This window comes from Cutibacterium sp. LaCa_89 (assembly GCF_058177555.1).
In genome coordinates, this window is the sequence record NZ_CP190889.1 from 115,344 (window position 1) to 346,029 (window position 230,686).

Here is a 230,686-nt window from a genome sequence, read left to right on the forward strand (position 1 = left end):
GCCAGCGGGTGTACTGGGCGACGAGTTCAGGACTGGCTCGTGACAGCAGGACGGTGACCCCGGAGGACACGAAGTAGCCGATCATGACGCCGAGCAGCAACAGGATCGTCGAGGAGTGGATGAACCGGCCGGCCAGCATGACGATGAACAGCACGACTGCCGCCCCCAGCGCGGCGGCAACCATGATCAACAGATCGGGACCGATGCCCAGTCCGGAGGCGAAAGTTGCCGCACCCGCCGACGACGTCGTGCCGAGCACGACGAGGGCGACGCCGAGGCTGGCACCCGAGGAGATGCCGAGCACATAAGGATCAGCCAGCGGGTTGCGGAACAGGGTCTGCATCTCCAGGCCGGCAATCCCCAGGGCCGCCCCGACCAGCAGGGCGGTGATGGTGCGTGGCTCCCGGACGTCCTGGACGATCGTCAGGGACACCGGGTCGACGTCGGTGCCCCCGGAGATGATCGTCATGACGTCGTCGAGGGGAATGTTCACCGATCCCAGGGTCAGCCCGGCCATCGCCACCAGGATGAAGATCACTCCGAGGATCGCGAAGCGGACGGGCAGCGGCAGTCCACGCCGCCGTTGCGTCGTCCGGTGTGCTGCGGTCACTTGGTCGGGGCCTTCTTGTAGAAGGTGAACTCATGGTTCGGACTGAGCTCAGGGTGCAGGATGGCGGACAGGTCTGCCAGCACCAGATCAGGACGGACGACGCCGGTCTGCCAGTAGTCGTTGCCGTGCTTCGGGTCGGCACGCAGGACGGCGTTCCAGACGGTGCCGGTGCGTACCGCCTTGAGGGCCTTCATGCGCGGGTCGTCCTTGACGATGGTCGGGATGGAGGCCTTCTGCGACTCATTGATCTGGCCATCGATCCAGAAGTCGGCGTCATGGGCCCTTTTGAGGACCGTCTCGGTGTCCAGCTTCGACGAGACCACGCCGTGGACGTCCTTGAAGACGTACTCACCGCCAGCGTCACGCAGGAACTGGATGGAGTAGTTCTCGTTGGACTTGATGTACCAGACCCCCTTGAACTGGGAGCCGTAGAGCACGATGGGTCGCGTCTTGACCTTGGAGGTGAGCTGGGCCGTCTCGTGGTACTTCTTGGCGATCTCGTCGTACTTCTCATTGGCGACCTTCTCCGCATTGACAAAGAGGGCGTCGTACTTGATCCACTCGGCCCGTCCCAGCGGGGTGTTCTCGAGGAAGTCGGGCTCGGCGACGACCGGTGTGCCCATCTCCCTGACCTTGGCAAACTTGCTGGGGTCGTCGTGGCCGCTGATGATGAACAGATCAGGACGTAGGGCGGCCAGCTTCTCGGTGTTGACCTCAGTGGTGCCGTCCCCGACGCCGAAGTCAGCGACATGAGCGTCCTTGAGGGCCTGACGGGTCTTTGGGTCACCGACCATGTCCACGCTGGCCATTCCGATCACGGCGTCCAGCTTGTTCATCATCTGGAACTTCATCGGCTCGGTCGTTGATCCAAGAGCAACCCTGGTGGTGGGGACGGTGATCTTCTGCGCTTTGGCGAGGTCACCGTTCAGCTTCGGCTGCGGAGCGCCGCACTGCACCAGGACGTACTTGGTCTCCTTGGACGAGGTACTCGACGGGTTCTTGACCGTCACCACCTTGTAGGACTTGTGGTAGGTGACGGTGAGGCCGCGGGCGTCGCTGAAGGTCGCCTTGTCGGGGAAGTAGTCCTTCGAGGAGTCGAAGTCCTTGATGCAGCCGGGAATGCTGTCGCCGGTGTTGGCGGAGGAGGATGTCGTTGGCCTGTCGCCTGAAGTGGTCCTGTCCTCGGAGCCCGAACATCCTGCCAGTGCGAGGCTGGGGGCAACGAGGAGGGTGATGAGGGCCGAGATCCTTCTCGGCGTAGTCTTCGTCTTCGGAGTACTCACGCGGTTCTCCCTGCGGTCATGCCGCAGGACTCACGGTGGCACCCGCGTCGTGTGCCCGGCAGACTCCTACGGCGAGAGTCGTTACTTGCCACTCCGTAGGGAGTCGACCGGACTGAGCTGTGAGGCATCACCGTTGCGCGACAGTGTCGGATTCCCACCGACTTCGCTCACTAAGGAGTACCCCGGACCGAGTCCGATTCGAGGCAATCGCACATTAACACCCCGTGTCAACGGCGGTGAGCAAGGGGTATGACACACGGAGCTGCCAAGAATTGGCCCAAAATCACGATGGTGACGTCACCATCGCGATTTCTTGGCAGCTCCGTGTGGTAATCCTCAGGTATCGAGTCCTCAGGATCCCGATGCGAGCCGACCGATGACCTCCCACGGCCGATGCGGGGCCACCACACCGTGTAGCTCCTCGACGTCGCCCCGATCACAGGCCAGTTCGAGGCAGGTCGAGGGCCCTCCGGAGCGAGCCAGGTCAACCTCCACGTCCCGAAACTCGGCCCGTAACCCCGCGGTGGAGGCGAGCTGTGCGGCCTCCCACGCCACCCCGTGTGAACCCACCGGGACGCAGTCGTGAACCTTCCCGGAGGCCACCAGGTCTCGCACCTCCGCGAGTGGCACGATCTCGCGCCGGCCAGGGGCGACGTCGTCATCAGGGGCCGAGACGGGAGTCCCGACGCAGACCAGCACGTCACCGTCATGGGCCCGGGGGAGTTCTCCCTCTGGCATGACGCCGATGACTGTCACGCCAATCCCGGTCTGGGTCGTCGCGACGTTGTCCTCCGTCGAGCCCGTGACCGCCGTGGGGTCAATCCCGACGGCGGCCGCGCAGCGTCGGAACTCCTCGATCATGGGCTGGGCTGACTCCCAGTCCTGGCACAGGGTGTTGACGAGGACGAGAGGACGCGCACCGGCGCACATCACCTCCAGGAGGGGTACCCGCGCTCCCAGATGAGCGCACCACACCGGGTCAGCTGGGTAGGAGTCGTCAGGACGCGGGCCGATCCCACCGATGGTGTCACAGGCGATGACCAGACGAGAAGCCGGGACATCAGCCACCAGCAGGTCACGCAGCCTCGTGACGGGTAGGGGGGATGAGGGGAGATGGTTCGGGGCGGTCACGGTGTCATTCAACCGCGACCGCCCCGAAGTTGCACTGGAAGGACGTCATGACGTCAGCACGTCACGGCAGGATGTCCTCGTAGTAGGTATTGCGCAGCAGGACCGACAACAGTCGACCACCGGGCAGGTGCCCGTCGTTGAGTGTCTTGGCGGAGGCCAGCAGAGAACGGATGTCGTATTGAGCAGGCCATGTCGGTGGGATGTCGCGGTCGAGGTTGAGCAGCCCGTAGACAGCCATCATGGCGGTACGAGCCGATCCTTCGACGGTGAAGATGCAGTCGTCCGGGGTTTCGACGAACTGGCCCAGGCAGGCCAGGTTGACGCAACCGTCCGGGATGACCTCCGGGCGATCTCCCTTGCCACGAGGCATGAAGAAGGCTGTGATCCACGGCATCGTCGCAATGCGAACCTTGGTGCGAGCCTTGATCTCCTCGAACTGGTCGAGCAGACCGAAGTGATAGCAGTACTCCTTGAGCAGTTCCTCTCCGGTGCACTCCAGCATCGGCTTCTTGACGATGTCGCCCTTCTCGAACGGGTACAGGCCGTAGGCCCAGGCGACGCCCCAGTCCTTCGGCTGATCGTGGAACTGTGGCTGACGGTTCATCGTCAGCGAGATGCACCACGACGAGTCCTCGGCGGTGATGATGCCGCCGGTGACCGTGCGTCCGGACAGTGGATCGTTGCCCGTCAGTTCCCTGATCTTCTGGAGGAATGGATGGTCCTCACCGATGAAGTTGAAGCTGATCGACTGCCACACCGTCTTGTCGGCGTCGCTGCAGAAGACGTCGGGACGACCGAACACGGCGGAACGACGGACCAGGTTGCGCCACAGCTCCCAGCCGGCGACCTCGTCCTTGTTGTAGGGGGCGGGGTGGTCCATGTCGCCGTAGCCGGTGCACTCGGTCAGTGAACCGTTCGTGACGAAGACGAGGTCCTTCGGGGTCATGTCGATGCGATGTTCGCCGCCCTCCTTGTCGCGCCACAGAATGCCTCGGGCGACCTTGCGGTGAGCAGTGATCTCCAGGTCGACGTCGTAGACCAAGGTGTCGTACTGGAACTTCACGCCGCGCTCGGTCAGCCACTTCATGAGCGGGACGACGAAGGAGTCGTACTGGTTGTAGCGGCTGAACCGCAGGCAGGAGAGGTCCGAGAATCCGGGCAGCAGGTGGAGGAAGCGGTGCATGTAGCGCTTGAACTCGGTCAGGGACTGCCACTGCTCGAAGGCGAACATCGTCTTCCACAGTGTGTAGAAGGTGGAGTGCAGGAAGTCTTCGTCGAACCAGTCCTCGATGGACTTGTAGTAAGTGTCGGACTCCTTGGCCAGCAGCAGCTTTAGGACGGCGAGCTGGCCTTTCTTGTTGATGCCCATCTTGTAGGCCGAACGTTTCTGGCCCTGGTTGTTGATGATGCGGCAGTGGTTGACGTTCGGATCGTTCTCGTTGACGATCCGGAACTCGTCCATGACGCTGTAGGGCTCGGGCATCTCGAGGGCCGGGATGTCCTTCATGACGTCCCAGAAGCACTCGAAGTGTTGCTCCATCTCACGACCGCCACGGGCGATGAAGCCCTTCTCGGTGTCGCCGTCGCCGTCGAAGGCGCCGCCGGGCTGGTGGAGCTCCTCGAGGATCGTGATGTTCTCGGCAGGCATCTTGGCGTCACGGATGAGGAAGACGGCTGCCGTCAGTGCAGCGATACCAGAGCCGACCAGGTATGCCTTGCGCTCAGCGATGTCGTCCGGGGGCACCGGGTGGTTCATGGTGTAACGACCGAGGTCGTTGTGAACGAACGAGTTGCCATCCGGGCTGACCGGGAAGCTGCGCTGATAAATCTTTTGGCAGTTCGTCATGATTCACTCCTCATACGACTTCGCCGGAAGTTCTCCGGTGAACTTCGACTAGCCTCACGATAGCGCCGGAAGGGTGTGATGGAATGCCCTCTTTTTGAGACTTTCGTAAGAGTTTTCTTGAGCGTTCTTCGTCGTCGGGACTCGGGGTGCAGTGCCTTGTCGCAGTCGGGTGCCATACTTATCGCTGGACACGGGGTGCGCCGTATCGGCGCTGAGATCACACCCGTGGAACCTGATCTAGTTCGTACTGGCGAAGGGATGTCCGAGATGGCTTCTTCCACCCCCAGAAACCCGTCGCAGGGCTCAGTCCCGCGCGTCCTCTCCATCGCGGGAACGGATCCCTCCGGGGGTGCCGGCACTGCTGCCGACACCAAGTCCATCACCGCGGCCGGTGGGTACGCGATGGCCGTCGTCACCGCCCTGGTTGCCCAGAACACTCAAGGGGTGCGCGCGATCCACACCCCACCCACCGAGTTCCTGAGGCAGCAGTTGGCGGCAGTCAGCGATGACGTGGCGATCGACGCCGTCAAGACCGGCATGCTCGGAACGGTCGAGATCATCGACACGGTCGCCAGATTCCTCGACGAGCACCGCCCGCCCGTTGTCGTCGTCGATCCGGTCATGGTCGCCACCAGCGGAGACCGGCTCCTCGCCCCTGACGCCGAGGCTGCCATGCGCGAGTTCTGTCGCCGGGCAACCGTCGTCACCCCGAACATTCCCGAGCTCGCAGTGCTGTGCGAGACCGGACCGGCGAAGGGCGCCGAGGAAGCCCTGGAACAGGCGCGCGGCTGGGCCAAGGAGACCGGGGTCGCCGTCGTCGTCAAGACCGGCCATCTCGACTCCCGGCGTGTCGACAACATCTGGGTGGGCTCGGAAGGGACGACGTACACCGCGCAGAGCACCCGGGTGGAGACGACGAACACCCACGGCACCGGATGCTCGCTCTCCTCGGCTCTGGCGACCCGGCTGGGTGCAGGGGATGCTCCCGGCGAGGCCCTGGGATGGGTCACCGACTGGTTGCACGAGGCGATTCTGCACGGGTCAGAGCTGAAGGTTGGCCGGGGACACGGTCCGGTCGACCACTCCCACCGGGCACGACGGCTGTCCGCCGATGCCTCGGCGGTGGCTTGGTTCGGGCCGATCGAGCCGCTGGAGTCTCCCAAGGCCCTCGTCGGTTCGGCGGGGTCAGCACCCACTGCTGCGGTGGACCCGGTTGGTCCGTGGACGACGGCCCTGTGGCAGGCCAGCGCGGATCTGGCCCGTCAGATCCAGGGATCGGACTTCGTCGCTGCCCTCGTCGATGGCACCTTAACGGGTCACGCCTTCAACTTCTACCTCGGTCAGGACGCCCGATATCTGGCCTGCTATTCACGAGCCCTGGCCGCTCTGGCTGCTCGCGCCGTCGACCCGCAGGACGCGGCGTGGTGGGCGCAGTCGTCCGAGACCTGCATCGTCGAGGAGGCTGCCCTGCACCGCACCTGGTTGGAGGGACGCGATCAGGCTCCGGCCGGCCCGGTGACGACGGCGTACACGAATTTCCTGCTGGCACACACTCTGGGTGACGACTACGTCGTCGGGGTGGCGTCCGTCCTGCCCTGCTTCTGGCTGTATGCCCAGGTGGGAGCCGGGTTGCCGCAGGTTCCGGAAGGCCATCCCTATGCGTTGTGGCTCGACACCTACCGGGCCCCGGGGTTTGTCGAGGCTACCTCGCACACCCTCGTCGTCGTGGAGAAGGCCTTCGAACAAGCTGGTCCGACTGCTCGGGCACGTGCTGCCCATGCCTATCTGACGGCCTGTCGTCATGAGTTGGAGTTCTTCGACCAGGCGATGCGTGTCTGAGCCGCCATCGCCCCGCTCCAGACCGCACCATCCACACTTGTTCAAGGACTTGCCCTCATGACCACGGCAACATCACTGCCCACCGTTCCGAACACCTCGTCGAAGGGGACGATGCCACCCGAAGGACGGGCCGCTCTGCGGGCCGGCGTCGTCGGCAACTGGATTGACAACATTCACGTCTTCCTACCCCTGACGGCCCTCGCCCCCGCGATGGTGGTGCTCGCCGGCCCCTCGGCCAGCGCCTCCGTCGGCGCCCTCGTCGTCATCGCCATGCTGCTGGGACGTCCCCTCGGCGGGATGATCTTCGGACGGATCTCCGACCGGCTGGGACGCACCCGTACCACCCGCCTGGCCATTGCCGGCACCGCGACCTGCGCCGGGCTCATCGCCGTCATGCCCACCCACCAGCTCATCGGGCCGTGGACGATCGGGCTCATCCTGCTGCTGCGATTCCTGGGCGGGATCTTCGTCGCCGGTGAGTACTCCGCCGCCATCCCGCTGGCGATGGAATGGTCATCTCCCAAGAAACGCGGCTTGGCGTCCGGGGTCATCCTGTCGATGGCTCCCTGGGCCCAGGCGTCAATCGCCTTCGCCGTCGCCGTCATGCTGGCCGCTCTCGGGCCGGACCGCTACGCCGCATGGGGATGGCGCATCCTCTTCGTCATCGGTGCTGCGATGAGCATCGGGATGATCATCTATTATTCCCGGCGGGTCTGCGACGCTCCTCTCCTCCACCGCACCCATGATTCCAGGGATGCCTGGAAGACCCCGACTCCCGGTGTGCGTGAGGTCATCGCCGGGGCGTGGGCGCCGGCCTTCTGGCAGGTCTTCACCCTCATGACGGGGCTGTGGCTGCTCACCGACACCACCGTGCTGATCCTCACCGCGCGACTGCGCACCGACGCCGGGCTGACGGCTACGGCGACCTCCTGGGTGATGGGAGTCGCCTCCGTTGGTCAGGCGATCTTCATGGCGCTGGCCGGGCACTGGTCCACGAGGGTGGGACGACGCCGTCTGCTGGTGTGCTGGGGAATCAGTGCCGCGGTGCTCGGCCCGCTGCTGTGGTGGGGAGCGATCAGTTCCGCATCAGCAGGCAGGGCAGCCGTCTTCGCCGTCGCCCTCCAGGTGGCGACGGTGTCGGCCTACGGTCCCATCTCGGCCTACCTGTCTGAGAGGTTCCCCACCGAGGTGCGCTCCACCGGCTACGGCATGGGGTACAGCCTGTCCCTCATCCTGCCGGCGCTGTACCCGTTCTACCTGCCGGGGCTGGAGGGCGTGTTCGGGCATCTCGGGGCAGTGCTCGTGCTCGTCGTCCTCGGTGGTTTGCTGGTAGTGCTCGGTGCCGTCCTCGGCCCGCGGCTGTCGGGGGCTGACATCGACGCTGACATCGACGAGGTGGCGAGGGTGGCATGACGATTGACGAGGTGGTGGCGGCTGCTCGACGCAATCCGCCCATGGTTCACTGCCTCACCGCGACGGTGAGTATGTCCTTGGTGGCCGATGGCCTGTTGGCGGCGGGGTTGCGTCCGATGATGACGGAGACCCTCGAGGAGGCCCCGGTCGTCGTCACGGCCGCCGACGCCCTGTCGGTCAACCTGGGCACCCTGTCGACCGATGGCATGGTCGGCATCCCCGCCACCGTCGCCGCTCGTCCTGACGGCGTCCCGTGGGTCCTCGACCCGACGGCGATCGGGCTGGCGCCGGTGCGTACCCGGATGGCTCGCGACTTCCTGGACGAGGGACCTGACGTCGTCAAGGGGAATGCCTCCGAGATCCTCGCCCTCGTGGGAGGACGAGGGGGACGCGGAGCCGACTCGGCGGATGCCCCCGAGCACGCCGTCGACGCAGCTGTCGAGGTGGCGCGACGGACCGGGGGAGTCGTCGTGGTGTCGGGGCCGACGGATGTCGTCGTCACCACCGATGGGGTGGCCGAGAAGATCTCCAGAGGCCATCCGTTCATGGCCCGGGTGACCGGGACCGGCTGCCTACTGGGCGCGTTGACCGCGGGGTGCCTGGTGGCCACCGATGATCCGGTGCAGGCCGCCGTGACGGCCGTGACCTGGTTCGACGTCGCCGGTGAGGTCGCGGCGGCCCGTGCCGGCGGACCCGGTACTTTTCGTGTGCAACTGCTCGACGCCCTCGACGAGGTCGCGAGAACCGGAGTGGAGGAGACGAGATGACCCTGGACCTGCGCTGTTACCTGGTGACCTCGGGAACCGACCGTCACACCGTCGAGACGGCTGCGTTGGCTGCTGGGGCAGGCGCCGGCATCGTCCAGGTGAGAGCCAAGACCCTGGCGACCCGAGACCTCTTGTCGCTGGTTCTCCAGGTCGGCGAGGCGGTGCGTCGTGCGAACCCGGAGACGCGGGTTGTCGTCGATGATCGAGCCGACGTCGCCTGGGCGGCGATGCGCGCCCGCGGTAACGTCCACGGGGTGCATCTGGGGGTCGAGGACCTTCCGGTACGTGACGCCAGGGCCATGCTCGGGCCCGACGCCATCGTGGGTTACACCACCGGAACCCTGGACCTGGTGAGGTCGGCCGAGCCCCTCGCGGACGCCCTGGACTACCTGGGTGCCGGGCCTTTCCGACCCACCCCGACGAAGGACTCCGGACGCCCACCGCTGGGGGTGGAGGGGTACCCGGCCCTGGTGCAGGCGAGCTCTCGGCCCGTCGTCGCCATCGGGGACGTCCAGGTTGACGACGTGGCTGCGCTGGCGACAACCGGCATCGCAGGGGTTGCCATGGTGCGCGCCGTGATGGCCGCTGACGATCCCGCCGCGGTGGTCGCGCAGGCCATCGCGGCCTTCGATCGTGGCCGGGAGGGCTGATTCCCCTGAGCCGAACGGTGACGCACGTCACACTTTCTGAACCGTTCGGGACTCGCCTGTTAGCAAATCGTTAGGATCCCGCTCACCCCCGTATGGGATCCGTAGGGGAGCGCGACAACCCGCTTACGACACGATTTCGATGGTTCCTGGTGCCAAAACCGGCACTCCGGAAACCCCGGGTCATCGTCAAGGAGCCTTGTCATGCTGGACGTTATCTGGCTGCTCGGTGTCGTCGTCCTCTTCCTCCTACTCGCCCTGTGCGTGAAGGGGGTCGACGCGCTGTGACCGTCCTCAACATCGTCGCGGCCATTCTCGGCATTGCCGCTGTCGTGTACCTCGTGATCGCCCTCATCCGTCCGGAGCGTTTCTGATGACGTGGTTCTACTTCTTGGCGAGCCTTGCTCTTCTCGCCCTCGCGCTCGGGATCGCCCAGCATCACCTGGGCTCCTACATGGCCCGTGTCTTCACCTCTGACAAGGACACCAAGGTCGAGGCCTTCTGCTACCGCATCATGGGCGTCGACCCCCGTGCCGGACAGACGTGGAAGTCCTACGCCCGCTCGGTGCTGGCCTTCAGCTTCTGCGGTGTCGTCCTCCTCTACGCCCTCCAGCGTCTGCAGTCGTGGCTGCCCTGGTCCATGGACAAGGGGTCGGTGAACCCAGCCGTGGCCTTCAACACCGCGGTCTCCTTCGTCACCAACACCAACTGGCAGGCCTACTCCCCGGAGGCGACCCTGGGGCACTTCGTCCAGCTCGCCGGCCTGTGCGTGCAGAACTTTGTCTCCGCAGCCACCGGCATCGCGGTCGCGATCGCCCTGGTGCGTGGATTCGTCGGACGTGGTGAGCACACCATCGGCAACTTCTGGGTCGATCTCACCCGCACCACCCTTCGCATCCTCATGCCGATCGCCGCTGTGGGAGCCTTCCTGCTCATCGTCGGTGGGGCTGCGCAGAACTTCATCGGCTTCATGCACGTCACCGGCATCGCTGGTGGGGACCAGATCATCCCGGGCGGGCCTGTCGCCTCCCAGGAGGTCATCAAGGAGCTCGGCACCAACGGTGGCGGCTTCTTCAACGGCAACTCATCCCACCCCTTCGAGAACCCCCAGCCGTGGACGAACATGCTGGAGATCTTCCTCATCCTGCTCATCCCATTCTCGCTGCCGCGCACCTTCGGAAAGATGGTCAAGGACGTGCGTCAGGGCCGCGCCATCCTCATCTCAATGATCGTGCTGTTCCTCATCAACCTCTTCGCGATGGCTGCTGCCGAGTTCTCCGGACACGGCACCGCCGGGCGCCTCGCCGGCGCCGCGATGGAGGGCAAGGAGCAGCGCTTCGGCCTGATCCAGTCGGTCCTCTTCGCCAACGCGACGACGATGACCTCCACCGGCGCCGTCAACTCGATGCACGACTCCTACACCGCCATCGGTGGCATGTTCACCATGCTGAACATGATGCTGGGTGAGATCAGCCCTGGCGGCGTCGGATCTGGCCTGTACGGCATGCTCGTCATCGCCGTCATCGCGGTGTTCATCGCTGGACTCCTCGTCGGTCGTACCCCCGAGTACCTCGGCAAGAAGATCGGCCCGCGAGAGATGAAGTTGTCGGCCCTGTACATCCTCGTCATGCCGGCCCTGGTGCTGTGCGGGGTGGCCCTCAGCCTGGCCATCCCCGGTATTCGGGATGGTGTCGTCAACACCTCGATCTCGAACCCGGGTGAGCACGGACTGAGCGAGCTCGTCTACGCCTTCACCTCGGGTGCCAACAACAACGGTTCCGCCTTCGCCGGTCTGGATGCCTCGACGAACTGGCTGTGCGCGGCGATTGGCGTCGCCATGCTGCTCGGTCGCTTCCTGCCGATCATCCTCGCCCTCGCCCTCGCCGGAGCCCTTGCCGAACGCGAGCCTGTCCCGGTCACCGCAGGCACCCTTCCCACCCACAACGCCCTGTTCATCACCCTCGTCGTCTTCACGGCGATCCTCGTCACGGCGCTCGTCTTCTTCCCGGTCCTCACACTGGGACCGCTGGCCGAAGGACTGATCTGATCATGACCGTCATCACCTCGAATTCGCGTTCCCGCGGCCTCACCGGGGCCCAGGTCCGCCAGGCCCTGCCCGGTGCCTTCCGCAAGCTCGACCCGCGTGCCCAGTGGCGCAACCCGGTCATGTTCCTGGTGTGGGTCGGCGCGGCCCTGACGACGATCGTCGCCGTCATGGAGCCGTTCACCCACATCACCGACGGCCGTGTGCCGACCGGATTCTCCGCGGTCATCGCGGTCTGGCTGTGGCTCACCGTGGTCTTCGCCAACCTTGCCGAATCCATCGCCGAGGGCCGCGGCAAGGCCCAGGCCGAGACCCTGAGGAAGACCCGCACCGCCACCAACGCGCTGCGCGTCGATGGTTGGGACGAGAAGAACGATCCCTCGGCCGAGCACACCACGACCACCGAGATCGTCTCCTCGGACCTCAAGTACGGCGACGTCGTCGTCGTGACGGCAGGCCAGACGATCCCCGGAGACGGGGACATCATCTGGGGCATCGCCTCGGTCGACGAGTCGGCCATCACCGGTGAGTCCGCCCCCGTGGTACGTGAGTCCGGCGGCGACCGTTCCGCCGTCACCGGTGGCACGAAGGTGCTCTCCGACCGCATCGTCGTCAAGATCACCTCGAAGCCCGGCCAGTCCTTCGTCGACCGCATGATCGCACTGGTGGAGGGATCCGGACGCCAGAAGACCCCCAACGAGATCGCCCTCAACATCCTGCTGGCGAGCCTGTCGATCGTCTTCGTCATCGTCGCCCTGACCCTGAACCCGATCGCCTCCCTGGCCGCCAGGCCGGTGGGCATCACGGTTCTCGTCGCCCTGTTGGTCTGCCTCATCCCGACCACCATCGGTGCCCTGCTCTCGGCCATCGGTATCGCGGGTATGGACCGCCTGGTGCAGCACAACGTGCTGGCCATGTCGGGCCGAGCCGTCGAGGCCGCCGGTGACGTCACCACCCTGCTGCTCGACAAGACCGGCACCATCACCTACGGAAACCGTCGAGCCAGCGAGTTCATCGCGATGCCCGGCGTCAGTGAGGAGGAGATCCGCGACGTGTCCGCCCGGTCCTCCCTGGCCGACCCGACCCCGGAGGGCACCTCCATCGTCGACCTGGCTCGCGAGCAGGGATTCGACGCCGATGCCTGGGGTGACCAGGGGGAGGTTGTCCCCTTCACCGCTCAGACCAGGATGTCCGGCATCGACCTGCCCGACGGCACCGAGATCCGCAAGGGTGCCGGTTCGGCCGTGCGAGCCTGGCTGACGGAGTCCCACATCGACATGGACATCGACACCCTCGCCCACATGGATCGTCGCGTCGACGCCGTCTCCGAGTCCGGTGGCACCCCGCTCGTCGTCGCAGTGCGCACCCCCGACCATGTCGGCAAGGTCCTCGGCGTCGTCCATCTCAAGGACATCGTCAAGGAAGGCCTGACCGACCGGTTTTCCGAGTTGCGTCGGATGGGCATCCGCACCGTCATGGTGACCGGTGACAACCCGCTGACGGCTGCCGCCATCGCCAAGGAGGCCGGGGTCGACGACTTCCTGGCCGAGGCCACCCCGGAGGACAAGCTCGCCTACATCCGCAAGGAGCAGGAGGGCGGCCGGATGGTCGCAATGACCGGTGACGGCACCAACGACGCCCCGGCCCTGGCCCAGGCGGACGTGGGTGTCGCCATGAACACCGGTACCTCGGCCGCCAAGGAGGCCGGCAACATGGTCGACCTCGACTCCGACCCGACCAAGCTCATCAGCATCGTCGGGATCGGCAAGCAGTTGCTCATCACGCGCGGCGCCCTGACGACCTTCTCCATCGCCAACGACATCGCCAAGTACTTCGCGATCATCCCCGCGATTTTCATGGCGACCTACCCGGGCCTGTCGGCCCTCAACATCATGGGCCTGCACTCCCCGGCGTCTGCGGTGCTCTCGGCGATCATCTTCAACGCGATCATCATCGTCATCCTGGTGCCGCTGGCTCTCAAGGGAGTGTCCTACAAGCCTGCCGGGGCGTCGAAGATTCTCGCCCGGAATCTGCGCATCTATGGCCTGGGCGGAGTTGTCGCGCCATTCATCGGCATCTGGCTGATCGACCTGCTCGTCCGTCTCATTCCCGGTTTCTGATCGGAGCCCATCATGATCATTTCCTCCAGGACTCGTACCCTCCTCGTCGGGCTGCGCTCGATCCTGTTGTTCACCGTCATCGTCGGCGTCGTGTACACCGGCGTCATGACCGGGCTGGGACAGCTCGTCCTTCATCGGCAGGCCAATGGCTCCCAGCTGGAGGTCAACGGCAAGGTGGTCGGCTCGACCCTCATCGGTCAGTCCTTTACCGACAAGGACGGCAAGCCGCTGCCGGAGTACTTCCAGCCGCGCCCGTCGGCCGCCGGTGACAACGGTTACGACGGGTCTTCCTCGGGTGGTTCCAACATGGGGCCTGAGAACCCGGACCTGGCCAAGACCATCAAGGAGCGTCGCAGCCAGGTGGCGACCTTCAACGGGGTGGATGCCGGTAGGGTTCCGGCCGATGCCCTGACGGCGTCGTCCTCTGGTCTGGACCCGCACATCAGCCCCGCCTACGCCGAGATCCAGGTCAGCCGGGTCGCCAAGGCCCGTCACCTCGATCCCAGTGTCGTCCGTGAGATTGTCGCCAACAACACTGACGGACGCCAGCTCGGATTCCTCGGTGCGACTAGGGTCAATGTCGTGACCCTCAATGCCGAACTGGATCGTCAGCACTGACTGACGTGATCAGTTCGTGATCATGGCCTGAAGGAGGACGAGGTGGCTGCTCGGGGACGATTGCGGGTGCTGCTCGGCGCGGCACCGGGCGTCGGCAAGACCTACGCCATGCTCGATGAGGGCAAGCACCTGAGCAAGAGTGGGTCCGACGTCGTCATCGCCGTCGTCGAGACCCACGGCCGGGCAGCCACCGCGGCCATGACTGAGGGGCTGGAGATCGTCCCCCGCCACCTCGTCGAACATCGCGGCATCGAGCTGTCCGAGATGGACCTCGACGGGGTACTCGCCTGCGATCCCGACGTCGCCCTGGTCGACGAGCTGGCCCACACCAACGCGCCCGGGTCGCGTCACGAAAAGCGCTGGCAGGATGTCGAGGAACTGCTGGACGCCGGGATTGATGTCATCTCGACGGTCAACATCCAGCACATCGAGTCGCTCAATGACGTCGTCGAACAGATCACCGGGGTGCCGCAGCGCGAGACCATCCCGGACACCGTGCTGCGCAAGGCCAACCAGGTGGAGGTTATCGATCTCGCCCCGCAGGCCCTGCGCGATCGGCTCTCGGGCGGCAAGGTGTACCCGGCAGAGCGGATCGACGCCGCCCTGTCCAACTACTTCCGACTGGGCAACCTCACCGCCCTGCGCGAGCTGGCCCTGCTCTGGGTTGCTGACGAGGTAGACCACGCCCTGGCCGATTACCGCAGTGAGCACGGGATCGACTCCCACTGGGAGGCCCGCGAGCGGGTGGTCGTCGCCCTCACCGGTGGACGCGAGGGGGAGACCCTGTTGCGTCGCGGTGCCCGTATCGCCGCTCGAGCCGGGGGCGGTGAACTGTTGGCCGTCCACGTCACCACCGAGGACGGTCTGCGCTCCCCGCACCCGGGTGAACTGGCTCGTCAGCGTGGATTGGTGGACCAGTTGGGAGGGTCCTTCCACCAGCTCGTCGGCGACGACATCCCGGAGACTCTCATCGAGTTCGCGAAGTCGGTCAACGCCACCCAGCTCGTCATCGGGGCGAGTCGGCGTGGGAAGTTGTCGCGGTTGCTGACGGGTCATGACGTCGAGTCCGACATCATTCGGGCTTCGGGTGCCATTGACGTCCACATCGTCAGTCATGGTGCCCAGGCCAAGGGAATCCGGCTGCCACGGATGGGTGGGTCCTTGTCGACTCGTCGCCGCATCGCCGGTTTCGTCGTGCTGGCGGTCTTCGGGCCACTGTTGACCTGGTTGCTGGTGTCGACGCGCAGCCCCGAGGCCCTGACGACGGATGTGCTGACCTATGAGTTTCTGGCTGTCGTGGTGGCCCTGGTCGGCGGTGCCCTGCCGTCCTTCGTCGCGGCTCTGGCCTCGGGTATTGCCCTGGACTACTACTTCACCAAGCCCTTCTACACCGTCACCGTCAACGAGCCGCTGCACATGGTGGCTCTGCTGCTGTACCTGCTCACGGCCGCCCTGGTGAGCTTCGTCGTCGACCGCGCTGCCCGCAAGACCCGGGTGGCACGTCGCGCGGCCGCCGAGTCAGGGCTGCTGGAGTCGGTGGCCGGATCGGTGCTGCACGGTGAGGACGCCGTCGAGTCGTTGTTGTCCAAGGCGACCGAGGCCTTCGGGCTGTCGGGGGCCCGGGTGCTGACCGACGGACGCGTCGTGGCAAGCTCGGGTACGACCAGCGATGAAGTCACCGAGCAGCACATCGACGATCATTCGGTGGTCGAGTTCCACGGGCCTGAGCCGGACGCCTCCGAGCGTCGCCTGCTGTCGGTGATCACCACCCAGTTGGGGACGGCCCTGGACCAGCGGCAACTGGAGGAAACGGCCAAGGCGGTGGAGCCACTGGCCGCCACGGACCGAGTGCGAACGGCCTTGTTGTCGGCGGTGGGACACGACCTTCGTCGGCCCCTTGCGGCCGCGACCGCTGCCGTTTCAGGTCTGCGCAGCGAGGGAGCCGGTCTGTCCGACCAGGATCGTGATGACCTGTTGGAGACCGCCGATGACGCCCTGGGGAAACTGGCCAACCTCGTCACCGACCTGCTCGACGTCTCCCGGCTGCAGTCCGGCGTGCTCGGGGTCTCGGTGATGCCGGTCGACCCGGCCGAGGTCATCATGCCGGCCTTGGATGAGTTGTCCCTGGGGCCGGCGGATGTCGAGATCGATCTGGGAGCCGACGTGCCCGAGATGGTCGCCGATCCGGCCCTATTGCAGCGGGTGGTCGTCAACCTGTTGTCGAATGCGCTGAGATATGAGCCAGCAGGTGGCCGGGTTCGGCTCGCGACAAGCAGTTTCGCCGACCGGGTGGAGATCCGCGTGATCGATCATGGTCCGGGGATTCCGGAGGATCGTCGCGATGACGTCATGGTGCCCTTCCAACGGTTGGGGGACGCCGACTCGACCGTCGGGCTGGGACTGGGGCTGGCCCTCTCGAAGGGTTTCGTCGAGGGGATGGATGGCACCCTCGCGTTGGAGGACACTCCTGGTGGTGGCCTGACGATGGTCATCAGCCTGCCGAGGGTGGGCCATGCGGCGGCTGGCCACGATGATGTGGATCACGATGACATTGAGGAGGGGAGTGCTCGATGAAGATTCTCATTGCTGACGACGACCCGCAGATCCTGCGGGCGCTGCGGATCACCCTGGGGGCGCGCGGATACGAGATCCTGCTGGCCCGCGATGGTCAGCACGCCCTCGAGATGGCTGTCGATCACAAGCCCGACATCATCCTGCTGGATCTCGGCATGCCGCGTCTGGACGGGGTGCAGGTCATCGAGGCGGTGCGGGGGTGGTCCCAGGCGCCGATCCTGGTCATTTCGGGACGGTCGGGGTCGGCGGAGAAGGTGGAGGCCCTCGACGCCGGGGCTGAGGATTACGTCACCAAGCCCTTCTCGATGGATGAGTTGTTGGCGCGGATTCGGGTCCTGACGAGGAGGATTGGCCAGGACGAGGGGGATTCCGAGCCGGTTATCGCTTTCGGGTCGGTGCGGGTTGATCTGACGTCGCACACCGTCACTCGTGACGGGGCCAATGTCCGGTTGACGCCGACGGAGTGGCGGGTGCTCGAGCTGTTGATCCACAACGAGGGTCGGTTGGTGACTCGACAGACGATGCTGAGCCAGGTGTGGGGGTCGGAGCATGTCACCGACACGGGGTATTTGCGGTTGTACATCTCCCAGTTGCGCAAGAAGTTGGAGCCCGAGCCGAGTAATCCTCGGTATCTCATCACCGATGCGGGGATGGGGTATCGATTGGTGCTTGATCCGCACGACTGATCCTCGGACTTGGCCGGGGTCCTCCGACCATCGCTGACGGAGATTCAGCGTGCCGGTCGTGGAACGATGATGGTCAGCCCTGAACAGAGCTGACCATCATCTCTGTTTCGATCATGCGCAGTTGCTTGTGAACGAGATCGACTGAATGTTGATGGCCTGCCAGCCGAAGAGCGGCTCGCCTGGTTTACCAACGTAGGTGCCGCCGCCGAGCGAGACTTCCTTGAGGAAGCGGTTCGTGTATTCCATCGTCAGTCCACTGGAGGACACGCTGCCGAAGGTGAAGGTGTCTACCCACGGCCCATCGGCGCTGGGGTGGTTGGCACCGCTCCGTTGCAGCGGGGACGCAAGCGTACCCGCACCGGTCTGCTCGGTTGTCGTACTGCCATGCTGTGTGCTCACGATCCCGCTCGGGGTTTGGCTGAAGCCCACAGCATCCCAGTACTGGTCACGGTAGCCATCCGTGGAGTGGTTGGCCTTGGTGACGTTCGAGGAGATGTCCCCGACTACGATCGTCGTTGCGCGGGCACACAGATCCCTCGTTAACGCTGGTGGCGTAAAGCAGGTTGGATGCTGACACCAAATCGACGTCAACATCCAAGTGCTCACTCCGTGTGCACCTCTTCAGAGCCCCGGCACAGTGGCGGGACGAGAGACCGCCGGACAGTCTCGACCAAGATCACGGTAAGGCTCGTCAGTCTCACCGACGCCCCGGCCGAAGTCACCGCAGAAACAAACCTGCCCCGCCATCAGGCGGGGCAGGTTTCGATTTTCTTTTCTTACGTGGAGCATAGGGGATTCGAACCCCTGACCTACTGCTTGCAAAGCAGTCGCGCTACCAACTGCGCCAATGCCCCGTGGACCCGAACAGTCTAGGGGAACTCAGCCCCTTTCGGCGAGTCGAGTACGGGCGCGTTGCTACACGGAGCTGCCAAAAAGTTGCTTGAAAACCCGATGATGACGTCACCATCCCGGTTTTCTGGCAGTTCCGTGTAGAACAAGCCGCCTATGACAGCACCTCGGTGGGGTTGACGACGACTGGCTCCAACCCACGCTTGGCCAACGCCGGAGCCAGGTCCTCGGCTCGACCACAGATCCCGATCCGCCAGTCGTCGGGGTTGAGAAGTTGGCGCCACGCAGTGTTGGCTGACCATTCCTGACCATCCACCCTCACCGAGGCCACTGCAGCCAGGTGATCGTCGACCCAGGTCGGCGCCAGACCCGCCCGCACCAGAGCAGCCACCTGATGGGCCACCGAACCGGCGGTGTCGTACTGCAGTGGAGCAATCCCCACCAAATGGTCACGGGCGGAATCAACCTCGTCATTACGCAGGTCCTCCGCGGACGTGAGAATGCTCAACGCCTCGGCGACGGCGTCGGCCCCGACCTCGGTCCGGAAGGACCCAGCGACTGTCGTGACCCCGCCGTCAGGCAGCGGACGGGCCGACATCCCGACCCCATAGGACCATCCCTTGTCCTCGCGCAGCACTTGGTTGAGCCGTGACCCGAAGGTTCCGCCCAGGGCACCGCACGCCACCTTGAGGGCTGCCCATCCAGGGTGGGCCCTCCCCACCGTGGCCTGCTGGATCCGCACATCGGCCTGCACGGCGTCGGGACGGTCGACGAGGATCACTCGTGGCCCACCGACCCGAGGTGTGGCCGGAACGACCTCCGCCGCTGACCCGGTGGCCATCCACCGCTCGAACACCGACAGATCAAGGTCCTCGACCCCTTCACCGGCCACCACCAGCACGGCGTCGCTGAGGGTCCAATGCGCTGCCCAGAACTCCCGGGCAGCCTCGGCATCGAGCTTCTCCACCGATGTCAGGGTGCCAATGGTGGGCAGGGCCGATCGTGACCCTTCCGGCCAGAGGGTACGGGCGGCTGCGAGCCCGGACAAGGCCGATCCACGCTGGCTGGTCTGGGCCAGGGAGGCTCGTGCCATGTCGATCTGACGGGAGATGTCGGTCTGGGCCAGACTGGTGGTCCGCAACAACTCGACGAAGAGCTCGGCTGCGGCGTCGAACCTTGTCACGGGTACGTCGACACCGACGTGGCTGCCGGCCAACCCGGCCGACCCGTCATAGCTGGCCCCGATCGACTCCATCGCCTCGGCGAAAGCGGCGTCGGGGTGAGGTGCGGTCGACTCGTCGGCGGTGCGGACGACGAGTCCGGCCAGCCCCTCGAGACCGGCGGGCTCGGCACCCAAGGGTGCGTCCAACCCGATTTCCATGGTGATGATGTGCTGACCGGGCATCGGTACGCGCACCACCGTCAGTCCGGTGGACAAGTTCTCCACGATGCACGTCGGGAAGGACCACGGCGAGCCGGGCTGCACGTGTGGACGATCATTGAGGGTCTTCATCACGCCACCTCCTTGTGGACGACGGTCGATGCTTGCTCAGGGGAGAGCCACCGATTCGCGGCCTCGGTGACCTGGTCGGCGGTGATCGCACGCACCCGGTCGAGGTGCGTGTTAACGAGGTTGGCGTCGCCCAACAGGGTCTCGTGCATATTGAGCAGGTCGGCCCGTTCGTCGACGACGGCCAAGGATTCCAACCAGTCCCGTTCCACCTGCGCCCGGGCCCGCTCCAGTTCGGCCTCTCGCGGCCCGCTGGCAGCAAACTCGGCAATGATCTCGTCAACGGCTCCGGTCAGCTCCTCCTCGGAGACTCCCGGCTTGAGGTGGGCCGACACCAAGGCTGCCGAGGAACCCCGGGACAGCCCGAAGTCGTTCATCGCGATGCCGTCGACCAGGTGATGCTCCCGCTCGAGGGTGCGGATGAGGCGCGAACTCATCCCGGATCCGATGGCATCGATGGCCATCGTCACGGCGAGGTTGTCAGGATCGGTGATGGGCGGGGTGGCCCAGGATCGGGTCACCGCGGTCCGGGGCACCGGGCGCTCGACGACCACCCGCGGGTTGTCGTGGCGAACTGGTCCCTGGATGCGCGTCGGGAGGTCTCCGGTGGCAGTGGGCGCCGCTCCCAGGTACTTCTCGGCAAGAACGAGACCTTCGTCAGCCTCGACACACCCGGAGATGACGAGAACAGCGTTGTCGGGTCGATACCAGGTGGAGTGGAAGGCCGTCACGTCGTCGAGGCAGGCGGCGTCGAGATCGGGCACCGAACCGATGGTCGGATGCCCGTACGGATGCGTCTCCCCGAACCGTCCGTCCAGGAGTAGATCGAGCAGGTCACCATAGGGGGTGTTGTCGTAGCGCTGCCGCTTCTCCTCCTTGACGACCTCCCGCTGGGTGGCGAGGTTCTCCTCGGTGACGGCCAGATGGGCCAACCGCTCGGCCTCCAACCACAACGCCAGCTCCAACGCCCCGGCGGGAACCGTCTCGTAGTAGTTGGTGCGGTCGAAGCTGGTGGACGCATTGGCCGACCCTCCCACCGACTCGACGGTGGCCAGGTGTTCGCTCGACGCGATGCCGCTCGTGGTGCCCGAGAACATCAGGTGCTCGAAGAGGTGGGCGAACCCGAAACGGCCGACCTCCTCGTCGGCCGATCCCACCTGGTACCAGATGTTGACGGCGACACCGGGGGAGGTGGCGTCTGGATTGACGACCACGCGCATCCCGTTGTCGAGGGTCGTGCGGTGTAGCTGGAGGCCTTCTGACATGGGTTCGAGCATAGGGGCAGCCGATGACGCCGTGGGTCGGCTCGTGGTGGCGAAGTGGTTTCTGGGGCTCGGTACCACCACCCTCCGTAGCACTGCCCACGATCATCAACCCGATCACCACAGGCGGGCAGAAGGACCCTCAAAATCTCTCCCACAACCCGTTGCGGAACACCACCTGCGCCGATTCGTCCTTATCACGCCGTACCCTGGAGGATATGCAGACGCAGCGAAACGTGGTGTCCCACGCCCTGCAACGCCGTCACACCTTGGAGGCGTTGCTCAGCCCCCAGGTTGACCTCAACGCCCCCACGGCATGCGACGCCGACCCCATGTTGGTGCGTGCCGCCATGCACCACGGCGAGCCCCTCGACCACGACTGTCCGGTCTGCGAGTCGCCGCGGCTGGTCCTGCTGCGCCATGTCTTCGGCCACCAGCTGGGCCAGTACTCGGGACGCATCCGCACCGTTGACGAACTGGAGGAGATGGAGCACCAGTTCGGTGAGTTCCACGTGTATGAGGTCGAGGTCTGTCCTGACTGCTTGTGGAACCACATCCTCGTCGACTACGTCCTGGGGGATGGTCGACGTCGTCGCCCACCTCGCCATCAGCCGACCGTGGAGGACATCTATGGCTGATCACAAACCTGCCAAGCACCCAGCACACCGGGCCACCCATGCATCGAGCGGTGGCGCCCGGTCGGCGCGCCCCGCGGCCAGACCGAAACACGGACGCCACACCAAGCTGAAGAAGTTCCTGTGGGGCCTGCTGGTGACGATCCTGTCGCTGGCGATCATCGCTGTCATTGGTGTCTTCGTCGCCTATGAACGCACCGAGCTGCCCGACCCCAACCATGACTTCCAGACGAACACCTCGTTCATCTATTACCGCGACGGCAGCCGACTCGGATCCTTCTCGGTGCAGAACCGTCAGTCGATTCCTTACAAAACGATGCCCGAGGACCTGCGCAACGCTGTCGTTTCAGCCGAGAACCGCACCTTCTGGACGGATCCTGGCATCTCGGTCAAGGGCATGGTTCGCGCCGCGTGGGCTATTGCTCATGGTGGTGAAATGCAAGGGGGCTCGACGATCACCCAGCAGTACATCAAGGTGTTGTACCTGTCCCAGGAACGCACCATGAGCCGCAAGTTTAAGGAGCTCCTCCTCGCGGTGAAGATGGGCAAGGAGGTGTCCAAACAGGACATTCTCGCCGGCTACCTCAACACTATTTACTTCGGTCGTGGAGCTTACGGGGTCCAGGCTGCCGCGAAGGCGTTCTTCTACACCGACGCCTCCAAGCTCACCTTGTCCCAGTCGGCAGTGCTGGCGGCGGTCCTCAACAGCCCTGCCAACTTCGACCCCAAAGGCGGAGTGGCCGCCCGGGAGAGGTTGCTGCAGCGTTACCGCTACGTCCTCGACGGCATGCTCGAGGCCGGAAACATCACCCAGGCCCAGCATGACGAGGCGTATCGGCAGCTGCCGAAGTTCCCGAAGGTCCCCGACTACAACCGGTGGGCTGGAACCGACGGATACCTTATGAAGATGGTCCATGACGAGCTCATCGCGAGGGGATTCTCAGACCAGCAGATCAAGGGTGGCGGGCTCAAGGTGACGACCACCCTCGATCGCAACGACCAGAAGGCAGCGGTTGCCGCCGGCCAGAAGTACAAGAGGATCGCAGGCCGCAACGCAGGCTCCAAGGGGGCGGAGAATCTTCATCCGGCTCTCGCCTCGGTTGACGTCAAGACCGGTGGTGTGTTGGCCATTTACGGTGGTGACGACTACATCTCCAACACTCGTAACTGGGCTCGCACTCCACGTCCGGCGGCGTCGACCTTCAAGACCTATGCGGCTGTGGCTGGGATGCGGCACGGTTTCAGCCTGCGCTCCCGGTTGGAAGGCGACGCCTTCACTCCCGATGGCGACGCGACGGAGGTCCGCAACGAGAACAACCGGAACTACGGCACCGTCAGTATGCGGCGAGCCATTGCGAAGTCGATCAACACCGCCTTCGTCGACATGGTCTCGCGGATGAAGGACGGCCCGAAGGACGTTGTCCAGGCCGCCAATGCCGCCGGGGTTCCCAAGGGCACCGGATGGGACCTCAACAACCGCATCGCCCTGGGCACCGCCGAGGTGAGCCCACTGGCCCAGGCCGGCGGCTACGCAACGATCGCGAATGACGGTAAGAAGGCCACCCCTCACGTCGTTGGCAAGGTCGTCGACCAGTCAGGCAAGGTCGTCTACCACGCCCCATCGCCGTCTGAGCAGGCCATCGAGGCTGACATCAGCCACGATGTCAGCTATGCCCTGCAGTCTGTGGTCGAGGAAGGCACCGGTCGAATCGTGGCCGACTTCGACCATCACGTCGCTGCAAAGACGGGTACCTCCGGCGTCGGCGATGAGGTGACGGCTGCCTGGTTCGTCGCCTACACCAAGCAGATCTCGACGGCCGTCATGTTCGTCGCAGGTGACAGCGGCAACGAGGACCTCAACCGCTACGCCAGGGAGGGGGCGTCGAGCTTCTACGGCGGCGGGTATCCGGCTCAGACCTGGGTGGACTACATGGCGACGGCGATGAAGGGAATGCCTCACAAGTCATTCGCCGACCCCGATTGGGTGAATCTGTCCGGCAAGCACTACGGCGAGACCAAACGTCCGGAAGTGCCAGTTGAAGAGGATTCTCGGGACACCTCCGACAATTTGGACTCGAACGATCCTGAGTCGCCGGTTGAGTCGTCGGCGCCGGTCCCCACGGCGTCGACGACCCCGAGTTCCAAGCCGTCGCCGACGGCCAGCCAGGAGCCTCCCAAGCCGTCTTCGACGATGACGAGGACTGAGCCGACCCACACCCGGCGCCCGACCCACACCCGGCGCCCGACCCATATCCCTAGACCGACACACACCGCCAGACCGACGCACACCAGCCATCCCACTTCGGGAGAGACGACGCGCGGCGGACTCCAACCGGGTGGTCCGGGCCACAATGGGTAGCCTGACCACGTGACCATCCCCGATCAGAACGACGACGCCGTGGCGGCCAACAGTCATGCGGTCGCACGCCCGAACGGCGGATCCATGGGTTACGCAGGTCGCCGTGTCCTTGATGTCCCGAGGCGATCCCGCGTATCTCAGCTGGGGCTGGATCGCCGTATTGGTGGGCGTATGGGGCGTCATGCCTGGCCACGCGGCATTTTCTTCGACCCAGGTCCGTGGGCTGTTATGAGCGCGATCGTGGTGTGGTTGCTCACGATCTACCGCGTCACTCCGTGCGTGCAGCATGTCGCATCCAAGACCGTCGATCCGTACCAGCGGCAGTGCTACTCGGACATTCCGACGATCTATCGGTCCTCGGGAATGGGCCACGGCGGATCACTCTTCTCGAACCCCGACGTCGCCCAGACCCCTCTCGTGACTGTTCTCATGGCCTTCTGTCGCCGTGTGGTGTGGGTCTTCGGTGCGGAAGTCTCCCCGAAGGCCACTGACCAGCAGGTTCTCGACGCAGCCAACGCCTATTGGGGAGTCGCCCAGGTTGTGCTCTTCGTGGCTTTCCTGGCCGTCGTCATCTCGGTCATGCTGCTGGGGCGCAGTTCGGACACCGACCTTCCCGTCGACGAGGAGGGCCGTCCCACCCAGGCCCGACGCCGTTCCTGGGACGTCTTCTGGGTGGTGCTGTGCCCAGCGGTCTACCTGGCCGGTCTCATCGACTTCTCCATGGTCCCGGTCGCCCTGGCCACCACGTCGATGCTGGCCTGGTCCCGTCGCCGTCCATGGTTGGCCGGGATCCTCATCGGTCTGGCCTGCGCGGGAAGCCTGCAGGCCGCCGTGGTGGCCTTCGCCGTCCTGGTGTGTTGTCTGCGCGCCACGCGGCTTCCGGAGCTGGGACGATACTTGCTGTCCGGGTTCCTTGTGTTGGTGGCCTGTCATGTCATCGCGTGCTGCCTCAGTCTGACGACCTGGTGGACCTACCTGCGTTCGGCCTTCTGGTCAGGCACTGGTCTGGGCACGATGTGGTACGTCATCCAGGACTCCTCGGGCGGCACGATCCCTGGGATCGGCTGGATCACCGGCGCCTTGACGGTTGGCGGCCTGCTCGGTCTGGCATGGCTGTCGATGACGGTCCCGAGGCGTCCGCGGATCGCACAGGTCGCTTGCATGGCCCTGTTGATCCTCTTCATCACCAACAAGGTGTACTCGCCGCAATGGGTGCTGCTGCTCGTTCCGTTGGCTGCCCTGGCCCGTCCCGATTTCCGCGACTGGGCCGTCCTCATGGTGGGGGAGTGCTTTTACTCCTTGGCCGTCTGGGCCCATCTCGGCGGGCTGTCTCTGCCGGGCGGGTCCGATGCCGACATCGTCTACTGGGCCTCCATCGTGCTGCGCCTGGCCTGTGAGATCTGGTTCGCGTGGGGAGTTGTCGACGACATCCGACGGCCGTGGAATGACGTCGTCAGGGTGGGGTATGCCGACGATCCCACCGGTGGGGTGCTCGACCACGCACCAGACCCAGCGTCCGAAGGTGAACCCGCCGCGGAGGCTGCCCGGTGACGCGCACCGGAGCAATGAGGTCGACGCGAGTCGCGACGTCATTCACTCCCGCCGATGACGGACGCCTGGTGGCCCAGACATGGTTGGGGAGTCGAACGATCCTGTTCATCGTCGCCGTGGTCGGCATGACCGGGTACCACCGCACCTTCTCCCAGGTGACGGGTAACTGGGACGTCCAGCACTTCATGTCTATCGCCCGCAATGGGTACGCCGATGCCCTGGAAATGGCCTTCTTTCCTGGCCTTCCGGCACTGCTCAAGGTTGGCAGCCTCATCGGTCTACCGATGGAGGTCACCGGAGTTCTGCTCGGCCTGGTCGGGTCGGCCTTGGCGGCCTGGGCGCTGTTCCGTATCGGCGGCACGGTCCCGACGTGTTTGTGGCTGATCGCCCCGACGGCGGTCTTCACCGTCGTCGGGTACACCGAGTCCCCGTTCTGCGCCGCCGCATTCTGGTCCTGGGAGCGTGCCCGAGCCGGGAAATGGTGGCCAGCCGCGTTGCTTGCCGGACTGGCATGCACCTTCCGAGTGTCAGGGCTCTTCCTCGTCGGTGCCCTGGCTGTGATGGCAGTCCTTGGCGACGGGGACCAGCGTCGTCCCACCAGCCAAGCCGCTCGACGCCGCCGTAATACCGAGATCGTCAATCGGCTTTCGACCCTGCTGGTGCCAGCCGCTGTCCTCGTGGCTTTCGCGGTGTGGCTGCATCGGCTGACAGGGTCGTGGACGGCCTGGTCCCAGGCGCAGACCAAGGGTTGGGGACGCGGTTTCACTACCCCGGTCGAGACACTGCGACACACCTTGCCCGCGACCCGCCCCGAGACCTGGGAAGCCACCTACGGGTCAGGGGCAGCCGGAGTGGCGATCGTGTTTCGGCTCGAGCTGGTCTCGGTCGTCCTGGGTATCCTCGTCTTCATCTACTGCCTGATCCGTCGCCGTTGGGCCTCGGCAGCGTGGGTTGGTATCCAAGTCGTGGCCTTCTCGATCGGTTATTGGTACATGAGCGTCAACCGTGCCACTCTGTTGTGGTTCCCGCTCTTCGTCGCGCTGGCTGAGCTCACTCGTGGCCCGTCCAAACCGCCCGGTCTGGTGTTGCTGTGGCGCGGAATCATGGGCATTGTCGTTGTCGTCGATCTCGCCGTCGTGGTGTGGTGGGGCTGGCGATTCTTCACCGGGGGGTGGGCCAGTTGAGGCTCGTATACGCGCGCAAGGTCTGGACTCTCCCGACCCTTGAGAAGATCGTCGTGATTGGCGTCGTGGTCGCGTTGTTCGCGATGCAGCTCATCGACACCCGGCATGGTCTGTGGACCCCTTGGACCGTCTCGATCCAGCTTGTCGGATGCGCCGTCGTGACGATGTGTCTGGCGCCAGCAGCATGGCGACGACGTCATTCCATGAGTCGAACCGGCTGGATCTTCATCGCCGAGATCACGACCATCATGATCTGGTCCCTGATCTCGGCGATGGTGGCCCCGAAAGCTGTCGTGTGGCGGACGACGGTGCCACGCATCCACCAGGTCATGCCAGCCGTGACAGCCCTGGTCACCTTGATGGCGGCGGTGACAACGGTACTCGTCCTGTCTCGCCATGCTCGTCGGCTGGCGACCCTGGGGGGGTCTGCTGCGGTGCTTCTCGGCGCTCTCGTGGACTGGCCGGTTCAGGCGTCCATCCACCGCAGTCCCAGGCTTGCCAGCGCGATGGGTGGCTCGGCGGTTGTCCACGTCGCGATCCTCCTGGCGGCCGGTGTCTTCTTCGACGCTTCTCGGATGGCTCGCACGCGTCCGCGGCAACTTGCCTTGGCCATGGTGGGATGTCTTGCCGTCGGCATGACGATCGCCACCGGTTCCCGCGCCGCCCTCATCGTGCTGTTCATCTTCGGCGCCTGGGCGCTGGCAGCCTGGGGACGACACCATCCGCGCATCGCGGGGGGTGTTGCGGCTGCCGCAGCGGTGATGCTGGTCGCCCTCGTTATCCGTGTACCCGCTCTGCAACGTCTGGCCACATGGACCTCGCCGGCCCGTCTTCATGCCGCTTCGGTGGGATGGGACGCGGTCTCCAGCTCCTGGACGTACCTGCTTCTCGGCGTGGGATCCGGTCGGGTCTTTCCGTGGTATTCCATCGAGGACAAGTTCATTGCGGCCCCGGGAGCCGGCATCATCGGCACTCCGTTCGGGGTTGCCCTCAACTCTGCTCATTCGGTCTTCGTCGCGGTGCTCACGGAGTTGGGCGTCCTGATGTTCCTGGTGCTGTGTGCGTCTGTCGTCCTGGTGTGGGCCAATGCCTGGCATGACGTGCGTCGTCGCTCCACCTGGGCGGTGACCTCGATGGTTCTGGCTGCCACCACGGCCGCCTGGGTATTCGACACCTACCTGCTGAAGAACTTCGCCGTGTCGACGTGGTGGTGGCTCATTGCTGGTTGTGTGCTGGCCTCTCACGGCTGTGATGGAGAACGGGTTGGTCCGGTGGCAGCCTCGCTGGAAAGCCCCGGCACTGTTGAATCATGAGTTGGTGAATCAGGCATCGGGCACTTCGAGTCGTACTGATTGAGGCTGCACGACGTCGCGATGGCAGCTCCTGACCGCGGCCCTCTGATGAGACGATCCTCTCGGGACAAGGAAAGTGACGGTTGCCGGAAACCGGCAACCGTCACTCAAGAGGTCTTCCAGAAGCGCTTACTTCTTGCGAGCCAGAACCACACCGTCCAGGTGAGCGTGGCACATCGACAGCAGTTCGAGGTGATCGCTGAGTTCGCGCCGTGAGGTCACTCCCTCGCCCACGACGACGATCGTCGAGGCGGTCTTGGACGCAACCGTGAGGGAGTCAGAGGCCTCGAACCCTGCAGAGGCGTTGACGATCACGGTGTCGTAGCGGGAGCCCAGCTCGTGCAGCAGGGCCGTCAGCGCCTCACCGCCGAGCAACTCGCCGCCGTTGTCGGTGGCCGTTCCGGCCGGGATGAAGTCGGCCTCGTCACCCTTGCCGGTGACGAGGACGTCAGCCTCATGAGCGCGACCGGCGAGCAGATCAGACAGCCCAGCGGTGGAACGGTCGAGGCCGCGTGCCTGGGTTGCGCTGCCATGGGCCAGATCGGCGTCGACGAGCACCGTCCTCGTACCGGTGCGGGCCAGGCTGCCGGCGACAGCCGCGGCAATCGCTCCGGCCTGGGTGCGCTCTGAGCTGGGGCACAAGGAGACGGTACGGATGCCGTCACGGGCCGGCATGAAGGAGATGTTGTGGGCCAGCGGGGTGATCTCGCTGGTCGTCGGGGATGCCGAGACTCGGCCCAGAACCGAGGAATCGACAACCTCGGCGACGTTCTCCGGAGTGCGAATCCTGGTGTTCAGGATGGCTCGGACGAAGAGGTAGATGAGACCGACGAGGATGCCGATGAGCACACCGACGATGATGCTCTTGGTGACGGAGCGTTCACTTCCCCGCACCGGGGAGGTGACGACGGTCGCCTTGGAGATGGACAGCACCGGCTTGTTGTTGCTGGCATGCGGCACCTGGGAGACAGCCTTCTTGAGGTCCGTGACCATGGTGTCGACGACCTTCTTGGTGTCGGCCTCATTGTCGCTGGAGTAGATGATCTGCAGGAACATCGGGGAAGGGGTCACCTTGATGGCCTGCTCTAGCGACTTTGACGACACCCTCGGGTCCAGGCTGGCGCCGAGGGGCTCCAGCACCGCGGCGGAACTGAGGTAATCGGCGTAGGAAGCGACGAGGTGGGTGGTGTATTCCGAGGCCGCCGCCGGATTCTGGAACGTGTCAAAGGCCTCTGACGTGAACAAGACGTCGGCCTCGGCCTCGTAGCTCGCATGGGACATGGCGTAGTGGCCGACCCCAGCGACGATCGCGACGATGACGGCGACAATCGCCGATGAGGCCAAGAAATGGCGCGCGTTCCGGAACACTGTACGTAGCTGCATCCAACGACCGATCTGTCAGGGGTGAAGGTGTGTATAGGCTGGAACCACCATAGCCCGTAGGACAACCAAGGAGTATCGGCCATGCAACGATCAGGCGCACTCTCCGGCGTGGTGGGACGCGCGAAGCGCTGGCTCGCGCAGCGGGTCCGCCGTGTCCGCCCTTCCCAAGGGGTTTCGCGCCAATCAACCGGTCGGCACCATGACAAGCCGCTGGTCGTCCTGGTGACGTCCCGGTTCCCCTACGGATCTGCCGAGCAGTTCATTGTCGCGGAATTGCCCCACTGGACGGGTCGCGGCATCGACATGGTGGTCTTGCCGGAGAAGAACGACGCGCCGAATGTCCAACCCCGTGATCTTCCTGCGGGCGTCACTCTTGACACCCGCCTGTTGAGGAAGTGGGGAAGCCAGAAAGGGCGTGCGCTGTCAGTTCTTGACGCCCTGACGTCCGGCGTTTTCTGGCGAGAAATTCGCGATCTCGCCAGTTTGGGTCGTCTGAACCGTTCTCGCTTCGTCTTCGCCCTGCGGTCCTGTGCCCAGATCACCATGGTCCGACGCAGCCTGGCCGAACTGTCGAGAGAACACGGCGGGATCGATCTCGTCTACACCTACTGGCTGGCCGTTTCGACAGTGGGTGCTGCGTTGGCGAAGAAGCAGGGGGCAGTGCGCCGTGTGGCGTCTCGGGCTCACGGCTCCGATATCTACGAGGATCGTCACCCCCTGCGCCATCATCCCGCGGTGCGCCAGATCGTTGACGAGGTCGACCTGCTGGCCCCGATTGCCGCCGATGGAGCCGAATTCTGTGTTGATCGCTATGGATTTGATGAGAATAACGTGGTCGTCAGCCGGTTGGGTGTCGACATCCCCTCGCGCGAGGAGTGGTGCCGACCCAGCCCGGACGGCGTCTTCACCGTCTTCTCCGTCAGCACCATGACCCCCTTCAAGCGGCTCGACCTGCTCATCGACTCCCTGGCGGATCTGTCCCAGCGATGCGGATCAACCACCCTGCGCTGGGTTCACGCTGGTGAGGGGCGTCTCCATGACGAGCTTGCTGCCCGAGTTTCCGAGAAACTCCAGCCTCGCGGGGTCGAGGTGGAATGGCTGGGCCAGCTTGGACACGACGAGCTCTTCACCTGGTATCGCACCCACCAGGCCGACGTCCTGGTCAACACCAGCTCCTCGGAGGGCATCCCAGTGTCCATGATGGAGGCGATGGTGCGCGGCGTACCGGTCATCGGTACCGATGTGGGCGGGGTTCGTGAGATCCTTCCTCCGGACTGGCTGATGCCGTCCGATCCGTCAGCATCGGAGGTGGCCGAGTTCATCGCGGCGCGGATGGATGACGCCAAGTCCGACCGGACTCGTCAGGAGGTGGCCCGTTTGGTGGCCGAGAAGTACGACGCCGACCACAACTTCGACGTCTTCGTCGACCGAATGGTGACGGTGGCGCAGGCATGACAACGCTGGCTCAGCGGGCCGATCTTCCGAGCTCCCAGCCTTCCCGGGTCGCAGTGTGGTTCGTGAAGTTCTTCCTCATCCTGCTGCCCTTCGCGTCGGCATGGGCCTCGACGATCACCATCGCCGGTCTGCCTCCGGTGCGGTTGCTGGTCGTCGTCCTGGTACTGGCCGCTCTGGCGGCGCGCCCACGGGTGGAGATCGTCTCCCAGGTCCTCATCGCCGTCGGCATGTTCTGGATCGCGATGGGCCTGTTCCTCATGAGGGATGCTGAGAGCCTCAAGGAGATTCTGGGAGTTCTCGTCGGCCTGTTGACGATGATTTCCCTGACCCTCGTCGGCCACGGGCTGTCCTGGATCATCCTCATGTGCCGGGCCTGGCTCGGCGGCGTCATCATCGCGATCCTGCCCGGCTTGTTCGAGATTGCTACAGGAAAACACATGCCCAACTATCGGTTGGGTGCCTCGGCCTATGTCCGCAGGACGGCGACCGATATCGCCTCCTTCATGGTCAACCCCAACCTCTTTGCCTACTTCATCACTGCCGGCATGGTTGCCCTCATCGTCGGATGGCAGCTCGAGAAGGGCTGGCTGAAGTGGACGTACTTCATCGTCGCTCTCCTTGTGGCGCCGGTGACCTGGTTCACCGGGTCAAGACTCTGCATGGCAGCCTGTCTGGTGCTGTTGGCCTGGATGTGCGTGCGCTCTCGAGTTCTGACGATGATCGCAGCCATCGGGGTGTGCGTGGGCGCCATTTTCGTCATTGCCGCCGGGATGATTCCCCAACTCATCGACGCCTACAACACCTTCATCGTCAACCTCAACTCGAATTCCGGTCAGACCCGTCTGCACCTGTACCAGAACGCCGGATGGCTGTTCGTGAACACCAAGGGCGTCGGCATTGGACCGGGTCGGTACACGGTGGAAGTGACCGCTGCGCCGTGGCGGACCTACGGCGCCATCGATCCGCACAACGGTTTCACCGAGGTCTTCGTCGGTTACGGCCTGCTCGTCGGCGTGGTCCTCGTCGCCCTGGCCCTGGCTGCTCTCATCGCAGCCATTCGCCGCGCCGGGGGGCATCCCGGCTACACCGAGACGATCCTGCTGCAGGCGGTGGGCGTGAGCCTGCTCCTCTGCCCGGTGCTGGCCATGGCCAACAGTTCGTACCTCAAGGCCCCGGCGGTCTGGTGCCAGATGGCCACCATTGCGCTGTGGTGCCAGTACCTGCTCAGGACCAGCCTCTCTCCGCGCAGATCTGTGAAGTACCATGTCGACGACCGGCGGCTTCCCCGTCGACGCCGAGTTCTGGCTCGAGCCATCTCTGCCGACCAGAAGTGAGCCCCTTCCACATCTGAGGGCCAATGTCCTGTGGCGTGTTCGGCCTCCTGAGAGCGGGCCTGTCGGCGTCTTGTCCTGGGCGCGAGTACGCTGGACCCGATGCAACCGGCATGAAAGGCGTCCCACATGGGTGAACCACGGATCATCGACACCGCCGATCTGGACGACGGTGTGACCATCGGCGACGGTTCGTCGATCTGGCACCTCTCCCAAGTCCGCAGCGAAGCTGTCCTCGGACGCAACGTCGTGGTGGGCCGTGGTGCCTACATCGGCGAGGGTGTCCGCGTCGGCGACAACTGCAAGATTCAGAATTACGCGCTGGTCTACGAGCCGGCGGAGCTGGAGGACGGGGTCTTCATCGGTCCGGCGGTGGTCCTCACCAATGACCACTTCCCCCGCGCCATCAACCCCGACGGCTCCCTCAAGTCGGCTGACGACTGGGAGCAGGTGGGCGTGACCTGCAAGCGCGGCTGCGCCGTCGGTGCCCGCTCTGTGTGCGTCGCCCCCGTCACCATCGGTGAGTGGGCCACGGTGGCGGCCGGATCGGTCGTCACCAAGGATGTTCCGGCCTATGCCCTGGTGGCTGGTGTACCAGCTCGTCGAGTCAAGTGGGTGGGTCGTTCCGGCTTCCCGCTGGATCCCGACGGTGAGAACAAGTGGATCGACTCGCGAACCGGGGACCGGTTCGTCGAGGATCCCGAGACCGACACGCTGACTCTCGTCAGCGAGGGCGAGCAGGCCTGAGGTCGTCGTCCCCCCAACCCAAGTACCCCTTCGTGGGTGCCACGGCGCCCATAAACCGGACATCGTGTCCGAACAGTTAGGAGCTTTCAACGTGACTGCCCAGTTCATTCCACCTGCCAAGCCGATCCTCGGTGATGACGAGCGCAAGGCCGTCGACGAGGTCATCGCCTCCGGCATGGTCGCCCAGGGCCCCCAGGTCCACTCCTTCGAGGAGGAGTTCTCCTCCCAGGTCGTCGACGGGGTCCATTGCGTGGCCGTCAACTCGGGCACCTCGGCCCTGCACATTGGTCTGCTGGCCTCCGGCATTGGTGAGGGTGACGAGGTCATCGTCCCTTCCTTCACCTTCGCCGCCACCGGCAACTCCGTCGCCCTGTCCGGCGCCAAGCCGGTCTTCGCCGACGTCGACCCGGTGACCTTCAACCTGGATCCGGCCTCCATCGAGGCCTCCATCACCGACAAGACTGCCGCGATCATGCCGGTGCACCTCTACGGACTGCCGGCCAACATGCCTGAGATCCTCAAGATCGCCGAGAAGCACGGCCTCAGGGTCTTCGAGGACTGCGCCCAGGCTCACGCCGCCAGCATCGACGGCAAGCACGTCGGTACCTTCGGTACCTTCGGCGCCTTCTCCTTCTACCCGACCAAGAACATGACCTCGGGTGAGGGTGGCATGATCACCACCTCCGACCCGGAGGTCGCTCGCGAGGCTGCCATGCTCCGCAACCAGGGCATGGAGAAGCGCTACGCCAATGAGTACGTCGGTCTCAACAACCGCATGACCGACATTCACGCCTCCATCGGTCGTGTTCAGCTCACCAAGCTGGCCGGCTGGACGAAGACCCGTCAGGAGAACGCGGCCTTCCTGTCGAAGAACATCACCGAGGCCGTCACCCCGGTCGTTCCCGAGAGCTACGTGCACGTGTATCACCAGTACACGATCCGTCTCGAGGGAGCCACCGGCGAGGAGCGCGACCGCTTCGTCACCGCCCTCAAGGAGGAGCACCAGGTCGGCTCGGGGGTCTACTACCCGATTCCGAACCACCGTCTGCCCTCGCTGGCCCCGTACGCCCCGGGCCTCGAGCTGCCGAACACCGAGAAGGTTGCCGCAGAGTGCGTCTCGCTGCCGGTTCACCCCTCGCTGTCCCAGGCCGACCTCGAGCGCATCGTCGCCGCTGTCAACACTTGCGCGAAGGCAGGTGCCTGATGGCGAATCTGCGTGCCGGCATGGTCGGCATCGGGTCGATGGGCAAGAACCACGTCCGCAACCTGCGCGCCATCGACGGGGTCGACCTGGTCGCGATTGCGGACGCCTCCGGCAAGGACCCATTCGGGGTCGCCGGTGACCTGCCCGTCCTGCCCGACGTCGACGCGGTCATCGAGGCCGGAGTCGACTACTGCGTCGTCGCGGCCCCGACCAAGTTCCACGAGGAGATCGGTCTCAAGCTGGCCGAGGCGGGGGTCCACGCCCTCATCGAGAAGCCGCTGGCCTACGACACGGCCGCCGCCACCCGTCTGGCCAAGGCCTTCGAGAGCAAGGGTCTCATTGGTGCCGTCGGTCACATCGAGCGGTACAACCCGGCCCTGCAGTCGCTGCGCAAGCGTCTGGAGAACGGCGACCTCGGCGACCTCTACCAGGTGGCCACCCGTCGTCAGGGTCCGTTCCCGGCCCGTATCGCCGACGTCGGCGTCGTCAAGGACCTCGCCAGCCACGACATCGACCTCACCGCCTGGGTCACCCAGCGTGAGTTCGAGCTGGTTGCCGCCCGTACCATGTTCAAGGCTGGCCGGGACTACGAGGACATGGTCTCGGCGACCTGCCAGCTCTCCGATGGGCTCATGAGCAACCACCTCGTCAACTGGCTGACCCCGACCAAGGAACGTCGCACCTTCGTGACCGGCGAGAAGGGCATGTTCATCGCGGACACCCTGACCGCTGATCTCACCTTCTACTCCAACGCCAAGGTTGCGACGGTGTGGGATGACATCGCCAACTTCCGTGGCGTTGCCGAGGGTGACGTCACCAGGTTCGCGATCCCGAAGCCCGAGCCGCTGCGCACCGAGCACGAGAACTTCCGTGACGCCGTGCTGGGCAAGGAGTCCGACATCGTGACGATGACCCAGGGCGCCAAGGTCGTCCAGGTCTGCGAGGCAATGATCAACTCCGCCGCCTCCGGGGAGTTCGTCAAGATCTCCTGACACATCGGTCATGATCGGGCCGGGCCGTCGAGGCCCGGCCCGATTGCGTTCACCGACGCGTTCGGCCTGGGTCGAGCGGCCGAGTCTCCAACGGCCTCGAGGGTAGGATGGCTGGCATCTTTGGTCACCACGAATTCCCTCACGGCCTGCGGGCCGTGGCATCGCGCTCGGTAGACCCCGCTCAGTGGTTCAGCGGGGCGGCCGAGGTCGTCGTCGCATGTCTTTTCCTCACGTGTACCTATGTCACGGTGGACCAGCCACTCTTCGACAATGGCGCGTGTCCACTGGTGCTCCCGCTCTTCGCGGTGGCTGCCGTGGCGCTGGAAGTGTTGTGCATCGTCAGGGATGCACGGGGGATACCGACTCCGCGGGAGTGGACCCGTCCCCTCACCATCGTGGTGTGCAGCTTCCTGGCACTGCTGGCCTGGGCTGCGGCCTCGATCCCCTTCCATGACCATGTCGTCTATGACTTTTCCATGGGGGTCATCAGGGGCCTGCCGCTCTATGCCCTCGTCGTGCCCCTGGCCGAGGCGACGATGACGATTCTCGTCGCTGTCTTCGCCTGCCGACTCATCGTGGTGGAGAACCTCGAGGGAGCGCTGTGGAGACTGTCCGTTCTGATGGCGATCGCGAACCCAATTGGGCTCGTCAACGAATACTCAGCAGGTCATACGACGGGATGGCGGGTTGCCACCAAGCTCGGTGGGGCCGCGATCTGTCACGTGGTGCTGATCCTCGCCGTGGCTGTCGCTGTCGACGCCGTTATCCGGAACCGTCACCGGATCATCTCGAGCGTGGCCGTCGTCAGTCACCTGGCCTGCTTGGCGGTGTCCGGGTCCCGTGCCGGGATCATCTGCCTGGCCCTGTTCATCCTCGGTCTGGTTCTCCTCGGACGCTCTCACCGCAGGAGAAGCCGTGAGCAATGGACCATCCTCGCGGCCCTGGGGATAGTGGTGGCCGGAGTTGCCATTTGGTTCGTCTCGACGGTGCGGACGGGGTCTCTGGTGGATCCGGCGAGGGCGAGGACCTGGGCCTTGGCGGGACACGTCGTCCTCGAGTCACCGGGTCGTTTCCTAATGGGAACCGGCTATGGGACCATCTGGCCGTGGTTCGTCCTTGAGTCCACTTTCATGCCCGGGTCCTCCCATGGGATGCGCCAGACCCTGTACGGCTACAGTCTTCCGCACGCTCACAGTCTGGTCGCCCAGGTGCTGGGGGAGCTCGGGGCGATTGGCCTCATCCTGCTGCTGGTCTCCCTGGGCACTGTCATCGCGGTGTGCATCAAGGGGATTCGCGGACACTTCCCGGTGTTGTGCCTCGGGGTGCTCGCGACGATCCCGGCCTTCCTGATGGACACCTACCTCATCAAGAACTTCCCGATCGCGCTGTTCTGGTGGTTCTTCACGCTGGTCGTCTGCCGGCTCGTGACGACCACGGGGAAGGATGACCGCGAGGAAGTGTCCGTCGACCACTGATTCGCGCGGGAAATTGTGTGCTCAGCCGTGATTCTTTCCGGGGCGAGTCAGCGGATGGTACGGCTGCGTACTAGCCTGAACCCGTCGTCAATCCATATTAGTGACGATGACGTCGCCAGGTCATGGATGTCGATGCCGCGCCCGGGCAGGTAGTTTTCCAGGTTGCCGGGAGGTTTTGAACCCGCCATCCGGACGGATTCGTGATGCCCGGACCATGGGGAAAGGAAAGGATCAGATGTCCCTCGAGCCGCTCGCCGCCGATGCCGAAGGCGTTACCGCAGTTGGAAGAGCGAGGGGGTTCAGACCCAAGCACTTGGTGACCGGCCCCTCACGCGACGACAAGTCATTCCTCGGACATCCGGGCGGACTGCCGTGGATGCTCCAGGTGGAAATGTGGGAGCGATTCTCCTGGTTCGGGATGCGGGCCATCCTCGTCTACTTCATCACCGACACCTTGGCAAATGGCGGCCTCGGGCTGCCGGTCAATGCCGGTCAGGTGGTCATGGCCTCCTATGGCGCTGCGGTGCTGCTCATGACGATTCCCGGCGGTATCTTCGCCGACCGGATTCTCGGGCCGTGGGTCTCCACCCTGTGGGGCGGTCTCATCATCATGACCGGTCACGTCATCCTGGCGATACCTCAGGTGGTGACGTCGTGGATCGGCCTTGTCTGCATCGCCATCGGTACCGGTTTCATCAAGCCGAATCTGTCGACGGTCGTCGGTGGCCTCTATGACGATGGCGATCCGCGTCGTGACCAAGGCTTCTTGTACTTCTACATGTCGATCAACATCGGCTCCCTCATCGCTCCGCTCATCACCGGTCTGCTCAAGGACCACTACGGGTACCACATCGGATTCATCGCGGCAGCCATCGGTATGGCCCTGGCCCTCGTGGCTTTCATCCATGGTCGTTCCAAGCTGCGCGACTTCGCCTTTGACATTCCCAATCCGCTCGCCCCAGGTGAGGGGCGCCGGATGGTGCTCAGGACCCTGGGAATCATCGCGATTGGTGCTGTGCTCGTCATCGGGTTCAAGGCGTTGCTGGGCGAGTGGACTTCGGCTATCGCTTACTCGCTGTTCACCTTCGCCACCGTGACAGCCCTGGGGTACTTCTTGACGATGTTCCGCTCCTCGAAGGTCACCGAGCGGGAGCGTGGTCACCTGTGGGCCTTCGTCTCGCTGTGGGTGGGGCAGGTGCTCTTCGTCATGATCTTCGAGCAGGCAGCCGGGAAGATGGCCACCTTCGCCAAGGCCAACACCGACGGTCACATCGCCGGTTCCGCCCTTCTCAAGCCGGAGCAGTACCAGATGATCAACCCGGCCGCCGTGCTCATCCTTGCCGGTCTGTTGGGCATGTGGTTCCGAAGGAGGGAGGGGAAGTTCCCCAACACCCCGCAGAAGTTCGCGATCTCGGTGTTCATCATCGGGCTGACCGCCCTCATGATGGGATTCGGCTTCCAGAGCTGGCCAGGCGGGGACAAGCTTGCGCCGTGGTGGTTCCTGGCCGTCGTCTTCGTCATTCAGACCGTCGCCGAGTTGTTCATGAACCCGATTGGCCTCTCGACGGCCACCAAGCTGGCCCCGAAGAAGTTCGCATCCCAGAACATGACCCTGTGGCTGCTAGCAGCGGCCTGCGGTCAGGGCCTGGCATCGGTGACAATCGAGCGCACGAAGAATCTTGGTGACGTGGTGTTCTACTACGGTCTGGGCATCGTGACGATTGTCGTCGCGCTCGTGCTCTTCGCCATCGCCCCGTGGACCCAGTCGAAGATGGAGGACGTCGATCAGGTGTGCCACGAGGGTGCCGGGGCCACCCCGGAATCTGAAGGCCACTGAATCTGAAAGCTACTGATTCGTCGGTGGGGCCCGTCCGGTGGGGCGGGTCCCACGTCGTGTTGGTGGTCCGTGTCGACCCGGCTCTGTGTCGGAGGCACCTTGGCAGAGGTACCTTTACCGTGTGTGGTGATCGGGTTGCTGATAGTTCCTGGTGCTATCCCAGATGGCAGTCGACGGGTTCAGAAACCGATCTTCCACCAGCGTCTTGGCCGGGTGCGAAAGCCAGCCGTGAACCCTCGAAGGGACGCTGAGGGCTGATTAACGTGGTTTGTGTACGCATCGTTTCGACGATGAACCCAACCTTGGGAGCACACATGACGACGTACCAGTACCTCATCATCGGTGGCGGAATGGCCGCCGACTCAGCCGCCCACGGCATCCGCGAGATTGACAAGGACGGGTCGATCGCCATCCTCAGCGCCGACGTTGATTCGCCGTACCCCGGCCTGCCCTCAGCAAGAAGCTGTGGACCGACCCCGAGTTCACGTGGGGCAAGACCGATCTCTCCACCGCCGCCGACACCGGCGCCGAGCTCGCCGCCGCCCTCGTTCAGCAGGGCTGCGAGGTCAGCCTCGTCACACCCGACCCGGTCCTGGGCAGTTCCCAGTTCCCGGCCCAGATCGCGTCGGAGTACCAGAAACTCTTCGCCGATGCCGGGGTTCACCTCGTCACCGGGCATCGTGTCTCCTCGGTGCGCAAGTACGAGAACGCCGAGGTCACCTTGGACGACGGCATCATCCTCGAGGCTGACGACGTCGTCGCCGGTCTGGGGGCGACTCCCGTCACCAACCTGGCCGAGGACGCCGGTCTCACCGTCGACAACGGCGTCGTGGTCGACGAGTACCTGCGCACCGACGACCCCGCCATCTGGGCAGCTGGCGACATCGCGAACTACCCGGACCCGGTGCTGGGCCGCACCCGCGTCGAGCACGTCGACAACGCCACCATGATGGGCAAGGCAGCGGGCCGCTCGATGGCCGGTTCGGACGCCCCCTACACCCACACCCCGATGATGTACTCGCAGGTGTTCGGGGTCCGCTGGGAGGCCGTCGGCGCTCTCGACTCCAGCCTTGAGACCACTGCGGTGGAGGTTGGGGACGGCCAGGTCGTCTACTACCTCAAGGACGGAAAGCCGGTCGGCGTCCTGCTCTGGAACCTGCCTGGGCGCACCGACGAGGCCGTCAAGGTGCTTGCCGACCCGCCCGAGGACCTCTCGGACGCCATCAACTGATTTCTACTACAGGAGATAACATCATGGATCTCGGACTCAATGGGCGGGTAGCCCTCATCACCGGTGCCGACTCTGGCATCGGTTGGAACACCGCGAAACTCCTCCTTGCGGAGGGAGCGAAGGTTGCCGTCACCGACCTCGACGCCGACGAGCTCACCAAGGCCGCGAAGGACCTTGATGCGCCCGAGGACCGTCTCGTCGCCTTCCCGGCCGACGTCACCGACGCCGACTCCTTGGCCGAGCTCCACCAACAGGTGAGGGAGGCCTTCGGGCCGATCGACATCCTCGTCCAGTCAGCCGGGGTCACCGGCGCCCAGGGTAAGTTCCACGAGATCGACGAGGAGGGCTGGCGCTCCACCCTCGACATCGACCTCATGGGCCCGGTGCGGGTGCTGCGGGAGTTCATCGCCGACCTGCGCACCGGCGGGTGGGGTCGTGTCGTGCTGCTGGCTTCCGAGGATGGCGTCCAACCCTATGACGACGAGATCCCGTGCTGCGCCGCCAAGGCCGGTGTGTTGGCCTTGGCCAAGGGGCTGTCGCGTACCTATGCCCGGGAAGGGCTGCTCGTCAACGCTGTCTCCCCGGCCTTCATCCACACCCCGATGACCGACGCCATGATGACCAAGCGGTCCGAGGAACGTGGCGTCAGCTTCGACGACGCCATCGAGTCCTTCCTCGACGAGGAGCGTCCCCACATGGAGCTCAAGCGTCGCGGTGAGCCCGAAGAGGTGGCCGCCGTCATCGCGTTCCTGTGTTCTGACAAGGCCTCCTTCGTCAACGGGTCGAACTACCGGGTCGACTCCGGGTCGGTGGCGACCTTCTGACGATCGGGTCCACGTGGAGATGGGCGAAGGCCGCTGTCGTCATGACAGCGGCCCTCGCCGTGTGTGGAGCGGGATCAGGCGTCGAGGTCGGACTCGATGAGATCAGCGATGGTGTTGACGTCATCCTCGTTGTCACCGGCGACCGTGACGGGATCACCCGCGCCAGCACCGAGGGTCATGATGAGTAGCACGGATTTGGCGTCGACCGGCCCGCCGCCCTCGGTGGCGAGGGTGACGGTGGAGCCGAGTTTGGCAGCTTCCTGGGAGATGACTGCGGCGGGACGGGCGTGAAGCCCGACGGAGGATCCGACTTTGACGATTCTGCTGGCCATGATGGTGTCCCTTTCAGGGTTGTGTGTTTCGGTGCGGTTTGGTGTGGATATTTCAGGCGGCGGCCTCGGCCTTGCGCTTGGCTGAGGTCTTGAGGACGGTTACAAGCAAGGCTGCCACGACGGTGCCGACGACGATGGCCAGAATGAACGCCCAGACCCGGTCGATGGCGAAGAAGACGAAGATACCGCCGTGGGGAGCCTTGGACGCAGCGCCCAGTGTCATCGACAGGGCGCCGGTGACGGCTCCGCCGGCCATCATCGAGGGGATGACGCGCAGTGGGTCAGCAGCCGCGAAGGGGATGGCGCCTTCGGAGATGAACGAGGCTCCCAGCAACCAGGCAGCGGTGCCGTTCTCGCGCTCTGCCGGTTGGTAGAGGTTCGGACGCAGAGTCGTCGACAGGGCCATCGCCAGGGGCGGGACCATTCCGGCTGCCATGACCGCAGCCATCACCTTGAGGGACCCGACGTTGGTGACGGCGAGGTTCGTCGTCGCGAAGAGGTACGCCGCTTTGTTGATGGGGCCGCCCAGGTCGGAGCACATCATGAGGCCCAGGATGATTCCGAGGATGACAGCCGATGCTCCGCTCATACCACCCAGCCAGTTGTTGAGGGCGTTGGTGAGAGCGGCAAGCGGACGGCCGAGCACCACGTACATGAGGCCGCCGGCTATGAGGGACCCGACGAGCGGGATGATGACGACCGGCATGAGACCACGCAGCCAGCGGGGCGGGTTGAGGCGAGTGAACCCATAGGCGACGAGGCCACCGAGCAGACCACCGACGATGGCCCCGATGAATCCTGCCCCGGTGACCCCGGCGACGGCACCAGCCACGAAGCCGGGGGCGATGCCGGGACGATCAGCCAGACCGAAACCGATGTAGCCGGCGAGCGCGGGAAGCAGGAAGCCGAAAGCCGCCTGGCCGACGGCGAAGAAGACCGCACCGATGTAGGTCATGGTGGCCGATCCACCCAGGGCATGGGCGGTGGGTGCCGGAAGGTTGTTGAAGGTGTTGTGGAGGGCGATGTCCATGCCGTCCTTGGCGATCTCGTACCCGCCGAAAAGGAATCCCAGGGCGATGAGCAAACCACCCGCGGCGACGAACGGGATCATGTAGGAGACGCCCGTCATGAGGGCCTGCTGGATGCGCTTGCCCCAACCGATCTGGGAACCGGCCTGCTCGGGCTCCTGGTGTTCGCCGTGGCCCGCCGGAACACGGTGCGCGTGCGGATCCTTGGCTGCCGCGAGAGCCTCGGCGACCATCTTCTCGGGCTCGTTGACGGCACGCTTCACCCCTGACTCGATGACCGGCTTGCCGGCGAATCGCTCTCGGCCCTTGACACCGACGTCAGTGGCGAAGATGACGGCGTCAGCGGCCTCGATCTCGGATGCGTCGAGGGGCTCGGTGGCGGTGGAACCTTGGGGCTCGACCTTGACGTCAACCCCCATCTTCTTGCCCGCGGCCGTGAGGTAGTCGGCGGCCATGTAGGTGTGGGCGATGCCGGTCGGACAAGCTGTGATGGCGACGACGTGGGTGGTGGGTGTCTGTTCGGGAGCTGTTTCGTCTGTCGCGGCGGCGGTGGCGGGTGCCGGTACAGGCGCGCCCTCCTCTGGTCCGACGACCCCGCCAATGAGGTCGACGACCGTCTGAGCGTCGGGGGCCTGGCGCAGCTGCTCGACGAATTCGGGCTTGACGAGGGCGCGAGCCAACTTTGTGAGGAGCTTCATGTGGTCGGCGCCACCGTTCTCGGAGGCGGCGATCATGAAGACGAGGTCAGCAGGGCCGTCAGGTCCGTTGAAGTCAACTGCGGGGGACAGCCGGGCGAAGCCGAGTGAGGGCTGGGAGACTGCGGCGGAGCGGCAGTGAGGGATAGCGAATCCGCCGGGCATCCCGGTCGGGCTCTTGGACTCACGATCCAGGGCGTCACGGGTCAGGCCGTCGGCGTCGGCGCGTCCGGCCCTGGCGATGATTCCGGCGACCGAGGTGATGACCTCGGCCTTGGTCGAGCCCAGGTCAGCGTCGAGGGATACCAGTTCTGGGATGATGAGAGGGGCGTTCATCGGTTCTCCGATCTCACAGATGGGTGAGGCTGACGTGGATGGCGTCGGCCTGGGCAGGGGTCGGCATGGTCGACCCCGGGAGGGCTGCGGCGGCCGTGCCCCAGGCGACGGCGGTGCGCAGACAGTTTTCGGGTTGGTCGCCGCGGGTACGGGCCAGCAGAAATCCGGCTAGGGAGGAGTCCCCGGCGCCAACGGTCGACCTCACCTCGACTGGTTCCGGCCAGGCGTGCCAGGCATCGGTCTCGGTGACGAGTAGGGCCCCCGCGCCGCCGAGGGTGACCAGCACCTCGGCGATGCCGTGCAGGCGCCGGGCGGCAGCGACGACGTCGTCGAAATGGCCCTGCTCGGCGGCGGCCTCCAGGGAGTTGCCGTCGATTCCACAGAGCTGACCGAGCTCGACGGAGTTGGGCTTGACGAGTTCGGGAGCTGATTCGGGGAGTTTCCCGGACAGCTCTTGGAGGGGCTTGTCAGAGGTGTCAACGGCGACCTTGACGCCGGTTTCGTGCAGCCGACGGGTCATGGTGGTGTACCAGTCCGAAGGGACGCCGGGAGGGAGAGACCCGGACAGGACGACCCATTCAGCGTCGGTCGACGTCTCGAGGATGATCTCCTCGACGGCGGTCAGTTCGGCGGTGGTGAGTGCGGCTCCGGGGTGGTTGATCTTGGTTGTGGTGCCGTCGGGTTCGGTGATGGTGAGGTTGGTCCTCGCCGGCGTCGAGATCGGGACGGCGATGTGTGGGATCTTGTCATTGGCGAGGCCGGTGACAAGCCGGTCCTTGGTTCCGGCCGGTACGACGGCACAGGTGTCGACCCCAGCTCCGCAGAGGACTCGGGAAATGTTGACTCCCTTGCCAGCGGAGACCTCAGTGGAATTGCCGAGTCGGTTCACCTGGCCGCGTTGCAGCGGCCCAGGCAGGGATGCAGTGCGGTCGATGCTCGGGTTGAGGGTGACTGTGACGATCACGGGGGGACTCCTTCGTCGCTTTTCCCAACGGTCCCTCAGGTATGAGCGACCCTTCAATGTTGGGATGTGTGACACTCTAAAACATAAAAGCTGGAAAAGCAATAATAAAACACTAAAACGGACATTTGGTGATGCGGGGCGCCGCGATGCCTCGGGGTGACTGTTTGACGGGCTGATCCGGCGACAGGCGTCGGTGTGGTGATCGGTCTTATGAATGGGGTTGTTGCCACCCGTGGTTGCACGTGCTGACGTCAGCAACCCAAACACCACACACGGTGGAAGTGCGGGCTGGGGGAAGCGTGCGTGCGCAATGGCCGGGAGGCTGAAATGGCCCTGGCTGCGGCCGACCTCAGGCGATGACGATCTCGACGCCAGATTTCTGCAGCATCTCAACCTGGTGTGGGGTTACCCCGGAGTCGGTGATGATGACGTCCACGTCACCCAACTCCGCGAACCGCATCGTTGACTCTGCCCCCATCTTCCGGGAGTCGGCCAACACGACGACGTGGTGGGCGCTTGCGATCATCGCTGTCTTTGTCGCGACCTCATCGGCGTCGGGGGTGGAGAGACCATGGTCCGGGGAGATGCCGTTGGTGCCCATGAAGGCGACGTCAACACGCAGCCGTGAAATGGCATCGACATTCCCGACGGTGGCTTGAGTGGTCGGGCGCAGGCGCCCTCCCAGTAGGTGGACGTCGCATGCACTGTGGGTTGCCATGGTGCTGGCGATCGGCGATGAGTTGGTGAAAACGGTGAAGCGCCTTGTGGGAGGCATGATTGCCGCAAGTCGACCGGTCGTCGATCCAGCGTCGAGGATGATCGATCCGTTGTCAGCCGGCAGGTGGGGCAGTGCAGCCCTGGCTATCTGCTCCTTCTGACTCACCGCGGAGGAATCACGGGTGTCGAGGGGTTGATCTCCCAGCAGGTCGAACTCGATCGGGATGGCGCCACCGTGGACGCGTCTCAGCATCTTCTGGGTGCACAGTTGATCGAGATCGCGCCGAATGGTCTCCGGGACGACCCCCAGGGAGGCTGACGCATCAGACACTGACACTCGACCGGTCTCACGGGCGGTGTTGATGAGCCACTTGTGTCTCTCGGCGGGATACACCGGCCCTCCTCAACGAAAAGCCCCCAGCGCAAACAGGCTAAATCCCTAGTCAGACGCATGATGAGGGGATGGCTGTGATGGCGGGAGCATAACACGAAATCATTGCGGCGTTCTGCCCGGTTAGACTGGCGGGGGTATTCGCGAATCCCAAGGAGTTCAGGAATGAAAATTGCCGTCGTCGCCATGGGCAAGATCGGGCTTCCCCTGGCTGTGCAGTTCGCCGAGAAGGGTCACGACGTCATCGGCGTCGACGTGCAGCAGCGCGTCGTGGACGAGATCAACAAGGGCAACGAGCCCTTCCCCGGTGAGGCCTATCTCGACGAGAAGCTGAAGAAACTCGTCCCGGCCGGCAAGCTCGCCGCCACCACCGATTACTCCAAGGCGATTCCGGGCGCCGATGCGATCGTCCTCGTCGTCCCGCTGTTCGTCAACGACGAGACCTGGGAGCCGGACTTCGGCTGGATGGAGGCCGCCACCAAGTCGTTGGCGGAGCATCTCACCCCGGGCACCCTTATCTCCTACGAGACCACTCTGCCGGTCGGCACTACCCGCAACCGCTGGAAGCCGATGATCGAGGAGATCTCCGGCCTGACCGAGGGCAAGGACTTCCACCTCGTCTTCTCCCCGGAACGCGTCCTTACCGGCCGGGTCTTCGCCGACCTGCGTCGCTACCCGAAGCTCGTTGGCGGCCTGACCGACGAGGGCACTGCCAAGGGCATCGAGTTCTACGAGCAGGTCCTGGACTTCGACGATCGTGACGACCTGCCGCGCGTCAACGGCGTCTGGGACATGGGCACCGCCGAGGCCGCCGAGATGGCCAAGCTCGCCGAGACCACCTACCGCGACGTCAACATCGGCCTGGCCAACCAGTTCGGCAAGTACGCCGCCGCCAACGGCATCGACGTCTACAAGGTCATCGACGCCTGCAACTCGCAGCCCTACTCCCACATTCACCGTCCCGGCATCGCCGTCGGTGGACACTGCATCCCGGTCTACCCGCGCCTCTACCTGTGGACCGACCCGGACGCCACCATCGTCCGTACCGCCCGCGAGGCCAACATGACGATGCCGCAGTACTGCGTCGACCAGGCCGCCTCGGTGCTGGGAGACCTGTCCGGCAAGAAGGTCGTCGTCCTCGGTGCCTCCTACCGCGGCAAGGTCAAGGAGACTGCCTTCTCCGGCGTCTTCCCCACCGTCGAGATCCTGGCCAAGGCCGGCGCCGACGTCAGCGTCCATGACCCGATGTTCACCGACGAGGAGCTCGGCAAGTTCGGCTTCAAGGCCTACCACGTCGGTGAGCCCGTCGACGGGGCCCTGCTGCAGGCCGACCACCCCGAGTACGCCGAGCTGACCCCGGCCGATCTTCCGGGCATCAAGGTCCTCGTCGACGGTCGTCACGTCGTCGACGCGGCCAAGTGGGACGGCGTTGAGGTCATCGTCGTTGGTGACGGGGAGGCCTGAGTATGTCCCTTGCCCGCGTCTGTCACGTCTCGACCGTTCACAACCCCCGCGACGGCCGCATCTTCCGCAAGGAGTGCGCCAGCCTCGCCAAGCGGGGCGCCGATGTCTGGTTCATCGGCGCCCAGGACGGTGACGAGATCGTCGACGGGGTACATGTGGTGGGAATCGGCAAGGCCACCAACCGCATCGACCGTCTGACCCGCCGTCAGGCCAAGGTGTGGAAGGCCCTCGACCGGGTGAACCCCGATCTCGTCCACATCCATGACCCCGAGCTCATTCCGCTGGTACTGGCGTGGAAGAAGTTGCGCGGGCGGGCTGCGGTCTTCGATGCTCACGAGGACCTCGTCGCACAGATCGACAGCAAGGCCTACCTCTCCGAGAGGGTGCGGCCCCTGGCCCGGGCCGTGGCCAAGACGCTGGTCACCCTTGCCGACAAGTGCTTCGACGGCATCATTGCCGTCACACCTGCTGTCTCCAAGGGCTTCACCCACCGCAACAGGCAGCTGGTCCACAACTACCCGCTGCTGTCGAGCTTCTATCTTCCGATCGACGTGGAGAAGGTCCCCGACCGGGTCGTCTACGTCGGGATGCTCTCCGGCGGGCGCCAGACCGAGAAGATGTTCGACCTGGCCGACCACCTCGGTGGCAAGGCGACGCTGGTCATCGCCGGCAAGCCCGACCCTGAGGTCGCCCACCTCTTCGACGAGCTCGACAAGTACCCCAACGTCGACTATCGAGGCACCATTCCGGGCGACCAGGTGCCGGACCTGCTGGGCTCGGCCGTCGCTGGACTGATGTTCATGCGTCCCGACAAGAACCATCTGGACGCGCTGCCCACCAAGGTCTTCGAGTACATGGCGGCCGGTATCCCGTTCATCGCCTCGAACCTGCCTGCGCTGGTCGAGAGTCTGGAGAAGTGGGACTGCGGCGTCTTCGTCGACACGTCGGAGGATGTGACGGCTGCAGCAGAGGCGGCCAAGGAGCTGCTGGCCGACCCGGAGCGCTGCAAGCGTCTCGGGGAGAACGGTCGACGCGCCATCGCCCAGGAGTTCAACTTCGAGGCTGACGTCGACGCCCTCGTCACTGTCGAGGAGCGCGCCCTCAAGCGTCAGGACTCCCAGATCGTCGAGGCATGACCCGGATCCTCACCCGTGTCCTGGTGGCCCTGCTGCCGTTGACGGTGCTCTTCGGCACCTACGCGGCGGTGGGGCGCTTGACGTCCTTTCGGGCGGACGTGGCCGCCCTGGCCGTGATAGCTCTGATCAAGGGGACGTCGTGGCCGCGACAGTGGCCGCTGATCATCTTTGGTCTCGCATGGGTGGTCGTCGGTGTGGTGTCCGGGCTCATGGTGTCCTGGACGCCTGCCTGGGGTGACCTCGCGAACCTCGTCATTGGGTTCGTGCTGGTGTGGGCGCTGTCACGGCTGCGCAGCGAGGGTGTTCTCGGTGACCTCACCTGTGGGTGGGAAGTGGGCATCCTCATCAGCCTGCCGATCGCCGTATGGGAACACCACACGACGAGACACTTGTCGCAGTTCATCGACGGTCTGTGGCAGGGGCGGCCGTTGGTGTACCCGCTGCCGGGAACCTTCTTCCCCAACCCGAACTACTACGCCTTGTTCCTCGTGCTGGGTCTGGGTCTGATCGCGTGGCACGCCGTCGTCAAGGGCGGTTGGCAACGCTGGTGCCACGTCGTCGTGGCCCTTGTCAGCTTCTACCTGCTGTTGCTGACCGGGTCGAAGCTCTGCCTCATGGGTGCGGTACTGATGGCCATCGGCGCGGCTCTGACGTGGAAATACGGTCGGATCGTCGTCGGTGCGGGAGCCGTGGCCGTCGTCGTACTGGTCCTCGGGCCAGGTCGGGCGACGCTGCTCTCGGCGTGGAATGACGTCATCGCCGTGCTGGTGCAGCATGCCAATCTCGGCTCACGCTCCTGGCCGGTCAGGCTGTCCCTGCTCGGCTTCGGACTGCACCTCATCGCGACGCACCCGCTGGTCGGGGTCGGACCCGGTGGGTTCGCCCACCTGTCCCGTGACTCCACGGTGTATTCCCTGCACCACAAGACCAATCCCCATAACGGACTCATCCATGTGGCCTCCGACTACGGTGTTCTCGTCGCTGCCGTACTCGTCGTGGCATGGGCGTGGGGAATCGTCCGGGCGTTCCAGCGGCGTGCGCATCGCTCGGGACAGACCCGCCACATCGCCAGGCTGTACATCGCGATGATGGTCGCGGTCCCAGTGCTCATGATGGCCAACAGTGTTTTCGTCGGGCCGAACGTCGTTGCTTTGTGGATGGCTGTACTAGTCCTTCTCGACACCATGGTTGACTCGTCAGATGCGGCATAGGGGCGGTCACCGTACGTGTTCTCGACGGTGACGATAAGCTGGGATGCCGTAGGGTATACGAGCAGGAAGGTTGATTAATGCGCGTCGTGAGCATCGTCGGGGCTCGTCCCCAGTTCGTGAAGTTGGCCCCGGTGGCGAAGGCTTTTGCAGCCGAGGGGATCGACCACAAGATCATCCACACTGGCCAGCACTACGACGTCAACATGTCCGACTCCTTCTTCGTCGAACTCGGGATTCCCAACCCGGACCTGCACCTGGGCGTCGGGGGAGGCACCCACGGCGTCATGACCGGTCGCATGCTTGAGCAGCTCGATCCGGTGCTTGAGGAGATGGCCCCCGACTGGGTGCTCGTCTACGGCGACACCAACTCGACCATCGCCGGCACTCTCTCCGCCGTCAAGATGCACCTGCCGGTGGCCCACCTCGAGGCCGGTCTGCGTTCCTTCAACCGCCGCATGCCCGAAGAACACAACCGGCTCCTCACCGACCACGCCGCTGACCTGTGCCTGGCTCCGACCGAGGTGGCCATGGGTCACTTGGCTGACGAGGGGCTGGCTGCTCGATCGGTGCTCGTCGGTGACGTCATGACCGATGTCTGCCTGCAGGTGCGCGACTCCGTCCTTGCCAACCCGCGTCCGGTGCCCGGAGTGGAGAAGGGTGAGGAGTACGTCATGGCGACGATCCATCGCGCCGACAACACCGACGATCCCGAGCGTCTGGCCCACATCCTCGACGCTCTCGGCGGCCTGGATCGCAAGGTCATCCTGCCGGTGCATCCGCGCCTGCGTGCCCGCGCCGAGGCCGACGGCATCACCATCGCTCGCGGGAACCTCACCACCATCGACCCGCTGGCCTACCCGGACATGGTCAATGCCGTCACGAATGCCGCCGGCGTCATCACCGACTCGGGTGGCCTGCAGAAGGAGGCCTTCCTGCTCGGCACCATCTGCACGACGGTACGTACCGAGACCGAATGGGTGGAGACCGTCGAGAACGGCTGGAACGTGCTCGACCCCGACGCCGAGCACCTCGCCGAGTATGCCACCCGTCCGCATCCCGAGGGCGATCCTGGCCACCCCTACGGTGACGGCAAGGCCGCTGCCAACGTCGCCAAGGTGCTGCTCAAGGCCGGCAAGACGGACCGATGACCGATTCCCCTCGCCTCGGCAGGGTGGTGTCCCTGTCGACGGTGCATCACGGCCACGACAACCGAGTCTTCAACAAGGAAGCGCGGGCCCTGGTCGGGGTCGGCCATGACTATCACCTCGTCATCTCCGCCGAGCATGACGGGGTTGACCAGGGGATTCCGGTCGTCGCTCTGCACCGCGAGGAGGGGCGAGTCCGTCGGCTGATCGTCAGCCAGCGGGAGGCGTGGCAGCACCTGCAGACCCTTCAACCCGAGGTGCTGCACATCCACGATCCCGAGCTCATCCCGTTGGCGCTGCTGTGGGGACGCCGGCACCACTGCAAGGTCATTCACGACGCCCACGAGGACCTCATCGGCCAGGTCGACACGAAGCCGTACCTGGGTAAGGTGACGCGGCCGTTGGCCCGGTTGGCAGCGCGTGGACTCGTGGGATTGGCCGACCGTGGGGTTGACGCCGTCGTTGCCGCGACACCGACGGTTGGGGAAAGGTTTCACCACTCCCCGGTGACGGTGGTGCGCAACTATCCCTGGCTGGGTAACTATGACGCGACCCCGGATCCGGTGCCGGGACGGCTGGTGTACGTCGGAGACCTGTCGGAGGAACGCAAACTCTCCTTCATGATCGACGTGACGCGCAGGGCTCGTCAGCGGGTGCCAGGGGCCCACCTGGTGCTGGCCGGACGGGTGCTGCCGCGTTGTCAGGACACCGTTGACCGCGCGGTGGCTGAGGGCTTCGTCGAGCACTTGGGCCTCATTGACCCGACCGAAGTGCCGAAGGTGTTGGCCAGCGGCCAGCTGGGGTTGGTATTTCTCAAACCATTGCCGAACTACGTCGCCTCCCTGCCGACGAAATTGTTCGAATACATGGCCTCGCAGGTACCGTTCGCGGCATCCGACTTCCCGGCATGGCGGGAGATGTTCGACGGCTATGGTGCCGGGATCTTCGTCGACACCGAGGATGTCGCCGCGACCGCTGATGCCGTCGGCGCGCTGCTTGCCGATCCGACGCGTTGCCACGAGATGGGCCAGGCGGGACGTCGGGCCGTCGAGTCGGGGCTGAACTTCGAGTCCCAGGCTGAGGCGCTGACAGGGCTGGTTTCTCGCCTGCTCGAGGGCTGATTACTCGGGAGCGAGCGCGTGTTTGGGGCTACCGGTGTACGTCGGACCTTCCCCACCATTGATTCCGTAACCTGACCAACCCTGGCCCCCAGGTCCAACCTGCCCCGTGCCCGCTTCTCCCACAGTTCTTCCCCGCCCGGGGACGCACCTTGTCCCATTCCTGTGGTGATTGGGGTGATGAACCTGCGGTGAACCATCCCACCTGGCGGAGACCGGGTTCAGAAGACGGTTTTCCACAGGAGCTTTGGCTACCCCGACCGGAGTTGTCCACAGAATTGAAATTGCCTGGCAGAAATCGCGGGTCCCGCCGACAAATTGGGGTGTGAGGAACCTTCAAGAACGACTCGATCACCGCGGCGTTGCCCGCATCCACCGTCACAGCTACATCCGAGGCCAGGCCGACCGGGCGGTAGCCCGAGGAGACGCCGTCCGCATCCTGCCAGGAGTGGTTGCTGCGACAGCCCTTGCCAGAGACCCCAAGACCATCCTTCGCGCGCTGCTGTTGTGGCACCGCGACGCCGTGATCGTCGGAAAGACCGCTCTCCTGCTGCTCGGGATGACCGCTCCTGGCGCCAACAGGCCCATGGACTTCCGAACCATCAATGAAGTGGAGGCCTTTTCCTCAACCCGCCGGTTGGTCCGACCGGGTATTCGGGTACGTCGCTGGCACGTGCCGCACCGGTTCGTGACCGAGCGGGAGCGGGTTCGGATTGCCACCGCTGAGGTATCGGTCCTCGTCCTCGCCATTCAGGGAGAATGGGAGTGGGTCTGCGAGGCCCTGCGACAACGTCTCGTGACTCCCGAATCCTGTCGTCGGGCACGCAAGGGCCTTACTGGCCGATACCCAAAGGCCGAGGTCGATGCCGCATTGGCTGACATCCTCCTGGCTGCATGGTCAATCCCGGAACTGGAGATGAGCAGGGTCCTTCGCGCCACCGGGATCACCGGTCACAAGCCCAACCACAAGGTCCGGGTGGGAGACCGTCATTACTACCTGGACCAAGCCTTCGAGGCCGAGAAGGTCGCCTTGGAGATTGATGGCCGGTCAGTTCACGGCACCGCCAAGGGTTATGAGGAGACGATGATGAGGTCGGCTCATCTGGACCGTCATGGCTGGAAGGTGCTCCACGTCACCCCGACGATGCTCCGCAAGACCCCGAGATTCGTCCTGGACTGGCTCGCCTCCCACCTGCATCGGCGGCATCGGCCAAGAACCATGTTCAGTGAATCCGTCCTGCGGCAGATCATGGGCGGTGTCGTGCCAGCCTGAGGCTCGCGGATCCAACCTCCTAACGGCGGAGGAGGGTAGCCCTACCCCCTGATGGGTCTTGATTCGTCCCGTTCGCCGACCCATGCGTCCCCAGCCTGACCTTCGCGTTGCCCCGCTGTGGAAAATGGGGTTTCGATGAACCCATCTGCAACGTGGCGCTGCACCACCGACCATCAGGAACCCCATTGCCACAGGAGGGGAACGCTCATCACGTGGCTCGAGGCACGGGAGCGAGGGACCCAGACTCACCGGGCCTACAAATAACGGTGGGGCAACGCTCTCGCGTCACCCCACCGTCAGTGAATTGTCACTTGTAGGAGTAGAAGGCCGGGGCGGTCGACACACGCCCGGTGCCACCCATTGGGGTGGCGTGGCCGTCGGCTCGCGGATCGCGACGGCGAGCCTTCCGTCCGCCGGCAGGCTTGCGCTTGGACAGGTTCTCGAACAAGGACGGATCGTGGGATCCCGCCTTCGTGTCCTTGGGTCCCTTGCGCACTGCCACCAGTGCGATCCCGGCGACGGCGACTGCAGCCACCGCGATGGCAATCAGGGATCCCCTGTCGATCTCCTCAGGATTGATCTCGAGCTTGCTCATGCGCATCACTTCTTCCCGTCGATGGGCTTGGCGCCCCTCTCGTCATCGTCGCGAAGAGCGTTTTTGTTCTTGTCTTCCTTGCCTTCCTCGGTGAGGACATCGCCGACGATGGCTCCGGCCTCGCGATGGAACGCAATGTAACGAGCGCCGAGGTTGATCATGGCCTGCAGACGGTTACGACCGCCCAACAGGGTGTAAATGTGCACCATCACCCAGGTCAGCCATGCGCTGATGCCGGTGAACTTCAGCTTCTCGGACAGCTGGACGACGGCTGAGTTGCGGCCGATTGTCGCCATGGTGCCCTTGTCCTGGTACTCGAATTTCTCCAGCGGCTCGCCGAGTTCGAGGTGGACGATCTGGCGGGCGACGCACTCGCCGCCCTGGATGGCGGGCTGAGCCAGCTGAGGCTTGGGGTCCTCGGTGTTGATGGCACCGTCGCCGACGGCGAAGATGCGATCGTGACCATTGACGCAGAGAGTGCCATCGGTGGCGATACGGCCGCCGCGACCCTGCTCGAACCCCCAGTCGGAAACGGACTTGTGGGCACCGACGCCAGCAGCCCAGATGACCATGTCCGCAGGAAGCGTCTGACCGTCCTTGAGGAGCACCGAATCCTCGCGCACCTCGGCGATGGCGGTCTTGGTGCGCACGTCCACGCCGCGCTTCTGCAACTGGCGACGGGTGTAGTGGCGCAGAGCCGGGTCGAAGGGCATGAGGAGGTGGTCAGCCATCTCGACGAGGGTGACGTGGACGCGGTCGGTGGACACGTCCGGGAAGATTGCCGGGATGCCGATCGACTTCATCTCGGCCAGGGTGCCGGCCATCTCGACGCCGGTCGGGCCGCCACCAACGATGATGACGTCGAAGGTCTTGTCACGCTGGGTGTCGAGGTCCTCGAGGTAGGTGAAGATGGCGTCGCGTGCGCGCAGCGAGGATACGCGGGTGTAGATGGTGTACGAGTGCTCGGCGGCACCGGGGGTACCGAAGAAGTTGGCTCCGACGCCCTGGGACAGGATGAGGTAGTCGTACGAGATCGGGTCGCCGTTGTCGACGTTGACGATGCGGTTCTCGGTGTCGACGTCGGTCACAGAGGCACGACGGAAGTGGGTGCGAGAACCGTTCTGAGCGGCGAAGGAACGCAGGCGGTAGGTGACGTCACCTGGGTTCAGACCACCGGTCGCGACCTGGTACAGCAGCGGCTGGAACGTGGTGTAGGGGTTGCGGTCGATGAGGGTGACGTCGCACCCTGCTTCGGCAGTCTTCTCAGCGGCCGCCAAGCCACCGAAACCAGCACCAACGATCACGACTCGAGGCTTGGAGTCCGCCAGAACCGGTTTGCGACCCAGGCCCGGCAGGCCAATGTCCGACAACAGGGTATTGATGTCCATCTGATCCTCCGAATGATGGTGATACATACTGATTGTCCCAAAAATGTGCTGTATTTCGCAATAACGCGAGCCCCATGGGTAGGTCGGGGCCGGGCACTTCAGCTTGCAGCGTGACAGGCTTGGACCATGCCACATCTCCACACCCAGCCACATGGACACGACGTCACGATCAGCGCGTGGATCCTGAGAAGGTTTCCATCCGACAGCCCACGTGGCTGGCAGTGGAAGGCCCTCGTGCACAAACACCGCAAGATGAATTTGTGGATTCAACCGGGCGGACACGTCGAGCACACCGAGAACCCCTGGCAGGCCCTTGCTCACGAGCTCCACGAGGAAGCTGGCTACCACATTGACCAGTTGAGCGTCCTACAGCCATGGAATCGGCTTCCTGACGGGGTTCATGACCTCATGCACCCGACGCCGGTGCTTCTCAACACCCACAGCCCCTACCCAGGGCACTTTCACTCCGACATCGTCATGGCGATGGTTGCTGATGGTGATCCGGCGGAGAAACCGCGTCCTGGCGAGTCTCTGGAGCTTCAGTGGGTCAGCCCTGACGAGTTCGCCGCGCTCCCGGGGGCCGAGCCCGATGCCGTCATGATCATGACGATGATCGTCGAGCGGGTGGCCGATTCCTGGATTCCTATCCGGGCGACGGACTGGTCGCTGGAAGATGCCCCCACGGAGGCAATGACGAACCGCACGGTCGCCGAGGCCACTGCTCCTGATCCCCTGGACGAGAGGGAGACCCAGGGGTGGGGGACGGCCCAGTGACGCGGAGTTTCGACCTCGACGCAATAGGCTCCGGGCATCCGGTTGCCGATCATTGCGACGAGATCACCACAGCCCTGGATGTTGGGAGGGCGGTCATCGTCGCCCCACCGGGCACCGGCAAGACGACCTTCGTCCCGCCGCTGGTCGCATCGCGGTGTTCGGGTCGGGTCATCGTCACCCAGCCACGACGGGTGGCAGCCAGAGCCGCCGCACGCCGACTTTCCACACTCACCCGGACCCGCCCCGGCGAGTTCGCCTCCCACACCGTGCGCGGGGAGTCGACGACAACCCGCGACACCAGGGTTGAGTTCGTGACGACCGGGATTCTCCTTCGCCGCCTGATGCGTGATCCTGACCTGACAGGGGTTGATGCCGTCGTCCTCGACGAGGTCCATGAGCGTCATCTCGATGCCGACCTAGCCGTCGCGATGGTGTGCGAGGTGGCCCAGCTGCGCGAGGACCTCACGGTGGTGGCGATGTCGGCCACCGTCGACAGCTCCGGGTGGGCGAGCCTCCTCGGTACGGACGAGCCGGTACCGGTCGTCGAGGTGTCATCGGCCCTGCATCAGCTCCAGATCGAGTGGGCCCCAGCCTCGGGATCCCCTGTGGATTCTCGGGGTGTGACTCCCGAGTTCCTCAGTCACCTTGGCAGTGTCACCGTCGAGACCCTCGATCACCACCCAGATGGTTCGGCGCTGGTCTTCGTGCCGGGGGCGCGCGAGGTCGACCACGTCGTCGCGGATCTGCGCTCCCGGCTCGATGGCGTGGAAATCGTCGGGCTGTCAGGGTCGATGTCGGCGCGTGAGCAGGATCGTGCCTTGTCAGACCCAGGTGACGTGCGCCGTGTCATCGTCTCGACGGCGGTTGCGGAATCCTCCCTGACGGTGCCGGGGGTGAGGCTCGTCGTCGACTCGGGTCTGTCTCGGGAACCGCGCCTGGATCGTGATCGCGGCATGACGGGCCTGGTGACAGTCCGGGAATCTCGAGCCTCGGCAATTCAGCGTGCCGGACGTGCAGCTCGTCTCGGCCCTGGCGTCGCGGTGCGGAGCCTGCGGCCCCAGGACTGGTCTGGGATGGATGCCGACCCGGCCCCCGAGGTTGATCATGCCGACCTTGTGGCACCGCTGCTGGCGCTGGCCGTCTGGGGCTCTCCTCGTGGCGAAGGCATGGCCCTACCAACCCTATTGCCACAGGACCGGGCGGCCGAGGCCGAGGAGGAACTGCGTGACCTAGGTGCTGTTGACGCTGACGGTCGAGTCACCGACAGAGGGCGTCAGCTCGCGACGGTTCCGGTCGACCCGCGTCTAGCAAGGGCCCTGGTCGACGGCGCGCCGATTGTCGGGTCTCGTCGCTGCGCCGAGATCGTCGCCATGCTCGGCCTCGACGACGGACAGGTCGACCTCGTCGGGCAGTGGCGCCAGTTGCGGACTGGTCGTCACCCCGATGGGAGGGTGTGGCGTCGCGAGGCTGACCGGCTTTCGCGTCTCACTGACGATTTCCCCGACACCAACATCACCGACGATGATGCCGTCGCCACGGTCGTCTCCCTGGCTCGCCCAGGTTGGATCGCTCGCAGCCGTGGTGAGGGGTCATCGTCCTATCTGTTGGCTTGTGGCACTGGGGTTGAACTGCCCCGCAACTGCCCACCCGGGTTGCTCGGGCAGCCCTGGTTGGCCGTTGCCCGAACCTCTCGCGTCACGAGCGGCGCCCTCATCCGGGCAGCGGTCCCGCTGGCGGAATCGGCGGCTCTGGATGCCGGTTCGGCGATGCTCGCGACCGAGACCACGGTCACCTGGAATGGCGGCAAGGCTCGCGGTCGGCGCGTTTCGCGGCTTGGTGCCATCGAGTTGTCGTGCACCCCGGTCCGGCCAGGGCGTGATGAAGCCCGTCAAGCGGTGCTGGAAGAAGTGAGATCCCGCGGGCTCGAGGTTATAGGCCTGACGAAGAACGGTGAGTCCCTGAGGAGTCGGCTCGCCCTGGCCCACCGGGTACTCGGAGACCCCTGGCCTGACGCCAGTGATGAGGCTCTGCTCTCTCGCGCCGAGGAATGGCTCGACTTGGATGGCCTGGCCGCAGGGCAGGGGAGTGACGCCACCTCTGGCCTACGCAGGATGCTGGGGTGGCAGCAATCGGCACGTCTTGACGAGGCCCTCCCCGAGACGATCACGGTCCCCAGCGGGTCGCGAATCCGCGTTGACTACCCGGAACCCGGCAGTGACGCCGCTCCGGTGCTCGCGGTGAAGCTCCAGGAGTGTTTCGGGTGGACCGACGGCCCGATGATCTGTGACGGCCGCGTGAAGGTGGTGCTCCATCTGTTGTCCCCAGCCCGACGTCCGTTGGCCGTCACAGACGATCTCGCCAGTTTCTGGGCCAACGTCTACCCCTCGGTGCGAGCGGAGAATCGTGGACGTTATTCCAAACATCCCTGGCCCGAGGACCCACTGACGGCCATGCCCACGAAGCGCACGAATCGGGCGTTGGGGCATAGCTGACGGCGGGCCAAGTCCAGCACCCACGCTGAGTCCGGGAGTTGAGGACTTGTTTCCAAGCAACGTGTCCCTTCGCGTCCCGGTCCACCCGCAACCTTGTGGAGATCGGGGTTCTGATGGCGAAAGCTGCTACGGGAGATGGCACGACGGGGGTCCATGACCCCGATTTTCACCAGGAGGCGGAATACCCGACATCGTCGGGGTCCGGGCGACGGGCCCCGCCCGACGACCTCCGAGCCCCGCGCAAGGATCGCCGAACCCGTTGTGGGTGGAGACTTCCCGCCAACCGCGACTACGATGGCTCTCAACGACAGGGGAGCATCATCGGATGCTGAGAGTGGGCACCGCCCAGACCCTCGAACCTGAACCGGTTAGGACCGGCGTAGGGAGTCGGGCTCTTCGCGCATGTGCGCCCCCTTCCGAAGGGACGGAAGGATTTCCATGACCAACGACAAACCTGCCATGCGGTATCGCACCATTGACATCGTCACCCCAGTGATGATCGCGGTGGCCTTCGGTGTCATCTTCCTCGGTTACGGCGCTCTCTACAGCCTCCTCAAGCCGGTGTCCTCGGTGTATGTGCCAGCCGAGGGCATTCTCGCCGGCATCTGGTTTCTACCCGCCCTCATCGCCGGCCTCATCGTCCGCAAACCCGGAGCGGCCCTTCTCGCGGAGGTCCTCGCTGCATCCATTGAGGCCGCCCTCGGAAGTCAGTGGGGAGCCGGGACCCTCATCTCGGGTCTCATCCAGGCTCTGCCGATGGAGCTGTGTCTGCTCATCGTCGCCTATCGCAAGGCTGGACCGAAGCTCGCCATGGTTGCCGGAGCTCTCACCGGTATCGCTGAGGGTATTTACGAACGTATTTCCTATTACCCGATGTTCCGTTTCGGGGACACCGTCGTTTACCTCATCCTCATGGTCGTCTCCGGAGCGCTGCTTGGCGGGCTGCTGGCGTGGGGTATCGTCCGCGGCCTGGCGGCCGCTGGTGCCCTCAACCCCTTCGCGGTTTCTCGTGAACTGCGTGGCGGAAAGCGGAGTACGGCGTCGGCGCGGAATCTGTCATGACTGACGTCTTGGCCCGTAATGACCAGGTTGACGACGTTTCCGCTCGTCGGGCGGTGCCAGTGGATGTCGAGGGGTTGACTGTCGGCGTCCCGGGCCGCGACGCCCCCATCCTCGGGCCCATCGACCTCCACCTGCCTGCTGGCGCAAGGGTGCTTGTCACAGGGCCTTCGGGTGCTGGCAAAACGACCCTGCTGCACGCCGTCGGAGGGTTGCTGGAGGAGGAGAGTCACGATCTGACGGGCCAAGTGAGTACGTGGGGCGACGACAACGTCGGTCTGCTGCAGCAGGAGCCGATCCACTCTGTCGTTGCCGCGACCTGTGGACGTGACATCGCCTTTGGTCCGGAGAATCATCGCGTTCCCCGCGAGGAGATCTGGCCGATCGTCGAGGATTCCCGACGCCGTGCCCGGTTCACCATTCCCTGTGACCACTCCACCACGAAGATGTCGGGCGGGCAGATGCAACGTCTCGTCATCGCCGGAATCCTGGCCACCGACCCCGGGCTGCTCCTCCTCGACGAGCCGATCTCGATGCTCGACGAGGAATCGGCCAGCGCGATTCGAGACGAGGTCGCCATGATGGCCCACGACCGGACGGTTTTCGTCGTCGACCACCATCCGGACCAGTGGCGTGGGATCCTCGACCAGGTTGTCGAGTTGACCGATCACGGCACCCTCAAACGGATCTGGGATTTCGAGGACTACCTCGACTCGCGCGAGCCCACCGAAGTGCCGTGGCACCCCGCTACTCCCGGCGAGGCAGTCGCTCGGGCCGTCGCTCTCGATGCTCACCGTCCGCAGTCTGTCGACGTGCTGCTTCGTGGCGTCGAGATGTCGGCCCGACGCGGTTACGTCACGGTCCTGTCAGGGCCCAGCGGGGTCGGCAAGTCCACCCTGCTGAGGCTGCTGGCCGGGCTTGACGACCCTGCCGCCGGCGAGCTCGCCCTCCCCGAGCCCGGGCACACCGCCTGGGTGCCGCAGAACCCGGAGAACTACCTCGTCGCCCGCACAGCTGCTGACGAGCTCTTCGCCTCGCCGATGGTTCCTGAGAACGCTGATCTGCGCGACCTCGTCAGGACCTTCGGGCTCAAGCCGATCCTCGACTCCCACCCCATGACCTGTTCGGGCGGGGAGAAGAGGCGCCTCGCCATCGCGGCGGCACTCGCTCAGAAACCCGACCTGCTGCTCCTCGACGAGCCGACCGTCGGCCTCGACGACGACCGCGGTGCCAGTGTCCTGACGGCCATCCGCGCCGCGGCGGACTCCGGGGTTGCCGTCGTCGTCTCTTCCCACGACCCCCAGGTCATCGAGATGGCTGACGAGGTCGTTGACGTCGCCTCGTACCGCGATCCGGATCCTACCCCGGACGAGAACCCCCAGGGGAAGCCGGCATTCCTGACGAAGATCAACCCTCTCGTCGTCCTCCTTATCGCCGTCGCAGGCATTGTCGGGTCCCTCTTCGTGCGATCTCCGCTCATCGGCGCCATCGGGCTCATTCCGGCCGTCGCCATGGCTCCGATGTGTTCCCGCCGCGTCAAACCCTTGGCGGTTCGGACGGTTCCGGTCGTCATCGCCGCGGTGATGTTGGTCTGGACGACCCTGTTGCTCCACAGCGGGTTCACGAACCCAGCGGTGTGGAGCGAGGCGACCCGTCAGGGGCTGAGGATCCTCGTCTTCGTCCTGCCGGGCGCACTGGCCTCTGCCGCGGCCGATCCCACCCGCTTCGGCGACGCCCTGGCACAGCAGACCCACCTTCCGCAGCGCCCGGTGGTGGCGTCGGTGGCAGGTGTGATCCGGATGGGGCACCTGGGCGACCAGTGGCGCGTCCAGTCCGATGTGCGCCGCCTGCGCGGGATGGGGCCGGCGTACTCCCTGTCATCCCGGGTCAAGTACCTGTCCTCGATGACATTCGCGATGGTGCTGTACGCCATGAGGTCGTCGGAGGTGCTCAGCCGGGCCATGGACTCCCGCGGTTTCGCGACGGCGACTCGGCGTACCTACGCCGTCGAGTCGCGCTGGCGAACACGAGACCTGTGGGGAGTCGCGTTGGCCGTCCTCGTCATCGCCGTCCCTGCCATTGCAGCGGCACTGCTGGGGTGACGGACTCCGACGACGCAGAGCGGCGGGGTTGCCCACCCCAGCCGCTCGTTTCCGACGTCAGCGGTACAGCGCCTTTTCCAGCACCGTCTCGAGCTTGTCGACCGATGCTTGTAGGGAGTACTTGTTCGTCATGAGCTCGCGGGCCCGCTCGTGCCAACGCTTCATGGTGGACTCGTCGGCGTCACGCACCCGCTCGATACCAGAGACGAGCTCGGTCGGATCGACGCAGGCGCCCACCTCGTCGTCACTGATGACGTCGCGGATCGGCACCTTGGCATTCGAGACGACGGCCAGCCCGGCTGCCATGTAGTCGTAGAGCTTGTTGGGGCTCATGCCCTTGTCAAAGACCGACTGCGGGGAGACGGTGTGCAAGCCGACGTCACAGGCCGAGAGGATGCGCACCAGCTCGGACTTGGGTACTTGGTCGTGGAACTTGACGTTCGTCAGTCCCAGCTTCTTCACCTCGTCGATGGCCCACTGCTTGCGAGCTCCAGCGCCGACGAGGAGGAAGTTGACGTCCGGGAGGCGACGGGCCGCGTCGACGATGAGGTCCAGCCCGACGTAGTTGGCATGGGTGCCGGAGAACACCGCGGTGAATCCCTCGATGCCGAACTCCTTGCGCAGGTCCTCGCGGGACTCGTTGACCTCGTACTCGGCCAGGTCGGCGCCATTGGGGACGACGGTGACCTTGTCGACGTTGATGCCGAGCTCGCGGAAGTGGTCCTCCCAGCCTTTCGTCACGACGACGATCTGGCGGGCACGGGCGTAGATGGTCTTTTCCAGCCCCTGGAGCACCTTGTGAAGGGCCGATCCCTCTTTGAGGGCGCCTCCAGAGACCAGCGACTCCGGCCACAGGTCGCGCACCTCGACGACGAAGGGCTTGCGACGCAGAGCGGCGACGACCATGCCAGCGGCCAGGGCCAAGATCTGGGGGGAGGAGGCGAAGATGACGTCGGCCGGGCGTACCAGAGTCCGGGCACCGGCACCGGCGGCGAAGGCGATCCAGCCGAGGACACGCTTGGCCCCGTTGCCCTTGTACTCCGGGATCGGGACGAGGGTGTAACGCGGGTCGTCGACGGTCATCCTCTCACCAGAGGTGTGGTTGATGTTGGCGGCGTAGAAGTGGGGCTGCCAGCCGCGCAACCGCGAGAACATGTCGAAGTTGCGGGTGATGCCACCCGACCCCGGTGGGAAGGCGTAGTGGTTGATCACGCTGACCTTGCGTTGGGGCATCGTTCCTCCTGGACGTCTCGTGCGGACAACCTTACCGGGGCGTTCACCCACGTTCCCTGCCATGCTCGTTCCGCCTGTGACTGTTGTCGCCGGCCACGATCATGTCACGACGACATATGGCCTCGTCAGATGGGGTCTGACGGCAAAGTGGGCGACACCCGATGTCCCTGTGGTAATTGCGGTTACGACTCGGGGGATTGCTATGTGAGGTGGCAGCTGGCCTTGTCATCACCCCGATCACCACACGAGTGCGGGTGGCGACGACGAGGGATGGCACAGAACGAGGGGCCGGTGGCCACCGCCACCGGCCCCTCAGCCGTGAATTCGCGAATCAGGATCCGTAGGTCGTCTTGGCCTTCTCAAGGGCCGCGACGTAACCGTTGCGCTCGTACTCGGCGGTCGAGGCGTCGGCCGGGATGGCGAGCATGCCGCGCAGCTTGTCGAGGTCGAGCTCCTTGCGCTGTAGGTAGGACTCCAGCCCCTTCTGCAGTTCGGCCGCATATCCGGCACCGTGGCGCACCAGCGCCGAAGTGGTCATGACGACGTCAGCGCCGGCAAGAAGGTACTTGACGACATCGTCGGCGGTCTCGACACCCGACGATGCAGCCAACGAGGCATTGATACGACCCGACAGGGCGGCGATCCACGTCAGCGGCAGGCGGGCGTCGGCCGGGGAGGACAGCCACACACCGGGCTCGACCTGCATCTTCTCGATGTTGATGTCGGGCTGCAGGAAGCGGTTGAACATCACCAAGGCGTCGGCCCCGGCGGCGTCCAGACGGGTGGTCATGTTTCCCAGGGCCGAGAAGAACGGCGAGAGTTTGACGGCCACCGGGACGGTCACGGCGTCCTTGACTGCCTGGACGATCTCGACGTGACGGTCTTCGACCTCCTCGGCGGACTGCTCGAGGTCACCGGGCACCATGTAGATGTTGCATTCGATGCCCGCGGCGCCGGCATCCTCCATCCGCTTCGCGGTGTCGACCCAACCACCGTTCGTCGCGCCGTTCAGCGAGGCGATGACGGGGATGTCGACGGCATTGGCGCTGGCCTCCAGATGGGTGAGGTAGCGCTCGGTGACACCGCCCTCGTTGCTGGCCACGGTCGGGAAGAAGCTCAGCGACTCGGCGAACGAGTCCATGTACTCCAACTCGATCTCGGCCTGTCGGGCCTCCTCATGCCTCACCTGCTCCTCGAACAGGGAGTACATGACGATGGCTCCGACTCCGGCGTCGGCAAGGGCCTTGACCCCGTCGACCTTCTGCTGGATGGGGCCGGCCGAGGCCACCAGTGGTGACCTCAGGGTGAGCCCCATGTACCTGGTGTGAAGATCACTCATGAAACGTCATTCCTTCGTGGGCTGTCAGGCGCGGTTGGATGAAGCGGCGAACTGGGACATACGGGCATCGACGGCGAAGTCCTCGGCAGTACGGGAAGCCATCTCGGCGTACTCGGCATAACGACGCTCCACCTGGCGCTGACCCAGATCCAGCATACGTTCGGCCTCCTCCGGGTGGGCCTTGGCCAGCATCCGGTAACGCAGCTCCAGCTTGGTGTACTCCCGCCACGTCTTGTCGGGCTTGGAGGAGTCGAGCAGGAACGGGTTGCGTCCCTCATCGGCCAACACCGGGTTGTACCTCATCAGCGGCCAGTGTCCACAGTGGACGGCCTTGTACTGCTGATCGAGGCCGTTGCGCAGGTCGTAGCCGTGGGCGATGCAGTGGCTGTAGGCGATGACGAGACTCGGGCCCGGGTAGGCCTCCGCCTCGCGGAAGGCCCGCAGGGTCTGCTGCGGATCGGCTCCCAGAGCGACGCGAGCCACGTACACCGATCCATAGGCGATGGCCTGCATGGCCATGTCCTTCTTGGCGGTTGGCTTGCCGGCGGACGCGAACTTCGCGACGGCACCCAGCGGGGTCGACTTCGACGCCTGGCCACCGGTGTTGGAGTACACCTCGGTGTCGAGAACCAGAACGTTGACGTCGCGTCCGGAGGCGAGCACGTGGTCAACGCCGCCCGAACCGATGTCGTAGGCCCAACCGTCACCACCAATGATCCACACCGAGCGACGCAGCAGGTGATCGGCGACGCTCATGAGGTCGCGCACCGCCGGGGTCTGTTCCATGTCGGAGAGCTTGTCCTGCAGCTGCTTGACCCGACGCTGCTGACGCTGCAGGTCGTGCTCGGTGAGCTGTGGGGCGTGCAGCAGGTCGTCGACGAACTCAGGGTCGAGCTGGTCGGAGACCTCTTGGAGCCGACGCCTGGCCAGGTTGGTCTGGACGTTGGCGGCCATCCGCATGCCCAGGCCGAACTCGGCGTTGTCCTCGAACAAGGAGTTCGACCATGCCGGGCCACGGCCCTGGGCGTTCTTGCCCCACGGGGTCGTCGGCAGGTTACCGCCGTAGATGGAGGAGCAGCCGGTGGCGTTGGCCACCTCGGCGCGGTCGCCGAAGAGCTGGGTGATGAGCTTGACGTACGGCGTCTCGCCACAACCCGAGCAGGCTCCGGAGAACTCGAAGAGCGGCTCTAGGAACTGGGTGCCTCGCACGGTGGCGAAGTCGACACGGGAGCGGTCGTTGACCGGGATGGTCTCGAAGAACCTCACGTTCTCGCGCTGGACCGTCTTGTCGAGATGCTCCTCGAGGTTGATGGCCTTGCGGTCGGGCTCGCCCACCGGGTGGGCCGGGCAGGCCTCGACGCACAGGCCGCAGCCGGTGCACTGGTCGGGGACGATTTGCAGGGTGTAACGGGACTCCGGTAGACCCGCGGCGTTGAGCTCGGCGGACTGGAAGGACTCCGGGGCTCCCTCGAGTTGGGACTGTGAGCAGTACTTGGCGCGGATGACGCCGTGCGGGCAGACGAAGGCGCAGTTACCGCACTGGATACAGGCCTCGGGCTCCCAGGTCGCGATGACGTCGGACAGCGTCCTCTGCTCGTACTTGGTGGTTCCTGCGGGGTAGGTGCCGTCGTCGGGCAAGGCCGAGACAGGCAGCAGGTCGCCGAATCCCTCGATCATGCGGGCGGTGACGTTCTTGACGAACTCCGGGGAGTCCTCGCGCACGGCCGGGATGAGGCTGTGGTTGGCGGTCATCCGCTCAGGCACCTTGACCTGGTGCAGATGCTCCAGGGAGGCGTCGACGGCAGCGTGGTTCATCTCGACGATCTGCTGAGACTTCTTGCCGTAGGTCTTCTGGATCGAGTCCTTGATCTTGGCGATCGCCTCGTCCTTGGGCAGCACACCCGAGATTGCGAAGAAGCAGGTCTGCAGGATGGTGTTGGTGCGGTTGCGCAGACCGACCTTGCGGGCCACGGACAGGGCGTCGATGGTCCACAGGTCGAGGTGCTTCTCGAGGACCTGACGCTGCATGGTGTCAGGCAGCTTGTCCCACACCTCGTCGGCGTCATAGGGGGAGTTCAGCAGGACGGTGGCGCCCTCGCGAGCCATCGTCAGGACGTCGATGGACTCCAGGATTCCCCAAGCGTGGATACCGATGAATCCGGCCTGGCTGATGAGGTAAGGGGCCTCGACCGGGTCGGGTCCGAAGCGCAGGTGGGAGGTCGTCTTCGATCCGGACTTCTTGGAGTCGTAGACGAAGTAGCCCTGGGCGTAGGTGTTGGGGTCCGAGCCGAGAATCTTGATGGTGTTCTTGTTTGCGCCGACGGTGCCGTCAGAACCCATGCCGTAGAAGACGGCACGGATGGTCTTGGGATCCTCGATGTCGAGGGGCTCCCAGGGCAGGGACAGGCCGGTGACGTCGTCCTCGATGCCGATGGTGAAGCGGGGACGCGGCCGCTCCAGCTCCAGCTCGGCGGCGATGCCGGCGACCATGCCGGGGGTGAACTCCTTCGAAGAGATGCCGTAGCGGCCGCCCGAGACGATCGGCATGTTGTTGCGGGTGCCACGGGAGTGGGCCTCGGACAGGGCGGCCAGCACGTCGAGGAAGAGGGGCTCGCCGTTGGAGCCGGGTTCCTTGGTGCGGTCCAGGACGGCGACGGTGCGGGCCGTCTCCGGGATGGCCCTGACGATCTCGGCGGCCGGGAGGGGACGGAACAGGTGCAGCTCGACGAGGCCGAGCTTGTGCCCCTGGGCGTTGAGACGGTTGATGGTGTGCTCGATGGTGCGGGCACCGGAGCCCATGCAGACCATGACCTCGGTGGCCTCGGGATCGCCGTGGTACTCGACGAGGTGGTACTGGCGACCGACGACCTGGGCGAACTCGTCCATGAGGGACTGGACGATGCCCGGCACGCTCTCGTAGTACTTGTTCGCGGCCTCGCGGGCCTGGAAGTGGGTGTCGGGGTTCTGGGCGGTGCCACGGATGAACGGGTGGGCCGGGGACAGGGCGCGCTCCCGGTGGGCGTGGACAAGGTCGTCAGTGATGAAGTGACGAATGTCGTCGTCCGACAGCATCTCGAGGACGTTGAGCTCGTGGGAGGTGCGGAAGCCCTCGAAGAAGTGCATGAAGGGCACCCGGGAGTGCATCGTCGCGGCTTGGGCGATGAGGGCCAGGTCGTGGCATTCCTGCACCGTCGAGGAGCACAGCATGGCGAATCCGGTCTGACGACAAGCCATGACGTCCTGGTGATCACCGAAGATCGACAGGCCTTGGGCAGCCAGCGACCGGGCGGCCACGTGGAAGACCGTGCTGGTGAGCTCACCAGCGATCTTGTACATGTTCGGGATCATGAGGAGCAGGCCCTGGGAGGCCGTGAAGGTGGTGCTCAGGGCGCCACCCTGCAGAGCGCCGTGCATGGCGCCGGCGGCGCCACCCTCGGACTGCATCTCCATGACGGTGGGGGTGTCGCCCCAGATGTTCTTCCGTCCGGCGGCGGACCACTCGTCGGCGGTCTCGGCCATCGGGGAGGACGGGGTGATGGGGTAGATCGAGCACAGCTCGTTGCAGCGATAGGCGACCGAGGCGGCGGCGGTGTTGCCGTCGGCAATGGTGCGGACGCGGGAGTCGGAGCTAGTTGCCATGGTCAGTCCTCCTTCTCAGTTCTCGGAGTCGACGGTGAACTTCATCGAAGCTGACCGTTGTGGATTGGGTTCAGGACGCACTGCCCATCCGGGGGTGGGGTTGCCGGACCCCTGCACGGTTGCCGGATCGGTGCCTTCGGGGATCATCTCGATGGCATGGACCGGGCACTGGTCAAAGCAGGTGGCGCATCCAGTGCACTTGTCGTAGTCGAACTCGTAGCGGTGCCCCTTGCCGAGCTTGATGATGGCGTCCTCGGGGCAGGAGCCGTAGCAGCCGTCACACTCGAAGCAGTTGCCACAGGACAAGCATCGTCCGGCTTCGAAGTGGGCCTGCTCGTCGTCGAGGCCACCGACGACCTCGTCGAATCCGACGCGCTGGGTCGGGTCGAGCTCGGGCTGGTGACGACGCAGGTGGTCGCCGAAGTACCACAGGTTGAGGTCGTTGAAACCGACCGTGGTGTTCTTGGGGGCCGGATAGCCGGACTCGCGGTTGAGCCACAGATGGATCTGGCGGGCGGCACGCTTGCCGTGGCCGACACCGATCGTCACGGTGCGCTCGGAGGGGACGGTGTCGCCACCGGCGAAGATACCGGGAACGTCGGTCATGAGGGTCGAGGGGTTGACGTCGACGACGTCGTTGCGGAATCGCATGCCGGGCATCTTGTGCAGGAAGCCGGTGTCGGCGTCCTGTCCGACGGCCAGGATGACGGTGTCGGCCTCGAGCTTCTCGTAGCGTCCGGTGCCGCACGGCTTGCCGTTCTCGTCGAGTTCCATGACTTCGACGGTCAGGTCGTCGCCGACGTCGGTGATGGTGCGCAGCCAGTTCATCTGGACGCCCTCGCGCTCCGCCTCCTCACGCTCCTCGGCGTGGGCCGGCATCTGCTCGGCGGTGCGGCGGTAGACGACGATGGACTCCTCGGCACCCAGTCGCTTGGCTACCCGAGCGGCGTCCATGGCGGTGTTGCCGCCACCGTAGACGGCCACGCGACGACCGATGAGGGGCTTCTCGCCAGCGGCGACGTTGTGCAGGAAGCTGACTGCGTCGACCATGCGGGAGGCATCCACGGTCGGGATGTCGACGCGCTTGGACAGGTGGGCACCGATGGCCACGAAGATGGCGTCGAAGCGTCCCTTCGCCTTCTCCTCCATGAGGTCGTTGACGGGGTGGTTGAGGACGATCTTGATGCCGAGATCGGTGAGACGCTCGATCTCGGCATCCAGGACCTCGCGGGGTAGCCGGTATTCCGGGATGCCGTAGCGCATCATGCCGCCGACCTTGTCGCCGGCGTCGTGAATCTCGACGTCGTGGCCGAGCATGGCCAGGTGGTAGGCGGCGGACAGGCCGGCGGGGCCGGCTCCGATGATGAGGACGCGGTGTCCGGAGGCATTGACGGGCTTGATGAACTTCCAGCCCTTCTCGATGGCGAGGTCACCGAGGTAACGCTCGACGGAGTGAATGGACACTGCGCCGTCGAGGTCGGCGCGGTTGCAGGCCACCTCGCAGGGGTGGTAGCAGACACGGCCGTGGATGGCAGGGAAGGGGTTGTCGGCAGTGAGCTGACGCCATGCCTTCTCCTCCTCATGAGCCTTGATGAGACGCAACCATTCCTGGATGTTCTCGCCCGCCGGGCAACCGGCATTACAAGGAGGGAGCATGTCGAGGTAGACGGGTCTGCGGGTGCGGGTCGGGGTGACGCGACCTGTCGTGCGGGCGAGGTCAGGACGTGCGGCGATGTCCTGGTTCTCCCTGATGACGTACCCGTTCTGGTCGTCGGTGACGGTCGTGTCACTCGTCGTGGTCTCGGCGCTCATACCTGGCTCTTCCTGTTGGAAATGCGGCATTTTGGATCGTGAATGTGGGGTTCACAAGCGAACCTGCAATCGATGTTAGACCACGTATGAAAGGTCGTGCACGGCAGGGTATGAGGAATGAGATTTGGTGCAGGGATGTTTTCCTAAACCTTGTGGCAATGACGTAATAACGCACGTTTGGCGTATCGAAAATTGATGGTGTTCACGCTCTGCGGTGCTCGGTGTGGTGTTCCCGACGAGGTTGGCTGGGTGGCGGGTGAGCGGTGCAAGACTGGGGGCATGATCGTTGCCTTCAGTCTTGTACCCAGCGGTGGCCGAGCTTCGCGGGAGGACGGTGGGGTCTCCGATGCCGTGGCTGCTGCCGTCCGCGTCGTCCACGAGTCCGGTTTGCCCAACCACACCTCATCCATGTTCACCGAGATCGAGGGCTCGTGGGACGAGGTCATGAGCGTCGTCAAGGAAGCTACCGAAGCGGTTGCCCAGTACGGCACTAGGGTGTCGCTGGTGCTCAAGGCCGACATCCGCCCCGGACGCACTGGGGAGATGGACGCCAAGCTCGAGCGCCTGCAGGCTCAGCTCGACAAGCAGCAGGGCTGAGGACACTTGCCGGGTGGGACTGGCTCGGCGTCAGTCCCGTCCGAGCAGCAGGGTCTCGTAGGCGTTGCGAATGTGCGCCTCGGTGACCTCGGCCGCCCGAATCGGGTCGCCGTTCTCGATCGCGGTGAGCATCTCCTCGTGGTCGCAGACGAGGCTGTCACGCCAGTTGTCCCACCCGATGAGGGAATGCTCTGCCTCCAGGATGGGCAGGTGCACCGCTTCGCGGATGGCCATCGTCAGGTCGCTCATGAGGCGGTTGTCCCCAGCCTCGGCGAGGGCGACGTGGAAAGCGGTGTCGAGGGTGTTGAAGGAATCCGGCTGCATGGCGTCATGCATCTGACCGAGGAGGTCGGTGGCCCGTGCCAGCGGCTCGGGGGCGCGGACTTTTGCTGCCGCCGCGCAGGCCGCCTTCTCCAGGGCCACGCGGGTCTCGGTGAGGTCGGCGAAGGAGACGACGTCGAGGGCCAGTTGTAGGCGCAGGATGCGGCCCATGGCATCGGAGGGATGGGCGTCGACGTGGGTTCCGTTGCCTCGACCAATGCCCGAGGTCAGAATTCCCAGGGCCTCCAGGGCGCGGATGGCTTCCCGGACTGCTCCCCGGCTGACGCCCAGGGTGGCGGCGAGTTCTCGTTCCGGGGGGAGGCGCGAACCATTGACCCAGGTCCCGGTGAGGATCTCGTCATCGATGTGATGCATGACGACCGAGAATCCGCGGGATCTCGTATCAGTGTCAGCGCCTGATTCTGGGTGCGACTCTGACACCCAGTGTCCGGGATGTGCGCCTGGCTGGCTGGCGTCCGCGTCGCGGGTCTGTGTCATGGCTGAGATCCTCATCGGTGAGTCGCTTCATTGTCACCGAACATGCATGGTATGCCCAACAACTTTGTGAAGCGGGTTGAGTACATGAAAGGACCCTGAAAAGGGTCCGAAATTAGGCAACCCTCATGTGTTGCACAGATGGTTGATCGTCCGTTCGTCAATTGAACGGGAGTTCTTGACGTTTGTAAGTAATGGTCCTACCGTACTATTGGTCGGACCAAATCGGCCCGACCTTGCCGACGGTTCGCCGACCGGAGGCAATGGTTGAACAACGGAGTTCTTCGATGGTTCTTCTCCAGACCTTCACCCCATCGGCCAACCCGCTGGGGTCGCAGTGGCTCTCGGCCCTCCTTGCCGTGCTGCCGGTGCTGGCCATGCTCATCACCCTTGGTGCGCTGCGCTGGAAGGCGCATCTGGCTGGCCTCTTCTCGTGGGGCGTCGCCCTCATCGTGGCAATCACCGCATTCCACATGCCGATCGGTATGGCAATCTCCTCGAGTGCCCAGGGATTCCTCTACGGTCTGTTCCCGATCTCGTGGATTCTGCTGGGCGCCATCTGGATGTACCAGGTGACGGTCATCTCCGGTCGTTTCGACGACCTGCGCCGCACCTTCTTCCTCATCAGTGACGACCCGCGCGTCCTCGGCATCCTCATCGCCTTCTGCTTCGGCGGTCTGCTCGAGGCCCTTGCTGGATTCGGCGCCCCGGTCGCCATCGCGGCTGCCATGTTGATCGCCATTGGCTTTGGCAAACTTCGCGGTGCCGTCACCGCCCTGGTCGCCAACACCGTTCCGGTGGCCTTCGGTGCCGTCGGTCTGCCGGTGCTCATGGCCGCCAAAACCGGCGGCCTGGACGTCTCGATGGTTGCCCCGGTGTCCGCCCGTATCTGCGCGGTTCTCTGCCTCGTCGTCCCCTTCCTCATGCTGGCCATCATGGATGGCCGCAAGGGTGTGCGTGAGTGCTGGCCCTTTGGCCTGTTCGTCGGCATCGTCTTCGGCGTCACCAAGATCATCGTCGGTGGCACCCCAGTCTACAACCTGACCGAGATCTTCGCCGCAGTCGTCACCGTCGCCCTCTCTCTGCTCTTCCTCAAGGCCTGGAAGCCGAAGGGTGGCCGCGAGGCCGCCGAGCGCATCGGCATCCCGATGGACCCGGCCGTCGAGACCGAGCCCGTGGAGGCTCAGGAGGTAGACACCTCCGACCTCACCGGCAACCGCATTTTCATGGCTCTGGTGCCCTACATCCTCGTCATCGTGGTCTTCGGCATCGCCGCCATCCCGGCCGTTAAGGAGGGCCTCAAGACTGCCGACACCAAGATGGCCTGGCCTGGCCTGTCCGGCCTCATGACCACTGGTGGCAAGGCAGCGGCCCACCAGTCCTACACCTGGCAGTGGCTGTCCCAGCCGGGCTTCCTGCTGGCCGTCGTCGCCATCCTCGTCGGCCTTATCTACAAGGTGTCCCTCTCCGACGTCTTCAAGGAGCTGTGGGTCAACACCAAGAAGATGAAGTTCTCGATGCTGACCATCGGCCTGGTCGTCGCCCTCGCCTATGTCATGGGTGACTCCGGCCAGACCCTGGCCCTCGGTATGTTCATTGCTGGCGCTGGAGCGCTCTATCCGTTCCTCGCCCCCATCCTTGGCTGGATCGGCACCTACGTCACCGGATCTGACACCTCCGCCAACATCCTGTTCTCCGGCCTGCAGAGCAGCGTCGGTCAGCAGATCGGCGCCGGCTCTCACCTCGGCGTCGAGGGCATGCGTCACCTGCTGGTCGGTGCCGGTGCCTCCGGTGGTGTCGTCGGCAAGATGATCTCCCCGCAGTCGCTGACCATCGCGGCCACCGCGATCGGCCTGGCTGGCGGCGAGTCGGTCATCCTGCGCAAGGTCTTCAAGTTCTCGATCATCCTGCTCGTCCTGATGTGCATCATCGTCGGCCTCATGTCGACCCCGGTGCTCGGATGGATGGTCCCCTGATTCTGCTGACGGTTGACACCGCCTGGCATCCGTTCATTCTCAATGGAGGTCACCATGACAACCACTACGAGCCCTGGTACCAGGGCTGCCTCGCCCGGCTTGCCGGGGGCGGGCATCACCGTCGGGCTGTTCATCACGTGCATCAATGACGTGATGTTCCCCCAGACTGGCGTGGCCGTCACCACCCTGCTGGAGCGTCTGGGCTGCAAGGTCGAGTTCCCGCGGGAGCAGACCTGCTGCGGCCAGATGACGACCAACACCGGTTACTTCGACGAGGGCATTCCCACCGTCCGTCAGTATGTGCGGGCCTTCGGGGATTACGACTACGTGGTCGCCCCGTCGGGATCCTGTGTCGCTGCCGTCCGCGACCAGCACCCGATGCTCGCCGAGCACGCCGGCGACTCCGGACTGCTCAAGGAGGTTGAGCACACCAGCCAGACCACCTACGACCTGCCGGAGTTCCTCGTCGATATCCTCGGGGTCACCGACGTCGGTGCGTACTTCCCGCACCGAGTGACGTACCACCCGTCCTGCCACGGCAAGCGTCTGCTCAAGCTGGGAGATCGTCCCTACCAGCTGCTCAAGAACGTCCGCGGCATGACCCTGGTCGACCTGCCGATGGCCGAGCAGTGCTGCGGGTTCGGGGGAACCTTCTGCATCAAGAACCCCGACATGAGCGCGGCAATGGCCAGCGACAAGGCTCGCCACGTTCGTGAGACGGAGGCTGAGTACGTCGTCGCCGGCGACAACTCCTGCCTCATGAACATCGGTGGTGTGCTGTCCCGTCAGAACTCGGGCGTGAAGCCGATTCACATCGCCGAAATCCTCGCCAACACTGAGGAGGACTGACCCATGAGCACCGAACTACGTCGCGTCACCTACGGAAATCATGGTGTCGCCCGGCTGACCCCGGCCCCCGACAAGCCCGGTACGTACATGGGTATGCCGAAGTTCTCGAAGGCCGCCAAGAATGAGCTGAATCTGTCGGTGCAGCGCAAGAACATGCGCAATGCCACCACGACGATTCGCAACAAGCGCGCCCTGCGCGTCTCCGAGTCCCCGGACTGGGAGGATCTGCGCAACGCCGCGGAGGCCATCAAGAACCGCGTTGGCCGTCACCTGGATCATTACCTGATCGAGGCTGAGAAGAACCTCACTGCCAACGGCGTCCACGTCCACTGGGCCCGTGACGGCGAGGAGGCCAACCGCATCGTCGCCCAGATCGCCAAGGAGAAGGGGGTCGACGAGGTCGTCAAGATCAAGTCGATCACCACCCAGGAGACCGACCTCAACGAGTACCTTGAGGAGCAGGGCATTGCGACCTGGGAAACTGACCTGGCCGAGCTCATCGTGCAGCTCGGACATGACCGTCCCTCCCACATCGTGGTGCCGGCCATTCACCGTAATCGTGCCGAGGTCCGCGAGATCTTCCTCCATGAGATGAAGAACTACGGTCGTCCGGCACCCGAGGACATCTCGGAAAACCCGCCGGAGCTGGCCAACGCTGCTCGTCTGCACCTACGCGAGAAGTTCCTGCGTGCCGAGATGGCGGTTTCGGGTGGCAACTTCGTCCTTGCCGACACCGGTTCGCTGGTGATCGTCGAGTCCGAGGGCAATGGCCGGATGTGCCTGACCCTGCCCGACACCCTGGTGTCCGTCGTCGGCATCGAGAAGGTGTTGCCGAGTTTCGACGACCTCGAGGTCTTCCTCAAGCTGCTGCCGCGCTCGGCCACCGGTGAGCGGATGAACCCGTACAACTCGGTGTGGAGCGGCGTGACCGAGGGTGACGGTCCGCAGGAGCAGCATGTCATCTTCCTCGACAACGGCCGTACCAACGTCCTGGCCGACACCCTCGGCCGTGAGGTGCTGCGGTGCATCCGTTGCGCCTCCTGCATCAACATCTGCCCGGTGTACGAGCGGGCCGGCGGTCACGCCTACGGCTCGGTCTACCCCGGACCGATCGGTGCGGTGCTCAACCCGCAGCTGCGGGGCGTCGAACACCCGGTTGATCGTGGTCTGCCGTACGCCTGTTCCCTGTGCGGCGCCTGCAACGAGGTCTGCCCGGTGAAGATTCCCTTCACCGACATCCTCCTCGAGCTGCGCAACAAGGTCGTCAAGTCCGAGAAGGCCGACAAGATCCCGCAGGACTACGAGGTTGCCGGCGAGATGGGTCTCATGAAGACCGCGTCGTGGGCGTTCAGTGACTACAAGCACTTCGAGGCTATTCAGGTCGGCTCGCGCGGCGTGGGACGTGTCCTGCGCGGAAAGAAGATGGGACCGGTTCCGGTGCCGGTGGCCGAGCGGTGGCTGAAGTACCGCGACGTCGATGCGCCGCCGACCGACACGTTCCGTACCTGGTGGAAGAAGAACAGGGAGGAAAAGCGATGACCACCATCAGCACTGATCCGGTGGCGCGTACCGAGATCCTTGCCCGGATTCGTCGCGCCAGCTCGGACATCACCAATTCCGACCCGGTCGCTGATGTGCCGGTCGAGTGGAAGTACGGCACCGGCATCGAGATGGACGACGTCGTCGGAACCTTCGTCGAGAAGGTTATCGACTACAAGGCCACCGTCGTGCGGGTTCAGGGGGCTGACGTTCCCAAGGCCGTCGTTGAGGGGCTCAAGGTCACCGGCGCCGAGCACAGCGCCGTCGTGCCGGTTGGGCTGGACGAGTCCTGGGTCGAGGCGATCAAGGGAGCCGGTATCGACGCCCGCGTCGACGAGCCCCAGTTGTCCAAGGAGGAGCTCAACGACACCGACGCCGTCGTCACCGCCTCGGCGGCTGGAATCGCCGACACCGGTTCGATCGTCCTGACTCACGTCGAGGACCAGGGACGTCGGGCCATCACCCTCGTTCCCGATCGCCACGTGTGTGTCATCAAGGCCAGCCAGGTCGTCTCCGACGTCCCGGAGGCCATCCAGATCGTCAAACCAGCGGTTCATGAAGGCCACCCGTTGACCTTCATCTCCGGTGGCTCGGCAACCTCCGACATCGAGTTGGCACGTGTCGATGGCGTGCATGGGCCCCGTCAGCTCTACGTCATCGTCGTGGACGATCAGTGATTCGGACCCTGGCGTGATGAGGCACGCCAGGTAGTTCACACGCGTCCAGGCCAGGCGGTCCCGGTTTGACCGGGGCCGCCTGGTTGTGTGTCGGCGTGTGGTGATGCGGGTTCTGCGTGCCGGTGGTGCCATCTCTCGTGGCACGGGTCCGTGTCAGGAGCGCGAATACCACACGGGGGTGGGAGCAGGGCAGGGCCGTGGGGTGGGGGCGTATTGCGTGCGGGGATGGCGGGAGGCGCTTGCGTCAGCGAGAGTCTGAGCTGCTACTACGTGCGGTGGCAACATGAATGACCGCTGACGCGAGGCCGATCACAGCGAACGGGATGTAGATCCACCAGTGCGTGCCGTGGGTGAGCGCATCGGTGATTTTGACGACGATGAAACCGGCGACAAGCCAGCCGACCAAGGCCAGGAAGGCGTCGCGCCAAGAGTGTTGAAACATGGTGATGAATCTCCTTAGCCTAGAACAGGCAGCCGCTGACAGCGTCGCCAACGCGGACCCAGCCGTGTGCGTCGGAGCGGTACCAAGCCCAGCCAGCTCCCGCAGCACAGAGCACAACGGCCCCCGGTCCGACCTTCTTCGCGAGGAACTTCCCCGCTTTGAGTCCCATTGGGGCCATTACCTTGACGCCTGACCAAGTCTTGCCAACGACCCACCCAGCTTTTGAGCCAAGCCACTTGGCTGCGCTGGCGACCTTCGATCCGCCATGCTTGATTGCGGACCAGATTTCCGACCACGATGGGTCGGCGACGATTGGATAGGTGTAGCCACCGCTTCTGTGGTCGACGACCTGGGTGAGCTTACTACCATGGATCTCGTAATGCGTTGGCACAGGCTGGCCGATTGCGTCGCGAGCCCATGCACGTTCGACGTGGCCAACTTGAACGAGTTCGTCGTTCAAATCCGCATAAAACAGATCAGCGCCGCCATGCCCGTCGCTGCTGATCCGAGTGATGTTGTGGAAGGTGTAGGAGAACGTTTGAGGAGCGCTCTCAGTTAGGAGGATTGAGTGGACTGTTGCTTCACCTTCAGCAGGGGTGGTGATAGCTAGTGTAAAGTTGTCTAATCTGGCATCGTCGCCGAGAGTTGCGACTGTGCTATCGCTGCTCCTCGTGACGTTGCTGGAGGACCCGGGTAGGGAAACTGAGAAAGACTCATTGTTTGAGAAGTGAGTAATAGAATTACCGCTATTAGAGGCATGAACTTCAGTACGTTCGGTGTCCGGAGCTGTTTATGCAGTCGTAGGACTATCACTAAAGAATTCTCGGTATGTTGTTGGTGCGACACTGGCGGAGGTGGCTGCATTGCGGGTGAGTGCTGCACTGTCGTTTGCACTGAGGATGGTCGTGGAATGTGCAGGGGCCGGTGTGGTTGTTGCGAGAAGGCAGACGGTAGTGAGACAGGCGAAGGGGATCTGAAGTGAGGGTCGTATGGACGACATAGTCGAAACTATAACAGTGACGGTATCACAATTAAGTAACGACTATGTAGATTCCAGATTTAGTCTCATTTGTGCTGAAGGTCGCCACTGCAGCTGATTCGTGAGGCTGAGTGACGTTCGTCGTTGGCGGTCCCTGGCGAGTTTGCTGTGTAAGTTAGCCCACGTCCCACACCCGGTCGCATCGTGCCATGACAGCGGGGTCGTGAGTGATGACAAGTTTGGCGGCTTTGGGGGTGGACGCCCACAGGTCATCCATGATGGCGGTGGCCGTCTCGACGTCGAGGTGCTCACTCGGCTCATCGAGGATGAGGACATCATCGGCCGAAGGGTCTTCGGATGTGTCGTGGCTGACGAGCACCCTAGCCAAGGCGAGTCTTTGTGCCTCGCCACCGGACAAGGTTCCGCCGTCTTCGGCCACGACCCTTTCCGGCGGGATAGTCAATCCGGCTCGGCCCAAGGCCGTGACGACCTCCGACTCGGTGGCGTCCCTGCACCCGATGCGCACGTTCTCGCTGATCGAGGTCGCGAAGACATGAGCGTTCTGGGCCAGGTATCGCACCCGTCCGGTCGTCGTCACGGAACCGGCCAGCGGCGGGATGAGTCCCATGATGGTTGCGGCGAGGGTCGTCTTGCCGATACCCGACCGCCCGACGACGGCCACCGACTCCCCGGCAGCAACCGTCAGATTCACATCGGACAGCACGGGGTGGCCACCCGGCCACCCGACCGTCAATCCGTCGATGACGAGGGAGGGCTCCTCCTCAGATGCCCCGGCGGTGGGGGAGTCTCCTGTCCCGACTTGCGGGGCGTCCAACACCTCGACGACCCGCAGTAGTGCTGCCTTGGCCCGGGTGTGGGTCTGGGCAGCCCCGGTGAAGGCACCGAACACCTCGTGGAGGGCCAGTGGGGTCAGCACCAGCACAGCCAGGATTCGCCCACCGATACGCCCGTCGGCAACCGCATTGCCACCGATCCATAGGGCCGAGACGACTGCTAATCCGGCTGCCAGGATCTGACCTGCGGTGCCGAGACCTCGTCCCCACGCCGCTCGTTGCTCGGCAGTGCGCAACCGGGAATCGACCTCCAATACATCGGCCAGGATGGCGTCCTGAGCCCCATAGGCAACGAGGTCAGGAGCGCAATGGGCCAACTCGCGAGTGCGGTCGGCCAACTGACCACGCAGCGGCACCAAGGAGGAGTCGGCAGCCCGGGACAGGTGTTGGGTGATCGCCGGCATGACGACGGCCGCCAGTAGGGCCGACAGCAGTAGAACCGCAGCCGAAGCCAATGAGAACCGGGCCAGCAGGACCGTCGTGCCAATGATGACGAGGCTTGACGCGCACGCCGGAACGATCACCCGCACGACCATGTCCAACACCGCGTCGACGTCGGCAGTAACCCGCACTAGCAGGTCACCCCGGCGACGTCCCAGCAGGGTGGTGCGCGACAGCCGGTCGTAGACCCGCATCCGTAGCGCCCCCTGCATCCGTAGGGCCAGGTCATGGCCGATGAGACGTTCGGCGTAACGGAACACTCCTCGGGAGATACCGAAGAACCGCACCCCGACAGCCGCGGCCTCCAGATACAGCACTGGCGGCATCTCCGCGGCCCGTGACAGCAACCATGCCGAGACACCCATGAGGGCCACCGATGCGCCCGATGCGCAAGCGGCGAGCACGGTGGAGAGCACGAGCAACCAACGGCCGCGCGGGACGTCCTTAAGGAGACTCGTGAGTAGTTGGGTGGTTCGCGTGTTCATGCGTCCACCTCCGCCGAGAGCTCGACGACCGTGTCAGCTGCCTCGATGACGTTGCGACGATGGGTCACGACGAGCACTGACGCTCCCGAGGCGCGCACCGCGTCAAGGACCGTGGCCTCGGTGGTGGCATCAAGACCTGCGGTTGGCTCGTCGAGGACTAGCAAACCGGCCCCGGCCTGTTCGACTCTGACCAGGGCACGTGCCAGGGCGACGCGACGTCGCTCGCCGGCCGACAAACCCTCGGCGTCGTCGTCAACCCGCTTGTCCAGCGGGATGGACACGGCACCACAACGATTCAGGGCATCGCGAAGCACGGCGTCGGGGGCTTCTGGGTATCCCAGCTGTACATTCTGCGCCACCGTCCCGGCCATCATTGCGGGAGCCTGGGGCACATAGGCCAACTGACGACGCCACGCCTGCCAGACGGACTCGTCGGCCCCGACGAGCTCGTGGTCACCGACGAGGATCGACCCGGAATCGGGGTCGATGAATCCCAACAGGCATGACAGGGCGGTCGTCTTGCCACCACCGGAGTGTCCGACCAGGGCGACGAGGTTCCCTGGATCAATCCGCAGGGACAACCCATCCGGCACCGGGCGATCGGCGCCCTCGTAGGTGTGAGTCAACCCACTGACGACCACCGGAACATCCCTCGGTGAGGGCATGTCGACGTCGCTGCCAAAATCCATCGGTCGTCCCGACTCGATGAGACCGAAGGACACCTCGGCAGCGGCCATGCCGTCGGCGGCGTCGTGGAAGAGGGCGCCCACCTGCCGCACTGGGAGAAAGACCTCGGGGGCGAGGATGAGGATGAAGAGGGACGTGCGCAGATCCATGCCACCGGCGGCCACCCGGAAACCGACGGTGACGGCCACCAAGGCCACCGACAGGGTCGCCAGCAACTCGAGGGCGAAGGAGGACAGGAAGCTGATGCGCAGGGTGCGCATCGTCTCGTTGCGGTTGGCCACCTCGGTGCGGCGCAGGCCCTCGAGCTGGGCGCGAGCTCGTCCGAAGACCTGCAGAGTCGGCAGCCCAGCGACCAGATCAGCGAAGTGGTTGGCGAGTCGGGTGGCTACCTTGAACCGTTTCGCTACGGCCGCCTCAGTGCGCCAGCCGATGAGGGCCATGAAAACGGGGATGAGCGGGATCGTCACGACGACGATGACGAGGCTGGTGAGGTCGTTTAGGCCGATAGCGGTGGCTAGCACTACTGGCACGATGACGGCCAGTACAAGCTGGGGAAGGTATTTCGAGTAGTAGCCGTCGAGGGCGTCCAGACCTGTTGTCACCAGGCTGATGAGGGTTCCCGATGGCATCGTTGCGTCAGTGGGACGCGACAACCTGGCTTGCAGGATGTCGCGCCGCAATTGCGACTTGACTGACGCTGAAGCTCGATGAGCCAGGGATTCTTGCAGCCAGGCGAGGCAAGCTCGACCACAGAACACCGCGGCGAGCAGCCCGCACCACATCGCCACGCCGTCGAGATGATGGGTGGCGAAGACCGACGAGACACCACGGGACAGCAACCAGGCCTGTGCGAGGATGAGCACGGCCGTGGCCACGCCCACCACGCACAGACCTGCGAGGAAGGGAAGAGTGGCCCGCGCCCGGCGAACCAGGCGCGGGTCGAGCGGAGCCGCCACGGATCAGGCGGCCACCGCAGTGTCCGGAATGGCCTCACGGGTGAGGCGCTTGCGGAACACCCAGTAGCTCCAGATCTGGTAGGCCAGCACGATCGGCACGAAGATGCAGGCGCTGATCGTCATGATCTTCAGGGTGTACGGTGTCGACGAGGCGATCCACATGTCGAAGGGGATCCCCGACGGGCGATAGCCGAGATTGCCGTACATGGCGATCATGGAGGCAACGATCATGAGGGCGATACCCAGACCGGTGCACAGGAAGGCCAAGCCCTCGCGTCCCTTGGCGACGACGGTCGAACCGGCAGCCAGCAGCACGACGACGAGCAGGCCGAGGATCCAGGTCAGCACCTGGCGTCCGTCGTTGGTGACGTACATGATGTTGAACATCAGGGCCCACACCAGAGCAACGGCGGTCGCGATCCACCCCAGCTTGGCTGAAGTCTTGCGAGCCCGGTCGTGCATGTCACCCAGCGTCTTGAGGGCGACGAAGTTGGCCCCGTGGGCGCAGAAAAGCACCACGAACAGGATGCCGCCGATGAGGGCGAACGGGGTGAACAGGCCCCAGAAGGAGGTTGTCACCAGCGGGGCGACGCCACCGTCAGGAGTCGGGTGCGGACCGACGGCCAGGCCGCGGACGAAGTTCGCGAAGCCGACGCCGAGCACCAAGGTGGGCAGGAAGGATCCGATGGTGGCCATCCAGTCAAAGGTGTTGCGCCACTTCGAGGACGGGTGCTTCGAGCGGTACTCGAAGGAGACACCACGGATGATGAGGCCGAGCAGCACCAGCAGCAGCGGCAGGTAGAGGCCGGAGAACATCGTCGCGTACCAGCCGGGGAAAGCCGCGAAGGTGGCACCACCAGCGGTGAGTAGCCACACCTCGTTGCCGTCCCAGGTCGGGCCGATGGTGTTGACCATGAGGCGACGGTCCTTGTCGTCACGTCCCATGAAGGGAAGCAGCATGGCGACACCGAAGTCGAAGCCTTCGAGGAAGAAGAATCCAACCCACAGGACGGTGATCAGGATGAACCAGACGATCGTCAGGGGCGAATGAGCAGCAGTTTCAAGCACAGGAAGCATGTCGGTGACCTCCTCAGTATGCGAAGGACAGCGGAGTGTCCTCGCCCTCGACAGCAGGTTGACGACGTTCTGGCAGTTCAGGCAGGCCCTTCTTGAGGGTCTTCCAGAACAGACTCACCTCGACGACGGCCAGGAGACCATAGACGACGGTGTAGGCGATGGTCGAGAAGAGCACGCTGCCGGCGGAGACACCGGGGGAGACAGCCGCCGTGGTGGGTAGCACACCCGCGACGATCCAGGGCTGCCGTCCCATCTCGGAGAAGATCCAGCCGAAGGAGTTGCCGAACAGCGGCAACAGCGGCAGGCAGATCATGACGAAGGTCAGCCAGCCGTGCGGCTTCGGGTTGCGGTCACCGCGCATCGCGATGAGCATGATGAGGCCGACGAGGCCGCCGATCATGCCGAGGGTGATCATGATGCGGAAGGTCCAGTAGGAAACCGGGATGTTCGGCTCCAACTTGATGCCGTTGGCGTCGATCTTCTGGTGCAGCGCATCCTGGTAGGAGGACTGCAGAGAGGTCTGCGTCCCGTCCTTGCGGTGGTAGGTGTACTCATGAACCTGGTAGTTCTTGAGCTCGTTGATGCCCTTGATCTCTGAACCCCACTTGCCGTTGCCGAGGAAGCCGAGCATGCCGGGGATCTTGATGGCCCACACCTCTTCGGAGCCGTCCTGGTTGCCGATGGTCAGCACCGAGAAGTCCGAGGTCGTCTCGTAGGCGCCTTCGGCAGCGGCCATCTTCATGGGCTGGGCGTCGGTCATGACCTTGCCCTGGTAGTCACCGCTCAGCACGATGCCGACGCAGGCGACGATGAGGACCCAGGCGCCGAACTTCGAGGCCCAACGCCAGGTGCGCACGGTCTCGGCCTCCTCGGCGTCAGAAATCTGAGAGGTGGCGCGACCCCTGGCGACCTTGGCCAGGTGCCAGAAGGCGATTGCGGCGATGAGGGCACCTGCGACCATGTAGGACGCGGAAATCTGGTGAAGGAAGGTTGCCTTGAAGACCGGGTTGGTGAGAACGGCACCGAAATCGGTCAACTCGGCGCGATGGGTGGCGGGGTTGTATGTGGCACCCACGGGGTTCTGCATCCACGAGTTGGCCGCGAGGATGAACACCGCGGAAACCATGGTGCCAAGGGCGGTCAGGTAGATGCAGGCCAGGTGGACTCCCTTGGGGAGCTTGTCCCACCCGAAGATCCACAGGCCGATGAAGGTCGACTCCATGAAGAAGGCGAGGAGGGCCTCGAGGGCCAGCGGGGCGCCGAAGATGTCGCCGACGAATCGCGAGTACTCCGACCAGTTCATACCGAACTGGAACTCCTGCACGATTCCGGTGACGACGCCGAGGGCGAAGTTGATGAGGAAGAGCTTGCCGTAGAACTTGGTCAGGCGAAGATAACGGTCGTTACGGGTCTTGAGCCACACCGTCTGCATCACTGCCACGAGCATCGACAGCGCGATCGTGATCGGGACGAAGAAGAAGTGGTAGACCGTCGTGATCCCGAATTGCCATCGGGCGATCAGTTGGGCATCCATGGCGCGCACCCTACTATTCGGCGGCCCAGGTTTTGGCGCTCAGGGTCGCGTTGCGCCAAAACGGATGAAAATCCTGTACCAACGTCCGTCGTCACGGCGGTGCTGGTCGATGATTTGCCCGATGGGTGAAAATGGGTAGCGTGAGTCGATCAGGTCGTCGGTGGTGGCCTGTCGTCGTTGGGGTGCTTGTCCTGCTCGTGGTCGCGGAGGTGCCGCTGGCAATCGGGGTCCTTCGGCCACGCCTCGAGCCGGTCCCGAGGAGGACTGACGTTGTCTACGCCATCGGACCGGCGGATTTCCACATGGCCCAGGCCCGTAACCTCATGCGCCGTACGGGGGCCTCGACACTCGTCGTGACCATCAGCGTCGACCCGAGGACCGGCGAGGAGTACCGCAAGGATTTCTGCGACCCGTCCCCCCATTGGAAGGTCATCTGCCTGGTGCCCGACCCGTACACCACCCGAGGTGAGGCGGCGACCCTGCGTGACCTGGCGGCGCGTCATCACTGGTCCGACGCCGTGGTGCTCACCGATCCCCCGCACGTCACACGCACGCGCATGTGGATGGACAGGTGTGCGGCGATCCCCGTCACCGTCGTCGAGTCGACGGACCGGGCCTCCCGGCACGTCAACCTTCGGAAGGTCGCCTACCAGTCGGCTGGATGGGTCGTGGGACAGGTGCAGAGCTGTCCGTGAACCGGTCGCCGCGGCGGAGCCTGCCCATGATGACGATTGAAGCGTCAATCAGCCGGGCTTCCCGATCGGAGGATCCCATGTCCGCGACTCCACGCATCGGCATCATCCTCGGTTCCACCTGCCCCGGTCGCGTCCGTGACTGGTGCCCTGACTGGAGATATTGGTCAATCGTGAGAAGGGAGGCTGGTTCCCGCAAGCTGTGTGGGGCCGATGATGGTTGTCGAAATGCAACCAGCCATGAAGCTCGCCGCGCCGTTCGGTCTCGGAGGTATAGCAGCGGATGGAGGCCCAGCCGTCAGCCAGAGTGCGGTGAAAGGGCCCACCTTTCCATTGGTCTGCGGCCGACACAGCCTGGTGGGCTTGTGCTTGATGCCGAACTCTGCGCAGGTGTCTCACCACAGGTGTGAACGATAGACGCCACCGTTGTCCGACAGGCCCCGCTCGACGGCGACACCTCCGGTGTTGAACCACTCGACCGCCCTCACCAGCACAGCGATCGCAGTTACAGCAGTTTCATCATCGTAGACCTCGGCATAGCCGACACGGGAGTGACCGCCGATCACAGTGTGAACGAAAGCCCCGCCCATCAACGGATCCCGGTACTTGTTGCGGGGCTTGCCCGGTGCGGCCACCCGATTCTTCTCGCCCTGGCGCCGGCCGACGTAGCGCCAACCCCCGCCCTCAAAGATGCTGCCGAGCTTCTCCACATCACCGTGCAACATCACCCCAGGGCAGTCATGCTCGTAGCACCGCACCAGCTCACCCGTTGTCCGGTCGACATGCGACAGACGGTTCAAGTGGGCGTCTGTCAGGATCCGGTGGACCGTCGACGGGGCGATCCTGAGCTGGCACGCGAGCTGCACCGGCCCCTCACGCAGACGAAGCCGCAGGCCGACACAGGCCGGGCGGTCTGCGGGCTGGTCTTGTTCGGCAAGCGGTGCGGCCGGGATGACCTGTCCTGCATGGACTGCCCGGTAGTGGTTGGCCCAACGCTTCACGGTCGGCCAGGAAACCTGGAACCGGGCAGCGACCTCACCGACCAGCCAGCCGTCCTCGACGACGAGACGAGCGACGAGCAGGCGGCGGCGCGGCATTGGCGTGGGACATGTGCAAGCTTTCTGGACGAGCCCCGCGCTCGCCCAGGCTCACTTCGGGTAGTGCTCGTCGGTGTAGCGGTGCAGTGCCTGGGCGGCGAACGCGGCGGCTTCGGCGCCGCCGAAGGCGGGATGGAAGTCAGAGCTGGTGGCGTAGAGGTTGGCCATGCCGTGGAGCATGGCGCGTGTCTTGGCGGTGTCCCCCACATGGGCGGGGGTGCCGGGGATCTGGGCGAACCAGGCTGTGTGAACCGCTGCGTGGTCTTGGGCGGTCGTGTCTGTTGGGGCGATTCCTTGGTCATACAGCTCGCCCCAACGAGCCAGGAGCCCTTCGGCGTCGGCCTGGAACTGTCGTTGCTGGTCGATGCTCTTGGCGTGCCACCAGCGGTTCGACTGCTCAAACACCTCGCGGCCCCACCGCTGGGCGACCTCGTCCTCGTAACGGTCGTTGAACCCTTCGAGCACCATGTCCACCCGGGGCTGTCGACCTGCGCGACGCATCACCAAGGTGTGCTCGACCGCAGCGATGCGCCTCGCAAGGGCATCCTGGTCCTGGCGTAGCCGGGTCAGGTGAGCTTCGAGAGCTTCGACTTCGACACCATGGTCAGCCTCGTCAGCCAGCACCGCCTTGATGTCGGTCAGGGACAGGCCGGCATTACGCAGCAGCAGGATCCGTTGGAGTCGCGCGACTGCGGTGGGTCCGTAGTGGCGGTAGCCGTTGGCGCCGATCCGGTCCGGGACCAGGAGACCGATCTGGTGGTAGTGGCGCAGGGCCCGTGGGCTGATGCCAGCCCGGTCCGCGAGTTCGCGGACAGTCCACTCCACCATCGCGCTCCTCCTGTCAGCACTTGTGTCGCGGCAGGCCCAATTGTGGCAGGGCGACGTCGAGGATCTCGGAAGCCGGCGTGGTGACACACTCGGCTGCCTTGCGGCCGGTCGCTTCCAGGTAAGCCTGGGCAATGCGGGCCCCGGCCGCGTATCCAGCGCCGGTGGGCAGTCCGACCGGCGTGGAACCGAACAGGCGAGCGCTCGCGTCGCCGAGGACCCAGGCGGCGAAGTCTTGCATTCCTGTCACGTCCAGACCCTTGACGACCTTGCGCAGAACGTCGTCGCTGCGGCGGGTGTGATCGGTGACGAAGTGCGTGTAGCCGCGCCGTCCATAGGACTGGGCAGCGAACAGGTCGGCCAGCCCCTCCGCGACGACGTGCTCCCCAACCGTGACGGTCTGCGGGTTCCACACGATGCCACCGGGCGAGTAGCGCACGTTGTGGTGAAGCTCGTGCAGCGCGATCGCTTCCAGCCGGTCGACGACCTCGTCCGTGGGCCAGACCGTGATCGCGATGTAGCCACTGATACCGCCGAAGGCCGACAGGCCACGGATCTCATCCACGAAGTGCCGATTGGTGGGATCACCCAGGACCAGCAGCACCGTCAGGTCGGGAATCGTCGCCCCAGGACAGGCCGTCCCCAAGTCCTGAGTGCCCTGCGTGAGGGACTGCTCTATGCGGCCCCAAGCGTCGGCCTGCTCCAACCGGTGGAGGGCATCGACCATTTCCTGGCGCGGAGCACCCGACCCGAAGCCGAAGTTCTGCCCGTGAACTGCGGCCATGTCGGGACCACCAGGAATGAAGAAGTACATGCCGGCCATCGGCTCCCACAACCGGCGGGCCGCCTCCGGCCACTGGCCAGGGGAGCTGTGGAGCATGGCGCGCATGCCTGCGGCGCTGTCGAGCATCGTGATTGTCATGCCTTGGACGCTAAACATTGACGTAACGGCAAGGTCAACCCTGTAGGTTGATCAACGTGTCCGGTCAGTGCACCTAGGGCAGGACAACTGCACCGGCCCCTCCCGCAAGCGCAGCCGCAAGGTGATGCAGCGCCGAGTGGTCTTCTGACTGGTCTTGTTCGGCGAAGAGTGCGGGCGTGAGCTGCAGTCTTGCATCGGCTCGCCGGCTAGGTAGCGGTCTATCCACCGCTTCACAGTCGGTCAGGACACCTGGAATCGGGCAGCGACCTCACTAATCTGCCAGCCCTGGTCAACGACCAGACGGGCGTCGATGAGCCGGTGGCGGGGCGTGAGAGCTGCGTTGGCATGGGGCACTGGTTCTCCTCATGGGGGCGGGCGGCCTCCTCGAGGAAGCCGCCCGCCGGGGGGTTGGTCACTGGTCTGGTCGGTCAGAGCGCAGGGAGGAGCTCGTCGTGGATCCAGCTGGTCAGGGTTGTGGGTGTCGTCGTGGTGAGGTTTCGCGGCTGCTCGAGGTGGAAGTCGTCGCGTAGTCCGGTGCTCATGCCGAGGACGGCGTCGGCCATCATGGGCGGCATCCCGGCGGCGAGGTAGTTCTGGCGCATTGCGGTATCGCTGATCTGCTCCACGTGCACGGTGTGGCCGACCTGCTCTGTGAGGGTCTGGGCCACCTGTCGCCAGGACAGGTCTTGTGGTCCGTGGACGGCTTGCACTCGGTGGCCGTGCCACTGGGTGTTGAGCAGGGTGAGGCTGGCGACCTCGGCGATGTCGCGCGGGGCCGCCCAGGCCATGGGCTTGTCCGGCGGCAGGACTGTCGTCAGGCGCCCCTGCCGGACGGCGTTGACGTCGAGGAGCAGGTTGGTGAAGAAGTAGCCGCAGCGCAGGTGGGTGACATCCCCGTCGAGTGCATCCAGTGCGACCTCGGTGCCCGCGAGACCGTCGATCTCGCCGGCGCCGTGACGCTTCTCGGCGCCGACGCTGCTTTGGAATACGACGCGGCCGATTGCGTTGGCAGTGGCCGCCTCCACCAGTGCCTGTGTGGCCAGGGCATAGTTCGCGAGGGGGTCGGGTGACATCACGCTGGGATCCACCCAATAGATCGCGTCCACGCCCCGCGTCGCCGCCCTGACCTGATCGGGGTCGGTGGAGTCGGCTTCGACGACATCGGCGTGGTCCCGTACCGCCCGGGGACGTTCTTGGGGCTCCGGGCCAAGAGCAGCGGGCGCACTCCGACTCGGATCAGCATGGTGGTGACGTGGCGCCCGACGTGGCCCGTCGGGGTCGTGACCGCGATTCGCACGTGAGTCTCCTTTCAAAGGGTCTCGTTCAGCGACGCTAGCCACAGATCCGGCCTGTTCTTGTCCTCGTTTCGGGCGACAATGGCCGCATGGAGACCCCTTCATCGCGCGCTGCTCCTGCTGTCCCTCTTGCAGACCGGGCGTGACTGGACCGCATCGGAGCTCGCGCAGCACCTCGACATCGCTGACCGGACCGTCCGCCGTGACATCGCCCGGTTGCGCTCCCTTGGGTACGACATCCGCTCCGCGCCCCGGGCCCGGTGGCACCTATCGGCTCGTGACGAGCGTCAAGATCCCGCCGCTCCTGCTGGACGCCGACGAGGTCTGTACCCTCGCCACGGGCCTACTCGTCCTGGAAGCGGGTGGAGCAGACGCGTCAGCGGCGGTCGTGCGCGAGGGAATCTGGTACCTCATTGCCTACGACACTCAGCGGGCAGACTGGCGGCTGTTCCGCCTCGACCGCGTCCAGGATGCCGCTTCTCAGGCCGCGCCTCTCGATGCCACCATGCCCGACTTTCCCGCCGCCTCCATTCAGGAGTGGCTTACCACTGACTTCAGACGATCGCGGACTCACGACAACTAACGTGTCCGGTCAATACACCTAGGAGACTTGGAACCGGGCGGCGACCTTGCTGATTGGCCACCCGTCCTCGACGACGAGCTGGGCGACTTTGAGACGATGGCGTGGAGTCAACGCAGCGTTGGCGTGTGACACAGACCCCTCTACTGGAAGTGGGAGCAGGCGATGGAAGACGTTCTCGGGGGCGTGGGACGACGCCTGCGCAGTGTCCGGACCGCTCGCCGCATGACTCTGGATGACCTGTCACGAATGACGGGAATCTCCGTCTCGACCCTCTCGCGACTGGAATCTGGCGGTCGCAAACCAACCCTGGAACTGCTGCTGCCGCTGGCTCAGACTTTCGGGCTGCCGCTCGATGACCTTGTCGGAGCGCCCCCGATAGGAGACCCGCGGGTCCACCCCCGGCCAGTCCGCCGCAACGGGATGACGGTTATCCCGTTGTCACACATCCCGGGCCCCCAACAGGCACTCAAAATGGTCATCCCCGCCACGAAGGACGCTCCAAGGCTGACGCGGCACGAGGGGCACGAATGGATGTACATCTTGTCTGGCGAGCTGCGGCTGATCGTGGGTGACCACGACTCGGTCCTGCTGCCCGGCCAGGCGGCAGAGTTCGACACGCGCACCGCTCACTGGTTTGGCAGCACCGGGCGTGGACCAGTCGAGATCCTCAGCTTGCTGGGCCTTCAGGGGCAGCGCGTCCACGTCGCTGACCCCGCATCTGGCAATGTCACGCCGTCATGCGCTGCCGGATCTGCTTGAGTGCCACGCCGGAGAGCCACAGGCCGATCCCGTAGGCGCTGTGAGCCCGCAGACTGCCGAGCCGCGCCTGCGACGGGCTGGGAGTCTTCGATGCCGCCACGCCGAAACCGAACGCCGGCTGCATCACGAACCATGGGGCGCCCACTGTTGCCAGTCCCATCGAGACAGCCGGCACGAACCGCGGATCATCCAGCCATTTTGAGTCGGCAAACGCCAAGGCCACCGCGAAGCCAGAACCAATCGTGTAGTGAGCACCCCAACCCAAGGCCCTCTCACTTGGAACAGGTTCGGCCGTCATGATCGACTCATGTCGAAATCGGCCAGCGGGCATGTGCCCGAGCCAGCGCCCGACCAAGGCGTAATCCAGCGAGCCAGTACCACGAGTACGCCGCAACACCTCCGCCGTCAGGTCCATCACTGCCGTCGCGCCGACCCCCACGACAACGCCCTGAACGACCCGACTCGCTGAAAGTCTCATGTTGCACCTCTCCCGACCGACGATGAGCTTCTATGAGACCAGTACGCGTGTCGACCCAGCAAGAGAATTTGCCACATCAGCAAATCAATCAACTTCTCCGGTCAGTACAGGTAGGTCGCCACGTGGGACTGGCCATCTCGCCCCAACCGTCGCCATCAGCTTCGCCAGCGACTTCGAGGCCGTGACGACCACCCCCACGATCCACCTCGTCACCTCCTTGGAGGCTGAGTTAGACGCCGTTATCGCCTGGACGAACGCGCTGGCTCCGCTGCGCGCCAAGGGCTGATCGTCGCCAGGGGGTTTCCGGAGCAGCGTCCGATGGTCGTGGGCCCCGGCCCCTCACACGTCGGCCGGTGCCGCCCCGTCGGCGTCCGCCGCGTTGAACTGCGACTGGTAGAGGTCGTGGTAGTGGCTGCGCCGCTCGAGGAGCTCGGCGTGCGACCCCTGCTCGACGATGTCGCCGTGTTCCATGACGAGGATGAGATCCGCGTCACGGATGGTCGAGAGCCGGTGGGCGATGACGAAGCTGGTACGTCCCTTGCGCAGGTTGGCCATGGCTTCCTGGACGAGCATCTCGGTTCGAGTGTCCACCGAGCTGGTGGCCTCGTCGAGGATGAGCAGGTCCGGGGCGGAGAGGAAAGCCCGAGCGATGGTGATGAGCTGCTTCTGACCGACGGAGACGTTGGACCCGTCCTCGTCGATGACGGTCTGGTAACCGTCAGGCAGGGTGTTGACGAAGTGGTCGACGTGAGCGGCCCGGGCGGCGTCGAGGATCTCCTCCTCGGACGCCTCCGGGCGGCCGTAGGCAATGTTGTCGTGGATCGTCCCGCTGAACAGCCAGGTGTCCTGCAACACCATTCCCAGTCGAGAGCGCAGTTCGGTGCGGGGGACCGTGGAGATGTCGAAGCCGTCGAGGGTGATGGCCCCGCCGTCGATCTCGTAGAACCGCATGAGCAGGTTGACCAGCGTCGTCTTGCCAGCACCGGTGGGTCCGACTATCGCCACCGTCTGGCCCGGCTCGGCGACCAACGAGAGGTCGGCGATGAGAGGTTTGTCGGGGCTGTAGGAGAAGCGCACGTGGTCGAAGACGACACGTCCCTTGGTGGCAGGGAGACTGCTGTCGGCGTCTGTGGACATTTCGTCGGCGTCGAGGACCTGGAAGACGCGCTCTGCCGAGGCCACTCCTGACTGCAACAGATTCGCCATGGAGGCGATCTGGGTGATCGGCTGGGTGAACATTCGGGAGTACTGAGTGAAGGCCTGGACATTGCCCAGAGGAATCTGGCCCTTGGCCACCCGCAGACAGCCGATGAGCACGATGACGGCGTAGTTGGCGTTGCCGAGCAGGAACATCACCGGCTGGATGAGTCCGGAGATGAATTGGGCCTTGGCGGTGGCTCGACGAAGCTCCTCGTTGCGTTCGTGGAATTCCTGGGCAACGGCCTGGGTGCGGCCTAAGGTCTTGACCAGAGCGTGGCCCGAATACGCCTCTTCCACGTGGGAGTTGAGTTCTCCGGTGGCCTTCCACATCTGGGCGAACTGCCCCTGCGCCTTCTTGCCGATGGTTCCCGCGATGACTCCGGCAACCGGGATGATGACCAGGGAGATCACCGCCAGCAACGGGGAGATCCAGAACATCATGATCAACACGCCGATGACGGTCAGCAGGGCGTTGAGGAGTTGTTGGAGGGTCTGCAGCAAGGTCTGCGAGACGTTGTCGATGTCGTTGGTCATCCGGCTCATGAGCTCGCCGTGGGGCTGACCGTCGAAGTAGGACAGCGGCAGTCTCTCCAGCTTGGCACTGACCTGACGGCGCAGGTCGTACATGGATCGTTGGATCGCGGTGTTGAGCAGGAATCCCTGCAGGAACATCAGCAGGGCGGCGCAGGCATACAGGCCCAGGGCCCAGGCCATGATGACGCCGAGTCGATGGAAATCAATGCCGGAACCGATGATGACATCGGGGTACTGCTGCAGCAGGGTGATGATCTTCCCGCGATCGCCACTCTGACCGGCCTGGCCGAGCTTGTCGATGAAATCGCAGGCCGTCATGCCACGCGCTTGAGGAACGTGTCTGCCCAGCTGTTTTCCGACAATGCCGCCGAAGATGACGTCGGTGGCCCGGCCCAGGATCTTGGGGCCAATGACATTGAAGCTCACCGAGATCACAGCCATGATGACGACAATGGTCAGGACGAGGCGATGAGGCTTGAGCTGGCCGAGCAGCCGCCTGAGAGACGGGCCGAAGGAGATGGGCTTCTCAGCGACCCGGCCGCCGCCTCGCCGTGACGAGGCTCGGGCGAGCTCGGCATGCTCGTTGCGGGCGGGAGCCTTCTCGACCTTGCCTCTCATGCCGCCTCCTCGGTGGAGAGCTGGGAGTCGACGATCTCGATGTATGTCGGGCAGGACTCGATGAGCTCGTCATGGGTTCCCTTGCCGACGATGCGTCCGGCATCCAGGACGAGAATCTGGTCGGCATTGCGGATCGTCGAGATCCGCTGGGCGACAATGAGCATCGCGGCCCTGCCTTGGTGGGCCTCCAGCGCGGCCCGGAGCCGGGCATCAGTGGCGACGTCGAGGGCGCTGAAGGAGTCGTCGAAGACGTAGATTTCGGGGGCTTTGACCAAGGCCCGAGCGATGGACAGTCGCTGTCGCTGGCCGCCGGAGACATTGGTGCCGCCCTGGGAGATGGTGGCGTCCAACTCCCCGTCCATTCGGGAGACGAAGTCGTCGGACTGAGCGATGCGCAAGGCGTCCCAGAGCTCATCGTCGGTGGCGCCGGATCGGCCGTCGCGCAGGTTGGAGGCCACCGTGCCGCCAAAGAGGTAGGGCCGCTGAGGCACCAGCCCGATGCAACTCCACAGGACTTCGGGGCCGTAACGGCGGACGTCGACACCCTTGACGAGGACCTGCCCGTCGGTGACGTCGACGAGGCGCGGGATGAGGTTGACCAAGGTTGATTTGCCCGAGCCTGTCGAGCCGATGATGGCCGTCGTCGTTCCGCGCTCCAGCTCGAAGGAGATCTTGTGGAGCACCGGTGCGGAGGCTCCGGGGTAGCTGAAGGTGACGTCGCGGAACTCCAGCAGGGTGGGGTTGTCGGGCAAGGTCGTCACCGGTTCGGGGTCAATGTAGAGGGACGACGAGGTCTGCAGCACTTCTGCGATGCGGTTGGCGCAGACCGAGGCTCGCGGCCACATGACGACGAGGAGTACGGCCATCATGACGCTGATGAGGATCTGCATGAGGTAGGTGGTGAAGGAGGCGAGGACGCCGACCTCGGTCTTGCCGCTGTCGATCTGGTGGGCCGCGAACCAGAACACCGCGACCTGGGACAGGTTCATGATGAGCATGACGAGCGGGAACATCGCGGCCATGGTTCGTCCGACACTGACCTGGATGTCGCGCAGGGCGGAGTTGGTGGCGTCGAAGCGGGCCGCCTCATGGCGTTCCCGTGCGAAGGCTCGCACTACGCGGATGCCGGTGATCTGCTCGCGAACGACGCGGTTGAGGTCGTCGATACGTTTCTGCTGGCGTTTGAACAGCGGACCCATCCGGGAGACGATGAGCCCCGCTCCAATGCCCAACAGCACGACGGCGACGGCGATGATCCACGACAGGGAGACCTCGGCTCGGATCGCCATGACGACGCCGACGACCATCATGATCGGTGCTCCGATGAGGACGGCCAAGGTCATGAAGACCAGCATTTGCACCTGCTGGACGTCGTTCGTGGTGCGGGTGATGAGGGACGGAGCTCCGAACTGGTTGACCTCACGGGCCGAGAAGTCGAGGGTGCGGGTGAAGACGGCGTCGCGGATGTCGCGTCCCATTCCCATGGCGACCTGGGCGGCCAGGAACACTGCGATGACCTGGCAGATCGTCTGTCCCAGGGCGACGGCCAGCATGAGGAGGGAGTGTGAGGTGACGTAGCCGGTGTCGACGCGGACGACTCCCTGGTTGATGATGTCAGCGTTGATCGTCGGGAGGGTCAGCGCGGCGATCTGGGCGCAAATCTGCGCGACGACGATGACGATCACCTGCAGGCGATAGGGCCGAAGGTGTCGGGCCACGAGTTGTGTCAGCACGAGTGCTCCTCGGACAGGGACATGTGCAACCGGCGTCAGAGGATCTGCCGGGCGGCCGCGAGCGGCACGATCGACACCTTAGAGGAGATGGGCAGTGTTGTCCGCATGTCGTCAGACGGGTCGGCCTTGTCGGTAGGCTGTGAGACACTGAATCCGCTGTGCCGTGAGAGGTGACGATGAGACGCAAGCTGGCCCTTGTGGTGGCGGGGGTGCTTCTCGTCGGCACAGCTGCGTGTTCACAGACGTCGACACCACTTGCCAAGCCTAGTCGTGACGATTCGGTCGAGGTCTGGCATCGGATGTCCATGGCATCTGACCTGCCGAGCTTGGAGAGCGCCGGTGACGGGTACCAGCGTCGTAACCCTGGTGTGACACTCAATTTGCACGCGATCTCCTCGACGACCGACACGTACCTCAACACCTTGGAGACGTCGGTTGAGGAGGGCAAGGCTCCCTGCATGGCTCAGGTGCCGAGCACGTCGGTGGCGAAATTGGCCCATCACGGGGTGCTGGAGGATGTCACCCAGTACGCCGAGCAGTACCGCGACAAGTACGACCGCGGCCCGATGTCGCGGGTTGCGTACCAGGGGCGGACATACGGACTTCCGATGGACACCTCCCCGATGGTCCTCTTCTACGATTCCGACGCCTGGTCCGAGGCCCATGTGTCAGCTCCCAAGAACTGGGAGGAGTTCCGTGCCGCGGCCACGATTCTGGCGTCTACGGGCAAGGCGGTGTCAGATATGCCGGTTGAGAAAACCGGGTGGCTGGCAGCGGTGTCCGACACCACAGGATCGCCATGGTTCGTCCCGCTGAATGACACGACCTGGCGGGTTGGGATCGATTCTGACGGGGTGCGCAAGCTCACCGACGAGTTGCAGCGGATGGTCGAGGCCAAGCAACTCGTCGTATCTCATGGATGGGAGTCGGTGCAGACCGATTTCTCCTCCGGGAAGATTGTCGGACACATTGGCGCTCCCGCTGATCTTCCGGATCTCACGACTGCCGTCGGGGCTGGGCGGCACCATTGGAAGGTCACCACCATTCCTCCGCTCGAGGGCAGTGATTCACGGGTGGCGTCGTATCAGGGCTCGTCGTGGGTGGTCCTCAAGGGATGCAAGACGCCGAGTGAGGCATTGGACTTTGCTGACGCCCTCGACGACCAGCCCGAATTGCTGACGGGGCGTGGTCTCATCCCAGCTGGTAAGGCCGAGAGAATGACGACGCCGACGTCCTTCAAGACGTTGGTCGGCAACGAGGACGTCGTCGGGGACCTGGCTGATCTGGGTCGCAAGATTGACGACGACTCCTCGATCTCGCCGGTGTGGGACGAGGTCGCGGCGGCCTGGCGCCCCAGTGCGAAGCTCTGGGCGACGAAGACGAAAGTGTCTGGGACGTTGCCTGCGTTGGCATCGAGGGCCAGAGGTGCCTTGGCCGCTGGTGGGTTGAAGGTGGCTGAGGGGTAGTTTGATCCGTCATCATTGTGTCCCGAGGGGATGCACGAAAAACATGGCTTGGCCAAATCGTTCCCTCCCCTCCTCTTCGATAGGATTTCCCGGTGAGTTCTGACACCGTTTCCAGCCAGTCCCCTGAGGTCTCCGAGCAGATGCAGGTTCGTCTCGACAAGCGGGCCCGGATCATTGCCGACGGAGGCCAGGCCTACCCGGTTGACCTGCTGCGCGACCACACCCTGGCCCAGATCCGTCAGAAGTACACCGACGACCTCGGCGAGTTGACCCTGGCCCCCGGCGAGGAGACCACCGACGAGGTCACCATCGGCGGGCGTGTCGTCTTCGTCCGCAATACCGGCAAACTCTGCTTCGCCAGCCTCCAGGACGGGTTCACCGAGACTTCCAATGGCGAACGTCTGCAGGTCATGCTCTCCAAGGCCGAGGTCGGCGACGAGGCCCTGGCGGCATGGAAGTCCGACGTCGACCTCGGAGACCACGTGTGGGTGCGTGGCCGTGTCGTCGTTTCCCGCCGTGGCGAACTGTCCATCATGGCCTCGGAGTGGCGGATGGCATCGAAGGCTCTGCGTCCCCTGCCGACCCTCCACAAGGAGCTTTCGGAGGAGTCCCGGGTGCGTCGTCGCTACGCCGACCTGGTCGTCCGCGACGAGTCCCGTCAGATGGTGCGCACCCGCGCCATCATCACCCGCGCAGTGCGTCACGCCCTCGATGAGCGTGGCTTCCTGGAGATCGAGACCCCGATCCTGCAGCTGGTCCACGGTGGTGCCGCGGCTCGTCCGTTCAACACCCACCTCAATGCCTTCGACATCGATATGAGCCTGCGCATCGCCCTTGAGCTCTACCTCAAGCGCGCGATGGTGGGCGGCACCGACCGTGTCTACGAGATGGGCCGTGTCTTCCGCAACGAGGGCATCGACTCCAGCCACTCGGCCGAGTTCTCCATGCTCGAGGCCTACATGAGCTGGGGTAACCAGTTCACCATCGCCGAGGTCATCAAGGACATCATCATGGAGGTGGCCGACGCCCTCGACATCCACCAGATCGAGACGCCCAAGGGCACCATCGACCTTGATGGGGAGTGGCGCTGGGTCAGCGTCTACCCGGGCCTGTCGGAGAAGTTGGGACGCGAGGTCACCCTCGACACTCCGCTGGAGGAATTGCAGGCCATTGCTGCCGAACACGAGATCGAACTCGATCCGTCCTGGGAGGCCGGCAAGGTCGTCATGGAGCTCTTCGGCGAGCTCGTCGAGCCTGAACTCATCAACCCCACTTTTGTCTGCGACTACCCGGCCATCGCCCAGCCCCTGGCCCGCCCGCACCGCGACGACCCGCGCATGGTCGAGGCCTGGGACCTCATCATCGGCGGTATGGAGCGCGGCACTGGGTTCTCGGAGCTCGTTGACCCCGTCATCCAGCGCGAGGTTCTCACCAAGCAGTCCCTGGCCGCTGCGGCCGGTGACCCGGAAGCCATGCAGCTCGACGAGGACTTCCTCGAAGCCCTCGAGTTCGGCTGCCCGCCCATGGGCGGTCTGGGACTCGGCGTCGACCGTCTGGTGATGCTGTTCACCGACGCCGGTATCCGTGAGACGATCCTCTTCCCGCTGCTCAAGCCCGAGCACTGACGATGTGAGGCCTGCCGGGAATGTCCCGGCGGGCCTTTCTGTTCTGCCTCAGGATTGGGCGAGCCCCAGCCTCCAGCTCTGCCTGCGCCAGTTCACTTCCACAAGGTGGCGACGCCGAAACCGGCGGCCATGAGGCACATGCCGATGAGGACGTTCCAGTCGCCGAGATCCTTCATGCCGGGGATCTGGTTGCCTGCGATGTAGTAGACGATCAGCCACAGCACACCGAGTAGGAAGAGGGGGACGAACACCTTCGGCACCCAGGAACGATCAACCGGCGCAGCCTTCTTCTCGGCCCGGCGCTCCTCGACCTTGGCCCGGTTCTTGGCCTGGGCCTTCTTCTTGGCTTCCGGTCTGACCTTGGATTCGGGCACGGTGACTACTCCTGGGGTTTCGAGGACACGCCCACCGAGCGTGATTGGGACAAGTGTTACTTGGCTAGCCTAGAGGACGATCGCCAATTCCGGCGACACGGGTCGGGCTGCGAGGAGGGGACGATGAGCGACGACGACGCCGAGGACGTCCGTCGTGATGACTCCACCCCTGAGCATTCCGATCCTTCTCCCGCCACTGACCCTGCGCCTGACGGGGCTGACACGCCCGAAGAGGCAGATGAGGACGTCGTCGGTGGCCCCCTCATCCAGGACATCCGCTCGGACTCTCGTCATCCACGGCTGGCCAGATTCGCCACGGTGCTCGTCATGGTGACGGCCGGATTCATGATGACGACGGCCGCGGTCAATTCGCGTGGTCATGACCTTCGTCCCGAACGGGACACTGACATGGCCACCCTCGTCCGTAATCAGGCCAGTCACAATGCCGCCCTGCAGAAAGAGGCAGCCAGCCTGCGAGCCCAGGTTGACGAGCTCTCCAAGGCCGATCAGACCCCGGGCGCCGCCTCCTCGACCGTCCCCTCGGCGTCAGCCTTGGCGCCCTCGGTGGGTCTGGGAGCTGTCAGCGGCAAGGCACTGCGGGTCACCCTCGATGACGCTCCCCTCAGTGAGAATCCCGACGGTGTCGACGCCAACATGCTCGTCGTCCACCAGCAGGACATCCAGATGGTCGTCAACACCCTCTGGGCTGGGGGAGCGGAAGCCATGACCATACAGGGACAACGAGTGACCTCCACCACAGCCGTGAAATGTGTCGGCAACACCGTCGTCCTGCACGGAGTCGCCTACGCCCCGCCCTACGTCATCGAGGCGATTGGGGACCGCGCCGCCATGGAGCAAGCCCTCGACACCTCCGAGGCGGTGCGCATCTACAAGGGGTACGTGAGCGCCTACCAGCTCGGATGGTCGGTGGAGCGGGTCGGTACGGTCACGATGCCGGCCTACACCGGCACCGTCGCCATGGGCCACGCCACTCCCCGCTGAGTCGGTGCGCCTGACACAACCTGAGCATGATGGCGTCTCGACGCCGGCCTGCGACACAATGACCCCATGACAGCCAGGATCCTCGTCGTCGACAACTATGACTCCTTCGTGTGGAATCTCGTGTCCTACTTGGGACAGATCGGGGCAGACACCACGGTGGTTCGCAACGATGATCCTCTCTTCGAGGATCCGCAGTGGTGGGTTCCCTTCGACGGCATCCTGCTGTCGCCTGGCCCCGGACACCCCGAAGACGCCGGAGTGTGTGTGGACATCCTGCGTGGTGCCCGCCGACCGGTTTTTGGCGTGTGCCTGGGCATGCAGGCCATGGCTGTCGCGTGGGGAGGCCATGTCGGACGTGCAGAGGAGCAGTTGCACGGCAAGACCTCGCCGATTCACCACGAAGGGGCGGGAGTTTTCGCTGGCCTGCCAGACCCGCTCGTCGTCACCCGCTACCACTCCCTGGCCGTCGATGAAGTCCCGACCGAGTTGGAGGTGACAGCACGCACGGACACCGGTGTCGTCATGGGCCTGCGTCACCGCAGTCTGCCGGTGGAAGGGGTGCAGTTCCACCCCGAGTCAGTACTCTCCCAGCACGGTCATCAGATGCTCGCCACCTGGTTGGTGGAGTGCGGGGACCCGGAAGCCCCCTTCCGCGCCAGCCAGATGAGCCCGCTGATGAGCGCGGCGGACCGCTGATTCAGCCGTGAGATGACGACGGGCTGGCCGTCGATGTCGGGACCGGTGCGATCGACGTCGAGGGGTCGTCCTCGCTCGGAGTAGGGCTCGTCGGGGCCTCGTGGGTCGGTTCCGGTGGTGCCACGGCGACGAGCACCCTGATGGCAGTTGACCGCTTGGCAGTGGCGCCGTAATCCGGGTCCTGGCCGAACACCGTCCCCGGAGCGGCCGAGGACGTCGTCTGACGCTCCACGGAGATGGAGAATCCGTTCGAGCTGGCAGCGGCGTTGGCCTCTTCGACGCTCATGCCCTTGAGGTTGGGAACGATCGACTTACCGGTCGCGATCGTCAGAGTCACCTGCTGTTCGGGGGTCAGCGACGTCCCCGCAGCCGGGCTGACGGAGTCAACCGTGCCCGCCTTGGCGGTATTCGGCTCGGTCTTCGGATCGTCGTCGGTGACCTTGATCTGGGTGTCCGAGAATCCGGCGTCCTTGAGGGCCTTGACGGCATCCGACCTGGACATCCCGACGGTGTTCTGGGGGATCGTCAGCTTCTTCGGCCCGTCATTGACGGTGATCGTCACCTCGCTGCCCTCAGGAACCTTCTGATTGGCAGCAGGATCCTGGGAGACGACCTGGTTGGCAGTGGACTCATCCTTCTGGACGTGCTCGACCTTCACCTTGAGGCCGGCGTTCTCGAGGGTCGAGGTAGCTCCCTGCCGACTCAGACCAGTAACCGCCGGGACATCAACCATCTTCACGGTGCTTGACGGCGTCGTCGGAGACGGCGAGGGGTCCGAGGAGGGGTCATCAAACATCTTGTACAGGCCGAATCCGAGCAGGGCGACCAACGCGACGACCAGGATCGTCACGAGGGCGATCGGCCAACGCTTGCGCCGGGGTTCTTCAGGCTCCTCGGGGCTTTCGGTCCGAGCCGGAGTGACACCATCTCGCTGAGCAGCGGCAGCTGGGGCGGGACGAGTCGCGGCGGCAGTCGCCGCAGCAGCCGGGACGAGGTGGGTCTGCTCCTCCGTGTCAGCCTCGGGATCGGCGTGAGTCCGTATTGCCAGTGGCTCGCGTCCAGACAACAGGCGATCAATGTCGTCACGCATCTGCTTGGCAGTCTGGTAGCGATCGGTCGGGTCCTTCGCTAGGGCCTTGAGGGTGATGGCGTCCATCTGTTGAGTGATCTCGGAATCCAGCGAGGACGGCGGGGCCGGGATCTCCCGGACGTGCTGGTAAGCCACTGAGACGGGGGAGTCACCGATGAACGGCGGGCGTCCGACCAACAGCTCGTACAGCAGACAGCCGGTGGCATAGATGTCGGCTCGGTTGTCGACTGTCTCGCCGCGAGCCTGCTCCGGGGAGAGGTACTGGGCGGTGCCGATGACGGCTGCCGTCTGGGTCATGGTGGCAGAGGTGTCGGCAACCGCGCGGGCGATGCCGAAGTCCATCACCTTGACGTACCCCTCACGGGTGAGCATGACGTTGGCCGGCTTGATGTCACGGTGGACGATGCCGGCGGCGTGGGAGTAGCTCAGCGCATCGAGCACACCCTGGGTGAACTCGAGGGCGCGGCGGGGAAGGATCTTGCGGCCGTCGCGCAGCACGTCGCGCAGGGTGTGACCGTCAATGAGCTCCATGACGATGTAGGGCACCTGCAGGCCGGTTGTCGGATCCTGCGTCTCACCAGTGTCATACACGGCGACGATGTTCGGATGGTTGAGGCGTGCAGCAGACTGCGCCTCACGCTGGAACCTGGCCTGGAAGGTGTCGTCGCTGGCGAGGTCGGCGCGCAGCCTCTTGACCGCGACGTCGCGGCCGAGACGGTGGTCGCGGGCCTTCCAGACATCGGCCATGCCGCCACGACCGATGAGGTTCTGCAGTTCGTAACGCCCGGAGAGCCAACTCTCAGTGCTCATTGAGGGATCTCCTTTGTGGTGAGACGTGGTGGAATGTGCTGGTTGTCTGTCTAACTGTCATCTCATCGCCTCGATGACATCTCTGGCGATGGGAGCCCCGAGTCGGCCTCCGGAGACCTCGTCGATGGCGGTGTCTGAGGATTGGACGAAGACCGCCACTGCGACGTGTGGCTTGTCCGACCACCCAACGAACCACGCGTAGGGAGCCTTGCCCTTCATCGTCTGCGCAGTACCGGTCTTTCCGCCAACGGTGACCCCGTCGATGCGTGCCCTCTTACCAGTGCCGTTGTTGACCACCGAGACCATCATCGACTTCAGCTGCTCGGCCGAGTCCTTCGTCATCGGCTGCGACATCTGCTTGGGATGATGCTCGGAAACCACCTGAAGATTCGATGCCCGAACCTGCGTGGTGAGATAGGGGGTCATGAGCTTGCCACCGTTGGCGATTCCGGCGGTCACCATCGCCATTTGGAGCGGGGAGGTCGCGACGTCGAACTGGCCGATGGAGCTCTGCGCCAGCTGAGCGTCGGTGAGGTCTTCGGGGAACCTCGAGGCGACCGACGAAATGTCGGAGTCGACAACCTTGCCAAACCCGAATTGCTTGGCCTGATCACGGATCTTGTCCTGGCCTAGGCCCACCCCGAGCTTGCCGAAGGCGGTGTTGCATGAGATGTCGAGGGCATGGGTCAGAGTGATCTGCTTGCCCCCGCAGTTGGTTTCGTTCGTCAACGGAGTGCGGGTGCCGGGCAGGATCCAGTTCTCCGGCGCATCCACTGTGGAATTCGGGGTGTAGCCGTTCTGCAGAGCTGCAGCGGCCGTCACCAGCTTGAAGGTTGAACCGGGTGCGTAGATCTCTCGGGCGGCGCGGTTGGACAGCGGAGACGACTTGTCCGCAACGAGTTCCTTCCATGCCTGGCTGGTGTGGTCGAGGCGATGGGAGGCCAGATCGTTGGGGTCGTAGGAGGGGGAGGATGCCATGGCAAGTACCGCGCCGGTGGTGTAGTCGAGCGCAACGACGGCGCCCTTCTTGCCCTTGAGACCTTCCCATGCGGCGTCCTGGGCCTTGGCGTTGATCGTCGTGGTGATCGAGCCGCCCTCAGGCTTGTGACCGGACAACGTCCCCGTGATTCGGGAAAGCCACTGGGTGTCGGAGGTACCCGTCAGCTGGGCATTCTGGGTCTGCTCGAGCATGGAACGCCCGTAGTAGTAGGAGTAGTACCCGGTGATGGGAGCGTACTCCGGCCCGGAGGGGTAGACGCGCTGGTAGGCGAATTTGCCGTCGCTTGACTTGGTGGTCGCGATGGGCATCGAACCGACGAGGATGTCACCACGGTTCTGGGAGAACTCGGCGTCGCGCACTCGAACGTTGCGAGGATCGTTGTTGAGGCTGGCCTGCCGGAAGATGGCTGATCCGGTGAGATTGGCCATGAGGGCCAGGAACATCAGCCCAGCGAGCAGGGAGACTCCGCGAATCTGCTTGTTCATCGCGTGCCTCCATTCGGGATGACGGCGGTGACGTTCTGGGCCTGGGGGTCGGCGGGAACAGTGGCGACGAAGTCGTCGTCAGGTTTTCGGTTCCGGTGCGACACGATCATGATGATCGCGACGATGATCCAGTTGGCCACCAGGGACGACCCGCCTTGGCTCATGAATGGCGTCGTCAGACCGGTAAGGGGCAGTAGCCGGGTGACGCCACCGATGATGGCGAAGACCTGGAGAGCAAGGGTGAAGGACAGTCCAGCGACCATGAGCTTGCCGAACTCGTCGCGACAGCCGAGGGCCGTGCGCATGCCGCGAGCAGTGAGGATGAAGAACATCACGATGACGGCCATGAGGCCGGTGATGCCGAGCTCCTCGCCGATCGAGGTGGCGATGAAGTCGCTCCATGCCAGTGGCACCATGCCAGGGCGGCCGAGCCCCCAGCCGCGACCGGCGAGACCACCCCACGCCAATCCGAACTGGGCCTGGATGATCTGATAATTCTGGCTGTAGTCAGTGAAGGGGTGCAGCCAGGAGTCGAAGCGGATGCGGACGTGGCCGAAGAAGGCGTAAGCCAGCGCAGCACCGCCGACGAGGCTGGCCGCTCCCAGAATCGCCCATCCGACACGCTCGGTCGTCATGTACAGCATCACGACGAACATGCCGTAGAAGAGCATTCCGGTGCCTAGGTCGTTCTGGTAGACGATGACGAGCATCGTCGCAACCCACATCACCGCGATCGGGCCGAGGTCACGGGCGCGCGGCAGGGTGATGCCAAGGAATTTGTGGCCGGCACGGGAAAGCACATCGCGGTTGTCGACGAGGTAGGCCGCGAAGGCGATGGCCAGCAGCACCTTGGACACCTCGGCGGGCTGGAAGCTGTAGGAACCGACGTGGATCCACACTCGCGATCCCAGCACCGACATTCCCAGGCCGGGGACCAGCGGCAACATGAGGAATCCCAGTCCGACGATGAACAGCACGTAGGGGTACTTCTGCAGCTTGCGGTGATCCCGCAGCATGAGCAGGGTCGCCACGAACAAGATGATGCCCAGAGCCGTCCACAGGGCCTGGGTCTCCATCCGGTGATAGTGCGGGTCGGGGATGAGGTCGATGCGGTGAATCATCGCGAGCCCGAGCCCATTGAGGGTGAAGACGATGGGCAGAATCGCGGGATCGGCGTAAGGAATGACGATCCTCACGATGATGTGCGCGATGACGGTCATTCCCAGCCAGACGCCGCCGACCATCATCCAGGTCTCGGGCAGCTCATGGTTGATGTTGAGCTCGGTGAGTACCCAGCCGCCGAAGCCAATGGCCCAGGCGATGAGAAGCATGAAGAGTTCCGTCCAGCGTCTCTTGGACTGGACGACGACGGTGCCGTCATCGAATTCCGGTACGACACTCATCAGCAATCACCCGAACTGACGGCGGGGAGGTCCACCTCATGCCCCGAGGCGCTCGGTGAGGGCATCGCGGGGGTCGGTACTGCGGACGGGTGAGGAATACCGGAACTGCTGGCGGACGATTGGGGTGATGCCGACGGGGTCGTCGAGGGTCTGGTCGGGGCAGCAGGCGGGGTCGTCGCCATTTCGCGCACGGCCTTGCAATGCTCGGCTCCGGTACGCAGCTCAGCAACCGTGGAGTGGGCGGACTCCATCGAGGAGACGCGGATGTTCTCCGAGACTCGATTTCGGTAGTAGCGCGGAAGATCAGTGGTCTTGACGTCCGTCGTCTCAGCGACGTGGGAGAGCTGGATCCACGCCAGGCTGTCCGGTGATCCCTGATAAATCGCCACCGCATTGCCGTCGGTACCCACGTAGTACTGCGTGTCGAGGTAGGCGCGAGTGCCAAAGATGCCGCCGGCGACGACAACGGCGACGGCGAGGACGACCACGGGCCACAGCCAGTGGCGACGACGGCGTGTCCGGGAATCCACGGGCGCATAGCGCATCGACTCCTCCGCCTCGGAGTCGAAGAGCACGGTCGACGTGCCGTCGTCCTTCGTCGCGGAGGACGGTTGCTCGACGGAGAGCGGAGCGGTGACCTCGTGCTCGGGAACCTTGCGGGTCGTCGCTGCCCCGATGATGTGGGGCTCGGAGGCGTCCAGGACGGGATCAGCCTCGACGACCTCGGCGACGACGATGGTGATGTTGTCGGTGCCGCCACCGGCATGGGCGTCCGTCGTCAGCAGGTCGACGGCGTCGTCCAGATTGGTGGTGTTGAGGTGCTCGGCGATCGTCTCGTCGTCGACGAGACCGCACAGTCCATCAGAGCAGAAGAGGATGCGGTCTCCCAACCGAAGATCCACGATCTGGGTGTCCGGGACGTGCTGGGGCTGGCCATTGAGCACCTTGAGAAGGAGGGACCGATGCGGATGAACGGCGGCCTCCTCGGGGGTGATCCGACCATCATCGATGAGGGACTGCACCCACGAGTGGTCGTGGGTCATCCGCTTCATACGGCCCTGACGCAGCAGGTAGCCGCGGGAGTCACCGATGTGGACCACGCCGAGCTGGGTGCCTGAGAACATCGCTCCGCAGAAGGTCGTCCCCATGCCCTCCAGGGAGGAGTCCCACGCCACGAGGTCGGCCAGTTCGTCATTGGCGTCAGCCACCGCACCAGCCAGAACGGTGAGCATCTCCTCTCCCTGCGGGCGGCACGGGGAGTCCTCCCCGGAGAACCTCTCGTCAGCTCGGGTGACGTGACGCACGGCGACGGTGGAGGCGAGGTCACCTGCGGCGGCACCGCCCATGCCGTCGGCGACGACGAGCATCCTCGGGGAGACGTACCCCGAGTCCTGGTTGTTGCGTCGCACCAGGCCAATTTCGGAGTGGCATCGAACGTCGAGGGAGAAGGTCATCGCTCACCGCCCGCCGGTGACGGTCATGACGGTCCTGCCAATTCGCACCTCGTCCCCCACCGACAGGCGCGTCGGGTTCTCGATGCGCTCACCGTTGACATGGGTGCCATTCGTCGAGGCCAGATCCTCGACGAACCATGCGCCGTCGATGCCGGGGCTGAACTCGGCATGGCGGGTGGAGGCGTAGTCGTCGTCAATGGGAAGGGTGCAGTCGTTGCCCCGCCCCACGGTGACGCCGTTGGCCAGCGGGACATATGTGCCGGCCCCACTGCCGGAGATGACCTGCAGACCAGTCGGTGCCGGGGCGACCTCGCGACGACGAGCCTTGCGGCCCTTGCCACCTCGCCCAGAACCCACGGCAGCGGCCTCAGCATTGCGAGGCACCCGGTGACCGTAGATGTCGGTACGAATGACGTTCGTGACGAGCAGGATGAAGATCCACAACACCGCCAAGTAGGCAATGCGTAACAGTGTGACGAGGAATTCGCTCACGATCACATCCCCGTCGGAGAATGGACCAGCATCCGTGTGGAGCCGATCTCGATGCGTGACCCGTCGCTGATCTCAGCGCTGGAGACCTTGACTCCGTTGACCGACACCCCATTGGTGGAGTTGAGATCCTCGATGGACAGGCCAATTCCGTCGCCCTGGGGCCAGACGTTGACACGAGCATGGAGACGAGAAATGCCCGGATCGTTGATGCGAATGTCAGCATCGGAACCTCGGCCGATCGTCAGGCCCGGGGGAGTGAGGGGATGACGCACCCCGTTGACCTCCAGTACCAGCGGCGCACGACGGCCAGCGGTGGCCTTGGCGTGGTTCTCGCCCGTCAGAACGGTGAATTTGCCGACTGGTAGGGAGTCGTCCAGGTCGTAACGGATATGGATGGGCCCGTTGAAGACGTAGTGACGCTCGCTGGCGTGGTCACGCAGGGTCGGGATGATCTCGGCATTGAGGGTCTTGGTGTAGGGGACGAGACGCTCGTAATCATGGCTGGACAGCCGGACCACGAAATCATTGGGAACCAGTGACTTGTCGCGGGACAGGATCTGCGCTTCGGAGTCGAGCTCGCGCTGCAGCCGACCGGCGATCTCCACCGGCTCAACCTCGCCACGGAAGGCGCGCGCGAAGACGCCACTGACGGCGCCTTCGATCGACTTCTCGACCTTGTCCAGGAAACCCACCCGGCTCCTCCTTCCGGCTGACATGTCAGGCTGGGCGGCCCGTTTCACACGGGCTACCACCATGCGAGTGTACCCAGAAGGTCCGACGATACCCTGTGGCGGTCGTGTTCCGCGTGGCGGACGTCGCACTCGAAAGCGGCTTCGGAAGCGCCACCGGGGCCGGTGGGAAGGTCAGCGGCGGCTGCGCCCCACGGTGAACATGAGGTCGAGCCATGCGTCACCGATCTTCGAGCTGCCATGGTCGGAGACGACATCGGCCGCAGACTCGCGCTGGATACGACGCAGCGGGGCATCGGCCATGCCCTGGGAAAGAGCGCTGGCCAGTTCCTCCATGTTCGTGGCCGGATATCCGCTGCGAGAGAGGATGTCAGCTGCCGCAGGGGTGTCGGCGTAGGCGATGGCGGGCAGTCCGGCACCAGCAGCGTCGAGGATCCGGGAGGCGAGGTCCTCCTCGCGGGTCAGGACCAGGGCCAACTCGCTCTGGTTCATGATGGTGTTCTCAGATCCGGTCGGATGGATTCCGACGTCACGGCGGGCGGCCACTGCGGAGTGGACGCGGGTCTCGTCGTCGAGGCAGACCTCCAGGGACCAGCCGGGGACGACCTGGCAGGCTCGGTCGAAGGTGGCGAGGGCTTCCGAGAGCTCCTCATCGGTGCATGGGCCGAGCAGGGCGACTCGCTTCGGGCGGTCACCAGGGGCCGGGCTGGAGCCTGCGGCCGGCACACCGATGGAGTGCACCGGAACACCGAGATGCTTCCAGGGATTGGTGTCGGGGTTCGGGGTGACGACGAGGTCGACGAGCTGGGGGAGCTCATCAGGAGCCTTGTCGGGGTCGGTGGCGAGCAGGACGACGACCGGACGGTCGGCCTGGCCAGCGACCGGGAGATCAGCGACCTCGTCGAGACGGTTGGGATCGGTCACGATGATCGCGGATTGGTGGTCGAGGCTCTCGCCGAGGTCTTGGCGAGTTTTCTCCTGACGGTGGAGTGACCACTTCTTCAAGACCTTGCGGGCCGGGGCCGGCACCGACGAGGGGACCGTGATGCCCTCGGATCCTTCGATCGGAAGCTGTGACACCTCGATTCCACGGCGGGAGAACTCGTCGGTGAGATCGGCGACGAGGCGATCGGGACGGTTGTCCCCGGTGGCGGTCACCATGACGATGCGGCGGAATCCGCGGGTGACGTGGGTTGCGCGGTTGATGGTCTGGGCGAGGCCGAGATCGAGGTGCATGGTGCTCATTCTGCCGCGCGACGGGGCTTTACGGGGGTCAGCATGTGTTCTAGATCCTCAAGAAGTCCGTCCAATTCGTCGGCGCAGGCCCGTACGACCTCACTGCTCTGACGGTACGGATCCTCGATGTCGTTGGTCGCGCCGGCCGCAGAACGATTCTGAAATGCCTTGTCAATGACCAGTCGAGGGTCCATCGTGGGGTCGCCCCAGGTGAGCGCACTGGCGATGGCGACGAATTGCGGCAGGGTGAAGGTCCGTTTCATCACTTGCGGCCACCATCCGACGATGGCGTCCCGTTGTCCGGCCGTCATCGTCAATATGAGGTCGGCTTCCACCGCGTCGTCGATCTCGATCTGGTGGGAGGAGGTCGCGGTCGCCTCGGATTGATGGCGTTCGAGCTCGCGGCGCATCCGCTCCCACATCGGCAGGCCTTCCTCGGCCTGGATGCCTGAACTGGAGACCTCGAAGCGCGAGGGATTGAACAGGTGGGCTGCCCGGGCATGGCAATACGCCGAGCGGCAGATATTGGCCGTGCAGACGAAATGGATTCGCAGCGGGGCCGTCGACTGTGCGTGTTCGGTCATGATCGTCAACCTCTCGCGATCACGGTACCGAGTGATTCCAGGTGGTGGAGGTAGCTGATGACGTCCTCACAGATGTGGTCGGCAGGCACTTGGACCAGGGCGGCGACGTCCGCGACGATCTCCTCGGTCGTCGCTCCCGGGCGCTCGGCGACGGCGTCCCAGATGATTCCGCCGCTGCTGTCGAGGCGATACACCTGGGTATCCGGGACGGTAGCCACAGCTACGCCATCCTCGTCGTACGTCCAGGCCACGTTGGGGCTGATCCGCCACGTCATCGGCGTCCCTTTCGACGTCGGGAGTCCAGCTGCTTGCACACCTGTTCCCGGGCGACGTGAAAGACCTCCTGGGAGGCCCTGACGGTGCGGTCCCAGTAGCCGCGAACGATGTCGGCGCGGGTGAGGTCATGGCCGAGGTCCATGCGGAGGTGCGGTCGATTGAGAGCGAGGGAATTCAGAACTACCTTGACGGCTTCCTTGCGGGTGGGGGCGGCGCGGACTCGAGCGCGCCACTCGTGCAGACGACTGGGGTCGCCGGTCGAGAACTGTCGCCACAGGTCATAGGTGCGGTGTCCGCGGTACTGCTCCAGTTCGCCGATGGCGGCGGCCAGGGCGACCTGGGCGTCGAGATCGCGGGCCAGGGTGCGCACCGTCTGGCGCTCCTGATCGCTGGCGTCGTCCCAGCATCGCACCTTGTCGGGATGGTTCGGGTTGCCACTGCGGGCGGCATGCAGCAGGAGGATGAGGCGCTGGTCGGTGACGCTGGGAGTGTGGATGGGGGTGTGGGCGATGTCGATTCCTTGACGACGGGTCCACAGGGCTTGGAATGCCGGTGAGGGCGCGATGTCGATGCCAGGGAATTGACGGTGGACGTCGACGTAGCCGAGGAGCTCGTGCCAGTAATTGGCGGCGTGACCGAAGGCGGATCCCTTGCGGAAGTCGGCGACCTTGTGCCAGCCGTGATTGACCAGCATGGACTCGAACTGGGCGAGGTGCTCAGGACGCACGAGGACGTCTGCGTCCGTGGAGCCGCGTGGGATGACGGTGTCCTCGTCATTGACGACGCAGTGCTCCAGAAATTCTGGGGAGACAGTGGGGCCTTTGATGTGTAGCACGTCGGCGCCGCATCGGTCGGCCAGCCGTTGTAGGACGCCATGTGTCAACTCGATGCGACTCGCGGTGCGAAGTGTCCCCTCGATTACGCCAGTCATCGCTCTGGAGCTTATCAATGAAGTGGCGTCATGTTTTCATCAATATCCCGTTGCGGGTCATGGTGCCGACGAAACTCGTGAGCGCCTCGGTCAATGTACCGTCGGGCGGTGGCCCGACAAGGGCCTCGAGTTCGCGACCCAACTCGTCGAATTCGAGTGGGGTCTCGAGAACGTCCCATATCGCGACGGCGAGGGGGGAGAGCCGGAAAATGGCATCATCGACGATGACGAGTGCCTCGTCGTCCTCGAACCAGATGTCTGTGACGTTGGCACGCTGAATCAGCATGGTGCCCCCAAAAGGTCCTCAATGAATGGTCCGAGGGTGTCGTGCTCCGCGTATTGGGCTTGCCAGACCCCTCCGGTGTGCGAGATGAGATCGGCCAGCAAGCACAGTGGGTTGGGGAGTTTGTGGAGGGACGAGGACTGTTCGGCCATCGTCACCATGGCGTCAAGACGCCGCACGGGGGTGGTGAGAGTGTTGTGGGAATCGTCTCGTGCCAGCAGCACGAGGTGGCTGACGTGGGGGTCGGGGTGGCAGGGCTGCAGTCCCAGGTCGTCGGGGCTGAATTCTGCCTTCTCCCCCAAGAGGTCGGGACGACGGGTAGACAGCGGTTTGGGGTAAGGGAGGATCCGCCAGGTGTCGGGCTCGATGGCAACCGTTTCGTCGCTGATGTATCCATATCGTCGCCCCAGGTACGTGGCAAGGGTGGTTTTCCCGGTGCCGCCAGGGGCGATGAAGACAACTGAGTCCCCAGTGGCTGGGTGACACACCGCGCCGGCGTGAAACATGAGGAGGCGGCCAATCTGACGTGAGATGAGTTTCCGGGTGATCTCTTGGGTCAGGGAGGATGCCGTCATCGGGCCGGGGGCGAGCAGGACCGGTTCGGGATCCGGGGCGCTGAGGCAACGTGCCCACGCATGGCGCAGCTCCTCCTGGTCCAGCCCGGTCTTGGAGACGTCAACCTGCACCGTGGTGCCGAGGGCTGCCAAATCCATCACTTGGTCACGCCCAGGTGCTCGCGCAGCCGATGAGCAGTCGTGGCCGGGGTGAACCCGCTGGCCTCGATGCGGGACAGGTCGAGGGTGGAATGCTCGGGACGCGGTGCCAAGTCCTTGCCCTTGCCCCATTCGGCGGCGGTCGTCGGGGTGACGGTGCCGTCGGCTCCCAGCAGGGTGAAGATCTCGTTCGCGATGTCGAACCAGGTCTGCGTCGGTCCCTCGTTGGAGATGTTGTAGCTGCCGAAAGGTGCCCCGGTCGTCAGCAGGTGGATGATTGCGGCGGCAAGGTCACGGGTGAAGGTGAGACGACCGTGCTGATCGGAGACGACCTGAGGACTGATGCCGCGACGGGCCAGACTGGCCATGGTGTTGACGAAGTTGTTGCCTTCGCCGACGACCCAGCTGGTGCGTAGCACGTAGTGGCGGGGGTACGCGGTGACGATCTCGTCGGCGGCGGCCTTGGTGATGCCGTAGATGCCCAGCGGGCTGAACGCCTCGTCCTCGTTGTGGAGGGTTTTGGTGCCGTCGAAGACGTAGTCACTGGAGACGTGGACCAAGGTGGCGCGTCGGTCAGCGGCAATCCGGACGAGTTGGGCGACGCCGGAGACGTTGGCGGCCCAGACTGTGGCACGGTTGGCCGGGTCTTCGGCGGCGTCAACGGCGGTGTAGGCGGCGGCGTTGATGATGGTGCCGACCCCACTCCAGTCGAAGGTGTCTAGGCTGGCCGGGTTGGACAGGTCGAGGGTCTCTCGGGTGGTGAACTCGGCGTCGGGCAGGAGTGGGCGCAGTGCTTTGCCGAGCTGGCCGTTGGATCCCAGCACGACGGTGCGCGGTTTACGGAAGGGGATGACCCCGCTCAGCGGTGGGTGATGACGGTCAGCCTCGGACAGCTCGGCTTCGTCCAGCGGGATCGGCCACTCGATGCCCAGTGCCGGGTCGGCAAGGTTGACGAAGGTGTAGGACTTCTTGGCCTCGGCCGACCAGTGGTCGTTGACGAGGTAGGTGTAGGTCGTGCCGTCCTCGAGGGCCTGGTAGCCGTTGGCGACGCCCCGGGGGACGAACACGGCGGTTTCCGGACCCATCTCGACGGTGACGACGTTGCCGAAGGAGTTCCCGTCACGTAGATCCACCCAGGCGCCGAGGATGCGCCCAGTTGCCACCGAGACGAGCTTGTCCCACGGTTCTGCGTGCATGCCTCGGGTGACGCCTGCCTGGGCGTTGTGCGACACGTTGTTTTGTACTGGTCCGAAATCAGGTAGGCCGAGAGCGGTCATCTTCTCGCGTTGCCAGTTCTCCTTGAACCAGCCGCGGTTGTCACCGTGCAGGGGCAGGTGCAGGACGAGAAGGCCCGGGATGTCGGTGGTGTCGATGCTCAGGTCACTCATCACTGCCCTTTCGCGGCGTAGGTGGCCTCGGTGGTCTCCTTCTGGGGGAGCCACCACGACTGATTGCCGCGGTACCAGTCTATTGTCGCTGCCAGGCCGTCGCGGAAGTTCGTGTACTCGGGCTGCCAGCCGAGTTCCTGGCGCAGCTTGGTGGCGTCGATGGCGTAGCGCAGGTCGTGGCCGGGGCGGTCGTTGACGTGGTCGTAGCCGTCGATGGGCTGGCCCATGAGTTCAAGGATGAGTTCGATGACGGTTTTGTTGTCGAGTTCACCGTCGGCTCCGATGAGGTACGTTTCGCCGATCGTGCCGCGTTCGAGGATCGTCCACACGGCCGAGTTGTGGTCGTCGACGTGGATCCAGTCGCGAACATTGAGACCGCTGCCGTAGAGCTTGGGGCGTCGTCCCTCAAGGATTTCGGTGATCTGACGGGGGATGAACTTCTCGACGTGCTGGCGTGGGCCATAGTTGTTCGAGCAGTTCGAGATGGTGGCTTGGACTCCGAATGAGCGTACCCAAGCACGTACCAGAAGGTCCGAGGAGGCTTTGGAAGCTGAGTAGGGCGACGACGGGTTGTATCGAGTTTGTGGGGTGAACTTGGTGGGGTCGTCGAGTTGAAGATCGCCATAGACCTCGTCAGTGGAAATGTGGTGTAGCCGCTTTTCGTGTTTGCGGACGGCTTGTAACAGGGTGAAGGTGCCGACGATGTTGGTTTGGATGAACGGGGCCGGGCCGTCCAAGGAATTGTCATTGTGGGATTCAGCGGCGAAGTGGACGACGGCGTCGTGATGGGAGACGAGCTCGTCGACGAGATCAGCATCACACACCGATCCGCGTACTAGCTGAAATCGGTTGCGCGGCAGTCCTTCCAGGGAGGCCTCACTGGCGGCATACGTCATGGCGTCCAACACCGTCACTGTGGCGTCAGTGTTGTTGATGATCCAGTGGGCAAAGTTGCTGCCGATGAATCCGGCTCCGCCAGTGACGAGAAGGGAGTGCATAACAGGCAGTGTAGAGGAAGCAATGCTTGATGGCTTCACTCGTGGCAGGGGCGGCATGGTTTCGCGGTGGAACCGTCCTCACATCAAACCGTCTTCATGCAGTACCACGTCCCCCGTTGGTGGCCCGGCACGTGAGAGCCAACATCGCCATCCCGCCACGAGGTGCTTGACATTCGCTCGCTGACTGTCCTTTGCATCGTGAGCAGGTGTCAGTCGTTGGTCAATCCCTCGAAGATCAGGGAGGGGAAGGTGAATCAGATTCACCTTCCCCTCCCTGTCACGAGGACATCCGAGAATGCCTCAGCACTTGTCGGTGTAGTCCCTGGGTTTTGAAGACATGTCCTCGGGGACCCAGAAACTGATCGTGACGTTTCCGGGCTCGCCGTAGTTCTTCGGCAGACTGGGTGCCATGTGCACTGTGCCATTGGTGCGCACGCCACCAGTGTCGGGGAAGTCGATCTCCCCGGTCGCGCTGAAACCACCGTCCAGGCTGGGTGCGAGGTAGCTGCTGCCAGCGCCGCCGGCACCAATGGCCCCCAACTGTCCAGGGACGTCGCTGGCCGCCCACTTCAAGATCGGGTTGCGCGAAATGACGACGAGTGCCCCGGAACCACCGCCGGCGTAGCCGCCGCCACCCGCAGCCGAGGACAGCGCGATGTAGTCATCAATGTGACCGTCCCCCCTGACGCTACGCCTGCGCTCGAACTTGACAGGCGCACCCCCGTTGCCACCACCGTGGTTGCCGCCGGCCTGGCCCGCAATGATCTTGTCGAACTCGAGGTCTTTGGGGACGTACGAGGTATTTGCCGTGCTACCTCCGTTGCCGCCCTGACCGCCACGGGCTCCCGAACCGCCGGCTGCAGTGACCTGGGCATATTTCGTCTCGTAGTGGGACTGGCCGCCATCGGCGCCGTCCCAGCTCTTGCCTCCGTTGCCTCCGTTGCCTCCCTCTCGGACAGGCCAGACGTTGGGGCCCATATTCGCCGCCTCACGCGAATACGTGCCTGTACCGGCGGCTCCACCGCCGCCGGCCACCGCCACGAGCTGGCCTGGCCCCTCGGGGTCACCGCCGATGGCTATTGCCGAACCGGCGCCGCCACCGTGGCACCAACGTTCAGACCATTGCTCAGTTGAGACGGTACTGGTGTGGTAGGGCACACCCATTGACGGACCGCCGTTGCCGTAGCCGGTTGCGAACTCGACGGCATTATCGTTCCATGCGGCCGTGGGCCCGTAGCCACCGGCCACACCCCAGATGGTGAACTCCTGTGCGGCGGCCGTACCTTCGCCGGGCCGATGAATCTGGCCTTGTACTTCGGCACCGGATCCGCCCCGTTCGCCCCAGCTGTCCTTGGGGCCTGCGCCGCCCGCTCCGCCGCGGATGGAATAGCGGATGTCGGTGGCTTCGGCTGGTACCCGTACGCACTGGATGGTCTCTTTGTGTTTCTTTGCGTCGAAGGTGATGGTGACCTGCTTGCGCTGCGCGCTGGCCGCAAAGGCTGGCACCAGAGTCATGCTGGTAATCGCCGGCACTGCCCATGCAGTGCCCTTGGCCACTGACCTACGCGATACTTGCGATGGCCCAGTTGCGTGGGCTTGCCTGTCTTTGCTGTCCATGTCTGCTCCTTGAGAAGTGGCAAAGGTTCTGCCGAGAGTTATGGGGGTCTGTCGGTAGCTACGGTAGAATTAGTCAGAATATAGCACGTGCACATGGTCCACATGAAGCGTGCCGGCCACAGTGTGAACAGCTCCCTCATACAGTTGTTCGGTTTGTGCTCTGACGGTGTCGCGTTCATCCGGTTGCTCATGTCGATGATGCCCGGAAAGAACGTACGGCCGGTGTGACCTGCGCCGTGTCGTGTTCATCATGTCTGGCATGATGGGGGGCATGCGAGGCATCGTCTTGGCCGGTGGTACTGGCTCCCGACTCCACCCGATCACTCTGGGGACGAGTAAACAGCTCATGCCTGTCTACGACAAGCCGATGATCTACTACCCACTGACGACCTTGATCTTTGCCGGCATCCGGGATGTCTTGGTCATCACCACCCCTCATGAGGCCGAGGCCTTTCGCCACTTGCTCGGCGATGGTTCCCAGTTTGGAATATCCATCGAGTTCGCAGTGCAGCCCGAACCCAAGGGTCTCGCTCAGGCGTTCACCATCGGGGCCGAATTCATCGGGAGTGATTCATCGTGCCTCATTCTGGGGGACAACATCTTCTCAGGGCCGGGGTTGGGAACTCGCCTCCAGGCCAAGGCTCAATCAGTGGACGGAGCCCTCGTCTTTGGCTACCGGGTTGCCGATCCGAGCGCTTACGGCGTCGTCGAGATTGACGATGATGGGTTCGCACTGTCGATTGAGGAGAAGCCGGAGCATCCGAAGTCACATTGGGCGGTGCCTGGGCTTTACTTCTATGACAACGATGTCGTTGAGGTCGCTCGTGGTCTCAGACCCTCGGCGCGTGGTGAACTGGAGATCACCGACGTCAATCGGACCTACATGGAACAGCGACGTCTGCATGTCGAGCTTCTGCCGCGCGGCACCGCCTGGTTGGACACTGGGACGTTCGACTCCCTCAACGATGCCGGGAACTTCGTGCGTGCCATTCAAGCCAGGCAGGGTCTTCAGGTGGGCTGCCCAGAAGAGGCTGCATGGCGTTGTGGGTTCCTGTCAGACGATGATCTCCTCGCCAGGGCGGGGAAGTTCGAGAAATCTGGATATGGTGCTTACCTGCGTAGCCTGTTGACCAGCTGAGATCAGGTCCAGGGGTTTCCGATCTGGCGAGTTCCTTCGGTCATCGGCTCGAGCAATTCCGTGACGAATGTGGATCCTGGAAGTGCGGGAGACTCGAACCAGCCGTTGGTGTGGACAACCTCGATCTTGATGGAGGGAACATGACGGTTGTCATGTTCCCGGTGCTGACGGCGAGGAGCTCGCCGTTCTTGGCTGTACGGGACTGTGGGGCAGGCTGTTCAGCACGCCGGGCTCTTTTGATGAGGGGTCTTGCCTCCAACTCGCTCGATGTCACGCCAGACTGTAAGCTGTCCGTGCCGGTTGAGAGGCATCACAGCGCCTGCAGCCCCAGAATTGGAGGAGTCCAATCCCCGTGACAGTCGTTGACGTAGTCCGCGTTCTGCGGCGCAATCTTGCCCTGTTGATCATCTGCACCGTGATAGGAGGATTGATCGGCGCGGCATATCAGTTGACCCGCCCAGAGGTGTTTACGGCCAAAGCGACAGGCATGGTCGTGGCTGGTGACTCTGCCTCCGTCGGCGGAGCCATGTCGGGCAACACGATCGCCCAGCAGCGCGCAACGACCTACACGAAGCTCGTCGAGACGCGAACCATGTCTCAAAAGACAGCCGAGATCCTCAGGAAACAAGGTATCCCAGAGGCTGCGAGTGGCCATCTGACAGCATCCGCGCCAAGTGACACTGCCTTTATCGACATCAAAGCGACTGGCGACACTGCCAAGAACGCTCAAGCCCTTGCCAATGCGGGGTTGGAGGCGCTCATTTCTGAGGCCCTGCGAATGGAGACCTATGGTCAGACTGCCGGGTCGGGCAACAAGAGCGATGCCCAGTTGGCCAAGATGACCTCGGTGCATGTTCTCGGCTATGAGTCCGCCGGCCTTCCAGCCGGTGACCGTGGGAAGTCGCTGGCACTGTTCCTTGCAGCTGGTTTGGTGATTGGATTCCTTATCGGTGCGGTCATCGCAGTTGTTCGGAAGCAGTTCGACGTCAAGGTCAGGGACCAGGCGACGGTTGAAGAGCTTACGGGTTCGGGAACCCTTGCCGTCGTACCAGATGACAAGAAGCTTGCGGAACAGCGTAAGAAGTCGATTGTCCATCTCTCCGGCGTGACTGGTGAAGCGTTCCGCCAGCTTCGTACGAACCTCAGATTCGCTAATGTTGACAACCCTCCTCGTTCGGTCGTTATCACCTCCGCGAGTCCGGGAGAAGGTAAGTCGACGATCTCGACTCACCTCGCGGTGGTAATGGCCCAAGCTGGCGAGAAGGTTGTCCTCATTGATGCCGACATGCGCCGTCCGGTACAGCACAAGGTTTTCGGCACTGAAGCGGGCGTCGGGCTCTCGCAGGTACTTGCCGGTGACGTAAGCCTTGATGACGCACTGATGCGAACCGAGACCAAGCATCTCCAGATGTTAGCCGCGGGGCGTATCCCGCCGAACCCGTCCGAGCTGCTTGGCTCTCAGCGGATGAAGGATTTGCTGACCGAGTTGCGCAGGCAAGGCTATTTCGTTGTCATTGACGCTCCGCCGTTGCTGGCCGTCACGGATGCCGGCTTGCTCGGGACGATAGCGGACGGCACGATTTATGTGGCTGTGGTTGGGGAGACTCACCGCGATCAGGTGTCCTTGGTGGTCAAGCGTCTGGAGCAGGTTGGAGCTCCGCTCCTGGGCTCGGTGCTGACTCGTGTTCCTCGTAAGAAGATGGGCGACGTGCTGTATGGTTATGGTGCGGCCGGTTATGGGTATGGGTCGTACTACGGTGATTATGGAAAGCATGGCTACTACACGTCTTATGGCACGGAGGAGCAGGACAGCCAGGAATCAATTGCCGTTGTCAAGGACGATCGTCAGCCGAAGGAGAGGCTAGTCCGAGTCCAGAAAACGGAACCCGTTGACACGGACCCAGAGCCCACTCCACGTCGAGCCAAATGATCGAGCTGGTTGCTGAAGGGCACACCGGGTCCGCCGCTGTGGCGGGCCAGGGTAGGGGTACGGGCACCAAGGTCCGTAGTCTTGCCGATCGTGTCGGCAGTACGCGGGTTCCTGACTTCTTGTTGGGGTGCAGCCTCATCCTGGGTAGGTGGGACGCGGGTCTGCCGGTTCCCATTGACGTCATTCTCGTCGCAGGTGCGATCTTCGTCTGCGCTTTCGTGCGTCCGACCATCAAGGTACGAGGTTTTGGTTTCTATTTGCTCTTGTGGGCCACGGTGCTCGCATGGGTCATCGCGGTCTCGATCCACGAGGGTGAGCCATGGCTGCAAAGGTCGTTCCGGTGGTTTCTCCTGGTTCTGTTTTCGGTCTGCCTGGCGCAGCGGCGGCTGCTGTGGCGTTCCCTCATCGCTGGTTATGCATTCGCCCTGGTCTTCATCAACATCCCGGCGAACTTCACATCGCTGCGAGGCGCTAGATATGAGGGCTTCCTGCTTGGTTTCCTCGGCGACAAGAACGTGGCCGGGATGGTCTATGCGGTGATCGGCATCATGGCCTTGGCCATCCTGCGTACGACGGCGACCCGCACGATTGCATTCTTGGTATTTAGTGCGACTGCTGTTGCGACGGGATCTCGGACCTCCATGATGGCGTTTGCGGCAGGGTGCGTCTGGGTGTTCATCCGTGACCGTCTTGGTTTAACCTTGCGCCTGGTTTTGGCGTTCCTTGGCTGGAGTGTAATTCGCTATGTCGAGGAGAACCTTGCCCGGACCGGTGTCTTCGCCGGCAGGGCCGGGACGGACTGGTTCCGTAGTGTCATCGACGTCGCGACGGTGGCCAAGGTGCATGCAGCTCCTTGGTACGGCGAGGGTCTGGGCACAGCATGGGTGTTGGTCTTCGACGACCGCCGGATGTGGTTTCACGACTCCTATGCGGCCCTCCGGGTTGAGGGTGGTATTCCGCTGTTGGTCGCTGTCGTGGGTCTGTTCGTCCTCGTGGTCTGGGGCCTCATGGACCAGCGAACGAAAGTCTCTGACGAGCAACGGGTCGTGGAGGGCGCAGCAATCGCCATCCTGGTGTGTGCGTGGAAACTGGGTGAGGTGTTCTTCACTGTCCCGGCCTTCATCGTCATCGGGGTTGCGCTGTGCGAGCGATACGGTTCGCCCATCAAGGCGCAGGAGCAGTTGTCTTTGGACACTGGCCAAGGCATGGCTGTGGTTCCCATCGCGAAGGACGCGCAGTGATGACCGACTCGCTCGATGTCGTGCAGCCGTCAAAGAGTCCGCTTGGGTGGACGCGAAACCGAGATGATTCCTTAAGGATGGTGAAATGATGCGGCTCCTCGTCGTAACCCCCAGTTTCCATGGCTACGGGGATGCCATTGGTGACGCGTTCGAGAGGACCGGTTACGACGTCGTCGTGCATCGGTACGATGCGGCGCCGCGCGTCGAGAAGGCGTGGAACAAGCTGAGGTATGAGTTGCCGGCCAAGATCCGCGGCACCGAGGGACACCTGTCAGCCGAGGTCGTGACGGCCAGGGCGATCGAGCGTCTTCGCGCCGTCCACCCGGACCTGGTCCTGACGGTCCGGGGTGACGTCCTCGGAGCCGACTACTGGGGCGAGGTCAACCGCATCACCAAGCACTCGGTGACGTGGCTCTATGACGAGTTGCGACGTATGACCCTGGACATTGAGATGGCGTCGACCGTTTCGACCATCATCACCTACAGCCGCGACGACACCACACAGCTGCAGGCCAAGGGGATCGATGCCCACTACGTCCCGACCGGCTTCAACCTTTCGACGAAGCCCGAGGGTCGTTGGCCCAAGAGCGACATCACCTTCGTCGGGTCCAGCCTGCCCGGTCGACAGAAGCTCTTCACGTCCTTGGTGAGTGCTGGCCTGCCACTCGTCGCCTACGGGCGCGACTGGTCCGATCATCCAGTTGATCGGTTGCGAACGTGGCGTCTGAGGTCGACCGGGATCCCCTTCCACCGCGACGTCAGCTTGGGGGAGGCCTACGGCATCATGCGGGACTCGGCCGCGACGCTCAATGTCCACGGTGACCAGGATGGCTTCACCATGCGTACCTTCGAGGCGTGTGCCGTCGGCGGGATCCAGATCGTCGATCGTGACGACGTCAGTGAGTTCTACGAACCGGGCAAGGAAGTACTCGTTCAACACAGTGCTGAGGAGACGATTGATCTCGCCCGACAGGTCCTTGCCGATCGGACCCGCATGATTGCCATGCGCCGGGCTGCGAAGGCCCGCACGTTGGCCGAGCACACCTTGGACCGGCGTGCTGCTGTCATCGAGGAGCTGTGGTCATGACAGGCCCAGGACTCGTCTTCCCCGACGATCTCGACGCGTGGTGCCGGTGGTCCGACAGCCGGAACCGGGTGCGGTTCGGACTGGCAGCTGCCAAGAGGTTCGTGCGACATCAGCCGTCCGTCCCTCCGGCGAAGCTGTACCTGCCGGTTGAACGTCCCACGACCTTGGTCGTGCTTGACCAGGTCTCAGCGAGTTGCCGTTACGCGACCTTCGACCCCTTGGAGCACCTCGACCCTGACCGTACGGCCGTTCTCTCGGCGCATCCCGAGGCCCGCGAGGCCGCGACCGGAGCAGTACGCGTCATGGAGTGGAACGAGGGTGGGTGGCTGCCACCATCGATCGAACAGGTACTCACCCTGGGAACCTTCAATCATCTGGCTCGCCAGGTGAAGCCCTGGGCCACGAGACACAATGCTCGGTTCTGTGTCATCCAGCACGGATTGTTGACGCCCTGGGCTCCTCCGCTGAGCCCGGGGGACCACCTGTTCGCGTGGTCCGAGGCCGACGCCGAATACCAGTGCGCGGGCCGCTCCGACGTCACCAGTGAGGTGACCGGCTCCCAGATGCTGTGGAAGGCTTCGAGGCTGCCGAAGGTGGAGATCCTTGACGAGACGCCCGTGATGCTGGGACAGCTGCACGGTGCCGAACTGGGCCGAGCTGCCAAACAACGGATGTACACACAGTTCTGCACCTCGACCGGTGCGATCTACCGCCCCCACCCCAACGAGGCGGACGTCATGTCGCGTGTCCAGCATCGCATCATGGCGAGGGCTGGCGTCATCATCGAGGCATCAGGCAAGTCCTTGGTCGAGGAGGGGCGGCCGGTCGTCTCCATCTTCTCCACCGGGACCCTCGAGGCGGCGTGCCGAGGTCTGCCGGCGTGGGTTCACCATCCCGACCCGCCGGCTTGGGTGTCGGAGTTCTGGGACCGCTATCAGCTGTCACGATGGGGCGATCCCCCCACTCGGCCGCTTCCACAGCCTGAGGAGGAGCCGGCGGCTGCGGTGGCGAAAGCCTTGACCGGCCGGACGTCAGCGCGCGAGGACGGCTGACATGTCCGGAGGAAGGTCCGATGTCCCACCGGCCATGAAGGGTCGGTCTGGTGCTGATGGCGCCCATGGACGCGCAGTGGTGTTCATGCCTGGTCTGCGTGCCGGAGGGGGTGCCGAGCGGTACGCCGTCACCGTGGCCACCTCGATGGCCGGCCTCGGCTTCGAGACCATCCTGGTGACCCTCCCAGGGGTCACCAGGGAATGGATCGAGTCACATTTCGGCGTGGAACTGGGCGGGGTTCGGGTCGTGGCGATCCGTAATCCCAAGGCATGGACGACAAAGCTGCCTCGTGCCCTCCAGGACGGGGTCGAGAACCACGTCTGGGGCAGGCAGGTCAGGGAGCTGGCGCCGGAGGTCCTCGTCAACTGCCGGTACAGGTCAGAGCTCACAGGAGTGGGGACCGATCGCAACATCTACATCTGTCACTTCCCCCATCATCTGACACCCCCGGTGTCCGACCCGCTGCGAAAGGGCTGGGTCAAACTGGCGGGTGCGGTCAAGCGCGCGGCGCTCAGGCAGGGTCGGTCCTTCCTGACGACGTACGACACGGTGTGTGCGAATTCCGAGTTCACGGCATCCCACGTTCGCACCAGGTGGGGGATCGACCCGGTCATGCTCCCGCCGGCCTGTGACCAGCTGGGTGCGGGCGTTGGTGATCGGGAGAAGGCGATCATCACCGTCGGACGGATCGAGCCATACGTTCCGGGCGTACCCCACAAAAGGCTCGATGTGCTGGTCGACACGTTCTCCGGCATGACGGACCTGCACCAGGACGGTTGGGCGCTCCATGTCGTCGGCGCATGTTCACCCGAGAACGAGGAAGTGCTCCAAAGGCTTCGGGAAAGGGCGGCTGACGCTCCGGTGGTGTTCCACCCGAACGCGCGCTGGTCGGAGCTGGTGGACCTCTACCGGGCCTCGACGGTCTACTGGCATGCCCAGGGGTTCGGGTCTGACGCCAAGGCCATGCCCCAGACCCAGGAGCACTTCGGGATCACCACTGTCGAGGCGATGTCGGCCGGTTGCATCCCCGTCGTCATTGACACTGCGGGGCCACGGGAGGTGGTGCTTCCGGTGGATGGGGCCGGACGTTGGTCGACACCTGAGGAGCTGCAGGAACAGACCCGTAGGATCGCGTCGATGACCCCGCAGGACCGCCGTGAGCTGTCGGCACGATGTGTCGACAGGGCGCGGGTCTACGATCCGGACCACTTCAAGGAACGCCTTGCCGACATTGTCCTCACGGACATCAGAACGAGATGAAGCCCCGGCATTGACAGGAACGAGCAGACAATGACGACCCTTTCCGAGGCAATGGGTGGCACCAAGGCCGTGGTACGCAAGTATGCACCGAAGTCGCTCATGTGGCGTGTCGCGCCGATCCGGCTGTACTGGGCCGGTAGCAACGACGAAAATGCCAATTTCGGGGACCAACTCAGCCCGTTGCTGATCCGAAACCTTTTCGGCGCATCGGTCAAGTACTCGGGCATCGGTGCTGCGGACATGGTTGCAGTGGGTTCGATCCTTGAGGGGGCCCAGAACCTGGCCGAAACCCGTCCGTGGATCTGGGGCAGCGGTTTCATCGAGCCCGGTGGTCCGTGGAACGGGCCTGATGTCACGGTGCTGGCATTGCGCGGTGCCCTCAGCATGGAACGGTTCGTGCAGGCCGGGTACCCAGAAGTACCGCTGGGTGATCCCGGCATTCTCGTGCGCCAGGCGCTATCGCATCTGCAGCGACAGCCCTCCGACAGGATTGGTTTCGTGCCGCACTTCACCGAGCGAGACAACGAGAGGAGCCGAGAAATCGCCTCCCACCCGTCGGTGAAGCTGATCAACGTCTGTGCACCGGTCGAGGATGTGGTCTCCGAGATCCTTCAGTGCAGGCTGGTGTTGTCCTCCAGCCTGCACGGCCTCATTGTGTCCGACTCCTTCGGTGTCCCGAACCAGTGGATCGAGCCGGGTCCGGGTGTCACCGGCGGTCGGTACAAGTTCGACGACTACTACTCGGCCTTCGGGGTCAAGCGTGGCCCCGTCGACCCGGTCGAGATGATCCGCGAGGCCGACCACGTCGTCTCGTCGTGGCGTCCGTTGCCCCATCAGGCGGCCATCGAGGCGGGCCTCATGAAGGCGTTCCCGATTCACCGTCGACGAGTTGGTTGATGGCCCCAGCGAACTCATCGGCAATGCGTTGCGGTTCGTGGGAGCGGGCAATCGTGGACCTTGCCGTCCGACCGGCACGGTGAAGCTCCTCCGGTGAGCCGAGTACCCGTTGAAGGGCTTGGCAGTAGGCATCCTCGCTCACCTCGTCAACGAGCCAACCGGCGCCGTCGGACAACAGTCCGTGGACCCCGGGCGAGACGTCGAAGGCCAGCGAGGGGACCCCGTGAGCGGCTGCTTCGATGATGGTCATTCCGAATCCCTCCGATGAGGATGCCAACAGGTTGAGGTTTGCCGCTTGGTAAACCGCGGAGATGTTCCTCGTCGGCGGCTCGACGATCACGCGGTCCTCGGCCTGACACTCCCTGATGGCCGTGCGGATGGCGTCCTCCTCCGGCCCCGCACCATGGATGTGCAGGATCCAGCCCTGGTACTGATCGCCCTCGACCGCGCGGGCGAACGCGCGAGCCATGAGCGGCAGTTGTTTCTCCGGGCTGAATCGTGCCAGGACGACTGCCCGGCGTGACGTCAGCGATGACTGCGGTGGGTCAACGAGGTCGCTCGGAAGGGCATTCGGCAGCCCGAAGCAGGGGCAGTCGACCAAGTAATGGAATTTCTGCGCGTCAGCATCGGTGAGTGCTGTGAAAGCGTCGGCGGACGAGAACTGTGCGGGTATTGCCTCGTACAGCCAAGGTTCCCCGGCGAGGCTCTCATACTGGGAATGGTGCTGACCGACGTGCAGACGGGCGCCGTCGGTGGGGAAGTGATGCTGGTGCAGAGCCTGGGCGGCAAGGGCGTGGCTCGAGACCAGCACGTCGTGGCTGTCGAGGCATGGTGCCGTCAGCCTCAGCCTCAGGATGTCGGCAACGTGGTCGACTCGCTTGAACGCCACCTTGAGGAGATTACGCAAGATGTTCTGACCCTCGGTGTTGCGCAGGGCCGGTCCTCGGTGGAGCTCAGGATCCCGGATGATGGTCCGGGTAGGGATCGGGGAGACGCCCGTGCCCGGTTTGACCGACAGGTGTCTCACCGCGATTCCGCGGTCCACCAACGCCTGGGAGAGGTTCATGACGGAGGCCGATCCGCCGCTGATCTCGGGCACCCGAGGAGCGAGGAAGACGACTCGGTGTATCTGGTCGGGAAGGTCGACCAGATCGGGGATGCCGTCGCCGGGGTTGAGCCGCTGCTCCTGCTCACGAACTTGGCGCTGGAATGAGGTCATCTCGGTTCGAAGCGTCGGTGTCCAGATGCCCAGTCGATTCGAAATCATTGCGAACGTGTGGCGCAGGTCATGGGTGAGGTCATCGGAGGTGACCGGACGGGTCACCCAGACATGTCTGACGCGTTCCAGATCGTGGTCGGGGACGGATGCCTCCTGGTCCTCGTCGCAGATGACCCAGCCGAACACCCGGCCATGACGGGCCCGGGTGGCGGCCACCAGGTCGGGGAGACTCGTGGCAACCACCAAGGTGATGCGGTGCGGAATGGCTGCGAGGAGCGCATTCGCGCGCCCGGACGACTCGAGTCGCAGCGCTGTGGGGCCAGTGACCTCCCACAACCGTGCGGCAAGTGCGGCTGTCTTCTCGCACTGGTCATCCTGCTCCGGGATACCACACGGAACCCAGCACACCTCCACGCGTCGGGTCATGACTGGTGGGCCTTCGTACGGGAATCGAGATCGCCGAGCTCCACCAGCCGCGCGAACGACGGCGACTGCTGCTCGACCTGTGAGAACGTTCCACGCGCGGTGATCTCCCCGTTCTCGAGGAACAGGAGCTGATCGACGTCACGAACGGTCGACAGTCGGTGGGCGACGATGATGGTCGTTACCTTCCCCTGAAGACCATGGATTGTCTTGGTGATCTCGGCCTCGGTGGCGTTGTCGAGGGCCGACGTCGCCTCGTCGAGGACCAGCACCTGGGGGTCCCGGTACAGGGCGCGGGCGATGCCGATTCGCTGACGCTGGCCGCCCGACAGGCGGGTTCCCTTCGGGCCGATCCCGGTGTTCAGACCTTCGGGCAGTTCGTCGACGATGCCCCTGAGCTGGGCGGCGTCGATGCACGTGTTGATGCGATCGTCATCCCACTCGGACTCCGGTATGCCGAAGGCAATGTTTGCCCTTACCGAGTCGTTGATGAGGAACACGTCCTGTGGGACGTAGGCGATGTTCTCGTGCCACTCGGTCTCGTTGGCAACGATGTCCTTGTCACCGAAGGTCACGCTTCCGCCGTTCGGCTTGATGAGGCCAAGCATGATGTCGACCAAGGTCGTCTTTCCTGATCCGGAGACACCGCACAACGCCAGGGAGGTGCCCGGGGGGATCGTGAAGCTCACATCGTTGAGGACGGGCCGGTCCCCGTCCGGATAGCTGAAGGTGATGTCACGCACCTCGATGGTGTGCGGGTGCTTCTCGTACTCCGGGGGCAGATCAGCCGACGGGTAGTTACACTCTGCCGAGGTGTCGATCTGGTGGGACGCGATGAGGGGGCGCAGGGTGTTGACCGTGATCTCGAGACCGGTCTTGCCGTAGTTGATGGTTCCCATCGTGGCATTGATGGCGGACATGGACGGCAGCAGTTTAATGGCCGCGGCGATGAACACCGAGAACGTTGCCATGAGGGCTGACGGGTTGGAGGAATTCGCGATGAAGACGAGGATCACCGACAGGAAGATGATGGTGATGACCTCGAGGACGGACTTCGGAAGTCCCGTGTAGAAATTCGCCTTGCGGATGGTTTCGGCGTTCTCCAGGACCGCACGGTGGTAGCGATCCACGAAATACGGCTGGGAGTCGTGCATCGACACTTCTCGGAATCCGTCCATGGGTTCGATGAGCCGCTTGCTCACCGTCCATGCGGTCTCCTGTGCCTCGCGGCCGGCAACTGAGTTGACAGGGCTCAGGAAGCGTTGCAGGAAGAACATGGACAGGCCGAAGAAGGCGATGGCTCCGAGCGTTGCAGCCGGTGTGATGAGGAAGAGCAGGATCAGGATCGCAAAAACCGACGTCAGCTGCCCCGTCAGCATGAGCACGCCCCCGAGGACGTGCAAGTGGGCAGCGGTGACGGAGGGGCCAACCGCGCGGATGAGTTCCGGTACATCCCTCTCCTTGTGATCGAGGTAGTCCTCATTGAGGTAAACCTTGAGAAGGTTCGCCGAGGTGCCCGCCATGAGACGGCTCACCAGACCGGTCTGCCACCAGTTCAGCAGGATCGTTCCGACCGCCTTCACGAGGAAGGCCAGGGTGATTGCACAGCAGAGGTAGACGACGAGGCGGGTTCGGGAGGGATGTCCGAAGATCGACGATGCGACGCTGATGTACCCCTGATCAGTGGGGGCACCCATGAGGATCTGGGCGACTGGGAGGATCAGCGCGATACCGGCAAAGTCCATCAATGCGATCAGCGACTGCCCGGCGACATATGCGACGAGTCGCGGTTTGGTGCCCTCGGGGAAGGTGCTTATGAGGAAGCGGAGCTGCTTGGAAAAGGATTCTTTTGGCTCGGTCATTCAGAAGTCCCTCTCGGCGGTCTCGCTGGATTCGTGGCCGGCGATGCTCGAGGACTCCACGAGCAGGGCGACAGCCTTGCGGGCCACCGGGGCCGGCATGGCGGGAAGGACAGTGTCGAGGGCCTTGGCCAGGGTCCGAGTCCTGCCATATGTCAGGTGATCGGCAGTCCATCCCACCAAGCGGTTCCACGTCGAGTCGTCCGTCGGACGGCCCGGTCCGGCGACCTCAGCGCCATGGATCCCGTCGAAGAGTTGCCTCGCCTGGCCGGAACGATATGCGCGCGGGGCACGAGATGCGGTGTTGATGGCAGCGGCATGGTGCCTTGTCTCGAGCGTGGGGTCGACCACGATCGGAACTCCGGCCTCGTGAAGTCGCCAACCGTAGTCGACGTCCTCCCACCCGTACGCCTGGTAACGGGTGTCGTATTCGCCGATCCGGTTCCAGATGTCGCGAGTCACCGAGACGTTGCCCGCCCAGAAACGCCACGTGGTGTCCGCGGAGGCTTCGTACGCACCTGCACGGAACAGTTCGTCTGCCTGGGCGCCGTAGACGGTCGCGTAGCGGGTGTCGGGGAGGACGTTGAGGCAGATGCCGATGGTTCCTTGGTCCTGCTCAGCGTGGCTGGCCACGTGACGTTCAACGTAGTCAGGAGCGGGCTCCAGATCGTCGTCGCACCGGATGAGGACGTCCCCTGTCGCGGCATCGTGACCGGCATTGAGTGCGGCGACTCGGCCACGGTTCTGCGGGAACACCACGGAACGGATGGGCAGGTGGGAGTACCTGGCCACGACTTCCTCGGAGCCGTCCATGTCACCATCGATGACGACGATGGCCTCCCAGTCGTCGGTCGTCTGGGCCGCAAGGGCACTCAGCAACCGGGGGAGACGGTCAGCTCCCCGGTGCGACGGGATGATGATCGATGCAATGGTCATCTTAATCCTTCTGGCTGTCGGAGGAGAATTCGACGTGGGCCACGATGGCCCTCGCGAAGGTCTCTGGGGAGAACTTCCCCGCGTGCTCCAGTACGGTGCGCTCCTCGAGAGGGTTCTCGCGGAACTGGCGCACGGCCTGCGTCACGGCTTCGGGGGTTGCGGAGTCGAAGAATCGTCCGGAGACGCCGTCCACGATGGTGTCCAGATAGCCGCCGGCATGTAGGGCCAGGCAGGGGGTTCCGAAGGCGAAGCCCTCCACGGGCGTCAACCCGAAGTCCTCCTTGCTCGGCGCGATGACCGCCGACGCGTGGGCGTAGGCCCACCTCAACTGGGCGTCACTGATGCCCTCGAAGAAGGATACGTTGGCCGGGGCGAGATCGTGCAATTCATCGCGCAATGGCCCTGACCCGACGACGACCAGATGCTCATCGGGCAGATCCACGAAGGCATTCAGCACGATGTCGACATTCTTGTAGGGCATGAGGCGGCTGACCACCAGGAAGAAGGAGGGATGATCCAGTCCCGGTAGTGGCTCCTGGGGGCCGGTGGGATCCAGGGAGTACGGCGGATGCACGACTGCTGCCTCTATCCCGTACACGTCACGGATACGGTCGCGAACCACGGTCGAGTTACACAGGTACTCGTCCGCGGACGCGGCGGCCCTGCGATCCCAACGTCGTAGCGGCGGGGTGAGGGCCTTGAGCACGATCCCCTTGGGTGAACGCCACCACTGTCCGCCGAGGTAGTCGTCGACCAGGTAGAGGAAACGGGCGGGGGAGTGGCAGTAGACCACCTTCCGGCAGTTCGGTGGGGTCTTGACCCCGTGCGCGAAACCGGTCGTCGAGACGAGAACGGTGTCCGTCCCCGCCGGCACCTCGGTGTGGTCGAAGGCCCAGTCGTAGAGCGGAAGACCGGCTCGAAAGTGGCGACGGAGCCATCCGATCCTGTTCAGCGGAGAGGTGATGACCTCATGAGTGGAGAACTCAGGGTAGGTGAGGTCCGATTCATACACCGATGTGATGATCGGGGCCTCCGGGAACATTCTGGCGAACTGGGTGACGACACGTTCTGCACCACCTCGTTGCGTGAGGTAGTCGTGGGCGATGGCGACGTGCGGGGCGCCCTGGTCGGGCTCCGGATCGACGTCAGCCAGGATCTCCGCGAGACGGGTGCGTCCGGCCTCGGGGGAGAAGTTCTCCTGCCAGCGGTCGTGAGCTGCGTCCAGGAGACCCTTGTTGTAGCCCTCGGCGGCCCTCTCGATGGCATCGGCCAGGCTGGTGGCGTCGTCCGCTCGCGCCACGAAGGGATGATCGGGGCCGGCGACCTCCTGCAGTGCCCCGGCATCGGTGAGGACGAAGGGGCAGCGCGCCGACATTGCCTCGGAGACGACAAGGCCGAAGGGCTCGGGCCATACAGATGGGAAGACCGAGAGATCGACTGAGGAGAAGAACTCGTCACGGTCCATCCAGCCGCGGTGGTCGACGAGGTCGCCCAGACTCGCGATGCGACGGGCGACGAGTTGGGCGTCGGCCGGGTCGACGAACCGGGATTCCCCGGCCAGCAGTAGCCTGAATCGCCCAGGGTGCCGGCGCTTCAACTCGGCCATCGCCTCGCACAGTCGCGGGACCCCCTTGTCGGATGACAGTCGACCGAGGAATCCGACTGTGACGGTGCCCTCCACCGGGCGAGGAGCACGGTGGCGTGCTGGGGGATTCCAATTCCACATCACCCGGGCGTCGGAGATCGCCTCTGCCATCGATGCCGAGGGGACGACCGTTGCCAGGGTCCCATGACGGGCCACGACAGCCAGGGCGCGCAGCTTTCCGAGTGGGCGTTGGTGCAGGTGGACGACCCGGTCGGGGTGCCCCGAGGTGGCGAAGGCCGGGCGCAGCCCGTTGCACCACAGCAGCCCGGTGCGCTCACTCGCGTCCCAGCGACGCAGATTCTCCAGGTACTTCCCGGTGGTGTCGCCGTGGATGGCGATGACCCGGAAACCCCGCTTGCGGGCTTCCGCAACAACGTCGCCGGGAGTCTGGGGTGCAACGATGGTGACGTCGCGTCCCAATTCACGGGCGGCCTCGGCGATGGCGAACATCATGACCTCACCGCCGCCCATGGTCCCCTGGTTGGAGGCGATGGTGAATGTGGTCATCCCACAACCTCTCGGTAGACCTCAGAGATGCCCTCCGTCATGCCCGCCACGGTGGGAATGGCATCGGTCAGGGTGGGGCGGTTGTCCAGGCGGAGTCCCTGTCGGATGGCCACTTCCGCCAGCGCTTCGACATCATCGGCCTCGGCGATGCACCGGGGAGGAAGGATCTCGGGATTGCCGCCAACCGGGCTCGCGGCCACGCCCATTCCCTGCGCGAGGGCGTCGAGCAGGGTGTAGGAGCAGTTGTCCGACTTTGAGGGCTGAACGATGACGTCATGGTTGGTCATCGGCTCGCCGGGACGGACGAAGCCGGGGAAGCTCACCTTGTCATCGAGGCCCAAGCGGCGCGTCAGGGTCTTGAGAGAGGCTTCCTCACTCCCGGTCCCAGCCACCGTCAGGGTCGCCTCCGGATGCTCACGGGTGATGTGCTCGAAGGCGCGAATCGTCGCGGAGATGTTCTTCTCCTTCGACAGCCGCGCCAGGGACAGCAGCCTCAGACCGGGCTCGCGGGACGGCAGGGTGGCGGGACGGTCGACACCGTTGAGTATGACCGTGATCGGTACCTTGGTGTGCCACTGGCGACGCATCTCGCGTTCGGTGGCCGCGGACACCGCGATGACCCTGGAGAACCGGGTTAGCCGGAGACGGTGTGCAGTCTCCATGGTGACGGCTGAGGCACGGTTCGAGTGGTACATGAACCGGTCCGTCGGGATGGTGTGTTCGGTGGACACGAGCTTGACTCCGGTGCCCACCGAGGCCATCGTTGCCAGAAAATCGGCCTTGGCCAGGTGGGAGTGGACGATGTCAGGCCCGAGTTGCTGAATCGTCGCGCGCAAGGATCGGACCGCGGTCCCGGTCTCGACGGGAAGGTCGACGACCTCGACGTCCATCTCCCGGAGCCTGTCGGCGAGAGGGCCGGAGGGGCATGAGACGACCATCCGCCAGCCGGGAATCCCGACCTGAGCGACGTCGAGGACATGTCGGGCCACCCCGGCGAGGCTGCTCACCGGGGACACCCACAGGGCGGTCGGTCGGTTCATCAAAACCACTGCTCCAGGCGCTCGAGGGCCGTCCAGAATCCCTCACCGTTGTTGACGTGGCCCTGCCAGATCTCCGGGATGAAGGTGACCTCGGGGGCCAGCTCGTCTAGCTGTTTGGCAGTCACCGGCCAGTCGATCTCGCCCTCACCGATCTGCGGGCCCTCGCCGTCGACCCCCTCGGCGTCGACGATGTGCAGGTGGTCGCTGAGCGGTGCCAGTTCGGCGATGTACTCGCTGAACGGGATCTTGTTGAAGTTGGCGGCCAACTTGGAGTGGGACAGGTCGAGGGTGAGACGACGTCCGTACTGGTTGCAGAACTCGACGGTGTCGTCGAGACCCATGAACAGGTTGTGGTGCTGCTGTCCACCCATGAGCCACGGGTAGGGCGGCAGGGTCTGCGAGGTCAGACGGACCCCGTCCTCGTCGATCCGATCGAGGGCCTGGGCGATCCGGGCGTACATGGCCGGACGCTCCTCGGGGGCCACGAAGGCGTCCTTGGTGAACCCGCCCATGGTGCAGATGACGACCGGGGGCTCCTCGGCGTCGAACCACGTGTCGAGGTCACGGGCGATCTGGATGACCTTCTGGACCTCGGCGATCGAGCGCTCCCAGATGTCCTCGTCGGGGGAGGCCAGGTTGATGATGAAGTCGCCGGCGTAGAGGTCGGGGCAGTGGACGGTGTAGGTCATCCCGTCGAACTTGCGGTGCTCGAAGGCCTCGGCGATCTGCTCGGCCGTCATCTCCACGTCCTTGTAGGACAGGTGGAACTCTAGGAAATTTGGGTTGGTCTCGGAGTGGGACAGCAGCTTGCGGGCGTCGTGGTAGCGCACCGGCAGGCCCCACGGGCGACGGAAGGTGTAGTTGCGACCCTGGGCGACGGCGTCGGTCAGGTCGGTGTCATAGAAGAAGTCACCGGCGTCGATGTCGCGACGCATGGTGCGACCGACCAGCTCGTCGAGGTGGTTGGGCTGCAGCCCGCGGCCTGGGGACTTGACGGCCACGGCGTCCCGGGTGATGACCTCGCCGTTGTGCAGGGCTCGGGTGGACACCAAGGACTTGGCGAGGTTGGCGCGGTTCATCATCTCGCCGGTCGACACCGAGCGGGCCTTGTCGGAGCCGAGCGCCAGCTCGACCTCGCGGATGCGGTCGACCATCTCCGCGAACTCGTCGGGGAGCAGGGAGACCTGGTGATCATTGCCCTCGAGGGTCTTGTCGATGGTGAAGTGTTTCTCGATGATGTGGGCACCGCGTGCTACTGCGGCAATCGGCACATGATAACCACGTTCGTGCCCGGAATAACCCACTGGGCAGTTACCCAGGGCAGCGAGGCGGTCCATGTAACGCAGGTTGACGTCCTTGAAGGGTGCTGGGTACGTCGACTGGCATTGCAGCAGAGCGAATTGAGCCCCGGCGCTGCGCAGAACGTCGACTGATCCGAGGATCTCGTCCTCGGTCGACATGCCCGTCGACATCAGCATCGGCAGGTGCTCAGCGGCACAGGCCCGTAGCAGGGAGTGGTTTGTCATGTCAGCACTGGCGATCTTGAGGGCTGGGACGCCGTAGTCGGCCAGCACTGTGAGACTGGGGAGGTCCCACGGCGTGCAGAAAGCGTCAATGTCGACGGCTTTGCAATGGTCGAAGACATCGATCATCTGCTCGGGGCTCAGCGAGAACCGGGACAGGAGGTTGAGGGTGTACTGAGCGCCGAGATCCTCGCCCGCGGTGGCACCGTCGGCTTGACGGTAGAGAGCATTCAAGTCGCGCAGCTGGAACTTGACGGCGTCGGCCCCGGCCTCCTTGGCAAGGTCGACGAGGTGCTTGGCCAACGCGACGTCACCTTGGTGGTTATTGCCGATCTCAGCAATGAGAAGACAAGGGTGGCCATCGCCAATGGTGTGACGACCGATGGTCATCTCGGCGGCACCCTCAGTGGTGACCGCCGTGAGATGGCCACGCTCGTCAACGAGGGGGATCACCTCCACGCCGGGGCGAAAGAGTTGGGAAATGGTCGAAGCATCGGCATCGAGAGGTGCATGGATGCACTCACGATTGGCAGCTGCCTGCACCGGCGTCGTCATGTCGCCGTCTGGTTCGGAGGTGATCCAGCGGCGGAAGTCGCCGTCGGAGAAGGACCCGGTGAGGATGCCGTGTTCATCGACGCAGAAGACGATGCCCGACTTGTTGTCGGTGATCTTTGTCAATGCGGTGAGGATGGTGTCCTCACCAAAGACGGCGAAGGGTGTGGTCTGACGGTTGACGATCATGGGCGCGGATAACCTTCTCTGGGATTGGGGATCGGTGAGGTTTAGCGTGCGAGGCGTCGAAGCTCGGTGGCGGCGATGTCGAAATCATGTGGGGAATCAATGTCGATTCCCTCGACCGGATCCATCACGAACAACTCAATGCGGCCGCCGAGACGGTTGTGGTTGTTCTGGTAGACCTCGGTTTTCGTCAGGTAGAGCGAGCCGGTCTCGCGGTAACGCAACTGGTCAGGTGTCATGTCTTGGCGACGTGGACGGTTCTGGTATGGGTAGTGTGCGACGACCTTCGGTTCCTTCTGCCAGATGAAGATCGGCTCGGGAACGACGCCCACCATGGAATCGGCGCCGGAGGATGCGAACTGTCTCAAGGCGCGCCCCATCGTGTCGGGAAGACGAAGCGGGGAGGTGGCTTGCAAGAGCATCACCTGGTCAGGGCGGTGGCCCTGCTCAGTGAGGACGTCAATGGCGTGCTCAACGACCGGCTCGGTCGCGGTGGTGTCCTGGGCCAGCTCGTCGGGGCGCTCAATGACCCCGGCGCCAGCCGTGCGGGAGACTGCAGCGATCTCGGCGTCCTCGGTCGACACGTACACGTCAAGGCCGGGGGTGGCGAGGGCCTGCTCGATCGTCCATGCCAACAGGGGTTTCCCGGCCAAGTCCTTGAGGTTCTTTCGGGGGATCCCTTTGGACCCACCCCTGGCAGGGATAATCGCGAGGGTTGTCGGACTCATCGCACCTCCTGCGCGGTGCTAGTTTCTGATACGAGGCGGACGATGAGATCATGACCGTGCAGCCGACGAGTCACATACTGGCCGATGAACCCGGCCTCTCCCGTGATGACAATGTTCACTGGCGTGTATACCTCTCGGATGATTTGCGATGGGGCGGATGAGACGGTGAGTGCGATTGGTGGCTGAGCCCCCGTTGCAGACCAGCGGCGATACCTGCCCCTAACCAGCCGCCGGCGGCGTTCTCAAAGGCATTGGAGATGAGAGGACGACGCCCCAGCTGGGGCAGGGCGTATTGGAATGATTCGGAGCAGATGCCAATGATCGTGGCGGCGATGCCCCACACCCACCAGCGCACTGTCGGCCAGCCGAGGGTGGCTAGCAGGGTCAGGGGCAGAAGCATGACAACGTTGAGGGTGTGATCGCCGACCATGGCAACTTGGTCGCCGGTAAGCGGGCGTGCCCCGATAGGTGTGACTCCGCCGGTGAGGCGGTAGCCGATCCGCCATTTCAGGGTCCCAATTCGAACTCCCATGGGTACGACGACCCCGACCGCGGCGATGAGAAGGTAGAACCATGTCAGGGCCCGTGCGACCTGCTGGGTTCGAGGGACCATCAGTACGCCCCCGAGGAGGTGAAGACTGCGCTGAATGTCTTCGCGAGGATAGTGATGTCCTGCAGTACCGACCAGTTGTCCACGTAGTAGAGGTCCAGTCGAACGGTGTCCTCCCAGGACAAGTCGGAGCGACCGGACACCTGCCACAGACCCGTGACGCCGGGACGAACGTCCAGGCGCCTGCGAACGTGAGACTCGTAAGCGGCGACCTCGTTCTCGAGAGCGGGGCGCGGTCCCACCAGCGACATGTCGCCACGCAGCACGTTGTAGAACTGGGGAATCTCGTCAATGGAGTAGCGTCGGTGGAATTTTCCGCACTTGGTGATTCGAGGGTCGTCCTTCATCTTGAACAGGACACCGTCGGACTCGTTCTTGTCGGCCAGCATCTTGGCCTTGATCTCGTCGGCGTTGACAACCATCGAGCGCAGTTTGTAGCACTCGAAGACTCGGCCTTTGCGTCCGACTCGACGTTGCTTGTAGAACACAGGACCGCCATCCTCATGTTTGATGGCGATAGCAGCGAGAAGGACAATCGGGGAGGTGAGAATGAGTAGAAGCAGCGATCCGATGATGTCGAAGGTCCTCTTGAACCAGCCACTTGCACGTTCGGCCTGAGGCTTCTCGATATGCACCAGAGGCAGGCCGGCCACTGGGCGGATATGCATGCGCTGTGTGGAGATGTCGGAGAGAGCGGGAATGATGATTAGTTCGGTGTCTTGGCTCTCGAGAGTGCGGGCCAGCCGATTGAACTGGTAGGACCGCGAGAATGATCCTTCGGTGAAAATCACCGCCGCAGCGCGAGTGTATTGGCACGCGGCCACGACATCCTCAGGCGTCCCCAGGACTGGCACGTTGACATTGTGACACCTTTCTTGCCCACGGGTTAATACGCCAACGATGTCATACCCCAGCCATTTCTCACGCTGGAGTACTTTGGCCAGATCGTCAATATGAGTGCAGTCACCGGCGATGATGATGCTGCTGCGGAACCGGCCGCGGCGTCTTTCGTGGTGCAACCAGCGCCTCATGAAGAACCGTTCGAGGAGCAGCGCGGGAATGCTGAAGAGGAACAGTAGAAAGTAGAATCCACGGGGCAGTGGATACATGAACAGGTACGCTGAGACGCCGAGCAAGGCAGCTGTGATGGCCGAAGCCTCAAAAACGGCGCGGTACTGCGCCGCGCCTGAATCCAAGTATTTTGTCCGGTACGCGCCGACGAGTCCCATGATGACCAACCATGCGAAAATGATCCCCCCGGACCATGGAAGGACATTGTCCTGCACGTCGGTGTTCTTTGGGAACATAGTCATTGCCGTTCGTGCTCGCACTGCGATGAACGACGCCAAGGCGATGATGATGAAGTCGGCAACGACGATGCGCACCCGGTACTGACCAAGATTGTCTCGGCTGTGGTGTCGCTGTCGTGGACGGGGACTACCGGCTGGATGCGGAGCGACTGCGTGTTTGGGAGGGAGGAGGCTCGGTGATGACATCAGCCAAGAATCTCCTCTCTGATGCTGTGGACGGGATTCGTGATGGGCACACCGTTCGGGGTGTCATGTGCTGCTGGCAGCACAATTCCTCTCAGGCGCAGAGTATCACCTGGCTGCTGATCATCATCATATGTCGATTTTCCACAACTCTGCTTGAAGGCTGAGGCCGTGCGCCGCGCGCATCAGGACCAGGCTTCAGGTCTGTGTGTAGCTGGTCTGAGGGGTGATAGTGTCAACGGGGTGTTCCCTCATGAGGGGTCCGATGGAGAGTTCGGCTACCAGTTTCGTGTGCAGTAAGCTAGCGGCCAGCAGCTGTCACTGAGCACGTGACTTGACAGTCACGAAACGGCCATGTGAAGATTCTTTCAGTTACGTGGTGCGTCGAGTCCGACACCCATCTGATCTCATCAGCGTTATCTCGCATTCGTGGGGAGAGAAATGAACAACAACCTGAGTCGGCGTAATGTGGTCAAGGGTGCGGCGTGGGCTGTGCCTGCAGTAACTGCCTCGACTGCGCTGCCCTCGGTAGCTGCCAGCCAGGACTGCGTGTACACGGGGGCGCATTGGGAGAAGAGCTTCGTTACCCCCGAGCTGGTGGCACGAAGGGAAGCACGCCCGGGTGCGAAAATTACCACCGGCGGTGCCTATGCATCCAATTTGGATGGCGACATCATTGACCCGCGGGGGCTTGTCAAGGTTAAGAGTGATTACCCTTGGGTCTCCGAACTGATTGCCATCGCTCAGAATGGTGACGGCACTGCTGGTAGTTTGCTGCATGTTGACTTCCCTGGCCCAGCCAGTTGTGTGCAGTTCTTGCTTCATGACATCGATTCACAGGGCTCAGGCAAGCAAGATCACTATCGGGATTCTGTGACCGTTACAGCTGATGGTGCACCGATCACGGCGTCCCCTCTTGAGCCAGGGTACCTGCACGTCACTGGCAACGGAAGTAATCGTGTCAAGGTCGAGTCTCCTTTCGAGCACAAGCGGCTTGACAAATCGCATGAGTGGAATATGGACCACGACACCAAGGGGACCGTGCTCATCAAGATCAAGGGCCCGATCAATCGGTTCTCCATCCTGTACTTGAATGAGGACACTCTCGAGGGCAAAATTCATAATTACCAGCAGATTGCTCTTAGTACCATCCGCTGGTCGAAGGATCCCTGCGGCTGCGAGGTGTGAGAAGCATCAGGCCGACATCATTGATCGGGGATGGCCCCGGATATGAGAATTGGTGCCAGAAAGACGAGGGATGCCCTCGTCTTTCTGTCTTTGTCCTGTCGTTGCGGCTGAAGAGATTCGCTCAGTACAGGTAAAGCTCGCGCATGGCGATGATGGCTTTGCCCGCTGAGCTGGGATGTGGTTCTGCGCCTCGGCGTCACAGGGTGAGCTCACACTGCCCACTGGGCATGGATCCCCAGATCAGTCTGGACGACGCACCCTGGGCCACGCAGGGTGAGCGAGCTGTCTTCGACGTCGCAGCTTCCCCTCGCCACAGTGTGGGCTGGATCGTCAACCAGACCCGCGACCGTGACAGGAGCATCGCTTCGATTCGCCACGACGATGACACCGGGACGCCTCATGACGACGGCATCGGGGGAGATCACGGTCATCGTCGTGGCCGTCAGGCTATGAGCGACGTGGGGTGGAAGTGATGCGCGGATCCCTAGCAGAGTGCGGTACCAGTCGAGCATCCGTGCGTGTTCTGGGTCGTGACGCTCATCCCACTTCAGTCGCGCTGACCGGAAGGTCATCATGGCTTGAGGGTCTGGGATGGCCCCGTGCCACGCCATCTTCTGGAATTCTTGACGGCGTCCAGCAGTGATCAAGGGGCCAAGATCAGGGCCCAGGTCGCTGAAGAATGGGAATGGGGTTGAGGCCGCCCATTCCTCGCCCATGAAGATCATGGGAGTGAAAGGCCCCAGTAGGTACAGTGCGGCGGCTGCCGCTTGAAGATTCGGGTCGGCTCCGTTGTGGCCCAGACGGTCTCCGACGGCGCGATTGCCGATCTGATCGTGATCCTGGATGAAGCTCACGAAAGACGTAGCGTCGTAGGAAGCACTGCTGACGTCAACCGGGGCTCCCCAGTTCTGCTCCCGGAACGACGACCAGCCGCCGTCGTGGACGAAGACGCTGGCCAAGGCCTTGGCCAGCGTCTCGGCGCTCCCGAAGTCGGAGTAATAGCCGTCAGTCTCCCCAGTGAAGAAGGCATGCAGACTGTGGTGGATGTCGTCGTCCCACTGCATCGTCATGCCGCGAGCCGCCTCGGTGACACCGACGGGAGTGACCATGTCGGCCTGGTTGAGGTCAGACTCGGCGATGAGGGTCAGCGGACGGCCGATCTGCGTGGACCACTCGGCGACTTTTGTGGACAACTCGGCGAGGATATGGGTCTCGGAGTCATCGACGAGGGCATGGACGGCATCCAGACGGAGCCCATCGACCCCGTACTCCACCAGCCACTGGTGAGCGTTGTCGATGACGAATTGGCGGACTGGCAGGTTGTCGTTCCCGTCGAAATTCACTGCGTCGCCCCACGGGGTCGGGTGATGGTGATTGAAGTAGGGGCCGAACTCGGCCAGGTAGTTCCCCTCCGGTCCGAGGTGGTTGTAGACGACGTCGAGGATGACCCCGAGTCCCTTGGCATGGGCAGCGTCGATGAACTGCTGGAAGCTGGCCGGGCCGCCGTAGGTGTTCTGGGTGGCGTACAGATCCACCCCGTCGTATCCCCAGCCGCGAGTGCCGGGAATCTGGGCGACTGGCATGACCTCGACGGCCTCCACCCCGAGTTCGACGAGGTCGTCGAGGCGATCGATGGCGGCGGTGAAGGTGCCCTGCTCGGTGAAGGTGCCGATGTGCATCTCATAGAGCACTCGTCCCTTGAGATCCATGCCCTCCCAGGGGGCCGGCTTGCTCGGGATGTACACCTGCGACGGTCCGTCGACCCCCTCGGGCTGGTACCGGCTGCGTGGATCGGGCAGCGGGTCCCCGCCGTCCAGGACGAACTGGTAGCGCTGACCGGCCTTCACTGGTCGGGGGAGTGTCCACCAGCCCCCGGCTCGGGTCATGTTCAGGAGGTCTCCATCGAGAAGGGTCTGAACCTTCGTGACAGCGGGGGCCCAGACCGTCAACTGATTCGTCATCACCTCTCCTCCTCGACCAGCAGCGCAACTGGCATCTCGTCCAGCAGATCGGCGAGCTTCACCATGCCTCCCTCAATCGTCTTCCCGGTGATGACATCAGTGAACGTCCCCTCGGGCAGCACGACCTGGTGGCCGGCCCAGCCGCCACGCCCCTCCAGAGCTCCAGCCAGGCGGGTGGCGACGGTGATGACCGTCGGGGGCTCATCGTCAATTCCGCGGGCGAAAGCGACCGCGTGACCGGTGGTCGTCGCGACCGGGCGGTAGCTCGCAGGCTCACCACGGAAGGCGTTGGCACGGCGACGGCGAACGTCCAGGGCTCGATGGACCACCAGCAACTTCTCGGCATCCAGACGATCCTCGTCAGCCACAGCGTCAAGGCCATTGGACGCCACCACCTTGAGCAGCCGAGCTGACCGGTCATGATCGACCGGGCGACGGTTGTCCGGGTCCACCAAGGACAGATCGACGACCTCACAGCCCTGGTAGGTGTCGGGCACCCCAGGCATCGTCAACTGCACCAGAACGCGTCCAAGGATCGCCGCACGGACCGCCGTCTGAGTCGTCTCGGTGAATTCGTCGAGCGCCTCAGCCACCGACTCGTCACTCAGACAGAACTTCGCCAGATCCGTCAGCGCCGACTCGTAGTCCTCGTCGGGATGGGTCCAGGTGGTGTGGGACTTGGCCTCGCGTACCGCCTTCGTCAGGTAGGAGACCAGCCTGTCCGCACTGATCGGCTCGGAGCCAGCGGCGGTCCCGGGAAGCCGCCACGTCCCCGCCAGGGTCTGCCACAGCAAGTTGATCGTCGCCCCGTCGAGCAACTCCGAACGCTGGTCAGCGGTGACGCTCTCCAGGGCCGCAACCGTCTGCTCCCACTCGCGCGGGAACTCCGTCAGGCTGGCCAGGCGGGCGCGGACGTCGGTCGACCGCTTGGTGTCGTGGGTTGACAGGGTTGTCATCGTCGTCGGGAATTTCTCGCCCAGATTGGTCGCGAAGTCGTGGAAGTCATCGACCGAGATCCCGGCCAGTTCTGGGTCACAGCCCACCTCGTTGACCGCGGTGAAGCGGGTGTAGCGGTAGAAGGCGGTGTCCTCCTTGGCCTTGGCCATCACTGGCCCGCAGGTCTGGGCGAAACGGACCATGAACTCATCCCGGCTGGCTTGTGCCACCGGGTCACTCGAGGGCCCAAGGCGTCCGCACACCATGTCGACGATCAGTTCGAGGGTGTCGTGCTCCTCTTCGGACAACTCCAGACGAGCCAAATCAGCCGCCGTTTCGACGACCTTGATCTCGCAGGGCCCAGGAACTCGGCCCGGTTCCAGGTAAGCGCGGTACCGGTCCATGGCCACCAACAGTTCGGTGATTGCCCGAGTGAGCTGACGGCGGGTGTGGTCACGCAGCATGATGTCGGAGGCGCAAATGTCCATGGCAACATTGGCCAGCCGGTTGAGTTCGGTGACGAGCATGTCGTCAAGGATTTCCCGTTTGGCCTTGTTCAGCTCGGCGGGGAAGGATGCCCTCGAATCGTCGTCAGCGCAGATACGGTCGTAGAGCGTGCTCAGGGGTACCAGTCCGGCCGGGTCGATGAACAGCCCGTCAACGCGCAGCAAGGAGTCATAACCCGTTGTTCCTGCGCACGGAAGTTCGGCGGAGAGGGTCTCGGAGGGTTCCAGGATTTTCTCGACGACAACCCATGCGCCATCGGTGGCTCGTTGCAGATCCGCCAGGTATGTGCGTGGGTTGGCCAGACCGTCCGGGTGATCGATGCGGAACCCGTCGATGAGCCCGTCACGGTAGAGCTGCAGCAGTTTGGCATGGGAGGTGGCAAAAACGTCGTCATCCTCGACGCGGATAGCTGCCAGAGTGTCGACATTGAAGAAGCGGCGGTAGTTGAGCTCCTCGGTGGCGACCTTCCAGCTCGCCAGCCGGTACCACTGCTGGTCGAGCAGTTCGGCCAGCGGCATGGACTCGGTGCCGGGACGTACCGGGAAGACATGGTCGTGATAGACGACGACGTCCTCGGGATGGGTGGTGCCGTCCTGGTCCGGGATGTCCCGGGTCTCGACGTGGACGGTGCCGGCTGTCAGTTCCGTGCCGATGCGATCACCGAGGATGGCCATGAGGATCGACAGGGACTTCGAGACGTCGACGTCGAACCAGGTTGCGTACGGGGAGGAAGGGCCGTTGCGCAGCACACTCCACAGCGCCGAGTTGTGCCACAGCGGGGTCGGTACCGCCATGTGGTTCGGGACGACGTCGACGACGATGCCCAGTCCAGCCTGATGGGCCGTCTCGCAGAGTCGACGGAAGTCGTCCTCGCCACCGCATTCATGGGAGATGCGGGTGTGGTCCACGACGTCGTAGCCATGGGTGGAACCAGGTGCGGCCTGCAAAATGGGGGAGCAGAACAGATGGCTGACGCCCAGGGCGGCCAGGTGGTCGATCTGGCCGAGGGCGTCAGCGAAGGTGAAGTCCCTGTTGAATTGCAGACGGTACGTTGAGGCGGGTGCGGCGGACGGGGGAGTGGAAGTCGTCACATCCCCACCTTAAAGGGGCTCTCCGACAGATCGGAGCCCTTCCGTGTTCTGAACTGAGGGGTTGTTCGGCGATCACGCGAGATGTTCGGAGGCCCACAACCAGGCGCGCAGCCTGCTCGCCCGCTCGCGCTGGAATTCGCGAAGTTGCGGCATTCCAGCGGGGTCAGGCTTGCGGCATTCGCGCTCTGAGATCCCTAAGACGGCGACGAGAAGGTCGACGATGGGTTCGACGGCTGGTTCGCCATGAGTGGACGGGGAGAACTCGGCTGCGACGTGTTTGACGAGGGCGTCGGCGCGATTCCACCGCGGGGCGTCAATGGGATCAGTGTGAATGATGTCGACGATGAGCCCAGCGGCATCGACCCACGCAGGGCCGATCAGAGCGTGGGACCAATCGACGAGGACTGCTCCGTCAGTGCGTAGCAGCACGTTGTCGGATCGGACGGCACCGTGGATGACGGTGTCGCCGTTGGCGTGACGGGTGAGTCGCTCGACCCGCCCGGCGAGGTCGGGCAGGCGCTCAATGAGCCAAGGGTCGAGGTCAGCTGGAGCGTCGGTCATGAATTCTTCCCACACAGATGGTGTGTTGTGCAGGCGTGCCGAGAACGACTCCCACGGCTGGAAGAAACCAGCCGTCACCTCGGCCAAGCGGGACAGGCTCGCCAAGGCGGTGTCGATGTCCTCGTCGGACCAGGGAAGCTGGGGGTGGGGGCCCTCGATGTCTGAGGTGACCAGGCCTACCCAGCCGTCAACGTCGATGCGGCCGAGTAGGCGCGGGGATGGTGCAGTGTCGGGGAGCAGGGACAGCAGGGTGGCCTCGCGACGGTTGAGGCCGGGAATGTCCTCATTGATGGCGCAGTGACCAACCTTGACGAACGCGTGGGAACCGTCAGCGGTGACGACGCGCGATGCCACCCCAGGGGTGGTGCCGTGGGTTTGGAGGGTATCGACGGAAACTGGGGACCCGAGGATTTCAGCGACTCTGTGGTGAACTGAGCCGGGTAATTGATCCCAGCGGACTCGTGACGGTTTCATGGACGCCTCCTCATGACCCTGCCCCTTACGGTAGTTCACGGCGCGGTCGTTGTGGAGGTGACGGTACAGCTGCGTCGAGCGGTGGCAGCCAGCCGACAAAACGACGACTGAGAAGGCACGGACATCAACCGAGGCCAGCGCGCGAGACGAATGAATCGCCACTGCGGCCCCGGTTGCCTCAGCTCAGTATGCCCAGCCTTGCGCCGGTGGTCGGACGAGGGTGTTGAGCTGGGCCAAGGCGTCAGGGTGCGTGGCGTAGTAGCTGGTGTGGTTGTCGTAGATGGCGGTCGCGAAGATGTTGCGCCAGTGTTGGGCCCAGGTGGGCCAATCGGGATGGTCGGGGGAGCCTTCGGGAAGGTCGATGGGTCGGGTGTGGAGAGTGACCAGAAGGTGGAGGACTGCCCGGTCGACGTCGTGAGCTCGATGGTTCACACGCACCCGGTGCCCCGACTCGTCGGTGATGACGTAGCAGTTGGGTGTGATGGCCAGCTTCGTGATGCGATGGGCGTCGACTTTGCGACGGAAGATGCCGATGTGAACGGCGATGGTGTCGTCATCGATGTGGGTCCGATACAGCAGGCGGTAGAAGATCATGATGTAGCCGGGAAGCGTGACGGCTAACTGACAGCAGGTTGTGAGAATGGGGTGACTGATGGGTTTGGCAATGACGCGCCACATGAAGGGCGTGGTGATGACGGCGATGATGAGTCCCCACTTCAGCCATTTTCGTGGGGGACGCAGGTGCTGGGGGCTGGCCGGATCCTGGGCCGACGTGTCATCAGGCATGGAAGTGTCAGGCTGGCCCCAGGGCTGCGAGGCCCATGGTTGGGAGAATGTGAGGGGTTCGGCGGTCATGGTCATCCTTTTGTACGAGGCAAGGCGCCTCCTGCGTGACAGATCTGTTAGTCGTCGTAGTGGTCGGGTGGGCCGATGAGGGTGTTGAGTTGTGCGAGGTGTTGGGGGTGGGTGTCGTAGAAGTCGCGGTGGTCGAGCCATGCGTCGGCGGCGAGGACGTTGCGCCAGGTTTGGGCGTGGTTTTCCCAGTTGGGGTCGGTGATGTCGGCGTCGGGGAGTCGGAGTTTGCGGTGGTGGAGTTCTTCGAGGAGGCGTATGTGGAATAGGGCGTAGTCGAATCGGTCGTATCCGATGTTAATTTTGGTTTTTCCGGCCCAGACTTTGTAGTGTTCTACGCCGATGTCGAGTCGGGTGATGTCGGTGAATCGGATTTCGCGGTGGAAGGGTCCGAATCGGGTCCAGACTTTGTCGTGGTCGACTCCGGGGTGGAGCCAGAGTCCTTGGGATATGGGTATGTATGCTGCGGTGAGGGCTCCGATTGCGACGGCCCATCCGGAGAAGCTGTCTCGGATGCCGTCGCTGTTGTCGATCAGCATCGAAATGAAACCCCATGTGAGGCCGGCTGTCAGGGGTAGGAATACGGGGAGCATGAGGTAGGCGAGGGAGAAGACTCGGGGGTGGTGTGGGTTGTGGCTCATGCGGCGTTCCATGCGGGCGATGCCGTAGATGCCTTCTTCCTCGTATTGGAGGGGTGGGTTGTCCATGTCTGCTGCGAGGTAGCGGGGTTCAACGTTCATATTCATCGGCCTGTGTGGTGTAGGTGGGGGACGGTCCAGTTCTCGGCATGTGCACCGGAGAATCCGGCGTTGATGGACTCCCCAGTTGTTTCGGCGCCATTCTGAATAATGGTACTGGGGCTAATGTCTTCATGGTCCATCAGGCTTGACAGACAGTCTCTGGTGACGTTACCCGCTGCCGACCAGGCTGCCTCGCGGGGCGCCTCCCCCAAATGCCGGGCGAACCGGTGAAGCTGAGGATGGGCGGCGGTAGACACTGTGCTTCGCGTGGGAACACTGAGACGTACAGCCAGCCGTGTAGAACCCGGCAGAAGAGCCGAAAAAACGCTTGCTGTGTTAGCTGTCATGAGGCCGGTCATGGTGAACTTCTTGTGGTTGATGACAGAATCAGAAATATATTCTGCGCCAGATCCTAGTGGCTGTGCCACAAGATCTTCAATGAATTCATTGGAGATGTTTTCCGAGATGGCTTTACCGGCTCTTCAGGATCCAGGGTGTAGTCGGGGTCTGAATCCTCCGGTCTCCAGGAGGGATCTGGTGATGTAGTGGGTGAGGTTCCGGAAGCCCAGGGCGATGCCGCGGAGGTGTTCGAGTCTGCCGTTGATGGCCTCACTAGGGCCGTTCGAGGTCCCCGGGTGGTCGAAGTAGGTCAGGATGTCGGCGGCCCGTTTCTTCAAGGTGTGGCCCAGGGTGGCCACTTCGGGCAGTGCGGCGGGGACTTTGGTGGCGATCGCGTCGATCAGATGAGCCATGATCGCCCGACCCTCGGCACGGTTTTCGGCGCGGTAGGCGGCCACGACCTCCTGGTAGACGGCCCAGGTCACCTGGACCGGGGCGTGGGCGTCATCGGCGAGCACAGCGTCGAGGCGGGCGGCCTGCCGGTCGGTGAGCAGGTCCCGGCCCGTGTGCAGGGTCAGCCTGACCCCGAACAGGGGGTCGCCCCTGCGGCCCCGATGGCCCGTGGTGTCCTGCTGGACGCGTTGGCGGGTGACATCGAGCTGGTCGCCGGCGAGCTGGACGACGTGGAAGGGGTCCATCACCTCGACCGCGGCTGGCAGTTCCTCGGCGGCTGCGGTCTTGAAGCCGGTGAACCCGTCCATGGCCACCACCTCGATGCGGTCGCGCCAGGCCTGGTCGCGGCCGGCCAGCCAGGTTTTGAAGACCTTCTTGGAGCGGCCCGCCACCATGTCGAGCAGCCGGGAGGCCCCGGTGCCGTCGCGTAGCGGTGTCAGGTCGATGATCACGGTGACGTACTTGTCGCCGCCTCTGGTGTGGCGCCACACGTGCTCGTCGACCCCGATGACCTCCACGCCGTCGAAGCGGTGCGGGTCGTCGATGAGCCGACGGGTGCCCTCGGCCAGCACCGCATCATTGGCGGTGGTCCAGTCCACGCCCAGGGATGCGGCGATCCTCGAGACCGGCAGATGATCGAGTACCAGGCCCTCCAGTGCCCAGGCCAGCCCACCCCGCGACAGTTTCGCCCTCGCCTGGGCGGCAGCACTGGTGTCCTGGCGCCATACCCGCCCGCAGCCGGTGCACCGGTACCGGCGCACCCGCACAGCCAGGATCGTGGGCCGGTGCCCGAAAGGAGTATGGGCCAGGCGCCTGACCACCGTGTCACGAGGGATCCCCTGGCATCCGCACCGGTGGCACCACTCGTCGGTCTCGACGACCCGGCAGGCCAGGACCGCCTCCTCGGCACTGATCAGCTGACCGGTGACCTCCAGACCGAGTTCATCGAGACGGGCAAATGTGGTCAGGTCAGGAGCGCCGAAGGTAGCGTGGTTCATGGAGGACCTTGCGATTCACGAGGACAGATCTAGACACTCCGATCCTCGCGCAGGGTCCTCCCTCCACGCACCCCAGCCCCACAGGGCAACTACAGCAGACTCTCACACAGTCCAGCCACAACTACACCCTCAATCCTGAAGAGCCGCTTTACCCCAACCGTCTTCGACGGCCATTTTGAAAGCATGTTGAGCCTTCGATGCTCCGTTGAGTTGGGACCACAAACCGCTGCCTGCCTTTTGAATTTTTGCCTCGCTTGCAAAATTCGTCAAGGCTTTCTCGGTTGTCATGGAGAGTTTCAACATCTGGGAATTGACAAAATTTCCGGCACCAGCGGTCGCCGCACCAGCGATAGCTCCGATAGCGGCTTGTTTACGCACGTCGGCCCAGTTTACATCGCCGGTGGAATATTGTTCGATGGCCATGGTTGATCCTCCGCCGATCAAGGCGCCGCTGGATGCTGCTGCGAGGAGGGCGAATCCAGTACCAGCCCCGATGCCGGTGGCCGTCAACCCGATACCGAGGGCAATGGCAAGGACGCCTACGCCGAATCTCCAGGACAAGATGCGGTGTTTGTGGGTGGCCCACCAGTGCCTCACGGGGTGGGTGAGGCCTGCGAGTTGGTCATCTGTGACGGGGTGGGTGCCAAGAAGGTCGGTGAGGGTAAGAGGGTTGTTGTTGGCGTAGTCGTAGGGATTGTTGGCCCATAGCGCTCCGGCGGGCGGAGTTTCTGGGTCGGGGGTCAGGAAGGTGGTGGTGGCGGGGTCGTAGAGGCGTGCTCCCCACCAGGGATGGCCATCAACGACCAGAGTGTTCCCGGCGAGTCTGATGGTGTCGGGGACTCCCTCGATTGCGGCGCTGACCGGTTGGTATGGGTCTTGGGGCTTGACGGGTGTGGTGGCTCGCCAGTGGTCGACCTCATCGACGGGTGTGGTGCCGAGGGTGCGGCCTGCTGGCAGGGCCAAGACGGGGTGGCCATCAATGGAGGTGGGAGCTCCGGTGACGAGGTCCCAGTCAACATGCACGTGCTGGTCCTGGGTAGCGACCCGGCTGGGATGTCCGAGTGCGTCGACGTGGGTTGAGACGGTGGCGGTGTCGGTGGTGACACCGGACAGCCAGCCCCTCGTGTCCCAGGAATATCGTCGATCACCGCTATCGCCTGTGGCGCTGGTGCGTCGTCCTGCCGTGTCGTAGCCGTAGTGCGTGGTAGCGGTGTCGCCATGTGCACAGGTGCGGGTGTCGATGAGACGGCCGTGAGCGTCCCAGCGGAATACCGTTTCGCACCGGGCAGCGCCTTCAGAAGTGGTGTGGCTCATGAGCCGGCCGTAGACGTCATGGGCCCAGGCGTGATGGGTGCGAGGCCCGATTGCTGTCATCAGTGACCCCGCCTGGTTGTAGCTGTAGGACCACACGCCGTCGGGCGTATCCAGCCCGGTTACGCGTCCCTGGTCGTCGCGTGTGATGCGGGTCGTGCGCCCATCATGGGTGTATCTGCACAGCAGGCCGCTGTCGTGGTCCCAGTGGTCGTGGTGGCCGGGTGTGGTGATGTCGGTCAGGCGCCCTGCATCATCCCATGTCAACGTCGCGGTACCCAGTGTGGAATGAGTGATACGGGCTGGCAGTCCATCATCGTGGTAAGCATAGGAGACGCTGGTGTGGGTGTCGTCGGCCCGGACCAGACGACCTTCACGGTCCCAGTCCCAGTGGTGGTGGCTGATGACCTGGCCCTCGGCATCGGTGGTGGTGTGGTCGCAGATCAGCCCGCGTACATCGACGCCAATCAGGTGATGAAGCGGGGCTGCAGGGTCGGTGTGATCGGCAATGTGAAGTTGGCGGGCATCACAGTCTCACCACTTGCGAATGGAGACGCGCCCGTTGATCGTAACCGTTTCTGCCCCGTCGGTCATGGCATAGGTGGTGACGTTCTAGGGTTTGATCGGGAGACCATGGACGCGTCCACCATTGTCGAATCGTGGCAGCGATCTACCGGGCCGGATGTGCCACTCGGCGTATGTGACGATGGCACGTTTGTCTTCGATCTCGTTGCGGATGTCCCACACGGTCTGGTGGGCGGGACCACCGGTTCGGGCAAGTCTGAATTGCTGCGGTCATTGGTCGCGGGATTGGCAGCCCGAGTTGATCCCCAACATCTCACTTTCATCCTCATCGACTTCAAGGGCGGTGCCGCATTCGCGACTCTTGACCAACTGCCACATACGATCGGTACTTTGTCAAACCTTGAGCCTTCCCTCGCCTTTCGGGCATTGCAGGCTCTGAACGCTGAGCTCAAGCGTCGTCAGCAGTGTTTTGCCGACGCAGGAGAAGGCATCGACAATATCGATTCCTATCTGGCCACGAAACCGGCCGAGCCAATGCCACGTCTGCTTCTGGTTGTTGACGAGTTTGCCCGGTTGGCGAAGGAATACCCGGACGTGCTGTCCGGGCTAGTGTCGCTAGGGGCCGTCGGCCGTACTCTGGGTGTTCACATGATCTTGGCCACCCAGCGTCCTGATGGTGTTGTCAATGACGACATTCTCGCCAACACGAACATGCGTACGGCATTGCGCGTCCAGAGTCGGGAACAGTCATCCAACGTGATCGGAGTTCCCCTGGCAGCCAGTATCGGGCGAGACCAGAAGGGACGCGCCTACATCAAGCTGGGTGAAGAGGACATCACCCCAATCCAGACGGCCCTGGTAACTGGTGTGAGTGGGGCTAGTGGTTCTCAAGATCTCCATGTGGATCCAATGGTTTTGGGAGACACTCCTGAGGAGCACGCCATCCGGTCCAATAGCGGCGAGGCTAGTGACATGGATGTCCTCATCCGATGGATTGGCGAGGCCAATGACAAACTCGGATTCGGTTCGGCACGTAGGGTGTGGCCTGAGCCGCTTTCCGACCATGTCGAACTCGCCCTGGAACATTATCGTCCCGCGAGCCATCGGGGACAGCGAGTGGTCCCTGGTCCAGAGTCGACGGTCCTTGACGTTGCCCTATTTGATGACCCTGAACACCAGCGTCAGTACATCTCCGGGTGGAGGTTTGCCACCGAGAATCTTGTTCTAGCGGGTATGCCAGGGTCCGGCACGTCCAGTACGTTGACCTCATTGGCATTGAGGATTGCTGACACCTGTGCCCCCGGTGATGCCGACATCGTCATACTGGATGTCTTCACAGCATCGCTGGACAATTTGGAGAAGCTTGCCCACGTTCGTGGCTATGCCGGACCGGGCAGCACCAGTGAGAGCCGTCAGCTTCAGAAACGAGTGTTGCGCTACATCGCGACAGAATTGGAGCGGCGCAGTTCCCGTCCTCATGACACTTTCCCGCAACTATTCGTCCTCGTCGACGGATTTGCCACATTACGTGAAAGCTACAGCGATGTGGCCGACATGTCGTTACTTGAGAGTTTTTATCAGGTCTGGGCCAAAGGTCCGGCAGTGGGCATTCACTGCGTTGCGACGACGACGCGTCTTAAGGCGCTACCGCCAGCCATCAGTGACCTGACCGGCCAGAAATGGCTGTACCAACTAGCCGATAGTTCTGAGTATCACCCGACTGTGGACAAGGACAACCGTCCAGCCAACCTGCCTGGACGGTTCGTCTCGACAACCCGGGCGCATCACGGTCATGTCGGGCTTCCTGACGACATCGACGCTGTCATAGCGGCGATCAACGAGTTTTGGGGAGCCGACGGGCTACCTCCCTTGGTGCAGGAGTTCCCGAAGCGCGTGGAGCCCGAACAGGTGGTCAGCCACCTCGCCCTGGGTGACGAAAAATGGCAGATACCCGTCGGAATAAACGAGAGTGACCTCAATCCGTATGTTCTGGAAGCCTTCGCAGGAGAGCACGTGCTCATTAGCGGACCGGCTCGCAGCGGCAAGTCCACGATGCTTGCCGCAATCCACCAAATGTTGGCGAAGCAGTTCCCAGACACCAAAATTCTCGTAGGGGCCCCGCGTCGCTCGCCATTGCACCAGATGCTGCCTGGCGTCATGCTCCCCGAGCAACTCGTGGATCTGGTGGCAACACAGAGCGCTAAACCCGAGCCGTGCATCGTCATTGTCGATGATGCTCACCTGGTCGCTGACGAGAGCCAGACCTTGGCGCGAGTATTGGCCGTTCCAGACTCGTCTTTGCTGTTTATCGTGGCAGGTCGCAACAACGATCTGCGCACCCTGTACAGCCACTGGACCGGGCAGATTCGCAAGTCTCGGCTGGGAGTCCTCCTTGTGCCGGATCTTGATTATGACGGGGACCTGCTGGGTGTGCGCCTGCCGAGACATCCAGCAGCGACGATGAGTGAGGCACGTGGGTACGGATGCCAAAATGGTGCTGCCACTCTCATCCAGGGCGTCACGGTGAATACAGGGGGCCGCCGGTGAGAATTCTTCTACCCTTCGATTTCGGGTCACGATATCAGGCTATTCGCAAAATTGGCCAGGGTGCTTCTGGGTACGTATTTGAGGGAATCGATCGAGCCAAAGAGGACCGTGTTGCGATTAAGATTTTGCGTTCCGGCCTTGACGATGATGCGCAATTGGTCCAGCGGTTCGTCAACGAGTGTCATACCCTCACCGAACTCGAGCATCCGCGCATTGTTGCCGTGCGTGACCTCATCGTTGACCAGGGCATGCTCGGAATCGTCATGGAGCTGGCGAGCGGGCCCACTCTTGGTGAGCAGTTAGTGACGACCGGATCAATGGCACCCGGCGCTGCATTGGCGGTGACCCGTCAGGTGGTTGAGGCCTTGTCTTACGCCCATGGGCGTGGGGTCGTCCATCGTGACATCAAGCCGGACAACATCATTCTCACCAATCCCGACGGCATCCAGAACCCTGGGGTGAAGGTTGCAGATTTCGGAATCGCGAAGATCCTTAGCGAGTCATCGACGGCTACGCACCTGGTCGGAACAGCGCACTACCTGGCGCCTGAACTCATCAGTGACAATGTGGTGAGCCCGAGTGCCGATGTGTATGCCTTGGGCGTGACGCTTTACCAGATGGTGTCAGGTCAGTTGCCATTCGGCACGGGCGATGACAATCCGTGCTCCGTTGCTGAGCGCCATGTGCACTCCACCCCGGCGGTGATTCCGGGGCTAGACGGCCAGGTGTGGGGCCTTGTCAGAGGGATGCTCGCCAAGAATCCGGTCGATCGCCTGTTAGACAATGACGTCGTCAACCTGGTGGATGACATCATTGTCGACGTTGAGGGGCAGCCGCCGCTAGCTGTGCCCGAGGGGACATTGGCTCCCCATACCATGACCATGCTTCGGCAAGCGACGTCACTGACGACTCCAGGGAGTGACGAGAAGTCGCTCGCCAAGCTCGACGATGGACAAGCCCCCATCGATCTGGAGCATCTGCGCACCCTTGGTATTTCTGCCTCGGCCACTGTGCTCAAGGCCGGTCCGGGGATAGATGGGGAGACGCTTGATGACCTGCCGGTAGAAGAGGCGACCGAGAAGTCGTGGTGGTCGAGCCGCACACACCGAATCATCATCTATGCCGCAGTAATTCTCGTCATCGCGGCAGTGGTCATCGTATGGATGATGGCTGGCAGCGGCTCGGGAAACGCCGACAAGCAGGGGACGAAAGTGGTTGACGGACTGAGCGCCTCGTTGCCGATGCAAACGTACCCGTCTGGGCTGAATGTTTCGCGAGCAGCGACAGTCAGCAAGGGGACTGTGAAGTACACTCTCACCTATCGCACGATCAAGAAGCCCGTGAGGGGAGATGTGCTCGAGGTGGTCAGCTCAGCCCATTCATGCCCCGATGCAACATGGGACGACACTGTCAAGGTTGCGTCACACAGCCCGGCCCTGACTTCCATCGACGCCAAATGTGGGTGGACAATCACGCTGGAGGCTCTTTCACAGGAAGAGCCGGTGACGGTCACAGCGAAATTTTCGGCAAAGGAAGCCGCGATCAGTAATCAGGAAAACCTGCAGACGTGGCTCCAAGATCAGCAGCAAGCTACCGACAAGGCGTTAAATGATGACGCTGACACCTCGACCTCGTACTCTTTGCAACGGCTGCAGACCATGAGGATCAAAATACCTTCGCGAGTCAAAGAAGGATCGGCGATACCAGTGACGATTCTAGGAACGTGGCCGGCGGGTGAAAATAAGATGACGCCGATCTACACGACGCCTTTCAACTCAAATCCGACGAGCATCCTCACCGACATCACAGGAGGCAAGTTGGAGAACGTTCGGCTCACGGATCGTTGTTCGGGCGCAGTGTCCATCACTCCGGACGGCCACGACGTGAGTGCTCTGCATCCGGCTTCGTGCAGCATCGGTGCAGAGATCGGGAATTATCAGGTGCAGGAGAGCCCGATCACCATTGTTGCTGGTGGATCGTAACGAGGCCGGCCGAAACATGAAGTTTGTGGTTTTTGGGAAGGGTTCCTACGGGCATCGTTGTTGGTATTGATCTGAGAAGCCGTGGCGATTGTGGGAAGCTGGCCGAACCTGATTCCGTAGCGGCTGGGGGGATTGCGGGCTCATCCCAGTGAACGGTGGGTGGTGAGGTTGTAGGCAGGGGTCGAGGCCCTCGATGATGGAGGTTCCTACCCCGTCCATACCGAGAGCCTCGATGTGTTCAACGCTACCTTCTGTCGTCCGGATCTGACTACCTTCCTCGGCTTGGCCGACCTCGGCTTGGAGGCGATCGGGCTCCGTCTCGAGGCTGGTCGTGCTGTGATTGAGTGTGTCCCGATTAGCGACGACAGTTGGTGCCATCGCTGCGGATGTCGGGGTGTTCGGCATGGGGTCGTGGACCGTTGGTTGGCGCATATTCCGTTGGGTTGGCGCCCCACGATGCTGCTGGTTCGCCTGCCCAGGTATCGCTGTCGCGGGTGTGGTTGCTGTTGGCGTCACGACCTGGAGTTGGCTGCTGGGCCGCGAGCCAAGATGACTCGTGCCGCGGTCTGCTGGGGGCTGGAAGCACTGGTGGTGGATCGGCTCTCTATCTCGCGGATAGCGGCGGCGCTCGGGGTCGCTTGGGACACCGCGAACACCGCGATCCTCGACGCCGGGCAGCAGTTGCTCATTGAGCATCCTGGCCGTCTGAACGGGATCGAAGTCCTGGGTGTTGATGAGCATGTCTGGCGCCACACTCGGCTGGGCGACAAGTACGTCACGGTCATCATCGACCTCACACCGGTCCGCGATGGCAGCGGTTCGTCCCGGCTGCTCGCGATGATTCCCGGGCGCTCCAAGGCAGTGTTCAGGACTTGGCTCGATCAGCAGTCCCAAGACTTCCGTCAAGGAGTCGAGATCGTGGCGATGGACGGCTTTACTGGGTTCAAGACCGCGGCCGCTGAGGCGATCCCTGATGCGGTCACGGTCATGGACCCTTTCCATGTCGTCAAGCTCGCCGCAGACGCTTTGGACGCGACCCGACAGCGGGTCCAGCAGGAAGTCCATGGGCATCGCGGCCGCAACCATGATGCGCTCTATCAGGCCCGGCGGCTACTCCATACCGGCTTGGATCTGCTCCGACCACGACAGATCGAGCGACTCGAGGACCTGTTCGCCTGCGATGATCACGTCGGCGTCGAGGTGACATGGAGCGTCTATCAGCAGCTGGTCTCGGCTTACCGGAGCAAGGACGCCACAGCCGGGAAGGCCTCGCTCGCCCGCATCATCGAGTCGCTGGCCCACGGGGTCCCCAAGGCTCTGCCCGAGTTGGCAAGACTTGGCAGGACGCTCAACAAGCGCCGCAGCGACGTCCTGGCGTTCTTCGATCATCCCGGCACCAGCAACGGCCCTACCGAAGCGATCAACGGACGGCTCGAGCACCTCCGCGGGACCGCTCTCGGGTTCCGTAACCTGACCAACTACATCCGAAGGGCGATACTCGACACCGGCGGTTTCAGACCCGCCTTCCACCGATGATTGGGAAGAGCCGGATTGCGGCCAAAATGTGACGCAAGTCCGTGCGAGGCTCTGTGCGGTATCTTGAATTGTGCTATATCGAGGAATTCTCCTTGACTGCCGGTTGGTATATCCCCGTGCAGTCGAGGAACTGAGTCATCGCTACTTCGCACGTCATGAGACTGCCATCACTGATGCCCGCTGCTCGCCAGATTGAGCCGTGAGCGCCACGCTCAAACCTGAAGGCACAGGTCTCCCGTTCATGATATAATATGGGCTGTGTTCAATCTGCCGCGCCCGGTGAGGTGCTGTTTGGTGGTTCTGCTTGCTCCTGTCGTCATGGGTGCCGCGAAATTCAACTATGGCATGGAGATTGGAGACGAGGATCACGTCCGCTCCACGTTCGTCTACGGTATCTCTAGAGTAGACGTAGAGAAGGCAGGGAAGAAGCCCTCAGATTTCTCCGATTGCGACAAGATGCTCGATGTGTCTGCCTCAGACAAGCAACGCGGCGCAAAAATTGAGTTCGTCGAGGACGAGGAATACATTGGCTGCAAATACACGGTGACCACCACTGCAGATGACGCGCGGGGCGTTGGATTGGGATTGACTTTTGATGCGGACAAGGTGTCACTGTCCATTGGTAAGAAATTTTTCGACGGTGTTGAGCTTGATAAAAGCACGATAGGTGACTTTAAAGTCTCGGTAACGTTCCCTGGTAAGGTGATTAGCCACTCGGGTTCAAGCAGTGTTGACGGCAATACTGTCACGTGGACTGATTTCAAGGACTCTACATCGGGGTTGAAGGCAGTGAGCGAGCGACCTGCCGGTGCGGCGGCGGGTTCGTCTTTTTGGAGGGGCTACGGGAGACATGGCATCAGAGGGGGCCTCATTGGCCTCATCGTGGGTATTGCCTCCTACTTTGGTAACAAGAGACGTGCGAAGAGGATGCGAGCGAAGTCTGGCGGAGCTCCCGCGACCACTCAGTACCCGGGATATGGGCAACCGCAGCCCCAAGAATGGCAGACTCCGGGCCAGGACGGTCACCAGTATGGGGAATCGATGAGCTCCGGGGGTAACCAACCTTATATGCAGGATGGTCGTTACATCGGAGACCCGTGGAGTGCAAATTCGACGAACACTTCAGGGTTTAACGAGAAACCCAATCCAAGATAGATGCGCACCGGGGCGTTGCTCGCCCCAGCGTGGTCTGTGGTAATTCCCTGTGGTGAATCGTTGAGTCGTGTCAGCTTCTATGCCGCAGGTGAGTAGGGTTCGGGTTCGTCCACCAGTGATAGCGGATCTAGCAGGGTATTCTCTGCGTAGTTGACGTGCCCTGTTGCGATTTTTTGGTGGATCTTGCTTTTCTCTGGCTTGCGAAGTTTCCTTTCGCTGTTTGATGTTTGGCTTACTGTTAGCGTAGCCATGTTTTGGGGACGATGTGGTGCCACCACTTGGGTACGACGGGTTCGTGGCTGAAGGCCCACGACCAATCATTAAGGATAGTGCGATTCGTGCGGTCGAATATGTCAGCATAGTTTGATCCAGTTATCCTGCTTGTGTCATCCGTATCATTTATGCAGGTGTAGGATATGGTCTCAGTGCTGTAGATGCGCACAAACTTTACTGACTGTATTGCGTAAATCGGTTTTTGGATATTTAAGAGGAATGGCTCGACCATCTGAATTTTCAGGTGTGTATCCGGAACGTAGTCGTATTTGGATGGCTTAAATGACAGATCTCCTGGCTTGCCGATGCATTTAGAATCGACGTAAATTAGGGACCATTTGCCCATAACGAGCGGTCCGATTTCTGAAAGGCTAATGATTCTGTACGGTGCTTCTATTTCTTCGTTTCCCATTGATTTTTCACCTGTTCGTCGATGATGAGTATCTGATTTCCGCCTCCGGGTAATTGGCCTAAAGTGTCTGAGTCTTCGATGGCTTTGACGGGTTGCACTCCGGCTGCACCTTCGTAGAATGGCGCGAATTGTGGTATCTCGTATTCGGAGATGTGGTTAGCCTTGTTTCCCCATTGCGGGGCCAGTGCTAGGTCGAGTTGGGTTTGGAGGGGTCCCGCTGGTCGTGTCCGGGATACGTAGCCGCCGACCTCGTAGTTTGGATTACTCCAGCTACGGTAGGTTGTGATGGGTTTTATGGCGATCTTGCTTTTGAATGTGGCTCCACGGAATGATGTTGCCTCGTTCAGGTTTAACTGGCCATTTCTGTGGTATCGTGCGAGGAAGGTTGTTGGCTCTTTCCTAACTCCAAGGGTTGTGTTATGGGGTCCGAAGTGTCCGGTGGGTATTGAGTCTGGGAGTGTGTCGTATGTTTTTCCTCCTATCGTGGCGGTGATGCCTCCGAAGGCGGCGCCGCTGAGTGTTTCTCCGCCTACTTGCTCTAGGTAGGTTTCGGCGTTGTGGGGCCCGGGTGATGTTACCCAGTGGTAGTTGCCCATCACGTAGCCTTGGGTCGTGCCGGCTTCTATCCCGCGGGTGAGGAGAGTTCGAGTTCCGAGACCTGCGATTTCGCTGAGTCCCGAGCCTCCCGTAGGTGCCAACGCTCCGGACAAGGCAACCTCCCCATAGTCGACGTGGCCGCGTACGACTTGCTGGAAAACCATGTCGCCTCCGGCGCCGATCAGCATCGCCCCGGGCACCTCAGCCCCAAAACACATCAGGACTCCTCCGAGGGCAGCCAGACTAACACCCCCGAGAGTCTCCCACGAGAACACGTTGCGGATGTGGCGGTCCCACAGGTTTCGGGTGTCAATAGTGCCAGCGAATTGGCGCATCTGGGCATCAGTGACGGGTCTGAGGCCTAATGGATCGGCTAGCGCAAGGGGATTGGTGGCGGCGTAACCGTAGCTGGCGGCCTCCCACAAGGATCCTGGTGGCGCCGCAAGCGGGTCAATGGTCAGGAAACTCGCCGTGGTGGAGTCATAAACGCGCGCTCCCATCCATGCCAAACCAGCTACACCAAGATGACCTCCCGTCATACTGATGTCCGCCGTCAGGTGTTCTTGGATCAACGTATACGGGTCGAGGGGATCGGTGGCTGGGCGACGCCACGGCTCATCCTGATCGCTGTCTGCGCTCACTGGTGTCAGAACACTGCCGTCAGGAAGTGGCAGTGCTGGTATGCCGCCAACCTGGACTAGCTGAGGTTCACCGGTCGCAAGATCCCACGCAATCGGGGTTCGTCCGGCAGGACCGGACACGTCGGTCAGGCATCCGAAAGCGTCGACATGTGTGGCAAATTCCTGTGAGCGACCTGCTCGGAAAGTCATCACTCCCGCCAGCCAGCCCCGTGAATCCCACCTGAACTCCTCGCGCATCCCAGCCGAGGATGCAGCCTCGATTCGTCGGCCGCATGGGTCGTATCGGTAGTGCGTCTCTACTGTGCTGTCACCAGGCCCCAATTGCGTCACCGTGCTGACGAGTTCGCCGGCGAGGTCGTAGTTGTAGTGACAGGTTTGACTGGTGCCGGCGTCCTGACACGTCGTGGTGACGAGCCGTCCCGCCGTGTCATAAACCCATCGGCGGCTCGATCCATCAAGGCCGTCGGCGGACGTGAGCGAGCCGGAATCGTCATACCCGTACCGGAAATCCCCGTATGGTGCGCTCACCCGGAGTACTCGGCCCATCTCGTCGCGACTGATGGTCGTGGACCCGCGGGAGGAGGTGTGGCTAGTGACGAAACCACCAGTATACCCCCACTGCTGTTGATCCAGAGGAGTGCCTAGCTTCGCGAGACGACCGACCGCGTCCCATTCCAAGCTCACCTCACCCAATCGAGAGTGGCGAATCGACCCCAATACACCGGTGTTGGTGTATGCGTAATCGATAGAATCACCAGTCAACGTGAGATGACGTACCCGACGCCCCTCGGCGTCGTACCACCACTGTTCGGACGAGGTGAGTGGCCCCTCGTCCACAATCGATTCGTCTCCCGGCACGGGGACGACGCTGTGGGTCAACAGCAGCCCACGAGGGTCGTACCCCAACAGGTGGCGCGACGGGAAAGCAGGATCGGTGTAGTCATCAATAGTGACCGTGCGGGTGGTCGGCGTGATGAGGATACGACTGACCAGCTGGTCATCAATGTATTCCTCGACGCCCTTAGGGCCGAGACGACGGCTGACAACCGTGCCATCCGGGCGGGTGATGGCGGCCAGGGCTCCGGACTTGTCCCAGGTATATTCGGTAATTCGCCCCAGTGGGTCGGTGGCGGCGATTATCTGCCCACACTCGTCATACCGATACGTGGTGAGGCCACCACCCGGATCGGTGCGGGTGACGAGTCGGCCACACCGGTCGTAGCCGTACTGCGAGACGCCACCAGCCGAGTTAGTCGCTGCCACCAGTTGGCCAGCAAGGTCGTAACTGAAATGACGCTGTCCATACACTAGATCGCAACTGAACACGAGTCTGCCGCATGGGTCATATCGGTACTGGCTCACTCCAGCGCCAGGAACATGACTGAGCACAACACGTCCCATGGCGTCATACTCGTAGCGCGCGGTCTCGCCAGTTGGATCAGTTACTGTCGCCACCTGGAAATCTGAGGTGTAGGAATAGCGCGTCACGCGGCCTGCGGGATCGGTGACATCAACCATCCTCCCACACGCGTCATAGCTGTAACTCGTGCGCAGCCCGGTGGGGCTGACGAGGGCCACAATGCGGCCCGCTAGATCGCGCTCCACATGGGTCACCGCGCCAGACTCGTCCTGAAACTCAACCGGTCGGCCACACAAATCACGAGCGACGATCTGCTGGGCGCCAGTGACATCGGTGACGGCAGTAGTAAGACCGTAGGGATCGGCATCGACGCGGTGGAGTTGGTGCCCGTGACTATCCGAGGCGGTGCTGGCAGTGAGACCGTCAATAAAGACCCTGGCGAAACCGGCTGGATCAGTGACGCCGGAAAGATTGCCATCAACGTCATAGGCATACGTCCACCTGGCCTCGTCCGGTGCCACCACCTGCGTCAACCGCGATAGCGCGTCATGGATGAAGCTCCAAGCGCTGCCGTCGGGGAGCTGCATGCCCGCCAGGTTCCCCAAGTGGTCGTAGGAGTGTTCAATGACGCGCCCGAGAGGATCAATGACCCTGGAGATCTGACCGTCTGGGTGATACTCCCACTTTGTGACCCCACTATCGGGGGCAACCAACTCGATCAGATGACCGGCCACATCATAACGATGCTCCCATGTCGCGCCATCCGGTGTGACCACGGCAGCCAGGCGGCCAGCATCGTCGTAGCTGAACCGCGTCGTGGCACCACCCGGCGAGATCGTTTCGACGATACGTCCCGCGTCGTCGCGGATGAGATGACAAGCTTTCCCATCGGCATTCTCTAGAGACACTAGATCCCCATGATGGTCATAGGAAAACCTCAGGCTTACACCGACAGGATTCATGGCATGCAGGAGCAACCCGTTGTTCCACTCCAAGCAGGTGACGCCACCGCACGGATCCGTGACACGCACCGGATCACGGTCAGCAGCCTCGTAGTCGAGCGTAGTCCGGGCGCCATTTGCCAAGGTTGTGCTCACAAGCCGGTCCGCATCGTCCCAAGAACAGTCGACCGTGCCTCCAGTGGGAAGGTCCGTGTGCGTCAGTCTCCCTCGCTGGTCATAACGGTGTGAGGTAACGTTTCCAGCTCGATCGACGCAACGCACCATGTTGCCGAAAGAATCGTAGGCCATCGAAACGTGGCCACCATGGGCGTCGACCACACCCGTGGTGCGACCGTGAGCATCACATATCCAGGTATTGGCATTGGTGCCATCCGCATCGCTGGCGGCGGTGACGCCCCCAGGCAGATACCTGAAACGGATAGTACGACCGTTAGCGGCTTGTTGGGACGTGATCCGGCCCCGGTCGTCGTAGCTGTTGATGCACTCCGCGTTGCCACATGCATCCACCACGGTCGTGATGAGCGTGTCATCCCACTCGTAACGCCGTGAACCGTCGGGCCTGACCACCTGTACGAGTCGCTCTTGGTCGTCGTAGGAGTACCGGCAGCGACGGCCATCACTGGAAACAGCCGACATCACTTTGGTGCCGTCATACGACACCGAGATCCTGTAGCCCCACGACGTTTCCATCGCGGTCACGCGATCGCCTTCCCGCACGGTATGCACGACGTCTCTTTGCGAAGATCCGCTGCACACCCATGCGCCACCTTCAGTGAAAACCCATCGACCTCCCCGGTTGTCCGAGATCACCCACACCCATTGTGATGTGGCCGGATCGCGAAGGAACTCCGGAAGTTGGGAAGCAGAGACCCGACTGAGCCACAGATTCTCACCCTGAGCTCGCCACTGTTCGACAGGCTTTTCGTCTTCCTCTGCCGGATTGGGTAGCTGATTGGTCGTCGGTAGGACTGCTGTCGGTGCAGCCTCCACCGCGAAGACGATATGCCTGCCATCCTCACGCACCCACTCGACGCACCCCGGCTTGACGAGCAGGCACTGGTCAAGGATGCTGGCCCACCCCGGGCCGAAAACCCCACCCTGTCCCCGAACAGCCTGGATAGAGTTGTACATCCTGCTGAGGGCGAGGGGGGATGACGCTGCCGCGAAGGCCAGATCGGTCTCGGGCTCGATGAAATTCCCGGTTGCCGAGTTAATGGGATCCTCAAGGTACCCAGTGCGCGGATCAATACCCGACAGCCCCGGGGATGTGATGTCGAGATCGGTACGCCACAAAGGGGTTCCAGCAGCTCTCAAGGCGGCTCGCAGGGCAGAGTTAGGCAAAGTAATAACACCAGAGCCAGCAGCTTGAAACGCCTTGGCTACCGCGTGCAACCACTCGACGTCTCCGTCATTGAGGCCCCGCCACCGATCCAGCTGCACGAACAGATCCCCGACCTCCACGGTGCCGTACTTGCACTGGGAGGTGAAGTCGTCGAACCAGCCCGCCAGGACTGATCCTGCCGGTACCTGGGCTGCAGCCTCTCCCAACACCTGTGCGGCGCTGGTGAGATCTTTGGGGTCTGCTGAAGATACTCCACCCGATGAACCTCGCATTGACCGGTTCTGCTGACGATCTCCTGCCACGGGCGGTTGGAGTAACTGAGGTGACGGAGGTTCGGCAGGTGTGAGATCAGGCGGGACATCGACGCCTGTGAAGAAATCGCGCACGTGGTCGCCAAAATCGTCATGTTGCGAGGCGAAGTCACGAACTTGTTGGCGGCGCTTGTCCTCTAGTCGAGCTTGTTCGGCAAGATAGTCCACCATGTCAGCGGCGGTACTCAATGCTTCGGACAGCGCCATGGCGTCCGCCGAGCACACCTGAATATTCAGCGCAAATACGGTGGCGAAGAATCCCCTGAACTCTCGAGAGGCGATGGACTCAGCAAGCGACGTCCGTGCGTCAAAGATGTTTATACGCTGTGAGGTCCAGCGTAGCTGGCTGGAGAATCCCTCGGCTGTTGAGAAATTGAATTCAACGGGGGTTTTGATAGTCGCCGAAAATACTGAAATCGACCACGGCACGATCCTTGCTGGCCCGGTGAGCGCTTTGGCTGATAGCAAAAAATTACAACCAGCCAGATCAACGGCTCACATGCGCTAACGTCATCAAAAACATGAACCCGCCTCTCACGCAATCCGAGAGGCGGGCTGACTGCGGAGGATACGAGATTCGAACTCGTGAGGGCGTGAACCCAACCCGCTTTCCAAGCGAGCGCCATAGGCCTCTAGGCGAATCCTCCGCGCAATAGGGTACATGGACTTCGCGCGCGGCGCCACTCCGGGGAGCGGCTTGGCTTTAGTAGTGAGAGTCGCGGCCTCGAAGCCGATCAATCTGGCGACGGTCCTTCTTGGTCGGTCGTCCAGCCCCACGGTCGCGGCGAGCAAGGGGAGCCGACAGATAGGCGGGTCGGGGAGCCGACAGGTCCTCGTAGGCCTCGACCGCGAGTTTGGCGCCGACCCGCTTGGCGATCGGGTTGACAACCTTGAGAACCCGGTCCCATCCCGGGGTGTGAATGGTGACGGTATCGCCGGGTTTTACGTCGTGGGAGGGCTTGACAGGATCCCCATTGAGGCGAATGTGGCCACCCTTGACGGCGTCGGTGGCCAACGATCGGGACTTGTAAGCGCGCACCGACCATAGCCACACGTCGATCCTCGTCATCATGCCTCCCTTGCTGTGGAAAACGTGTCAGCAATGCTATGGCGAGCCACGCGTTGTTGCAGCCGATGATGATGCGCGCAGCATTACCACGGGTTGTTCCCTGGATAGGGCGTCGGTTAGAGTGGGACTCGGTTCCCCGCGCGGCGGCACCTGACTGAACTCCCCCAGGACCGAGAGGTAGCAAGGGTAGGTTGGCTCTACCGGGTGCGCGGGGAGCCCTTTTCATGTCCGCGGCAGCCGCGCCCCCGTCAGGCATTCGTCAATGTCCGGAAGGAGGGTCGTCATGAACGATCAGCAACGCATCATCACAACCGACCGAGCCGGCTCCATTTGGGCAGGCATCACCTGGTGCTCGCTACTGCTGTTCATCGTTGCGGGCATCGTGGGGATGATGGCCCAGACGATGCTGCCAGCCAATCTCGGTTACCCCCAACTCCACGACAGCGGGGTCCCGGCATGGCTGACCTGGACGGTTATCGGGCTGGACATTGTCGCCTTCTTTATCCCTCCGCTGGTGACGACCTCGTGCGGCCGCAAGGCCAAGCGGTTGGGGCATCCGGTGCGCTCTGCGGTGCAGATCGCGTGGACCACCTTCGCCGTCGTCACGGTCATCAGCCTCCTGCTGGTCTTCTTCGGCTGAGGCTGTTCCACGCAGAGCTCGTCGGACTGATGAGACTGTGTCGCGGTCGTCAACTAGGGTTCTTCCCGTGGATGAGAGGGTGCCTGAACCGGGCATGGAGGACGAGGTCGTCGAGCCTGAGGCCTTCGAACAGGACGGTCCGGATCTTTTCGGCGACGAGGAGCCGCCGCGCCCCGTCATGCCCCCTGACGAAGCCACCCCTGACAACGACCTTCCCCCGGATTCGCGTGATCCGGGTCTGCTGGACGGTCCTGAGACTCCCGACGAGCCCGACGGTCTGGAGACCGACGAGGACGAGGGTGACGTCGACGATGCCGACACCATCGAACGGATTCAGGAGTTGACCGTGGAGGACCCCGACATCGACATTCTCGACAGCCGTCCTGACGACGATCCGCTCGAACCTCCGTTGGCCCTCTATCGGCGTTACCGCCCGGAGACCTTCGATGAGGTCATCGGTGAGGACCATGTCATCGAGCCGCTCAAGCGGGCCATCCTCAACAACCGCGTCAACCACGCCTACCTCTTCTCCGGGCCGCGCGGCTGCGGCAAGACGACGACCGCCCGCATTCTGGCCCGAGCGCTCAACTGCGAGCAGGGCCCCACGCCAACCCCGTGCGGGAAGTGCCAGTCATGTCGCGACCTGGCCTGTGGCGGCCCCGGATCGATCGACGTCATCGAGATTGACGCGGCCTCCCACGGTGGCGTCGACGACGCCCGTGATCTGCGTGAGCGGGCCTTCTTCGCCCCGGTGCACTCGCGGTACAAGATTTACATCATCGACGAGGCCCACATGGTCACCCCGCAGGGCTTCAACGCCCTGCTGAAACTCGTGGAGGAGCCCCCGCCGCACGTCAAGTTCATCTTCGCGACGACCGAGCCGGAGAAGGTCATCGGGACGATCCGTTCCCGGACCCACCACTATCCCTTCCGCCTGGTGCCGCCGAAGGTTCTCGTCGATTACTTGGCTGAGCTGTGCGTCAGGGAGGGGATCGACGTCGACCACGCCGTCCTGCCCCTCGTGGTGCGCGCTGGTGGCGGATCGGTGCGAGACAGCCTGTCGGTGCTGGATCAGTTACTCGGCGGCGCCGCCGATGGCCACGTCAGCTACGAGCAGGCGGCAGCCCTGCTCGGTTACACCCCCGAAGCCCTCCTCGACGAGATCGTTGACGCCTTCGCAGCCGGGGACGCCCACGAGGTCTTCGCCACCATTGACAAGATCATCGAGGTGGGGCAAGATCCGCGCCGCTTTGCCGAGGACCTGCTGCGCCGGATGCGTGATCTCGTCATCATCTCGGCCGTCCCAGACGCATGCCGGACCGGCCTCATCGACGTCTCTCCTGAGCAGGCCACCCGGTTGACCCACCAGGTAGCCGGCTTCGGCGCCGGCGAGCTCACCCGTGCCGCGGAGGTTCTGGCCACCGGGCTGACGAACATGCGCGGCACCACTGCTCCCAGGCTTCACCTGGAGCTGATGTGCTCGCGGATCCTGCTCCCTGCGGCTGACACCGGCGGCCGCGGCATCCATGCCCGTCTGGAGCGTTTGGAGCGCAGGATCGGCGTCTCGGGTCCTGTGGACGAGGCCGACCGCGTCGAGAGCCCTACCGCCAGCCAGCCTGTCTCCCGCCCTGCCGAACGTCCTCAGCAGTTCGGACCTCCCCAGCAGTCGGTCGCGCCTCGTGGCGGTTCCCAGCCGGCACAGCGTTCGTCCGGGCGCCCGCGCCCCAGCCGTAGGGATTACCAACCCGGCAACGAACCGGGCGGTCAGCCATACCCCGCCCAGAATGGCCCAGGTCATGCTCAGGGACCGCAGGGGACGGCTGATGGCGGCCCGGCGACCGAACAGCGCCAACAGCCCAGGCCTCAGGAACAGCAGACCTCTGACCAGACCCGCCGTGATCGTCCCTCCCCGGCTGCGCCGCAGCAGCCCACTGGGGGTCAGAATGATCGTGCCGAGGGTGCCATCGACATCACGACCTTGCGTCGCGAGTGGCCGCAGGTTCTCGAGGCCGTGAAGGACGGCGGACGTGTCGCGTGGATGGTCCTCAGCAGCTACGCCCAGGTACTGGAGGTCCACGGGAACCAAGCCACCCTGGGGTTCTCCAACCCTGGAGCGCGGGAACGGTTCGCCAACGGCAACTACCCCAAGATCCTCCACGACGCCGTCGTCAAGGTGCTGGGAGCGGACCTCACCTTCACCGCAGTGATCGGGGAACCTCCGGCGGCGGTACGTCCTCAGTTCCATGAGGAACCGGGTGCCCAGGAACCCCCGACGGAGGATTCCTGGGCTCCGGAACCTCCCGATCATGGGGCCACCCGTGAGGGTCCGACACATCAGGGTCCGGGACGGGGTGACGGTCAGCCGGACCCTACTCGTCCCGGTCGGGCGTCCCAGGACCGACCGGGTGACCGTCAGTCGAGTTTCGTTGATGCCTCGGAGGAGTCCTCGAACTCGCCGGTCGACAGTTCCCATCCCACCGACTCGGGTGACGACAACTCGGCCCCGGGTTCCACCGGCGAGGATCAGTCCGGAGACGTCCGCGATGAGATCGTCGAGTCCGGCCCGGTGGCTGGCGCTCCCAACCCCGACAGTGGTGAGGCTGCTGGCCCCGAGCCTGACCTCGTGCCCGCCGAGGATTACGTCGAGGCAGCGCAGGGCGGTGAGTCCCATGACGCAGGCCGGGGGCAGAACACCTCCTCGGTATCCTCACAGGCCGCTGCAGCGCAGGCGTCCCACAGTCTCACCCACCGCTGGAGTGAGCGTGCCAAGGGGAGTGTGCGCCCCCTCGAGACAGCTCATCATCGTCCAGCTCAGATCGAGGAGCCTCCTGAGGAGGATGGCGTGTGGGACGACACCGTCCTGGAGGAGTCCAACGAGAGCCCGGTGGACCTCATCATGCGTGAGCTGGGCGGGATCGTCATCGACACCTCGGACGACCGTGACTCAGCTGCCAGGTGATTGCGCTCACGGCACGTACTGACTCGCGAACTCGTCGTCATCAGCGGCTACTGTGGTTGACGACACCAGGCCGCCCCACCGACGAGGATCAGGGGCCACACACATGGGAGACATCATGACCACTGGAGGATTCGACCTCAGCGGAATCGACATGGGCGCCTTGCTCGCCCAGGCCCAGTCCGTCCAGGGGCAGCTCGAGGCGGCCCAGAACCAGCTCGCGGAGAGCAGCTTCGAGGGCACTGCCGGCGGCGGACTTGTCCGTGCCACCGTCACCGGAACTGGCGATCTCGATGCCCTGACGATCACTCCCGAGGCCCTCGAGGGCACCGATGCCGAGATCCTCGCCGATCTCGTCGTGGCTGCCGTCAAGGACGCCACCGAGCAGGCCCACACCATGCAGCAGTCCCTTATGCCACAGATGCCGGGCCTCGGGCTCTGATCCACCCCCACACGTCAGACAGGAGAATTGATGTACGACGGTCCGCTGCAGGAACTCATTGACGCCCTTTCCCGGCTACCCGGGATCGGGCCGAAGGGTGCACAGCGGATCGCCTTCCACATCCTCGACGCCCCGGCAGAGGAGGTCAACGAACTGGCCGACGCCCTGCGCGAGGTCAAGGAGAAGGCTAAGTTCTGCAAGATCTGCTTCAACGTCTCCTCCGACGAGGTGTGCCAGTACTGCCGCGACCCGCGTCGGGACCGGTCAATGATCTGCGTCGTCGAGGAGTCCAAGGACGTCATCGCCGTGGAGCGCACCCGTCAGTTTCGTGGCCTCTACCACGTCCTGGGTGGGGCCATCTCCCCGCTGGATGGCAAGGGTCCTGCTGACCTTCACATCCGTGAGCTGTGCCAGCGCCTGGCCGACGAGACGGTGACCGAGGTCATCCTGGCCATGAACCCGAACCTCGAGGGGGAGGCGACGGCGACCTACCTGTCTCGTCTCATCAGCCCCATGGGTGTGACGGTGTCGCGTCTGGCTTCCGGCCTGCCCGTCGGCGGCGATCTGGAGTACGCTGATGAGGTGACCTTGGGGCGTGCCTTCGAAGGACGTCTCCATGTCGGCGCCTGATCCGCGATGTGTCTCACCAAGTGGTCAGGAGCGGCGATTCCTTGACTAATGGATACCGCGTATGCGACTCTTGACCAAGATTGCATCACGTCACCCGGAGGTCACATGTCCATCAGGTTCGCCATCCTCGCTTTACTGGCTGAGAAGCCCCGTCACGGCTATGAGATCAAAAATGAGTTTGATCGCCGTACAAATCACACCTGGCCCCTCAATATTGGACAGGTTTACACAACCTTGGACCGCCTCGAGCGTGATCGGCTGTGCTTCCGGGGCGACGAGACCCCCGATGGCCGGGTCATTGCCACCATCACCCCGGAGGGTCGCGAAGAGGTGCGCAAGTGGTTCGCCACCCCGATCACCCCGGCAAATCCGCCGCGTAACGAGCTGGCCATCAAGATTGCCCTTGCGGCCACCTCGAAGGAGGTCGACGTCGCTGCCCTCATCCAGGATCAGCGCCGCGCCACCATGCACCAGTTGCAGGAATACCGCCAGGCCCGCCGCGGTGTCGCCGAGGAAGACCTCGCCGGCCAGCTCCTCGTTGACGGAATGATCTTCGTCGCCGAGGCCGAGATCCGCTGGCTTGACCACTGTGAATCCAAGGCCATCCAGACCTCCCGCTGCCGCCATGACGAGCCCGTCGAGGCCGTGACCGAAGAGCCCAAGGTCACCCAGGAGGCCTGAACCGCATGACGTCGACCCCGCCGCGCGACGCTGACGAGATCACCCTTCCGGCGCCTCGCACCGTCTTGTCCCTGGACCACGTGAGTCGTTCCTTCGGTGATGGCGAGCAACGGGTCGACGCCATCATCGACGTCAGTCTGGGCATCAATCCCGGTACCTTCGCAGCCGTCATGGGGCCATCAGGCTCGGGCAAGTCCACCCTGCTCGGCCTCGCCGGCGGACTGGATCAGCCCACCTCCGGCACGGTTTCCGTATGTGGAGAGCCGCTGGGGGGCATGTCCCGTGACGACCTGGCACGGGTGCGACGCCGTCAGCTCGGCTTCGTCTTCCAGGATTACAACCTCGTCCCCACCCTCACCGCGGTCGAGAATGTCTCCCTGCCCCTTGAACTCGACGGGGCATCGGCCAAGCGTGCCCGCAATGCGGCTGAGATCGCCCTGGAACGTGTCGGTCTGCCCGACCTTGCTGATCGTCACATCGAGGAGATGTCGGGGGGACAGCGCCAGCGGGTCGCCATCGCGCGCGGCATTGTCGGGGACCGCCGGGTACTCCTCGCCGACGAGCCCACCGGTGCCCTTGATTCTGCGACGGGTGACGACATCATGGCCCTCATCCGGGGGCTTGCCGACGAGGGGGTTGCCGTCGTCCTGGTGACCCACGAGGCACGCCACGCAGCCTGGGCAGACCGCGTGGTCTTCCTGCGTGACGGCCAACTCGTCGATGAGTCCCAGGTCGTCAACGACCCCATGGAACTCCTCAGCCACAACCCGAAGCGCGAGGAGTGGTGATGGGAACCGAGAACACCCCCGACAGCGGCGCCACCGTCCGACTCTCCGGAGAGGTCGTCGCACGTGGACGATCCCACCGCCGTCTCATCACCCGGTTGGCCGTCCGGGACATCCGCAAGCACAAGGCGCGTTCCCTGCTCATCGTGCTGCTGATAGCCCTGCCCGTGGCCATCATGTCCGGGCTGGGCACGATCTTCGAGGCCGATGGAACCACCACGGAGGGCCAGGCCGTCTCGAAGTATGGCGACGCCGACATGCTCATCATGCCGATTGAGGACTGGGATGGTCATTGCTCCCAGTACGGTCCGGATTCCGCTCACTGTGGCGTCCAGGGATCGCCGACTCCCGAGTTGCACGCTCGTCAACGGCAGGCGATGGAGAACCTTCACGTCGCGGGCCACGAGCTGTATCCGTTGCGGACCCAGACTGTCGACGTGGCATGGCGATCTGCCACCTTCGAGGTCATCGTCAAGGGGATGGACGTGACCGCCATGCGTCCTGATCGCATGGAGTTCCCGAGTGGCCCGATGCCTCGTGGCAACAGCGTCTGGGTCTCCGGGGACGCCGCGAAGACGTATGGCTGGTCCATCGGCTCACACGTCACCATCGAGGGTCGTCAACGTACCATCACAGGGCTGACGCGGGACCGGTCCAGCTACGAACCGACTTTCTGGGTGGGACCCGAGGATCCACTCGTCATGAATGGGGATCTCATCTATTACGTCAGAGGTCCGCAGCTCGCCAAGGAACAGATCGCGAAACTCAACGCGTCGGGCCTGGGCGTCGAGGACCGGAAATCCGACAGTGCCTCTGACGATGACGGCCTCGTCGCCGGCCAGATCTTCGCCCTGGTCCTGGCTGCCGCCGTTCTCTCCTCGATCGTCACCGCCACCATCGCTGCTGCTGCCTTCTCCATCGGGGCTCGCCAGCAGCGTCGCATGCTCGCTCTGTTGGGAACCACCGGTGCAGCCCGACGAGACCTCATGGGTGTGATGATCGGCCAAGGACTGTTGCTCGGCTCGACGGGCGCGGTGCTCGGAGTAGTGCTCGGCATCGGAGTGGCCAATGCGTTCGTGGCCATCGGACGCCGAGCCAATCCCGGATACCTCCTGACCTACAGCGTCGACTGGGAGTACGCAATCATCGGCCTGGTCATCGGTCTGTTGGCGGCGGTGGTCGCCTGTTGGTTCCCGGCGCGGGAGGTGGCTCGGCAGGACGTCCTCATGGGGGTTCAACATGCTGAGGCAGCTGCCCCTCCAGCACGTCGTCCGATCGCAGCGACCGTCGTGGCGATCGTTGGAGTGCTCGTTGGGATCGGTGTCGTCGTCTACGATCTCGTCCACGTGTCGGGCTCCGACGACGTCATCCCTCTCAACATCGGGATCGTCGTCACCATCGTCATCTTGTATCTGGCCGCGATCTTGGCTCTGCCGCGGCTTGTTGACAGGCTGTCTGGGCGGCCGTCCTCGCGACTGTCGCTCCGCTTTGCGCTGCGCGATCTCAACCGGAATCGGGGAAGGGCGGTTGCCGGAGCAGCGGCGTCGATGGCCATCACCGTCCTGGCATGTGCCTTCGTGACGTTGGCGGACGGCATCGCCATCCAGGAGCGAAACAACTACCAGCCGACTTATGCCGCCAACGTGGCGGTGTTGGCTGGGGATGACACCGGTGGTCATCATGTTTCTGGAAAACGCATGAGCAAGGAGATCAAGCAGGTTGAGGCAGTCTTCGGGCCATCCGTGAAGTACCAGCGTGCGGTGGAACCTGTCACCTGCGACAAGAACGGACAGAACTGCAGCAACAGTCTCGATATGAATGTGCGCAATCTGTACATCCCATCGGTGGTCATTGACGATGGCACCCTCTACGAGTTGCTGACTGGGCAGAATGCCGATGATGAGGTCATGAAGGCCCTTGACGAGGGCATCATCCTCTTCCAACCCGATGCGCGAGAGCGATCCCGGGAATCAGTCTTCCAGGACGGTGGACCGAATGGGGCCCATGACCTCGAGGTGACGGCGGTCAGGGCCCCCGAGAACTCTCTCGGCCTCCAGATGCCAGCCCTCATCGGACGCAACACTGCTGCCAAGGTGCTGGGAGTCAGTCCCGACGACATGAAGACCCAGACGACGGACACGTGGCTTCGTCTGCCACACCCCCCGACCTCGGAGGAGGGGGACCGTCTGCAGCGCTCCCTCATGGACATCACCGGAAGCACCTCCGACTTTTTCTGGGAAGAGGGATACGCGGACATCTCGGGAACCGTCGTGCGCTGGGCAGCGATCATCGGAGCGCTCCTGGCCACCTTTGTGGGAGCCGTGGTACTTGCCCTGACCTTGTCGGACTCTAACGCCTCGCGTACTGCCATCGCATCGGTGGGGGCCTCCACCGCGACGCTGCGACGCATGGTTGCGGCACAGGCCTTCGTCACGACAGGTATCGGCCAGGTGCTCGGGTTGATCGTGGGATTTGTGCCCATCGTCATCATGATTGCGTGTGCCGACACGGTGCAGCCTGTCGCATGGCCACTCGGCTGGCTAGCACTCATCGTGGTCGTCCCGCCGGCCCTGCTGGGGCTCGTGGCCAGGTGGTGTGTCCCGGTGCCCAAGGCCCGGATGACCCGGGTGGACTGAGGACGGCGTCGGCCAGGCGCGCTACCTCGCCCAGGTTCCCGTCATGGACGGGTCGTTGTCGGGATTGTTGAGAGCCGGATGACGCGGATCAGCCGGGGGCTGGGACCGACGGCGACGCCGTTCGCGCGGAACGGCCTGGCCGGCACCCCAGGAAGCCAGGGTCGCCAGCCGGGAGCGCAGATCCTTCGGCAAGGTGAACGGGCGAGTGATGAGGGCTCCGAAGCTGCCGCCCACGGCCAGCGCCACTCCCACCAGTAGGGCCTCCAGGAAGAGGGCCCAGCCGTTGTCCGTGGTGACGCCGGTCTCGTTGCGGGCGTTGACGATCATGTACAGCGCTCGGTACATCATGACACCGGGCATCAGGGGGACGATGGCGATCGTCACCAGACCGAGTTGCGGCACCTTCCAACGTCGGGCCCCCAGGGCGGCGATGATGCCAGCAACCATGGCGCCGAGCCCCGAGGCTGCCGCTACCGACGTCGTCAGGTGCATCCCCAGCAGGTAGCCTGCCCAGGCGATCGCGCCAAGGGCAGCGCAAATGGCCAGAGTACGGTATCCGGCATGGGAGGAAATGCCGAAGGTCACAGCGATGACTGCGGCAGCGACCATCTGGAGGATCGGGTTGGTGGAGAATCCCAGGGAGGGTGAGATGTACCCGGGCACCCCGAGTCTCAGCCCGATCCACATCGCCGTAATGACGCCAAGAATGATGCCTCCGGTTTGAACAAACCCCTCCAGGAATCGGCCGGAACTTGTGACGACGTAGCCGTCGAGGGCGTCCTGGGAGGCCGCGACGAAGGAACCGCCTGCCAGCAACGAGACGATTCCAGCGGCGACGATGAGAGACGGAGACAGTGGAAGCGGGTGATCGGCAGCTGCCATGTACACCATGACGACAAGGGCGAATGCGGTAGCGATAGCACCACCGGCTGCCTGGGCGAAGAAATGTGCGATCCTCTTGCGCGCCATCGCCTGGACGGTCGCGTCGACAAGGCACGTCGAGAAGAAGCTCAGCACACCGTCCAGCGCGCTACCGCCAAACAGGGTGGACAGTCCCGCCCCCATGAGACCGATGTTCATCGTGACAAACCACTGACGGTACAGCCGTGGGCTGCGCGTAATGGCAGCCAGGCGGTCAGTGGCCTCCTCAAGGTCAACGGTCTTGTCGCAAATGTCGTCAACGAGTAGCTGTAGCTCGCCGAGGCGCTGGTAATCGCTGCTGCGGGAGCGGACCACCCGCAGCCCAGTGATGGGGTCCTCGTCGAGTCCGCGATGCTGGGTGACGATGACCGACGTGTTGGTGATGTCGATGTGGACGGTCACCCCGTAGGTTGCGGTGATGCGGAGGGCCATTGCGACGGCCTCAGAAGCGGATTCTCCCACCGAGATCGCCATGACTGCGATCCGGGTGACGAGGTCGACGACACGACGGGCCTGCATGGCCGCCATCTCGGCGTTGCCCAGGTTGAGGGCAAGGGTGGGCTCCACCGGCGTCTTGGCTCGGAACAATTTCTCCAGCGGCACGTGTCGTGCCCGGTGTGCTTTGGGCGGCCTGGAATGGTGGGATTTCGCCTTGCTGTTTCGTGGAGTGACCGTACCAGCGCGGGTCAGCGGCCATGACGTCGACGCGTGGCGTAATGAGGCCATACGCGTCGCGTTGTCCTCCTCGACCGGGGGTTCGGGAGAGGTAGCGGGCTGCGCAGAAGGCTGGCCCGGGCGGAAGATCCGGGCGTCGATCCCGTCAACAGTTCGCGGGATGGGATCGTCGTTGCGCCAGGGGCGCGGATGGTTTCGGGACGTGAGTCCACCACGAGCACCCGATCGCTTCTCCGCCATCTGACACCCTCCTCACGTCGCGCAGGATCGCCCTGCAACACCATTGTGGTCGCCCTCACCGACGGTACCCAAACGAGGACGGATTCTGGACTTCTCGGTAGGGTGGCGGCGTGCTCATTGCGACCGATCTCGACGGAACGTTCCTCAGCCCCGATGCCACGGTGTCCCCTCGAAACCGGGCCGCTGTAGAAGCCGCTGAGGCAGCGGGTATTCGCGTCGTTCCGGTGACCGGGCGTGCCATTGGCGGGCTGCGGATAATCGGGCCGGTCTTTCACCAGCATTCCCTGGTCTGTAACGGTGCCGTCGGGGTAAACATGTCCACTGGCGAGACACTCTTCACAGCGACGATGCCGGTCCACACCGTGAAGTCCTACGTCGACCAGGTGACCGCCGAGCTTCCAGGGACGGTGTTCTGTGCGGAAGTGGGGGACTCGTCAGTGTTTCTCGTTGAGAAGGGGTACGACGACATCGTCCCCGCCTTCGAGTCCGAGAATGATCCTGCCGAGCACGTCCGCGTCAGTCGCGAGGAACTATGTTCCACCGAGGCTGTCAAACTCATGGTCGTGCACCCGACAGTGCCTGCTCAAGACATCTACCAGGCATCCCAGCGTCTGCAGGTACCCGGAGTTCATGCCACCTGGTCCGGGTTCACAGTGGCTGAGGCCGGGCCGGCAGGTGTGACGAAGGCGAGCGGTCTCGAACGTATCTGCCACCTCCTCGGGGAGGATCGCGCAGACGTTGTCGCCTTGGGGGATGGCGCCAATGACGTGGAGATGTTGCAGTGGGCTGGGACCTCCTACGCGATGGGCGGTGCCCAGCCGGAGGCTATCGCTGCCGCTGACAGGCGCGCTCCCTCCTGTCAGGAGGACGGTTTCGCCGTTGTCGTCGAGGAGCTACTGGCATCCCGATAACCTCGCAGTGTGTTCATCGCGACAGATCTCGACGGGACCCTGCTGACCCCTGAGGGCACCATCAGCCCTCGTACCCGTGATGCCATCCGTGCTGCCGAGAAGGTCGGGGTGCCGGTGGTGCCGGTCACCGCCCGGCAGATCTACGGCATTGAGAAATGGCGGGACGACCTGGGCCGGTGGGCACTGTGCTCCAACGGCGCCATTTGTTGGGATCTCCAGGCCCACACGGTGCTCTTCCGCCAGCTGATGTCGGCTGCCGTGGCGAATGAGTTCGCCCACCGTCTCCTTGCTGCTGCTCCCGGCACCCGCTTCTTGACGATTAAGGACGACGGTCTCACATTTGCGTCCCAGCGTGGCTACGCAGAGTTGACGACCTTCGCCGACCACTCTCGCGACCCCTCCGACATGCCGGCCCTGGACCTCGACGAGGTCCTCGACGGGGACTGCCTCAAGATGGTGGCTCGTCACCCCAGCCTGCCCATTGAGGAGCTTGCCGCCCGTGCCACCGGTGTCGGGATGACCGACGAGGTCCACGTCACCACCTCCGGCAAGCCGATGCTGGAGATCAGTGCCAAAGGGGTCACCAAGGACTCTGGTCTGGCGATGCTGTGCGATCACCTGGGAATCGATCAGCGCGACACCGTCGCCTTCGGGGATGGGGCCAACGACGTCGAGATGCTGGAGTGGGCAGGAGACTCCTACGCGATGGCCAACGCGGTCCCGCTCGCGGCCGCAGCAGCGCGTCACCAGGCGCCCTCGAACGCCGAGGATGGGGTTGCCCAGGTCGTCGAGAAGTTGCTCGCGGCGAGGGGGTTCTGAAGCGCACCGCCCTGGGTTGGTGCGGTGCTTGAGACACCAGGTCGGTGGGCGACCTGCTGCGTGTGGTGTTTCGGTGTGTGATGGGCCTTGGTGACACCTGCGGTGGCATCGGCGATGCGTTGCTACACAATTGCCACGGCGGCGCCCCTTGGGTCCGCCGCACTCGTCCTTTCGTGGAGTAGGATGCTTGCGACCGCAAGGCAGTGATGGGGCGATCACCCCGGAGCCGCCGGAAGAACGGGTACGTGCACACACCACCTCAGTAGAACCGGCAGCGATCGACGAACCGAGAGGCCGACGTCGTCGACGTCGCGCAAGGAGGGTGGTACCGCGGGTACCCGGAGAATCCGGTGTGCTCGTCCCTCGGAGACCCGAGACGAAGGATCCACCCACCGCGATGACCGATGTGAACTCAGTCCGCCCTGACGACTGCCGGCAGTACAACAGCGTGCCGCCGCAGATTGACCTTCCCGTGATGGACCACGAGATCATGGATCTGTGGGCCCGGGAACACACTTTCGAGAAGACCCTGGAGGCCACCAAGGACGGCCAGCCGTGGACCTTCTTCGAGGGTCCACCGACCGCCAACGGTCAGCCTGGTACCCACCACGTCGAGGCTCGCGTCTTCAAGGACGTCTTCCCCCGCTTCAAGACCATGCAGGGATTCCGCGTCGACCGCAAGGCCGGCTGGGACTGCCACGGCCTGCCGGTCGAGCTTGCCGTCGAGAAGGAGCTGGGGTTCTCCGGCAAGCCCGACATCGAGAAGTACGGCGTCGAGCCCTTCAACGCCAAGTGCCGTGAATCCGTCACCCGCCACGTCGACGCCTTCAGCGAGCTCACCGAGCGAATGGGCTACTGGGTCAACATGGACGAGGCGTACTGGACGATGAACCCGTCCTACGTCGAGTCGGTGTGGTGGGGCCTCAAGCGGATCTGGGACAAGGGTCTGCTCGGCGAGGACCACCGCGTCGCACCGTACTGCCCGCGGTGTGGCACGACCCTGTCCGACCACGAGCTGGCCCAGGGCTACCAGGACGACCGCGACCCGTCGATCTTCGTCCGCTTCCCGGTGACCTCGGGCCCACTGGCCGGTCGCGCCAAGCTGCTGGTGTGGACGACCACCCCGTGGACCCTCATCTCGAACACCGCCGTCGCGGTGCATCCCGAGGTGCGTTACGTCGTCGCCCACCAGAATCCGGTTCCCGAAGGTTCCGACGCCGTCGCCACCACCTCCGGGGACGACCCGGTCTCCGAGGACCTCGTCATCGCCGAGCCGCTCTTTGAGAAGGTGCTGGGTGAGGGGTGGAGCCTGACCGGCGAGTCCTTCATGGGTACCGAGATGGAGTTCTGGGCCTATGAGCGTCCCTATGACTTCCTGGAGTGGCCCAGGACCGAGCGTGTCACCACCGACGGTCGTCCAACCCCTGCTGACGCCAACTTCGTCGTCCTCGCCGACTACGTCACCACCGAGGACGGTACCGGTCTGGTCCACCAGGCCCCGGCCTTCGGTGCCGACGACCTGGTGACCTGCCGTCGCTACGGCCTGCCGCTGGTCAACCCGATCCGTCCCGACGGCACCTTCGACGAGTCGGTCCCGATGGTTGGTGGGCAGTTCTTCAAGACTGCTGACAAGCCGCTGTGCGACGACCTCGACAAGCGCGGAATCCTGTTCCGACTCGAGATGCACTGGCACTCCTATCCGCACTGCTGGCGCTGTGACACCCACCTCATCTATTACGCCCAACCGTCGTGGTACATCCGCACCACCCGCGTCAAGGAGCAGCTGCTCGAGCAGAACGAGGGCACCACCTGGTACCCCGAGACGATCAAGCACGGCCGCTTCGGCGACTGGCTCGAGAACAACATCGACTGGGCCGTCAGCCGCTCGCGTTACTGGGGCACCCCGCTGCCACTGTGGCGCAACGACGACGATCCCTCCGACGTCATCTGCGTTGAGTCCCTGGCTGAACTGTCCCAGTACGCCGGACGCGACCTCACCGGAATGGACCCGCACCGTCCGTTCATCGACGAGGTGACCCTCACTCGTGACGGTCACACCTACCACCGCGTCCCCGAGGTGGCCGACGCCTGGCTGGACTCGGGCTCGATGCCCTTCGCTCAGTGGGGTTACCCGCACGTTCCCGGTTCCAAGGAGAAGTTCGAGGCCCACTACCCGGGCGACTTCATCTGTGAGGCCATCGACCAGACCCGTGGCTGGTTCTACACCATGATGGCCGTCGGAACCCTCGTCCTTGACGAGTCCTCGTATCGCAACGTGCTGTGCCTGGGCCACATCCTCGCCGAGGACGGCCGCAAGATGAGCAAGCACCTGGGCAACATCCTGCTGCCCATCCCTCTCATGGACAAGCACGGTGCCGACGCGGTGCGCTGGTTCATGGCCGCTGACGGTTCCCCATGGAGCGCTCGTCGCGTCGGTGACGAGACCATCCAGGAGACAGTCCGCAAGGTCCTGCTGACCTACTGGAACACCGTCAGCTTCCATGCCCTGTACGCCCGCGCCAATGGCTGGTCCCCGGCCACCGCTCCCGCGGCTCCGGCCGTCGCCGGGCGCCACGTCCTGGACCGCTGGCTGGTTAGCGCCACCAACGTGCTCGTCCGTGAGGTCACCGAAGCACTGAACAACTTCGACACTCAGCGCACCGGAACCCTCATCGCCCAGTTCGTCGACGAGATGTCCAACTGGTATGTGCGTCGCTCCCGGCGTCGCTTCTGGGACGGCGATCAGAGCGCCCTGTGGACCTTGCACGAGACCCTCGAGATGCTCACCCGTCTGATGGCCCCGATGGTCCCGTTCATCACTGAGCGCGTCTGGCAGGACCTCTTCGTGACGACGAATCCTGGGGGCCCGACGTCGGTGCACCTGTCGACCTGGCCGGTTGCCGACGAGTCCGTCATCGACGAGTCCTTGACCGAGTCGATGGATCTGGCCCGACGCATCGTCGAGTTGGGTCGTGGCGCTCGTGCCGAGGCCAGGGCCAAGATCCGTCAACCGCTGTCGCGTGCCCTCATCTCGGGTGCTGCCCTGGCCAAGCTGGATGAGGATCTGCAGGCCGAGATCCGTTCCGAGCTCAACGTCATGGCCTTGGATTCCTTCACCGCGGCCGGCGACCTCGTCGACCACTCCGCGAAGGGCAACTTCCGGGCACTCGGCAAGAAGTACGCCAAGGCCACCCCGAAGGTCGCTGCCGCCATCGCCGCTGCCGATCCAGAATGGCTGACCTCCGAGCTGGCCTCCCACGGCTCGGTCGAGCTGGAGGTGCCCGAGGTCGAGTGCGGCAGGGCGGTCGTGACTGCTGACGAGGTCATTGTCTCCGAGCGTCCGCGTGAGGGGTGGAGCGTCCTCAACGAGCAGGGTGAGACGGTGGCCCTGGATCTGGAGATCACCCCGGAGCTGGCCCGCGCCGGTCAGGCTCGTGAGGTCATCCGGTTCATCCAGGACAGCCGCAAGAAGGCCGGCCTGGACGTCTCCGACCGCATCTGCCTGTCCTGGCAGGCTGACGGTGAGCTGGCGGTGGCAATCGAGGAGCACCTCGACGAGATCACCGGCGAGGTGCTGGCCACCTCGGCCAACCGCGGCGAGGCTGACGAGCAGTGGTCCCGCGACGAGGAGCTCGGCCTCGCCGTGAAGGTCGAGAAGGTTTGATGGACCCATAACATCGGGCGGCCACCCTTCAAAGGTGGCCGCCCGATGCACGTTGTCAGGGGGAGAATCGGGGTCAGGATCAGGACGGCAACTCGGTGTCGTCGTGATTCTCGACGCCGAGCTGGTCGAGGATGTTGGCCATCGTGCGAGCCACTGCCAGGGTGGCATCCAGCGGCATCGTCTGGCTCTCGGTGCGCCCAGCCCGCAGGCATTCGCAGACCTCGATGAGCTCGTGGGCATAACCACGTCCCAGGGCAGGAGTGTTGTGGACCTCCGGGATGACCCCGCGACGATGGATGAGGATGCGGCTGGGATGGTGGAACCGGGGCTCCACCTCGATCCATCCGTCAGTGCCCTGGATCGTCATGCGTCCCGGGCCGTCGGAGGTCAGGGAGATCGCCAGTGTGGCGAACTTGTCCTTCGGGAAGGTCAGCAGCATGGAGGCATCGGAGTCGACGCCATTCGGGAAGTGCTTGCCACGAGCGATGACCTCGGTGGGTTCACCGAGGAGCCGGATGGCGAAATCGAGGGCGTAGACACCGAGGTCGAGGGTCACTCCGCCACCCAGCGCAGGCGAGAAGAGACGGTCCTCCGGGTCATAATCGCGCAGGGCGAACAAGTCCCCCTGAACACCTGTCGGCTCCCCGATCGCACCGCTGTTGACGGCGTCGATCATCTCGGTGACGACGGGGAGGAATCGGGTCCACATCCCCTCCATCGCGAAGACCTCGTGGGCCCGAGCAGCCTCGGCCATTTCGGTCGCTGCCTCGGCGGTGGCGGCGAAGGACTTCTCGACCAGAACGGCCTTGCCTGCCTCGATGGCAGCCAGGGCGATCGGGCGGTGCTGAGGGTGTGGAGTTGCCACATAAATGACGTCAACGGCGGGGTTGGCGATCATTTCGGCATACGAGTCATGGGCGTTGGGACGTGGTGTGCCGAGGCTCTGGGAGACCAGATCGGCGAAGGTATCGGCGCGCGCGATCGACCTCGACGCGACGGCGGAAATGCGTGCTCCAGGGACGTGTGCGAAGTCGTCGAGAACCGTGCGGGCGATGCGTCCAGTGCCCGCGATTCCCCAACCAATGGTGGCCGTGGTGTCCATGACACAACTCTAGACGTCGGCGTGAGCAATACCACGATTTGCCCCGATGCGCAGTCGATTCGGGGGCGCCGTGCCTTGTCAAAAGGCATCCGTACCGCGTACCGTGAGGCTCGTGGGAAGCAACGAAGCTGACGATTGGACACTCCTCGCGAACTGCCGCGGTATGGCAGATGCCCTCTTCCCGGACGGGAAGGAGCAGCGCCGAGCCAGGCGGATCTGCACTGATTGCCGCGTGCGTCCCGAGTGCCTTGCCGAAGCCCTGGACAACCGCCTCGAGTGGGGAGTTTGGGGAGGCATGACCGAGCGCGAGAGGCGACGCCTGTTGCGCGAGCGTCCGGACGTGACGAGCTGGCGCGACGTGTTGCTCGCCGATCAGGGCTCTCAACCAAAAACCGCTAGGGTGAAGTCATGACTCGATGGGAGTACTTCACGGCACCGATTCTGGTGCACACCTCGCAGCAGATCCTCAACAACTTCGGAGCCGACGGCTGGGAACTCGTCCAGATCGTCGCCGGCCCCAATCCGGAATCACTGGTGGGCTACTTCAAGCGCCCGCTGCCTGACCAGGAGCAGTCCCGATGAGTGCCACGACGAAGTGCGCTGAACTGGGAATCACCCTCCCGTCGGTTGCGGCTCCGGTGGCCGACTACGTGCCGGCCATCCAGACTGGGTCACAGATCCTGACCTCTGGTCAGCTGCCCTTCGTCGACGGCGAGCTCACCGCCGTCGGCAAGGTGGGGGACACCGTCTCCGCGGAGCAGGCCACCGAGGCTGCACGTACTGCGGTCCTCAACGCGATCGCGGCTGCCGCTGACGTTGCCGGTGGACTCGATGCCATCAAGCGCGTCGTCCGGGTTGTCGTCTTCGTCAACTCCGCTCCGGACTTCACCGGCCAGGCCGGTGTCGCCAACGGCGCCTCCCAGCTGCTCGGACAGATCTTCGGTGAGCACGGCCGTCACGCCCGCAGCGCCGTCGGTGTGGCCACCCTGCCTCTCGGATCGGCCGTCGAGGTTGAGCTGACCGTCGAGGTCTGATCGCCCAAGGATCACCACAGCGTCCGGGTCCAGGTTTCGTACTTGGCCCCGGACGTTTTTCGTCGGTCTGGGATCCTCTTGGGGTGCGGCCCTCTGGGACTCAGTTGGCGCGCGCCGCGAGCTTCTCCGGCTCCATGATCGTGACGACTTTGGGACGTGCGGCGATCCAGCCGTGAGCGGTGAAGTCGGTGAGAGCCTTGTTGACGGTCTCACGGGAGGAACCAACGGCCTGGGCGAGCTCGTGCTGGGTGAGGTCATGACGGACCACGATGTGACCTGTCGACGGGTTCGCGGTGCCGAACCGGCGTGCCAGGTCGAGCAAGGTGTAGGCCAGACGGCTGGGAACGTCACCGGAGACGAAGTGGGCGGTGTTGTCGTCGGCCCGACGCAGTCGCTCCGAGAGTCGACCCAGCATGGCCAGGGCGACATCGTGGCGGGTCTCGACGAGTTCGCGCATCTGCATGCCAGGTGCCTTGAGCAAGCTGCAGCGGGTGAGGGTGGTGGCCGTCGTGGAGCGCATGCCGCCGTCGACCAGTGACAGTTCCCCGAACATGTCACCGGGGCCCATGAGCCACAGCAGCGAGTCTCGAGGGGTGAGGTCTTCGGCAGTGGTGGAACGGGTGAGTTTCACCTTGCCCTCGACGACGAGGTAGAGGTTGTCGGCTGGGTCGCCGGCCTCGAAGATCACCGTATTTCGCGGACAGACCAAGGCCTCACACATCGCCATGATCCGGGCGGCCGAGGCGGGGCCGAGAGCTGCGAAGAACGGTTGGGTCGCCGCTGTTGCCACCACATTTGCCATCCGAACATCTCCCCTCATGAGCACCTGCATCGTCCGACCATCGACGGTCGAGTCACCGTATGCAGGTCCCTATATTGTGGCAGGTGTCACATTTTGTGATGGCACGGGGGTCATTTTCTCCTTCTATGCTTGGAATCATGGCAGCCACATCCACCACCTCAGTGCGTCGGGATCAGTGTAGGGAGCACGCTGACGAGGTGGCCAGGTTGCTGGCCGAGGCCTATCCGGATGCGCGCTGCGAATTGGACCACGACGGCCCCTATCAGCTCCTCGTCGCCACCGTGCTGTCAGCCCAGACGACCGACCGACGGGTGAACACCGTCACTCCCACCCTGTTCTCCCGCTGGCCCGACCCACAGACCCTCGCGAACGCTGACGTCAGCGAGGTCGAGACAGTCGTGGCACCCCTGGGATTCGGGCCGACCCGAGCGGTGCGGCTGGTCTCGATGGCCGCAAAACTCGTTGACGAGTTCGACGGCGACGTCCCGGAAGGCCTCGACTCCCTGGTGACCCTGCCAGGCGTGGGCCGCAAGACCGCCAATGTCGTCCTCGGCAATGCCTTCGGAGTCCCCGGGATCACCCCGGACACCCACGTCATGAGGGTGTCGCGCCGACTCGGCTGGACCGACGCGACCACCCCGGCGAAGGTGGAAACCGATCTCGCCGACCTCTTCGACCCGAACGACTGGGTGATGCTGTGCCACCGCCTCATCTGGCACGGTCGTCGTCGCTGCCATTCCCGACGCCCAGCATGTGGGGTCTGCCCAGTGGCCGAATGGTGTCCCTCCTACGGTGAGGGACCGACCGACCCCGAGGAGGCCGCCACCCTCGTCAGGGAGCCGCGACGATGAAGAAGACGGTCACTCTCGGCGCGGTGATGGCCGTCGCCATGCTGGCTGGTTGCGGTGGAGACGCCGATATGGCCCATCAACGCAACAAGGTCGGCGTCCCAGACTGCTCCCATCTGTCCTCAGGGCCCATCTCCAAGACCTCGGGGACGGCCGCGGAAGGTCGGCCGATGCCTGACGTCGGCCTGCAATGCCTCGGCGAGGGACCGACGGTCTCGATGGCCAGGGCAACCTCCAAGGGAGTAACCCTGGTGACGGTGTGGGCGTCGTGGTGCCGACCCTGCCGCAGCGAGTCCCCTCTCATCGCAGACGCCTACCGTCGTTATCACGACCGGGTCGCCTTCCTCGGGGTCGACTACGCCGAGTCCGACGCATCCGAGGCCATCTCCTTCGCCGGCGAGGTCGGCCTGGCCTTCCCGCAGCTTCAAGATCCTGACAGCACCATCCGAGGCGCATGGCAGGTCAGCGGGGTCCCCGTCACCTTCATCGTCAGGGACGGCACCATCGTCACCCGCCACAGCGGTCAGTGGCGCTCCCAGCAGGAGCTCAACTCCGCTATCGACAAGGCTCTCGAAAGGCCGTCATGAGTCATCTGAGTACCCTCATCGCCAGCCTGGGCCGCAACGATCCCGATTTCTCGGTGGGACGTCGTCCTGGTGGTGGACAGTCCTCAGCAGTACTCGCCCTCGTCAGTGAGACCGACAATGACATCATCCTGACGCGACGCCCGCTGTCCTTGCGTCACCACGCCGGCCAGGTCGCCCTGCCGGGGGGACGCGCGGAGGAGACTGATGACACCATCGTCGACACAGCTCTGCGGGAGGCCCGTGAGGAGGTCGGGCTGGACCGAGGCCTCGTCACCGTCAGGGGAGTGCTCCCGACGGCCCACGTAGCAGCCAGCCAGTCCGACGTCACCACCGTTGTGGCGACCTGGGGAGGAGAAGGGGCCGTCGGGGTCGTCGATCCCGCCGAGGTCGCCCTGGTGCAGCGCGTCAGGCTGGCAGACCTGGCCAATCCGGCCGCTCGGGCCACGACCCGTCACCCGTCGGGGTATCGCGGGCCGGCTTTCGTGCTGCCGGACCTCTTCGTCTGGGGATTCACCGCTCACGTCCTCGAGTCCTTGCTCGACCGCGGTGGCTGGTCGCGTCCGTGGGACCGAGAGCGCGTGGTGGAGATTCCGGAGGGCTATCTGGGGGCTCGTCGTCTGCCGGAGGGCACCACTCCCGACGACATCCCCTGATCCTCGAGGTCAGAGCACGAGATCAAGGTGCACAAAACGACGCTGGCCCTCCCACAGTGCCGTGGGAGGGCCAGCGTCAAACTTTGAGTTCAGTGGCGGGTAGCCGTGGCGCCGCTGGCGCGGCGAGGAGCGGCAACACCAGTGGCTGCCGACGCGGCATGCGAGGACACCTCGCTGGCATCAACACTGCTGCGAGCAGTGGCGTTGTACTTGCCACGGGCAACGGCCGACTTGACAGCCGCGAGGGTCGACTTGGCCTCGTCGACGACGCCGGTAGGGGCCTTGACCTGGGAGATCTGGCCCTTGCCGACCAGGGCAAGGATGCCGGCCAGGATGAACATGACGACGGCCATTGTCGCGAAACCAACGACCAGGGACAGCAGGATGCTCCAGTCACCGATGTGCTGCCACATGAGGGAGAAGGCGAAGGCGCCGCACAGCCAGAGCAGCAGTGCGCCGACGATGCCGAAGTAGCCAGCACCGCCGAACATGCCGGCACCAATCCCGGCGTGCTTGGCTGCAGGCTTGATCTCCGCCGTCACCAAGGCCTTGGAGTCCTGGACGAACTTCTGGCCGTCCGTCTTGAGGTTGTCGATCGTGTCGCCAACCGGGAGCTTGTCTGCCATGGGATGCCTCCGCGTCATGAATATGATGGTCTCAGCCTAACGGGAATCGGTTCGATCTGCTGTATTCGGGTCGAGTTGTCGTCGAGGGAACAGGGTCAGTCGGCGTTGTTCGAGGTGCCGGCAGCCACCGGAACCTCGTGAGGATGCTTCTCCTCCCACAAGCTGTGCCTCTTGCCGCGATGATGGAGCAGGGCACCTCCGAGGATGGCTGCCAGGAAGGAGGCCACGAGCACGGAGGCCTTGGCCTCGTCGGCGAAACCGTGGTTCTTCGGGAAGGACAGATCGGTCATGAGCATCGAGACGGTGAATCCGATGCCGGCCAGCATGGCGACCGCGATGATATCGCGCCACACGACGCCTCGACCCAGCTCGGCAGAGGTGAATCGGGCAGTCAGCCAGGAGCCCAACGTGATGCCGATGACCTTGCCGCCGATGAGGCCGCAGATGATGCCCAGGGAGATGGGGTGGGCCCACAGACCGAGGAAGGTCTCCTTGCTAACCTGCACTCCGGCGCTCATGAGGGCGAAGAAGGGGACGACGGCACCAGCGGACCACGGCTCAACCTTGTGCTGCCAACGGTCGACGGGGTCGTCGAGGACGTCCTCCTCGGTGCGGGTGAGCAGACCGAAAGCGACACCGGCGATGGTGGCGTGGACACCGGAGTGCAGCATGCACCACCACCCGACGATGAAGATCGGGACGTACCACCAGCCGTTGTCGACGTGGAAGTGCTGCATGACTCCCCACAGGGAGATACAGACGATCGCGCCCAGGAGCCACCAGATGTCGATTCCGTTGGAGAAGAAGACCGCGATGACGATGATGGAACCGAGGTCGTCGGCGATGGCCAGTGTGAGTAGGAATGCTCGCACGGCCTGTGGCAGTCCAGATCCCACGATGGCCAGTACTGCCAGGGCGAAGGCGATGTCAGTGGCCATCGGGATGGCCCAACCTGCTGGATGTCCGTCGGCGGACAGTAGGTTGAACAACGTGTAGATGCCGGCCGGGAACACCATTCCGCAGACGGCGGCGACGATGGGAACCAGGGCGTCGGCGGGTCGTGACAGTGAACCCTCGACGAACTCTCGTTTGAGTTCGAGGCCTGCGATGAAGAAAAAGATCGTCAGCAGACCGTCAGCTGCCCACCCCTCGATCGTGAGAGGACCAACGGTCAACTCGCGGAAGAAGTGGTACGAATGCTGACCGAAATTGGCCCACAAGAGGGCTGCGACCGTGGCTGCCAGCATGAGCATGCCGCCGGTGGTCTCGTTTCGGAAGATGTCGGACAGGTGAAGGGCGTTGGGGCCCGTCACTGGCCGCAGGATGCTCATGTGAGGTCGCTTGTTCTTGTGGGAATCTGTCATAAATGCCTTTCGCGTACCCGCGCCACAGGCTCAGCGGGGATAGGGGACAGGGTCACGCCGACCAGACTTCCCGGCACACCTCGTTGAAAATGGTACCAAGTGGGTGTGACGTCACCCATCGATGTTCATTTCGTGGACTGACGGTGTCGTTACGCCATGAGTGGGCGTCAGAGAGTGATGGTGAGCCCGTTGTCGTCAGGACGGATGGGGGTGGTGAGTTCGTCGTGATCGACCCAAGCCCGCCAGCATTCCAGCTGGTAGGGCAGTCTCAGACCACTCATGCCGGCGGAATCGTCAGCAAGAGCAGCGACCTTGGTCAGCAGCTCGGAGCGAGAGTCGGTGTCGAGGTCCTGGACAGCAGGAAGATTGGCCGCCATGGCGATGAGGGAATCCCGATCGACCGGAACCCAGAGGCGCTTCGTGGTGTGCTCATCGTCGGGGAAGTACTTGCTGGAGACGAGTTTCTGCACCGACTCAGTGCCGTAATCGCCACTCATGGCGCTTTCGTCAACAGTGCGCAACAGGGCTGCCAGCCTCTTGACCCACGGGACGGTGTCGTCACGCACCAGCCAGGAGACACCGAGGACGCTACTGGGTCGCAGGACGCGGGCGACCTCGGGCAGCACGAGTCCGGGAGCGAGCTCGTGGAATCGCTGATGTACCAGGACGGCGTCGAAGCTACAGGGGTTGAGGGGTAAGGACTCGGGCGATCCGCAGACAGCCATGACGCCGGGAGTCCGGTTGAGTTTTGCTGCCGTCTCAGGGTCGCGATGGACGGCCAGCACGTCGACCCCGTGAGAGGCCACGGCCCGGCAATAGGTGACAGTCGGGCACAGCACGATGACCCGACTACCCGGCTCCAGGCGCCCAGCAGTCAGCCATTCGAGCGTGCCGCTGGGGAAACGCGGGGTGGAGGTGACTGCCATGGGCCCGATTGTAGGGGGAACTGCTGAGGCCGGGTTGTCCACAGGGGTTCCTCGGCGGTTCGCCACGGTTTTCCACAGAACCAGGATTCGGTGACAGATTTCGCGTCCTGTGACGACAACTGAAGGTATGAGGATTCTTGGAGAAAGACGGGACCTGGCGCTGCGCCAGCCCGCCGAGGACGCTGCCCCGGACGCCAACTCCGTGGCCTTGGTGAGTCGAGACAGCCGGTTGTCCGAAGTCGTCGGGTCGGTGGCGGCCAGTGGCGGGGTTGTCGTCGAGGTCGTGGCAGATCGGGACATCGTGGCGCGGGCATGGTCGCGTCACGGCCCCCTGCTCGTGGGTGCCGACATGGCCGGGACAGTGATGGCCTGGGGCCTGTCGGCTCGGCCGGGAACCCATGTCGTCGGTTTCGACGCCGAGGAGGCTGCACGGTGGTCGGCAGGACTGTCGGCCAGCGTCATCGTCGTGCCGCGGGCCAACCAGGTGCTCACCGAGATCCTCCATGACGAAATGGCCGCGACCGCGAAGGCCACGGTGGTGCAGGTGGACTCGAGTGGTGGCGGCACCGGGGTGAGCACCCTGGCGGTCGGACTGGCATGGGCTGCCGCGAGATCAGGGATGAAGGTCGGGCTGGTCGAGCTCGATCCTCACGCCGGCGGGATCGATCTGTTGTTGGGTATCGAGAGGACGGACGGGTGGCGGTGGCCTGAGTTGGCCTCGGCGCGTGGAGTGACCACCGATCTGGGGTCCCACCTGCCATCGATTGACGGCGTCGAGGTGGTCAGCGCGGGAAGGGTGGGCGCCCAGGTGCCTCCAGCGGCGCGCCGGGCCGTGGTGGATTCCCTGGCGGGGGATCACGATCTCGTCGTGGTGGATCCAGGACACATGTCGGCCCCGGAGGTGTCGGTTGACGTCAGGGTCGGTGTGGTCGCCGCCGATCTCAGGTCTGTCATGACCGCGCGAGGCCAGGACCTGCCCAACCTGCTGGTGGTCAGGCGTGGCCCTGGGCGATCGATGTGTGACGAGGACATCGAGTCGGTACTGGGAGTCCGACCGGACGTCGTGGTGAGGGATGACCGCCGTCTGGTTCGTGGGCAGGGCGACGCCGAGGCACCGTGGGTGGTGGCATCTCGACGATGGCGTCGCCGGTGCCAGGAGCTGGCTGAGGTGGTGATGTGCGCATGAGCGGCGACGAGCCAGACCGTCAGCTGGTCGAGCAGGTGCGTCGTCGGCTGGCAGGTCTTGGCCGTGACTGGACGCCGATGGACGTCGCCCACGCCATCCTCGACTGCGGGCAGGTGGCCTCTGACAAGACGGTATTGGCAGTCGTCGAGGAGCTGCGTCGGACCAGTACCGGGGCGGGCCGTCTGGAGCCTCTCCTGGTGACCGATGGGGTCACGGATGTCCTGGTCAACGGCCCGGACCAAGTGTTTATCGACCGCGGCAAGGGGCTGGAACTGACCGACGTCACCTTCAGTGGACCAGAGGAAGTGCGGGCGTTGGCGGTGCGCCTGGCAGCTGCGGTGGGACGTCGTCTTGATGACGGCAACCCGTGGGTGGATGCCCGGTTGCCCGACGGCACCCGAGTTCATGCCGTCCTCGACGTCCTGGCCCGACCGGGAACCTGTCTCAGCCTGCGCGTGCCATCGCGACGTAACCTGTCCCTCGACGATTGGGTGGCCTGGGGATCGATGACCCCGGGGTGCCGACAGATCATCGACGAGATCCTCATCCGCAAGCTGGCCTTCCTGGTGACTGGAGGCACCGGAACCGGCAAGACGACCCTGCTGTCGGCAATGCTGACGAGTCTGCCAGCGGATCAGCGGCTGATCATCGTCGAAGATTCCCGGGAGATCTGGATAGACCATCCGCACTGGGTGTCGATGGAGGCTCGGGCCGCCAATTCCGAGGGCAAAGGTTCCGTCACCCTCACGGACCTGGTGCGGCAGTGCCTGCGCATGAGGCCCGATCGGATCGTCCTGGGAGAGGTGCGAGGTGCCGAACTGCGGGACCTCCTCATGGCTCTCAACACGGGTCATGAGGGCGGATGCGGGACGGTGCACGCCAACGGTGTGGCCGAGGTGCCAGCTCGTCTGGAGGCCCTTGCCGCCCTGGGCGGCCTGTCGCGAGACGCGGCTTCGGCCCAGATCACCGCAGCCCTGCATACCGTCATCCACCTGGAACGGGGATCGTCAGGTCGACGGGTGGCCGAGATCGGCGTCTTCACTGACGTCGACGGTCGAGCAGTTGTGCTGCCAGCCGTGCGATGGGACGCGGATGGTGCAACGAGCCTCGGTGCGGGTGCCGGGAGATTGTCCGAGCTGCTGGGGACGGAGGTGGCCCCATGATGATCGTGGCGGCCGCGGCCCTCATGGGTGTGGCGGTGTGGATGGTGGTCCCGCCTCCCATGAGACGACAAGAGGGACGACGCCCGCCAGCCTGGTCAGTGGTGCCGGCCGGGATTGTGGCCGTCGGGTTGGTGTGTGGCATCAGCGGTGTGGTGTGGGCCGTCATGGCCACTGCAGTGGGAGGGACGGTGTTCATCGTCGTGCGGAGACAGCGACGACGAACCCAGACTCTCAGAGGCGGACAGGAAGTGGCCCGGGCGACGAGAGCCCTGGCAGGCCGAGTGTCGGTCGGGGAGATCCCGGCCATGGCCTTGGACCACGTTGCTGACGATGTCGAGGTGCTGGCCCGGGCCAAGAGGGCCCAAGCGGTGGGAGGAAGTGTTCCCGACGCCCTCATCGCGACCGCCCGTCAACCGGGAATGGCGGGTTTGGTGCCCCTGGCCCATGCCTGGCAGTTGGCCGCGACGACGGGTGCTCCACTCGCCCCAGCTGCCAAGTCAGTGGCGGAAGGAACCGCTCGGCGGGCTCGCCTGGAAGCCACCTTGGACTCCGAACTCGCCGCGGCCAGGGCGTCTGGACGGATCATGGGCCTGCTGCCCTTCGTCGGGTTGCTCATGGGACATCTCGTCGGGGCGCGCCCGACGGTCTTCCTGACGACCACCTGGTTGGGGAGGGCCTGCCTGGTGGGTGCGACCCTGCTGGCCTGTGTCGGGGTGCTGTGGAGCGAGTCCCTGGCGGATCGTGTGGCGAGGGAGGCCCTGCCATGACGGACATCGATGTGGACAGAACGCTGATTCCAGCGATGGTGATGGCTGCAGTAGCGGCCTGGCTGATCGTCCTACCAGCGGGGGAATCTCGAACGAAATCTCGCAAACGTTCTCCGGCCTGGCTTGCCCCTCGCAGCGGGGCCCCCGCTCTCGAGGTTCGGGTCGTGGCGGGCCTGGCGGCCGGGTGCGGGGTCATGGCCGCAGTTTCCTGGCCCTTCCCGGTGGCAGTAGTGGTCGCCGGGGCTGCCGGAGCCGTGGTGTGGTGGGGATCTGGGCGGCTGGAGTCTTCTGCGCATCGGCGGGAGGAGCAGCGGAGGGCGGCCCAACTGCCAGAAACCCTCATGATGCTCTCCAGCGCGATGGAGGCCGGCCTGCCCTTGCGATCGGCGGTGACGACGGTGGCGGAATCCTTGGACGGGCCCTGTGCTGAGGACTTGCGCCGGTTGGCGTCATCCCTGGCTGCTGGGGTTCCGGATTCCAAGGCCTGGAGCGTCCTCGCGTCGGCGCCGGTGTGGAGAGATCCGGCTCAGGACGTCTCACGAGCCGTTGATTCGGGCGAGGGTGTCAGTGAGCTGTTGTCGGCCCACGCCGCGCAATTGCAGATCGCTGCTGCCGAGCAGGCGGGGAAGAAGGCACGCAAGGCCGGCGTCGACGCCATCGGCCCGCTGGTCTGCTGTCACCTCCCAGCCTTCCTGCTGGTTGGGGTGGTGCCGATCATCGCCGGGATGGTGCTCGGGGTGGTGTGACGAGGGTGACGGCCGTGCTTGAGGGTGCGGCCGGCATCGTCATGTCCATGGCAAAAGTGGTTATCCACAAGGGGTTGAGACGGTCGTGCGGGGGTTGTCCACAGAAATGAAAAAGGTGACGGATCTCGAGGGTTCAGACGACAACTGAAGGTGTGAGGCGTGGGCCTCACCTCGGTCGGGAGTGGTCCGGCCGCAAGAACAGACAGGAGACGACAGTGTCTGAGAAGAACCCAACGACTGAACCCGTCATCTCTGCAAGGTCCCTCGACCTGGTTGGTTCAACCGAAGCTGCGGTGGAACCATCAGCTCGGGGACGATACCGAGCAGCCCGCAACAAACTCATCGATCGCGGCATGGCCACCGCAGAGTACGCCGTCGGCATTCTTGCTGCCGTCGCCCTCGCCCTGGTGATGTTGAAGATCGTCACTCACCAGGAGGTCTTCACTAAGTTGCTCAAGCTGGTCGTCGGCATCATCGGCAAGGCCGGAGGCATGCTGCCGTGATCAGGCTGACTCGTCGTGGTGGGCGTCAACGGGCGTCCGCCACGCCGGGTCGCTCCTCGCGGCGATCCGGACAGAACGCGTCGCGGGGAATGGTGACGGTCGAGATGGCCGTCAGTCTCATCACGGCAGCCCTGGTCGTGGTGGCCAGCTGCTGGGTGGTGGGGCTGGTGGTCGTCGAGGATGCCTGTCGCACGACGGCTGCCCAGGTGGCCCGCCAGGTGGCTCGTGGCGACACAGCCTCGGCACGTCAGGCCGAGAGACACGCCCCGACCGGGGCGCAGGTGTCAACCAGGTCCTCGGGTGGCTGGGTTGAGGTGACGGTCCAGGTTAATCGGTCCCTGGGACGGCTCGGACCGGTTCATCTGCGCGGTCAGGCGCGCTCGCCGATGGAACCGGGGGAGTCATGAGGAGGTGGTGTCATCGCCGCTCGTCCGGTGGTCGCGATGCGCGCCGGGAACGAGGCTCGGGAACCGTGATACTGGCGGCTGCCGGGGTGGGATTCATCGCGGCGGTCTGGCTGTCCATCCTGGTGACGGGATGGTGGTCGGCCGGTCATCGCGCTGAGGAGGTGGCCGACATGGCTTCCTTGGCGGCCGGACGAGCTGAAGCCCTCGGCGAGTCGGGATGTCCGGTCGCGTATCAGACGGTGCGGGCGAACGGAGCTCAGCTGATGGCTTGTGAGGTGCGTGGTGGACCGACGGGGTTCACCGTCATCGTCGATGTGGGGATGAGGCCCCACCGCGGATGGGAGTTGCCTGGCATGCCCACGACGGTGGTGAAAACCTCTCGAGCCGGCCCGATCGAGTGAGCCGGAAACAGGAGGTTGGCAAGGAAGAACACGTGTGACGTCGAGACCGTCAGTGATCCGTCCCCAACGTCGGGGTCATGATCAGCCAGGTGATCGTGCACGGATACCGCAGTAATTCGTGACCTCGTCATGGAGCTGGGGCGGATCACCGTCGTCACTGCGTGCCATTCTCAGTAGGTAATTCGCTCATGCGAAGGAAGGGTCGAAGACCCTGGGGGATGACTCCATCGCCGCACCGGCGGTCATCGTCCAGCGATCCGACAGGTATTGCCGGGGTGGCAGGCGACGTCTGAACTGGGATCAGGTTCCCAGCGGATCCATCTCCGCTGTCAACGCGGCCGCCGATGCCTTGTCGAGCATCTGATTGGCGTTACCGCACTTGGGCGAGACGACGCAGGCAGGACACCCCGACTCGCACTCACACTGGGCCAGCCGCAGAGCGGTCGCATGCCACCATTCCTCGGCCTTGTCGAAACCGGCCTGCGCGAAACCAGCCCCACCGGCCTGGCCATCGTGGATGACGATGGTGCACGCCCCGGTATCGGGCAGCATGACCGTCGACACCCCGCCGACATCCCACCGATCGCACGGCGAGAACATCGGCAACAGCCCGATCGCGGTGTGCTCGCAACCATGAGCCGCCCCCGCCAGATGAACCGCATCCAGTCCCAGCTTGTCGACGACCTCGTCAGGGATGACCCACCAGCACGCCTGGGTGATCATGGTGTGGGTGGGCATGTCCAGGGCTGTGGAGTCCCAGACGTCATTGGTGATCTCGTCGCGACGCAGATATCCGACGACCTGTTCGGTCAGTTCCACCTGCCCGCATGCCACATAGCCCGGCCCAAAATCTCGGCGCTTCTCCTCCTGGATGATGCGTACCGTTGACGCCGATTGTGGCTGGGTCCAGTAGCCCGGCAGACCCTGGTGCACCAGGGCGTGGTGCTCGGCGGGGTCATACTCGTCGACCAACCACTGGTCGCCCTGGTGCAGGTACACCGCTCCCGGATGAACCGTTCGATCCCCGGCGGCCTCGTCGACCACCCCGATGACTCGACCGGTGGACCGATCGATGATGTCAATCCCCTTGCCAGCTGCCGATCTCAGGTCGATGGCGTCGACAGCTCGCCCCGGGCGGGTCCAGAACAGCCGATTCCCACGTCGTCGCAGCACCTTCTGGGCTGCCAACATCTCGCACATTCCGGCGAAGGCTGACCCGTAGAACTCCTCGTCGGCAGGGGAGAGGTAGGCCTCCTGGGCGGCCGCAGCCAGATGCGGACCGAGGACATAAGGGTTGTCTGGATGCAGGACTGTCGACTCCACCGACGAGGAGAACAACAGTTCTGGGTGGTTGAAGAGGTACTGATCCAGCGGATTCTCCCGGGCCATGAGGACGACGAGGGCGTCACGTCCGGACCGGCCGGCGCGACCGGCCTGCTGCCACAGGGACGACAGTCGTCCGGGATATCCGGCGATGACGACGGCGTCCATCCCCGAGACGTCCACCCCCAGCTCCAGGGCGTTCGTCGCCACCACGGCTCGCACGGATCCGTTTTGCAACCCGGCTTCGATGGCTCGACGATCCTCGGGCAGGTATCCGGCGCGATAGGAGGCGATCCGCGCCCCACCGGTCACCCGGTCCTGGGCGTGGGCAGAGATGACCTCTGCCAGTGACCGTGAGGCGACGAAACAGATCGTCTGCATCCCGGCGTCGGCAAGGTCCGCCACCAACCCGGTGGCGTCGCTGGACACCGACTCGGCCGGCTGCCACAGCACGACGTCGCGTCCCGGATGAGGAGAGCAGTCTTCGTCGACGACATCGACCTTCTCCACTCCGAGCAGACGCGCCCCGGCCTCAGCCGCATTCGTTGACGTCGCACTCGACAGCAGGAAGACCGGATCAGCCCCGTGCATCCGGCAGAGCCTGCGAAGCCGACGGATGACCTGGGCCACGTGGGCCCCGAAGACCCCGCGGTACCGATGTGCCTCGTCGATGACGACATACCTCAGACTTCCCAGTAGGGAGGCCCACCGGGAGTGGGAGGGCAACACTGTGTGGTGCAGCATGTCTGGATTGGTGAGGACGTACCGGGCCTGCTCCCGGGCGAATCGACGCTCGGCGTCGTCGGAGTCACCGTCGAGGGTGGAAACCAACCAGTTGCGCGGCCCGATCTTGCGACAGACCCGGTCCTGGTCGTGGGCCAGGGCCTTCGTCGGGGCCAGATACAAGGCGCTGTTGCGTTTCAGGGAATCGCGCAGGGAGGCCGACAGATTCGGGGTGGGCGGGTCAGGCAGCACCGGAGTCGTCGACGCCGTCGCCGCCATGATGGGCAACAGGTAGGCCAAGGTCTTGCCAGATGCCGTTGCGGTGCAGATGGCGGTGTGGTGTCCGGCTTTCGCCAACTCTGCTAGCAGCGCTTGATGCTCCCACGGGTGTGAGATGCCGGCCTTCTCCACGGCTTTGCGACAATCCTCGGGCAGCCATGACGGCCACTCACAGGTGCGCCCAGACGCAGCGTCACGATGATCGACGTGCACCACTTGGGGGCTGGCCAGCAGTCGTGACACAGTCCTGCCGTCGGGTATCGACGGGACAGATGGAACGGCCACGCGCCAAGATTGCCACCATGGGCAGACACCTCACCGCCGACGAGATCGAACAGCTGCGGAACACCTTCATTGATATCGGCTTCCTCACGGACCCCGTTATGGCCGCCATCGGGGACCCCGGGCAGCTCGGACTGACGAGAAACAGCACCACCCCGGCCGCCCGGGCCCTCGTGGGTCGCACCGATCCGCTGGCTGGGGCCATCCGGCTCTGGCTGCTTCAACAGCAGGTCCCCGCCGAGCAGCTCTCGCCACTGCCACTGGAGACCCTCGCCGAGGCAGGAATCGTGAGCGTCGACGGGCCGACGGTCCGTGCCCTGGTCGACCTGCGTCCCTACGGTTCTCCCGACGACGGCGCCTCCGGCTGGACTGTCTCCGACCTCACCCCGGGATTGGACAGGGTCATCACCAAAACCCGCTCCGACTACGTGTTGGGCGTCTCGCCGGCATCGGTGTCCCTGACCCAGATGGCCGTTCCCACCCATGTCGGGAGCGCCCTGGACATGGGTTGTGGATGTGGCGTGCAATCCCTGCACCTGTCTCGCCACGCTGACCGTGTCGTTGCCACTGACATCAATCCACGAGCCCTTCAGATGGCCGAACTCACGTGCCGTCTCTCCCATGCGGACGTGGACATTCGGGAAGGGTCCCTCTACGACCCTGCTGGAGATGACACTTTCGACCTCATCGTCACCAATCCGCCATACGTCATGGCCCCTCCCAGCCCGGACGGTCAGCGTCTGGTCTACCGAGAAGGCGGATTCTCCGGCGACGGCCTGGTGGAAGCCGTCGTCCGTGGCGCCCCTGCCCGCCTCAACGACGGCGGCATGCTTCAGGTTCTCGCCAACTGGGCCCACATCGGAGATCAGCCGTGGTCCGAGCGACTGGCCACCTGGGTCGAGGGGACTGGCTGTGACCTGTGGGCTGTCGAGCGGGAACACCTCGACGTCTGCGAATACATCGAGACGTGGCTCACTGATGCCGGCCTCGACGGATCCCCTCAATGGCGTCCTCGCTACGACGAGTGGCTGTCCTACTTCGACACCCTCGACGTCACCGGTGTCTCCCTGGGTTGGATCACGCTGACGAAGGCTGGTCGCGACGAGCCGGATCTGTCCTTCGAGGAATGGCCCTGGCAGGTCGCACAACCCATCGGAGGGACGATGGCCCAGCGAGCCCAGGCCGTCACCTGGGCTCGTCTGAGTGACGAGGACCTGGTGGCCCGGCGCTGGCGTATTGCCTCTGACGTCGACAACGAGACCACCGGACGCCCCGGGGCCACCGATCCGGAGCACATCGTGCTGCGTCAGCGTCGAGGGTTGTGCCGTGCCGTGGAGATGACGACGGCCTCCGGTGGGGTGCTGGGAGCCTGCGACGGGGAACTCACCCTGGGACAGATCACCGGCGCCGTCTCGGCGATCCTCGAGGTCGACCATGAGGACGTCCTCGCCGAGGTGCTCCCGCTGGTCCGCGAGTGCCTGCGTCACGGCATCCTCGAGGCTGCCTGAGTCCTTCAGAACCGGTGGACGATGACCACTCTAGCCCCGGTGGCAGGGGTGTTCCTCGGTGCGCTATTTTTGGTGAGTAAATCATCAAAAAGGAGAACTGATGACCGATCACCAGGAGATCCCCCTCACCGAGACCCATCACTGCAGCTGTGGTGAAAGCAATGCCGGACTGCCCGAGCTCGACGTGCGCACCATTCCGCACGCCATCCGCCACGGTGCCGTCATCGGTGCCTTCGCCCAACTGCAGCCGGGCGCCTCGATGGTCCTCATCGCCCCACACAATCCGCTGCCCCTGCTGAGCCAGCTCGAGCAGATCAATGGATCCCTCGGCATCGAGTACCTCACCGAGGGCCCGGAGGAGTGGCACATCAAGCTCACCAAGCAGGCCTGAGACCTTCTCGCAGGATGTGAACGCGCCCTGCCTCCGACCTCCTGCCGTCCAGCCCGAAACAGGCTGGCCGAACAGGCTCGTCGGGGGCAGGGTGTTCTCGTTGCGAGCGAACTCGAGGTGCTCGATGCGACGGCTGTTGTTACGGTTGACGCGCGACCACCGGCGACGGTGCCGCTACATTGGGCCGCGGACCGTCCTCCTCGGGGCAGCCCACATCACGTCAACGGAGAAGGCAGGAATGTCACCGACCAAGAGCCTCGTCATCGTCGAGTCACCCCACAAGGCCACGATGATTGCCGGGTACCTGGGGCCCAAGTACACCGTGCGAGCCAGCCAGGGTCACGTGCGAGATCTGCCCACCAGCGCCTCCGAGGTGCCCGCCAAGTACAAGGGTCAGTCCTGGGCACGCACCGGCGTCAATGTTGACGACGAGTTCACCCCCATCTACGTCGTCTCCCCGGAGAAGCGGTCGACGATCCGTGAGCTCAAGGGCCTGCTCAAGGAGTCCGACGAACTTCTGCTCGCCACCGATGGTGACCGCGAGGGAGAGGCCATTGCCTGGCATCTGCTCGACGAACTCAAGCCCAAGGTTCCGGTGCGCCGGATGGTCTTCAACGAGATCACCGAGAAGGCCATCAACGAGGCCGTCGCCAACACCCGTGAACTTGACACCGACCTCGTCGACGCTCAGGAGACCCGACGCATCCTTGACCGTCTCTATGGCTACGAGGTCTCCCCAGTGCTGTGGAAGAAAGTGCTTCCGCGGCTGTCCGCCGGTCGTGTGCAGTCGGTGGCGACCCGTCTGGTCGTCGACCGTGAGCGTGAGCGGATGGCCTTCACCAGCGCCAATTACTGGGACATGGAGGCCGTTCTGGCCGCCAAGTCCGATGAGTTCAACGCTCGTCTCGTCGCCCTGGACGACACCAAGATCGCTGCCGGACGCGACTTCGACTCCCACGGCGACCTCACCTCCAAGGTGCGCCGCCTCGACGAGGCCACCGCGACCACCATCGCGAAGGCCCTGGAGAAGGCCTCGTTCTCCGTCACCAAGGTCGAGTCCAAGCCGTACACCCGTCGTCCGTACGCTCCTTTCCGCACCACGACCCTGCAACAGGAGGCCGGCCGCAAACTCGGCTTCACCTCCCAGCGCACCATGTCAGTGGCCCAGGAGCTCTACGAGGGCGGCTACATCACCTACATGCGTACCGACTCGGTGGCCCTGTCCCAGGAGGCCATCCGTGCGGCCCGCAGCCAGGCCGCCGAGCTCTACGGTCCCGACCACGTCCCGGACAAGCCGCGCATCTACGCCTCCAAGGTCAAGAACGCCCAGGAGGCCCACGAGGCCATCCGTCCCGCCGGCGAGCACTTCCGCACCCCGGCCGAGACCGGCCTGACCGGCGACAGGTTCAAGCTCTACGAGCTCGTCTGGATGCGTACCCTGGCCTCCCAGATGGCTGACGCCAAGGGCGAGACTCTCTCGGTGACGATCGGCGCCACCCCGTCCTCCCCGATCAGCGTTGCCGACGGTCACGTCAGGACTGCCACCCTCACGGCATCCGGTCGCACCATCACCTTCCACGGCTTCCTGCGCGCCTACGTCGAGTCGGTCGACGAGGGAGCCTCCGACGACGCCCAGAAGCGCCTGCCCCAGCTCTCGCAGGGCCAGGACCTGGATCCGCGCGAGGTGACGGCCAACGGTCACGACACACGTCCGCCGGCCCGCTACACCGAGCCCAGTCTGGTGGCGAAACTCGAGGAGCTGGAGATCGGCCGTCCGTCGACCTACGCCTCGATCATCCGAACCATTACCAGCCGTGACTACGTCTTCAAGAAGGGATCGGCCCTTGTTCCGACCTGGCTGGCCTTCGCCGTCACCAGGCTGCTCGAGGAACACTTCTCCAACCTCGTCGACTACCAGTTCACCGCCGACATGGAGGAGACCCTCGATCAGATTGCACGCGGCAACGCTGACCGCGTCGCGGTGCTCTCGGCCTTCTACTTCGGCCAGACCAAGTCCGACGACGGTGACGTCCCGACGCCCGCCGAGGGCCACGAAGGACTGCACCAGCTCGTCACCGAGCTCGGGGACATCGACGCCCGGTCCATCTGCACCTTCCCGATCGGAGACTCCGTCGTCGTCCGGGTGGGTCGCTATGGCACCTACGTCGAGGACTCCGAGGGCAACCGGGCCAACGTCGACGACGCCCTTCCCCCCGACGAACTCACCATCAAGGCTGCCAAGGAGCTGCTGGCAAGCCCGAACGGTCAGGATCGCGAGCTCGGGCTGGACCCGCACAGCCACCGTCCGATCGTGGCCCGCAATGGCCGTTTCGGTCCCTACGTCACCGAGGTGCTCGACGACGACGAGGCCACCGAGGTCGTCGAGACGACCACCAAGGACGGCAAGAAGCGTCGCACCAAGCGCAAGGTGAAGCCGCGCACCGCCAGCCTGTTCAAGTCGATGAATCTCGAGACCGTCACCCTCGACGATGCTCTCAAGCTGCTCTCCCTGCCACGCGTGGTGGGCACGGCCGCCGACGGCACCGAGATCACCGCTCAGAACGGACGCTACGGCCCGTACCTCAAGAAGGGCACCGACTCGCGCTCCCTGGGCAGCGAGGAGGAGATCTTCTCCATCACTCTGGAGCAGGCCGAGGCCATCTACGCCCAGCCCAAACAACGCGGTCGCGCGGCCGCAAAGCCGCCGCTGCGTGAGCTCGGCGAGGACCCGACCTCCGGGCGTCCGATCGTCGTCAAGGACGGCCGTTTCGGCCCTTACGTCACCGACGGCGAGACCAACGCGACCCTGCGCAGGGACGACTCGGTCGAGGCCATCACCCCCGAGCGCGCACAGGAGTTGCTGGCCGAGAAGAGGGCCAAGGGCCCGGCCAAGAAGAGGACGACGCGGAAGACGACCACCCGCAAGACCACTGCGAGGAAGTCGACGACCAAGTCCACCTCGAGGTCCACGTCTTCCAAGTCGACCACGATGAAGAAGGCAGCTGCGAAGTCGTCGTCAGGAAGCTGAGATGACCACGGCGTGGCATTCGGGAAGCACCGAACCGTTGTACTTCGAGTTGGCGTGGACGGCTGCTCGACCGGTTCCGGCCGACCTGCACACCACCGTCGCCACTGTCGGGGCGCGTCGCACCATCGAGTGCGAGGTCACCCTGCTCGATTCCCCGGACCACCGACTGCTGAGATCGGGAATCGTCATCGCTCACCGCGTCGTCGACGGGCTGGGGGAGTGGTACATGGACGCTCCGGAATGGTCGTCATGGCTTCCGGTTGCTCGGTCGGTGGCCCTCGACGCGGCCGGTGAGCTGCCCCGGGACTTCGCCTGCCTGGCTCGTCCGTTCCTGCGTGGGGCGACCCTGTGTCCGGTGGCGGCCCTGTCCTGGGAGCGCAACGAGACCATGCTGGAGGCCCCTGACTCCACCAAGTTGGCCCTTATCCGCGACGACCGGATTGCCGTCGTCCAATCCGGGGTGACGACGTCGAGGGTTCGCGAGCTGACCATCAACCCGCGTCGGGGTCTCACGGAGGGTCAGCGGGAATGGCTCACCAACCGCATCTTCGCTCTGGGCGGGGTGCCCGTCACCCGTCATCCCTCGGTGCTGCGCCGCCTGGGCCCGGGTGCCGGAGCCCTGACCGATTACCCACGTCCTCATCTGCATGACGGCGCCGGTACGCAGGCGTGGGTGTCGGCCCAGCTGGCCGGGCGACTGCGCGACGTCGTCGAGGCGGACCTGGCCGCGCGGTGCCAGGGAATGGACCTCGGGTCGACTGAGACGAAACGTACCGAGCCGCGCGTCCTTCCCGAGTCCCCGGACCGCACTGACCTGGTTGGCATGGGGTACGACCCGGTGACGACCTCGGCTCCCAGCATCCACGACGGCACTCATGGGTCCATTCGGCCTGTCCAGAAGGAGATTCATGCGCTGTCGGAGGCCCTTGACGCGATGTCGGGTCTGCTCGATCCGCCATGGGTCGATCGTGCCCGGGATCTGTGTCTGCGGATGATGAAGCTGGACCCCAGCCACATCAGCATCCACAGCCTGCCCCGTGAGTACTACCAGCTGCTCGAGGAGATGACGGCGGCGGCGCGGTCGCCGCGTGTGACTGTTGATCCCGATCTGCCCGCCCGTTCGACGATGAAGCGCATGCTCAAGGAGTCGGTCGCTCATGCGGTGGCAGTCTGCGACGACATCGAGGACTCCCAGGGATGGGCGGCCGCCGAGACGTCTGCCCGTCATGCTGCCGCAGTCGCCGGCATCCTTGACACCGGTCGAGCCGAGAAGGTGGCCAAGCGGCTGCGCCCGGTCGTCAAGGAACTGGCCCGGACCAAGAACAACGTGACCGAGGACGTCGACGTCTCCGAGATGTCTCCCGAGCAGGCTTTCGAGGCTGGACGTCAGGTGGAGCGGGCTCGGGCGGCCATGTCCGCATCCCGGCAATCGTTCCGGGACGACTGGCCACAGCATCGTCGCAAGATTCTGAAGGCTCTCCATGACTGATCAGCAGACTCGCACCGGACGCGATCTGGGCGGCCTCTTCATCGTCCTCGAGGGTGGGGACGGTGCCGGCAAGACGACTCAGTCCCGGCTACTCGACCAATGGCTGACGAGTCAGCGCATTTCGCATCTCATGACCCGTGAGCCCGGTGGCTCCGGGCTCGGGCAGAGGATCCGGGAACTGGTGCTGTTCCCCGACTCGGCGGAGATCTGCCCGCGTGCCGAGGCCCTGCTCTACAACGCTGACAAGGCTCAACATGTCGAGCAGGTGATCATGCCGGCTCTACGTGAGGGCAAGGTCGTCGTCTGTGATCGCTACATCGACTCGACGATCGCCTATCAGGGGGCCGGGCGCGTCCTCGACCCTGAGGAGGTGGCCCAACTCGCGAGTTGGGCGACGGCTGGCCTCGTCCCCGATCTGACGGTGTTGCTCGACGTTGATCCCTCCGAGGGGGCCGGAAAGATTGCCGCCAAGGATCGTATGGAGGCGGCCGGTGAGGAGTTCCACCGGCGGGTTCGCCAACACTTCCTCGACCTTGCGGATACTCACCCAGAGCGCTATCTCGTCCTCAACGCTCGGAAGCGTCGTGAGGAGATCCGCGATGCAGTCAGCAAGCAGGTGAGCGAACTCCTCGACCGGTGAGCAATCGAACGCCGTCACTACGAAGGTGTCGACATGATCTGCAACGATGATCCCGTGAGCGATGTGTTGACCGGTGTGTGGGCCGATCTCGTGGGTCAGGAGAAGGCCGTCGAGGTGCTGCGCCGTGCGGCGGAGTCGCAACCGGGTCGCTCCTCCCACGCCATGAGCCATGCCTGGCTCATCACCGGACCGCCAGGATCGGGCCGGTCCAACGCGGCGAAGGCCTTCGCGGCTGCATTGCAGTGCGCCGAGCACGGCTGCGGACAATGCAATGCCTGCCGAACCACCTTGTCAGGCGCTCATCCGGACGTCACCCTGGTCCGCACCGAGGCGCTGTCCATCGGTGTCGACGAAGTGCGTGAATTGGTGCGACGAGCGGCGATGAACCCGGCGCACGGTCGTCATCAGGTGGTCGTCGTCGAGGACGCGGATCGCATTACCGAACGAGGCGCGGATGCCTTGCTCAAGGCCATCGAGGAGCCAGCGCCGAAGACCGTCTGGCTGCTGTGCGCGCCCACTCCTGAGGACGTCATCGTGACGATCAGGTCTCGGTGTCGACGTCTCCATCTGGCCACCCCGCGCGACGAAGCTGTGGCAGACCTACTGACTCGACGTGACGGGATCCCCCCTGAGATGGCCGCCGAGGCTGCTCGAGCTGGTCAGGGCCACATCGGCCGGGCACGCCATCTGGCTCGCGATGAGGAGGCTCGAGCGCGCCGCAACGCCATCGGTGAGCTCCCTACCCGGCTGCGGAGCCTGGGGGATTGCCTGCAAGCAGCCGAGGACCTCGTCAACCAGGCCAGCGAGGAGGCCGCCGCTGCCACCGCTGAGTCCGATGCCTCCGAGCGCGCCGAGCTGGAGAAGGCCCTGGGATTTGGTTCCGCAGGGGCTCGTCCGCGCAATGCACAGGCTGCGATCCGGGATCTGGAGAAGCAGCAGGCCGCGCGGTCGAAGCGACTTCAGCGGGACGCCTTGGATCGCGTCCTGACGGAGCTGACCGCCTATCACCGCGATGTGTTGGCCATCCAGACCGGGGCAGTACGTCCGGAGGAGGAGAACGCTCTGCGAGGGGCTCGGCTGGTCAATGCCGGCTGGTCAGCCTCCTTGCACCGGGTGGCGCATTCCCAGAGCCCCGAACACACCGTTGCCACCATCGACGCCATCTTGGACGCGAGGAACTCCCTCGAGCACGGCGTCACCCCGTTGCTCGTGATGGAAACTCTCCTCATCGCCATGACGGGAGCAGCTCGCTCTCTGGCGAATCCCACTTGTCAAGGCCTGACGAAGTGAATGACAACGGTGTGTTGCACCGCTGCCGGAGCCATTTTCGTGGCACAGTGTGAATGTGCCGTACCGTATCCTCGGTGCGGTCCCCAAGTCGTGAGGATTGAGCGTGAGCAAGGCGATCAAGAGGACTGCAGCGGACTCCACCGACGCCGAGACCACCCGGGTCATCCAGACGGGGGCCTCCCGCGTGGATGCCGATGCCAACCGCACTGAAGTCATCAAGCCCAGCGATTCGGCGGACTCGGAGCGCACCAGCGTCATCGACGACGACGTATTCCGTCCCGACACCGAGAAGACCCGCGTCGTTGATGATCGTGAGTTCGAGGAGGAGCGTCGCCGCCGTGAGCTGGCTGATCAGCGTGCCCGTGAGCGTGCTGACCGTCAGGCGATCGAGGCTGAGCGTCAGCGTCGTGCCGCCCATGCCGAGCCCGAGCCGGAGCCAGTGGCTGAGCCGACCCCCAAACGCACCACCGACAAGGCCATGGCCTCCTTGGGCATGTTCCTGTTCCGCATCGTCGTCGGCGGTATCCTGGGCATCCACGGGTTCCAGCACCTCACCCAGCGTGATCTGACCCTGCGCGCCGTGCAGACTCTCCCGTTGCCCAGCGGATACGCCCAGACCGGCGTATGGGTGCTCGGCATCTGCGAGTGCATTGCTGCCGTGTGCATCATCCTCGGCCTGTTCACCCGCATCGCCGGAGTCGGCGTCATCATCATCATGGTGTTGGCGTTGACCTTCATCTTCTGGGGCAGTTTCGCCATCTTCAAGACCATGGGCTTCAAGGGGGAACTGGAGCTCCTGCTAGCCGGATGCGGTGTTCTGCTGCTCTTCCTGGGCGCCGGTGGTTGGTCGATTGACGCCGCCTACCGGCGCAGCCGTGCCGCTGCGAAGGCTGAGGAGGCCGGCTACTGAGCCGAGTCGTAGCGGTCGCCTTCCGCGAATACGGACAACTTTTCCACCTCGACGTCGGGACTCTCGACGTCGAGGTGGGTTCATGGCTGCTCTACCCCACCCCTGACGGCCCGCTGGTGTGTCGGTGTGTGTGGGGGCCGGAAGAGGTTGTTCTTGATGGGGCCCTGCCGGTCTGCGCAGGTGTCGCCGATGACGAGGACGTCGCCGCGGCGGCCCAGGACCGACACCACCGGGATGAGATCTTGCAGACCGCTCGGCGCACCGTCGAGGACCTCGGCGTCGAGATGGAGGTCCTGGCGATCGACCTGGTGGAGTCCGACGATGATCGCCTCATCGCGGTGTACTTCCGCGCTCCCCACCGGGTTGAGTTCGCCACCATCGTCGGGCCACTGGCGCGACGGCTGCACGCACGCATAGACCTGCGTCAGCTGCGCGGCCGAGACACCGCCCGAGCCGTCGGCGGGGTAGGGGCGTGTGGCCGTCCGCTGTGTTGCGCGACCTTCCTGCCCGAGCCGTTGTCGGTGCCGAATCGTCTCGTCACCGAGCAGGGGATGGCGTCCAATCCCTTGGCAGTGACCGGGGCATGCGGCAAACTCATGTGCTGCCTGCGCTACGAGTCTCCCTATTACGCCGATTTCGAGGCTGCCCTGGGAGAAGCCAGCGGCCCGGACGGTCCGGGTTGTCCGCTGGTGTCGGCCTGCTCGACAGCTGGACGACGCCGGCTGCAAGGGGAGCGCAAAGATGCCAGACCCAGGAGGTCCCCATGACTCGACGCGATCCGCGACGACGCACGATTGCCGCGGCCTTGGTCGCCTGCTCCCTGTTCTCGGTGACAGCCTGCACCACTGAGGAGCCCACCTCGGGGCCGACGATCACTCAATCCGCCTCGCCGACCCAGCAGTCCGCCACCCCGAGCCCCATGCCCTCGCCGTCCGTGACGGCGTCAGTCAAGCCGGCCCAGGGGAAAGCTGACCCGAACCCTCCGGTCGCTTCGTTCGATCCCAAGGCCCATGCCCACTTGGAGGGTCCGGAGAGCCCGGACCGCCAGACCATGCACCCCGCATCGCAGGACGACAAGCAGTTCAGCAAGCCGCCAGCCGGTAAGGGGATGAACCGATACCTGTCGCGCAAGATTTCGTGGCATGCCTGCGGGAACTTCCAGTGTTCCAAGGTACTCGTGCCGTTGGACTGGGATGATCCGAATGGTCCGGCGATTACCTTGGCCCTCAAGCGCAAGCCAGCGGAGTCGTCGTCCAAGGCGACCCTCTTCGTCAATCCCGGTGGCCCTGGCGGTTCCGGCCAGGAGATGATGGACAGCTTCAAGTCCTCCGCCTTCCCGAACCACGACGTCATCGGGTGGGATCCGCGCGGAACCGGCCAGTCCACCCACGTTGACTGCGGCCCGGCGAAGACGATGGACGCCTTCTTCAACCTTGACGCGTCCCCCGACGATGAGGCCGAGTGGAAGGCGCTCGGCCGCGGCACGAGGGATTTCGCACGCAGTTGCAGGGCGCACTCCGGCGAGCTGCTGGATCATGTCTCGACGATCGACACCGCTCGGGACCTGGACTACCTGCGGTATCTCGTGGGCGACAAGAAGCTCGATTACCTCGGCATTTCGTACGGCACCTTCCTCGGTGCGACCTATGCCGAGCTGTACCCGGGGCGAGTCGGGCAGATGGTGCTGGACTCTACGGTCAACATCACCAACCACGACACCGTCAGCCAGAGCGTCGGGTTCGACCGAGCTTTCGGCGACTTCGCCAAGTGGTGCGCCAAACAGGGGCAGCGCTGCACGCTGGGGAAGAACGAGGCCGAGGTCCGCAAGACCACCCTGAACTTCCTCAACCATCTCGACTCCCACCCGTTGAAGGTCGAGAACCGAACCCTGACGCAAAGTCTGGCAGCGACTGGCATCGCCTTGTTCCTGTACTCGGGCAAGGAGGCATATCCCTACCTGGCGGGTTCCTTGCGTGGTGCCATGAAGGACGGGAACGGCAGCTACCTGCTGACAGCCTCCGATTTCTTGAACGGGCGTGGCAAGGATGGTCAGTGGGAGACGATCGTCTCTGCCTTCCCAGCGATCTCCTGCCTGGATCAGGCTGACTTCGGTCTGAACCACGTCCGGAAGGAGTGGCCCAAGGAGGCAGCCAAGGCGCCGACCCTCGGCAAGGCTCTGGGGATGACGCCGACCTGTGAGGTCTGGACGGCCCACCCGGCTCACCAGCTGTACCTGACGGCTCAGGGGGCGGCACCCATCTTGGTTCTGGGTGCCACGGGTGATCCTGCCACCCCCTACGAGCAGGCCGAGTGGATGGCTGACCAGCTCAAGTCCGGTGTGTTGCTGACCTGGCGGGGTGCCGGGCACTCGGCGTGGGAGCTTGGTAACCAATGCGTCAAGAAGGCCGTCGAGAGTTACGTCAATGACGCGAAGGTCCCCAGAGACAAGACAGTCTGCTGACGTAGGGGTGTGGCGGCAGGCCGTCCTGGTGCGACGGTATCCGCTGTTCGTGACGGCTGTCAGCACAGACGTGCGAGCCCGGCGGGAGGTTTGGGAGACGTCGTTACCCTTGTCGTCATGAGGAGGGATCGCTCATGACGTTGGGTCAGCGCCATGTCATTGGCATCGTGTTGCGTGTCACGGGCTTGGCCCTGCTCGCAGGCGCACTCCTTGCCCTGGAGTGGGCGTGGCGGTCCCACGCATGGAACGATCTGGAAGCCGTTGACGGGCACTGCGTCATGGTCGGGGCACGGGTCGACGACGGACGTGTCCCGAGGGTGGCATGCGAGGAGGACGGTGCCCGTTACGTCAAGGACGTCGTCAAGCCCGGTACGAATTGTCCGCAAGGATTGACGCGGGTGTCAGTGCGACATGAGCTCAGCCACGACACCGGGTACGTCGGCGCCCTGTGCCTGCGACATCCTTGATGTGAGGCCCCGGTCCCGCCAGCCACCTCGTGGCCAGCTGGCGGGATCTCAGGCATGAGTCCTCAGGAGAGCACCGCTCGACGCAGTACGTCCAGCGGCAGAGCACCCATGCGCAGGACGTTGGTGTGGTACTCCTTCAGGTCGAAGTTCGGGTTCTTGGCCTTCGCAGCCTCCCGCAGCTCCAGCCAGGTGCGCTCACCGAGTTTGTACGACGGGGCCTGGCCGGGCCAGCCGAAGTAACGGTTGACCTCAGCCGAAGTAACGGTTGACCTCGTAGCGAGCCGATCCCTCGTCCATGGAGACGTGGTTGTTGAAGAAGGTCCAGGCCTTGTCCCAGTCCCACTCGCCGCCGCCGACTTCCTCGGGGGCCTCGAACTGGCAGTGCAGGCCGATGTCGAGGACGACGCGGGCAGCGCGCATGGACTGCCCGTCGAGCAGGCCCATGAAGTGACCGGGATCGTCCATGTAGCCCAGATCAGCCATGAGCCACTCAGCATAGAGGGCCCAGCCCTCCCCGTAACCAGACGTCCAGTAATTGCGTCGCCACGAGTTGAGCTCGTCACGAGCAGCGATGGCCGATGAGGTCTGCAGGTGGTGACCCGGGGCGCCCTCGTGGTAGACGGTCGTCAATTCTCGCCAGGTCGTGAAGGTGTCGACGCCTTCTGGCACCGACCACCACATCCGGCCGGGACGGGAGAAGTCTTCAGACGGAGGCGTGTAGTAGACGCCTCCGTCGTGGGTCGGGGCGATCATGCCCTCGATGTGACGGGCCTGCTCGGGAACCTCGAAGTGGGTGCCGTCCAGCGAAGAGATGGCTTCGTCGGCGCGCTCCTGCATCCATGTCCTGAGGGACTCGACGCCGGAGATCTGGTAAGTCGGATCGGCGTCGAGGACCGCCATGGCCTCCTTGACGCTGGCTCCTGGACGGATGCGTTCGGCGGTCTCGCGCTGCAACTGCTCGATGCGGGCGAGTTCCTGCTTGCCCCACTCGTAGGTCTCGGCGAGGTCGACAGTGGTGCCGACGAACTGACGAGAAGCGAGACGGTAACGGTCGATGCCGACGGCGTCGGTCTCGGTGGCGAGCGGAGCGATCTCGGCGGCGAGGGTCTCTGCGGTGCGACGGAAGTTGGCCTTGGCGGCGTCGATGCCCTCAGCAAGTTCCGACTTCACGGAGTCGGGCAGGTCGTCGGAGGCGGTCCGCTTGAGGTAGTCGTCAAAGAATCCACCGTCGCCGGTCCAGGAGGTGATCTGCTCGACGAGAAGGTTCACCTGACGGATGGCGGGCGCGACACCGGCATCGATCGAGGCGCGCTGGGTCTGCAGCCAGCCGTCGAGAGCCGCGCCGATGGCCTGCAGACGACGTGCGACCGTCGACACCTGATCGGGGGTCTCGGTGGGCATCGCGTCGTAAACCTCGCGGATCTCGTGGACGCCCGAGGCAATGCCGTTGAGGGTGAGGAGGTCGTATCCCTTGTCGTGGCTCTCGGCCTCCAGACCCAGGCTGGAGCGCATGGCGGAGACGGTGACCCTGTCGGTGTCGTCGGCAGGCATGGCCTGGTCGAGACGGTCCAAGGTGTCCATGACGAGCTGGTACCGGGCCTCCATGCCTGCGGGGGACAGGTCGTCGTACTCGTCCTGGTTGAGATCCAGGCCGAGGGCAGTGGCAAGAATCGGGCTGGCCTGCACCATGGCGTCCCAGTGGTGGTCGGCAACCTCGTCGACCTCTGACCCCATCTGGTGGGTGGTGTGTGCGTTGTCGTTGGTCACGAGGATGACGCTATCGCGAGTCGTGGACAGGCGGGAGGCGCGTGGTGTTCCAGAAAGAAGCGTACCGGTTTCGCGACGAGGTCATCATGCCGGTATAGTCTTGCGAGCCTGCCATGGCAGGCGTGCCAACTTAGCTCAGTCGGTAGAGCGACGCTCTCGTAAAGCGTAGGTCACGGGTTCGATTCCCGTAGTTGGCTCCATGAGCGCCCGGCCAGGAATGCTCGCATGGGTCGTCAGGAAATGACGACGGCTCCCTGTCTTGCCGATGGATCCCCGTGGTGATCTACGGTCGCGGTGGTGACCGCTGCGAACACGCGAGGGCCACTGACGACCTTGGTCAGGTGAGTGATCGCTGCGGGCTTCTTGGCGTGGTCAGTGGGGATCATCCGACAGGCCAGGATTGTGGGGGTACTGGCCTCAAGGTCACTAGGGGTGGTCGTCCGGTGCTCGGTATCGGGTAGAGCGATGGTCCTCTTTCCGCATGAGTGGATGAAGTTGGCGGCGAAGGTCGTCGGCATTGCTGCTTTGGTCGCAGTTATCGGCGTTGTGCTGTCGACCTTCACTGGCGCTTACATTGCCGGTATGTTCGGTCTTTCCACCTCTGTGGCTAGCCAGATCGTGAACGCGGTTTCGGTTGGTGGTGCCGCGCTGTCGATCGCCATGGCCGTCGCCTCCGGTGGCATTGCTGGCGCCGCCGTGGCCACTGCCAAGTGGGCTATCAAGAAGTGGGGCAAGAAGGTCGCAATCGCCTGATGTCCGTCTCTTGTCGAAGGTGGGTGCACATGAGGAACTGCGGTTTCATCGCATCCTTCCTCTGTGCGCTCGCCATCTTCGCGGTGTCGGCAGTAATCGCGTTCGGCACGCTCGACGGAGCGATACCAGGAGGTGGGGGTATGCTTGGCAAGCCCCTCGGGGGCTCCGGAGATTCGCTCTTCATTTCGATCCTTGTGCGAAATGCCTCGGTTGTCCTGAGCTTATATGCAGGCGTCATCTCAATCGGAATAATTGCGATGGTCGGCATCGCCTCTCTCGGCTTTTTGATCGGAGCAAGCACGGCGGCAGCTGCCAATGAAGTTGGGCTGACGATGGCGCTGTGGTCCGTGAGTGGTTATGCCATCGTCGAGATCCTGGCATATCTGTTGGCTGCGACGGCTGGATTACTGCCAGTCGGCACCGCGGTGCTGACTTCGGGATCTCTCGCGGAAGAGAAGGTTGTCACCCGTTACTTCGCCCCATTGCGCCAGTCATTGGTCCTTCTGGCCGTCTCGTTGGTCCTCATCGTCGTGGGGGCTGGGCTCGAGGCGGCGATCATCCAGTCAAGAAATGGTTGACGTCATGAGTTCCGCATCAGCGAACCATGGTTCCGATGCTGTCGGGCGTCTCAAAACGGATAGAGCGGTCGTGTGGATCGCGGTGGTGATGACAGGTCTTCTCATTGCCATTCGCCTCTGGACCCAGTTGGCTGATCGCATCAGCCAGGTCGGCTGGACACGAGGCCACACGTCGGGTCTCGAGGACCCGGCGCTTGCTCAGCTTGCCGTCCGTCTCGGAATAGTCTTTGCAATGATTCTCTCGACCGTATTCCAAGGGCTGTATCTCTTTCTGTGTGCAGTGGTGGACGAGAAGATTCTTCAGGGCACCATGGTGCCCGTCAGAGAGGACAAGGGCGCCGACGGAAAGACCGGGTTGGGTCCTGCGGTTTTCGTCGGGCTGTGCGCCACGGTCCCGGTGCAGTTGGTTGCCTTGATTGCCAATGTGTCCGCGCCGAAAGAGTATCCGGCAACGTTCGTCTGGCTTTTCGCGGTCGCGGTTGCCACCATAGTGTGGACGTGGAGGCGGCCCGCAATGGGCCGGGCTGGAACACGTGGAAAAGTAACCTCAGCTGCGTTGTTGCTTGCGGTTGGTGCGATTTCTCTCGTGCTGTGAGGAAATGAGGAGCATTTATGCAGGTTTTGTACATGCGTTCCCGGCGGATTCTTGCGGGAATTCTGGCCGTCACCCTCGGCGTGTTTGCGGTGATGACGCTGGTCAGGGATCCGCAAGTCGTGGGCGTCATAGTGGGCATCGTCGGCATTGTCGTTGCGGCGTTGCTGGTATTGGTGGTCATCCGCCCGGGGACACACCTTCGACTTGATGTTTCCGCGTTCCTCAGCGGAGCGATCTGTCTTGGTGCCTGCCAAGGGACATTGGGGAGAAAACTCAGCGCTGCTGGGTACATGGTGGTTCCCGCTGTCGTCATCGCTGTTTGCTGTGCAACGGTCGCGGTCATGGTTCAGGCGGAAATTGATTCTCAGAGGACCAGGGATCGCCTGTGAACGCACCGACCTTCCGGGCGGCGCATGATATCTGTGATGCCTCCTCCCTCGATGCCCTTGGGTGGGGGTTCTCTCTCAAGGGTTATCGAGTGATGCGCATTCTCATCGCCTTCCTCGCATTCGCGCTGGCAGTGGCGGTCGCGGTCGTGGGATTCGACTGGCTTGTCGGTCGGCTTGCCCAAGGCGGTGTTGTTGTCGGAGTCACACTGCCGCTGGTCATTGGCTTGTACGTCCTCATCCTTCATGCCTTCAGGGAGACGCTGACCTCCCGCCGAATACGGCTGACGAACCATCCATGTGCTGAGTTCTTCCGTGCCATGGACATCTCGAGGTTCAGTGTCGTTGTGGCGGAAATGTTGGAAAGGCTCGTGATCACGACCGCGGTCGTCGCGGGGCTCTCCTGGGGTGCCGGATTGCGAGCTTCGCTGTCGGGGATGCCGCCTACCACAGTAGGGGCTCTGGTGGTGATTCCGGTCGCCACCACCTTGGGCATGGTGGCCATCACGGCATGGGTTGCCGCGAAACTCAACGACTCTCATCGTTCCAGCCAGGTGATGGCTGCCTGCAGCGGCGCTGCTACTGGAGTCATCCTTGCTCTGGTCGTCAGATGGGTTGCTGAGGCCAGTCTTCAGCATCCTCGCGCCATGCGGGGGCCCACCTGGACATGGGTCGCTGTCGGTGTCGCTGTGGTGACGGTCGCAACTGGCGCCGCGGCGGTCACCGGATGCGTCACCCTGCGATCTGCCCCTTTCCTGGTGCGAAACAGTGTGTCTCATGAAAAGGCCAGGGTCCACCTGCGCCGGTCGAGAGGAATCAGCCCGTGGGTGCGCGTGGTCATGAGCGACCTGTCACCAGTTCCGGTTGCGGCCGCACTTGCTCGCCTTGTCTTCCTTGTGTGGAGCGTTGGTGTATTGGTCATGGCCATCGCTGTTATGGCGCTGGGCGGCGTGGGTGTGAATCTGCCGGCGCGGATCGTCAATCAGCTCTCGGCCATCTTGCTGTTGATCCTTGGTCTGGTGGTTTCGGACCTGCTGTCCATACGCATCGGGCCCGCGGCACTGGCGCCACGCTGGAGGATGGCGTGGGAGCTGGGAGCCAACCCGATGCACCTGGCAATCGCACCCCTGGGCGTTGCCGTCCTCTTTGGTCTCTTCCTCGTCGCACCTGTCGCAGCGGCAGCTGGCATGCTGGGCGGTGACGCCCTCATCCCGCTGCTCGTCGTCTGGGCATCGATCGCGTGCGCCTGGGTTGCTGCTGCTGTCGTGGCCAGTGACGCGGCTCTTCCAGACGGTACGGTTCCGGCCTCGACGTCCGTCGGCTTGCTCAGTGTCCTGGCGTCCACAGCGATGATGGTCGTCATCCTCATGACGGCCATGCATGGGGTGGGTTGGATCGGCTTCATTCTGACCTTCGTCCTTCTGGGAGGTGCAACATGGTTGACGAGACAACGCGTTCTCGCCCTGCCATCGAGGCCATTGGCCTGACCCTCGGGTATTCCCCGGATCGGTCGGTTGTCCACGATCTGTCGTTCCATGTCCAAGGTCCCGCGACAGTGCGGCTCGATGCACCAAACGGGACCGGCAAGTCGACCCTCATCGAGGGGATCTCCGGCTACCTCCGTCCCACTCAGGGCGACCTGATCGTCTGTGGCAAGAAGGCGTCGGACCCTGCACTGCGGACGCGACGACGAGTGTGTCGCGCCAAACCGTCACTACATCCCAGTCTGAGCATGGTTGATCACCTGACTCTCGCCGCTCGATTGGCAGGTTGCGACAGGGCTGAACCGGTGGCGCGCGCCAAGGACCTCGGCCTCGACGAGTGGTTCGACTACCGCACATCCACCTTGTCGACGGGAACCGCGAAACGGCTGTGGTACGTCATGTGCACGACGGGGGAGTTCGACGTCGTCGTCCTCGACGAGCCGTTCAATGGGGTCGATGAGGAGTCAAGTCGTGTGATGGTCTCTGACATCAACGAGTGGCGCAAGGACAGTCTCGTCCTGCTAGTGGCCCACGCGTTGCCGGACGGTCTCACTGTCGATGAGACCTTGGGCCTGCCTCGGACGACGGACAATTCGCACCCCATGCCGACCCGTTGACGACGCCGTGACTGATGTGGCCGTAATTGAAGACAAGGAAAGCGCCACATGGGGAGGCTGTCATGGAAGTGGGTATTAGAGAACCACGTGACAGTTTGAACAAACACGTTGCGCAGGTCAGGAACGGTCAGACGATCGCAGCGACTGACCACGGCAAGCCAGTCGCCCGACTGGTCCCCGTCGAGTAGTATCCCAAGTTGGAAATCATGATTGCCGACGGTTTTGGTCACGCCCTGTCGGGTCGGGAAGCCTCGTCTCCCACATCCGGTGGACGCCGGAGCGATGATGAGCGATCTCGTCGAACTGCAGCGACGATGATTGCCTATGTCGACACGTCGTCAAGATCAGTGATCCTCTACTCGAAGTGGTGTGCACTATCGCGAGAGAGCAGCGGCTGCGTGGATATGACTCCGTCCACTGTGCTGCCGCACTGAGTGTCTGTGAGGACGACTCGGTCGCCGTATCTGGCGACCGAGCTTTCTTGACCGCCTGGCACGACTTGGGTCTCAACACGGTCGACACGGCCTTGTGAAAAGTCCCCTCACCTCGCCCAGAAGGTCGTGCAGTCCTTCTTGGCCTCGATGGCGTGCCCGAGCATGTCGTCGATGAGTGGCCATGGAACCGGCTGATCCCACCTCACCTGCCACATCTTCTTGGACCTGGTGTAGCCCTCGTCGATGATTCGTTCCGTGAAGGCATCAAGGGTCGCTGCCTCGAAGGCCAGGGCCAGGTGCTTGGCCGAGGCACTCCAGCTCGCGATGAACGAGCCATGATCAGTGAGCATCGGCATGTTCCATTTCCACACCAGGACGAGATTCGGGTGGGTGCGCAAGGTCTCGTTGAGCAGGTCGGAGATGCGCTGACGGTTGGCGTCGACGGGGATGGCCGCGAGTCAGGCGTCGATGAGATCGGCGTTGTCGAGCGGTGTGGCGTGGGCGATGGTGCGATCAAGGGTCATGGCTCTCCTGTAGGTGTCAGTGGAACTGATGCCGGCTTACCCAGTGGATCGCCGGCAGTGCCGTCCTGGGCCTCCTGACGTGCCCGCACTATGTTCTGCACCTTGTGAGGACGACACAATTGCAGGGTCCACTCCGAAGTCTTGGACAATACTCAACGACCATGACGATCACCGAAGCCAGCGAGGATGCTGCATACAGGTGGTTGCCACCTAAGAACTGCGGCGCATTTCCTGCGCAGACGTCACGGATCATCCCCGCCGCTCAACTCCGATTCGCGTTCGCCAGCTCAGGAAGGGCGAACCGGGGTGTCGAACAGGGTCTACGCGCAATGCGTCAGGGTGGCCCGGTACGATCGAGGCACCACGATTCGTAGGTCGCGGCCTGACTCCTCGGTTCGGCCGTACAGCGGAATTGCAAGGGGACGCATGTACGACAGCATCATTATCGGCGCAGGCCTTGCCGGACTGACGGCCGCCGAAGAACTCGCATCCGCAGGGCACTCGGTGGTGGTTCTGGAGGCTCGCTCCCGAGTGGGTGGGCGCCTCGAGAACGCCGAGTTGTCCAATGGGCAGGTCATCGAGTTGGGCGGCCAATGGGTCAGTGAGGGCCATGAAGAACTTCGCTCCCTCATCGCCTCCCAAGGCCTTGAACTGGTCGATTCCACCGAGGGTGACGTCGTCGTCAAGGCTCGCGGACGGGTCTCCCACGTCACTAATTCCTCTAGCTCTGCTCACACCCTCAGCCCCTTCGAACTGTCTGACCTCGGTCAGGGCCTGCTGAGGTTCCGCCGTCTGGCCGATCGCGTTGCCAACAACAAGAGTTGGACGACGGCGAACGGTACGTGGCTGAATCAGTCCCTGAGTCAGTGGGTGGTCTCGAATGTGCGTACGGACGCCGGACGTGAATACATCACCAATCTTTTCCGGCGTGCCTTCGGGGTCTCTCCCGACGACACCACACTTCTTGATGGTCTGACGAAGGCCAACTCCGGGGTGGACCTAGAATCCCTCGTCGCCGTCAACGGTGGGCTCAAGCAGCAGCGCGTCAAGGGCGGTGTCGCCCAGGTCGCTCGCAACCTCGCGGAGCGTCTCGGCGATGACCTCAAGCTCTCCTGCCCGGTCCGCTCCATCCACGCAGACGACGACACCGTCACCGTCGCGACGTCCGCCGGCACCGAGTACCAGGGGCGCAGCGTCATCGTTACCGTCCCTCCGCGTCTCCTCAAGGAGATCGAGTTCGATCCCGCTCTTCCGGCAGAGCGTCTCGAGATGGCCGAGAAGGTACCCGCAGGCAATGTCATCAAGGCCTACCTCGTCTACGACAGCCCGTGGTGGCGCACCTCCGGAGCCTCCGGCCAGATGGGTGCCGACGAGGGTGCCGTTCGCGTCATCTTCGACACCTCCGACGACGAGACCGGCCGGGGAGTCCTGATGGGCTTCTTCGAGGGCACCGAAGCGTCGGGCTACGGCAAACTCTCGGTGAGTCTGCGTCAGCGCGCCTTCGAGGAGGTCGTCGAGTCCGCCTTCGGTGAGGCTCCCCGCTCCGCGATCGAATACCTCGACCGCGACTGGCTCTCCGAGCCCTACACCGGTGGCTGCCACGGCGCCCACTTCGCTCCCAGCCTCTGGACTGCCACTGGCCCGATCCTCGCCCAGCCGTTGGGCAGGGTGCTCTTCGCCGGCGCCGAGTACGCCTCCTCCTTCAACGGCTACATGGAGGGCGCGCTGCGAGCCGGTGCTCGCGCGGCTCAGGAGGCTGTCGACCTGCTCTGATCCGTCAGACGCTGACTTCGGCGGCGGACCTTGCCGCGAGGTCAGCAGCGGTGATGGTGTTCTCCGCGGCGACGTCATCAGCTGACGAAATGAGGTCTGACAAGGCCAGACCGTGACCGGAGCAGTCCTGCGCCGCCCTCAGAAGGACGGCGCAGCGGGTGCTGCTCGAAATTGAGCTGTTGTTCCAGCCTGGGTTACGAATCAGATGGCGGCAGGGCCTCGTTCCCCAGTGCGGATCCGAATGACATCCTGGACGTCGCTGGACCACACCTTTCCGTCACCGATCTCCCCGGTACGAGCCGCGTCACAGATCGTCTCAACGACGTTCTCGAGCTCCTCGTCGGTGCACAGCACCTCGACGCGGACTTTCTCGAGGAAGTCGATGGTGAACTCCGCGCCTCGGTAGACCTCGGTGTGACCCTTCTGGCGGGCGTACCCGGCGGCCTCGGAGATCGTCAGACCAGAGACTCCGGCCTTGGCGAGTTCGAGTCGGACGGTGTCGAGTGCCGATGGCTGGATGATGGCGGTGATGAGCTTCATGCCGAGATCTCTTCCTTGTCGGCGGTGGAAACACGGATGCCCATCGTCTTCTTGATGACCAGACCGGTGAGGCCGCTGACGACGAAGGAGTAGGCCATCATCGCGAGGGCACAGATGACCTGGACCCCCAGCAGCTAGCCGTTACCACCGAGGAACAGGCCGGCTCCATTGGCCTCGAGGGAGGCGGAGGCGCCTTCAGTCATGGCATGCGGGTCGGCGAGGAATCCGACGAGGACGGTGCCTAGGAAGCCACCGACCATGTGGACGCCGACGACGTCGAGGGAGTCGTCGTAGCCGAAGCGGTATTTCAGGCTGACAGCCAGGGCACAGACGGCGCCGCAGATGATGCCGATGATGACGGCGCCCCACGGGGAGACCGACGCGCAGGCCGGGGTGATGCCGACCAGGCCGGCGACGATGCCCGAGGCGGCGCCAAGCATGGTGGGCTGACCGTCGCGGATGCGCTCGACGCAGATCCATGCGAGCATGGCGGCGGCAGCAGCGGCGAGGGTGTTGACCCAGGCCAGACCTGCGGTGTCATTGGCCCCCAGCGCAGATCCGGCGTTGAATCCGAACCAACCGAACCACAGGCCGCCGGCACCGAGCATGACGAGGGTGGTGTTGTGCGGACGCACCGGCCTGGAACCAAATCCGACGCGTGGGCCGAGGATGAGGGCCAGGGCAAGGGCGGCAGCGCCGGCGTTGATGTGGATCGCGGTGCCACCGGCAAAGTCGACGGCGTGCATCGTGTTGAGGATCCAGCCGGTGCCGAACACCCAGTTGGCGGCCGGGAAGTAGACCAGCAGGCCCGACACGATGGTGAATACGACCCAGGCGGAGAACTTCATACGGTCAGCGACGGCGCCGCTGATGAGGGCAGTTGCGATGATGGCGAAGGCGGACTGGAAGGCGACGAAGACGAATCCGGGAATGGTCCCGACCTCGGTTCCCATGACCCCGTGGAGTCCGAAGTACTGGGCGGGGTTGCCGATAAGGCCTCCCCACTGCGGGTCACCGAAGGCCATCGAGTAACCGCAGACCACCCAGAGGACGCCGATGGTCCCCATCGCAACGACGTTCATCATGAGCATGTTGAGCACGCCCTTGGCTCGCACCATACCGCCGTAGAAGAAGGCGAGCATCGGTGTCATGAACAGCACCAAGGACGCGCTGGCGAGCACCCAGGCGGTGTCGCCGGCATTGATCTCAAACAGTGGTGTCATGGTGTCAATCGTCATCTGGCAGCGTTGCGGAACCGTTTGGTCGGCGTTACTGACATGTGAAGAATCGCGCTCTTGTGTGACGACGGTGTTACGTCGGTGACAGGAACGTGACGCGGAGACCGTGAAAACATGCCATATCCTTGACGCGCCACTCATGGACGGAGATGAGACTATGTTTTGTGCGCGATGCGGCACCCAGGTGGGTGCGCACGATGCCGCCTGCAGACAGTGTGGGCTGGACCTGCACCTGCCCGGTGCCGTGCGCATGACAGACCCTGGCTCCTTCGACGAGACGGTCGTGCAGAGCCCCGTGGGCGTTGATGAAGCTCCGACGCGGGAGATCCCTCGGGTGCAGACCCCGCCGAAGCCGCGAGATCAGCAGGACGTGACACCAACCCAGCAGTGGCAGCGACAGGAGTCCACGCCGACCCAACAGTGGAGCACCAACGAGCAGTGGTCCAACAGCCGCCAGCCCTGGTCGGGTCAGCAGCAGCCTCCGCAAGGTCAGGGTCAGGAGGCCGGGGATTCCCAGCTGCCCGACGACTGGTTCCGTGACCCCGAGGCAGAGCGGACTCGCGCGATGGCGACGGTCCCGGATAACCCTGTCTTCACCCCACCCCCGCCGCCGTCTGCCCCTGCCACGTCGCACCCGCAGCCTCCGGATGACTCGTCCCGCCACCGGAACGTGCTCATTGGCTTGGTGATCGGGCTACTCGTGCTCGTCGTCCTGGGTGCGATCCTGCTCTTCGCCGGTGGTCGGAAGGGGCGCTCAAGCGGGGAACCCGTTCCGGCGGCGACGCCATCGGCCAGCACTCATGCCGAGCAATCCGCCTCGCAGGAGCCCCACGCCTCAGAGGAGCCCCACGAGGGCGCGACATCCATCGGCGCCACCCCAAGCTTCCTCGAGTCCTCGCCTGTGCCCGCGGCAAGTTCGGCTCCTTCCACCCCGAAATCCCCGACGTCGAGTGCTCGCCAGGTTGCCGACAAGCTTCCTGACGGCGACACTGTCTGCTCCTCGACTGTCGGCGCCGTGGGCGCGACGTCATGCCCGTTCGCGCTCGAAGTCGCCAATGCAATTCCCGACGACGCCCAGGGCGGCTACGAGGTGAACGCCCACAGCCCGGTCACCGGCAAGGACTACACCATGAAGTGCAGGACGGAGGAGACGTATACGACCTGCACCGGCGGCGTCGCTGCCGAGGTTCACATCCTGCGTTGAGCGAGGACCAAGGCAGCTCGTCACATCGGCCGCTGAACTCCGACGAGCCGCACCTTGTCGAAGTATTCGTCGGTGAGATCGGCCCAGCTGCCGGCGACCTCGACCTCGGTGAGGGTCGCCGGCGGGTACCAGCAGCCGATCTCTTCCTCCGCACCGCCCATCGCGGCCAGTTGTGCTGCCAAGCCAGGAATCGTCGGGGCGTGAGCGATGACGAGCAGATTGTCGACGTCGTCGTCGATCTCTCCAATGCGCTGACGCATGGTGTCTGTGCCGCAGTAGTACAGGGCGCGCATGAATTCCACGGGGCAATCCAGCTGAAGGCAGTCCCACGTCTGTCGGGTGCGCAAGGCGTCGGAGACCAGCGCATGGCCGACATTACGCAGTCCAAGACGCATTCCGACCTCGCGTGCCTGACGGCGTCCCACGTCGGTGAGCGGACGCTCTCGGTCGCCACCAGCGGCATGGGAAACGGGCTGTGCATGTCTCATGAGAAACAGGGTGTGCATGATTCCATGGTTGCACCCCGTGGGCGAGGTGGTCCTACGATGTTGGCATGCCGCTCACGGATATGGGCATTGACGAGGCGCGCAACTACCGCCCGGTTGTCCCTGAACCCGACGGTTTCGACTCCTTCTGGACCGAAACCCTCGACGAGCACGCCGACGTCCCACTCGATCTGACGGCAGCTCCGTTCGACAATCGCCAGGCCCTCATCGACACCTGGGATCTGTCATGGGCGGGATATCACGGCTCTCGGGTGAGCGGTTGGTTGCATGCCCCAGCCGGGGCGAATGGGCCGTTGCCCCTTGTCATCGAGTATCTCGGCTACTCGGGTTCGCGTGGGGTCCCGATCGGGTCGGCCTTCGCGGCAGCCGGGTACGCGCACATCGTCGTCGACCCGCGCGGTCAGGGATGGGGCCACCCCGCTCTGACCGAGAACTCCCCGGATGTCCACGAGGGCTCCGGTGCTCCCGGATTCATGACTCAATCCCTGTCGGACCCGCATGGCCACTACTACCGCCGGTTGTTCACCGACGCCTTCCGGTGCCTGCAGACCGCCCGGGAGATGGAGATCGTCGATCCCACCAGAATTGTCGTCCACGGTCACTCCCAGGGAGCTGGTCAGACGATCGCGGTGTGCGGGTTGGCAGCCATGCGTGGCATCAAGCTGGCTGGTGCCTTCGTCGATGCCCCCTTCCTGTGTCACATGAGGCGCAGCTGTGACATCGCCACGGCTGGTCCGTATCTCGAGGTCGTCAAGTACCTGGCGGCTCATCCGTCCCTGTGTGGCAAGGCCTTCCAGACGCTGGGTTACTTCGACGGTCTGCACTTCGCTCGTCGCGCCCGTACTGCCACCTGGTTCTCCGTGGCGATGATGGACCAGTTGGTGCCGCCGTCGTCGGTGTGGGCGGCCTACAACGCCTGGGGCGACGGGATGGTTGCGGACAAGCAGATTGCCGTCTATCCCTTCGCAGGGCATTCGGCCGGGGAGGACGTGCAGCGCTGGAACCAGCTCGGTGTGCTGGCCCAGCTCTTCTCCTGAACCCTTGCTCAGCTCTTGACAGCGACGACGAGGTCGCGGTGGATCGACGAGTCGACGCGGTGGCTGAATTGACGCCAGGGGTTGTCGTCGAGGGCCGTCAGCCCAGCGTCGGACAGGATCGCCACGAGATCCTCGCGAGACAGACCAAGGGTGTTCCACGACATGCCCAGGGCACCGCCGTGGCGCAACTGGCCGGCCCACACCGGAACGGCCTCGCGCAACAGGTCAGCGGGGGAGCGACGTCGCGACGACCCGCTGTGGGATCCGTGCACGACTCCGTAAGGGGCGTCGGTGACGACGGCGTCGAAGGTCTTGCGTCCCCATAGGTTCGCCGAGTTGACGGCGTCCCCCGTGAACACCCCCATCGTCAGGGGCTCGGCTCCTGGGAGCCGCACCTCGGCGTCAAACCGCTTGCCGATGGAGTGGCCGTCGCGGCGCACCGGATGGGTGCCGCAGCTGTGCTTGAGACGCTTGCGACGCAGCCAGGTGGTGACGTGGGCGGCCATCGCCTCGACGGCCTTGGCGTCCTGTTCCACCCCGAATCCGTCATGACCAGCCATCCATGCGCACTCCAGGGTGGTACCACGCCCGGCCAACGGATCGAGAATGGCCAGTCTCTGGCCCTCGTCGCGACGAGTCGCGCAGCGGTCGTCAAGGCTTGCGACCGTGAGGTTGAGCAGCAGCCGGGTGAATTGCTCATTGGTCTTGCCCCGGTACTTGGGGATGGTGACAAGATCCTCATCGACGACGTCGACGCGCGGCAGTTCCAGGGGAGCCAACAGGTCGCCATGACGTTCGAAGCAGGCGAGAGCTGCCGAGGACCGCGCCAACGCAGCCAAGTCCGCAGGTCCGAGGGGCCCGTCGCCACTGACGGTGAGGTACTCGACCCCAGCCACCGTCACCGGTGAAACCGTTGTGGCATTCGGACAGGTGAGGGCCAACTCCGCAGTGCACAGACGCCCTGCCTGCCCGGCATAGACGTGGTTGGCGGCAGGGGCGAGCAGGACGAGGGTCTCGGACATGGCTGACATTGTGTCATGACCCGTCCGACATGCCGAGGAAATAGCAATCGGCGGCCGCTGCGTCGCGACCGCCGATTGCGGTGTGTTAGTGAACCTCGCCTCCCGGTATCGGGGCGGTGCCGTGAGACGAGGTCGAGCTGTCAGGCCAGGTTGACCTGCAGGTGCTCGTAGGAGGTGCCCTTGGCGCGCTCGATCGAGGCCTTGATCTCGGCCTCGGCCTCTTCGCGGCCGGTCCAGGTGGCGCCCTCGACCGACTTCCCGGGCTCGAGGTCCTTGTAGACGGTGAAGAAGTGCTCGATCTCCATGAGGGTCATGCTGCCGACGTCGTCAAGATCGATGAGGTTGGCACGACGGGGGTCGTCAGCGGGGACGCACAGCACCTTGTCGTCGCCGCCCATCTCGTCCTGCATCTGGAACATGGCCAGTGCGCGGCACTCGATGAGGCAACCGGGGAAGGTGGGCTCGGTGAGAAGGACTAGGGCGTCCAGCGGATCGCCGTCCTCGCCGAGGGTCCCCTCGATGTATCCGTAGTCGTACGGGTACTGCGTAGAGGTGAACAACGTACGGTCAAGACGGATACGACCGGTCTCGTGATCCATCTCGTACTTGTTCTTGGTGCCACGCGGAATCTCGATCGTCACATCAAAGTGCAAGCTATCGGGCTGTTCTCCCTGGAATGGGTTGGTGAAATCGTCAGTCACGAGGGGCCCCTCTTCTTGTATTAGACACGGTGATGATCGACACTGTATCCGTTTGCAGGAGGGATTTTTCGTGCCACACCCAGATCAACGTAACCCGAAACGTGCTGTGCCCGGGCCGCGACGCCGTATGCCGGCATGGGTTTCAGTCCTTGTCGGTGTCGCCGTGACCGGCATTGTCGTGCTCGTGGTGGTCGTCAGTTCTCTGCGGACCGGTACGTCGCCGAACGAGGCAGAGCGTGGACTGCTGAACCGTCGTCACGAGAACACCGCACCTGCGGTGCAGCCGGGACGGGGGGTCGTCGCTGCGGTGGCCCCGAATACTCCGTCAGCCAAGCCACTGGCAGCAAGCGTGGCCAATCGTGTGAAAGCTGCCGGTGCGGCCCCAGGCGTGCTTGGTGCCGACATCAGGGATGCTGCGACTGGTGAAACCCTCTATCAATCCGGGCAGAGCACTCTCTTGACTCCTGCTTCGAACCTCAAGGTGATGACCGCGGTTGCGCTGCTGGATTGCACGGATGCCGGGCACCGCTACACGACGAAGGTCGTCGCTGACGGGTCGGCGTTGACCCTGGTCGGCGGCGGCGATCCCTACCTGCGTTCCTCGGTCTCCGACAAGCGTCCTGAGTACCCGTCGACGGAGCAGCTTGCCAAGCGCACCGCGGCGGCCCTCAAGAAGGCTGGCACGACGTCGGTCACCGTCAGATTTGACGACACCTTGTTCTCCGGTCCCACGTGGAACAGTGCATGGCCGATCGACAACTATTCCGATGAGGTCACCCCGATCACCTCGCTGTGGGTTGACGAAGGAATGATCAACAACAACCCGTGGGATCGAAGCAAGACTCCTGCGGTCTTGGCGACGAATACCTTCGTCGGGCAGCTCCGCAGCGCCGGTATCACGGTCACGGGATCGGTGGTTCGACACAAGGCGGGCGAGTCCGACAAACAGATTGCTGCCGTGCAGTCGATTCCGGTGGAAGACCTCGTCACCCGCACCTTGGAGGAGTCCGACAACTCTGCAGCCGAGGTGCTGAGCCGTCAGATGGCCCTTGCGAGCGGCAAGCCGGGATCCTTCGCCGGCGCCTCCCAGGCCCTCGAGGAGCATCTCACGAACATGGGCGCCTGGCAGGACGGCGCTGTCGTTCAGGATGGGTCGGGCCTGTCTCGAGGCAACCGGATCACGGCGGCGATGCTTTCCCACGCCTGGCGGAAGGTTCTGACGACGCCGAAGCTGCAACCGGTGGCCAATGCGGTTCCTGTGGGTCGAGTCTCGGGAACCCTGCACAGGCGTTTCTCCGATCCCAGCACGGCTCCAGCGCGAGGAGTGGTCCACGCCAAGACGGGCAGTCTGAACGGGGTTATTTCGATGTCGGGATGGTTGCGTGACGCCGACGGGCGCATCCTCGTGACCTCCTTCATCGTCAACCAGACCGACGGCTCCGCTCGATCCTGGCTTGACGTCGTCTACGGCAACCTGGCCGGGTGCGGCTGCACCCGCTGATGGCACGACGTGAGCTGGGTCCGGCAGCCCTGACGGTTGCCCAGGCCGTCGAGCGCGAGGTCCGCGGAATCGACCGGTTCGTCGTCGGGTGTTCTGGCGGGCCAGACTCCCTCGCCCTGGCATTGGGGTCGGAGTGGGCATCTCGACGCCGTGGAGCCGAGGTGATGGTCGTCATCGTCGACCATCAGCTGCAGGATGGGTCGGACGAGGTGGCAGCGCGCACTCGAGACCTGCTGGCCGACCGTGGGATGGACGCCTGTGTGCGCCGCGTCGAGATCGATCCGAATGACCCTGACGGCCCGGAGGCAGCGGCTCGAACCGCTCGTCGAGCAGCGCTGGTTGACGTCGCCGGGAAGGCGCCGATCCTGCTCGGCCACACCCTCGACGACCAGGCCGAACAGGTCTTGCTGTCCTTGGCCCGTGGCTCCGGGACGACGTCGCTCGCCGGTATTCGGCCGCGGGCAGGCCAGTTCTGGCACCCGCTATTGGGGGTGCGTCGGGCTCAGACCCTGCAGGCATGCCAGGAATGGGACGTCGAGCCATGGCATGATCCCCACAACAGTGATTCGCGATTCCTGCGCTCCAGGGTGCGCACCGAGCTCATGCCGGTTCTCGAGGACGTCCTCGGATCGGGGGTGGCGGAATCTCTGGCCCGCAGCGCGTCCCTGTTGGCCGGAGAAGACGTCGTCGTCACGGCTGTGGCTGACCAGTGGGCACGAGACCACGAGGTGACGGACGACGTTCTGCCCGGGCTGCGAGGTGTGGAATCCGGGGTGGCCCGACGGGTCGTCAAGAATTGGCTGCCCGAGGCGGCAATGGTTCACGTCGACGCCGTCCTGGGGCTTCTGGACGGTCCCGGAGGCGCGGGGGTAGACGTTCCTGGCGGCCGCGTCGAGATGAGGCGCGGGACTCTGTACCTCACTCGGCGCCTGCGGCAGATCCGGGATCGGTAAGCTGGATCCGTGCGAGCTTCTGACATTCCCGAAGATTTCGACCGCGTTCTGTACACCGATGAGCAGGTGGCCTCTCGTGTCCGCGAGGTCGCTGCCCAGATCGACGCCGACTATGCGGGGCGGGAGATCCTCATGGTCGGTGTGCTCAACGGTGCTGTCATGACCATGGCGGACCTGTGCCGCGCGATGAAGTCCCACATGTCCATGGACTGGATGGCCGTGTCGTCCTACGGTGCCGGTACGAAGTCCAGCGGCGTGGTGCGCATCCTCAAGGACCTCACCAAGGACATCGAGGGCCGCGACATCCTCATCGTCGAGGACATCATCGACACCGGCCTGACACTGAGCTACCTGGTGCAGAACCTGCGCAGCCGCAACCCCAACTCCATCGAGATCATGGCGATGTTCCGCAAGCCGGAGGCCGTGACCTGCCCGTTGGACGTCAAGTACGTCGGTTTTGACATCCCCAACGAGTTCGTCGTGGGATACGGCCTGGATTACGCTGACAAGTACCGCAACCTCACGGATGTGGCGACGCTAGCGCCGCACGTCTACAACTCCTGAGGGATCGACGTCGAAGGGCGGACCGCCATCGGGTTGGAATGATCGCGATGCGGTACAGCGTTCGTCAATACTGCGATGTTGTCATGCGCTGGTATCGTGACGCTTTGAGTCCCACCCACCCATGCCCCTAGGTAGTACATGAAAAACGTGTCCCGCATCTTCAAAGGTCCTCTGATCTGGATCCTGTTGTGCATCGGCTTGATCATTGTGTTCCTGCAGTTCACCGGGTCGGGGAACGGGTACAAGGACATTCCGACTTCTGAGGCCGTCAGCATCATCAACAGTGACAAGAAGTTGGATAGCGTCACGCTGACTGACGGCGATCAGGTCATCAAGATCACTGAGAACGACGACAAGAAGTATCGCTCATACTGGGTTGGTAACCAGTCCGACCAACTCGTTGACAAGCTCAACGCCCGGGTCCAGGACAAGACGCTGAAGTCGTGGCAGGGGGAGAACCCTGGGCAGAGCATCTGGAAGGCTCTGCTCATCAACTTCCTGCCTTTCGTCATCATCCTGCTGTTCTTCTTGTGGGCTATGAACGCAGCACAGGGCATGGGCGGCCGTGGCGGCGTCATGGGGTTCGGCAAGTCCAAGGCCAAGGTCGGCAGTAAGGACACCCCCAAGTCGACTTTCGCTGATGTCGCGGGCTGCCAGGAGGCGATCGACGAGCTGCAGGAGATCCGTGAGTTCCTCGCTGAGCCGGCGAAGTTCCAGCGGGTCGGTGCCAAGATCCCCAAGGGCGTCCTGCTGTATGGCCCTCCTGGTACCGGTAAGACGCTGCTGGCTCGTGCCGTGGCAGGTGAGGCTGGAGTGCCCTTCTTCTCGATCTCAGGTTCGGACTTCGTCGAGATGTTCGTCGGCGTCGGCGCCTCCAGAGTCCGCGACCTCTTCGAGCAGGCCAAGGAGGCCGCTCCGGCAATCATCTTCATCGATGAGATTGACGCTGTCGGCCGGCACCGTGGTGCTGGTATGGGTGGCGGCCACGACGAACGTGAGCAGACGTTGAACCAGTTGCTCGTCGAGATGGACGGCTTCGACGTCCACGGTGGCGTCATCCTCATCGCCGCAACGAACCGTCCCGACGTCCTCGACCCGGCCTTGCTGCGTCCCGGTCGTTTCGACCGTCAGATCGCGGTGGAGGCCCCGGACCTCGACGGCCGCCTCAAGATCCTCCAGGTCCATGCCCACGGCAAGCCGATGGCTGACAATGTCGACCTGGCGTCGATTGCTCGTCGCACCCCCGGTATGACGGGCGCTGACCTCGCCAACGTCCTCAACGAAGCTGCATTGCTGACGGCACGAGCCAATCTGCCGGTGATCGGTGACGCGGAGCTGGACGAGGCGATCGATCGTGTGATCGCGGGGCCGCAGAAGAAGACTCGACTCATGAACGAGCACGAGCGCTTGGTAACTGCGTACCACGAAGGTGGTCACGCCCTGGTGGCAGCGGCCATGCCGGGTACCGACCCGGTACAGAAGATTACGATTCTGCCGCGTGGTAGGGCGCTGGGCTACACGATGGTCATGCCAGACTCCGACAAGTACTCCCAGACGCGCGGCGAATTGCTGGATTCGATGGCGTACATGATGGGTGGTCGTGCGGCCGAGGAGCTCATCTTCCACGACCCGTCGACGGGTGCTTCCAACGACATCGAGAAGGCCACCAAGGTGGCTCGCGCTCTCGTCACTCAGTACGGTTTGTCGGCTCGCGTCGGCACGGTGCAACTGGGGTCAGGGGACAGCGAGCCATTCCTCGGCATGACGACTGGGCAGCAGCGCGACTACTCCGACGAGACCGCCAAGATCATTGACGACGAGGTGCGTGAACTTCTTGAAAATGCGCACCAGGAAGCATTCGACTGCTTGGACGCCAACCGTGAGGTGCTTGACGAGTTGGTGTGCCAGCTTTTCGCCAAGGAGACATTGAGCAAGGCTGAGGTCGCCGAGATCTTCAAGCCGCTCAAGCGGTGGCCCGAGCGCGGTGCCTTCACCGGTTCTGACAAGCGTGTGCCGTCGTCCATCCCGCCGGTCAAGCCCCCACAGGTTGTCGGTGTGGACAAGGATGCTTCCGAGGTTGGTGCCCCGCGTCGTGGCGTCATAGCCCCGCCGAATCCTGAGCCTGGTGGAGATCTTCCGGGGGACAACCCCGGTGAGTGGCAGCCGCCGTCCGACTGGGAGCCGCCGAGTGTTGGGGGAGGCAAGCCGCCTCAGCCCCCGACGCCTGGGCCTACCCAGCCGGGTGAGGGTCCTCAGCCGCCGTCGGGCGGTAACCCCTGGGGCCCGCGTAGGTCCTGATCATCGTTACGGCCTGCCGTGTGTGACGCGGTGGGCCGTCGTTCTAGGCTGTTGCTGTGACTTCGCCCAAACTGCCGGTTGACCGCGAGCGTGCCGCGGCAGCCGTTCGTGAGTTCTTGCTGGCCATTGGTGAGGATCCCGAACGTGAGGGTTTGCGGGACACCCCGATGCGAGTGGCACGGGCGGCCGAGGAGCTGTTCGGCGGGCTCGGCCAGGATCCGGGGGAGTTACTGGCGACGACCTTCGACATCTCCCACGACGAGATGGTGGTGGTGCGTGACATCGAGTTGCAGTCGACCTGTGAGCACCACCTGCTGCCGTTCATCGGTGTGGCGCACGTGGGCTACATCCCTGCCAAGGATGGGCGGGTGACCGGGCTCAGCAAGATTGCCAGGTTGGTGGAGATCTATGCTCGACGTCCTCAGGTGCAGGAAAGGTTGACGACCCAGGTGGCCGACGCGTTGGTGGAGCACCTGGATGCGCGAGGAGTGATGGTGGTCGTCGAGGCCGAGCACATGTGTATGACGACGCGAGGTGTGCGCAAGCCGGGGGCCCGGACGGTGACCTCGGCAGTGCGAGGGATCCTGCGGAACCCGGCGACCCGGGCCGAGGCGATGGGGTTGATCACTGGGAGGTGAGAATACCGGGCGTCGTTGGCTCGGTTTTCTGGCTTTGACCAGGGAGAACATCGTAAACGGGATTCTTGTCAGAATCTCCTGTCACACTCCATGACATCGGGCGACCGCAGTTGGCCGCTCGTCGCTCGAGGGGGAGCGAATTGGCAGATCAGACTTGGCAATTGGCCGGCGTAGCTGTTGCTGGTGCCCGTTTTGTGGGCGAACGCGATGTCTTGATTTTGACGATCTCGTCTCTTCGTGCGCACGGGTAGCTAAGATAAAATCATCTAGATAGCTAATTGGGTTATGAATCATGAACCATGGTGGTTCGGATCACTATTCCAAGGGGAGATAATCCATGTCCGATGTGACGACTGACCTGACCTTCGACATGTTGCTGGATGCCTGCCGTCCCGGCGGTGCGAGCAATCTGACGGTGACGACCGAGCTCGAGGCGGCCGCCGGTCCCCACGCTGGTGTCGCCCCGGCGAGGTACGTGCGCGGTAACAAGGGCACCTACGCGTATGAGCCGCGGTTCGTCGATGGTGAGCCCCAGCGCTGTGTCGTTCTCGAGAGCAAGGGCGGATTCCTCAACCTCCTCGAAGAGGCGCTCGGATCTGCCATCTTCGATGAGGATGGCCCTCTCAAGTTGACCCCACACATGAAGGTCACCTACGACAACGGGCAGTCCATGGCCGATTATGAAGCGCCCCACCGGGCATTCGACGGCCACTTCCGAGCGGGTTCCATTGACGGCAAGCCTGTTACTGCGGATCCCCGGTATCGCGCTCTGCGTGACTGCACGGCTATCAACATGAAGCCGCTTCTCGAGACTTCTCCGGTGAGTCTGCTCTTCGGCGCGTGGGACTCGAGCAGGAAGGCTCATCAGGTCCGTGTTCGTTCGGCCATGACCGGCGAGATCATTGGTGTGCTTGCCAATCAGGATCCCAGCCACGGCACTCCCGAGCGTGGTGCTGCCCGGGTCGATCCAATTGCGGCGAGCGTCCAGCTGTCTGCCAAGGACATGCTGGCCCTTGTTGATCAGCAGGCCGATGAATTCAGTGCGAAGACGGTCACCAAGCTTCGTGAGGAAGCGGCGAAAGCCAAGAAGGGAACCATTTCGGGGTCATCACTGGGTCTGGGCGCGATTCCGCCTTCCCTGGACAGTCTCGGCTTCGTATCCTGCAAGCGCATCATTCGATCGACGGTCTTGAGTTTCAGCGCCCTCCGTCAGCTCCGGTTCGGAGGAGGCACGGAGTCGAATGTCGCTTGCCGTGCCCTCTTGGCTGCTCTCGGCCTGGCCAGCCTTGCGCGATCCAACGAGGAGCTGGTCATTCGCGCCAACTGCGATCTGCGGGAGGCTGAGGAGCCCCATTTCGAGCTGGATTGTCGAAACGGAAAGGTTCAGACGCTGTCCCCGATCCTCCGCGAGCAGGCCGATGCCCTTCTCGATCAGGCGATCTCCCACGCGCGTGAGGCAGCTGGAATCTCATGGAACGGTGAGGAGTTCTCGGTTGTTGGCAACCCGATCATCATCAGCGGTGCAACCGCTGAGGCCGAGGACGAGTGATCGTGACCGCGTTCACTATTACTGCCCGTTTTCCATTAGGGGTTTATCAGGGGCATTCATCTGACGGTGTGACGCCAGATCGATTCCCTTCGACCTCACGGTTGTTCTCGAGCATGGTTCATGCAGCCAGCAAGGGATCAATGGCCGAACCTCAAGGTGCGGATTTGCGCATGTCCGAGGCTAGTGCTACGGCTCTGACGTGGGTGGAGAACAATCCGCCCAAGGTCTGGACACCGACCGGAAGGATCGAACGTTTCGGCCACGACGTCGAGATCATCTCGTACCGCCCCGAGGCCCTTCTTGAGAAGGGCGTTCCCAAGAAACGTGCCAAGCGCATCAGTCAAGGAGTGGCCACCGAGTCGGGTTGGTCATGGTCATGGCCAGACGTGCCAGATGACGTGGCGACAACGTTGGAAGCAATCTGCGCGGATGTTGCGTGTCTGGGCGAACGGGAAAGCTTCGCGGTTCTCGATACCAGCCGGGAAGAGGCCCAGGGGCTCAGCCTGTCTGACAAGGGCCAGTTGGACAACAACGGCATCAAGGTTGAAGCACCGGTACCGGGCCGTTTGGCCGAGCTTGAGGCGGTTCATGACAAGTTGCTCGAAGCGAAGCCACTCACGGTGGCGAAAGACGCGGCGAGCAAGAAGGAGGATCTCCAAACGACCTCGGTCCCTCGCGAGCGCGTCATGAACACCTTCTACACGATGACGGCAGCTCCGGAGCCTGATCTTCCCTGGACAAGGGCGATTCTTATCCCGATCAACCGACACTTGCCGGGCGACGAACTGGTCAAGTGGTCGGTGGCTCTTCACCACACGATTGCCAGGCGCATTGGATTCGACGCACCCGCCATTGTCACGGGTAAGTACCCTCGCGGGTTCGCGCCACCGTCAAATCGCGTCGCCATTCAATACCTTGATCCAGATCTGCCGACTCGGGTGCAGCTCGATGGACCATCCCTAGCCCTTCTCATTCCGCATGGCATGGATGCCATGGATGAATGGAGACTTCGCAGTGCCCTTGGCTCGTCAATGAGGCTGGTCCTGGGTAAATCTGGGACGGTCGAGCTTGGTGAGTTTGAGGACATCTCTTTGGAAGACTTCTGGGCGCCTGTGCCGAATGGGCATCGTCGCTTCTGGAAGACCCAGCCAGCAGCGGTCCCTGAAACCGGCACCCAGAAGATTCCCGGTGGGAAGTGGACCCTTGGGCATTCAGCGCTGCTGTCCGTGGGATTCGTCTTCAAGGATCCATCGCTTCAGGTGCAGAAGGGGACGACGGGATACCTCGAACTAATCAATCAGGTCTTGGAGAGGGGAGCTCGGGTCCTCTCCTGCCAAGCCATTCCAGATTCCCGGGTCGAGAGGTATGCCCATCGAATGCCGAAACACGTGCAGTGCATCCCGTACCAGGCGTTGCTCGACGTGGGATCACTCACGACTGATTCAGCATTGGTTGCGATCGGTCAGTCACGACATCTGGGAGGCGGTTTGTTGGTGCCAGTGGATCTTCCCGAGGACCTCTTCGGAGGTGAGAAGTGATGCTGAACAGCTCTGACTTTGATGAGTTCTTCGCTGCCGTCAATGACGGGCACCGGCCCTTTGCCTGGCAGAAGCGTCTCCTGACGGATGTCATCGACAACGGTTCATGGCCCGATGTCATCGGGGCGCCAACTGGATCTGGCAAGTCGAATGTCGTTGACGTCTTCGTGTTCGCGAATGCTCTCGTTGCGCACGGGACTGCGCCGAGACTGCCGCGACGGATGGCTGTCGTCGTGGATCGGCGAGCGCTTGTCGACCATCACGCCGAGCGTGCCCGGCGGATCGATGAGGCGCTCGACGGTGCCACGGACGGAATCCTTGCTGAAGTGGCCGATGCGCTTCGATCACTACGTGCTGATCCAAGTGCTGAGCCCTTGGTAGTCAACGTGATGCGTGGCGCGCTACCGCCGGAACGCGGCTGGATTGATGATCCGACGGCCTGCGCGGTCATCTGTGCCACACCGGACATGTGGGGGAGTCGCCTCCTCATGAGGGGTTATGGTTCGAGCCGTCGGGCCCGCCCACGAGAGGCAGGCTTCCTCGGTCTTGACGCCGTCATGGTCCTTGATGAGGCCCACCTCAACCAGCAATTGCTGCTCACGGCTCGACGAGTTCGTGAGCTTCAGGACAAGTTCGAGGAGCCACTCGGTATTCCTCATCTCCAAGTGGTTGAGACCACGGCTACTCCAAGGAATGACGGATTGGCACGATCTGTGTCGGTCACTGCCGATGATCTCGACGACGAGCTGCTGTCAGCCCGCCTGACCCGACCCAAGCCGATCAGACTCGTTGAGGCCGAGGCGTGGCCGGGCAGGAGCGCGTCCAAGAAGCACATCGCGCAGCTCGTTGACGAGGTTCTGGCGCTCAAGGA

Annotated in this window: 187 protein-coding genes, 3 tRNA genes, 1 other RNA gene, 10 pseudogenes and 2 riboswitches (2 of these 203 only partly in view); of the genes and pseudogenes, 114 read left to right on the forward strand and 87 right to left on the reverse strand. The window is 64.0% G+C overall.

Translation table 11 applies throughout. The features are described from left to right. The 4 genes from ACP8LP_RS00480 to ACP8LP_RS00495 all read right to left on the reverse strand — a co-directional run. Nucleotides 1-610, reverse strand: partial view of a FecCD family ABC transporter permease gene (locus ACP8LP_RS00480; protein ID WP_484483195.1) — the 5' portion only. 464 nt of this gene lie to the left of the window's left edge; 610 of the gene's 1,074 nt are visible here — the first part of the coding sequence; it begins with the start codon at nucleotides 608-610; the stop codon falls past the left edge of the window. Beyond that, nucleotides 607-1,815: an ABC transporter substrate-binding protein gene (locus ACP8LP_RS00485; protein ID WP_484483380.1), complete on the reverse strand. Its 1,209-nt coding sequence runs from the start codon at nucleotides 1,813-1,815 to the stop codon at nucleotides 607-609. Before ACP8LP_RS00485 ends, ACP8LP_RS00480 begins: the two co-directional genes overlap by 4 nt. 429 nt (nucleotides 1,816-2,244) lie before the next feature. Further along, the gene (locus tag ACP8LP_RS00490) at nucleotides 2,245-3,024 is read right to left on the reverse strand and encodes an AIR synthase related protein (protein ID WP_015583469.1); all 780 of its coding nucleotides are present in this window, start codon (nucleotides 3,022-3,024) and stop codon (nucleotides 2,245-2,247) included. Between the two features lie 61 nt (nucleotides 3,025-3,085). Then, entirely contained in the window at nucleotides 3,086-4,870 is a 1,785-nt protein-coding gene (locus ACP8LP_RS00495) for an oleate hydratase (RefSeq protein WP_004810236.1), read from the reverse strand. Nucleotides 4,871-5,051: 181 nt separating this feature from the next. Continuing rightward, nucleotides 5,052-5,146, forward strand: a riboswitch (TPP riboswitch). On the opposite strand from ACP8LP_RS00495, the gene ACP8LP_RS00500 reads away from it, so the two are divergent. The 11 genes and pseudogenes from ACP8LP_RS00500 to ACP8LP_RS00550 all read left to right on the forward strand — a co-directional run bounded on the left by ACP8LP_RS00500 (nucleotide 5,129) and on the right by ACP8LP_RS00550 (nucleotide 17,578). After that, complete coding sequence (locus tag ACP8LP_RS00500; RefSeq protein ID WP_004810237.1) at nucleotides 5,129-6,709, forward strand: bifunctional hydroxymethylpyrimidine kinase/phosphomethylpyrimidine kinase; 1,581 nt, start codon at nucleotides 5,129-5,131, stop codon at nucleotides 6,707-6,709. It overlaps the preceding riboswitch by 18 nt. Before the next feature lie 57 nt (nucleotides 6,710-6,766). Beyond that, nucleotides 6,767-8,122, forward strand: a complete 1,356-nt coding sequence (locus ACP8LP_RS00505) for an MFS transporter (RefSeq protein ID WP_004810238.1) — start codon at nucleotides 6,767-6,769, stop codon at nucleotides 8,120-8,122. After that, nucleotides 8,119-8,889 carry a hydroxyethylthiazole kinase gene (thiM, locus tag ACP8LP_RS00510; protein WP_004810239.1) on the forward strand — a complete coding sequence of 257 codons (771 nt, stop codon included), beginning with the start codon at nucleotides 8,119-8,121 and terminating at the stop codon, nucleotides 8,887-8,889. The genes ACP8LP_RS00505 and thiM overlap by 4 nt, the downstream gene beginning before the upstream one ends. Further along, nucleotides 8,886-9,539, forward strand: a complete 654-nt coding sequence (locus tag ACP8LP_RS00515) for a thiamine phosphate synthase (protein WP_004810240.1) — start codon at nucleotides 8,886-8,888, stop codon at nucleotides 9,537-9,539. Before thiM ends, ACP8LP_RS00515 begins: the two co-directional genes overlap by 4 nt. 92 nt (nucleotides 9,540-9,631) lie before the next feature. After that, nucleotides 9,632-9,824, forward strand: a pseudogene (locus ACP8LP_RS00520) (hypothetical protein). Continuing rightward, nucleotides 9,821-9,910 (forward strand): K(+)-transporting ATPase subunit F, encoded by a 90-nt coding sequence (gene kdpF, locus ACP8LP_RS00525; RefSeq protein WP_015583464.1) that lies wholly within the window; start codon nucleotides 9,821-9,823, stop codon nucleotides 9,908-9,910. Before ACP8LP_RS00520 ends, kdpF begins: the two are co-directional and overlap by 4 nt. Next, entirely contained in the window at nucleotides 9,910-11,583 is a 1,674-nt protein-coding gene (kdpA, locus tag ACP8LP_RS00530) for a potassium-transporting ATPase subunit KdpA (protein WP_004810241.1), read from the forward strand. Before kdpF ends, kdpA begins: the two co-directional genes overlap by 1 nt. Before the next feature lie 2 nt (nucleotides 11,584-11,585). Beyond that, nucleotides 11,586-13,700 carry a potassium-transporting ATPase subunit KdpB gene (gene kdpB, locus ACP8LP_RS00535; protein WP_004810242.1) on the forward strand — a complete coding sequence of 705 codons (2,115 nt, stop codon included), beginning with the start codon at nucleotides 11,586-11,588 and terminating at the stop codon, nucleotides 13,698-13,700. Between the two features lie 12 nt (nucleotides 13,701-13,712). Then, nucleotides 13,713-14,318 carry a potassium-transporting ATPase subunit KdpC gene (kdpC, locus tag ACP8LP_RS00540; protein ID WP_004810243.1) on the forward strand — a complete coding sequence of 202 codons (606 nt, stop codon included), beginning with the start codon at nucleotides 13,713-13,715 and terminating at the stop codon, nucleotides 14,316-14,318. Nucleotides 14,319-14,360: 42 nt separating this feature from the next. Then, the gene (locus tag ACP8LP_RS00545; protein ID WP_484483196.1) at nucleotides 14,361-16,892 is read left to right on the forward strand and encodes a sensor histidine kinase; all 2,532 of its coding nucleotides are present in this window, start codon (nucleotides 14,361-14,363) and stop codon (nucleotides 16,890-16,892) included. Continuing rightward, on the forward strand, nucleotides 16,889-17,578 hold the full coding sequence (locus tag ACP8LP_RS00550; RefSeq protein ID WP_004810245.1) for a response regulator transcription factor: 690 nt from the start codon (nucleotides 16,889-16,891) through the stop codon (nucleotides 17,576-17,578). The genes ACP8LP_RS00545 and ACP8LP_RS00550 overlap by 4 nt, the downstream gene beginning before the upstream one ends. 111 nt (nucleotides 17,579-17,689) lie before the next feature. Here ACP8LP_RS00550 and ACP8LP_RS00555 read toward each other — a convergent pair whose 3' ends face one another. From ACP8LP_RS00555 to ACP8LP_RS00570, 4 genes are all read right to left on the reverse strand, one after another. Next, nucleotides 17,690-18,184 carry a hypothetical protein gene (locus ACP8LP_RS00555; protein WP_138237422.1) on the reverse strand — a complete coding sequence of 165 codons (495 nt, stop codon included), beginning with the start codon at nucleotides 18,182-18,184 and terminating at the stop codon, nucleotides 17,690-17,692. 175 nt (nucleotides 18,185-18,359) lie between these two features. Continuing rightward, nucleotides 18,360-18,432 (reverse strand) — tRNA-Ala (locus tag ACP8LP_RS00560). A 149-nt stretch (nucleotides 18,433-18,581) separates the two neighbouring features. Next, nucleotides 18,582-19,832 carry a M16 family metallopeptidase gene (locus ACP8LP_RS00565; RefSeq protein ID WP_484483344.1) on the reverse strand — a complete coding sequence of 417 codons (1,251 nt, stop codon included), beginning with the start codon at nucleotides 19,830-19,832 and terminating at the stop codon, nucleotides 18,582-18,584. 107 nt (nucleotides 19,833-19,939) lie between these two features. Then, nucleotides 19,940-21,214: a M16 family metallopeptidase gene (locus tag ACP8LP_RS00570; protein WP_484483197.1), complete on the reverse strand. Its 1,275-nt coding sequence runs from the start codon at nucleotides 21,212-21,214 to the stop codon at nucleotides 19,940-19,942. A 203-nt stretch (nucleotides 21,215-21,417) separates the two neighbouring features. On the opposite strand from ACP8LP_RS00570, the gene ACP8LP_RS00575 reads away from it, so the two are divergent. The 5 genes from ACP8LP_RS00575 to ACP8LP_RS00595 all read left to right on the forward strand — a co-directional run bounded on the left by ACP8LP_RS00575 (nucleotide 21,418) and on the right by ACP8LP_RS00595 (nucleotide 28,241). After that, nucleotides 21,418-21,837: a DUF5318 family protein gene (locus tag ACP8LP_RS00575; protein ID WP_036975662.1), complete on the forward strand. Its 420-nt coding sequence runs from the start codon at nucleotides 21,418-21,420 to the stop codon at nucleotides 21,835-21,837. Beyond that, nucleotides 21,830-24,193, forward strand: coding sequence for a transglycosylase domain-containing protein (locus ACP8LP_RS00580; protein ID WP_484483198.1), 2,364 nt, complete (start codon nucleotides 21,830-21,832; stop codon nucleotides 24,191-24,193). Before ACP8LP_RS00575 ends, ACP8LP_RS00580 begins: the two co-directional genes overlap by 8 nt. Nucleotides 24,194-24,364: 171 nt before the next feature. After that, entirely contained in the window at nucleotides 24,365-25,744 is a 1,380-nt protein-coding gene (locus ACP8LP_RS00585; protein WP_484483345.1) for a hypothetical protein, read from the forward strand. Beyond that, nucleotides 25,741-26,928, forward strand: a complete 1,188-nt coding sequence (locus ACP8LP_RS00590) for a mannosyltransferase family protein (protein ID WP_484483199.1) — start codon at nucleotides 25,741-25,743, stop codon at nucleotides 26,926-26,928. The genes ACP8LP_RS00585 and ACP8LP_RS00590 overlap by 4 nt, the downstream gene beginning before the upstream one ends. Further along, a complete protein-coding gene (locus tag ACP8LP_RS00595; protein ID WP_138237441.1) occupies nucleotides 26,916-28,241 on the forward strand; it encodes a hypothetical protein in 1,326 nt (441 codons plus the stop codon). Before ACP8LP_RS00590 ends, ACP8LP_RS00595 begins: the two co-directional genes overlap by 13 nt. A 168-nt stretch (nucleotides 28,242-28,409) precedes the next feature. On the opposite strand, the gene ACP8LP_RS00600 is transcribed toward ACP8LP_RS00595, so the two are convergent. Further along, nucleotides 28,410-29,648: a tyrosine-protein kinase domain-containing protein gene (locus ACP8LP_RS00600; RefSeq protein WP_484483200.1), complete on the reverse strand. Its 1,239-nt coding sequence runs from the start codon at nucleotides 29,646-29,648 to the stop codon at nucleotides 28,410-28,412. Between the two features lie 96 nt (nucleotides 29,649-29,744). Here ACP8LP_RS00600 and ACP8LP_RS00605 point away from each other — a divergent pair, with 96 nt between their 5' ends. The 9 genes and pseudogenes from ACP8LP_RS00605 (at nucleotide 29,745) to ACP8LP_RS00645 (ending at nucleotide 40,759) form a co-directional block, all read left to right on the forward strand. Next, nucleotides 29,745-31,118, forward strand: coding sequence for a glycosyltransferase (locus ACP8LP_RS00605; protein ID WP_063279760.1), 1,374 nt, complete (start codon nucleotides 29,745-29,747; stop codon nucleotides 31,116-31,118). Continuing rightward, nucleotides 31,115-32,452 carry an O-antigen ligase family protein gene (locus ACP8LP_RS00610; RefSeq protein WP_016666721.1) on the forward strand — a complete coding sequence of 446 codons (1,338 nt, stop codon included), beginning with the start codon at nucleotides 31,115-31,117 and terminating at the stop codon, nucleotides 32,450-32,452. Before ACP8LP_RS00605 ends, ACP8LP_RS00610 begins: the two co-directional genes overlap by 4 nt. Nucleotides 32,453-32,578: 126 nt before the next feature. Then, entirely contained in the window at nucleotides 32,579-33,196 is a 618-nt protein-coding gene (locus ACP8LP_RS00615) for an acyltransferase (RefSeq protein WP_016666722.1), read from the forward strand. 91 nt (nucleotides 33,197-33,287) lie between these two features. Beyond that, the gene (locus ACP8LP_RS00620) at nucleotides 33,288-34,400 is read left to right on the forward strand and encodes a DegT/DnrJ/EryC1/StrS family aminotransferase (RefSeq protein ID WP_036979638.1); all 1,113 of its coding nucleotides are present in this window, start codon (nucleotides 33,288-33,290) and stop codon (nucleotides 34,398-34,400) included. Continuing rightward, on the forward strand, nucleotides 34,400-35,392 hold the full coding sequence (locus ACP8LP_RS00625; protein ID WP_004810259.1) for a Gfo/Idh/MocA family protein: 993 nt from the start codon (nucleotides 34,400-34,402) through the stop codon (nucleotides 35,390-35,392). Before ACP8LP_RS00620 ends, ACP8LP_RS00625 begins: the two co-directional genes overlap by 1 nt. Before the next feature lie 107 nt (nucleotides 35,393-35,499). Further along, on the forward strand, nucleotides 35,500-36,867 hold the full coding sequence (locus tag ACP8LP_RS00630) for an O-antigen ligase family protein (RefSeq protein ID WP_004810260.1): 1,368 nt from the start codon (nucleotides 35,500-35,502) through the stop codon (nucleotides 36,865-36,867). A gap of 235 nt (nucleotides 36,868-37,102) precedes the next feature. Next, complete coding sequence (locus ACP8LP_RS00635) at nucleotides 37,103-38,704, forward strand: peptide MFS transporter (RefSeq protein ID WP_484483201.1); 1,602 nt, start codon at nucleotides 37,103-37,105, stop codon at nucleotides 38,702-38,704. A 290-nt stretch (nucleotides 38,705-38,994) separates the two neighbouring features. Beyond that, nucleotides 38,995-39,935: pseudogene (locus ACP8LP_RS00640) on the forward strand (NAD(P)/FAD-dependent oxidoreductase). A 23-nt stretch (nucleotides 39,936-39,958) separates the two neighbouring features. After that, entirely contained in the window at nucleotides 39,959-40,759 is an 801-nt protein-coding gene (locus tag ACP8LP_RS00645; protein WP_484483202.1) for an SDR family NAD(P)-dependent oxidoreductase, read from the forward strand. A 74-nt stretch (nucleotides 40,760-40,833) separates the two neighbouring features. On the opposite strand, the gene ACP8LP_RS00650 is transcribed toward ACP8LP_RS00645, so the two are convergent. From ACP8LP_RS00650 to ACP8LP_RS00665, 4 genes are all read right to left on the reverse strand, one after another. Further along, nucleotides 40,834-41,091, reverse strand: a complete 258-nt coding sequence (locus ACP8LP_RS00650; RefSeq protein WP_016666727.1) for an HPr family phosphocarrier protein — start codon at nucleotides 41,089-41,091, stop codon at nucleotides 40,834-40,836. 52 nt (nucleotides 41,092-41,143) lie between these two features. Next, entirely contained in the window at nucleotides 41,144-43,150 is a 2,007-nt protein-coding gene (locus ACP8LP_RS00655) for a PTS fructose transporter subunit IIABC (protein WP_016666728.1), read from the reverse strand. Between the two features lie 13 nt (nucleotides 43,151-43,163). Next, nucleotides 43,164-44,114: a 1-phosphofructokinase family hexose kinase gene (locus ACP8LP_RS00660; RefSeq protein WP_484483203.1), complete on the reverse strand. Its 951-nt coding sequence runs from the start codon at nucleotides 44,112-44,114 to the stop codon at nucleotides 43,164-43,166. A 349-nt stretch (nucleotides 44,115-44,463) separates the two neighbouring features. Then, the gene (locus ACP8LP_RS00665; RefSeq protein WP_308982791.1) at nucleotides 44,464-45,225 is read right to left on the reverse strand and encodes a DeoR/GlpR family DNA-binding transcription regulator; all 762 of its coding nucleotides are present in this window, start codon (nucleotides 45,223-45,225) and stop codon (nucleotides 44,464-44,466) included. Nucleotides 45,226-45,387: 162 nt separating this feature from the next. Between ACP8LP_RS00665 and ACP8LP_RS00670 the strand changes: the two genes are divergently transcribed. The 6 genes from ACP8LP_RS00670 (at nucleotide 45,388) to ACP8LP_RS00695 (ending at nucleotide 52,569) form a co-directional block, all read left to right on the forward strand. Beyond that, nucleotides 45,388-46,686: a nucleotide sugar dehydrogenase gene (locus ACP8LP_RS00670; protein ID WP_015583439.1), complete on the forward strand. Its 1,299-nt coding sequence runs from the start codon at nucleotides 45,388-45,390 to the stop codon at nucleotides 46,684-46,686. A 2-nt stretch (nucleotides 46,687-46,688) separates the two neighbouring features. Next, the gene (locus tag ACP8LP_RS00675; protein ID WP_484483204.1) at nucleotides 46,689-47,822 is read left to right on the forward strand and encodes a glycosyltransferase; all 1,134 of its coding nucleotides are present in this window, start codon (nucleotides 46,689-46,691) and stop codon (nucleotides 47,820-47,822) included. After that, nucleotides 47,819-49,033: an O-antigen ligase family protein gene (locus ACP8LP_RS00680; protein ID WP_279186852.1), complete on the forward strand. Its 1,215-nt coding sequence runs from the start codon at nucleotides 47,819-47,821 to the stop codon at nucleotides 49,031-49,033. Before ACP8LP_RS00675 ends, ACP8LP_RS00680 begins: the two co-directional genes overlap by 4 nt. 77 nt (nucleotides 49,034-49,110) lie before the next feature. Then, entirely contained in the window at nucleotides 49,111-50,181 is a 1,071-nt protein-coding gene (wecB, locus tag ACP8LP_RS00685; protein WP_279186853.1) for a non-hydrolyzing UDP-N-acetylglucosamine 2-epimerase, read from the forward strand. After that, nucleotides 50,178-51,299, forward strand: coding sequence for a glycosyltransferase (locus tag ACP8LP_RS00690; RefSeq protein WP_279186854.1), 1,122 nt, complete (start codon nucleotides 50,178-50,180; stop codon nucleotides 51,297-51,299). Before wecB ends, ACP8LP_RS00690 begins: the two co-directional genes overlap by 4 nt. A 322-nt stretch (nucleotides 51,300-51,621) precedes the next feature. Beyond that, entirely contained in the window at nucleotides 51,622-52,569 is a 948-nt protein-coding gene (locus ACP8LP_RS00695) for an endonuclease domain-containing protein (RefSeq protein WP_279186855.1), read from the forward strand. Nucleotides 52,570-52,876: 307 nt separating this feature from the next. Here ACP8LP_RS00695 and ACP8LP_RS00700 read toward each other — a convergent pair whose 3' ends face one another. Both ACP8LP_RS00700 and ACP8LP_RS00705 read right to left on the reverse strand, forming a co-directional pair. Beyond that, the gene (locus ACP8LP_RS00700; RefSeq protein ID WP_187117015.1) at nucleotides 52,877-53,173 is read right to left on the reverse strand and encodes a hypothetical protein; all 297 of its coding nucleotides are present in this window, start codon (nucleotides 53,171-53,173) and stop codon (nucleotides 52,877-52,879) included. Further along, complete coding sequence (locus ACP8LP_RS00705) at nucleotides 53,170-54,552, reverse strand: NAD(P)/FAD-dependent oxidoreductase (protein ID WP_484483205.1); 1,383 nt, start codon at nucleotides 54,550-54,552, stop codon at nucleotides 53,170-53,172. The genes ACP8LP_RS00700 and ACP8LP_RS00705 overlap by 4 nt, the downstream gene beginning before the upstream one ends. A gap of 126 nt (nucleotides 54,553-54,678) precedes the next feature. On the opposite strand from ACP8LP_RS00705, the gene ACP8LP_RS00710 reads away from it, so the two are divergent. From ACP8LP_RS00710 to ACP8LP_RS00725, 4 genes are all read left to right on the forward strand, one after another. After that, nucleotides 54,679-55,326, forward strand: coding sequence for an NUDIX hydrolase (locus tag ACP8LP_RS00710; protein WP_016666739.1), 648 nt, complete (start codon nucleotides 54,679-54,681; stop codon nucleotides 55,324-55,326). Next, complete coding sequence (hrpB, locus tag ACP8LP_RS00715) at nucleotides 55,308-57,818, forward strand: ATP-dependent helicase HrpB (RefSeq protein WP_484483206.1); 2,511 nt, start codon at nucleotides 55,308-55,310, stop codon at nucleotides 57,816-57,818. The genes ACP8LP_RS00710 and hrpB overlap by 19 nt, the downstream gene beginning before the upstream one ends. A 299-nt stretch (nucleotides 57,819-58,117) precedes the next feature. Next, nucleotides 58,118-58,221: riboswitch (TPP riboswitch) on the forward strand. 35 nt (nucleotides 58,222-58,256) lie between these two features. Beyond that, nucleotides 58,257-58,880: an ECF transporter S component gene (locus ACP8LP_RS00720; protein WP_016666741.1), complete on the forward strand. Its 624-nt coding sequence runs from the start codon at nucleotides 58,257-58,259 to the stop codon at nucleotides 58,878-58,880. Further along, entirely contained in the window at nucleotides 58,877-60,979 is a 2,103-nt protein-coding gene (locus ACP8LP_RS00725) for an ATP-binding cassette domain-containing protein (RefSeq protein ID WP_063279451.1), read from the forward strand. The genes ACP8LP_RS00720 and ACP8LP_RS00725 overlap by 4 nt, the downstream gene beginning before the upstream one ends. 57 nt (nucleotides 60,980-61,036) lie before the next feature. On the opposite strand, the gene ACP8LP_RS00730 is transcribed toward ACP8LP_RS00725, so the two are convergent. The 4 genes from ACP8LP_RS00730 to ACP8LP_RS00745 all read right to left on the reverse strand — a co-directional run bounded on the left by ACP8LP_RS00730 (nucleotide 61,037) and on the right by ACP8LP_RS00745 (nucleotide 69,032). Then, nucleotides 61,037-62,212, reverse strand: coding sequence for a glycosyltransferase family 4 protein (locus tag ACP8LP_RS00730; RefSeq protein ID WP_016666743.1), 1,176 nt, complete (start codon nucleotides 62,210-62,212; stop codon nucleotides 61,037-61,039). Between the two features lie 331 nt (nucleotides 62,213-62,543). Next, nucleotides 62,544-63,551, reverse strand: coding sequence for a dihydroorotate dehydrogenase-like protein (locus tag ACP8LP_RS00735; protein ID WP_016666744.1), 1,008 nt, complete (start codon nucleotides 63,549-63,551; stop codon nucleotides 62,544-62,546). A 24-nt stretch (nucleotides 63,552-63,575) separates the two neighbouring features. Further along, nucleotides 63,576-67,190: a pyruvate:ferredoxin (flavodoxin) oxidoreductase gene (nifJ, locus tag ACP8LP_RS00740; RefSeq protein ID WP_016666745.1), complete on the reverse strand. Its 3,615-nt coding sequence runs from the start codon at nucleotides 67,188-67,190 to the stop codon at nucleotides 63,576-63,578. A gap of 15 nt (nucleotides 67,191-67,205) precedes the next feature. Next, nucleotides 67,206-69,032, reverse strand: coding sequence for an NAD(P)-binding protein (locus tag ACP8LP_RS00745; protein WP_334353153.1), 1,827 nt, complete (start codon nucleotides 69,030-69,032; stop codon nucleotides 67,206-67,208). A gap of 249 nt (nucleotides 69,033-69,281) precedes the next feature. On the opposite strand from ACP8LP_RS00745, the gene ACP8LP_RS00750 reads away from it, so the two are divergent. After that, nucleotides 69,282-69,599 carry a thiamine-binding protein gene (locus ACP8LP_RS00750; protein WP_334353154.1) on the forward strand — a complete coding sequence of 106 codons (318 nt, stop codon included), beginning with the start codon at nucleotides 69,282-69,284 and terminating at the stop codon, nucleotides 69,597-69,599. A 30-nt stretch (nucleotides 69,600-69,629) separates the two neighbouring features. On the opposite strand, the gene ACP8LP_RS00755 is transcribed toward ACP8LP_RS00750, so the two are convergent. Further along, nucleotides 69,630-70,295: a FadR/GntR family transcriptional regulator gene (locus tag ACP8LP_RS00755; RefSeq protein ID WP_334353186.1), complete on the reverse strand. Its 666-nt coding sequence runs from the start codon at nucleotides 70,293-70,295 to the stop codon at nucleotides 69,630-69,632. A 407-nt stretch (nucleotides 70,296-70,702) separates the two neighbouring features. On the opposite strand from ACP8LP_RS00755, the gene ACP8LP_RS00760 reads away from it, so the two are divergent. Genes ACP8LP_RS00760 through ACP8LP_RS00775 form a run of 4 tightly spaced genes read left to right on the forward strand, consistent with a single transcriptional unit; the run spans nucleotide 70,703 to nucleotide 75,456 of the window. Then, nucleotides 70,703-72,391, forward strand: a complete 1,689-nt coding sequence (locus ACP8LP_RS00760) for an L-lactate permease (protein ID WP_016666749.1) — start codon at nucleotides 70,703-70,705, stop codon at nucleotides 72,389-72,391. 42 nt (nucleotides 72,392-72,433) lie between these two features. Continuing rightward, nucleotides 72,434-73,240 (forward strand): (Fe-S)-binding protein, encoded by an 807-nt coding sequence (locus ACP8LP_RS00765; protein ID WP_065673011.1) that lies wholly within the window; start codon nucleotides 72,434-72,436, stop codon nucleotides 73,238-73,240. Nucleotides 73,241-73,243: 3 nt separating this feature from the next. After that, a complete protein-coding gene (locus ACP8LP_RS00770; RefSeq protein ID WP_015583421.1) occupies nucleotides 73,244-74,779 on the forward strand; it encodes a LutB/LldF family L-lactate oxidation iron-sulfur protein in 1,536 nt (511 codons plus the stop codon). Next, nucleotides 74,776-75,456 carry a LutC/YkgG family protein gene (locus tag ACP8LP_RS00775; RefSeq protein ID WP_016666751.1) on the forward strand — a complete coding sequence of 227 codons (681 nt, stop codon included), beginning with the start codon at nucleotides 74,776-74,778 and terminating at the stop codon, nucleotides 75,454-75,456. Before ACP8LP_RS00770 ends, ACP8LP_RS00775 begins: the two co-directional genes overlap by 4 nt. Nucleotides 75,457-75,700: 244 nt before the next feature. On the opposite strand, the gene ACP8LP_RS00780 is transcribed toward ACP8LP_RS00775, so the two are convergent. The 6 genes from ACP8LP_RS00780 to ACP8LP_RS00805 form a co-directional block, all read right to left on the reverse strand. Beyond that, nucleotides 75,701-75,898: a hypothetical protein gene (locus ACP8LP_RS00780; protein ID WP_016666752.1), complete on the reverse strand. Its 198-nt coding sequence runs from the start codon at nucleotides 75,896-75,898 to the stop codon at nucleotides 75,701-75,703. A 19-nt stretch (nucleotides 75,899-75,917) separates the two neighbouring features. Next, a complete protein-coding gene (locus ACP8LP_RS00785) occupies nucleotides 75,918-76,289 on the reverse strand; it encodes a hypothetical protein (RefSeq protein ID WP_016666753.1) in 372 nt (123 codons plus the stop codon). 763 nt (nucleotides 76,290-77,052) lie between these two features. Next, the gene (cydC, locus tag ACP8LP_RS00790; protein ID WP_434285359.1) at nucleotides 77,053-78,657 is read right to left on the reverse strand and encodes a thiol reductant ABC exporter subunit CydC; all 1,605 of its coding nucleotides are present in this window, start codon (nucleotides 78,655-78,657) and stop codon (nucleotides 77,053-77,055) included. Continuing rightward, nucleotides 78,654-80,228, reverse strand: coding sequence for a thiol reductant ABC exporter subunit CydD (cydD, locus tag ACP8LP_RS00795; RefSeq protein ID WP_484483346.1), 1,575 nt, complete (start codon nucleotides 80,226-80,228; stop codon nucleotides 78,654-78,656). The genes cydC and cydD overlap by 4 nt, the downstream gene beginning before the upstream one ends. A 75-nt stretch (nucleotides 80,229-80,303) precedes the next feature. After that, a complete protein-coding gene (gene cydB, locus ACP8LP_RS00800) occupies nucleotides 80,304-81,377 on the reverse strand; it encodes a cytochrome d ubiquinol oxidase subunit II (RefSeq protein WP_063279460.1) in 1,074 nt (357 codons plus the stop codon). Between the two features lie 13 nt (nucleotides 81,378-81,390). Next, a complete protein-coding gene (locus tag ACP8LP_RS00805; protein ID WP_484483207.1) occupies nucleotides 81,391-82,911 on the reverse strand; it encodes a cytochrome ubiquinol oxidase subunit I in 1,521 nt (506 codons plus the stop codon). Nucleotides 82,912-83,042: 131 nt separating this feature from the next. Here ACP8LP_RS00805 and ACP8LP_RS00810 point away from each other — a divergent pair, with 131 nt between their 5' ends. Continuing rightward, a complete protein-coding gene (locus tag ACP8LP_RS00810) occupies nucleotides 83,043-83,606 on the forward strand; it encodes a YdcF family protein (protein ID WP_016666758.1) in 564 nt (187 codons plus the stop codon). 102 nt (nucleotides 83,607-83,708) lie between these two features. Here the strand turns inward: ACP8LP_RS00810 and ACP8LP_RS00815 are convergent. From ACP8LP_RS00815 to ACP8LP_RS00835, 5 genes and pseudogenes are all read right to left on the reverse strand, one after another. Next, nucleotides 83,709-84,700, reverse strand: a pseudogene (locus ACP8LP_RS00815) (IS481 family transposase). 51 nt (nucleotides 84,701-84,751) lie between these two features. Then, complete coding sequence (locus tag ACP8LP_RS00820; protein ID WP_016666760.1) at nucleotides 84,752-85,528, reverse strand: MerR family transcriptional regulator; 777 nt, start codon at nucleotides 85,526-85,528, stop codon at nucleotides 84,752-84,754. Nucleotides 85,529-85,541: 13 nt separating this feature from the next. Then, on the reverse strand, nucleotides 85,542-86,447 hold the full coding sequence (locus ACP8LP_RS00825) for a DUF2268 domain-containing putative Zn-dependent protease (protein ID WP_036975676.1): 906 nt from the start codon (nucleotides 86,445-86,447) through the stop codon (nucleotides 85,542-85,544). An 81-nt stretch (nucleotides 86,448-86,528) separates the two neighbouring features. Then, nucleotides 86,529-86,801, reverse strand: a pseudogene (locus ACP8LP_RS00830) (helix-turn-helix domain-containing protein); the annotation flags it as partial. A 74-nt stretch (nucleotides 86,802-86,875) separates the two neighbouring features. Further along, nucleotides 86,876-87,847, reverse strand: coding sequence for an NAD(P)H-binding protein (locus tag ACP8LP_RS00835; protein ID WP_252906052.1), 972 nt, complete (start codon nucleotides 87,845-87,847; stop codon nucleotides 86,876-86,878). Between ACP8LP_RS00835 and ACP8LP_RS00840 the strand changes: the two are divergent. Together ACP8LP_RS00840 and ACP8LP_RS00845 are read left to right on the forward strand one after the other, a co-directional pair. After that, nucleotides 87,824-87,937 (forward strand): annotated as a pseudogene (locus tag ACP8LP_RS00840) (transcriptional regulator); the annotation flags it as partial. The gene ACP8LP_RS00835 and the pseudogene ACP8LP_RS00840 overlap by 24 nt on opposite strands. A 31-nt stretch (nucleotides 87,938-87,968) precedes the next feature. Beyond that, nucleotides 87,969-88,325, forward strand: a complete 357-nt coding sequence (locus tag ACP8LP_RS00845; RefSeq protein WP_484483208.1) for a WYL domain-containing protein — start codon at nucleotides 87,969-87,971, stop codon at nucleotides 88,323-88,325. A 21-nt stretch (nucleotides 88,326-88,346) separates the two neighbouring features. Here the strand turns inward: ACP8LP_RS00845 and ACP8LP_RS00850 are convergent. Then, nucleotides 88,347-88,457 (reverse strand): annotated as a pseudogene (locus tag ACP8LP_RS00850) (IS481 family transposase); the annotation flags it as partial. A gap of 30 nt (nucleotides 88,458-88,487) precedes the next feature. Between ACP8LP_RS00850 and ACP8LP_RS00855 the strand changes: the two are divergent. Next, a complete protein-coding gene (locus ACP8LP_RS00855) occupies nucleotides 88,488-89,084 on the forward strand; it encodes a helix-turn-helix domain-containing protein (protein WP_016666766.1) in 597 nt (198 codons plus the stop codon). On the opposite strand, the gene ACP8LP_RS00860 is transcribed toward ACP8LP_RS00855, so the two are convergent. The 3 genes from ACP8LP_RS00860 to ACP8LP_RS00870 all read right to left on the reverse strand — a co-directional run bounded on the left by ACP8LP_RS00860 (nucleotide 89,053) and on the right by ACP8LP_RS00870 (nucleotide 93,647). Further along, nucleotides 89,053-89,562, reverse strand: coding sequence for a DUF2938 domain-containing protein (locus tag ACP8LP_RS00860; protein ID WP_016666767.1), 510 nt, complete (start codon nucleotides 89,560-89,562; stop codon nucleotides 89,053-89,055). The two genes, ACP8LP_RS00855 and ACP8LP_RS00860, sit on opposite strands and share 32 nt — an antisense overlap. Before the next feature lie 339 nt (nucleotides 89,563-89,901). Beyond that, nucleotides 89,902-91,914 (reverse strand): ABC transporter ATP-binding protein, encoded by a 2,013-nt coding sequence (locus ACP8LP_RS00865; protein ID WP_484483209.1) that lies wholly within the window; start codon nucleotides 91,912-91,914, stop codon nucleotides 89,902-89,904. Beyond that, a complete protein-coding gene (locus ACP8LP_RS00870; RefSeq protein ID WP_484483210.1) occupies nucleotides 91,911-93,647 on the reverse strand; it encodes an ABC transporter ATP-binding protein in 1,737 nt (578 codons plus the stop codon). The genes ACP8LP_RS00865 and ACP8LP_RS00870 overlap by 4 nt, the downstream gene beginning before the upstream one ends. A gap of 176 nt (nucleotides 93,648-93,823) precedes the next feature. Here ACP8LP_RS00870 and ACP8LP_RS00875 point away from each other — a divergent pair, with 176 nt between their 5' ends. Together ACP8LP_RS00875 and lysS are read left to right on the forward strand one after the other, a co-directional pair. Then, entirely contained in the window at nucleotides 93,824-95,113 is a 1,290-nt protein-coding gene (locus ACP8LP_RS00875) for an ABC transporter substrate-binding protein (RefSeq protein ID WP_036979655.1), read from the forward strand. A 92-nt stretch (nucleotides 95,114-95,205) separates the two neighbouring features. Beyond that, complete coding sequence (gene lysS, locus ACP8LP_RS00880; protein ID WP_334353162.1) at nucleotides 95,206-96,738, forward strand: lysine--tRNA ligase; 1,533 nt, start codon at nucleotides 95,206-95,208, stop codon at nucleotides 96,736-96,738. 92 nt (nucleotides 96,739-96,830) lie between these two features. Here lysS and ACP8LP_RS00885 read toward each other — a convergent pair whose 3' ends face one another. After that, the gene (locus tag ACP8LP_RS00885; RefSeq protein WP_016666773.1) at nucleotides 96,831-97,112 is read right to left on the reverse strand and encodes a cell division protein CrgA; all 282 of its coding nucleotides are present in this window, start codon (nucleotides 97,110-97,112) and stop codon (nucleotides 96,831-96,833) included. 123 nt (nucleotides 97,113-97,235) lie between these two features. Here ACP8LP_RS00885 and ACP8LP_RS00890 point away from each other — a divergent pair, with 123 nt between their 5' ends. Both ACP8LP_RS00890 and ACP8LP_RS00895 read left to right on the forward strand, forming a co-directional pair. Then, nucleotides 97,236-98,114, forward strand: a complete 879-nt coding sequence (locus ACP8LP_RS00890; RefSeq protein ID WP_334353163.1) for a DUF881 domain-containing protein — start codon at nucleotides 97,236-97,238, stop codon at nucleotides 98,112-98,114. A 66-nt stretch (nucleotides 98,115-98,180) separates the two neighbouring features. Then, entirely contained in the window at nucleotides 98,181-98,810 is a 630-nt protein-coding gene (locus ACP8LP_RS00895) for an anthranilate synthase component II (protein ID WP_016666775.1), read from the forward strand. Nucleotide 98,811: 1 nt separating this feature from the next. Here ACP8LP_RS00895 and pknB read toward each other — a convergent pair whose 3' ends face one another. The 15 genes from pknB to ACP8LP_RS00970 form a co-directional block, all read right to left on the reverse strand. After that, complete coding sequence (gene pknB, locus ACP8LP_RS00900) at nucleotides 98,812-100,710, reverse strand: Stk1 family PASTA domain-containing Ser/Thr kinase (RefSeq protein WP_484483211.1); 1,899 nt, start codon at nucleotides 100,708-100,710, stop codon at nucleotides 98,812-98,814. Between the two features lie 57 nt (nucleotides 100,711-100,767). Further along, nucleotides 100,768-102,195, reverse strand: coding sequence for a peptidoglycan D,D-transpeptidase FtsI family protein (locus tag ACP8LP_RS00905; RefSeq protein WP_016666777.1), 1,428 nt, complete (start codon nucleotides 102,193-102,195; stop codon nucleotides 100,768-100,770). Continuing rightward, nucleotides 102,192-103,598: an FtsW/RodA/SpoVE family cell cycle protein gene (locus ACP8LP_RS00910; protein ID WP_016666778.1), complete on the reverse strand. Its 1,407-nt coding sequence runs from the start codon at nucleotides 103,596-103,598 to the stop codon at nucleotides 102,192-102,194. The genes ACP8LP_RS00905 and ACP8LP_RS00910 overlap by 4 nt, the downstream gene beginning before the upstream one ends. Further along, the gene (locus tag ACP8LP_RS00915; RefSeq protein ID WP_016666779.1) at nucleotides 103,598-105,052 is read right to left on the reverse strand and encodes a PP2C family protein-serine/threonine phosphatase; all 1,455 of its coding nucleotides are present in this window, start codon (nucleotides 105,050-105,052) and stop codon (nucleotides 103,598-103,600) included. Before ACP8LP_RS00915 ends, ACP8LP_RS00910 begins: the two co-directional genes overlap by 1 nt. 3 nt (nucleotides 105,053-105,055) lie before the next feature. Further along, complete coding sequence (locus tag ACP8LP_RS00920; protein WP_016666780.1) at nucleotides 105,056-105,544, reverse strand: FHA domain-containing protein FhaB/FipA; 489 nt, start codon at nucleotides 105,542-105,544, stop codon at nucleotides 105,056-105,058. A gap of 2 nt (nucleotides 105,545-105,546) precedes the next feature. Then, entirely contained in the window at nucleotides 105,547-106,236 is a 690-nt protein-coding gene (locus ACP8LP_RS00925) for an FHA domain-containing protein (protein WP_016666781.1), read from the reverse strand. Nucleotides 106,237-106,407: 171 nt separating this feature from the next. Continuing rightward, nucleotides 106,408-107,469, reverse strand: coding sequence for a glycosyltransferase (locus ACP8LP_RS00930; RefSeq protein ID WP_036975682.1), 1,062 nt, complete (start codon nucleotides 107,467-107,469; stop codon nucleotides 106,408-106,410). A gap of 5 nt (nucleotides 107,470-107,474) precedes the next feature. Further along, nucleotides 107,475-108,053 carry an arsenate reductase/protein-tyrosine-phosphatase family protein gene (locus ACP8LP_RS00935; protein ID WP_016666783.1) on the reverse strand — a complete coding sequence of 193 codons (579 nt, stop codon included), beginning with the start codon at nucleotides 108,051-108,053 and terminating at the stop codon, nucleotides 107,475-107,477. A gap of 5 nt (nucleotides 108,054-108,058) precedes the next feature. Further along, nucleotides 108,059-108,328 carry a PqqD family protein gene (locus tag ACP8LP_RS00940; protein WP_016666784.1) on the reverse strand — a complete coding sequence of 90 codons (270 nt, stop codon included), beginning with the start codon at nucleotides 108,326-108,328 and terminating at the stop codon, nucleotides 108,059-108,061. Continuing rightward, a complete protein-coding gene (locus ACP8LP_RS00945; RefSeq protein WP_484483212.1) occupies nucleotides 108,325-109,260 on the reverse strand; it encodes a nucleotidyltransferase family protein in 936 nt (311 codons plus the stop codon). The genes ACP8LP_RS00940 and ACP8LP_RS00945 overlap by 4 nt, the downstream gene beginning before the upstream one ends. Nucleotides 109,261-109,288: 28 nt before the next feature. After that, nucleotides 109,289-109,546 (reverse strand): nitrate ABC transporter, encoded by a 258-nt coding sequence (locus ACP8LP_RS00950; protein ID WP_334354727.1) that lies wholly within the window; start codon nucleotides 109,544-109,546, stop codon nucleotides 109,289-109,291. Then, nucleotides 109,540-110,256 (reverse strand): hypothetical protein, encoded by a 717-nt coding sequence (locus tag ACP8LP_RS00955; protein ID WP_334354776.1) that lies wholly within the window; start codon nucleotides 110,254-110,256, stop codon nucleotides 109,540-109,542. Before ACP8LP_RS00955 ends, ACP8LP_RS00950 begins: the two co-directional genes overlap by 7 nt. Beyond that, nucleotides 110,256-111,644, reverse strand: coding sequence for a sugar nucleotide-binding protein (locus ACP8LP_RS00960; protein ID WP_484483213.1), 1,389 nt, complete (start codon nucleotides 111,642-111,644; stop codon nucleotides 110,256-110,258). Before ACP8LP_RS00960 ends, ACP8LP_RS00955 begins: the two co-directional genes overlap by 1 nt. Next, a complete protein-coding gene (gene rfbB / locus ACP8LP_RS00965; RefSeq protein WP_063279786.1) occupies nucleotides 111,644-112,642 on the reverse strand; it encodes a dTDP-glucose 4,6-dehydratase in 999 nt (332 codons plus the stop codon). The genes ACP8LP_RS00960 and rfbB overlap by 1 nt, the downstream gene beginning before the upstream one ends. Before the next feature lie 300 nt (nucleotides 112,643-112,942). Then, nucleotides 112,943-114,157, reverse strand: coding sequence for a hypothetical protein (locus ACP8LP_RS00970; RefSeq protein WP_490292927.1), 1,215 nt, complete (start codon nucleotides 114,155-114,157; stop codon nucleotides 112,943-112,945). Between the two features lie 373 nt (nucleotides 114,158-114,530). On the opposite strand from ACP8LP_RS00970, the gene rfbA reads away from it, so the two are divergent. The 7 genes from rfbA to ACP8LP_RS01005 all read left to right on the forward strand — a co-directional run bounded on the left by rfbA (nucleotide 114,531) and on the right by ACP8LP_RS01005 (nucleotide 122,865). After that, complete coding sequence (rfbA, locus tag ACP8LP_RS00975) at nucleotides 114,531-115,397, forward strand: glucose-1-phosphate thymidylyltransferase RfbA (protein ID WP_484483215.1); 867 nt, start codon at nucleotides 114,531-114,533, stop codon at nucleotides 115,395-115,397. Nucleotides 115,398-115,749: 352 nt separating this feature from the next. After that, the gene (locus ACP8LP_RS00980) at nucleotides 115,750-117,327 is read left to right on the forward strand and encodes a tyrosine-protein kinase domain-containing protein (protein ID WP_484483216.1); all 1,578 of its coding nucleotides are present in this window, start codon (nucleotides 115,750-115,752) and stop codon (nucleotides 117,325-117,327) included. Then, complete coding sequence (locus ACP8LP_RS00985) at nucleotides 117,324-118,568, forward strand: zinc ABC transporter permease (protein WP_484483217.1); 1,245 nt, start codon at nucleotides 117,324-117,326, stop codon at nucleotides 118,566-118,568. The genes ACP8LP_RS00980 and ACP8LP_RS00985 overlap by 4 nt, the downstream gene beginning before the upstream one ends. A gap of 85 nt (nucleotides 118,569-118,653) precedes the next feature. After that, nucleotides 118,654-119,655: a CgeB family protein gene (locus ACP8LP_RS00990; protein ID WP_334353169.1), complete on the forward strand. Its 1,002-nt coding sequence runs from the start codon at nucleotides 118,654-118,656 to the stop codon at nucleotides 119,653-119,655. Then, the gene (locus ACP8LP_RS00995) at nucleotides 119,652-120,707 is read left to right on the forward strand and encodes a prephenate dehydrogenase (RefSeq protein ID WP_484483218.1); all 1,056 of its coding nucleotides are present in this window, start codon (nucleotides 119,652-119,654) and stop codon (nucleotides 120,705-120,707) included. Before ACP8LP_RS00990 ends, ACP8LP_RS00995 begins: the two co-directional genes overlap by 4 nt. 1 nt (nucleotide 120,708) lies before the next feature. Then, entirely contained in the window at nucleotides 120,709-121,968 is a 1,260-nt protein-coding gene (locus ACP8LP_RS01000) for a glycosyltransferase family 4 protein (RefSeq protein ID WP_434285324.1), read from the forward strand. A 30-nt stretch (nucleotides 121,969-121,998) separates the two neighbouring features. After that, on the forward strand, nucleotides 121,999-122,865 hold the full coding sequence (locus ACP8LP_RS01005; protein ID WP_334353172.1) for a polysaccharide pyruvyl transferase family protein: 867 nt from the start codon (nucleotides 121,999-122,001) through the stop codon (nucleotides 122,863-122,865). On the opposite strand, the gene ACP8LP_RS01010 is transcribed toward ACP8LP_RS01005, so the two are convergent. The 9 genes from ACP8LP_RS01010 to ACP8LP_RS01050 form a co-directional block, all read right to left on the reverse strand. Continuing rightward, the gene (locus ACP8LP_RS01010; protein WP_334354732.1) at nucleotides 122,825-124,510 is read right to left on the reverse strand and encodes a glycosyltransferase; all 1,686 of its coding nucleotides are present in this window, start codon (nucleotides 124,508-124,510) and stop codon (nucleotides 122,825-122,827) included. The two genes, ACP8LP_RS01005 and ACP8LP_RS01010, sit on opposite strands and share 41 nt — an antisense overlap. Beyond that, complete coding sequence (locus ACP8LP_RS01015) at nucleotides 124,507-126,369, reverse strand: ABC transporter ATP-binding protein (RefSeq protein WP_334353174.1); 1,863 nt, start codon at nucleotides 126,367-126,369, stop codon at nucleotides 124,507-124,509. The genes ACP8LP_RS01010 and ACP8LP_RS01015 overlap by 4 nt, the downstream gene beginning before the upstream one ends. Next, nucleotides 126,370-127,302, reverse strand: a complete 933-nt coding sequence (locus ACP8LP_RS01020; protein ID WP_435933509.1) for a glycosyltransferase family 2 protein — start codon at nucleotides 127,300-127,302, stop codon at nucleotides 126,370-126,372. Nucleotide 127,303: 1 nt separating this feature from the next. Next, a complete protein-coding gene (locus ACP8LP_RS01025; RefSeq protein ID WP_484483219.1) occupies nucleotides 127,304-129,454 on the reverse strand; it encodes a glycosyltransferase family 4 protein in 2,151 nt (716 codons plus the stop codon). Next, nucleotides 129,451-130,494 carry a glycosyltransferase family 4 protein gene (locus ACP8LP_RS01030; RefSeq protein ID WP_435933511.1) on the reverse strand — a complete coding sequence of 348 codons (1,044 nt, stop codon included), beginning with the start codon at nucleotides 130,492-130,494 and terminating at the stop codon, nucleotides 129,451-129,453. Before ACP8LP_RS01030 ends, ACP8LP_RS01025 begins: the two co-directional genes overlap by 4 nt. Continuing rightward, nucleotides 130,494-132,758, reverse strand: a complete 2,265-nt coding sequence (locus ACP8LP_RS01035; protein ID WP_004810341.1) for an N-acetylneuraminate synthase family protein — start codon at nucleotides 132,756-132,758, stop codon at nucleotides 130,494-130,496. Before ACP8LP_RS01035 ends, ACP8LP_RS01030 begins: the two co-directional genes overlap by 1 nt. 41 nt (nucleotides 132,759-132,799) lie before the next feature. Next, complete coding sequence (locus ACP8LP_RS01040) at nucleotides 132,800-133,483, reverse strand: acylneuraminate cytidylyltransferase family protein (RefSeq protein WP_004810342.1); 684 nt, start codon at nucleotides 133,481-133,483, stop codon at nucleotides 132,800-132,802. Nucleotides 133,484-133,598: 115 nt separating this feature from the next. Beyond that, entirely contained in the window at nucleotides 133,599-134,096 is a 498-nt protein-coding gene (locus tag ACP8LP_RS01045) for a hypothetical protein (RefSeq protein ID WP_004810344.1), read from the reverse strand. Further along, a complete protein-coding gene (locus ACP8LP_RS01050) occupies nucleotides 134,096-135,478 on the reverse strand; it encodes a sugar transferase (protein WP_484483220.1) in 1,383 nt (460 codons plus the stop codon). Before ACP8LP_RS01050 ends, ACP8LP_RS01045 begins: the two co-directional genes overlap by 1 nt. Nucleotides 135,479-136,027: 549 nt before the next feature. Here ACP8LP_RS01050 and ACP8LP_RS01055 point away from each other — a divergent pair. Then, on the forward strand, nucleotides 136,028-136,774 hold the full coding sequence (locus tag ACP8LP_RS01055) for a twin-arginine translocation signal domain-containing protein (RefSeq protein ID WP_484483221.1): 747 nt from the start codon (nucleotides 136,028-136,030) through the stop codon (nucleotides 136,772-136,774). Between the two features lie 209 nt (nucleotides 136,775-136,983). On the opposite strand, the gene treZ is transcribed toward ACP8LP_RS01055, so the two are convergent. The 8 genes and pseudogenes from treZ to ACP8LP_RS01095 all read right to left on the reverse strand — a co-directional run. Further along, nucleotides 136,984-138,735 carry a malto-oligosyltrehalose trehalohydrolase gene (treZ, locus tag ACP8LP_RS01060; RefSeq protein ID WP_484483222.1) on the reverse strand — a complete coding sequence of 584 codons (1,752 nt, stop codon included), beginning with the start codon at nucleotides 138,733-138,735 and terminating at the stop codon, nucleotides 136,984-136,986. Beyond that, nucleotides 138,735-141,269, reverse strand: coding sequence for a malto-oligosyltrehalose synthase (treY, locus tag ACP8LP_RS01065; protein WP_484483223.1), 2,535 nt, complete (start codon nucleotides 141,267-141,269; stop codon nucleotides 138,735-138,737). The genes treZ and treY overlap by 1 nt, the downstream gene beginning before the upstream one ends. Before the next feature lie 72 nt (nucleotides 141,270-141,341). Next, complete coding sequence (locus ACP8LP_RS01070) at nucleotides 141,342-142,304, reverse strand: phosphotransferase (RefSeq protein ID WP_016666816.1); 963 nt, start codon at nucleotides 142,302-142,304, stop codon at nucleotides 141,342-141,344. Between the two features lie 183 nt (nucleotides 142,305-142,487). Further along, complete coding sequence (locus ACP8LP_RS01075; RefSeq protein ID WP_252906047.1) at nucleotides 142,488-143,090, reverse strand: hypothetical protein; 603 nt, start codon at nucleotides 143,088-143,090, stop codon at nucleotides 142,488-142,490. Nucleotides 143,091-143,206: 116 nt separating this feature from the next. Further along, entirely contained in the window at nucleotides 143,207-143,896 is a 690-nt protein-coding gene (locus tag ACP8LP_RS01080; RefSeq protein ID WP_016666818.1) for a hypothetical protein, read from the reverse strand. A 482-nt stretch (nucleotides 143,897-144,378) separates the two neighbouring features. Beyond that, nucleotides 144,379-145,686 (reverse strand): ISL3 family transposase, encoded by a 1,308-nt coding sequence (locus ACP8LP_RS01085; protein WP_015582132.1) that lies wholly within the window; start codon nucleotides 145,684-145,686, stop codon nucleotides 144,379-144,381. A 129-nt stretch (nucleotides 145,687-145,815) separates the two neighbouring features. Continuing rightward, nucleotides 145,816-147,060: an RHS repeat-associated core domain-containing protein gene (locus ACP8LP_RS01090; RefSeq protein WP_484483224.1), complete on the reverse strand. Its 1,245-nt coding sequence runs from the start codon at nucleotides 147,058-147,060 to the stop codon at nucleotides 145,816-145,818. A gap of 30 nt (nucleotides 147,061-147,090) precedes the next feature. Continuing rightward, nucleotides 147,091-147,402 (reverse strand): annotated as a pseudogene (locus ACP8LP_RS01095) (RHS repeat protein); the annotation flags it as partial. On the opposite strand from ACP8LP_RS01095, the gene ACP8LP_RS01100 reads away from it, so the two are divergent. The 5 genes and pseudogenes from ACP8LP_RS01100 (at nucleotide 147,286) to ACP8LP_RS01120 (ending at nucleotide 154,742) form a co-directional block, all read left to right on the forward strand. Beyond that, nucleotides 147,286-150,069, forward strand: coding sequence for an FtsK/SpoIIIE domain-containing protein (locus ACP8LP_RS01100; protein WP_252908311.1), 2,784 nt, complete (start codon nucleotides 147,286-147,288; stop codon nucleotides 150,067-150,069). The pseudogene ACP8LP_RS01095 and the gene ACP8LP_RS01100 overlap by 117 nt on opposite strands. Next, a pseudogene (locus ACP8LP_RS01105) lies at nucleotides 150,006-150,833 on the forward strand (serine/threonine-protein kinase); the annotation flags it as partial. The gene ACP8LP_RS01100 and the pseudogene ACP8LP_RS01105, both read left to right, overlap by 64 nt. A 477-nt stretch (nucleotides 150,834-151,310) precedes the next feature. Further along, a complete protein-coding gene (locus tag ACP8LP_RS01110; protein ID WP_260320468.1) occupies nucleotides 151,311-152,051 on the forward strand; it encodes a hypothetical protein in 741 nt (246 codons plus the stop codon). Between the two features lie 234 nt (nucleotides 152,052-152,285). Beyond that, nucleotides 152,286-153,587, forward strand: a complete 1,302-nt coding sequence (locus ACP8LP_RS01115) for an ISL3 family transposase (protein WP_221268287.1) — start codon at nucleotides 152,286-152,288, stop codon at nucleotides 153,585-153,587. Nucleotides 153,588-153,881: 294 nt separating this feature from the next. Then, a complete protein-coding gene (locus tag ACP8LP_RS01120) occupies nucleotides 153,882-154,742 on the forward strand; it encodes an LppM family (lipo)protein (protein WP_375792383.1) in 861 nt (286 codons plus the stop codon). A gap of 238 nt (nucleotides 154,743-154,980) precedes the next feature. On the opposite strand, the gene ACP8LP_RS01125 is transcribed toward ACP8LP_RS01120, so the two are convergent. The 4 genes from ACP8LP_RS01125 to ACP8LP_RS01140 form a co-directional block, all read right to left on the reverse strand. After that, complete coding sequence (locus ACP8LP_RS01125) at nucleotides 154,981-155,427, reverse strand: hypothetical protein (protein WP_221267695.1); 447 nt, start codon at nucleotides 155,425-155,427, stop codon at nucleotides 154,981-154,983. Next, nucleotides 155,409-160,601 (reverse strand): DUF6531 domain-containing protein, encoded by a 5,193-nt coding sequence (locus ACP8LP_RS01130; RefSeq protein ID WP_484483347.1) that lies wholly within the window; start codon nucleotides 160,599-160,601, stop codon nucleotides 155,409-155,411. Before ACP8LP_RS01130 ends, ACP8LP_RS01125 begins: the two co-directional genes overlap by 19 nt. 601 nt (nucleotides 160,602-161,202) lie before the next feature. Continuing rightward, nucleotides 161,203-161,287 (reverse strand) — tRNA-Ser (locus ACP8LP_RS01135). A 56-nt stretch (nucleotides 161,288-161,343) separates the two neighbouring features. Then, nucleotides 161,344-161,709: an RNA-binding S4 domain-containing protein gene (locus ACP8LP_RS01140; RefSeq protein WP_202726562.1), complete on the reverse strand. Its 366-nt coding sequence runs from the start codon at nucleotides 161,707-161,709 to the stop codon at nucleotides 161,344-161,346. 127 nt (nucleotides 161,710-161,836) lie between these two features. On the opposite strand from ACP8LP_RS01140, the gene ffs reads away from it, so the two are divergent. The 8 genes from ffs (at nucleotide 161,837) to ACP8LP_RS01180 (ending at nucleotide 170,479) form a co-directional block, all read left to right on the forward strand. Beyond that, an RNA gene (gene ffs / locus ACP8LP_RS01145) (signal recognition particle sRNA small type) lies at nucleotides 161,837-161,933 on the forward strand. A gap of 38 nt (nucleotides 161,934-161,971) precedes the next feature. Continuing rightward, nucleotides 161,972-162,349, forward strand: a complete 378-nt coding sequence (locus tag ACP8LP_RS01150) for a hypothetical protein (protein WP_036975708.1) — start codon at nucleotides 161,972-161,974, stop codon at nucleotides 162,347-162,349. 94 nt (nucleotides 162,350-162,443) lie between these two features. Next, the gene (locus ACP8LP_RS01155; protein WP_484483348.1) at nucleotides 162,444-165,308 is read left to right on the forward strand and encodes a DNA polymerase III subunit gamma and tau; all 2,865 of its coding nucleotides are present in this window, start codon (nucleotides 162,444-162,446) and stop codon (nucleotides 165,306-165,308) included. A gap of 115 nt (nucleotides 165,309-165,423) precedes the next feature. After that, on the forward strand, nucleotides 165,424-165,747 hold the full coding sequence (locus ACP8LP_RS01160) for a YbaB/EbfC family nucleoid-associated protein (RefSeq protein WP_016666831.1): 324 nt from the start codon (nucleotides 165,424-165,426) through the stop codon (nucleotides 165,745-165,747). A 30-nt stretch (nucleotides 165,748-165,777) separates the two neighbouring features. Continuing rightward, nucleotides 165,778-166,377: a recombination mediator RecR gene (recR, locus tag ACP8LP_RS01165; RefSeq protein ID WP_016666832.1), complete on the forward strand. Its 600-nt coding sequence runs from the start codon at nucleotides 165,778-165,780 to the stop codon at nucleotides 166,375-166,377. A 105-nt stretch (nucleotides 166,378-166,482) separates the two neighbouring features. Further along, nucleotides 166,483-167,058 carry a PadR family transcriptional regulator gene (locus ACP8LP_RS01170; protein WP_016666833.1) on the forward strand — a complete coding sequence of 192 codons (576 nt, stop codon included), beginning with the start codon at nucleotides 166,483-166,485 and terminating at the stop codon, nucleotides 167,056-167,058. A gap of 5 nt (nucleotides 167,059-167,063) precedes the next feature. Then, on the forward strand, nucleotides 167,064-167,846 hold the full coding sequence (locus tag ACP8LP_RS01175; protein WP_484483225.1) for an ABC transporter ATP-binding protein: 783 nt from the start codon (nucleotides 167,064-167,066) through the stop codon (nucleotides 167,844-167,846). After that, nucleotides 167,846-170,479: an ABC transporter permease gene (locus ACP8LP_RS01180; protein ID WP_016666835.1), complete on the forward strand. Its 2,634-nt coding sequence runs from the start codon at nucleotides 167,846-167,848 to the stop codon at nucleotides 170,477-170,479. The genes ACP8LP_RS01175 and ACP8LP_RS01180 overlap by 1 nt, the downstream gene beginning before the upstream one ends. A 21-nt stretch (nucleotides 170,480-170,500) precedes the next feature. On the opposite strand, the gene ACP8LP_RS01185 is transcribed toward ACP8LP_RS01180, so the two are convergent. Beyond that, nucleotides 170,501-171,967, reverse strand: coding sequence for a threonine/serine exporter family protein (locus ACP8LP_RS01185; RefSeq protein ID WP_484483349.1), 1,467 nt, complete (start codon nucleotides 171,965-171,967; stop codon nucleotides 170,501-170,503). Between the two features lie 458 nt (nucleotides 171,968-172,425). On the opposite strand from ACP8LP_RS01185, the gene ACP8LP_RS01190 reads away from it, so the two are divergent. From ACP8LP_RS01190 to ileS, 3 genes are all read left to right on the forward strand, one after another. Continuing rightward, nucleotides 172,426-173,226 carry an HAD hydrolase family protein gene (locus tag ACP8LP_RS01190; protein ID WP_016666837.1) on the forward strand — a complete coding sequence of 267 codons (801 nt, stop codon included), beginning with the start codon at nucleotides 172,426-172,428 and terminating at the stop codon, nucleotides 173,224-173,226. A 9-nt stretch (nucleotides 173,227-173,235) separates the two neighbouring features. Then, nucleotides 173,236-174,045 carry a Cof-type HAD-IIB family hydrolase gene (locus tag ACP8LP_RS01195; RefSeq protein ID WP_221268689.1) on the forward strand — a complete coding sequence of 270 codons (810 nt, stop codon included), beginning with the start codon at nucleotides 173,236-173,238 and terminating at the stop codon, nucleotides 174,043-174,045. Between the two features lie 397 nt (nucleotides 174,046-174,442). Beyond that, nucleotides 174,443-177,709, forward strand: coding sequence for an isoleucine--tRNA ligase (gene ileS / locus ACP8LP_RS01200; protein ID WP_252908232.1), 3,267 nt, complete (start codon nucleotides 174,443-174,445; stop codon nucleotides 177,707-177,709). Nucleotides 177,710-177,788: 79 nt separating this feature from the next. Here the strand turns inward: ileS and ACP8LP_RS01205 are convergent, their stop codons facing one another. Continuing rightward, nucleotides 177,789-178,811, reverse strand: a complete 1,023-nt coding sequence (locus ACP8LP_RS01205) for a Gfo/Idh/MocA family protein (protein WP_016666840.1) — start codon at nucleotides 178,809-178,811, stop codon at nucleotides 177,789-177,791. Between the two features lie 112 nt (nucleotides 178,812-178,923). Between ACP8LP_RS01205 and ACP8LP_RS01210 the strand changes: the two genes are divergently transcribed. The 3 genes from ACP8LP_RS01210 to ACP8LP_RS01220 are packed head-to-tail and all read left to right on the forward strand — an operon-like array spanning nucleotide 178,924 to nucleotide 179,845. Then, nucleotides 178,924-179,223 carry a WhiB family transcriptional regulator gene (locus ACP8LP_RS01210; RefSeq protein ID WP_080564865.1) on the forward strand — a complete coding sequence of 100 codons (300 nt, stop codon included), beginning with the start codon at nucleotides 178,924-178,926 and terminating at the stop codon, nucleotides 179,221-179,223. Beyond that, a complete protein-coding gene (sp36, locus tag ACP8LP_RS01215; protein WP_016666842.1) occupies nucleotides 179,220-179,393 on the forward strand; it encodes a Sp36 family protein in 174 nt (57 codons plus the stop codon). The genes ACP8LP_RS01210 and sp36 overlap by 4 nt, the downstream gene beginning before the upstream one ends. Then, nucleotides 179,390-179,845: a RidA family protein gene (locus tag ACP8LP_RS01220; RefSeq protein WP_004810370.1), complete on the forward strand. Its 456-nt coding sequence runs from the start codon at nucleotides 179,390-179,392 to the stop codon at nucleotides 179,843-179,845. The genes sp36 and ACP8LP_RS01220 overlap by 4 nt, the downstream gene beginning before the upstream one ends. A 100-nt stretch (nucleotides 179,846-179,945) precedes the next feature. On the opposite strand, the gene ACP8LP_RS01225 is transcribed toward ACP8LP_RS01220, so the two are convergent. Next, on the reverse strand, nucleotides 179,946-180,677 hold the full coding sequence (locus tag ACP8LP_RS01225; protein ID WP_036975711.1) for a Crp/Fnr family transcriptional regulator: 732 nt from the start codon (nucleotides 180,675-180,677) through the stop codon (nucleotides 179,946-179,948). A 95-nt stretch (nucleotides 180,678-180,772) separates the two neighbouring features. Here ACP8LP_RS01225 and nth point away from each other — a divergent pair, with 95 nt between their 5' ends. From nth to ACP8LP_RS01240, 3 genes are read left to right on the forward strand one after another with little or no spacing between them, the layout of a single operon-like run. Beyond that, a complete protein-coding gene (gene nth, locus ACP8LP_RS01230; protein WP_081302638.1) occupies nucleotides 180,773-181,498 on the forward strand; it encodes an endonuclease III in 726 nt (241 codons plus the stop codon). After that, complete coding sequence (locus tag ACP8LP_RS01235; protein WP_016666845.1) at nucleotides 181,495-182,082, forward strand: TlpA family protein disulfide reductase; 588 nt, start codon at nucleotides 181,495-181,497, stop codon at nucleotides 182,080-182,082. Before nth ends, ACP8LP_RS01235 begins: the two co-directional genes overlap by 4 nt. Beyond that, nucleotides 182,079-182,735: an NUDIX hydrolase gene (locus tag ACP8LP_RS01240; RefSeq protein WP_016666846.1), complete on the forward strand. Its 657-nt coding sequence runs from the start codon at nucleotides 182,079-182,081 to the stop codon at nucleotides 182,733-182,735. The genes ACP8LP_RS01235 and ACP8LP_RS01240 overlap by 4 nt, the downstream gene beginning before the upstream one ends. An 89-nt stretch (nucleotides 182,736-182,824) precedes the next feature. Here the strand turns inward: ACP8LP_RS01240 and ACP8LP_RS01245 are convergent, their stop codons facing one another. From ACP8LP_RS01245 to ACP8LP_RS01255, 3 genes are all read right to left on the reverse strand, one after another. Then, nucleotides 182,825-183,361, reverse strand: coding sequence for a phage holin family protein (locus ACP8LP_RS01245; RefSeq protein WP_016666847.1), 537 nt, complete (start codon nucleotides 183,359-183,361; stop codon nucleotides 182,825-182,827). Nucleotides 183,362-183,456: 95 nt separating this feature from the next. Continuing rightward, nucleotides 183,457-184,725, reverse strand: a complete 1,269-nt coding sequence (gene nhaA, locus ACP8LP_RS01250; RefSeq protein WP_016666848.1) for a Na+/H+ antiporter NhaA — start codon at nucleotides 184,723-184,725, stop codon at nucleotides 183,457-183,459. Between the two features lie 167 nt (nucleotides 184,726-184,892). Further along, complete coding sequence (locus tag ACP8LP_RS01255; protein ID WP_252906072.1) at nucleotides 184,893-185,507, reverse strand: class I SAM-dependent methyltransferase; 615 nt, start codon at nucleotides 185,505-185,507, stop codon at nucleotides 184,893-184,895. A 271-nt stretch (nucleotides 185,508-185,778) separates the two neighbouring features. On the opposite strand from ACP8LP_RS01255, the gene ssd reads away from it, so the two are divergent. From ssd to ACP8LP_RS01290, 7 genes are all read left to right on the forward strand, one after another. Continuing rightward, the gene (ssd, locus tag ACP8LP_RS01260) at nucleotides 185,779-186,837 is read left to right on the forward strand and encodes a septum site-determining protein Ssd (RefSeq protein ID WP_016666850.1); all 1,059 of its coding nucleotides are present in this window, start codon (nucleotides 185,779-185,781) and stop codon (nucleotides 186,835-186,837) included. Continuing rightward, nucleotides 186,834-188,000, forward strand: a complete 1,167-nt coding sequence (locus tag ACP8LP_RS01265; protein WP_016666851.1) for a TadA family conjugal transfer-associated ATPase — start codon at nucleotides 186,834-186,836, stop codon at nucleotides 187,998-188,000. The genes ssd and ACP8LP_RS01265 overlap by 4 nt, the downstream gene beginning before the upstream one ends. Then, the gene (locus ACP8LP_RS01270) at nucleotides 187,997-188,767 is read left to right on the forward strand and encodes a type II secretion system F family protein (RefSeq protein WP_016666852.1); all 771 of its coding nucleotides are present in this window, start codon (nucleotides 187,997-187,999) and stop codon (nucleotides 188,765-188,767) included. The genes ACP8LP_RS01265 and ACP8LP_RS01270 overlap by 4 nt, the downstream gene beginning before the upstream one ends. Then, entirely contained in the window at nucleotides 188,764-189,513 is a 750-nt protein-coding gene (locus ACP8LP_RS01275; RefSeq protein ID WP_016666853.1) for a type II secretion system F family protein, read from the forward strand. The genes ACP8LP_RS01270 and ACP8LP_RS01275 overlap by 4 nt, the downstream gene beginning before the upstream one ends. 215 nt (nucleotides 189,514-189,728) lie before the next feature. Beyond that, nucleotides 189,729-190,016 carry a DUF4244 domain-containing protein gene (locus ACP8LP_RS01280; RefSeq protein ID WP_004810383.1) on the forward strand — a complete coding sequence of 96 codons (288 nt, stop codon included), beginning with the start codon at nucleotides 189,729-189,731 and terminating at the stop codon, nucleotides 190,014-190,016. An 89-nt stretch (nucleotides 190,017-190,105) separates the two neighbouring features. After that, nucleotides 190,106-190,423 carry a TadE family type IV pilus minor pilin gene (locus ACP8LP_RS01285; protein WP_004810384.1) on the forward strand — a complete coding sequence of 106 codons (318 nt, stop codon included), beginning with the start codon at nucleotides 190,106-190,108 and terminating at the stop codon, nucleotides 190,421-190,423. Further along, nucleotides 190,420-190,824 (forward strand): Rv3654c family TadE-like protein, encoded by a 405-nt coding sequence (locus tag ACP8LP_RS01290; protein ID WP_050796893.1) that lies wholly within the window; start codon nucleotides 190,420-190,422, stop codon nucleotides 190,822-190,824. Before ACP8LP_RS01285 ends, ACP8LP_RS01290 begins: the two co-directional genes overlap by 4 nt. Before the next feature lie 300 nt (nucleotides 190,825-191,124). Here ACP8LP_RS01290 and ACP8LP_RS01295 read toward each other — a convergent pair whose 3' ends face one another. Further along, nucleotides 191,125-193,434, reverse strand: a complete 2,310-nt coding sequence (locus tag ACP8LP_RS01295) for a DEAD/DEAH box helicase (protein ID WP_484483226.1) — start codon at nucleotides 193,432-193,434, stop codon at nucleotides 191,125-191,127. On the opposite strand from ACP8LP_RS01295, the gene ACP8LP_RS01300 reads away from it, so the two are divergent. From ACP8LP_RS01300 to ACP8LP_RS01345, 10 genes are all read left to right on the forward strand, one after another. Beyond that, on the forward strand, nucleotides 193,422-194,939 hold the full coding sequence (locus ACP8LP_RS01300) for a methyltransferase (protein WP_016666856.1): 1,518 nt from the start codon (nucleotides 193,422-193,424) through the stop codon (nucleotides 194,937-194,939). The genes ACP8LP_RS01295 and ACP8LP_RS01300 overlap by 13 nt on opposite strands. 100 nt (nucleotides 194,940-195,039) lie before the next feature. Further along, on the forward strand, nucleotides 195,040-195,330 hold the full coding sequence (locus ACP8LP_RS01305) for a DUF2249 domain-containing protein (protein ID WP_004810388.1): 291 nt from the start codon (nucleotides 195,040-195,042) through the stop codon (nucleotides 195,328-195,330). Nucleotides 195,331-195,568: 238 nt separating this feature from the next. Further along, entirely contained in the window at nucleotides 195,569-198,358 is a 2,790-nt protein-coding gene (gene topA, locus ACP8LP_RS01310; RefSeq protein ID WP_063279252.1) for a type I DNA topoisomerase, read from the forward strand. A 1-nt stretch (nucleotide 198,359) separates the two neighbouring features. Beyond that, nucleotides 198,360-199,847 carry a hypothetical protein gene (locus tag ACP8LP_RS01315; RefSeq protein ID WP_063279251.1) on the forward strand — a complete coding sequence of 496 codons (1,488 nt, stop codon included), beginning with the start codon at nucleotides 198,360-198,362 and terminating at the stop codon, nucleotides 199,845-199,847. Continuing rightward, nucleotides 199,840-200,487, forward strand: a complete 648-nt coding sequence (tmk, locus tag ACP8LP_RS01320) for a dTMP kinase (protein ID WP_016666859.1) — start codon at nucleotides 199,840-199,842, stop codon at nucleotides 200,485-200,487. Before ACP8LP_RS01315 ends, tmk begins: the two co-directional genes overlap by 8 nt. Nucleotides 200,488-200,541: 54 nt before the next feature. Beyond that, nucleotides 200,542-201,777, forward strand: coding sequence for a DNA polymerase III subunit delta' (locus tag ACP8LP_RS01325; protein ID WP_334338781.1), 1,236 nt, complete (start codon nucleotides 200,542-200,544; stop codon nucleotides 201,775-201,777). Nucleotides 201,778-201,880: 103 nt separating this feature from the next. Beyond that, nucleotides 201,881-202,687, forward strand: coding sequence for a DoxX family protein (locus ACP8LP_RS01330; protein ID WP_016666861.1), 807 nt, complete (start codon nucleotides 201,881-201,883; stop codon nucleotides 202,685-202,687). Nucleotides 202,688-202,761: 74 nt separating this feature from the next. After that, nucleotides 202,762-203,454: a regulatory iron-sulfur-containing complex subunit RicT gene (gene ricT, locus ACP8LP_RS01335; RefSeq protein ID WP_334338775.1), complete on the forward strand. Its 693-nt coding sequence runs from the start codon at nucleotides 202,762-202,764 to the stop codon at nucleotides 203,452-203,454. A gap of 251 nt (nucleotides 203,455-203,705) precedes the next feature. After that, a complete protein-coding gene (locus ACP8LP_RS01340; protein WP_334353221.1) occupies nucleotides 203,706-205,148 on the forward strand; it encodes an alpha/beta hydrolase in 1,443 nt (480 codons plus the stop codon). Between the two features lie 134 nt (nucleotides 205,149-205,282). Further along, the gene (locus ACP8LP_RS01345; protein ID WP_016666864.1) at nucleotides 205,283-205,615 is read left to right on the forward strand and encodes a hypothetical protein; all 333 of its coding nucleotides are present in this window, start codon (nucleotides 205,283-205,285) and stop codon (nucleotides 205,613-205,615) included. 62 nt (nucleotides 205,616-205,677) lie between these two features. Here the strand turns inward: ACP8LP_RS01345 and ACP8LP_RS01350 are convergent. Beyond that, a pseudogene (locus ACP8LP_RS01350) lies at nucleotides 205,678-207,349 on the reverse strand (DUF885 domain-containing protein). 157 nt (nucleotides 207,350-207,506) lie between these two features. Between ACP8LP_RS01350 and ACP8LP_RS01355 the strand changes: the two are divergent. Further along, nucleotides 207,507-207,582: transfer RNA gene (locus ACP8LP_RS01355), tRNA-Thr, on the forward strand. A gap of 33 nt (nucleotides 207,583-207,615) precedes the next feature. Here the strand turns inward: ACP8LP_RS01355 and ACP8LP_RS01360 are convergent. Then, nucleotides 207,616-207,768 (reverse strand): hypothetical protein, encoded by a 153-nt coding sequence (locus tag ACP8LP_RS01360; RefSeq protein ID WP_187117021.1) that lies wholly within the window; start codon nucleotides 207,766-207,768, stop codon nucleotides 207,616-207,618. A gap of 103 nt (nucleotides 207,769-207,871) precedes the next feature. Between ACP8LP_RS01360 and ACP8LP_RS01365 the strand changes: the two genes are divergently transcribed. The 7 genes from ACP8LP_RS01365 to ACP8LP_RS01395 all read left to right on the forward strand — a co-directional run bounded on the left by ACP8LP_RS01365 (nucleotide 207,872) and on the right by ACP8LP_RS01395 (nucleotide 211,983). After that, a complete protein-coding gene (locus ACP8LP_RS01365) occupies nucleotides 207,872-208,135 on the forward strand; it encodes an uberolysin/carnocyclin family circular bacteriocin (protein ID WP_252906066.1) in 264 nt (87 codons plus the stop codon). A 29-nt stretch (nucleotides 208,136-208,164) separates the two neighbouring features. Next, nucleotides 208,165-208,713: a stage II sporulation protein M gene (locus tag ACP8LP_RS01370; protein ID WP_016666867.1), complete on the forward strand. Its 549-nt coding sequence runs from the start codon at nucleotides 208,165-208,167 to the stop codon at nucleotides 208,711-208,713. Nucleotides 208,714-208,717: 4 nt separating this feature from the next. Then, nucleotides 208,718-209,308 carry a hypothetical protein gene (locus ACP8LP_RS01375; protein WP_252906065.1) on the forward strand — a complete coding sequence of 197 codons (591 nt, stop codon included), beginning with the start codon at nucleotides 208,718-208,720 and terminating at the stop codon, nucleotides 209,306-209,308. 17 nt (nucleotides 209,309-209,325) lie between these two features. Then, on the forward strand, nucleotides 209,326-209,697 hold the full coding sequence (locus ACP8LP_RS01380) for a hypothetical protein (RefSeq protein WP_016666869.1): 372 nt from the start codon (nucleotides 209,326-209,328) through the stop codon (nucleotides 209,695-209,697). Between the two features lie 92 nt (nucleotides 209,698-209,789). Continuing rightward, entirely contained in the window at nucleotides 209,790-211,181 is a 1,392-nt protein-coding gene (locus tag ACP8LP_RS01385; RefSeq protein WP_261795787.1) for a beta-carotene 15,15'-monooxygenase, read from the forward strand. Continuing rightward, entirely contained in the window at nucleotides 211,130-211,795 is a 666-nt protein-coding gene (locus tag ACP8LP_RS01390) for an ATP-binding cassette domain-containing protein (RefSeq protein ID WP_016666871.1), read from the forward strand. Before ACP8LP_RS01385 ends, ACP8LP_RS01390 begins: the two co-directional genes overlap by 52 nt. Nucleotides 211,796-211,857: 62 nt before the next feature. Beyond that, nucleotides 211,858-211,983 carry a type II toxin-antitoxin system Phd/YefM family antitoxin gene (locus ACP8LP_RS01395; protein ID WP_016666872.1) on the forward strand — a complete coding sequence of 42 codons (126 nt, stop codon included), beginning with the start codon at nucleotides 211,858-211,860 and terminating at the stop codon, nucleotides 211,981-211,983. Nucleotides 211,984-212,336: 353 nt separating this feature from the next. Here ACP8LP_RS01395 and ACP8LP_RS01400 read toward each other — a convergent pair whose 3' ends face one another. Beyond that, the gene (locus ACP8LP_RS01400) at nucleotides 212,337-212,678 is read right to left on the reverse strand and encodes an iron chaperone (protein ID WP_353956407.1); all 342 of its coding nucleotides are present in this window, start codon (nucleotides 212,676-212,678) and stop codon (nucleotides 212,337-212,339) included. 501 nt (nucleotides 212,679-213,179) lie between these two features. Between ACP8LP_RS01400 and ACP8LP_RS01405 the strand changes: the two genes are divergently transcribed. After that, on the forward strand, nucleotides 213,180-214,526 hold the full coding sequence (locus ACP8LP_RS01405; protein ID WP_484483227.1) for a flavin monoamine oxidase family protein: 1,347 nt from the start codon (nucleotides 213,180-213,182) through the stop codon (nucleotides 214,524-214,526). A gap of 201 nt (nucleotides 214,527-214,727) precedes the next feature. On the opposite strand, the gene ACP8LP_RS01410 is transcribed toward ACP8LP_RS01405, so the two are convergent. Both ACP8LP_RS01410 and ACP8LP_RS01415 read right to left on the reverse strand, forming a co-directional pair. Beyond that, entirely contained in the window at nucleotides 214,728-215,066 is a 339-nt protein-coding gene (locus ACP8LP_RS01410; RefSeq protein ID WP_016666875.1) for a P-II family nitrogen regulator, read from the reverse strand. Further along, a pseudogene (locus tag ACP8LP_RS01415) lies at nucleotides 215,063-216,445 on the reverse strand (ammonium transporter). Before ACP8LP_RS01415 ends, ACP8LP_RS01410 begins: the two are co-directional and overlap by 4 nt. Before the next feature lie 109 nt (nucleotides 216,446-216,554). On the opposite strand from ACP8LP_RS01415, the gene ACP8LP_RS01420 reads away from it, so the two are divergent. Continuing rightward, a complete protein-coding gene (locus ACP8LP_RS01420; RefSeq protein ID WP_484483229.1) occupies nucleotides 216,555-217,508 on the forward strand; it encodes a hypothetical protein in 954 nt (317 codons plus the stop codon). A 20-nt stretch (nucleotides 217,509-217,528) separates the two neighbouring features. On the opposite strand, the gene ACP8LP_RS01425 is transcribed toward ACP8LP_RS01420, so the two are convergent. Beyond that, nucleotides 217,529-218,014, reverse strand: a complete 486-nt coding sequence (locus ACP8LP_RS01425) for a SixA phosphatase family protein (RefSeq protein WP_016666879.1) — start codon at nucleotides 218,012-218,014, stop codon at nucleotides 217,529-217,531. Nucleotides 218,015-218,061: 47 nt separating this feature from the next. Between ACP8LP_RS01425 and ACP8LP_RS01430 the strand changes: the two genes are divergently transcribed. Further along, on the forward strand, nucleotides 218,062-219,051 hold the full coding sequence (locus tag ACP8LP_RS01430; protein WP_065673714.1) for an acetylxylan esterase: 990 nt from the start codon (nucleotides 218,062-218,064) through the stop codon (nucleotides 219,049-219,051). Nucleotides 219,052-219,059: 8 nt separating this feature from the next. On the opposite strand, the gene ACP8LP_RS01435 is transcribed toward ACP8LP_RS01430, so the two are convergent. Together ACP8LP_RS01435 and ACP8LP_RS01440 are read right to left on the reverse strand one after the other, a co-directional pair. Next, nucleotides 219,060-220,073 (reverse strand): TRM11 family SAM-dependent methyltransferase, encoded by a 1,014-nt coding sequence (locus ACP8LP_RS01435; protein WP_484483230.1) that lies wholly within the window; start codon nucleotides 220,071-220,073, stop codon nucleotides 219,060-219,062. Between the two features lie 140 nt (nucleotides 220,074-220,213). Continuing rightward, on the reverse strand, nucleotides 220,214-220,774 hold the full coding sequence (locus tag ACP8LP_RS01440) for an inorganic diphosphatase (protein ID WP_004810415.1): 561 nt from the start codon (nucleotides 220,772-220,774) through the stop codon (nucleotides 220,214-220,216). Nucleotides 220,775-220,901: 127 nt separating this feature from the next. On the opposite strand from ACP8LP_RS01440, the gene dacB reads away from it, so the two are divergent. From dacB to cas3g, 8 genes are all read left to right on the forward strand, one after another. Continuing rightward, the gene (gene dacB, locus ACP8LP_RS01445; RefSeq protein WP_036975726.1) at nucleotides 220,902-222,275 is read left to right on the forward strand and encodes a D-alanyl-D-alanine carboxypeptidase/D-alanyl-D-alanine endopeptidase; all 1,374 of its coding nucleotides are present in this window, start codon (nucleotides 220,902-220,904) and stop codon (nucleotides 222,273-222,275) included. Then, entirely contained in the window at nucleotides 222,275-223,228 is a 954-nt protein-coding gene (tilS, locus tag ACP8LP_RS01450) for a tRNA lysidine(34) synthetase TilS (protein ID WP_016666883.1), read from the forward strand. The genes dacB and tilS overlap by 1 nt, the downstream gene beginning before the upstream one ends. Before the next feature lie 9 nt (nucleotides 223,229-223,237). Continuing rightward, the gene (gene hpt, locus ACP8LP_RS01455; protein ID WP_004810421.1) at nucleotides 223,238-223,792 is read left to right on the forward strand and encodes a hypoxanthine phosphoribosyltransferase; all 555 of its coding nucleotides are present in this window, start codon (nucleotides 223,238-223,240) and stop codon (nucleotides 223,790-223,792) included. Between the two features lie 138 nt (nucleotides 223,793-223,930). Beyond that, nucleotides 223,931-226,090 (forward strand): ATP-dependent zinc metalloprotease FtsH, encoded by a 2,160-nt coding sequence (ftsH, locus tag ACP8LP_RS01460; protein WP_434285268.1) that lies wholly within the window; start codon nucleotides 223,931-223,933, stop codon nucleotides 226,088-226,090. A gap of 56 nt (nucleotides 226,091-226,146) precedes the next feature. Then, entirely contained in the window at nucleotides 226,147-226,728 is a 582-nt protein-coding gene (gene folE / locus ACP8LP_RS01465; protein WP_202726415.1) for a GTP cyclohydrolase I FolE, read from the forward strand. A 337-nt stretch (nucleotides 226,729-227,065) separates the two neighbouring features. Continuing rightward, complete coding sequence (locus ACP8LP_RS01470; RefSeq protein ID WP_434285266.1) at nucleotides 227,066-228,277, forward strand: type I-G CRISPR-associated protein Cas7; 1,212 nt, start codon at nucleotides 227,066-227,068, stop codon at nucleotides 228,275-228,277. A 2-nt stretch (nucleotides 228,278-228,279) separates the two neighbouring features. Next, entirely contained in the window at nucleotides 228,280-229,815 is a 1,536-nt protein-coding gene (gene csb2, locus ACP8LP_RS01475) for a type I-G CRISPR-associated protein Csb2 (protein WP_484483231.1), read from the forward strand. After that, on the forward strand, nucleotides 229,815-230,686 hold the 5' end (the start) of the coding sequence (cas3g, locus tag ACP8LP_RS01480) for a type I-G CRISPR-associated helicase/endonuclease Cas3g (RefSeq protein WP_434285262.1). Its footprint extends 1,765 nt past the window's final position; only the first 872 of its 2,637 coding nucleotides appear in the window; its start codon is at nucleotides 229,815-229,817; the stop codon falls past the right edge of the window. The genes csb2 and cas3g overlap by 1 nt, the downstream gene beginning before the upstream one ends.

Excerpts from the sequence above, each read along its gene's own strand:
- ACP8LP_RS00495 (WP_004810236.1), bottom strand. The coding sequence starts at position 4,870 with ATGACGAACTGCCAAAAGATTTATCAGCGCAGCTTCCCGGTCAGCCCG.
- ACP8LP_RS00500 (WP_004810237.1), top strand. The coding sequence starts at position 5,129 with ATGTCCGAGATGGCTTCTTCCACCCCCAGAAACCCGTCGCAGGGCTCA.
- ACP8LP_RS00505 (WP_004810238.1), top strand. The coding sequence starts at position 6,767 with ATGACCACGGCAACATCACTGCCCACCGTTCCGAACACCTCGTCGAAG.
- thiM (WP_004810239.1), top strand. The coding sequence starts at position 8,119 with ATGACGATTGACGAGGTGGTGGCGGCTGCTCGACGCAATCCGCCCATG.
- ACP8LP_RS00515 (WP_004810240.1), top strand. The coding sequence starts at position 8,886 with ATGACCCTGGACCTGCGCTGTTACCTGGTGACCTCGGGAACCGACCGT.
- kdpA (WP_004810241.1), top strand. The coding sequence starts at position 9,910 with ATGACGTGGTTCTACTTCTTGGCGAGCCTTGCTCTTCTCGCCCTCGCG.
- kdpB (WP_004810242.1), top strand. The coding sequence starts at position 11,586 with ATGACCGTCATCACCTCGAATTCGCGTTCCCGCGGCCTCACCGGGGCC.
- kdpC (WP_004810243.1), top strand. The coding sequence starts at position 13,713 with ATGATCATTTCCTCCAGGACTCGTACCCTCCTCGTCGGGCTGCGCTCG.
- ACP8LP_RS00550 (WP_004810245.1), top strand. The coding sequence starts at position 16,889 with ATGAAGATTCTCATTGCTGACGACGACCCGCAGATCCTGCGGGCGCTG.
- ACP8LP_RS00565 (WP_484483344.1), bottom strand. The coding sequence starts at position 19,832 with ATGCCCGGTCAGCACATCATCACCATGGAAATCGGGTTGGACGCACCC.
- ACP8LP_RS00570 (WP_484483197.1), bottom strand. The coding sequence starts at position 21,214 with ATGCTCGAACCCATGTCAGAAGGCCTCCAGCTACACCGCACGACCCTC.
- ACP8LP_RS00575 (WP_036975662.1), top strand. The coding sequence starts at position 21,418 with ATGCAGACGCAGCGAAACGTGGTGTCCCACGCCCTGCAACGCCGTCAC.
- ACP8LP_RS00580 (WP_484483198.1), top strand. The coding sequence starts at position 21,830 with ATGGCTGATCACAAACCTGCCAAGCACCCAGCACACCGGGCCACCCAT.
- ACP8LP_RS00585 (WP_484483345.1), top strand. The coding sequence starts at position 24,365 with ATGGGGCGTCATGCCTGGCCACGCGGCATTTTCTTCGACCCAGGTCCG.
- ACP8LP_RS00605 (WP_063279760.1), top strand. The coding sequence starts at position 29,745 with ATGCAACGATCAGGCGCACTCTCCGGCGTGGTGGGACGCGCGAAGCGC.
- ACP8LP_RS00610 (WP_016666721.1), top strand. The coding sequence starts at position 31,115 with ATGACAACGCTGGCTCAGCGGGCCGATCTTCCGAGCTCCCAGCCTTCC.
- ACP8LP_RS00615 (WP_016666722.1), top strand. The coding sequence starts at position 32,579 with ATGGGTGAACCACGGATCATCGACACCGCCGATCTGGACGACGGTGTG.
- ACP8LP_RS00625 (WP_004810259.1), top strand. The coding sequence starts at position 34,400 with ATGGCGAATCTGCGTGCCGGCATGGTCGGCATCGGGTCGATGGGCAAG.
- ACP8LP_RS00630 (WP_004810260.1), top strand. The coding sequence starts at position 35,500 with ATGGCTGGCATCTTTGGTCACCACGAATTCCCTCACGGCCTGCGGGCC.
- ACP8LP_RS00635 (WP_484483201.1), top strand. The coding sequence starts at position 37,103 with ATGTCCCTCGAGCCGCTCGCCGCCGATGCCGAAGGCGTTACCGCAGTT.
- ACP8LP_RS00645 (WP_484483202.1), top strand. The coding sequence starts at position 39,959 with ATGGATCTCGGACTCAATGGGCGGGTAGCCCTCATCACCGGTGCCGAC.
- ACP8LP_RS00650 (WP_016666727.1), bottom strand. The coding sequence starts at position 41,091 with ATGGCCAGCAGAATCGTCAAAGTCGGATCCTCCGTCGGGCTTCACGCC.
- ACP8LP_RS00655 (WP_016666728.1), bottom strand. The coding sequence starts at position 43,150 with ATGAACGCCCCTCTCATCATCCCAGAACTGGTATCCCTCGACGCTGAC.
- ACP8LP_RS00670 (WP_015583439.1), top strand. The coding sequence starts at position 45,388 with ATGAAAATTGCCGTCGTCGCCATGGGCAAGATCGGGCTTCCCCTGGCT.
- ACP8LP_RS00675 (WP_484483204.1), top strand. The coding sequence starts at position 46,689 with ATGTCCCTTGCCCGCGTCTGTCACGTCTCGACCGTTCACAACCCCCGC.
- ACP8LP_RS00680 (WP_279186852.1), top strand. The coding sequence starts at position 47,819 with ATGACCCGGATCCTCACCCGTGTCCTGGTGGCCCTGCTGCCGTTGACG.
- wecB (WP_279186853.1), top strand. The coding sequence starts at position 49,111 with ATGCGCGTCGTGAGCATCGTCGGGGCTCGTCCCCAGTTCGTGAAGTTG.
- ACP8LP_RS00690 (WP_279186854.1), top strand. The coding sequence starts at position 50,178 with ATGACCGATTCCCCTCGCCTCGGCAGGGTGGTGTCCCTGTCGACGGTG.
- ACP8LP_RS00705 (WP_484483205.1), bottom strand. The coding sequence starts at position 54,552 with ATGGACATCAATACCCTGTTGTCGGACATTGGCCTGCCGGGCCTGGGT.
- ACP8LP_RS00710 (WP_016666739.1), top strand. The coding sequence starts at position 54,679 with ATGCCACATCTCCACACCCAGCCACATGGACACGACGTCACGATCAGC.
- ACP8LP_RS00720 (WP_016666741.1), top strand. The coding sequence starts at position 58,257 with ATGACCAACGACAAACCTGCCATGCGGTATCGCACCATTGACATCGTC.
- ACP8LP_RS00725 (WP_063279451.1), top strand. The coding sequence starts at position 58,877 with ATGACTGACGTCTTGGCCCGTAATGACCAGGTTGACGACGTTTCCGCT.
- ACP8LP_RS00730 (WP_016666743.1), bottom strand. The coding sequence starts at position 62,212 with ATGCCCCAACGCAAGGTCAGCGTGATCAACCACTACGCCTTCCCACCG.
- ACP8LP_RS00735 (WP_016666744.1), bottom strand. The coding sequence starts at position 63,551 with ATGAGTGATCTTCACACCAGGTACATGGGGCTCACCCTGAGGTCACCA.
- nifJ (WP_016666745.1), bottom strand. The coding sequence starts at position 67,190 with ATGGCAACTAGCTCCGACTCCCGCGTCCGCACCATTGCCGACGGCAAC.
- ACP8LP_RS00745 (WP_334353153.1), bottom strand. The coding sequence starts at position 69,032 with ATGCCGCATTTCCAACAGGAAGAGCCAGGTATGAGCGCCGAGACCACG.
- ACP8LP_RS00750 (WP_334353154.1), top strand. The coding sequence starts at position 69,282 with ATGATCGTTGCCTTCAGTCTTGTACCCAGCGGTGGCCGAGCTTCGCGG.
- ACP8LP_RS00755 (WP_334353186.1), bottom strand. The coding sequence starts at position 70,295 with ATGCATCACATCGATGACGAGATCCTCACCGGGACCTGGGTCAATGGT.
- ACP8LP_RS00760 (WP_016666749.1), top strand. The coding sequence starts at position 70,703 with ATGGTTCTTCTCCAGACCTTCACCCCATCGGCCAACCCGCTGGGGTCG.
- ACP8LP_RS00765 (WP_065673011.1), top strand. The coding sequence starts at position 72,434 with ATGGAGGTCACCATGACAACCACTACGAGCCCTGGTACCAGGGCTGCC.
- ACP8LP_RS00770 (WP_015583421.1), top strand. The coding sequence starts at position 73,244 with ATGAGCACCGAACTACGTCGCGTCACCTACGGAAATCATGGTGTCGCC.
- ACP8LP_RS00775 (WP_016666751.1), top strand. The coding sequence starts at position 74,776 with ATGACCACCATCAGCACTGATCCGGTGGCGCGTACCGAGATCCTTGCC.
- ACP8LP_RS00780 (WP_016666752.1), bottom strand. The coding sequence starts at position 75,898 with ATGTTTCAACACTCTTGGCGCGACGCCTTCCTGGCCTTGGTCGGCTGG.
- cydC (WP_434285359.1), bottom strand. The coding sequence starts at position 78,657 with ATGAACACGCGAACCACCCAACTACTCACGAGTCTCCTTAAGGACGTC.
- cydB (WP_063279460.1), bottom strand. The coding sequence starts at position 81,377 with ATGCTTCCTGTGCTTGAAACTGCTGCTCATTCGCCCCTGACGATCGTC.
- ACP8LP_RS00805 (WP_484483207.1), bottom strand. The coding sequence starts at position 82,911 with ATGGATGCCCAACTGATCGCCCGATGGCAATTCGGGATCACGACGGTC.
- ACP8LP_RS00810 (WP_016666758.1), top strand. The coding sequence starts at position 83,043 with ATGGGTAGCGTGAGTCGATCAGGTCGTCGGTGGTGGCCTGTCGTCGTT.
- ACP8LP_RS00820 (WP_016666760.1), bottom strand. The coding sequence starts at position 85,528 with ATGGTGGAGTGGACTGTCCGCGAACTCGCGGACCGGGCTGGCATCAGC.
- ACP8LP_RS00825 (WP_036975676.1), bottom strand. The coding sequence starts at position 86,447 with ATGACAATCACGATGCTCGACAGCGCCGCAGGCATGCGCGCCATGCTC.
- ACP8LP_RS00835 (WP_252906052.1), bottom strand. The coding sequence starts at position 87,847 with ATGAAGGGGTCTCCATGCGGCCATTGTCGCCCGAAACGAGGACAAGAA.
- ACP8LP_RS00855 (WP_016666766.1), top strand. The coding sequence starts at position 88,488 with ATGGAAGACGTTCTCGGGGGCGTGGGACGACGCCTGCGCAGTGTCCGG.
- ACP8LP_RS00860 (WP_016666767.1), bottom strand. The coding sequence starts at position 89,562 with ATGAGACTTTCAGCGAGTCGGGTCGTTCAGGGCGTTGTCGTGGGGGTC.
- ACP8LP_RS00865 (WP_484483209.1), bottom strand. The coding sequence starts at position 91,914 with ATGAGAGGCAAGGTCGAGAAGGCTCCCGCCCGCAACGAGCATGCCGAG.
- ACP8LP_RS00875 (WP_036979655.1), top strand. The coding sequence starts at position 93,824 with ATGAGACGCAAGCTGGCCCTTGTGGTGGCGGGGGTGCTTCTCGTCGGC.
- ACP8LP_RS00890 (WP_334353163.1), top strand. The coding sequence starts at position 97,236 with ATGAGCGACGACGACGCCGAGGACGTCCGTCGTGATGACTCCACCCCT.
- ACP8LP_RS00895 (WP_016666775.1), top strand. The coding sequence starts at position 98,181 with ATGACAGCCAGGATCCTCGTCGTCGACAACTATGACTCCTTCGTGTGG.
- pknB (WP_484483211.1), bottom strand. The coding sequence starts at position 100,710 with ATGAGCACTGAGAGTTGGCTCTCCGGGCGTTACGAACTGCAGAACCTC.
- ACP8LP_RS00905 (WP_016666777.1), bottom strand. The coding sequence starts at position 102,195 with ATGAACAAGCAGATTCGCGGAGTCTCCCTGCTCGCTGGGCTGATGTTC.
- ACP8LP_RS00910 (WP_016666778.1), bottom strand. The coding sequence starts at position 103,598 with ATGAGTGTCGTACCGGAATTCGATGACGGCACCGTCGTCGTCCAGTCC.
- ACP8LP_RS00915 (WP_016666779.1), bottom strand. The coding sequence starts at position 105,052 with ATGACCTTCTCCCTCGACGTTCGATGCCACTCCGAAATTGGCCTGGTG.
- ACP8LP_RS00930 (WP_036975682.1), bottom strand. The coding sequence starts at position 107,469 with ATGCACCTCGATCTCGGCCTCGCCCAGACCATCAACCGCGCAACCCAC.
- ACP8LP_RS00935 (WP_016666783.1), bottom strand. The coding sequence starts at position 108,053 with ATGACCGAACACGCACAGTCGACGGCCCCGCTGCGAATCCATTTCGTC.
- ACP8LP_RS00940 (WP_016666784.1), bottom strand. The coding sequence starts at position 108,328 with ATGACGTGGCGGATCAGCCCCAACGTGGCCTGGACGTACGACGAGGAT.
- ACP8LP_RS00945 (WP_484483212.1), bottom strand. The coding sequence starts at position 109,260 with ATGACTGGCGTAATCGAGGGGACACTTCGCACCGCGAGTCGCATCGAG.
- ACP8LP_RS00950 (WP_334354727.1), bottom strand. The coding sequence starts at position 109,546 with ATGCTGATTCAGCGTGCCAACGTCACAGACATCTGGTTCGAGGACGAC.
- ACP8LP_RS00955 (WP_334354776.1), bottom strand. The coding sequence starts at position 110,256 with ATGGATTTGGCAGCCCTCGGCACCACGGTGCAGGTTGACGTCTCCAAG.
- ACP8LP_RS00960 (WP_484483213.1), bottom strand. The coding sequence starts at position 111,644 with ATGAGTGACCTGAGCATCGACACCACCGACATCCCGGGCCTTCTCGTC.
- rfbB (WP_063279786.1), bottom strand. The coding sequence starts at position 112,642 with ATGCACTCCCTTCTCGTCACTGGCGGAGCCGGATTCATCGGCAGCAAC.
- ACP8LP_RS00970 (WP_490292927.1), bottom strand. The coding sequence starts at position 114,157 with ATGACTCTGGTGCCAGCCTTTGCGGCCAGCGCGCAGCGCAAGCAGGTC.
- rfbA (WP_484483215.1), top strand. The coding sequence starts at position 114,531 with ATGCGAGGCATCGTCTTGGCCGGTGGTACTGGCTCCCGACTCCACCCG.
- ACP8LP_RS00985 (WP_484483217.1), top strand. The coding sequence starts at position 117,324 with ATGATCGAGCTGGTTGCTGAAGGGCACACCGGGTCCGCCGCTGTGGCG.
- ACP8LP_RS00990 (WP_334353169.1), top strand. The coding sequence starts at position 118,654 with ATGATGCGGCTCCTCGTCGTAACCCCCAGTTTCCATGGCTACGGGGAT.
- ACP8LP_RS00995 (WP_484483218.1), top strand. The coding sequence starts at position 119,652 with ATGACAGGCCCAGGACTCGTCTTCCCCGACGATCTCGACGCGTGGTGC.
- ACP8LP_RS01000 (WP_434285324.1), top strand. The coding sequence starts at position 120,709 with ATGTCCGGAGGAAGGTCCGATGTCCCACCGGCCATGAAGGGTCGGTCT.
- ACP8LP_RS01005 (WP_334353172.1), top strand. The coding sequence starts at position 121,999 with ATGACGACCCTTTCCGAGGCAATGGGTGGCACCAAGGCCGTGGTACGC.
- ACP8LP_RS01010 (WP_334354732.1), bottom strand. The coding sequence starts at position 124,510 with ATGACCCGACGCGTGGAGGTGTGCTGGGTTCCGTGTGGTATCCCGGAG.
- ACP8LP_RS01015 (WP_334353174.1), bottom strand. The coding sequence starts at position 126,369 with ATGACCGAGCCAAAAGAATCCTTTTCCAAGCAGCTCCGCTTCCTCATA.
- ACP8LP_RS01020 (WP_435933509.1), bottom strand. The coding sequence starts at position 127,302 with ATGACCATTGCATCGATCATCATCCCGTCGCACCGGGGAGCTGACCGT.
- ACP8LP_RS01025 (WP_484483219.1), bottom strand. The coding sequence starts at position 129,454 with ATGACCACATTCACCATCGCCTCCAACCAGGGGACCATGGGCGGCGGT.
- ACP8LP_RS01030 (WP_435933511.1), bottom strand. The coding sequence starts at position 130,494 with ATGAACCGACCGACCGCCCTGTGGGTGTCCCCGGTGAGCAGCCTCGCC.
- ACP8LP_RS01035 (WP_004810341.1), bottom strand. The coding sequence starts at position 132,758 with ATGATCGTCAACCGTCAGACCACACCCTTCGCCGTCTTTGGTGAGGAC.
- ACP8LP_RS01040 (WP_004810342.1), bottom strand. The coding sequence starts at position 133,483 with ATGAGTCCGACAACCCTCGCGATTATCCCTGCCAGGGGTGGGTCCAAA.
- ACP8LP_RS01045 (WP_004810344.1), bottom strand. The coding sequence starts at position 134,096 with ATGGTCCCTCGAACCCAGCAGGTCGCACGGGCCCTGACATGGTTCTAC.
- ACP8LP_RS01055 (WP_484483221.1), top strand. The coding sequence starts at position 136,028 with ATGAACAACAACCTGAGTCGGCGTAATGTGGTCAAGGGTGCGGCGTGG.
- treZ (WP_484483222.1), bottom strand. The coding sequence starts at position 138,735 with ATGACGAATCAGTTGACGGTCTGGGCCCCCGCTGTCACGAAGGTTCAG.
- ACP8LP_RS01070 (WP_016666816.1), bottom strand. The coding sequence starts at position 142,304 with ATGAAACCGTCACGAGTCCGCTGGGATCAATTACCCGGCTCAGTTCAC.
- ACP8LP_RS01075 (WP_252906047.1), bottom strand. The coding sequence starts at position 143,090 with ATGCCTGATGACACGTCGGCCCAGGATCCGGCCAGCCCCCAGCACCTG.
- ACP8LP_RS01080 (WP_016666818.1), bottom strand. The coding sequence starts at position 143,896 with ATGAACGTTGAACCCCGCTACCTCGCAGCAGACATGGACAACCCACCC.
- ACP8LP_RS01085 (WP_015582132.1), bottom strand. The coding sequence starts at position 145,686 with ATGAACCACGCTACCTTCGGCGCTCCTGACCTGACCACATTTGCCCGT.
- ACP8LP_RS01090 (WP_484483224.1), bottom strand. The coding sequence starts at position 147,060 with ATGACAGCAATCGGGCCTCGCACCCATCACGCCTGGGCCCATGACGTC.
- ACP8LP_RS01100 (WP_252908311.1), top strand. The coding sequence starts at position 147,286 with ATGAGTGATACGGGCTGGCAGTCCATCATCGTGGTAAGCATAGGAGAC.
- ACP8LP_RS01110 (WP_260320468.1), top strand. The coding sequence starts at position 151,311 with ATGCAAACGTACCCGTCTGGGCTGAATGTTTCGCGAGCAGCGACAGTC.
- ACP8LP_RS01125 (WP_221267695.1), bottom strand. The coding sequence starts at position 155,427 with ATGGGAAACGAAGAAATAGAAGCACCGTACAGAATCATTAGCCTTTCA.
- ACP8LP_RS01130 (WP_484483347.1), bottom strand. The coding sequence starts at position 160,601 with ATGCGAGGTTCATCGGGTGGAGTATCTTCAGCAGACCCCAAAGATCTC.
- ACP8LP_RS01140 (WP_202726562.1), bottom strand. The coding sequence starts at position 161,709 with ATGACGAGGATCGACGTGTGGCTATGGTCGGTGCGCGCTTACAAGTCC.
- ACP8LP_RS01150 (WP_036975708.1), top strand. The coding sequence starts at position 161,972 with ATGTCCGGAAGGAGGGTCGTCATGAACGATCAGCAACGCATCATCACA.
- ACP8LP_RS01155 (WP_484483348.1), top strand. The coding sequence starts at position 162,444 with ATGGAGGACGAGGTCGTCGAGCCTGAGGCCTTCGAACAGGACGGTCCG.
- ACP8LP_RS01160 (WP_016666831.1), top strand. The coding sequence starts at position 165,424 with ATGACCACTGGAGGATTCGACCTCAGCGGAATCGACATGGGCGCCTTG.
- recR (WP_016666832.1), top strand. The coding sequence starts at position 165,778 with ATGTACGACGGTCCGCTGCAGGAACTCATTGACGCCCTTTCCCGGCTA.
- ACP8LP_RS01170 (WP_016666833.1), top strand. The coding sequence starts at position 166,483 with ATGTCCATCAGGTTCGCCATCCTCGCTTTACTGGCTGAGAAGCCCCGT.
- ACP8LP_RS01175 (WP_484483225.1), top strand. The coding sequence starts at position 167,064 with ATGACGTCGACCCCGCCGCGCGACGCTGACGAGATCACCCTTCCGGCG.
- ACP8LP_RS01180 (WP_016666835.1), top strand. The coding sequence starts at position 167,846 with ATGGGAACCGAGAACACCCCCGACAGCGGCGCCACCGTCCGACTCTCC.
- ileS (WP_252908232.1), top strand. The coding sequence starts at position 174,443 with ATGACCGATGTGAACTCAGTCCGCCCTGACGACTGCCGGCAGTACAAC.
- ACP8LP_RS01205 (WP_016666840.1), bottom strand. The coding sequence starts at position 178,811 with ATGGACACCACGGCCACCATTGGTTGGGGAATCGCGGGCACTGGACGC.
- sp36 (WP_016666842.1), top strand. The coding sequence starts at position 179,220 with ATGACTCGATGGGAGTACTTCACGGCACCGATTCTGGTGCACACCTCG.
- ACP8LP_RS01220 (WP_004810370.1), top strand. The coding sequence starts at position 179,390 with ATGAGTGCCACGACGAAGTGCGCTGAACTGGGAATCACCCTCCCGTCG.
- ACP8LP_RS01225 (WP_036975711.1), bottom strand. The coding sequence starts at position 180,677 with ATGCAGGTGCTCATGAGGGGAGATGTTCGGATGGCAAATGTGGTGGCA.
- nth (WP_081302638.1), top strand. The coding sequence starts at position 180,773 with ATGCTTGGAATCATGGCAGCCACATCCACCACCTCAGTGCGTCGGGAT.
- ACP8LP_RS01235 (WP_016666845.1), top strand. The coding sequence starts at position 181,495 with ATGAAGAAGACGGTCACTCTCGGCGCGGTGATGGCCGTCGCCATGCTG.
- ACP8LP_RS01240 (WP_016666846.1), top strand. The coding sequence starts at position 182,079 with ATGAGTCATCTGAGTACCCTCATCGCCAGCCTGGGCCGCAACGATCCC.
- ACP8LP_RS01245 (WP_016666847.1), bottom strand. The coding sequence starts at position 183,361 with ATGGCAGACAAGCTCCCGGTTGGCGACACGATCGACAACCTCAAGACG.
- nhaA (WP_016666848.1), bottom strand. The coding sequence starts at position 184,725 with ATGACAGATTCCCACAAGAACAAGCGACCTCACATGAGCATCCTGCGG.
- ssd (WP_016666850.1), top strand. The coding sequence starts at position 185,779 with ATGAGGATTCTTGGAGAAAGACGGGACCTGGCGCTGCGCCAGCCCGCC.
- ACP8LP_RS01265 (WP_016666851.1), top strand. The coding sequence starts at position 186,834 with ATGAGCGGCGACGAGCCAGACCGTCAGCTGGTCGAGCAGGTGCGTCGT.
- ACP8LP_RS01270 (WP_016666852.1), top strand. The coding sequence starts at position 187,997 with ATGATGATCGTGGCGGCCGCGGCCCTCATGGGTGTGGCGGTGTGGATG.
- ACP8LP_RS01275 (WP_016666853.1), top strand. The coding sequence starts at position 188,764 with ATGACGGACATCGATGTGGACAGAACGCTGATTCCAGCGATGGTGATG.
- ACP8LP_RS01285 (WP_004810384.1), top strand. The coding sequence starts at position 190,106 with ATGGTGACGGTCGAGATGGCCGTCAGTCTCATCACGGCAGCCCTGGTC.
- ACP8LP_RS01290 (WP_050796893.1), top strand. The coding sequence starts at position 190,420 with ATGAGGAGGTGGTGTCATCGCCGCTCGTCCGGTGGTCGCGATGCGCGC.
- ACP8LP_RS01300 (WP_016666856.1), top strand. The coding sequence starts at position 193,422 with ATGGAACGGCCACGCGCCAAGATTGCCACCATGGGCAGACACCTCACC.
- ACP8LP_RS01305 (WP_004810388.1), top strand. The coding sequence starts at position 195,040 with ATGACCGATCACCAGGAGATCCCCCTCACCGAGACCCATCACTGCAGC.
- topA (WP_063279252.1), top strand. The coding sequence starts at position 195,569 with ATGTCACCGACCAAGAGCCTCGTCATCGTCGAGTCACCCCACAAGGCC.
- ACP8LP_RS01315 (WP_063279251.1), top strand. The coding sequence starts at position 198,360 with ATGACCACGGCGTGGCATTCGGGAAGCACCGAACCGTTGTACTTCGAG.
- tmk (WP_016666859.1), top strand. The coding sequence starts at position 199,840 with ATGACTGATCAGCAGACTCGCACCGGACGCGATCTGGGCGGCCTCTTC.
- ACP8LP_RS01345 (WP_016666864.1), top strand. The coding sequence starts at position 205,283 with ATGACGTTGGGTCAGCGCCATGTCATTGGCATCGTGTTGCGTGTCACG.
- ACP8LP_RS01360 (WP_187117021.1), bottom strand. The coding sequence starts at position 207,768 with ATGATCCCCACTGACCACGCCAAGAAGCCCGCAGCGATCACTCACCTG.
- ACP8LP_RS01365 (WP_252906066.1), top strand. The coding sequence starts at position 207,872 with ATGAAGTTGGCGGCGAAGGTCGTCGGCATTGCTGCTTTGGTCGCAGTT.
- ACP8LP_RS01370 (WP_016666867.1), top strand. The coding sequence starts at position 208,165 with ATGAGGAACTGCGGTTTCATCGCATCCTTCCTCTGTGCGCTCGCCATC.
- ACP8LP_RS01375 (WP_252906065.1), top strand. The coding sequence starts at position 208,718 with ATGAGTTCCGCATCAGCGAACCATGGTTCCGATGCTGTCGGGCGTCTC.
- ACP8LP_RS01380 (WP_016666869.1), top strand. The coding sequence starts at position 209,326 with ATGCAGGTTTTGTACATGCGTTCCCGGCGGATTCTTGCGGGAATTCTG.
- ACP8LP_RS01385 (WP_261795787.1), top strand. The coding sequence starts at position 209,790 with ATGCGCATTCTCATCGCCTTCCTCGCATTCGCGCTGGCAGTGGCGGTC.
- ACP8LP_RS01390 (WP_016666871.1), top strand. The coding sequence starts at position 211,130 with ATGGTTGACGAGACAACGCGTTCTCGCCCTGCCATCGAGGCCATTGGC.
- ACP8LP_RS01395 (WP_016666872.1), top strand. The coding sequence starts at position 211,858 with ATGGAAGTGGGTATTAGAGAACCACGTGACAGTTTGAACAAACACGTT.
- ACP8LP_RS01405 (WP_484483227.1), top strand. The coding sequence starts at position 213,180 with ATGTACGACAGCATCATTATCGGCGCAGGCCTTGCCGGACTGACGGCC.
- ACP8LP_RS01410 (WP_016666875.1), bottom strand. The coding sequence starts at position 215,066 with ATGAAGCTCATCACCGCCATCATCCAGCCATCGGCACTCGACACCGTC.
- ACP8LP_RS01420 (WP_484483229.1), top strand. The coding sequence starts at position 216,555 with ATGACAGACCCTGGCTCCTTCGACGAGACGGTCGTGCAGAGCCCCGTG.
- ACP8LP_RS01425 (WP_016666879.1), bottom strand. The coding sequence starts at position 218,014 with ATGCACACCCTGTTTCTCATGAGACATGCACAGCCCGTTTCCCATGCC.
- ACP8LP_RS01430 (WP_065673714.1), top strand. The coding sequence starts at position 218,062 with ATGCCGCTCACGGATATGGGCATTGACGAGGCGCGCAACTACCGCCCG.
- ACP8LP_RS01435 (WP_484483230.1), bottom strand. The coding sequence starts at position 220,073 with ATGTCCGAGACCCTCGTCCTGCTCGCCCCTGCCGCCAACCACGTCTAT.
- dacB (WP_036975726.1), top strand. The coding sequence starts at position 220,902 with ATGCCGGCATGGGTTTCAGTCCTTGTCGGTGTCGCCGTGACCGGCATT.
- tilS (WP_016666883.1), top strand. The coding sequence starts at position 222,275 with ATGGCACGACGTGAGCTGGGTCCGGCAGCCCTGACGGTTGCCCAGGCC.
- ftsH (WP_434285268.1), top strand. The coding sequence starts at position 223,931 with ATGAAAAACGTGTCCCGCATCTTCAAAGGTCCTCTGATCTGGATCCTG.
- ACP8LP_RS01470 (WP_434285266.1), top strand. The coding sequence starts at position 227,066 with ATGTCCGATGTGACGACTGACCTGACCTTCGACATGTTGCTGGATGCC.